Origin of the sequence: Rhodococcus sp. BP-332, assembly GCF_019836065.1 — a bacterium.
Lineage (GTDB): Bacteria > Actinomycetota > Actinomycetes > Mycobacteriales > Mycobacteriaceae > Rhodococcoides.
Genome location: NZ_JABUEC010000002.1, coordinates 681,835 through 911,962 on the forward strand (window position 1 = coordinate 681,835; position 230,128 = coordinate 911,962).

General features: G+C 69.2%; 213 protein-coding genes, 3 pseudogenes and 1 riboswitch (2 of these 217 running past the window's edge). Of the genes and pseudogenes, 105 read left to right on the forward strand and 111 right to left on the reverse strand.

Annotated features, from left to right (window positions below):
- From HQ314_RS08915 to HQ314_RS08940, 6 genes are all read left to right on the forward strand, one after another.
- Positions 1-299: the 3' portion of a hypothetical protein gene (locus HQ314_RS08915; protein WP_222649839.1), read on the forward strand. It extends 154 nt beyond the left edge of the window; only the last 299 of its 453 coding nucleotides appear in the window; the start codon falls outside the window, past its left edge; it ends in the stop codon at positions 297-299.
- 43 nt (positions 300-342) lie between these two features.
- A complete protein-coding gene (locus HQ314_RS08920; protein ID WP_027506258.1) occupies positions 343-810 on the forward strand; it encodes an SRPBCC family protein in 468 nt (155 codons plus the stop codon).
- Complete coding sequence (locus tag HQ314_RS08925; RefSeq protein ID WP_222649840.1) at positions 810-2,024, forward strand: sorbosone dehydrogenase family protein; 1,215 nt, start codon at positions 810-812, stop codon at positions 2,022-2,024. Before HQ314_RS08920 ends, HQ314_RS08925 begins: the two co-directional genes overlap by 1 nt.
- Positions 2,025-2,165: 141 nt before the next feature.
- Complete coding sequence (locus tag HQ314_RS08930) at positions 2,166-2,438, forward strand: GlsB/YeaQ/YmgE family stress response membrane protein (protein WP_027506256.1); 273 nt, start codon at positions 2,166-2,168, stop codon at positions 2,436-2,438.
- Positions 2,439-2,548: 110 nt separating this feature from the next.
- Positions 2,549-3,262, forward strand: coding sequence for a phosphatidylserine decarboxylase (locus HQ314_RS08935; protein ID WP_222649841.1), 714 nt, complete (start codon positions 2,549-2,551; stop codon positions 3,260-3,262).
- A gap of 83 nt (positions 3,263-3,345) precedes the next feature.
- Complete coding sequence (locus tag HQ314_RS08940) at positions 3,346-4,200, forward strand: phosphatidylcholine/phosphatidylserine synthase (RefSeq protein WP_231476405.1); 855 nt, start codon at positions 3,346-3,348, stop codon at positions 4,198-4,200.
- On the opposite strand, the gene HQ314_RS08945 is transcribed toward HQ314_RS08940, so the two are convergent.
- Positions 4,197-4,907 (reverse strand): type 1 glutamine amidotransferase, encoded by a 711-nt coding sequence (locus tag HQ314_RS08945; protein WP_222649842.1) that lies wholly within the window; start codon positions 4,905-4,907, stop codon positions 4,197-4,199. The two genes, HQ314_RS08940 and HQ314_RS08945, sit on opposite strands and share 4 nt — an antisense overlap.
- A gap of 75 nt (positions 4,908-4,982) precedes the next feature.
- Between HQ314_RS08945 and HQ314_RS08950 the strand changes: the two genes are divergently transcribed.
- Positions 4,983-7,175, forward strand: coding sequence for an AAA family ATPase (locus HQ314_RS08950; protein WP_222649843.1), 2,193 nt, complete (start codon positions 4,983-4,985; stop codon positions 7,173-7,175).
- Position 7,176: 1 nt separating this feature from the next.
- On the opposite strand, the gene HQ314_RS08955 is transcribed toward HQ314_RS08950, so the two are convergent.
- On the reverse strand, positions 7,177-7,926 hold the full coding sequence (locus tag HQ314_RS08955; RefSeq protein ID WP_027506251.1) for an isocitrate lyase/phosphoenolpyruvate mutase family protein: 750 nt from the start codon (positions 7,924-7,926) through the stop codon (positions 7,177-7,179).
- Positions 7,927-7,993: 67 nt separating this feature from the next.
- Here HQ314_RS08955 and HQ314_RS08960 point away from each other — a divergent pair, with 67 nt between their 5' ends.
- Together HQ314_RS08960 and HQ314_RS08965 are read left to right on the forward strand one after the other, a co-directional pair.
- Entirely contained in the window at positions 7,994-9,244 is a 1,251-nt protein-coding gene (locus tag HQ314_RS08960) for a hypothetical protein (protein ID WP_222649844.1), read from the forward strand.
- Positions 9,241-10,644 (forward strand): hypothetical protein, encoded by a 1,404-nt coding sequence (locus tag HQ314_RS08965; RefSeq protein WP_222649845.1) that lies wholly within the window; start codon positions 9,241-9,243, stop codon positions 10,642-10,644. Before HQ314_RS08960 ends, HQ314_RS08965 begins: the two co-directional genes overlap by 4 nt.
- Before the next feature lie 11 nt (positions 10,645-10,655).
- Here the strand turns inward: HQ314_RS08965 and HQ314_RS08970 are convergent, their stop codons facing one another.
- Positions 10,656-11,066 carry an NUDIX domain-containing protein gene (locus HQ314_RS08970; protein WP_027506248.1) on the reverse strand — a complete coding sequence of 137 codons (411 nt, stop codon included), beginning with the start codon at positions 11,064-11,066 and terminating at the stop codon, positions 10,656-10,658.
- A 135-nt stretch (positions 11,067-11,201) separates the two neighbouring features.
- On the opposite strand from HQ314_RS08970, the gene HQ314_RS08975 reads away from it, so the two are divergent.
- From HQ314_RS08975 to mnhG, 6 genes and pseudogenes are all read left to right on the forward strand, one after another.
- Positions 11,202-14,027, forward strand: coding sequence for a Na+/H+ antiporter subunit A (locus HQ314_RS08975; protein ID WP_056442264.1), 2,826 nt, complete (start codon positions 11,202-11,204; stop codon positions 14,025-14,027).
- Positions 14,024-14,593 (forward strand): Na(+)/H(+) antiporter subunit C, encoded by a 570-nt coding sequence (locus HQ314_RS08980; protein ID WP_027506246.1) that lies wholly within the window; start codon positions 14,024-14,026, stop codon positions 14,591-14,593. Before HQ314_RS08975 ends, HQ314_RS08980 begins: the two co-directional genes overlap by 4 nt.
- Positions 14,590-16,233, forward strand: a complete 1,644-nt coding sequence (locus HQ314_RS08985; protein ID WP_222649846.1) for a Na+/H+ antiporter subunit D — start codon at positions 14,590-14,592, stop codon at positions 16,231-16,233. Before HQ314_RS08980 ends, HQ314_RS08985 begins: the two co-directional genes overlap by 4 nt.
- On the forward strand, positions 16,230-16,895 hold the full coding sequence (locus HQ314_RS08990; RefSeq protein ID WP_261781499.1) for a Na+/H+ antiporter subunit E: 666 nt from the start codon (positions 16,230-16,232) through the stop codon (positions 16,893-16,895). The genes HQ314_RS08985 and HQ314_RS08990 overlap by 4 nt, the downstream gene beginning before the upstream one ends.
- A pseudogene (locus HQ314_RS08995) lies at positions 16,892-17,143 on the forward strand (monovalent cation/H+ antiporter complex subunit F); the annotation flags it as partial. The gene HQ314_RS08990 and the pseudogene HQ314_RS08995, both read left to right, overlap by 4 nt.
- Positions 17,144-17,238: 95 nt before the next feature.
- A complete protein-coding gene (gene mnhG, locus HQ314_RS09000; protein WP_027506245.1) occupies positions 17,239-17,586 on the forward strand; it encodes a monovalent cation/H(+) antiporter subunit G in 348 nt (115 codons plus the stop codon).
- A gap of 30 nt (positions 17,587-17,616) precedes the next feature.
- On the opposite strand, the gene HQ314_RS09005 is transcribed toward mnhG, so the two are convergent.
- The 4 genes from HQ314_RS09005 to HQ314_RS09020 form a co-directional block, all read right to left on the reverse strand.
- A complete protein-coding gene (locus HQ314_RS09005) occupies positions 17,617-18,732 on the reverse strand; it encodes a glutamate--cysteine ligase (RefSeq protein ID WP_222649847.1) in 1,116 nt (371 codons plus the stop codon).
- Positions 18,733-18,773: 41 nt separating this feature from the next.
- Positions 18,774-19,505, reverse strand: a complete 732-nt coding sequence (locus HQ314_RS09010) for a superoxide dismutase family protein (protein WP_222649848.1) — start codon at positions 19,503-19,505, stop codon at positions 18,774-18,776.
- 47 nt (positions 19,506-19,552) lie between these two features.
- On the reverse strand, positions 19,553-20,029 hold the full coding sequence (locus HQ314_RS09015) for a LytR C-terminal domain-containing protein (protein ID WP_222632640.1): 477 nt from the start codon (positions 20,027-20,029) through the stop codon (positions 19,553-19,555).
- 129 nt (positions 20,030-20,158) lie between these two features.
- Positions 20,159-20,467 carry a DUF3263 domain-containing protein gene (locus HQ314_RS09020; protein ID WP_027506241.1) on the reverse strand — a complete coding sequence of 103 codons (309 nt, stop codon included), beginning with the start codon at positions 20,465-20,467 and terminating at the stop codon, positions 20,159-20,161.
- A 271-nt stretch (positions 20,468-20,738) separates the two neighbouring features.
- Between HQ314_RS09020 and HQ314_RS09025 the strand changes: the two genes are divergently transcribed.
- The 3 genes from HQ314_RS09025 to HQ314_RS09035 are packed head-to-tail and all read left to right on the forward strand — an operon-like array spanning position 20,739 to position 23,100.
- Positions 20,739-21,335, forward strand: a complete 597-nt coding sequence (locus HQ314_RS09025) for a peptide deformylase (RefSeq protein WP_027506240.1) — start codon at positions 20,739-20,741, stop codon at positions 21,333-21,335.
- A complete protein-coding gene (locus tag HQ314_RS09030) occupies positions 21,332-22,255 on the forward strand; it encodes a GNAT family N-acetyltransferase (RefSeq protein WP_222649849.1) in 924 nt (307 codons plus the stop codon). The genes HQ314_RS09025 and HQ314_RS09030 overlap by 4 nt, the downstream gene beginning before the upstream one ends.
- 11 nt (positions 22,256-22,266) lie before the next feature.
- Entirely contained in the window at positions 22,267-23,100 is an 834-nt protein-coding gene (locus HQ314_RS09035) for an exodeoxyribonuclease III (RefSeq protein ID WP_222638011.1), read from the forward strand.
- Here the strand turns inward: HQ314_RS09035 and HQ314_RS09040 are convergent.
- On the reverse strand, positions 23,007-23,387 hold the full coding sequence (locus HQ314_RS09040; RefSeq protein WP_051613451.1) for a GNAT family N-acetyltransferase: 381 nt from the start codon (positions 23,385-23,387) through the stop codon (positions 23,007-23,009). The genes HQ314_RS09035 and HQ314_RS09040 overlap by 94 nt on opposite strands.
- A gap of 87 nt (positions 23,388-23,474) precedes the next feature.
- Positions 23,475-23,801: a GNAT family N-acetyltransferase gene (locus HQ314_RS09045; protein WP_056442260.1), complete on the reverse strand. Its 327-nt coding sequence runs from the start codon at positions 23,799-23,801 to the stop codon at positions 23,475-23,477.
- Positions 23,802-24,011: 210 nt separating this feature from the next.
- On the opposite strand from HQ314_RS09045, the gene thiD reads away from it, so the two are divergent.
- Entirely contained in the window at positions 24,012-24,866 is an 855-nt protein-coding gene (thiD, locus tag HQ314_RS09050) for a bifunctional hydroxymethylpyrimidine kinase/phosphomethylpyrimidine kinase (protein WP_222649850.1), read from the forward strand.
- On the opposite strand, the gene HQ314_RS09055 is transcribed toward thiD, so the two are convergent.
- The 7 genes from HQ314_RS09055 to thiO all read right to left on the reverse strand — a co-directional run bounded on the left by HQ314_RS09055 (position 24,828) and on the right by thiO (position 31,107).
- Positions 24,828-25,646, reverse strand: a complete 819-nt coding sequence (locus HQ314_RS09055; protein ID WP_197027813.1) for an adenylate/guanylate cyclase domain-containing protein — start codon at positions 25,644-25,646, stop codon at positions 24,828-24,830. The genes thiD and HQ314_RS09055 overlap by 39 nt on opposite strands.
- 42 nt (positions 25,647-25,688) lie before the next feature.
- Positions 25,689-27,173, reverse strand: coding sequence for a M28 family peptidase (locus HQ314_RS09060; protein ID WP_222638010.1), 1,485 nt, complete (start codon positions 27,171-27,173; stop codon positions 25,689-25,691).
- Positions 27,174-27,198: 25 nt separating this feature from the next.
- Positions 27,199-27,993: an ABC transporter permease gene (locus HQ314_RS09065; protein ID WP_027506235.1), complete on the reverse strand. Its 795-nt coding sequence runs from the start codon at positions 27,991-27,993 to the stop codon at positions 27,199-27,201.
- Complete coding sequence (locus tag HQ314_RS09070; RefSeq protein WP_222649851.1) at positions 27,990-28,943, reverse strand: ABC transporter ATP-binding protein; 954 nt, start codon at positions 28,941-28,943, stop codon at positions 27,990-27,992. The genes HQ314_RS09065 and HQ314_RS09070 overlap by 4 nt, the downstream gene beginning before the upstream one ends.
- Before the next feature lie 102 nt (positions 28,944-29,045).
- On the reverse strand, positions 29,046-29,804 hold the full coding sequence (locus tag HQ314_RS09075) for a thiazole synthase (RefSeq protein ID WP_027506233.1): 759 nt from the start codon (positions 29,802-29,804) through the stop codon (positions 29,046-29,048).
- Complete coding sequence (gene thiS / locus HQ314_RS09080) at positions 29,797-30,003, reverse strand: sulfur carrier protein ThiS (protein ID WP_027506232.1); 207 nt, start codon at positions 30,001-30,003, stop codon at positions 29,797-29,799. Before thiS ends, HQ314_RS09075 begins: the two co-directional genes overlap by 8 nt.
- Positions 30,004-30,012: 9 nt before the next feature.
- Positions 30,013-31,107 (reverse strand): glycine oxidase ThiO, encoded by a 1,095-nt coding sequence (gene thiO, locus HQ314_RS09085; protein WP_222649852.1) that lies wholly within the window; start codon positions 31,105-31,107, stop codon positions 30,013-30,015.
- Positions 31,100-31,207, reverse strand: a riboswitch (TPP riboswitch). Its footprint overlaps the gene before it by 8 nt.
- 195 nt (positions 31,208-31,402) lie before the next feature.
- On the opposite strand from thiO, the gene thiE reads away from it, so the two are divergent.
- Complete coding sequence (gene thiE, locus HQ314_RS09090; protein ID WP_056442251.1) at positions 31,403-32,086, forward strand: thiamine phosphate synthase; 684 nt, start codon at positions 31,403-31,405, stop codon at positions 32,084-32,086.
- 3 nt (positions 32,087-32,089) lie between these two features.
- Here the strand turns inward: thiE and HQ314_RS09095 are convergent, their stop codons facing one another.
- Positions 32,090-32,782 (reverse strand): NUDIX hydrolase, encoded by a 693-nt coding sequence (locus tag HQ314_RS09095; RefSeq protein WP_222649854.1) that lies wholly within the window; start codon positions 32,780-32,782, stop codon positions 32,090-32,092.
- Positions 32,783-32,900: 118 nt separating this feature from the next.
- On the opposite strand from HQ314_RS09095, the gene HQ314_RS09100 reads away from it, so the two are divergent.
- From HQ314_RS09100 to HQ314_RS09110, 3 genes are read left to right on the forward strand one after another with little or no spacing between them, the layout of a single operon-like run.
- Entirely contained in the window at positions 32,901-34,211 is a 1,311-nt protein-coding gene (locus tag HQ314_RS09100; RefSeq protein WP_051613449.1) for a hypothetical protein, read from the forward strand.
- Entirely contained in the window at positions 34,211-35,182 is a 972-nt protein-coding gene (locus tag HQ314_RS09105; RefSeq protein WP_222650075.1) for a glutamate ABC transporter substrate-binding protein, read from the forward strand. The genes HQ314_RS09100 and HQ314_RS09105 overlap by 1 nt, the downstream gene beginning before the upstream one ends.
- 2 nt (positions 35,183-35,184) lie before the next feature.
- Complete coding sequence (locus HQ314_RS09110; protein ID WP_222649855.1) at positions 35,185-37,506, forward strand: serine/threonine-protein kinase; 2,322 nt, start codon at positions 35,185-35,187, stop codon at positions 37,504-37,506.
- Here the strand turns inward: HQ314_RS09110 and HQ314_RS09115 are convergent, their stop codons facing one another.
- Both HQ314_RS09115 and pta read right to left on the reverse strand, forming a co-directional pair.
- Positions 37,507-38,694: an acetate kinase gene (locus HQ314_RS09115; protein WP_222649856.1), complete on the reverse strand. Its 1,188-nt coding sequence runs from the start codon at positions 38,692-38,694 to the stop codon at positions 37,507-37,509.
- Entirely contained in the window at positions 38,691-40,808 is a 2,118-nt protein-coding gene (pta, locus tag HQ314_RS09120; protein WP_222649857.1) for a phosphate acetyltransferase, read from the reverse strand. The genes HQ314_RS09115 and pta overlap by 4 nt, the downstream gene beginning before the upstream one ends.
- Before the next feature lie 159 nt (positions 40,809-40,967).
- Here pta and HQ314_RS09125 point away from each other — a divergent pair, with 159 nt between their 5' ends.
- Positions 40,968-42,374 carry a DHA2 family efflux MFS transporter permease subunit gene (locus HQ314_RS09125; protein ID WP_222650076.1) on the forward strand — a complete coding sequence of 469 codons (1,407 nt, stop codon included), beginning with the start codon at positions 40,968-40,970 and terminating at the stop codon, positions 42,372-42,374.
- Positions 42,375-42,411: 37 nt separating this feature from the next.
- A complete protein-coding gene (locus tag HQ314_RS09130) occupies positions 42,412-42,837 on the forward strand; it encodes a MarR family winged helix-turn-helix transcriptional regulator (RefSeq protein WP_156380473.1) in 426 nt (141 codons plus the stop codon).
- On the opposite strand, the gene fgd is transcribed toward HQ314_RS09130, so the two are convergent.
- Positions 42,797-43,810 (reverse strand): glucose-6-phosphate dehydrogenase (coenzyme-F420), encoded by a 1,014-nt coding sequence (gene fgd / locus HQ314_RS09135; RefSeq protein ID WP_027506222.1) that lies wholly within the window; start codon positions 43,808-43,810, stop codon positions 42,797-42,799. The genes HQ314_RS09130 and fgd overlap by 41 nt on opposite strands.
- Positions 43,811-43,970: 160 nt before the next feature.
- Here fgd and HQ314_RS09140 point away from each other — a divergent pair, with 160 nt between their 5' ends.
- Together HQ314_RS09140 and HQ314_RS09145 are read left to right on the forward strand one after the other, a co-directional pair.
- On the forward strand, positions 43,971-45,080 hold the full coding sequence (locus tag HQ314_RS09140) for an LLM class flavin-dependent oxidoreductase (RefSeq protein WP_056442245.1): 1,110 nt from the start codon (positions 43,971-43,973) through the stop codon (positions 45,078-45,080).
- Positions 45,077-46,897: an FAD/NAD(P)-binding domain-containing protein gene (locus HQ314_RS09145; RefSeq protein ID WP_222649858.1), complete on the forward strand. Its 1,821-nt coding sequence runs from the start codon at positions 45,077-45,079 to the stop codon at positions 46,895-46,897. The genes HQ314_RS09140 and HQ314_RS09145 overlap by 4 nt, the downstream gene beginning before the upstream one ends.
- On the opposite strand, the gene HQ314_RS09150 is transcribed toward HQ314_RS09145, so the two are convergent.
- Positions 46,879-48,225 carry an HNH endonuclease signature motif containing protein gene (locus tag HQ314_RS09150; protein WP_222649859.1) on the reverse strand — a complete coding sequence of 449 codons (1,347 nt, stop codon included), beginning with the start codon at positions 48,223-48,225 and terminating at the stop codon, positions 46,879-46,881. The two genes, HQ314_RS09145 and HQ314_RS09150, sit on opposite strands and share 19 nt — an antisense overlap.
- Before the next feature lie 80 nt (positions 48,226-48,305).
- Between HQ314_RS09150 and HQ314_RS09155 the strand changes: the two genes are divergently transcribed.
- Together HQ314_RS09155 and HQ314_RS09160 are read left to right on the forward strand one after the other, a co-directional pair.
- The gene (locus tag HQ314_RS09155) at positions 48,306-48,965 is read left to right on the forward strand and encodes a DUF998 domain-containing protein (protein WP_051613446.1); all 660 of its coding nucleotides are present in this window, start codon (positions 48,306-48,308) and stop codon (positions 48,963-48,965) included.
- The gene (locus HQ314_RS09160; RefSeq protein ID WP_222649860.1) at positions 48,962-49,732 is read left to right on the forward strand and encodes a 2-phosphosulfolactate phosphatase; all 771 of its coding nucleotides are present in this window, start codon (positions 48,962-48,964) and stop codon (positions 49,730-49,732) included. Before HQ314_RS09155 ends, HQ314_RS09160 begins: the two co-directional genes overlap by 4 nt.
- Here the strand turns inward: HQ314_RS09160 and HQ314_RS09165 are convergent.
- The 7 genes from HQ314_RS09165 to HQ314_RS09195 all read right to left on the reverse strand — a co-directional run bounded on the left by HQ314_RS09165 (position 49,722) and on the right by HQ314_RS09195 (position 56,836).
- On the reverse strand, positions 49,722-50,693 hold the full coding sequence (locus HQ314_RS09165) for a 2-oxoglutarate and iron-dependent oxygenase domain-containing protein (protein WP_308119323.1): 972 nt from the start codon (positions 50,691-50,693) through the stop codon (positions 49,722-49,724). The genes HQ314_RS09160 and HQ314_RS09165 overlap by 11 nt on opposite strands.
- A complete protein-coding gene (locus HQ314_RS09170; protein ID WP_222649861.1) occupies positions 50,690-51,484 on the reverse strand; it encodes a DUF1684 domain-containing protein in 795 nt (264 codons plus the stop codon). The genes HQ314_RS09165 and HQ314_RS09170 overlap by 4 nt, the downstream gene beginning before the upstream one ends.
- Positions 51,481-52,608, reverse strand: a complete 1,128-nt coding sequence (locus HQ314_RS09175) for an LLM class flavin-dependent oxidoreductase (RefSeq protein WP_222649862.1) — start codon at positions 52,606-52,608, stop codon at positions 51,481-51,483. Before HQ314_RS09175 ends, HQ314_RS09170 begins: the two co-directional genes overlap by 4 nt.
- Positions 52,605-53,915: an LLM class flavin-dependent oxidoreductase gene (locus HQ314_RS09180; protein WP_222649863.1), complete on the reverse strand. Its 1,311-nt coding sequence runs from the start codon at positions 53,913-53,915 to the stop codon at positions 52,605-52,607. Before HQ314_RS09180 ends, HQ314_RS09175 begins: the two co-directional genes overlap by 4 nt.
- The gene (locus tag HQ314_RS09185; protein ID WP_222649864.1) at positions 53,912-54,823 is read right to left on the reverse strand and encodes an LLM class flavin-dependent oxidoreductase; all 912 of its coding nucleotides are present in this window, start codon (positions 54,821-54,823) and stop codon (positions 53,912-53,914) included. Before HQ314_RS09185 ends, HQ314_RS09180 begins: the two co-directional genes overlap by 4 nt.
- 97 nt (positions 54,824-54,920) lie before the next feature.
- Positions 54,921-56,120 carry a GNAT family N-acetyltransferase gene (locus tag HQ314_RS09190; protein WP_222649865.1) on the reverse strand — a complete coding sequence of 400 codons (1,200 nt, stop codon included), beginning with the start codon at positions 56,118-56,120 and terminating at the stop codon, positions 54,921-54,923.
- Complete coding sequence (locus HQ314_RS09195) at positions 56,120-56,836, reverse strand: GNAT family N-acetyltransferase (RefSeq protein ID WP_308119324.1); 717 nt, start codon at positions 56,834-56,836, stop codon at positions 56,120-56,122. The genes HQ314_RS09190 and HQ314_RS09195 overlap by 1 nt, the downstream gene beginning before the upstream one ends.
- A gap of 163 nt (positions 56,837-56,999) precedes the next feature.
- On the opposite strand from HQ314_RS09195, the gene HQ314_RS09200 reads away from it, so the two are divergent.
- Both HQ314_RS09200 and HQ314_RS09205 read left to right on the forward strand, forming a co-directional pair.
- Positions 57,000-57,761: an HAD-IIA family hydrolase gene (locus HQ314_RS09200; RefSeq protein WP_037186095.1), complete on the forward strand. Its 762-nt coding sequence runs from the start codon at positions 57,000-57,002 to the stop codon at positions 57,759-57,761.
- Positions 57,758-58,843 (forward strand): isochorismate synthase MenF, encoded by a 1,086-nt coding sequence (locus tag HQ314_RS09205; protein ID WP_222649867.1) that lies wholly within the window; start codon positions 57,758-57,760, stop codon positions 58,841-58,843. The genes HQ314_RS09200 and HQ314_RS09205 overlap by 4 nt, the downstream gene beginning before the upstream one ends.
- A gap of 72 nt (positions 58,844-58,915) precedes the next feature.
- Here HQ314_RS09205 and HQ314_RS09210 read toward each other — a convergent pair whose 3' ends face one another.
- Positions 58,916-60,121, reverse strand: a complete 1,206-nt coding sequence (locus tag HQ314_RS09210; RefSeq protein WP_027506211.1) for an O-succinylhomoserine sulfhydrylase — start codon at positions 60,119-60,121, stop codon at positions 58,916-58,918.
- Positions 60,121-60,531, reverse strand: coding sequence for a rhodanese-like domain-containing protein (locus HQ314_RS09215; RefSeq protein WP_222649868.1), 411 nt, complete (start codon positions 60,529-60,531; stop codon positions 60,121-60,123). The genes HQ314_RS09210 and HQ314_RS09215 overlap by 1 nt, the downstream gene beginning before the upstream one ends.
- A gap of 82 nt (positions 60,532-60,613) precedes the next feature.
- Between HQ314_RS09215 and HQ314_RS09220 the strand changes: the two genes are divergently transcribed.
- Positions 60,614-62,329 carry an MDR family MFS transporter gene (locus HQ314_RS09220; protein ID WP_222649869.1) on the forward strand — a complete coding sequence of 572 codons (1,716 nt, stop codon included), beginning with the start codon at positions 60,614-60,616 and terminating at the stop codon, positions 62,327-62,329.
- 6 nt (positions 62,330-62,335) lie between these two features.
- On the opposite strand, the gene HQ314_RS09225 is transcribed toward HQ314_RS09220, so the two are convergent.
- Positions 62,336-62,737 (reverse strand): hypothetical protein, encoded by a 402-nt coding sequence (locus HQ314_RS09225; protein ID WP_051613444.1) that lies wholly within the window; start codon positions 62,735-62,737, stop codon positions 62,336-62,338.
- A 27-nt stretch (positions 62,738-62,764) separates the two neighbouring features.
- Positions 62,765-63,844 carry an alkene reductase gene (locus tag HQ314_RS09230; RefSeq protein WP_268788549.1) on the reverse strand — a complete coding sequence of 360 codons (1,080 nt, stop codon included), beginning with the start codon at positions 63,842-63,844 and terminating at the stop codon, positions 62,765-62,767.
- Positions 63,845-64,111: 267 nt separating this feature from the next.
- Between HQ314_RS09230 and HQ314_RS09235 the strand changes: the two genes are divergently transcribed.
- Positions 64,112-65,491 carry an FAD-dependent oxidoreductase gene (locus HQ314_RS09235; protein ID WP_027506208.1) on the forward strand — a complete coding sequence of 460 codons (1,380 nt, stop codon included), beginning with the start codon at positions 64,112-64,114 and terminating at the stop codon, positions 65,489-65,491.
- 54 nt (positions 65,492-65,545) lie between these two features.
- Here the strand turns inward: HQ314_RS09235 and HQ314_RS09240 are convergent, their stop codons facing one another.
- Entirely contained in the window at positions 65,546-66,415 is an 870-nt protein-coding gene (locus HQ314_RS09240; protein WP_027506207.1) for an SMP-30/gluconolactonase/LRE family protein, read from the reverse strand.
- A 77-nt stretch (positions 66,416-66,492) separates the two neighbouring features.
- Here HQ314_RS09240 and HQ314_RS09245 point away from each other — a divergent pair, with 77 nt between their 5' ends.
- Positions 66,493-67,227 carry an amidohydrolase family protein gene (locus HQ314_RS09245; RefSeq protein ID WP_222649870.1) on the forward strand — a complete coding sequence of 245 codons (735 nt, stop codon included), beginning with the start codon at positions 66,493-66,495 and terminating at the stop codon, positions 67,225-67,227.
- Here HQ314_RS09245 and HQ314_RS09250 read toward each other — a convergent pair.
- Positions 67,224-67,706: a DUF456 domain-containing protein gene (locus HQ314_RS09250; protein WP_027506205.1), complete on the reverse strand. Its 483-nt coding sequence runs from the start codon at positions 67,704-67,706 to the stop codon at positions 67,224-67,226. The two genes, HQ314_RS09245 and HQ314_RS09250, sit on opposite strands and share 4 nt — an antisense overlap.
- Positions 67,703-68,932: a formate-dependent phosphoribosylglycinamide formyltransferase gene (gene purT, locus HQ314_RS09255; RefSeq protein ID WP_222649871.1), complete on the reverse strand. Its 1,230-nt coding sequence runs from the start codon at positions 68,930-68,932 to the stop codon at positions 67,703-67,705. The genes HQ314_RS09250 and purT overlap by 4 nt, the downstream gene beginning before the upstream one ends.
- Between purT and HQ314_RS09260 the strand changes: the two genes are divergently transcribed.
- The 4 genes from HQ314_RS09260 (at position 68,931) to HQ314_RS09275 (ending at position 73,218) form a co-directional block, all read left to right on the forward strand.
- Positions 68,931-69,503, forward strand: coding sequence for a DinB family protein (locus HQ314_RS09260; protein ID WP_222649872.1), 573 nt, complete (start codon positions 68,931-68,933; stop codon positions 69,501-69,503). The genes purT and HQ314_RS09260 overlap by 2 nt on opposite strands.
- A 62-nt stretch (positions 69,504-69,565) precedes the next feature.
- Positions 69,566-70,654: a CaiB/BaiF CoA-transferase family protein gene (locus tag HQ314_RS09265; RefSeq protein WP_222649873.1), complete on the forward strand. Its 1,089-nt coding sequence runs from the start codon at positions 69,566-69,568 to the stop codon at positions 70,652-70,654.
- The gene (locus tag HQ314_RS09270) at positions 70,655-71,257 is read left to right on the forward strand and encodes a bifunctional 2-polyprenyl-6-hydroxyphenol methylase/3-demethylubiquinol 3-O-methyltransferase UbiG (RefSeq protein WP_222649874.1); all 603 of its coding nucleotides are present in this window, start codon (positions 70,655-70,657) and stop codon (positions 71,255-71,257) included. It begins immediately after the preceding gene.
- Between the two features lie 125 nt (positions 71,258-71,382).
- Positions 71,383-73,218, forward strand: a complete 1,836-nt coding sequence (locus HQ314_RS09275; RefSeq protein WP_222649875.1) for an acyl-CoA dehydrogenase — start codon at positions 71,383-71,385, stop codon at positions 73,216-73,218.
- Between the two features lie 143 nt (positions 73,219-73,361).
- On the opposite strand, the gene HQ314_RS09280 is transcribed toward HQ314_RS09275, so the two are convergent.
- From HQ314_RS09280 to HQ314_RS09325, 10 genes are all read right to left on the reverse strand, one after another.
- A complete protein-coding gene (locus HQ314_RS09280; RefSeq protein WP_222649876.1) occupies positions 73,362-74,237 on the reverse strand; it encodes an endonuclease domain-containing protein in 876 nt (291 codons plus the stop codon).
- A 212-nt stretch (positions 74,238-74,449) separates the two neighbouring features.
- Complete coding sequence (locus tag HQ314_RS09285) at positions 74,450-75,226, reverse strand: CoA ester lyase (protein ID WP_222650078.1); 777 nt, start codon at positions 75,224-75,226, stop codon at positions 74,450-74,452.
- Between the two features lie 20 nt (positions 75,227-75,246).
- Positions 75,247-75,726, reverse strand: a complete 480-nt coding sequence (locus tag HQ314_RS09290) for a MaoC family dehydratase (RefSeq protein ID WP_027506198.1) — start codon at positions 75,724-75,726, stop codon at positions 75,247-75,249.
- Entirely contained in the window at positions 75,723-76,892 is a 1,170-nt protein-coding gene (locus HQ314_RS09295; RefSeq protein WP_027506197.1) for an acyl-CoA dehydrogenase family protein, read from the reverse strand. Before HQ314_RS09295 ends, HQ314_RS09290 begins: the two co-directional genes overlap by 4 nt.
- Entirely contained in the window at positions 76,889-78,883 is a 1,995-nt protein-coding gene (locus tag HQ314_RS09300) for an acetyl/propionyl/methylcrotonyl-CoA carboxylase subunit alpha (RefSeq protein ID WP_222649877.1), read from the reverse strand. The genes HQ314_RS09295 and HQ314_RS09300 overlap by 4 nt, the downstream gene beginning before the upstream one ends.
- Positions 78,884-78,888: 5 nt before the next feature.
- Entirely contained in the window at positions 78,889-80,475 is a 1,587-nt protein-coding gene (locus HQ314_RS09305) for a carboxyl transferase domain-containing protein (protein WP_222650079.1), read from the reverse strand.
- 171 nt (positions 80,476-80,646) lie between these two features.
- A complete protein-coding gene (locus HQ314_RS09310) occupies positions 80,647-81,150 on the reverse strand; it encodes a flavin reductase family protein (protein WP_056441328.1) in 504 nt (167 codons plus the stop codon).
- A 108-nt stretch (positions 81,151-81,258) separates the two neighbouring features.
- On the reverse strand, positions 81,259-82,992 hold the full coding sequence (locus tag HQ314_RS09315; RefSeq protein ID WP_308119326.1) for a VanW family protein: 1,734 nt from the start codon (positions 82,990-82,992) through the stop codon (positions 81,259-81,261).
- 200 nt (positions 82,993-83,192) lie between these two features.
- Positions 83,193-84,455 (reverse strand): reverse transcriptase family protein, encoded by a 1,263-nt coding sequence (locus HQ314_RS09320; protein ID WP_261775942.1) that lies wholly within the window; start codon positions 84,453-84,455, stop codon positions 83,193-83,195.
- A 281-nt stretch (positions 84,456-84,736) separates the two neighbouring features.
- On the reverse strand, positions 84,737-86,035 hold the full coding sequence (locus tag HQ314_RS09325; protein WP_222649878.1) for an acetyl-CoA C-acetyltransferase: 1,299 nt from the start codon (positions 86,033-86,035) through the stop codon (positions 84,737-84,739).
- A gap of 127 nt (positions 86,036-86,162) precedes the next feature.
- Here HQ314_RS09325 and HQ314_RS09330 point away from each other — a divergent pair, with 127 nt between their 5' ends.
- Both HQ314_RS09330 and HQ314_RS09335 read left to right on the forward strand, forming a co-directional pair.
- Positions 86,163-87,512, forward strand: a complete 1,350-nt coding sequence (locus HQ314_RS09330; RefSeq protein ID WP_056441320.1) for a 3-oxoacyl-ACP reductase — start codon at positions 86,163-86,165, stop codon at positions 87,510-87,512.
- A 5-nt stretch (positions 87,513-87,517) separates the two neighbouring features.
- Positions 87,518-88,399 (forward strand): MaoC/PaaZ C-terminal domain-containing protein, encoded by an 882-nt coding sequence (locus HQ314_RS09335; RefSeq protein WP_051613473.1) that lies wholly within the window; start codon positions 87,518-87,520, stop codon positions 88,397-88,399.
- Between the two features lie 45 nt (positions 88,400-88,444).
- Here the strand turns inward: HQ314_RS09335 and HQ314_RS09340 are convergent, their stop codons facing one another.
- Together HQ314_RS09340 and HQ314_RS09345 are read right to left on the reverse strand one after the other, a co-directional pair.
- On the reverse strand, positions 88,445-89,029 hold the full coding sequence (locus HQ314_RS09340) for a TetR/AcrR family transcriptional regulator (protein ID WP_027506190.1): 585 nt from the start codon (positions 89,027-89,029) through the stop codon (positions 88,445-88,447).
- Positions 89,030-89,093: 64 nt separating this feature from the next.
- Positions 89,094-90,275, reverse strand: coding sequence for a glycoside hydrolase family 3 N-terminal domain-containing protein (locus HQ314_RS09345; RefSeq protein WP_222649879.1), 1,182 nt, complete (start codon positions 90,273-90,275; stop codon positions 89,094-89,096).
- A gap of 85 nt (positions 90,276-90,360) precedes the next feature.
- Between HQ314_RS09345 and HQ314_RS09350 the strand changes: the two genes are divergently transcribed.
- The 3 genes from HQ314_RS09350 (at position 90,361) to HQ314_RS21715 (ending at position 95,460) form a co-directional block, all read left to right on the forward strand.
- Positions 90,361-90,828: a universal stress protein gene (locus HQ314_RS09350; protein WP_027506188.1), complete on the forward strand. Its 468-nt coding sequence runs from the start codon at positions 90,361-90,363 to the stop codon at positions 90,826-90,828.
- 160 nt (positions 90,829-90,988) lie between these two features.
- Positions 90,989-91,150: a DUF2613 domain-containing protein gene (locus HQ314_RS09355; protein ID WP_285186808.1), complete on the forward strand. Its 162-nt coding sequence runs from the start codon at positions 90,989-90,991 to the stop codon at positions 91,148-91,150.
- Positions 91,147-95,460, forward strand: coding sequence for an alpha-(1->3)-arabinofuranosyltransferase (locus tag HQ314_RS21715; RefSeq protein ID WP_222650081.1), 4,314 nt, complete (start codon positions 91,147-91,149; stop codon positions 95,458-95,460). The genes HQ314_RS09355 and HQ314_RS21715 overlap by 4 nt, the downstream gene beginning before the upstream one ends.
- A gap of 17 nt (positions 95,461-95,477) precedes the next feature.
- On the opposite strand, the pseudogene HQ314_RS09365 reads toward HQ314_RS21715, so the two are convergent.
- A pseudogene (locus tag HQ314_RS09365) lies at positions 95,478-96,692 on the reverse strand (acyltransferase family protein); the annotation flags it as partial.
- Positions 96,693-96,712: 20 nt separating this feature from the next.
- Here HQ314_RS09365 and HQ314_RS09370 point away from each other — a divergent pair.
- Positions 96,713-97,840: a DUF3068 domain-containing protein gene (locus tag HQ314_RS09370; protein WP_222649880.1), complete on the forward strand. Its 1,128-nt coding sequence runs from the start codon at positions 96,713-96,715 to the stop codon at positions 97,838-97,840.
- Between the two features lie 49 nt (positions 97,841-97,889).
- On the opposite strand, the gene HQ314_RS09375 is transcribed toward HQ314_RS09370, so the two are convergent.
- Genes HQ314_RS09375 through HQ314_RS09385 form a run of 3 tightly spaced genes read right to left on the reverse strand, consistent with a single transcriptional unit; the run spans position 97,890 to position 101,076 of the window.
- Entirely contained in the window at positions 97,890-98,837 is a 948-nt protein-coding gene (locus HQ314_RS09375; protein ID WP_261781501.1) for an alcohol dehydrogenase catalytic domain-containing protein, read from the reverse strand.
- A gap of 50 nt (positions 98,838-98,887) precedes the next feature.
- The gene (locus HQ314_RS09380; RefSeq protein ID WP_222649881.1) at positions 98,888-99,850 is read right to left on the reverse strand and encodes a fumarylacetoacetate hydrolase family protein; all 963 of its coding nucleotides are present in this window, start codon (positions 99,848-99,850) and stop codon (positions 98,888-98,890) included.
- The gene (locus HQ314_RS09385; RefSeq protein WP_222649882.1) at positions 99,847-101,076 is read right to left on the reverse strand and encodes a polysaccharide biosynthesis protein; all 1,230 of its coding nucleotides are present in this window, start codon (positions 101,074-101,076) and stop codon (positions 99,847-99,849) included. The genes HQ314_RS09380 and HQ314_RS09385 overlap by 4 nt, the downstream gene beginning before the upstream one ends.
- A gap of 6 nt (positions 101,077-101,082) precedes the next feature.
- Between HQ314_RS09385 and HQ314_RS09390 the strand changes: the two genes are divergently transcribed.
- Positions 101,083-102,804, forward strand: a complete 1,722-nt coding sequence (locus tag HQ314_RS09390) for a hypothetical protein (protein WP_222649883.1) — start codon at positions 101,083-101,085, stop codon at positions 102,802-102,804.
- Here HQ314_RS09390 and HQ314_RS09395 read toward each other — a convergent pair.
- Positions 102,773-104,020, reverse strand: coding sequence for a glycosyltransferase family 4 protein (locus tag HQ314_RS09395; RefSeq protein WP_222649884.1), 1,248 nt, complete (start codon positions 104,018-104,020; stop codon positions 102,773-102,775). The two genes, HQ314_RS09390 and HQ314_RS09395, sit on opposite strands and share 32 nt — an antisense overlap.
- 100 nt (positions 104,021-104,120) lie before the next feature.
- Between HQ314_RS09395 and HQ314_RS09400 the strand changes: the two genes are divergently transcribed.
- Entirely contained in the window at positions 104,121-104,930 is an 810-nt protein-coding gene (locus HQ314_RS09400) for a class I SAM-dependent methyltransferase (RefSeq protein WP_051613440.1), read from the forward strand.
- A gap of 10 nt (positions 104,931-104,940) precedes the next feature.
- A complete protein-coding gene (locus tag HQ314_RS09405; protein WP_222649885.1) occupies positions 104,941-105,861 on the forward strand; it encodes an ROK family protein in 921 nt (306 codons plus the stop codon).
- A 42-nt stretch (positions 105,862-105,903) separates the two neighbouring features.
- Here the strand turns inward: HQ314_RS09405 and HQ314_RS09410 are convergent, their stop codons facing one another.
- The 4 genes from HQ314_RS09410 to HQ314_RS09425 form a co-directional block, all read right to left on the reverse strand.
- Positions 105,904-107,733 carry a phosphoenolpyruvate carboxykinase (GTP) gene (locus tag HQ314_RS09410; protein ID WP_222649886.1) on the reverse strand — a complete coding sequence of 610 codons (1,830 nt, stop codon included), beginning with the start codon at positions 107,731-107,733 and terminating at the stop codon, positions 105,904-105,906.
- Between the two features lie 278 nt (positions 107,734-108,011).
- Complete coding sequence (locus HQ314_RS09415; protein ID WP_051613439.1) at positions 108,012-108,329, reverse strand: DUF6802 family protein; 318 nt, start codon at positions 108,327-108,329, stop codon at positions 108,012-108,014.
- Between the two features lies 1 nt (position 108,330).
- On the reverse strand, positions 108,331-109,710 hold the full coding sequence (locus tag HQ314_RS09420; protein WP_222649887.1) for a hypothetical protein: 1,380 nt from the start codon (positions 109,708-109,710) through the stop codon (positions 108,331-108,333).
- Entirely contained in the window at positions 109,707-110,294 is a 588-nt protein-coding gene (locus HQ314_RS09425) for a hypothetical protein (protein ID WP_027506177.1), read from the reverse strand. The genes HQ314_RS09420 and HQ314_RS09425 overlap by 4 nt, the downstream gene beginning before the upstream one ends.
- Before the next feature lie 132 nt (positions 110,295-110,426).
- Here HQ314_RS09425 and trmB point away from each other — a divergent pair, with 132 nt between their 5' ends.
- The 3 genes from trmB to HQ314_RS09440 are packed head-to-tail and all read left to right on the forward strand — an operon-like array spanning position 110,427 to position 115,024.
- Positions 110,427-111,263: a tRNA (guanosine(46)-N7)-methyltransferase TrmB gene (gene trmB / locus HQ314_RS09430; RefSeq protein WP_231476385.1), complete on the forward strand. Its 837-nt coding sequence runs from the start codon at positions 110,427-110,429 to the stop codon at positions 111,261-111,263.
- The gene (locus HQ314_RS09435; protein ID WP_027506176.1) at positions 111,260-111,952 is read left to right on the forward strand and encodes an NYN domain-containing protein; all 693 of its coding nucleotides are present in this window, start codon (positions 111,260-111,262) and stop codon (positions 111,950-111,952) included. Before trmB ends, HQ314_RS09435 begins: the two co-directional genes overlap by 4 nt.
- Positions 111,953-112,009: 57 nt before the next feature.
- On the forward strand, positions 112,010-115,024 hold the full coding sequence (locus tag HQ314_RS09440) for an MMPL family transporter (protein ID WP_261781593.1): 3,015 nt from the start codon (positions 112,010-112,012) through the stop codon (positions 115,022-115,024).
- On the opposite strand, the gene HQ314_RS09445 is transcribed toward HQ314_RS09440, so the two are convergent.
- From HQ314_RS09445 to HQ314_RS09465, 5 genes are all read right to left on the reverse strand, one after another.
- A complete protein-coding gene (locus HQ314_RS09445; protein ID WP_222649889.1) occupies positions 114,984-116,813 on the reverse strand; it encodes a DUF2339 domain-containing protein in 1,830 nt (609 codons plus the stop codon). The genes HQ314_RS09440 and HQ314_RS09445 overlap by 41 nt on opposite strands.
- A gap of 88 nt (positions 116,814-116,901) precedes the next feature.
- Positions 116,902-117,558, reverse strand: a complete 657-nt coding sequence (locus tag HQ314_RS09450; protein ID WP_222649890.1) for a DUF1707 domain-containing protein — start codon at positions 117,556-117,558, stop codon at positions 116,902-116,904.
- Between the two features lie 28 nt (positions 117,559-117,586).
- Positions 117,587-118,261: a response regulator transcription factor gene (locus HQ314_RS09455; RefSeq protein ID WP_222646350.1), complete on the reverse strand. Its 675-nt coding sequence runs from the start codon at positions 118,259-118,261 to the stop codon at positions 117,587-117,589.
- Positions 118,219-119,376, reverse strand: coding sequence for a MacS family sensor histidine kinase (gene macS, locus HQ314_RS09460; RefSeq protein ID WP_222649891.1), 1,158 nt, complete (start codon positions 119,374-119,376; stop codon positions 118,219-118,221). The genes HQ314_RS09455 and macS overlap by 43 nt, the downstream gene beginning before the upstream one ends.
- A complete protein-coding gene (locus HQ314_RS09465) occupies positions 119,348-120,526 on the reverse strand; it encodes an AI-2E family transporter (RefSeq protein ID WP_285186774.1) in 1,179 nt (392 codons plus the stop codon). Before HQ314_RS09465 ends, macS begins: the two co-directional genes overlap by 29 nt.
- Before the next feature lie 103 nt (positions 120,527-120,629).
- Between HQ314_RS09465 and HQ314_RS09470 the strand changes: the two genes are divergently transcribed.
- From HQ314_RS09470 to HQ314_RS09485, 4 genes are all read left to right on the forward strand, one after another.
- On the forward strand, positions 120,630-122,078 hold the full coding sequence (locus tag HQ314_RS09470; protein ID WP_037186160.1) for an adenylate/guanylate cyclase domain-containing protein: 1,449 nt from the start codon (positions 120,630-120,632) through the stop codon (positions 122,076-122,078).
- 30 nt (positions 122,079-122,108) lie between these two features.
- Entirely contained in the window at positions 122,109-123,254 is a 1,146-nt protein-coding gene (locus tag HQ314_RS09475) for a YbhN family protein (protein WP_051613437.1), read from the forward strand.
- Between the two features lie 63 nt (positions 123,255-123,317).
- Complete coding sequence (locus tag HQ314_RS09480; RefSeq protein ID WP_027506170.1) at positions 123,318-123,869, forward strand: YceI family protein; 552 nt, start codon at positions 123,318-123,320, stop codon at positions 123,867-123,869.
- Positions 123,870-123,956: 87 nt separating this feature from the next.
- Positions 123,957-124,355: a DUF3054 domain-containing protein gene (locus HQ314_RS09485; protein ID WP_051613436.1), complete on the forward strand. Its 399-nt coding sequence runs from the start codon at positions 123,957-123,959 to the stop codon at positions 124,353-124,355.
- 13 nt (positions 124,356-124,368) lie between these two features.
- Here HQ314_RS09485 and HQ314_RS09490 read toward each other — a convergent pair whose 3' ends face one another.
- The 3 genes from HQ314_RS09490 to HQ314_RS09500 form a co-directional block, all read right to left on the reverse strand.
- The gene (locus HQ314_RS09490; protein ID WP_027506168.1) at positions 124,369-125,106 is read right to left on the reverse strand and encodes a sulfite exporter TauE/SafE family protein; all 738 of its coding nucleotides are present in this window, start codon (positions 125,104-125,106) and stop codon (positions 124,369-124,371) included.
- A gap of 25 nt (positions 125,107-125,131) precedes the next feature.
- The gene (locus HQ314_RS09495; protein WP_222649892.1) at positions 125,132-126,772 is read right to left on the reverse strand and encodes a penicillin-binding protein; all 1,641 of its coding nucleotides are present in this window, start codon (positions 126,770-126,772) and stop codon (positions 125,132-125,134) included.
- A 130-nt stretch (positions 126,773-126,902) separates the two neighbouring features.
- Positions 126,903-128,804 (reverse strand): penicillin-binding transpeptidase domain-containing protein, encoded by a 1,902-nt coding sequence (locus tag HQ314_RS09500; RefSeq protein ID WP_374197825.1) that lies wholly within the window; start codon positions 128,802-128,804, stop codon positions 126,903-126,905.
- A 132-nt stretch (positions 128,805-128,936) separates the two neighbouring features.
- On the opposite strand from HQ314_RS09500, the gene HQ314_RS09505 reads away from it, so the two are divergent.
- The 3 genes from HQ314_RS09505 (at position 128,937) to HQ314_RS09515 (ending at position 132,229) form a co-directional block, all read left to right on the forward strand.
- Positions 128,937-129,614, forward strand: coding sequence for a hypothetical protein (locus tag HQ314_RS09505; RefSeq protein WP_261775949.1), 678 nt, complete (start codon positions 128,937-128,939; stop codon positions 129,612-129,614).
- A gap of 165 nt (positions 129,615-129,779) precedes the next feature.
- The gene (locus tag HQ314_RS09510; protein WP_222649893.1) at positions 129,780-131,396 is read left to right on the forward strand and encodes an ABC-F family ATP-binding cassette domain-containing protein; all 1,617 of its coding nucleotides are present in this window, start codon (positions 129,780-129,782) and stop codon (positions 131,394-131,396) included.
- A gap of 26 nt (positions 131,397-131,422) precedes the next feature.
- Entirely contained in the window at positions 131,423-132,229 is an 807-nt protein-coding gene (locus HQ314_RS09515) for an alpha/beta hydrolase (RefSeq protein ID WP_308119329.1), read from the forward strand.
- Here the strand turns inward: HQ314_RS09515 and HQ314_RS09520 are convergent.
- The gene (locus HQ314_RS09520; protein WP_222649894.1) at positions 132,210-132,629 is read right to left on the reverse strand and encodes a rhodanese-like domain-containing protein; all 420 of its coding nucleotides are present in this window, start codon (positions 132,627-132,629) and stop codon (positions 132,210-132,212) included. The genes HQ314_RS09515 and HQ314_RS09520 overlap by 20 nt on opposite strands.
- 93 nt (positions 132,630-132,722) lie before the next feature.
- Between HQ314_RS09520 and HQ314_RS21720 the strand changes: the two genes are divergently transcribed.
- The 5 genes from HQ314_RS21720 to HQ314_RS09545 all read left to right on the forward strand — a co-directional run bounded on the left by HQ314_RS21720 (position 132,723) and on the right by HQ314_RS09545 (position 139,056).
- The gene (locus tag HQ314_RS21720) at positions 132,723-133,181 is read left to right on the forward strand and encodes an Lrp/AsnC family transcriptional regulator (protein WP_222649895.1); all 459 of its coding nucleotides are present in this window, start codon (positions 132,723-132,725) and stop codon (positions 133,179-133,181) included.
- Between the two features lie 289 nt (positions 133,182-133,470).
- Positions 133,471-135,693, forward strand: coding sequence for an accessory Sec system translocase SecA2 (gene secA2, locus HQ314_RS09530; protein ID WP_222649896.1), 2,223 nt, complete (start codon positions 133,471-133,473; stop codon positions 135,691-135,693).
- 131 nt (positions 135,694-135,824) lie between these two features.
- Entirely contained in the window at positions 135,825-137,600 is a 1,776-nt protein-coding gene (locus tag HQ314_RS09535; protein ID WP_222649897.1) for an amidohydrolase family protein, read from the forward strand.
- Positions 137,597-138,202 carry a TetR/AcrR family transcriptional regulator gene (locus HQ314_RS09540; RefSeq protein ID WP_027506160.1) on the forward strand — a complete coding sequence of 202 codons (606 nt, stop codon included), beginning with the start codon at positions 137,597-137,599 and terminating at the stop codon, positions 138,200-138,202. The genes HQ314_RS09535 and HQ314_RS09540 overlap by 4 nt, the downstream gene beginning before the upstream one ends.
- Positions 138,199-139,056, forward strand: a complete 858-nt coding sequence (locus HQ314_RS09545) for an alpha/beta fold hydrolase (RefSeq protein ID WP_222632210.1) — start codon at positions 138,199-138,201, stop codon at positions 139,054-139,056. Before HQ314_RS09540 ends, HQ314_RS09545 begins: the two co-directional genes overlap by 4 nt.
- An 8-nt stretch (positions 139,057-139,064) precedes the next feature.
- Here the strand turns inward: HQ314_RS09545 and HQ314_RS09550 are convergent, their stop codons facing one another.
- From HQ314_RS09550 to HQ314_RS09580, 7 genes are all read right to left on the reverse strand, one after another.
- The gene (locus HQ314_RS09550) at positions 139,065-140,279 is read right to left on the reverse strand and encodes a low temperature requirement protein A (protein WP_308119330.1); all 1,215 of its coding nucleotides are present in this window, start codon (positions 140,277-140,279) and stop codon (positions 139,065-139,067) included.
- Positions 140,280-140,331: 52 nt separating this feature from the next.
- On the reverse strand, positions 140,332-140,880 hold the full coding sequence (locus tag HQ314_RS09555; RefSeq protein ID WP_222632212.1) for a hypothetical protein: 549 nt from the start codon (positions 140,878-140,880) through the stop codon (positions 140,332-140,334).
- Between the two features lie 364 nt (positions 140,881-141,244).
- Positions 141,245-142,357, reverse strand: coding sequence for an ABC transporter ATP-binding protein (locus tag HQ314_RS09560; RefSeq protein WP_027506158.1), 1,113 nt, complete (start codon positions 142,355-142,357; stop codon positions 141,245-141,247).
- 11 nt (positions 142,358-142,368) lie between these two features.
- On the reverse strand, positions 142,369-143,250 hold the full coding sequence (locus tag HQ314_RS09565; protein ID WP_222649898.1) for a carbohydrate ABC transporter permease: 882 nt from the start codon (positions 143,248-143,250) through the stop codon (positions 142,369-142,371).
- A complete protein-coding gene (locus HQ314_RS09570) occupies positions 143,250-144,197 on the reverse strand; it encodes a carbohydrate ABC transporter permease (protein ID WP_027506156.1) in 948 nt (315 codons plus the stop codon). The genes HQ314_RS09565 and HQ314_RS09570 overlap by 1 nt, the downstream gene beginning before the upstream one ends.
- Positions 144,197-145,546, reverse strand: a complete 1,350-nt coding sequence (locus tag HQ314_RS09575) for a sugar ABC transporter substrate-binding protein (protein ID WP_222649899.1) — start codon at positions 145,544-145,546, stop codon at positions 144,197-144,199. The genes HQ314_RS09570 and HQ314_RS09575 overlap by 1 nt, the downstream gene beginning before the upstream one ends.
- 7 nt (positions 145,547-145,553) lie before the next feature.
- Positions 145,554-146,576: a sugar-binding transcriptional regulator gene (locus HQ314_RS09580; protein ID WP_222649900.1), complete on the reverse strand. Its 1,023-nt coding sequence runs from the start codon at positions 146,574-146,576 to the stop codon at positions 145,554-145,556.
- Between the two features lie 69 nt (positions 146,577-146,645).
- Between HQ314_RS09580 and HQ314_RS09585 the strand changes: the two genes are divergently transcribed.
- Complete coding sequence (locus HQ314_RS09585) at positions 146,646-147,668, forward strand: NAD(P)-dependent alcohol dehydrogenase (protein WP_222649901.1); 1,023 nt, start codon at positions 146,646-146,648, stop codon at positions 147,666-147,668.
- Complete coding sequence (locus HQ314_RS09590) at positions 147,665-149,140, forward strand: mannitol dehydrogenase family protein (RefSeq protein WP_222649902.1); 1,476 nt, start codon at positions 147,665-147,667, stop codon at positions 149,138-149,140. Before HQ314_RS09585 ends, HQ314_RS09590 begins: the two co-directional genes overlap by 4 nt.
- A gap of 24 nt (positions 149,141-149,164) precedes the next feature.
- On the opposite strand, the gene HQ314_RS09595 is transcribed toward HQ314_RS09590, so the two are convergent.
- The gene (locus tag HQ314_RS09595; RefSeq protein ID WP_222649903.1) at positions 149,165-150,556 is read right to left on the reverse strand and encodes a xylulokinase; all 1,392 of its coding nucleotides are present in this window, start codon (positions 150,554-150,556) and stop codon (positions 149,165-149,167) included.
- A gap of 72 nt (positions 150,557-150,628) precedes the next feature.
- Between HQ314_RS09595 and HQ314_RS09600 the strand changes: the two genes are divergently transcribed.
- On the forward strand, positions 150,629-151,321 hold the full coding sequence (locus HQ314_RS09600; RefSeq protein WP_222649904.1) for a TetR family transcriptional regulator: 693 nt from the start codon (positions 150,629-150,631) through the stop codon (positions 151,319-151,321).
- Here HQ314_RS09600 and HQ314_RS21860 read toward each other — a convergent pair.
- A pseudogene (locus tag HQ314_RS21860) lies at positions 151,305-153,361 on the reverse strand (acyltransferase family protein). The gene HQ314_RS09600 and the pseudogene HQ314_RS21860 overlap by 17 nt on opposite strands.
- A 165-nt stretch (positions 153,362-153,526) precedes the next feature.
- Between HQ314_RS21860 and HQ314_RS09610 the strand changes: the two are divergent.
- Positions 153,527-154,684, forward strand: a complete 1,158-nt coding sequence (locus HQ314_RS09610) for an acyl-CoA dehydrogenase (protein ID WP_056441154.1) — start codon at positions 153,527-153,529, stop codon at positions 154,682-154,684.
- Between the two features lie 24 nt (positions 154,685-154,708).
- Here HQ314_RS09610 and HQ314_RS09615 read toward each other — a convergent pair whose 3' ends face one another.
- From HQ314_RS09615 to HQ314_RS09625, 3 genes are read right to left on the reverse strand one after another with little or no spacing between them, the layout of a single operon-like run.
- Positions 154,709-155,077, reverse strand: a complete 369-nt coding sequence (locus tag HQ314_RS09615) for an RNA-binding S4 domain-containing protein (RefSeq protein ID WP_027506141.1) — start codon at positions 155,075-155,077, stop codon at positions 154,709-154,711.
- Positions 155,074-155,565, reverse strand: a complete 492-nt coding sequence (locus HQ314_RS09620; protein ID WP_222649905.1) for a metallophosphoesterase family protein — start codon at positions 155,563-155,565, stop codon at positions 155,074-155,076. Before HQ314_RS09620 ends, HQ314_RS09615 begins: the two co-directional genes overlap by 4 nt.
- A gap of 1 nt (position 155,566) precedes the next feature.
- Positions 155,567-156,325, reverse strand: a complete 759-nt coding sequence (locus tag HQ314_RS09625) for an SDR family oxidoreductase (protein ID WP_027506139.1) — start codon at positions 156,323-156,325, stop codon at positions 155,567-155,569.
- Positions 156,326-156,429: 104 nt separating this feature from the next.
- Here HQ314_RS09625 and HQ314_RS09630 point away from each other — a divergent pair, with 104 nt between their 5' ends.
- The gene (locus tag HQ314_RS09630; protein ID WP_222649906.1) at positions 156,430-156,834 is read left to right on the forward strand and encodes a VOC family protein; all 405 of its coding nucleotides are present in this window, start codon (positions 156,430-156,432) and stop codon (positions 156,832-156,834) included.
- Positions 156,835-156,859: 25 nt separating this feature from the next.
- Here the strand turns inward: HQ314_RS09630 and HQ314_RS09635 are convergent, their stop codons facing one another.
- Together HQ314_RS09635 and HQ314_RS09640 are read right to left on the reverse strand one after the other, a co-directional pair.
- Positions 156,860-158,578 carry a metallophosphoesterase gene (locus tag HQ314_RS09635; RefSeq protein WP_222649907.1) on the reverse strand — a complete coding sequence of 573 codons (1,719 nt, stop codon included), beginning with the start codon at positions 158,576-158,578 and terminating at the stop codon, positions 156,860-156,862.
- Positions 158,579-158,698: 120 nt separating this feature from the next.
- Positions 158,699-159,478: a 1-acyl-sn-glycerol-3-phosphate acyltransferase gene (locus HQ314_RS09640; protein WP_027506136.1), complete on the reverse strand. Its 780-nt coding sequence runs from the start codon at positions 159,476-159,478 to the stop codon at positions 158,699-158,701.
- 141 nt (positions 159,479-159,619) lie between these two features.
- Between HQ314_RS09640 and HQ314_RS09645 the strand changes: the two genes are divergently transcribed.
- On the forward strand, positions 159,620-161,017 hold the full coding sequence (locus HQ314_RS09645; protein ID WP_027506135.1) for an NAD(P)/FAD-dependent oxidoreductase: 1,398 nt from the start codon (positions 159,620-159,622) through the stop codon (positions 161,015-161,017).
- A 15-nt stretch (positions 161,018-161,032) separates the two neighbouring features.
- Positions 161,033-161,854 carry a UbiA family prenyltransferase gene (locus tag HQ314_RS09650; RefSeq protein WP_222649908.1) on the forward strand — a complete coding sequence of 274 codons (822 nt, stop codon included), beginning with the start codon at positions 161,033-161,035 and terminating at the stop codon, positions 161,852-161,854.
- Here the strand turns inward: HQ314_RS09650 and HQ314_RS09655 are convergent.
- The gene (locus HQ314_RS09655) at positions 161,837-162,163 is read right to left on the reverse strand and encodes a hypothetical protein (RefSeq protein ID WP_051613433.1); all 327 of its coding nucleotides are present in this window, start codon (positions 162,161-162,163) and stop codon (positions 161,837-161,839) included. The two genes, HQ314_RS09650 and HQ314_RS09655, sit on opposite strands and share 18 nt — an antisense overlap.
- Before the next feature lie 89 nt (positions 162,164-162,252).
- Between HQ314_RS09655 and HQ314_RS09660 the strand changes: the two genes are divergently transcribed.
- The gene (locus HQ314_RS09660) at positions 162,253-162,963 is read left to right on the forward strand and encodes a dienelactone hydrolase family protein (RefSeq protein ID WP_222649909.1); all 711 of its coding nucleotides are present in this window, start codon (positions 162,253-162,255) and stop codon (positions 162,961-162,963) included.
- 45 nt (positions 162,964-163,008) lie between these two features.
- Positions 163,009-163,938 carry a pirin family protein gene (locus tag HQ314_RS09665; RefSeq protein ID WP_056441134.1) on the forward strand — a complete coding sequence of 310 codons (930 nt, stop codon included), beginning with the start codon at positions 163,009-163,011 and terminating at the stop codon, positions 163,936-163,938.
- Here HQ314_RS09665 and HQ314_RS09670 read toward each other — a convergent pair.
- Positions 163,929-164,696: a putative protein N(5)-glutamine methyltransferase gene (locus HQ314_RS09670; protein ID WP_222632243.1), complete on the reverse strand. Its 768-nt coding sequence runs from the start codon at positions 164,694-164,696 to the stop codon at positions 163,929-163,931. The genes HQ314_RS09665 and HQ314_RS09670 overlap by 10 nt on opposite strands.
- Positions 164,693-166,081, reverse strand: coding sequence for a phosphotransferase (locus HQ314_RS09675; protein ID WP_222637932.1), 1,389 nt, complete (start codon positions 166,079-166,081; stop codon positions 164,693-164,695). Before HQ314_RS09675 ends, HQ314_RS09670 begins: the two co-directional genes overlap by 4 nt.
- Before the next feature lie 106 nt (positions 166,082-166,187).
- On the opposite strand from HQ314_RS09675, the gene HQ314_RS09680 reads away from it, so the two are divergent.
- Positions 166,188-168,161, forward strand: coding sequence for a M13 family metallopeptidase (locus tag HQ314_RS09680; RefSeq protein WP_222649910.1), 1,974 nt, complete (start codon positions 166,188-166,190; stop codon positions 168,159-168,161).
- A 1-nt stretch (position 168,162) separates the two neighbouring features.
- Here HQ314_RS09680 and HQ314_RS09685 read toward each other — a convergent pair whose 3' ends face one another.
- The 5 genes from HQ314_RS09685 to HQ314_RS09705 form a co-directional block, all read right to left on the reverse strand.
- Complete coding sequence (locus HQ314_RS09685; RefSeq protein WP_056441124.1) at positions 168,163-169,245, reverse strand: ABC transporter ATP-binding protein; 1,083 nt, start codon at positions 169,243-169,245, stop codon at positions 168,163-168,165.
- A gap of 18 nt (positions 169,246-169,263) precedes the next feature.
- Positions 169,264-170,586, reverse strand: coding sequence for an ABC transporter substrate-binding protein (locus HQ314_RS09690; protein ID WP_027506126.1), 1,323 nt, complete (start codon positions 170,584-170,586; stop codon positions 169,264-169,266).
- A 25-nt stretch (positions 170,587-170,611) separates the two neighbouring features.
- On the reverse strand, positions 170,612-171,505 hold the full coding sequence (locus tag HQ314_RS09695; RefSeq protein ID WP_027506125.1) for a carbohydrate ABC transporter permease: 894 nt from the start codon (positions 171,503-171,505) through the stop codon (positions 170,612-170,614).
- Positions 171,502-172,461 (reverse strand): carbohydrate ABC transporter permease, encoded by a 960-nt coding sequence (locus tag HQ314_RS09700; protein ID WP_374197826.1) that lies wholly within the window; start codon positions 172,459-172,461, stop codon positions 171,502-171,504. The genes HQ314_RS09695 and HQ314_RS09700 overlap by 4 nt, the downstream gene beginning before the upstream one ends.
- Positions 172,462-172,537: 76 nt before the next feature.
- On the reverse strand, positions 172,538-173,470 hold the full coding sequence (locus HQ314_RS09705) for a L,D-transpeptidase (protein WP_027506123.1): 933 nt from the start codon (positions 173,468-173,470) through the stop codon (positions 172,538-172,540).
- Between the two features lie 219 nt (positions 173,471-173,689).
- On the opposite strand from HQ314_RS09705, the gene HQ314_RS09710 reads away from it, so the two are divergent.
- On the forward strand, positions 173,690-174,991 hold the full coding sequence (locus HQ314_RS09710; protein WP_235578864.1) for an EAL domain-containing protein: 1,302 nt from the start codon (positions 173,690-173,692) through the stop codon (positions 174,989-174,991).
- Between the two features lie 11 nt (positions 174,992-175,002).
- Here HQ314_RS09710 and HQ314_RS09715 read toward each other — a convergent pair whose 3' ends face one another.
- Entirely contained in the window at positions 175,003-176,013 is a 1,011-nt protein-coding gene (locus HQ314_RS09715; protein ID WP_027506122.1) for a putative zinc-binding metallopeptidase, read from the reverse strand.
- 152 nt (positions 176,014-176,165) lie between these two features.
- On the opposite strand from HQ314_RS09715, the gene HQ314_RS09720 reads away from it, so the two are divergent.
- Positions 176,166-176,726 (forward strand): Dps family protein, encoded by a 561-nt coding sequence (locus HQ314_RS09720; protein WP_056441116.1) that lies wholly within the window; start codon positions 176,166-176,168, stop codon positions 176,724-176,726.
- 85 nt (positions 176,727-176,811) lie between these two features.
- Positions 176,812-178,686: a Na+/H+ antiporter NhaA gene (gene nhaA / locus HQ314_RS09725; RefSeq protein WP_222650087.1), complete on the forward strand. Its 1,875-nt coding sequence runs from the start codon at positions 176,812-176,814 to the stop codon at positions 178,684-178,686.
- A 6-nt stretch (positions 178,687-178,692) separates the two neighbouring features.
- On the opposite strand, the gene HQ314_RS09730 is transcribed toward nhaA, so the two are convergent.
- Positions 178,693-179,778, reverse strand: a complete 1,086-nt coding sequence (locus tag HQ314_RS09730) for a DNA polymerase domain-containing protein (RefSeq protein WP_222649911.1) — start codon at positions 179,776-179,778, stop codon at positions 178,693-178,695.
- Positions 179,779-179,780: 2 nt separating this feature from the next.
- Positions 179,781-180,833 (reverse strand): ATP-dependent DNA ligase, encoded by a 1,053-nt coding sequence (locus tag HQ314_RS09735; protein ID WP_222649912.1) that lies wholly within the window; start codon positions 180,831-180,833, stop codon positions 179,781-179,783.
- Positions 180,834-180,886: 53 nt separating this feature from the next.
- On the opposite strand from HQ314_RS09735, the gene HQ314_RS09740 reads away from it, so the two are divergent.
- Together HQ314_RS09740 and HQ314_RS09745 are read left to right on the forward strand one after the other, a co-directional pair.
- Positions 180,887-181,498 (forward strand): hypothetical protein, encoded by a 612-nt coding sequence (locus HQ314_RS09740; protein ID WP_222649913.1) that lies wholly within the window; start codon positions 180,887-180,889, stop codon positions 181,496-181,498.
- Positions 181,495-182,922: an MFS transporter gene (locus HQ314_RS09745; protein ID WP_374197827.1), complete on the forward strand. Its 1,428-nt coding sequence runs from the start codon at positions 181,495-181,497 to the stop codon at positions 182,920-182,922. The genes HQ314_RS09740 and HQ314_RS09745 overlap by 4 nt, the downstream gene beginning before the upstream one ends.
- 3 nt (positions 182,923-182,925) lie before the next feature.
- Here the strand turns inward: HQ314_RS09745 and HQ314_RS09750 are convergent, their stop codons facing one another.
- The gene (locus tag HQ314_RS09750) at positions 182,926-183,504 is read right to left on the reverse strand and encodes a sigma-70 family RNA polymerase sigma factor (protein WP_285186675.1); all 579 of its coding nucleotides are present in this window, start codon (positions 183,502-183,504) and stop codon (positions 182,926-182,928) included.
- A 231-nt stretch (positions 183,505-183,735) separates the two neighbouring features.
- On the opposite strand from HQ314_RS09750, the gene ilvD reads away from it, so the two are divergent.
- A complete protein-coding gene (ilvD, locus tag HQ314_RS09755) occupies positions 183,736-185,469 on the forward strand; it encodes a dihydroxy-acid dehydratase (protein WP_027506114.1) in 1,734 nt (577 codons plus the stop codon).
- A gap of 138 nt (positions 185,470-185,607) precedes the next feature.
- A complete protein-coding gene (locus HQ314_RS09760; protein WP_037185983.1) occupies positions 185,608-186,075 on the forward strand; it encodes a DUF6764 family protein in 468 nt (155 codons plus the stop codon).
- 86 nt (positions 186,076-186,161) lie between these two features.
- Here the strand turns inward: HQ314_RS09760 and HQ314_RS09765 are convergent, their stop codons facing one another.
- Positions 186,162-186,833 (reverse strand): S1 family peptidase, encoded by a 672-nt coding sequence (locus HQ314_RS09765; protein ID WP_027506112.1) that lies wholly within the window; start codon positions 186,831-186,833, stop codon positions 186,162-186,164.
- Between the two features lie 59 nt (positions 186,834-186,892).
- The gene (locus HQ314_RS09770) at positions 186,893-187,654 is read right to left on the reverse strand and encodes a DUF6319 family protein (RefSeq protein WP_222649916.1); all 762 of its coding nucleotides are present in this window, start codon (positions 187,652-187,654) and stop codon (positions 186,893-186,895) included.
- A gap of 146 nt (positions 187,655-187,800) precedes the next feature.
- On the opposite strand from HQ314_RS09770, the gene HQ314_RS21725 reads away from it, so the two are divergent.
- From HQ314_RS21725 to HQ314_RS09820, 10 genes are all read left to right on the forward strand, one after another.
- Entirely contained in the window at positions 187,801-188,400 is a 600-nt protein-coding gene (locus HQ314_RS21725) for a CatB-related O-acetyltransferase (RefSeq protein WP_222649917.1), read from the forward strand.
- A gap of 45 nt (positions 188,401-188,445) precedes the next feature.
- Entirely contained in the window at positions 188,446-188,940 is a 495-nt protein-coding gene (locus HQ314_RS09780; protein ID WP_027506110.1) for a pyridoxamine 5'-phosphate oxidase family protein, read from the forward strand.
- Between the two features lie 138 nt (positions 188,941-189,078).
- On the forward strand, positions 189,079-191,352 hold the full coding sequence (locus HQ314_RS09785; RefSeq protein ID WP_222649918.1) for a glycerol-3-phosphate 1-O-acyltransferase: 2,274 nt from the start codon (positions 189,079-189,081) through the stop codon (positions 191,350-191,352).
- Positions 191,349-192,797, forward strand: a complete 1,449-nt coding sequence (locus HQ314_RS09790) for an HAD-IB family hydrolase (protein ID WP_222649919.1) — start codon at positions 191,349-191,351, stop codon at positions 192,795-192,797. The genes HQ314_RS09785 and HQ314_RS09790 overlap by 4 nt, the downstream gene beginning before the upstream one ends.
- Positions 192,790-193,839, forward strand: a complete 1,050-nt coding sequence (locus HQ314_RS09795; RefSeq protein ID WP_222649920.1) for an adenylate/guanylate cyclase domain-containing protein — start codon at positions 192,790-192,792, stop codon at positions 193,837-193,839. Before HQ314_RS09790 ends, HQ314_RS09795 begins: the two co-directional genes overlap by 8 nt.
- 9 nt (positions 193,840-193,848) lie before the next feature.
- Positions 193,849-194,940 (forward strand): spore photoproduct lyase family protein, encoded by a 1,092-nt coding sequence (locus tag HQ314_RS09800; protein ID WP_222649921.1) that lies wholly within the window; start codon positions 193,849-193,851, stop codon positions 194,938-194,940.
- A gap of 1 nt (position 194,941) precedes the next feature.
- Positions 194,942-195,745 carry a DNA-formamidopyrimidine glycosylase family protein gene (locus HQ314_RS21730; RefSeq protein ID WP_222649922.1) on the forward strand — a complete coding sequence of 268 codons (804 nt, stop codon included), beginning with the start codon at positions 194,942-194,944 and terminating at the stop codon, positions 195,743-195,745.
- An 88-nt stretch (positions 195,746-195,833) separates the two neighbouring features.
- Positions 195,834-196,679: a type IV toxin-antitoxin system AbiEi family antitoxin domain-containing protein gene (locus HQ314_RS09810; protein ID WP_222649923.1), complete on the forward strand. Its 846-nt coding sequence runs from the start codon at positions 195,834-195,836 to the stop codon at positions 196,677-196,679.
- Positions 196,680-196,789: 110 nt separating this feature from the next.
- Positions 196,790-198,235, forward strand: coding sequence for a threonine synthase (gene thrC / locus HQ314_RS09815; RefSeq protein WP_222649924.1), 1,446 nt, complete (start codon positions 196,790-196,792; stop codon positions 198,233-198,235).
- Between the two features lie 9 nt (positions 198,236-198,244).
- On the forward strand, positions 198,245-198,679 hold the full coding sequence (locus tag HQ314_RS09820; RefSeq protein ID WP_222646389.1) for a VOC family protein: 435 nt from the start codon (positions 198,245-198,247) through the stop codon (positions 198,677-198,679).
- Here HQ314_RS09820 and HQ314_RS09825 read toward each other — a convergent pair whose 3' ends face one another.
- Positions 198,680-199,111, reverse strand: coding sequence for a MarR family winged helix-turn-helix transcriptional regulator (locus HQ314_RS09825; RefSeq protein WP_051613432.1), 432 nt, complete (start codon positions 199,109-199,111; stop codon positions 198,680-198,682). It lies immediately after the preceding gene.
- Positions 199,112-199,294: 183 nt separating this feature from the next.
- Here HQ314_RS09825 and HQ314_RS09830 point away from each other — a divergent pair, with 183 nt between their 5' ends.
- Both HQ314_RS09830 and HQ314_RS09835 read left to right on the forward strand, forming a co-directional pair.
- Positions 199,295-201,427, forward strand: coding sequence for an MMPL family transporter (locus HQ314_RS09830; protein ID WP_308119333.1), 2,133 nt, complete (start codon positions 199,295-199,297; stop codon positions 201,425-201,427).
- Positions 201,424-202,029, forward strand: coding sequence for a lipocalin family protein (locus HQ314_RS09835; protein ID WP_027506100.1), 606 nt, complete (start codon positions 201,424-201,426; stop codon positions 202,027-202,029). Before HQ314_RS09830 ends, HQ314_RS09835 begins: the two co-directional genes overlap by 4 nt.
- Positions 202,030-202,054: 25 nt before the next feature.
- Here HQ314_RS09835 and HQ314_RS09840 read toward each other — a convergent pair whose 3' ends face one another.
- On the reverse strand, positions 202,055-202,411 hold the full coding sequence (locus HQ314_RS09840) for a universal stress protein (RefSeq protein ID WP_027506099.1): 357 nt from the start codon (positions 202,409-202,411) through the stop codon (positions 202,055-202,057).
- 37 nt (positions 202,412-202,448) lie between these two features.
- Positions 202,449-203,864, reverse strand: a complete 1,416-nt coding sequence (locus HQ314_RS09845; protein ID WP_056441079.1) for a sugar porter family MFS transporter — start codon at positions 203,862-203,864, stop codon at positions 202,449-202,451.
- 199 nt (positions 203,865-204,063) lie between these two features.
- Here HQ314_RS09845 and HQ314_RS09850 point away from each other — a divergent pair, with 199 nt between their 5' ends.
- Positions 204,064-204,213: a hypothetical protein gene (locus tag HQ314_RS09850; protein WP_155957046.1), complete on the forward strand. Its 150-nt coding sequence runs from the start codon at positions 204,064-204,066 to the stop codon at positions 204,211-204,213.
- Here HQ314_RS09850 and HQ314_RS09855 read toward each other — a convergent pair whose 3' ends face one another.
- Genes HQ314_RS09855 through HQ314_RS09890 form a run of 8 tightly spaced genes read right to left on the reverse strand, consistent with a single transcriptional unit; the run spans position 204,214 to position 211,611 of the window.
- Entirely contained in the window at positions 204,214-205,317 is a 1,104-nt protein-coding gene (locus HQ314_RS09855) for an MSMEG_0565 family glycosyltransferase (RefSeq protein WP_222649925.1), read from the reverse strand.
- A complete protein-coding gene (locus HQ314_RS09860) occupies positions 205,299-206,162 on the reverse strand; it encodes a carbon-nitrogen hydrolase family protein (protein WP_056441078.1) in 864 nt (287 codons plus the stop codon). Before HQ314_RS09860 ends, HQ314_RS09855 begins: the two co-directional genes overlap by 19 nt.
- A 7-nt stretch (positions 206,163-206,169) precedes the next feature.
- On the reverse strand, positions 206,170-207,423 hold the full coding sequence (locus tag HQ314_RS09865; RefSeq protein ID WP_222649926.1) for an MSMEG_0569 family flavin-dependent oxidoreductase: 1,254 nt from the start codon (positions 207,421-207,423) through the stop codon (positions 206,170-206,172).
- The gene (locus HQ314_RS09870) at positions 207,420-207,704 is read right to left on the reverse strand and encodes an MSMEG_0570 family nitrogen starvation response protein (protein WP_222649927.1); all 285 of its coding nucleotides are present in this window, start codon (positions 207,702-207,704) and stop codon (positions 207,420-207,422) included. Before HQ314_RS09870 ends, HQ314_RS09865 begins: the two co-directional genes overlap by 4 nt.
- Positions 207,697-208,605, reverse strand: a complete 909-nt coding sequence (locus HQ314_RS09875) for a carbon-nitrogen hydrolase family protein (RefSeq protein ID WP_222649928.1) — start codon at positions 208,603-208,605, stop codon at positions 207,697-207,699. The genes HQ314_RS09870 and HQ314_RS09875 overlap by 8 nt, the downstream gene beginning before the upstream one ends.
- Positions 208,602-209,999 (reverse strand): MSMEG_0567/sll0787 family protein, encoded by a 1,398-nt coding sequence (locus HQ314_RS09880; protein WP_222649929.1) that lies wholly within the window; start codon positions 209,997-209,999, stop codon positions 208,602-208,604. The genes HQ314_RS09875 and HQ314_RS09880 overlap by 4 nt, the downstream gene beginning before the upstream one ends.
- A gap of 1 nt (position 210,000) precedes the next feature.
- The gene (locus HQ314_RS09885; protein WP_222649930.1) at positions 210,001-211,074 is read right to left on the reverse strand and encodes an MSMEG_0568 family radical SAM protein; all 1,074 of its coding nucleotides are present in this window, start codon (positions 211,072-211,074) and stop codon (positions 210,001-210,003) included.
- 12 nt (positions 211,075-211,086) lie between these two features.
- Positions 211,087-211,611 carry an MSMEG_0572/Sll0783 family nitrogen starvation response protein gene (locus HQ314_RS09890; RefSeq protein WP_027506093.1) on the reverse strand — a complete coding sequence of 175 codons (525 nt, stop codon included), beginning with the start codon at positions 211,609-211,611 and terminating at the stop codon, positions 211,087-211,089.
- A 170-nt stretch (positions 211,612-211,781) separates the two neighbouring features.
- Between HQ314_RS09890 and HQ314_RS09895 the strand changes: the two genes are divergently transcribed.
- Genes HQ314_RS09895 through HQ314_RS09905 form a run of 3 tightly spaced genes read left to right on the forward strand, consistent with a single transcriptional unit; the run spans position 211,782 to position 213,495 of the window.
- On the forward strand, positions 211,782-212,678 hold the full coding sequence (locus tag HQ314_RS09895) for a DUF3626 domain-containing protein (RefSeq protein ID WP_308119334.1): 897 nt from the start codon (positions 211,782-211,784) through the stop codon (positions 212,676-212,678).
- Between the two features lie 12 nt (positions 212,679-212,690).
- Positions 212,691-213,071 (forward strand): hypothetical protein, encoded by a 381-nt coding sequence (locus HQ314_RS09900; protein WP_027506091.1) that lies wholly within the window; start codon positions 212,691-212,693, stop codon positions 213,069-213,071.
- Positions 213,064-213,495 carry a hypothetical protein gene (locus tag HQ314_RS09905; protein ID WP_222649931.1) on the forward strand — a complete coding sequence of 144 codons (432 nt, stop codon included), beginning with the start codon at positions 213,064-213,066 and terminating at the stop codon, positions 213,493-213,495. Before HQ314_RS09900 ends, HQ314_RS09905 begins: the two co-directional genes overlap by 8 nt.
- A gap of 51 nt (positions 213,496-213,546) precedes the next feature.
- Here the strand turns inward: HQ314_RS09905 and HQ314_RS09910 are convergent, their stop codons facing one another.
- Positions 213,547-213,918: an SdpI family protein gene (locus HQ314_RS09910; protein ID WP_156380439.1), complete on the reverse strand. Its 372-nt coding sequence runs from the start codon at positions 213,916-213,918 to the stop codon at positions 213,547-213,549.
- 3 nt (positions 213,919-213,921) lie between these two features.
- Positions 213,922-214,350, reverse strand: coding sequence for an SRPBCC family protein (locus HQ314_RS09915; protein ID WP_222650089.1), 429 nt, complete (start codon positions 214,348-214,350; stop codon positions 213,922-213,924).
- A 109-nt stretch (positions 214,351-214,459) separates the two neighbouring features.
- Between HQ314_RS09915 and HQ314_RS09920 the strand changes: the two genes are divergently transcribed.
- On the forward strand, positions 214,460-216,733 hold the full coding sequence (locus HQ314_RS09920; RefSeq protein WP_056441054.1) for an ATP-dependent DNA ligase: 2,274 nt from the start codon (positions 214,460-214,462) through the stop codon (positions 216,731-216,733).
- Between the two features lie 193 nt (positions 216,734-216,926).
- Positions 216,927-218,135 carry a lipase family protein gene (locus HQ314_RS09925; RefSeq protein ID WP_056441051.1) on the forward strand — a complete coding sequence of 403 codons (1,209 nt, stop codon included), beginning with the start codon at positions 216,927-216,929 and terminating at the stop codon, positions 218,133-218,135.
- A gap of 10 nt (positions 218,136-218,145) precedes the next feature.
- Here the strand turns inward: HQ314_RS09925 and HQ314_RS09930 are convergent, their stop codons facing one another.
- The 4 genes from HQ314_RS09930 to HQ314_RS09945 all read right to left on the reverse strand — a co-directional run bounded on the left by HQ314_RS09930 (position 218,146) and on the right by HQ314_RS09945 (position 223,886).
- A complete protein-coding gene (locus tag HQ314_RS09930; RefSeq protein ID WP_056441049.1) occupies positions 218,146-220,020 on the reverse strand; it encodes an ABC transporter ATP-binding protein in 1,875 nt (624 codons plus the stop codon).
- Positions 220,021-220,120: 100 nt separating this feature from the next.
- Positions 220,121-222,439, reverse strand: coding sequence for an endopeptidase La (gene lon / locus HQ314_RS09935; protein ID WP_222649933.1), 2,319 nt, complete (start codon positions 222,437-222,439; stop codon positions 220,121-220,123).
- 192 nt (positions 222,440-222,631) lie between these two features.
- The gene (locus tag HQ314_RS09940; protein WP_222632294.1) at positions 222,632-223,027 is read right to left on the reverse strand and encodes an OsmC family protein; all 396 of its coding nucleotides are present in this window, start codon (positions 223,025-223,027) and stop codon (positions 222,632-222,634) included.
- Between the two features lie 43 nt (positions 223,028-223,070).
- The gene (locus HQ314_RS09945; protein WP_222649934.1) at positions 223,071-223,886 is read right to left on the reverse strand and encodes an alpha/beta fold hydrolase; all 816 of its coding nucleotides are present in this window, start codon (positions 223,884-223,886) and stop codon (positions 223,071-223,073) included.
- 118 nt (positions 223,887-224,004) lie between these two features.
- Here HQ314_RS09945 and HQ314_RS21735 point away from each other — a divergent pair, with 118 nt between their 5' ends.
- Together HQ314_RS21735 and HQ314_RS09955 are read left to right on the forward strand one after the other, a co-directional pair.
- Entirely contained in the window at positions 224,005-224,562 is a 558-nt protein-coding gene (locus HQ314_RS21735) for a DUF4190 domain-containing protein (protein WP_235578862.1), read from the forward strand.
- A 48-nt stretch (positions 224,563-224,610) separates the two neighbouring features.
- Positions 224,611-224,877, forward strand: a complete 267-nt coding sequence (locus tag HQ314_RS09955; RefSeq protein ID WP_056695702.1) for a hypothetical protein — start codon at positions 224,611-224,613, stop codon at positions 224,875-224,877.
- A 9-nt stretch (positions 224,878-224,886) separates the two neighbouring features.
- On the opposite strand, the gene HQ314_RS09960 is transcribed toward HQ314_RS09955, so the two are convergent.
- Positions 224,887-225,372, reverse strand: a complete 486-nt coding sequence (locus HQ314_RS09960) for a ribonuclease H (RefSeq protein ID WP_027506082.1) — start codon at positions 225,370-225,372, stop codon at positions 224,887-224,889.
- Between the two features lie 136 nt (positions 225,373-225,508).
- Here HQ314_RS09960 and HQ314_RS09965 point away from each other — a divergent pair, with 136 nt between their 5' ends.
- The 6 genes from HQ314_RS09965 to HQ314_RS09990 form a co-directional block, all read left to right on the forward strand.
- On the forward strand, positions 225,509-226,540 hold the full coding sequence (locus HQ314_RS09965; RefSeq protein WP_308119335.1) for an oxidoreductase: 1,032 nt from the start codon (positions 225,509-225,511) through the stop codon (positions 226,538-226,540).
- Between the two features lie 46 nt (positions 226,541-226,586).
- Positions 226,587-227,492: a DNA-3-methyladenine glycosylase 2 family protein gene (locus HQ314_RS09970; RefSeq protein ID WP_308119337.1), complete on the forward strand. Its 906-nt coding sequence runs from the start codon at positions 226,587-226,589 to the stop codon at positions 227,490-227,492.
- A 175-nt stretch (positions 227,493-227,667) separates the two neighbouring features.
- On the forward strand, positions 227,668-228,186 hold the full coding sequence (locus tag HQ314_RS09975) for a VOC family protein (protein WP_027506079.1): 519 nt from the start codon (positions 227,668-227,670) through the stop codon (positions 228,184-228,186).
- Between the two features lie 65 nt (positions 228,187-228,251).
- Positions 228,252-229,199, forward strand: coding sequence for an aldo/keto reductase (locus HQ314_RS09980; RefSeq protein ID WP_222637905.1), 948 nt, complete (start codon positions 228,252-228,254; stop codon positions 229,197-229,199).
- Between the two features lie 10 nt (positions 229,200-229,209).
- A complete protein-coding gene (locus HQ314_RS09985) occupies positions 229,210-229,695 on the forward strand; it encodes a DUF309 domain-containing protein (RefSeq protein WP_222649937.1) in 486 nt (161 codons plus the stop codon).
- A 50-nt stretch (positions 229,696-229,745) separates the two neighbouring features.
- On the forward strand, positions 229,746-230,128 hold the 5' portion of the coding sequence (locus HQ314_RS09990; RefSeq protein ID WP_222649938.1) for a multidrug effflux MFS transporter. It continues 880 nt past the right edge of the window; the window shows 383 of its 1,263 coding nt (coding positions 1-383); it begins with the start codon at positions 229,746-229,748; the stop codon falls past the right edge of the window.

Sequence of the window (230,128 nt, forward strand, 5' to 3'; positions counted from 1 at the left end):
CCTCGCACCCGGGTTTCGTCGACGGCGACTCGCTGCGGGTGGGCGACCACCTGGTGCTCCTGTCCATCGCCCGCGCCCTGTCGGAACTGCCCTGCGGGGTCAAGGGCATCGATCTCGACGTCGACGGACGCCGGTGTACCGGAGTGTCCCTGGACATCGCCGTGACGTACGGCCAGGACATGGCCGCGCTGGCGGTGACACTGACCGGGAGGACGGCCGACGCGGTGAACACCACGCTCGGCACCGCTCTCGCGGCGGAGGACGTCGCGGTGCACGTCGTGGACGTCCTACTACCCTGACGGCGTCACCACCCAGCCTGCCTGAACACACCGGGAGAACTCCATGGCCACACCCCTGTCCGTCAGCGTCGACATCGATGCACCGCCGAGCGCGGTCTGGTCCGTGGTGTCCGACCTGAAGCGCATGGGTGAGTGGAGCCCCCAGTGTGCGGTGATGAAGGTGTTCGGCCCGCTGCGCGTGGGCACCCGCACGCTCAACGTCAATCGGCGCGGACCCCTCGTGTGGCCCACGACGTCGCGGGTCGTGCGCCTCGAGCCCGAGCGACTGCTCGCGTTCCGCATCACCGAGAACCACACGGTGTGGTCCTACTTCCTGGAACCGACCGAGACGGGCACACGCGTGACCGAGCGTCGCGAGGCACCCGGCGGCACCACCAAGGTCTCCGACACCGCGGTGCGACTGGTGCTGGGCGGCACACGCAACTTCGAGGCCGAACTCGAGCGGGGCATGGCGTCCACCCTGGCGAAGATCAAGGACGCGGCCGAGAGTTCTGCTCGTACCGTGAAGTGATGACCCCTCGCGCCCGCACGACCCGCGCCCTCGCCGGCCTCGCCCTGTCCGCTGCTCTGGCGACGACGGCGTGCTCGACCACGACCGAGTCCGACGCCTCCCCCGCGGCCGGCACCCCCGAATCGCCGACATCGCAGGCAACGACACCGGGACCGACGTCCGCGGACGCCGCGAGCGCCGTCCCGAACGTCGTCGTCTCCTCACTGGCCACGGGGCTCGATCATCCGTGGGACGTGGTCCGGGCGCCGGACGGCACCGTGATCTTCGACGAGCGCCCCGGCCGCTTCACCGCGATCCGGCCCGGTGGTGAGCCGACACCGATCAGCGCCGATCTCGGCGATCTGTTCGTCGGATCGGAGACCGGTCTGATGGGCCTCGCACTGTCACCGACCTTCGAGACCGATCGGACCCTGTACTCCTGCCAGGGCATTCGAGGCGACGACCCCACCATCGGCGTGGTCGCATGGACCGTGGCCGACGACTACGCGAGCCTCACGCGTGAGCGCACCGTCGTCTCCGGGTTCCCGGTCACCTCCGGTCGCCACGGCGGATGCCGGGTGCTGGCGAACGCCGACGGCACCCTGTTCATCGGCACCGGCGACTCGGCTCAGGGCACCGTTCCGCAGGACCCGACGTCGCTCGGCGGCAAGGTCCTCCGGGTCGACGCCGCCACGGGCGCACCGGCCGCCGGCAATCCCGACCCCGCGAGCCCGGTCTTCACACTCGGCCACCGCAACGTCCAGGGACTGGCCGCCCGGCCCGGCACCGATCAGATCTTCTCCGTCGAACAGGGCACGTCGCGGGACGACGAGGTGAACCTCCTCGCGGCGGGCGGCAACTACGGGTACCGCCCGGACCGCGGCGGCGGCTACGACGAGTCCGTCGCGATGACCGATCCGGAGCGTGTACCCGGCGCCCGGAACGCGGTGTGGAGCTCGGGCCCGAGCACCATCGCCACCGCGTCGGCCACGTTCCTCGACGGTGACGCCTGGGGCGCGTGGAACGGCATGCTCGCCGTCGGCGTGCAGAAGGGCCAGGAGGTCCTGCTCCTCGACCTCTCCGACGACGGCACCACGGTGGACGCGCAGTCGACGATTCCCGCTCTCAGCGAGTACGGCCGCATCCGCACGGTGTCGGCACAACCGGACGGGACGCTGCTCGTGACGACCGACAACGGCGACACCGACCAGATCCTGCTGGTCACGCCGCAGTAGGCCCGCCGTCACGCAGTCGAGGCCGGATCGTGATGTGCCGACGGTCGGCTTAACGTTTGCTGAGTATCGGGGCCGGGTACAGAAGGTCAGTAGTCATGCCCGGTCCACGGGCAGCAAAGCTGATCTGAAAGAGGTTCCATCATGTTGGGTCTGGGCATCATCGGTTGGATCATCATCGGCGGACTCGCCGGATGGATCGGCAGCAAGATCATGAAGACGGATGCGCAGCAGGGCATCATCCTCAACATCGTCGTCGGCATCATCGGCGGCCTGCTCGGTGGATTCTTGCTCCGTGCGTTCGGTGTCGACGTCCAGGGCGGCGGCATCATCTTCAGCTTCGTCACGTGCCTCATCGGCGCGTGCATCCTGCTGTTCATCGTCAAGGCAGTCACGGGACGCGGTTCGCGCGTCTGACGCAGACCCCACCTCTCGGGGCCCCTCACGTAATCTGTGAGGGGCCCCGAGTCGTGTCCGCACATACCTCGGGCCGTGAGAGTGTGCCCGAATCGACGTAAGAGGAGCCCGTGGCCCGCAGACCTGTCCCCCCTGGTACGCCTGAACCGACCGGAGCAGGACACATCGTGGACCTGGTGCGGCGCAGCATTCCGCCGCTGCATCCCGCCGGTGCCCCGTTCGTCGCGGCGCCGTTGGCGCTCGCCGGGCTCGGCCGCCGCCACCGGGTCGTCCGCACAGCCTCGCTGCTCACCGCCGGAGCCATGGCGGGCTTCTTCCGCCACCCTCCGCGCGTCCCGCCGAATCGGGCCGGGGTTGTCGTGGCCCCCGCCGACGGTGAGGTCGCACTCGTCGACCACGCGGTGCCGCCCGCCGAGTTGAACCTCGGCACCGCTCCGCTGCCGCGGGTCAGCATCTTCCTGTCCGTGCTCGACGTCCACGTCCAGCGCGTCCCGGTGTCCGGCACGGTCGAGGCTGTGGTGCACAAGGCCGGACAGTTCCTGTCGGCCGACCTCGCCGACGCCAGCGAGGTCAACGAGCGCACCAGCATGCATCTGCGCACACCGTCGGGTCACGACCTGGCGGTCGTACAGATCGCCGGACTGCTCGCGCGACGCATCGTCAACACCACGTCCGTGGGCGACTCGCTCACCATCGGCGACACCTACGGACTGATCCGCTTCGGTTCGCGCGTCGACACCTACTTCCCGGAGGGGTCGCGGACGGCGGTGATCGTCGGGCAGCGCGCCATCGGAGCCGAGACGGTTCTGGCCGAGCTTCCGTGAGCGCGGCACGCGAGCAGGCCGACGAGTCCACCGGCCGCCAGGGCGCGGTCCGCCTGTTGCCCAGTGCCGTCACGGTGCTGGCGATGTGCGCAGGACTGTCCGCCGTGAAGTTCGCGCTCGACGGTCGACTCGGGTTGTCGCTGGCCATGATCGGCGCAGCCGCCGTCTTCGACGCCCTCGACGGTCGCATCGCACGCATGCTCGACGCGACCAGCCGGATGGGAGCCGAGCTCGACTCGCTCGCCGACGCCATCTCCTTCGGCGTCGCGCCGGCCCTGGTGCTGTACGTGACGCTGCTCGAGGGCAGCAGCGGCGGGTGGGTCATCGCCCTGATCTACGCGGTGAGCATCGTGCTGCGCCTCGCCCGGTTCAACACACTTCTCGACGACGACTCCCGGCCCGCGTTCGCCGGCGAGTACTTCGTGGGTGTCCCCGCTCCGGCGGGGGCCCTGGTCACACTCCTCCCGCTCGCTGCGGAGGAGCAGTGGGGCAACGGCTGGTGGTCCTCGTACTACGTCGTCGCCACCTGGGTGGTGCTGTCGGCCCTGCTCATCGTCAGCCGTATCCCGACGATGGCGTTCAAGACCGTCTCGGTTCCGCCGAGGATGGCGACGTTGCTGCTGATCCTCGTCGGCCTGGCGGGCGCGGCACTGATCACGTTCCCGTTCGTGCTGCTCATGGTCCTGATCGTGTTGTATCTGCTCCACATCCCGTTCGCGGTGCGGTCGCAGCGATGGGTGGCCGCGCGGCCCGAGACGTGGGAGGCCAAGCCCGCCGAGCGACGGGCCGTACGACGAGCGATGCGCAAGGACCGCCCGGCACGCACCGGGATCGCCCGGCGGCGTCGTCCCGCCCGCGCCACGGCGAGTTCGGCTCGGCTCCGACTCCGGTCACCGAGCGCCCGAGCAGCCGACGTCCCGCCCCGCGACGAGATCTAGCGGGACACTCCCGCACGAGCGAGGACCGCGTCGATCAACCGGGAGCAGGCCTCGATGGAGGCCTGCTCCCGTCGCTCGACCTCGGCGCGGATCGCGGGGACGTCCACACTCGCCTCCACCTCCGCCCGCACTCCCCGTGCGTCCCACCCCTCGATCCACGACTCGAACACGTCGACCGTGATCTCCGGGTGGAACTGCAGACCGATGTGCGGTCCCGAGACGAAGGCCTGCAGTGCGGCCGCCGTGGTCGCGAGCGGCTCGGCGCCCGGCGGGAGCGTGAACGTGTCGTCGTGGAACTGCATCCAGGGACCCTGCGCGATCAGCTCGTCGGACTCCGTCCGCACGGTCACGAATCCGTGCTCCGACTCGGCCGCACGCGTGACGGTCCCGCCGAGCACCCGCGCGAGCAGCTGACCACCGAAGCACACACCGAGAACCGGAACGCGCTGCGCGACAGCGTCACCGAGCCAGGTGATCTCCTCCGCCAGCCACGGGAGCGCATCGTCGTAGGCGGCGTCGGGTGAGCCCATCAGCACGATCAGGTCGAACGACGAGGCCGTGGGCCGGTCCGCGTCGCGGCTGTCACCCTCGAACGAGAAGGTCGTCGTCTCGAATCCGCGATCGCGGAGAGCCGGGCCGATCGAGCCGACGTTCCGGACGCCGAGGGCGTGGTCACGTTCGTGGAAGACGAGGGCGGCACGGGTCATGCGCGCAGCATAAACGGGCCAGGCTGCACACGCTGGAGCGAGAGCCCGGGCCGGTCGGCTCGATAGGCTCGGGGAGTGAGCACCCCCGATCTCGCCCTGACCGTTCGCCTCACCACCTCCGCCGCCGATGCCCGCCGCGGGGTGGTCCGTGTGCACGCGGAGGTGCTCACCGCGCTCGGACTGCGCGAGTGGGACGCCGTCGAGTTGATCGGCGCGAGGCGTACCGCCACCGTGGTGGCAAAGGCACCGGCCGGAACGCCCACGGGGACCGTGCTGCTCGACGACGTGACGATGTCGAACGCGGGACTGACGGAGAACGCGTCGGTCGTCGTCGCTCCCGTCTCGGTGCAGGCGGCACGCACCGTCCTGGTGCACGGATCCGCGACGACCACCGCGCTCGACGACGCGACGCTGCGCCGAGCACTGCTGGGAAAGGTGGTCGTCGCGGGCGACGCCGTGTCGCTCCTGCCCCGCGACCTGGGGCCGGGAACCTCCACCGCGTCGGTCTCGCAGACGCTCTCGCGCACGGTCGGTGTCGCGTGGACCACCGAACTGCTCACCGTCACGTCGACCGACCCGGCCGGCATCGTCAGCATCCAGCCCACGACGGCCGTGACGCGCGGCGCCGCTGCCCGCGGACAGTCGCACGACCGCGCGACACCCCAACCTGTCGAGGCTCCGCCCCAGCCCGTGATTCCGGTGGACGACCTGGTCGGTGTACGCGACCAGGCGGCGAAACTGACGGAGTGGCTCGAACTCTCGCTCGATCGCCCCGAGCTGCTCCGCACTCTCGGCGCGTCGGCCCAGCTCGGCGTCCTGGTCACCGGGCCGGGCGGCGTGGGCAAGTCCACCTTCGTCCGCGCCGTCGCCGCCGGTCGCAGGCTGGTGGAGATCGACGGTCCGTCGGTCGGGTCGCTCGCCCCCGAGGACCGGTTGGCCGCGGTGGTCGCCGCGGCCGATCGACTGACCGACAGTCCCACCGGTGCAGTGCTTCTCGTCGGTAACGTGGATGCGCTGCTCCCCCTGTCCGCCGACGGACGGGGCTCTGCGGCGGATCCGGTGTCGACTCTCGTCCTCGATCGCCTGCGACAGGTGGTGCAGACACCGGGAACCGTCCTGATCTGCACGACGTCACGGCCGGACGCCGCTGATCCGCGTCTGCGCGGACCTGATCTGTGCGATCGCGAGCTCGCGCTCCCGCTTCCGGGGTCGGTCGAGCGCGCCGCGTTGCTCGAAGCGCTGCTACGTGATGTTCCGACCCGGAAGATCACCCCTGCCGAGATCGCCCTGCGCACACCCGGATTCGTCGTCGCGGACCTCGCAGCCCTGTGCCGGGAGGCAGCCGTCCGGGCCGCGGTGCGTGCCCACCGGGACTCGGCCGAGCCCGTTCTCACACAGGACGATCTGGTCGGGGCCTTGTCGGTCATCCGGCCACTCTCCCGGTCGGGCACCGAGGAACTCGCGGTCGGCAGCCTGACCCTCGACGACGTCGGCGACATGGTGGAGACGAAGCGGGCGCTGACCGAAGCGGTGTTGTGGCCGCTACGCCATCCCGACTCCTTCGCGCGGCTCGGTGTCGAGCCGCCGCGGGGCGTGTTGCTCTACGGCCCGCCGGGGTGCGGCAAGACGTTCGTCGTCCGGGCACTCGCCAGCTCGGGGCAACTCAGCGTGCACGCCGTCAAAGGCGCGGAGTTGATGGACAAGTGGGTCGGCTCGTCGGAGAAGGCCGTCCGCGAACTGTTCCGGCGAGCACGAGACTCGGCACCGTCGCTCATCTTTCTCGACGAGGTCGACGCCCTGGCACCGCGCCGCGGGCAGAGCAGCGATTCCGGCGTCGGCGATCGCGTGGTGGCCGCGTTGCTCACGGAGATGGACGGCGTCGAGCCGCTGCAGGACGTCGTGATCCTCGGCGCGACCAACAGGCCCGAGCTCATCGACCCGGCACTGCTGAGGCCCGGACGACTGGAGAAATTGGTGTTCGTACCGCCGCCCGACGCCGAGGCGCGTCGCGCGATCCTCGCGACGGCCGGAGCCTCGGTGCCGCTGGCGGACGACGTCGATCTCGACTCTCTGGCCGAGAATCTCGACGGGTACTCCGCCGCGGACTGTGCGGCACTGCTGCGCGAGGCGGCTCTCGCCGCGATGCGCCGCGACGTCGACACCGCCGTCGTGACAGCGGACGACGTCGCGACCGCGCGCGACGCCGTCCGGCCGTCACTCGATCCGGTGCAGGTGGCCGCTCTCGAGGCCTACAGCACGAGGGACTAGGTCACGCCCAGTCGGCGAGCACCTCGTTCGCGCGCTCGGCGAGCACCATCTGGAAGATGGGGCCGAAGCTGACACGACCGACACCCAGCTGCGCGAGGGCGGACTTCGAGTTCTTCACCGGGTGGCCGATGGCGTTGACCGGCAACGGGAGCTCCGCGGTGAGTCGCTTCTGATCGTCGTCGCTGTGGAAGCCGACCGGGTAGAGCACGTCGGCACCGGCAGCGGCCGCCAGCTTCAGGCGGGCGATGGCGCGATCCACGCGATCGTTCTCGTCACCGATCTGCTTGACGAAGAGGTCGGTACGGGCATTGATCACCACGTGGACGTCGGTGGCATCCGAGGCTGCGCGCAGTGCACCGACGAAGTCGGCGTGCTCCTGCGCCTCACGCAGACGGCCGCCCTCGCTGTGCACGGTGTCCTCGATGTTCAGGCCCACCGCACCCGCGTCGATCAGTCCCTCGATGAGACGCTTCGGGTCCTCGCCGTAGCCCGACTCGATGTCGACGGAGATCGGCACGTCGACGGCGGCAGTGATCTGGCGGATGCGAGTGAGCAACTCGTCGAAGGTGATGCCCTCGTTGTCCGGCTTGCCGATCGAGTCGGACACCGGGTGCGAGCCGACGGTCAGGGCAGTGAAACCCGCGCTCACCGCGAGGTTCGCCGACCAGGCGTCCCAGACGGTCGGAAGGATCACCGGGTTTCCGGGGACGTGCAGTTCGAGGAGGGTCGTGGCCTTCGTTGCGAGTGTCATGCTCGGGGCAACCGAGGGGGGCCGCTGTCGATTCCCGAAACCGGATGAAGACCGATAGGTTCGCCGCGTGAGCGCATCCGGTGGACGTCTCGACGCCGTGTCGACGCCGATCGCCCTCGTCGTCGGTGCGGGCACCGCCGTGCATGCCGTGACGTCGCCCGATCTCGTCGCCGACACCGGCAACGGCCCCGCAGCGGTGGTGGCAGCCGTGGCCGTGGCCGCGCTGCTCACGGGGCGATCGAGCAGAGCCGCACCCGCGGTCCTCGCTGCCGTCGGCGGCGCAGCGCTGGTTCTGGGCACTCTCGGATCCTCGGCCGCCCTGTCCCTGCTGGGGGCGCTCGGCAGTGGCGTCGTCCTCGGCGTGCTCGCGGTCCTCGCCTCGGTCCGACGCCTGTGGGTCGCCGCGTTCGGAGTCGCGTCGACCGTCTCTCTGGTCCTGAGCATCACCGTCGTCGCGATACCGCGGCGCTACGCCTCCTACGTCGACACCGACACGACGACGTACCGCACCATCGCACTCGTCGCCGCGACGGTGGTGACAGTGCTCGCGATCGGTCTGCAGTCGAGGACGCAGCGCTCGTCCCGGAGTTCCTCGACTCGCACCGCCCTGACGGCAGTGATCGTCGCCCTCGTCGGACTCGTCCCGGTGCTGGTCACGAACCTGACGGCCGCCGCCGGAGCAGCCGGGCTGGGCGCGGTGACCACGACGGCCGCGTGGTCGGTGTCGACGATCGTCGTCACGCTGGTGCTCGTCGGTGTCGCTCTGGCACTGCCGAGCGGCGGCGTCCTCGTCGTCGCGGGCACCGTGCTGTGGTTGTCGACGCGGCCGGCCTCCGTCGTCGTCCTCACGACGGCGGGCACCACGGCCCTCCCCCTTCTCCTCGTCGTCGGGGTCGCACTCGCCTGCGCCGTGGGCGCCGCGGCAGGCGCCCGTGCACGACCCGCGGTGGGCACACCGCTGGCCATCCTGTGCTGCGCGGCCGTGGTGGCGGCGATCCACCTCGGGACGTCCTTCACCGGAGTGGCCGTCATCGCGGCGGCGCTCGCGACCGGCGCCGTCGTCGGGGCCGGCGCCGCGTCCGTCGACGTGCCGTCACCCGCCGCCGTCGTCGGCGCCGGCCTGCTCGTCCCCCTCGCTCTGACGACCATGCCCTCGTCCCCGATCTCGGCGGACTTCGGCTGGACGGCGTACACGCCCCTCACCCTGCAGTCGGGGTCCGTCACCCTCACCGAGCCCACGGCAGGGACACTGGTGACGGTGACCTGCCTCGCTCTGTGCGCCGTCGGCGCCGAACTGATCCGACGGCGCCGCGGGTGAGACACCACATCGCCCTCGCCACCTCCCTCCTCGCAGCCGCGCTCGTCGGAGCTCTCGGCGCTCTCGCGTGGTCCGGCCCCCGCAGCGACACCTGGCCGTTCGCGGCCACCGTCGACGATCTCATCGGGTGGTCGTCCACCCAGTCCACCGCCACCGTGGTCGGGCAGGTGCTGGTGGTGGTCACCGTCGCGCTGGCCGTCGGACTGCGGATGCCGACGCGCATCGCACCATGGGTGTGCGCGGCCCTGCTGGTCGTGGTGCTCGCCTTCACCAAGGTGGCGATTCCCGAAGCGGCGAGCCTGGCCGTCTTCACCGCACTGCACATCCTCAAGTCGTGCGCGGCCGGCGTCCTGGTCGGCCTCGTCCTGCACGCCACCCGACGATCCGCCGCCGGATGGGTGGCCCTCGCGACCGGCGTGCTCGGGGGAACGCTGCTCGCCTCCGTCGGAACGACCGCCGCGTCCGCCGCGTTCGTGGCGACGCGTCTCGACAGCACCAGCGTGTTCGGCGAACCGGCCTGGTGGTTGATCGGTTCCGCCTTCGCGGCGTGCATCGTCGCCGCCGTTCTGCATCGACCGGCCGCTGATCCCGACGAGGACCCGACCGCTCGCGAATTGGTGCGCCTCACCGTCTACGCGGTGATCGTCGCCGTCGTCTGCCGCGTGGGTGTCGAGATCGTCGGCACCGGCGAGTACGCACTGTGGAAGGCGATCGTCGTGCTGATCGTGGCGCTCGTCGTCGTGGACCGCGTCGCCGCACGGTGGGAGTCGGCCGATGCACGAACGGTGCTGGTCGCGATCCTCGTCACGGCCGCTGCCGTCGCGATGTGGAACGTGGGCGCCCGCACCCTGCTCGACTCCCGGCTGCTCACCGTGGTGGGCGTGGTCGGACTGGTCCTCGGCGCCGTCCTGGCCTGGCGGCTCCCGGTCGGACGCATCACGTCCTGGCTCGCGGCCCTGGCACTCACCGCGCTGCCGATGGGCGCTGCCCTCGTGAGCGTCGACGAGGTGTCCGCGGCAGCACTCGGGGTGGTGGCCGCGCTCGTTCCGATCGCCCTGACCGCCGTCACCGCGGATCCGCACGCGACGGTACGGCCATTGGCGGCGGCGCTGCCCGGGATCGCGATCCTCTTCAGTGCGGCGGCGCCGGTACCGGCGCAGACACTCGACCCCGAGTGGCTGAATCAGCTGTCGATCGGGTCCGACCAGCCCACCGGCGACGCGTACACGGGGAGCCTGTCGGTGATCGGCGACCTCGACACTGTCATGGCCGAGTACACGTCCACCGACCTCACCTCCGCCTACCTCCTGCTCGGGGTCGCCGCGCTCTGCACGCTGCGCATCGTGTGGCTGTCCCGGCGCACAGATGCCCCCGAGCAGGACGCCGAACCCCATGCGTGAGCACGGGTTCCTCAGATCACCAGGCCCTGCGCCTGGAGGTGCCGGAAGACGCGCATCGATCCCGGCGCGACATCCGGCATGGCGGCGTACTCGGCGACGGTGAACCACCGCAGATCAGCGATCTCGCTGGTGGCCCGAGGTTCGCCGGTGAGGTCGGCGGAGAAGCACGTCATGTGCAGATCGCGGCCGAGGGGGTCGCCGAACGCCGGGCACTCGACGACACACAGCAGGTGTACCGACGACTCGACGACGTCGACGCCCAGTTCCTCCCGCACCTCGCGGTGCAGCGCCTGGAGTGGTGTCTCACCGGGATCGATCTTGCCGCCGACCATGTAGAACGCACGCTTGCCGACCGACCGGGCCTGCAGCATCCGGCCGTCACGGACGAGGGCGAGGGCGGCGGTGCGCAGTGGTTCGGTCATCGCCCGGAGACCATACCCGTACCGGGGGTGGGTATCGCTGACCGCGAGGGCGTGGACCCGCACCGGTAGTATGGAGTGGACGACGTCTCGTGCGTCCGACACCCCGCCGCCCCGACGTCCACGACGGAGTGCCTCTTGCTTTCCATTCTCGTTGCCCACACGGTGGCCGCGCTGATCGCGCCGCTTCTCGTGCGTCTGTGGGGACGACAGGCTTTTCTTCCGCTCGCCGCGGTGCCGGCCGCCTCGCTCGTCTGGGTGGCCGCGAACTGGAACACCGAGCAGCGACTGTCCATCGAGTGGGTCCCCGGACTCTCCATGAACATCGATCTGCGCTTCGATTCCCTGGCCGCGGTCATGTCCACGCTGGTGCTCGGCATCGGCGCACTGATCCTGCTCTACTGCGCTCGCTACTTCGAGGACGACGAGCCCCGTCTGGGCATCTTCGCCGCGGAGCTCGTCGCATTCGCCGGTGTCATGTTCGCGCTGGTCACCAGCGACAACATGCTGATGCTCTACATCTTCTGGGAACTGACGACGGTGCTGTCGTTCCTGTTGGTCGGGCACTACGCCGAGCGCGCCTCGAGTCGACGCGCCGCGACGCAGGCTCTGCTGGTCACCACGGCCGGCGGTCTCGCCATGCTGGTCGGCATCATCGTGCTGGGCCAGACGGTGGGCAGTTACAACCTCTCCGACGTCATCGAGGCGGCGCCCCGCGGCTGGTTGGCGGGCACCGCCCTGGTCCTGGTCCTGGTCGGCGCGCTGAGCAAGTCGGCCATCGTTCCTCTGCACTTCTGGTTGCCCGGCGCCATGGCCGCGCCGACACCCGTCAGCGGGTACCTGCACGCCGCGGCGATGGTCAAGGCCGGCATCTACCTGGTGGCGCGTCTCGCACCGGGCTTCGCCGACGCCGGGCCCTGGCGCTTCACCATCCTCACGCTCGGTCTGGCGTCGATGCTCGTCGGCGGCTACCGCGCACTGCGTGCGTACGACCTCAAGCTCGTGCTCGCATTCGGCACGGTGAGCCAGCTCGGCTTCCTCGTCGCCATCGTCGGCATCGGTTCGCGGACGGCGATGCTCGCGGGCCTCGCGATGGTCCTCGCCCACGGCTTCTTCAAGGCCGCGCTGTTCATGGTGGTGGGCATCATCGACCACTCGACCGGCACCCGAGACGTGCGCAAGCTCGCGCATCTCGGGGACCGGTCGCCCGTTCTCGCCGCGACGGCCGTGATCGCAGCGGCGAGCATGGCGGGCCTTCCGCCGTTCCTCGGTTTCATCGGCAAGGAGACCGCGTTCGAGTCGACGCTCGACTCGGACGCGATGGGTCCGCTCTCGTCTGCGCTGGTGCTGGCCGCGATGGTCGTCGGCTCGATCCTGACCGTCGCCTACAGCCTGCGCTTCGTGTGGGGCGCCTTCGGTCGCAAGAAGCTGCGGCAGCCCAGCGCCGCCGTCGCCTCGATGCACGCACCGGGATGGTTCTTCCTCTTCCCGCCCGTGCTGCTCGCCGTCCTCGGACTGGTGGCCGGCCTCGCCGCGCCGGTCGTCGACACCCTGATCGCGCCGTACAGCAAGACCCTGCCGTCCTACGGCGCGAAGGACTACCACCTCGCGCTGTGGCACGGCGTCAACCTCCCGCTGGGTCTGACCGTCGTCGTCATCCTCGTCGGCGTCCTGCTCTACCGAGTGCACAAGGCGATCGCGCGAACGGTCCCGGCCGTGCCGCTGAACGCCGACCGGGTGTACGACCGCGTCCTCTACCTGATGGACCTGCTGTCGCTGCGCCTCACCGGAACCACCCAGCGCGGTTCGCTTCCCGGCACGCAGGCGACCATCCTTGCCACCCTCGCTCTGTTCCCGCTCGTGTCGCTGATCGTCTACACCCGCACCGGCGTCGAGAGTCGTCTCGCCGACTCCCCGATCCAGCTCATCGTGGGCGCCATCATGGTCGCGGCCGCGATCGGCGCCGTGGTGATGAGGAACCGTCTGGCAGCGGTGCTGCTCGTCGGTGTGACCGGCTACGGCTGCGGTGTGCTGTTCGCGGTGCACGGTGCGCCGGACCTCGCGCTGACCCAGTTCCTCGTCGAGACGCTCACGTTGGTCGTGTTCGTTCTCGTGCTGCGCAAGCTGCCGGCGGAGATCGACGAGGGGCGCGCGTTCGGCCGCAAGCCGGCACGCGCTGCCCTGGCCGTGCTCGTCGGCATCACGGTCACGCTGGTGGGAGCGTTCGCGATGAACGCACGCAGCACCCGCCCCATCGCGGAGTTGCTCCCGGACGCCGCGTACAACTTCGGTGACGGCAGCAACGTGGTCAACGTGATCCTGGTCGACATCCGCGCCTGGGACACCCTCGGCGAGATCTCGGTGCTGCTCGTCGCGGCCACCGGCGTCGCCAGCCTGGTGTTCCGCAATCGTCGCTTCGGCAGTGCGCCGCGTGTGTCCGACGCCCCGTCGGCGATGGACGGCCAGCAGGTCGCGTCCGAGATCACGTGGCTCAGCGGCAGCGATCTCATCGACCCCAAGCACCGCGTCCTGGTCCTCGAGATCACCACTCGCCTGGTGTTCCCGACGGTCATGATGCTGTCCATCTACTTCTTCTTCGCCGGCCACAACGCGCCCGGCGGCGGCTTCGCGGGTGGACTCACCGCTGGCCTCGCCCTCGTGCTGCGCTACCTCGCCGGTGGCCGCTACGAGCTCGGCGAGACGGTGCCGTTCGACGCCGGGAAGATTCTCGGCATCGGCCTCCTGTTCGCCGGCGGTACGGCCCTCGCCTCGTTGTTCCTCGGAGCACCGGTGCTGTCGTCCGCCACCTTCGAGGTGACGCTCCCGATCCTCGGCGACATCAAGATGGTGACCGCCCTGTTCTTCGACCTGGGTGTCTATCTCATCGTCGTCGGACTGGTTCTCGACGTCCTTCGAAGCCTCGGAGCGCGCCTCGACGCGCAGATCGAAATGAGCCGCCAGTGACCGCGAACATCGGAATGCTCGTGGTCGTCGCCGCGCTGATCGCGGCCGGGGTCTACCTGCTGATCGAACGCAGCATCATCCGGATGCTGCTCGGCGTGCTGCTCATGGGCAACGGGCTGAACCTGCTGATCCTCACCTCCGGCGGTGGGTCGGGCAATCCACCCGTGGTCGGACGCGTGTCCGAGGTCGCCGACGGTGACGCGGATCCGTTGGCGCAGGCCCTGATCCTCACGGCCATCGTCATCACGATGGGCATCGCGGCCTTCGTGCTGGCCCTGGCGTACCGGTCGTACACCATCAACATCGCGGACGTCGTCGAGAACGACCCCGAGGACACCAAGGTGCTCACGCGTCGCAGCCTCGCGGACGCTCCGGACCGCGACAAGTCCGACGATCCGATCACCGGCGAGCCCGGCGAGGCCGGAGACGCCTTCGACAAGGACGGAAACCCGATTCCTCTCGACCAGATCGCCAACCGCGAGGACCTCGAGTGCTACGAGGATCTCCACGAGGGCAAGTTCCGTGACCGGGACGACGTCTCCACGCCGGCGGGTGACTCCCGATGACGCTGTCGCCGACCATCATCGGAACCCTCACCCCGCTCCCGGTCCTCATCCCGCTGCTCGCGGCCGCCCTGTGCCTCGTGCTCGGTCGGAAGCCACGCGCGCAGCGGGCGGTCACCATCGTCGCGCTCGTCGCCGTGACCGCCGTCTCGTGCGTCCTGCTCTACCTGGCGGACCGGGACGGCACCACCGCGCTGCAGGTCGGCGGGTGGGAGGCGCCGATGGGCATCACCCTGGTGGTCGACCGCCTGTCCGCTCTGATGCTGGTGGTCTCGTCGATCGTGCTGCTGGCCGTCATCGTCTACGCCGTCGGGCAGGGCATCCGCGACGGTGACGCCAATCAGCCGGTGTCGATCTTTCTACCGACGTACCTGGCGCTCACGGCGGGTGTGTGCAACGCGTTCCTCGCCGGTGACCTGTTCAACCTGTACGTGGGGTTCGAGGTCCTGCTCGTCGCGTCGTTCGTGTTGCTGACGCTCGGTGCCAGCGCCGAACGGGTGCGTGCCGGCGTCTCGTACGTCATGGTCTCCGTCGTCTCGTCGATGATCTTCCTGGCGGGAATCGCCGCCACGTACGCGGCCACGGGCACTCTGAACTTCGCCCAGCTCGCGCTGCGTTTCGACGACATCCCGCAGGGCACGCGGCTCGCGATCTTCTCGATCCTGCTCGTCGCGTTCGGCATCAAGGCCGCGGTCTTCCCGCTGTCGGCCTGGCTCCCCGACTCCTACCCGACGGCGCCCGCGCCGGTCACCGCCGTGTTCGCGGGCCTGCTCACCAAAGTGGGTGTGTACGCGATCATCCGGACCCACACGCTGCTCTTCCCGGACGGCGCCATGGACAACGTGCTGCTGGTCGCCGGTCTGCTCACGATGGTCATCGGCATCTTCGGTGCCATCGCCCAGAGCGAGATCAAGCGTCTGCTCTCGTTCACGCTGGTCTCGCACATCGGCTACATGATCTTCGGTGTCGCGCTGTCGACGAAGGCCGGTCTCTCCGGGTCCGTGTACTACGTGGCCCACCACATCCTGGTGCAGACCACGCTGTTCCTCGTCGTCGGCCTCATCGAGCGCCAGGCCGGGTCGTCGTCGCTGCGCCGGCTCGGTGGTCTCGCCGCGGCCAGCCCGCTCCTGGCCATCCTGTTCCTCGTTCCCGCGCTCAACCTCGGCGGCATCCCCCCGTTCTCCGGCTTCATCGGCAAGGTGGCGCTGCTGCAGGCCGGTGCGGACAAGGCGAGCGTGCTGGCCTGGGTCCTCGTCGCGGGCGGCACGATCACCAGCCTGCTCACGCTCTACGTCGTCGCCCGTGTGTGGACGAAGGCGTTCTGGCGCGCCCGCGCCGACGCCCCGGACGGCGAGATGTCGGACGACTCCCCCACCGCGCTGCTCGACAACGCCAACGACGTCGACTTCGACAGCCGCGTCGATCCGGGCCGGATGCCGGTCGGGATGCTCGTCCCCACGGTGGGACTGGTGCTCGTCGGACTGTCGCTCACCGTGTTCGCCGGACCGTTCATCGGGATCAGCGACCGCGCCGCCGACGACCTGCGTGACCGCAACGTCTACATCTCGGCCGTGCTGGGCACCGTCGAGGATCCCGTCACCTACGCGGACGGACGCGACGCACCGGCGGAGGGAGGACGATGACCCTCATGAGTCGCGACGTCGCCCTCAAGGCCGCGTTGCTCGCATGGCTCACCGGCGTGTGGGTGCTGTTGTGGGGCAACGTCTCCGCGGCCAACATCCTGGGCGGTCTCGTGGTCGGACTCTTCGTGATGACAGTCCTGGCGCTGCCGCGCGTTCCGGTCGAGGGCCGGGTGCACCCCCTGTCGGTGGTGCGACTGATCGGCGTGCTCGTCTGGTACGCGGCGGTGTCCAGCGTCCAGGTCGCCTGGGCCGCGATCCGTCCCGGACCGTCACCCGTCAACGCGGTGCTGCGCTACCCGGTGCAGATCAAGTCCGACCTGGTGCTGACGTTCATGGTGGACGCGCTGAACATGGTGCCCGGCACCATGGTGCTCGACATCGACCGCGAGGATCGGGTGCTGTACATCCACGTCCTGGACGTCGCGAAACCCGATGCGGTGGACCAGTTCCGCACCATCGTGCGTGCCTACGAGACGGCCTTCATCTCCGCGTTCGAGCGCGACCCGGAATGGCACCCGGCCACCGAGATCGAATCGATGGCGGACACCGACGTGGACAGCGTGGCCGACACCGTCGACGACATCAGCACCGACTACTCCGACAAGTCCGGCGACGAGAGTTCGTCCGCCCGCAGGTCGGACCGGAAGGAGGACCGGTCGTGACCGTCGTCCTGATCGTCTCCGGCGTGATGCTGCTGTCCGCCGCCGTCATCACCGCGTATCGCCTTCTCGCCGGCCCCAACTCGCTCGACCGCCTCGTCGCCGTCGACACGCTCATCGCGCTCACGGTCTGCGGGGTGATGGTGTGGGCGGTGTACTCCCGCGACACCACGCTGGTGCCGTCCATCGTCGCGCTGTCGGTGGTGGGCTTCGTCGGGTCGGTGAGCGTGGCGCGGTTCCGCGTCGCCGACACACCCGAGACCCGGCGCGCCGCGGCCGCCGCCACGGCGCGGACCCCGCACCCACCCCGCGGAGACGAGTCCCGCGACCGACGGCAGGGGAAGTCATGACACTCGTCCTCGACATCATCAGCGGCACGATGATCATCCTGGGATCGATCCTCGCGCTCACGGCGGCCATCGGAGTCGTCCGCTTCCCGGACACGTTGTCCCGCATGCACGCCGCCACCAAGCCTCAGGTGGTGGGGTTGATCCTGATTCTCATCGGCGCGTTCATCAGCCTGCGCGGCAACGTCGACATCTGGATGATCTTCCTCGTCGGCGTCTTCACGGTGCTCACGGCGCCGATCATCGCGCACACCGTGGGCCAGGTCGCCTATCGCGAGCAGAGCAGCCGTGACGACCTCTTCATGGTCGACGAGCTGCGCGCGGACGAGCGCAACGACCGAGCCTGATCAGCGAGGTTCTGGTCAGCGACGTTCTGGTCAGCGGAGTTCGGAGATGAGCGAGTCGACGACGGCGATGAGGTCGCCCCCCGACCTCTCCGCCAGGGCACGCTGACGCTGATACGACGCACCCTGGCGCGGGATGTCCGCGACGCGGCCCAGCTCGTCCACGCACCCCAGCCGCACGGCGATCGGGGTGAGCTTCTCCAGCAGGTCGAACAGGTCGTCGGTCATGAGCCGCTCGTTGCTGTCGGCGTCGAGCACGATCTCGGCGTCCAGCCCGTACCGCGCGGCGCGCCACTTGTTCTCCTGCACGTGCCACGGCGGGATGGTGAGCAACGGCTCGCCGGCATCGAGCCGCTCGTCGAGATACACCACGAGGCAGTGGATCAGGGCGACCAGGGCACCGAGCTCACGCTTGGTGGACACCCCGTCGCACACCCTGATCTCGATGGTGCCGAGCCGCGGCACGGGACGGATGTCCCAGTGCATGCCGCCGAGCTGCGAGATGACGCCGGTCTTCATCTGGTCGTGCACGAAACCCTCGAACTGCGACCAGGTCTCGAACTGGAACGGCAGTCCCGCGGTGGGGAGCTGCTGGAACATGAGCGCGCGGTTGCTGGCGTAGCCGGTGTCCGACCCGGCCCACATCGGGGACGACGCGGACAGCGCGAGCAGGTGCGGGTACTGCAGCAGGATCGAGTTGAGAATCGGGAAGACCCGGTCGGCCGAGCGGAGTCCGACGTGGACGTGGACGCCCCAGATCAGCATCTGCCGACCCCACCACTGTGTGCGCTCGATCAGCTCGTCGTAGTGCGGGGCCGCGGTGAGCTGTTGCGACGACCACTCGGCGAACGGGTGTGTCCCGGCGCAGAACAGGTCGACTCCCAACGGATCCGCGGCGCGGCGCACCAGATCCAGCGACTCGCTCAGATCGTCGATCGCTTCACCGACGGTGTCGCAGATGTCGGTCACCAACTCGACCGTGTTGCGCAGGAGTTCCTTCGTCACGCGCGGCGTGTGCGCTCCAGCGAGCTCCACGACGCCGTCCATCACCTCGGAAGCGGTGTTCGACAGATCCCGCGACACGCGGTCGACGAGCGCGATCTCCCACTCGACGCCGATGGTCGGACGCTCCGACCCGGCGAACGGCACCGTGGTCGATCTCGACTCGTTCTTCAGGGGGACGTGCCCGTCTACTCGGACTCGGCGACCGCGCAGGCGACGCGGCTGCCGGCGTCGCCCGTGCTGAGGGTCGTCGCGTCGGGAACGGGCTGGCCGTCGGGCAGCGTGTAGCGCGTCGGGATGTTGGCGAAGTTGTCGGCGCCCGAGTGGACGATGACGGCCACGCCGCCGCGCAGGTCGTCGAGCGTGACCGAGTCGGTCGTCGTCGTGAGGTCGGCGGTGCCGTCCTCACGCACCTGCAGCGAGGTCAGGTCGCCGCTGGCCGGGTGGCCGGTGTTGCCGTTCACCTGCAGGTGACCGCCGGCGGACAGGAATGCGCCGGGCTCGCCGCCGGTGGGAGCGACCGAATCGGGCTCGCACACGGGGTTCTGATGCATGTGCAGGCCGTGGAAGCCGGGGGTCAGACCCTCAGCCTCGACAGTGACCTCGAGGTGTCCGTCGACCTCGGCGAAGGAGACCGTGCCCATGGTCTCGCCCTCGGGGCTGCGCAGGTCGCCGGTCATCGCGGCCTCGGTCGCCGAGCCCCCGCCCTCGGAACCCTCGCCGCCCGCGCTGTGGGACTCCTCGCCGTGCTCGGAACCCGCGGGCGCGGCGGAGCTGGTGAAGACGGGCGGGGTCGTGCCGGCGACGTCGCTGGCTTCCTCGCCGTTGCTGCAGGCCACCATGCCGAACAGGGCTACTGCGGCGAGAGGCGCCACGACGAGGGTGCGAGGTGCGACTCGGCTGCGCTTCCAGCTGGCCATGGTGAAGGTCTCCTAGATGTGTGGGGACGTGCTGACCTGAACTCTAGTCACCCGGTGACGATGACGATGATGCCGGGCGTGGAGGACTCGATGCCCTCGAAACGTGGTTCGACACCGAAGCCCAGTGTGGTCGCGATGCGTTCGGCCTCGGCCTGCTGACCGGACACCGACGGGTCGTAGTAGACCGTGGAGGCCGCGATGGTGCCGCTGCTGTAGTTGCCGGTCTCGCCGACCGTGAAACCGGCCGACTCGAGCGTCTGCGCCACCTCGGCGGCCAGTCCGCTGACATTGCTGTTGTTGAGGACGCGCAACGACTGTGCCGCGGCCGTGGTGGAGGACGGCGCACTGGTCGTCGTCGTGGCGGCCGACCCGGCGCTCGCGTCGGACTGCGGCGCGGCGGGTGCTGCCGCAGCGGCGGTGGTGGTCACGGCCGCTGCGGTGGAGGTGGGCGTGTCCTCGTCCGAGCCCGTGAGGGAGAAGAAGCCGAGACCTGCGAAGACGACGGCCAGCGACAGCAGAACCATGGCCAGCGCTCGCAACGGTGGGCCGGACGAGTCCGGGGTCGGAGTGCTCGCGGGGGTCTGATCAGTCACGCTGCGAGCCTAGCGACTCGGCCGAACCGGGTGACCCGGGGCGGCGCGGGACGACACCCGTCAGATCTCGAAGCCGAGTCGACGCGCAGCGCGTGCCTTCTGCCGGCTCGCGCGCAGACGACGCAGGCGCTTCACGAGCATCGGGTCCGCGGCCAGCGCCTCCGGCTTGTCCACCAGGGCGTTGAGCACCTGGTAGTAGCGGGTCGCCGACATGTCGAACAGTTCCTTGATCGCTTCTTCCTTCGCGCCGGCGTACTTCCACCATTGGCGCTCGAACGAGAGAATGTCGTGTTCCCGGCGGGAGAGTCCGTCACTCGGCTCGTCGGCCCCGTCGGCTCGCCCGTGACTTCGCGCTGCAGCGCTGTCCATCTCACTCCTGTCGTCTGTGCCGCCCTCGGCATCGCGTCTCGCGAGCTCTGCCGTCGACCTCGGGCTGTGCCGTGTGAACCCGGCCGTGACCGTGTTCTCGCGCGTCCCCCGGACCCGAAGAGGTCCGCGCACGGCGGTGAATCACATCCGTGTCGTTCGCCGCCAATCTAACCACGGACCGGGCTCCGGGATGCGGCGACACCGCGGCGCGTCTCGGCCCGGCCGACCGGACCAGAAATCGTCCACCGGGCGGGCAGTATCCTTCTGGACCATGGCAATTCTCCCCATCCGTATCGTCGGTGACCCGGTGCTGCACACCCCCACCCAGCAGGTCACGGCGTCGCCCGCGGAACTCGAGACGTTGATCGCGGACATGTACGACACGCTCGAGGCCGCCAAGGGTGTCGGACTGGCCGCCAACCAGGTGGGTGAACCGCTCCGACTGTTCATCTACGACTGCCCCGACCACAGCGAGGACGGCACGGTGACGCGCCGCCGCGGCGAGGTGATCAACCCGGTTCTCGAGACGTCGGAGATTCCCGAGACGATGCCCGATCCGGACGACGACGACGAGGGGTGCCTCTCGGTTCCCGGCGAGCAGCACCCGACGGGTCGGGCCGAGTGGGCGCGTGTCACCGGAACCGATGCGAAGGGTGAGCCCGTCGACATCGAGGGGCACGGTTTCTTCGCGCGCATGCTGCAGCACGAGGTGGGCCACCTCGACGGTTTCCTCTACGTCGACGTGCTGGTCGGACGCAACGCGCGGGCGGCGAAGAAGGCCATCAAGAAGAACGGGTGGGGCGTACCCGGGCTGAGCTGGATCCCCGGCACCGTCGCGGATCCGTTCGGCCACGACGACGACGAGTGACTCGGGACGCCCCGGTTCCGGGCTCGCGGGTGGTGCTGCGGTACCGCCTGCCGGACGGGTCGACCCCGCCGTTCACCGACGTGATCGGCATCCTCGCGGCGTCCGGCACCGCGGTGACCGTGCAGCCGGAGTCCGGTGACCCGGTGACCGTGCCGGCCGAGCGCATCGTCGCACTCAAGGCGTTGGCACCTCGGCCCGTCCGCAATTCGGAGATCCGCGGTCTCGAGAGTGCGGCGGCCGATGCGTGGCCGGGCCTCGAGCAGGAGTGGATCGGTGGATGGCTGCTCCGCGCCGGCGCCGGCGTGACCCGACGAGGCAATTCGGCGAGCCCCCTGCGTCCCGACGCGTCCGCCGTCGACCTGCCGGCCGTCGCCGCCTGGTACCGCGACCGGGACCTGCAACCCTCGCTGTCGTTGCCGGACCGACTTCTCCGGGCGCCGGCGGGATGGAGCCTGTCGGCGGAGGCACTGGTGCTGACGCTGCCGATCCCGTCGTCGACCGGGCCGGACACGGACACGGACACCGAGCGCATCGCCGCGCCCGACGACCGATGGCTGGCGCACCATCCCCGCTACCGGCATCGTCCGGACCTCCTCACCGCGGTCCACGACGGTGTCGTGACCTTTCTCCGACGAGGCGACACCGCGGTCGCCCGCGCTGCCGTCACCGCATCGCCGACCGGACGACGCTGGGTCGGCATCACCGCGGTGGCCACTCGACCCGACGAGCGTCGGCGCGGTCACGGGTCCGCGGTGTGTGCCGAAGCGATGCGGTGGGGTGCCGACCACGGCGCGACGCACGCCTACGTCCAGGTCGAGGTGGACAACGACGAGGCGCGATCGCTGTACGAGCGCCTCGGCTTCACGGAGCATCATCGCTATCGCTACGCGAGCCCGGAGGGTGTCACCGCCCCGGGCTAGGGTCGCTCACCGTGCGCCTGGCTACCTGGAACGTGAACTCCGTCCGCTCGCGAGTCGACCGCATCGTCGACTGGCTCGAGCGCTCCGATGTCGACGTTCTCGCGATTCAAGAGACGAAGTGCAAGGACGATCAGTTCCCGTACCAGCGTTTCACCGACATCGGGTACCAGGTCGCGCACGTGGGCACGAGTCAGTGGAACGGTGTCGCCATCGCGTCACGCGTCGGGCTCGACGACGTGCAGATCGGGTTCGAGAACCAGCCGGGGTTCAGCAAGGACCCGGAGGTCCCGCCCGCCGACGAGGCCCGGGCCATCGGCGCGACCTGCGGGGGCGTGCGCGTCTGGAGCCTGTACGTCCCCAACGGACGGTCCCTCGAGGACCCGCACTACCGCTACAAGCTGGACTGGCTCGCGACCCTGCGCGACGACGCCCGGTCGTGGCTCGCCGCCGATCCGCAGGCACGCATCGCGTTGGTCGGTGACTGGAACGTGGCCCCCACCGACGACGACGTCTGGGACCCGGCGCTGTTCGAGGGCCGCACGCACACCTCGGGACCGGAGCGCGACGCGTTCCGAGCCATCGTCGACGAAGGATTCGCGGACGTGGTGCGACCGTTCACCCCCGGCCCCGGTGTCTACACCTACTGGGACTACACGCAGCTGCGTTTCCCGCGCCGCGAAGGGCTCCGCATCGACTTCGTGCTGGCCTCACCCGCACTCGCGGCGCAGGTCACCGACGCCTCGATCGATCGTCAGGAGCGCAAGGGGAAGGGCGCCAGCGACCACGCGCCGGTCGTCGTCGAGCTGGGCGGGGACGCCGCGGTGACCGAGCCGGCCGGGGCCTGATCGGCCACCATGTCGAGATATTCGATGTTCGCGCCGATGAATCGACGCACGTAGGAACACTGGGGCCAGATCGACAGGTCACCGATACGCAGGATGTCGAGGGCGCCGCGCACGAGGACCGCTGCCCACCCGTGGTCGCCGAACTCCTCCTTGACGACGGTGTGCTGGAGCACGACCGTGTCGCTGTCGGGTGCGACCTCGTACGCGAGGATGCCGACGAGCGCATCGCCGACGGTCAGGACGAAGCGCGAGTTGCTCGGATCGTCCGACACGAGACTGGTGTCCATGACAACAGTTCACCATCGATGTTGTGACGGATGGTGTTCCTGTGACTGTTGATGCGCGATCGCGACGAAGTCGTCACGGTGTCGAGATCAGTCGGCGGTCACCATGTCGCGGTACTCGGGGTTCTCGGCGACGAAGCGCTGCACGTAGGTGCAGACCGGCTTGACCTTCCAGCCGTAGCCGCGAGCAGCGTCGAGGGAGTTGCGGACCATGATGGCGGCGAGGCCGCGATGCCCGAAGTCCTCGGTGATGACGGCGTGCATGAAGCTGACGACGGGCTGACGACGCGCACCGCGTCCGACGGAGTCGACGGGGAAGTACCCGACGATCCCGACGAGGTCACCGTTGAGCCGGAGCTCGAACCGGTTCTGGTGCGGGTTGTCTGTCACATCGGTGACGGGCGCATCCGACAGCATCATTCTTCTCCTGGCGGCCGTGGGGCTCACCCGGTTCCTGTGCGAACCCGGGCGCGGGGCGGGACACGAGCAGCCTCGTCGCCGCGGTCGTGTGCATCACATGGGTGCATGTGACGTAGACCACTATTGCACAGGATTCGCGTCTTCGCCGGGGGAGCGGGTGAATATGTGGCGAACTCACGGGAAAAGCGCTCGAGTACAGTTCGGCGTGTGACAACGCTGCCTCTGGCAACTTCCGGGACGACGCCACTGCGCGTCCTCACCATCGCCGGCACCGACTCCGGCGGCGGCGCCGGAATCCAGGCCGACTCGCGCACCATCGCTCTGTGCGGACTGCATGCCTGCGTCGCGGTCGCCGCCGTGACGGTTCAGAACACGGTGGGAGTCAGTGGTTTTCACGAGATCCCGCCCGCCGTGGTGGCCGACCAGGTACGAACGGTGGTGTCGGACATCGGCATCGGCGCGACCAAGACCGGCATGCTGGCGTCCACCGCCATCATCGAGGCCGTCACCGACGTGTGCACCGAGGTCGGGATCGGCCGCGGTGGCTCGGTACCGCTCGTCGTGGACCCGGTCTCGGCGTCGATGCACGGCGATTCCCTCCTGCACGCCGATGCTCTGGATGCGCTGCGCACCAGACTCATTCCCCTCGCCACGATCGTCACGCCCAACCTCGACGAGGTCCGACTGCTCACCGGCATCGACGTCGAGGACGAGGTGACGGCGCGACGGGCCGCCGAGGCACTGCACGCTCTCGGCGCCCAGTGGGCCGTCGTCAAGGGTGGGCACCTGCGGACCTCGTCGTCGAGCACCGATCTGCTCTTCGACGGTGAGCGGATGCTCGAGTTCACGAACCCTCGTATCGACACGGGCAACGATCACGGCGGCGGCGACACCCTCGCCGCAGCGCTGGCGTGCGCCCTCGCCCACGGCTACGCGGTGCCGGACGCGTTCGAGTTCGCGAAGGAGTGGGTCACGAAGTCGCTCGAGGCCGCGTACGACCTCGGCCACGGGCACGGCCCGGTCTCACCGCTCTGGCGACTGCACCAGTCGGCTGATGCGTAGATCCTCCGGAACACCGGTCAGCTTCGGCGAGAACAACCCGCGCCGGTAGGGCTTGGTGGCCAGCCCGACGGTGTCCAGCACCTCGGGTGACACCAGATCCAGCGCGGCGTTCGAGATCATGACGTTGCCGTCGGCACCGGTCTGCATGACGCGCGCGGCCACGGTGACGTCGACGCCGAGCCAGTCCGATCCGACGGCGCGCGGACAGCCGGTGTGGATGCCGACGCGCATCCGCGGGGTGTAGCCGTTCACGTCGACACGCGCCAGAGCAGTCTGCGCCTCGAAGACGGCCCGCACCGCGTTGTCCGCGCTGGGGAAGACGGCCATCAGCCCGTCCCCCAGGCGTTTGACGATGTGACCGCCGCGATCGAGCATGGGCCGCTCGACCGCACGGGCCACCTGCTTGAGCAGCACCAGCGTGGTGGCGTCACCGGCGGACAGCGACCACGTGGAGAAGCCGACGAGATCGGTGAAGACGATGGTGACCTCGCGTTCGCCCCGCCCGCGGCCCGCGCGTTCGAGCACCGCCTGCCACACCTGCAGCGCACCCAGCGAGAGTTCCTTCGACGCGCCGGGAGCGTCGCCCTGCAGCCGGTCGGTGACCCGCGCGACCATGCGCGCGGCTCCGGGTCCGGCCGTCGAGAGCGGATCGCCGAACGACGGATCACCGGGCAGCACTCCGCGTACGCGGCGGACCAGTTCGACGACCCGCGGCGTCCGATTGACGGTGCGGGCAGCGTCGGCGGCCCGACGGGCGGCGTCACCTGCGCTGATCTTCACCGCTCGACCATATCTTGTCGTTACTCCGAGTGACAGTAAACGTCACTCGGACTGACGGGCGGCGTCTCGATCGGCACCCACGGGGACGCCGTTCGGGCCCGTCACCGACTCGGCGTACGTGCCGATGCCGTAGGCGACGGCCTTCGAGTTGATGCCGAGAGCCTCCCGGTCGACGTTTTCGAGCGTGTCCTCGGCGGTGTGGTAATTCGGGTCGAAGGGCTCGTTCGCCGTCCCGCCCCAGCGCGCGGCCTGCTCCTCGGTCTTCACGTCGTCCGCGCCGCTGAAGACGCCGCCCGAGGGGATGCCGACCTCGATGAAGGGGCCGTAGTCCGAGCGCCCGTCGAAGTCGGTGCCGTCGGCGTCCTGCGTCGTGAGCTGCTCCTCGAAGACTCGCTCGATCGCGTCCGAGCCGGTGGGGCCGGCAGGCTCGCCGACCTGATCCGAGTCGTCTCCGTCGTAGACGAGGTAGCCGGCGTTGTTCGACCCGACCATGTCGAAGTTCAGGTAGAGCGCGATCGCGGCCTTGTCCTCGTCGGACAGTCCCTCGACGTACTTCGTGGATCCGACCAGACCGAGTTCCTCCGCGCCCCAGAACCCGAACCGCACGGCGTTGGTCACGTCCGGCGAGCCACCCATCTGCAGAGCGGACTCGAGCACGGCGGCGGTACCGGTGCCGTTGTCGTTGATGCCCGGGCCCTCGGGGACCGAGTCGAGATGCGCTCCCGCCATGACGACGTTCTCGGTGGATCCCGTCGTGGTCTGCGCGAGAATGTTGCGGCTGGTCGTGGTCTCGGTCTCCGCGGCGAGCGTGATCTGCGCGGTGGTCGGGGCCGCGGCCAGAGCGGCACCGTCCTCACGGCTGACACCCACCGACGGGATGCGGGCATCCTCCTTCGCGCCGAGCGTGCCGGCGTCGAGCGGACCGTCCTCGTTGTTGGACACGATGATCGCGGCGGCGCCGCGCTCGGCGGCGATCTGCCCCTTCTGCGCGAAAGAGCACACCCCGCGCGGGACCAGAGCGACCGCGCCGGTCAGCGTGAGGCCGTCGTAATCGGTGGCCTCGCAGCCGGGTGAGTCGTCGGCAGGTGCTGCCACGATCGGACCGGAGACCCCACCGGCGGGCGTGGCCGGTGAATACGTGAACGCGCTCACCGGCACGTCGCGGTCGGCAGCGCGCAGCGCCACCGAGTCGAGGGTGTAGCTGTCGAACGAGAACTCGGGCGTCTCGACGTCGAAGCCCGCGTCCCGCAGTGTGCCGGCCACGTAGTCGACGCTGGCGTCGTATCCGGCGGTGCCGGCGGCGCGATTCCCGTCGTGCGCGTCGGCGATGTCGGAGAGCTCCTGCAGGTGGCTCACCACCGCGTCGAGGGTGACGGCCTCGGACAGCGAGGAACCCGTGACCGGTGCGGCCACGGGTTCCTCGGACGGGGCGGCTCCCTCACCGGACGAGCCGGAGGAGCAGGACGACAGCGCGAGCACTCCCGCCGCACAGATCGCGATGGACAGGGTCGATCGTGTCGTCCGCATGAACGTCACCCTAACGAAAGAGCGGTCACGCGTCTCGCTTGTTCACCACCACCACTGCGGCGCCGAAGACGACGGCGACGAAGGCCGCGAAGTAGGCCAGGCTGCCCCACGGTCCCCAGTGGTACTCCACTCCGCCGGGCGAACCGAGGAAGTTGTTCGCGTTCATGAACGGGAGGAAGGGCATGATGTCGCGCCCGATGCTGCCGAACAGGTTGAACAGCGACTCGATCAACAGCGGCCACAGGAGCAGCAGTGCGATCGCGGCGGCCGACTGTCGCAGCAGCGCACCGACTCCCACGGCGAGGACGACGCACAGGAAGGCGTAGATCGGGACACCGTAGATGGCACGCCACGCGTCCGAACCCTCGAGCACGAGTGCGGCGCCCGCATCGGGACCGGCCGTGGCCTTCGCGATGTAGAACGCGCCCAGCGTGAGCACCAGGGACAACACCGCACCGAAGACGCCGATGAGCAGCGCCTTCACGCCGAGTACCGAGGCACGGCTGGGGATGGCCTGGAACGTGGTCCGGATGATGCCGAAGCGATACTCGCTGGTGATCGACAGCGCCGCGAGAATCATGAGCACGAGAACGCCGAACCCGCTGACGCCGGCGACGGCGTCCGCGAGGGTCGGCAGGTACGGCTCGAAGCCGGGGTCGTTTCCGGCGGCGATGTCGTTCTGCACGGTGGTGACCGTCGACTTGGCCGTGATGCCGATGACGGCACCGATGCCCAGCCCGAGCGCCACGATGATGACGGTGCACCACCACGGCGACTTCGTCGAGGTGAGTTTGATTCGTTCCGCTGCAAGCACACTCATCGCAGTGCCCCTCCCATCACGTCATTGTCGGTACCGGCGCCGTGGTACTGCACGTCGTCACCGGTGAGTTTCATGAACGCGTCCTCGAGTGAACCGTGCTGGGACGCCAGCTCGTGCAGGACGATGTTGTGGCGCGCGGCGATCTCGCCGATCGCCTCCGTGGTGGACTCGGCCACCACGAGGGTCGGATGCACCTGATCGAGGCTGCTGGGCTCCTTGACCGTCAGACCTGCCGACGTGAGCGCGCTGCGCAGGGCGTCGAGCTGGGGGCTGCGGACGCGGACCGACGCCTCCGAGGCGCGGTCGACGAACTCCTGCACGGACGAGTCCGAGATGAGCCGGCCGCGGCCGATGACGATCAGTTGTTCTGCGGTGAGCGCCATCTCGGAGAGCAGGTGCGAGGACACCAGCACGGTCCGCCCCTCGGCGGCGAGGCGCTGCATGAACTTGCGGATCCAGACGATGCCCTCGGGATCGAGTCCGTTGACCGGCTCGTCGAACATCAGGACCTTCGGGTCACCGAGCAACGCACCGGCCAGACCGAGTCGCTGCGACATGCCGAGGGAGAACCCGCCGGCCTTCTGCTTGGCCACCTCGGACAGACCGACGAGGCGGAGCACCTCGTCGACGCGGGACGAGGCGATGCCGTTGGAGGCCGCCATCCACTGCAGGTGAGCACGCGCGGATCTGTTGGGGTGCACCCACTTCGCGTCGAGCAGAGCGCCGACGGTGCGAATGGGATTCTTCAGCTCACGGTAGGGCCGACCCTCGATGAGTGCCGTTCCGGACGTGGGCTGATCGAGCCCGAGGATCATCCGCATCGTGGTGGACTTGCCGGCACCGTTGGGGCCGAGGAAGCCCGTCACGATACCCGGGCGCACCGTGAAGGAGAGATCGTCCACGGCTTTCTTCGCGCCGAACTGTTTGGTCAAACCTGTCACTTCGATCATGTGCATCAGGATGCCCGAGCTGGACCACCGACCACATCGCTCCCGGGTCTCGACCCGGGTCATCCGAAGGGATGACGCGACCCTGAGCCGCCCCCGGGGTGGTCAGTCGACGTCGGGCGAGGACGCCTGCGCCCAGAACCGTTTCGGGATCCGGCCCGCCAGCGCCGCCGATCGTCCGCCGCGCACCGCATCGGCCATGGCGGAGGCCATCATTCGCGGATCACGAGCGCGTGTGACCGCGGTGGCGAGCAGCACCGCCGAGCACCCCAGCTCCATGGCGAGTGCCGCGTCGCTCGCCGTGCCGATGCCGGCGTCGAGCACCACGGGAACCCCTGCGGCCGAGGTGATCATCTCGATGTTGTGCGGATTCGCGATGCCCAGCCCCGTCCCGATGGGCGATCCGAGCGGCATGACCGCAGCGCACCCCACGTCCTCGAGGCGACGCGCGAGCACCGGATCGTCGGTGGTGTAGGGCAACACGACGAAATCGTCGTCGACGAGTTGCTCCGCGGCGCGCACCAGCTCGATGGCGTCGGGCAGGAGGGTCCGCTCGTCCGCGATCACCTCGAGTTTGATCCAGTCGGTCTCCAGCGCCTCTCGCGCCAACTGCGCGGTGAGCACGGCCTCGGCGGCGCCGCGACATCCCGCCGTGTTGGGCAGCAGGGCGATGCCGAGGCGCGTGAGGAGATCGAGCACCCCGGTGCCGCCCGAGGCGTCGACACGGCGCAGAGCGACGGTGGTGAGTTCCGTCCCCGATGCGACGAGGGCCTCCTCCAGCACTGCGAGGTTGGCCGCGCCCCCGGTCCCCATGATCAGGCGAGAGGTGAAGGTACGGTCGGCGATGGTCAGCTGATCAGCCACCCTGCACCGCCGTCAGCACCTCGATGGTCCAGCCGCGGCCCACGTCCTCGCCCCACCGCGAGCGCGGCAGCACGATTCCGTCCACCGCCACGGCGATGCCCTTCTCGGGAAGACCCAGCTGGGTCAGCATGTCCTGCACCGTCGTGCCGGGCTCGAGGTCGTGATCCGCACCGTTGACGGTGACACCCACTGCGGTCATGTTCGTCTCCTACCGTGCCCGAGTCCGCGTGAGACTCGAAAACCGTTCGGGGAGAGCGCATGCCGCTTCCGTCAACGGCTCGCCCTCCAGTTCTGCCACCACGGCGTCCGCCGTGACGGGCGCGAGCAGCACCCCGTTGCGACCGTGCCCGGCGGCGACGATCACGCGGTCGTCCCACCGCCCGACCACGGGGATGTTGTCGGGGCTCCCCGGCCGCAGGCCCGCCGCCGTCTCCGCCAACTCGTAGTCACCGACGGCCGGGAACACGGCCTCGGCGTCCGCGAGGAGGTCGCGGACGCCGGCGACGGTCACGGCGGTGTCGTCACCGTGCTCGTACTGCGTCGCACCGACCACCAGACCGTCGCCACGGGGGACGAGGTACACCGCGCGACCGTTGACGCTCGCGCGGACGGTACGCGTCGGCGCACTTGCCGAGCCGGGGCGCGCACGCAGGCGCAGGATCTCGCCCTTCACCGGCCGCACCGGGACGTCCGGCAGCAGACGGGACGTCGACCACCCCGCAGCGACCACCACACGATCGGTGGTGAGCACGTCGAGGTCGGTGACGGGAGCACGCTCGATCCGCACTCCCCGGTCGCGGACCGCGGACTCCAACGCGAGGACCAACGCCCGGTTGTCCACCGACAACTCCCCCGGCGCCGACAGGCCCAGACGAACGCGCGGCGAGAGTGACGGCTCCAGAGTGCGCACCTCGCTGCGCGAGAGGATCTCGAGATCGTGGCCCTGCGCACCCACCCAGTCGGCGACAGTGCGCAGGTCCGCCGCGTCGGCCGAGTCGAACGCGACGGTCAACGACCCACTCGACACGACGACGCCCCGACCCTCCAGGTCCGCGAGCAGCACCGGATCGCGCCATCGCCGCAGCGACGCGGAACCGAGTGCCAGCAGTGCGTGTTCGCCGGGCCAGCCCTCGGACAGCGGCGCGAGCATGCCGCCCGCCACCCAGCTGGCGGCGCCGTCGCCGACAGCGCGTGCACCGAACGTCGGGTCGTGCAGGGTGACGGACCATCCCGCCGCCGCGGCGGCGCGGGCGCAGAAGAGGCCGATCACCCCGCCGCCCACGACGGAGACGGATCGCTGCATGAAACTCACTTCCTCCGCCGGCATGACCCGGGTCAGGTGGTTACGGTCTGGGCGGCCTCGCCCACTCTCAGCCCCGTCCGGGACTCCCGTGTTCGTTCCCCTTCACCCTAACCGGCTGATGACCCGACCGGCCTCCGGCCTTCCCGCCATCACCCGACCGGCCTCCGGCCTTCCCGCCATCACCCGACCGGCCTCCGGCCTTCCCGCCATCACCCGACCGGCCTCCGGCCTTCCCGCCATCACCCGACCGGCCTCCGGCCTTCCCGCAGTACTGGGTGGTACTACATTCACACTCGTGACGACTTCGAGGACCACCGCCCGCGAGCGGCTCGCCACCGCTCGTCTGTACCTCTGCACCGACGCCCGCCGCGACACCGGCGACCTGGCCAAGTTCGTGGACGCGGCGCTGTCCGGGGGCGTCGACATCGTGCAGCTCCGCGACAAGGGGTCGGCGGGCGAGAAGAAGTACGGCGCCATCGAGGCGAAGGACGAGCTCGCCGCTCTCGCGGTCATCTCCGCCGCGTGCCGCCGTCACGGCGCGCTGATGGCCGTCAACGATCGTGCCGATCTGGCGCTCGCCTCGGGCGCCGACGTGCTGCACCTCGGCCAGAACGATCTGCCGGTGCACTACGCGCGCCGCATCGTGGGCCCGGACGTCGTCATCGGGCGCTCCACGCAGAACCGGGCACAGGCCACGCTCGCCGACATCGAGGACGGCGTCGACTACTTCGCCACGGGACCGGTGTGGGCGACTCCCACCAAGCCGAACCGTTCGGCCGCGGGCCTGGACGTCGTGCGTGAGGTCGCCGAATCGCATCCCACCCGGCCGTGGTTCGTCATCGGCGGGGTCGAGGAGAACAACGTCGCGCAGGCGCTCGAGGCGGGCGCGTCCCGCATCGCGGTGGTGCGGGCGATCACGCAGGCTCGCGACCCCGAGGCGGCGGCCCGTCGACTGCTCGATCTGCTGCCGTCGGTCTGACCGTCAGAGTCCGTCCGGCGACAGGACGGTGACGTCGGCGGGAACCGCCGAGCGCACTGCGTCGTCGGCCGTCACGACGACGACGCGCAGGTCGGTGTCGTTCCGGACGGCGGCGAGCGCCGCGTCCACGTTCCCGGCCCGCACGGTGTCGACGATCCACCCGAAGCTGCCGACGGCGAGTCGTACGGTGCGCGCCGGGAGGTCGTCGGGGGCGTCGGCGGCCAGGACGGCGCGGACGGGCACGGTGCGCAGCGACGGCCAACTCTCGGCGAAGGCGGGGTGCAGCGGCAGCGAGTCCACCTCGTGCTCGGCGACCCAGCGCAACTCGGTGCTCTCACCGTTGGGAACCGTGTCGAGTTCGCGCTCCGCGTCGGCGATCACGGTGGTGTAGGACCATCCCGAGTCCTCGACCTTGGTGACGTGCTCGTCCCGCACGGTCAGCAGGTCGTCCGTGATGCCCGCCTCCTCGCCGGCCTCGCGCACGGCCGCGTGGACGGCGCTCTCGTGACTGTCCCTGGCACCACCGGGCAGCGCCCACGTCCCGCCCTGGTGACTCCAGGCCGCGCGGTGCTGCAGCAACACCACGGAGCCCGCCGACCCGGTCGGGGCCCGCAACAGCAGACCGGCCGCACCGTGTCGTCCCCAGTGCCGGCTCCCGTCGCTGCTGAAGACCCAGCCGTCCCCGTCACCGCGCATGGTTCACCGTCCGCATTCCCCCACCTTATTGCTCCTCGCGTTGCCTGTGCTCGGACCACGGTGGGCCTATGCTCGAATCCGGACATGAGGGCGACCGATCGCGCGGGAAGGGGTCGAGGTGTCACAGCAGACGAGTGCGCTGACTCTGCGCGCGCCCGTCGACACCCGCTCCGAACGGTCGGAGTTCCTCCGTTCCACTCCCGTCCGCCTGTTGGCGGTGGGTCTGCTGGTGGTCGCGACGCTCGTGACCACCGCTCTCGTGACGACGCTGTCGGTGTCTGACCGTCAGCGCACCCTCGAACTTCTGCTCGCGCGCACCGAGCCTTTGTCCGATGCGGCGCAGAACCTGTACGTGCAGCTGTCGGTCGCGGACGCGACGGCGGCGACGGCCTTCCTCTCGGGCGGTCTGGAACCCGGCGACGTCCGTGGTCGGTACACGGACTCGCTCGGAGCGGCGGCGGGCGAGGTGGTCCGCGCGTCCACCGGACTCGCGAGCGACGACGCGACGTCGCGGCAACTGCTGGCGACGATCTCCACGAACCTGCCGCTGTACGCCGGCATCATCGAGACCGCGCGGACGAACAACCGCGTCGGCAATCCGGTGGGTTCCGCGTATCTGGCCGAGGCGTCGACCCTCATGCAGAACACGATCCTGCCGTGGGCCGAGGAACTGCACGCGGAGAAGTCCGGTGACGTGTCGGATGCGCAGCGCCAGTTCGCGACACCACCCTGGTCGGCGTTCGTCGTGCTGGGCATCACCGTGCTCGTGCTCGTCGGCGCGCAGATGTTCCTGAGCCGGAAGACCAAGCGCACCGTCAACGTCGGTTTCGCAGGTGCCACGGTGGGCGTCGTACTGCTGCTCGGCTGGATGCTCGTCGCCGGGCTCATCTCCTCGACCGCCACCGACCGCGCTCTGGTGCGCGGCGCGGAGCCCCTGGACCTGCTCACCACCAGCCGGATCCTCGCCCAGCAGGCACGCGCCGACGAGACCATCGGCATGACGCGGCGCGGCGGCTTCGCCGACTACGAGAAGTCGTACTCCGACGCGGTGTCCGGCCTCGCCGACACCCTCGGCACACTCGCGCACGACGACGACACGCACAGTCCCCGGATGGACGACGCCCGTGCGCTGGTGTCGCTCTGGACCAGCTCGCACGACCGGATGAACGCGTCGCTGGACGTCGGCGACTTCGACACTGCCGTCACCATCGCCACCGGAACGGCTGCCGGCGACTCCAGCGACGTGTTCGGTCGGCTCGACTCGGCTCTCGTCGAGGAGATCGAGGCGTCCCGCGCGTCCCTGCGAGACGACGTCCAGCGTGCGTCGGGCGTGCTGGCCGGCCTCACCGTGGGCACCGGCATCGTGTGCGGCCTGGCCGTGCTCGCCGTCGTGGGCGGTATGTGGTCGCGTATCCGGGAGTACCTGTGATGCGCCGCGCGGCCGTGATCGCCGCCGCGCTCATCCTCGTCCTGACCGGCTGCGCGGACACCACGCCGGTGCCGGAGGCGCCGGACCGCGCCACTGTCGCCGAACCGCTGCCCGACGGGGCCACCGGCGTCACCCCGGGCGCACCGATGCCACCGGCGGAGGACTGCGGCGACCCCCGTGCGAGCCTGCGGCCCAACTACGCCGCGCGCGACGGCGCACCCGTACCCGCTCCGAACGTCGACGCGATCCGCGCCCGCGGGCGCCTCGTCGTCGGGCTGGACACCGGCAGCAACCTGTTCAGCTTCCGCGATCCCGTGAGCGGTGAGATCGTCGGCTTCGACGTCGACATCGCCCGCGAGGTCGCCCGCGATCTGTTCGGGGACCCGGACCGGCTGGAGTACCGCATCCTCGCGTCCGCCGAGCGGATCGACGCCCTGGCCGAGGGCGAGGTCGACATCGTCGTCAAGACCATGACCATCACGTGTGCCCGGCGCGAACGGGTGACCTTCTCCACCGTGTACTACCAGGCGGATCAACGGGTCCTGGCCGTCAAGGGCTCGGGCATCACGGGTGTCGGTGACCTCGGCGGACGGCGCGTGTGCGCCGCGGCGGGCACCACGTCGTTGCTGCGCATCCAGCGCCTGCAGCCCAGTGCCCAGATCGTCAGCGTGCCCAGCTGGGCGGACTGTCTCGTGGTGCTGCAGCAGGGCGGTGTCGACGCCGTCAGCACCGACGACGCGATCCTCGCCGGACTCGCCGCCCAGGATCCGTACCTGGAGATCGTCGGGTTCTCCATCGCCGCGGAGCCGTACGGGATCGGCGTGACGCTGGGTCACGACGACCTCGTGCGCGTCGTCAACAGGACACTCGAACGCATTCGCGGCGACGGCACCTGGAACCGCATCTACACCCAGTGGTTGTCCGTCCTCGGCCCGTCTCCCGGCGCGCCCTTTCCCGTCTACAACGGCTGATCATGAGTACCGAACCCGATCTCGAGGCGACCCGGGCCTCGTTGCGCGACGAGGATCCCGACGCCACCCGCGCCGCCCTGCGCGAGCAGGACTCCGACGCGACGAGGGCCTCGGTGCGCCCCGAGGAGGACGACGCCACGCGGGCCGCGCTGCGCGAGGACACCACCGGGCGCACCTCCCGGCCGAGCCGCCGGGTACGGACCGGTAAGCGTCGTCGCCTCGGTGGTGGGCTGGTGGAACTGCCGCGCATTCCCGAGGTCGATCCCGCGACCGCTGTCATGTCGGACCCCCGCGTCCCGGAGAGCAAGCGGTTCTGCTGGAAGTGCAACGCCCCCGTCGGGCGGAGCGTCGACGGCCGGCCCGCCCACCCGTCAGGTGACTGCGACAGGTGCGGAACGCATTTCGACTTCTCCCCGCTGCTCGAACCCGGTGAGATGGTGGCCGGGCAGTACGAGGTGCAGGGGTGTATCGCGCACGGCGGACTCGGGTGGATCTACCTCGCCATCGATCGCAACGTCAGCGATCGCTGGGTCGTGCTCAAGGGCCTGCTGCACTTCGGCAACGCCGAGGCACACGCGGTGGCGATGGCGGAACGCCAGTTCCTCGCCGAGGTGACCCACCCCGGCATCGTCAAGATCTACAACTTCGTGGAGCACCCCCGCCCCCTCGCGCCCGGCTCGCAGGAGGCGCCGTCGTCGACGGGGTACATCGTCATGGAGTACGTCGGCGGTCGCACGCTGCGCCAGATCATGACCGACAACCCGACGCGCACGAAACTGCCTGTGCAGGAAGCCATCGCCTACCTCCTCGAGGTGATGCCCGCGCTGGCCTACCTGCACTCCATCGGTCTGGCGTACAACGATCTGAAACCCGAGAACGTCATGGTGACGCAGGACCAGATCAAGCTGATCGACCTGGGCGCGGTGAGCCAGCTCGAGGACTACGGGTACCTCTACGGCACGGCCGGATACCAGGCACCGGAGATCGTGCGGACCGGACCCACGGTGGCGTCCGACATCTTCACCGTGGGGCGCACTCTCGCGGTCCTGACGCTCGAGATCGCCTCGGAGCACGGGCGGTACGTGGACGGCATCCCGGAGGACGCGCCCGTCCTGCAGGAGTACCAGTTCTTCGCCCGGCTTCTCCGACGCGCGACGGCCGCCGACCCGCTCACCCGGTTCCGCAGCGCCGACGAGGCGGCGAGTCAGCTCAGTGGTGTTCTGCGCGAGATCCTCTCGCAGCAGACGGGTGACAGCCACCCGTCGCTGTCGTCGGTGTTCAGCCCGCAGCGCACCACCTTCGGCACCGACGAGCAGGTCGCCGTCACCGACGTGTACATCGACGGACGGCACCGCGTGGCCAGGCTGGATCCGCGCGACGTGGTGGCCGCGCTTCCGGTCCCCCTGATCGACACGTCGGACCCGAGTGCGCAGCTCATCGCCGCGGCCGTGCACAGCGAACCGCACCAGACGCTCGACTCGCTGCGCCTCGCTCGCGAGAACGGCCTCGATCGCACCGTGGGCGACGACTCCGTCGGGTCCGTGGAAGCGGTGCTGACCGAGGCCCGCGCGTATCTCGATCTGGGCGAGGGAGATTCGGCCGCGGAGGTGATGCGCAGGCTGGACGACGTGACGGGCAACTGGCGTGTCGACTGGCACCGCGGCACCATCGCGCTGCTGTGCCGTAACTTCGTCGACGCCGCCGACAAGTTCGACTCGGTGCTCTCCGCGATGCCCGGCGAGGTCGCACCCAAGCTCGCGCTCGCGGCGACGGCGGAACTGTTGGCGCAGCAGACCTCCGACGACGGCCACGACACGTGGTGCGCCCTGGCCGAGACGATGTACACCACGGTGTGGCGGACCGATCGCACCATCGTCAGCGCCGCGTTCGGTCTCGCCCGCAGGCTCGCGGAACGGGGTGCGCTGCTCGACGCCATCATGACTCTCGATCTGGTGCCCGCCACGTCACGGCACTACTCGATGGCACGGATGACCGGCGTACTCACACTGCTCTCCGGCCCCGCGGCCGACATGGACGAGGGTGCGCTCTACGAGGCGGCGCGGCGCGTCGAGGCGCTGCCGGCGCGCGAACCCCGTGCGCTGCAACTGCGGACGGTCGTCCTGGGCACCGCGCTCGAATGGATGGAATCCGGGCACACGCCCGAGTCCACGGTGCCGCTGCTCGGCGTGCCCTTCACGCGGGACGGCCTCCGGACGGGCGCCGAGACCGCCCTGCGATCCCTCGCCCGGACCGCGCGGACCCGGTCGCACCGCTTCGCCCTGGTGGACCTGGCCAACGCGGTGCGGCCCAAGTCCCTCTTCTGATCAGCCGATCAGGGCCACCGCGGCGCGGGCGATGGCCAACTCCTCGTTGGTGGGCACCACGAGGACCGTCACCGGGGAATCGTCCGTCGAGATGACCCGGATTCCCTTGCCGCGCTCGGCATTGCGCTCCTCGTCCAGTTCGATCCCGTACATCTCGAGGTCCGCCAGGGCCGCTGCGCGCACCTCGGCCGAATTCTCGCCCACGCCGGCGGTGAACGTGACGACGTCCACGTGGCCCAGCTCGATCATGTACGCGCCGAGGTAGCGCCGCAGGCGATGGACGTACACGTCGAAGGCCAGGGCCGCGGCCTCGTCACCGTCGTCGATGAGGCGCCGGAGCTCACGGAAGTCGGTGACACCACTCAGTCCCTTGATACCGGAGCGGCGGTTGAGCAGTTCGTCGATGGCATCGACATCCATGTCGGCACTGCGCCGCAGGTGCATCACGATGCCGGGATCGATGTCGCCGCTGCGGGTTCCCATCACGAGCCCCTCGAGCGGGGTGAGGCCCATGGACGTGTCCACCGCGACGCCGCCGCGCACGGCCGATGCCGAGGCGCCGTTGCCGAGGTGCAGCACGATCTGGTTCACGTCCGACGGCGACCGTCCCAGATGCTCTGCCACGCGGCCACTCACGTACTCGTGGGACGTGCCGTGCATCCCGTACCGCTTGATGTCGTGTTCGGAAGCGGTGGCCGCATCGATGGCGTACGTCGAGGCGGCGGCGGGGAGGGTGTGGAAGAACGCCGTGTCGAACACGGCGACCTGCGGCACGTCGGGCAGCTCCCGGCGCGCCACCTCGATCCCGCGCAGGTTGGCCGGATTGTGCAGGGGCGCCAGCGCACTGAGCTCGTCGATGGTGGTCACGACCGAGTCGTCGATGAGGGTGGGCTCGCTGAAGACGGTGCCGCCGTGCACCACTCGATGCCCCACTGCCGTGATGCCCGCCTCCGCCAGGGGCAGTCCCGCGTCGGCCATCATCTCGAACGCCAGCCGGAGGCCCGTGACGTGATCGGGGATGTCGGTCGTCTTCTCCGTCGTGTCGTCGCCGCGGGTGACGGCCACGCGCCCGTCGACGTCCCCGATGCGCTCGACGATGCCCTGCAGGACACTGTGTCCCGAGTCGGGGTCCACCACCTGGAACTTCACCGACGACGATCCCGAGTTGACGACCAGCACCGTGCTCACTTCGCGACCTCGAGACCGTCGGTACCGGACTGGGCCTGGATGGCGGTGATCGCCACGGTGTTCACGATGTCCTGCACCAGGGCTCCTCGACTGAGATCGTTGACGGGCTTGCGCAGTCCCTGCAGGACCGGTCCCACGGCCACGGCGTTGGCGCTGCGCTGCACCGCCTTGTACGTGTTGTTGCCGGTGTTGAGGTCGGGGAAGACGAACACGGTCGCCCGGCCCGCCACCTCGGACTCGGGCAGTTTGGACTTCGCCACCGACGGGTCGATGGCCGCGTCGTACTGGATCGGCCCCTCCACCAGCAGATCCGGCGCCCTGTCGCGGACGAGGTCGGTCGCCGTCCGGACCTTGTCCACGTCGGCACCCGATCCGGAATCGCCGGTGGAGTAGCTCAGCATCGCCACCCGCGGCTCGATGCCGAACATCGACGCGGTGGCCGCGGACGAGACGGCGATGTCGGCGAGCTGCTCCGACGTGGGATCGGGAACCACGGCGCAGTCGCCGTAGGCGAGCACCTTGTCCGCGAGACACATCAGGAAGATGCTCGAGACCGTCGAGACCCCGTCCATGGTCTTGATGATCTCGAAGGACGGCTTGATCGTGTGCGCCGTGGTGTGCGCGGCGCCCGAGACCATGCCGTCGGCAATGCCCTTGTGCACCATCATGGTTCCGAAGTACGAGATGTCGGACATGATGTCGCGGGCCTTGTCCTCGGTCATGCCCTTGTGCTTGCGCAGCTCGACGTACTCCGCGACGAAGTCGTCCGTGTACTCCGAGTTCGTCGGATCCAGCACGGTGGCCTCGGACAGGTCCACCCCCAGTTCCCCGGCCCTGCGCGTGATCGCCGCCTCGTCACCGAGAATGGTCAGGTCCGCGACCTGCCGTTGCAGCAGTCGTCCTGCCGCGCGCAGGATCCGGTCGTCCGACCCCTCGGGCAACACGATGTGCTTGCGGTCGGCGCGGGCCCGGTCGATGAGCTGGTACTCGAACATCTGCGGCGTCACCACCGACGGCATCGCGACGTCGAGGCGGCCCAGGATCTCGGCGGCGTCGACGTGGCGCTCCATGAGCGCCAGCGCCGTGTCGACCTTGCGTTGCGATCCGACGGCCACCCGCCCGCGAGTGGACGCGGCCACACTCGCAGTGTCGAAGGTTCCGAGTTCGGTGGTGAGGATCGGTAGTCGGGGCTGCAGACCCTCGATGAGCTTGGCGATCATGGGATGCGGTGTCAGTCCGCCGTTCATGACGATGCCGGCGAGCGACGGAAACCCCTCGGCCTCGTGGGCGTTGACGAGCGCGAGCACGACGTCGGAGCGGTCGGCCGGAGCGATGACGACGACTCCCTCGGTGAGTCGCTCGAGAATGTGCTCGGCCGTCATGCCGCCGACCATCACGCGCAGGGCCTCCCGTTGCAGCAATTCGGCATCGCCGCTGTAGAGCTCGCCCTTCATCGCGTGCAGCAGTTCGTCCATGGTCGGTGCGACCAGCAGCGGTACCTCGGGCAGAGCCCACGCCGGCACGTCCTCTGTCGAGAGCTGCGCGATGACGTCGTCCAACGCGTCGGGATCGCACCGGTTGGCGACGATGCCGGCCAGATGGGCGCGGTGCGTCGACAGTTCCGATCGACACACGTCGGCGAGGTGGGCGATCTCCTCGGGCGTGCGTTCGGAGCCACGCAGCGCGAGGAGCACCGGAGCGCCCAGGTTCACGGCGACGCGCGCGTTGAATCCCAGCTCGCTGGGGCTGGCGATGTCGGTGTAGTCGCTGCCCACGATCACCACGGCGTCGCACTGGGACGCGACGTCGTGGTAGCGGCGCACGATCTCGGCGAGCGCGGCGTCGGGATCCGCGTGCACCTCGTCGTAGGTGACGCCGAGCGACTGCTCGTACGTGGTGTCCGCGGTGGTGTGGTCGATCATGAGCTCGAGGATGTAGTCGGTCTCGGACGACGACCGAGCGATCGGCCGGAACACACCGACCCGAGCCGTCGAGGCACCGAGCATGCGCAGCAGCCCCAACGCGATGGTCGACTTGCCGGTGTCCCCCTCGGGCGACGCGATGTAGATGCTGGAGACGGGCGAACTGGGCGTGTCTGCGGGCGCGGCGACCATGGTCTCAGCCTAATGGGCGCGCCGCCGCGGTCGTCCGAGACGATGTCCCGCGGTCGGGCTGTGATCCCGGGAACAACTCCGCACTTTCTTAGCCTACGCAAGCATAATACTTGTGTGCCCACAACAGTCGCGTCAGACGGTCTCGACCAGCGTCACAAGATGATCGTGCTGGCCACGTGCTGCCTCAGCCTGCTCATCGTCTCGATGGACGCCACCATCGTGAACGTCGCGCTGCCCGCCATCCGCGCCGAACTCGGCGCATCCGTGTCCCAGCTCCAGTGGACCATCGACATCTACACACTGGTGCTCGCCAGTCTGCTGCTGCTGTCCGGCACCACCGCGGACCGTGTGGGGCGGCGCCGTGTCTTCCAGATCGGACTCGTCAGCTTCGCCGTCGGCTCGCTGCTCTGCAGCCTCGCCCCCACCGCCCCGGTCCTCATCCTCGCCCGCATGATCCAGGCGATCGGTGGGTCGATGCTCAACCCCGTCGCCATGTCGATCATCACGCAGGTCTTCACCGGGAAGGCCGAGCGTGCCCGGGCGATCGGTATGTGGGGCGCCGTGGTCGGCATCTCCATGGCCCTCGGTCCCATGCTCGGCGGACTGTTGATCGAGATCTCCGGGTGGCGGTCCGTCTTCTGGATCAACATCCCGGTCTGTCTCGCAGCGTTCGTTCTGGCCGCCGTGTTCGTCCCCGAGTCGCGGTCGCCCGTCGTGCGCGCGTTCGATCCGGTCGGTCAGCTGCTCGGTGTCGTCATGCTGGCCTCCCTGGTGTTCGGCCTCATCGAGGGTCCCTCGCTCGGATGGTCGTCGCCCATCACCCTCGCGGTGTTCGCCCTGTCCGTGGCCTCGTTCGTCGCGTTCGTCCGCTACGAGAACAGGCGCGTCGATCCGTTCATCGATCTGCGCTTCTTCCGCAGCATCCCGTTCTCATCGGCGACGATCGTGGCCGTGTGCGCCTTCGGCGGATACGGAGCGTTCCTGTTCCTCATGTCGCTGTACCTGCAGGAGGTGCGCGGCTTCAGCGCGATCGGCACGGGAGCGTCCTTCCTACCGCTCGCACTCGCCACGCTGATCTGCTCGCCGCTGTCCGGGCGGATGGTGGCGCGGTGGGGTGCCCGCCCCTCGATGACCATCGCCGGTGTGGTCATCGCCGTCGCCGGCCTGACCCTCACCCGCCTCTCCGCCACCACCCCCGTCAGCGCACTGCTGGTCATGTTCGCGATCTTCGGGGTCGGCTTCGGGCTGGTCAACGCCCCCATCACCAACGCGGCCGTCGGCGGGATGCCCCGCGATCGCGCGGGTGCGGCGTCGGCGGTCGCGTCGACCAGCCGCCAGATCGGTGTCAGCATCGGCGTCGCGCTGTGCGGGAGCCTCACCACCGCGGGCGCCGCGGCCGGCATCGACGCGGGGTTTGCCGCCTCCACACACACGGTCTGGTGGGCTCTGTCCGCCATCGGTCTGATCGTCGCGGGCCTCGGGCTGGTCAGCGCGAGCAGGCGGGCCACGCGGACCGCGGACGACGTGGCCGCACTGTTCCGCACACCGGAGCCCGCCCGTGCCTGACCGCCGGAGCCGACCGATAGACGAGGCCTGGGCCGCGATGACCTCGCTGGTCTTCGAGAACCGCGACACCTGGCGCCGACGGGTGGCGGCCGAGGTCGACATGCCGTTCAGCCGGGTGCGGGTGCTACGGCGCCTGGTCGACGGACCGCTGACGATGAGCGCGGTGGCCACCGCAGCGGCGATGGACGCACCGGCGACCACGGTGTGCGTCAACGAACTCGAGTCTCGCGGCTACGTCCGCCGCACCGTCGACGACAGCGATCGTCGCAGCAAGCGCGTCACGATCACCGACGACGGCCGCGCCCTGATGGACCGCGTGCACACGATCACCGACCCGGTACCCGACTCGCTCGCCGACCTCGGCGACGAGGACGCCGCGGTGCTGCACCGGATCCTGTCGGGCGCGGTGTCCTCCGGCGTCGTCAGCCCAGACGGCGCAGACGGGGCTCCAGATCGGTCTTGAACAGCTCCAGGAACCGACGCTGATCGTGACCCGGCGCGTGGAAGACCAGGTGGTTCAGGCCTGCATCGACGTACGGCTTGACCTTCTCGACGGCCTCGTCGGGATCGGAGGCGACGATCCACCGCTTCGCCACCTGCTCGATCGGCAGCTCGTCGGCGGCCTTCTCCATCTCGATCGGATCGTCGATGGAGTGCTTCTGCTCCGGCGTCAGTGACAGCGGCGCCCAGAAGCGCGTGTTCTCCAGCGCCGCATCGGCATCGGTGTCGTACGAGATCTTGATCTCGATCATGTGGTCGATGTCGCCCACGGACCGGTTCATCTTCTCCGCACCTTCCGCCACCGCGGGGATCAACTTGTCGGTGTAGAGCTCCATACCCTTGCCGGACGTACAGATGAAGCCGTCGCCGCTGCGTCCGGCGTAGCGCGCGACCACGGGGCCGCCGGCCGCCACGTACACCGGGACCCCACCCTCGGGAACGTCGTAGATCGAGGCGCCCTTGGTCTTGTAGTACTCGCCCTCGAAGTCGACGCGATCGCCCAGCCACAGCTCGCGCATCAGCGACACAGCCTCGCGCAGACGCGCGAACCGCTCCTTGAACTCCGGCCACTCACCGTCGAATCCGGTGGCGATCTCGTTCAGAGCCTCACCCGTCCCCACTCCGAGCATGATCCGGTTCGGGTACAGGCACGCCATCGTCGCGAAGGCCTGCGCGATGACGGCCGGGTTGTAGCGGAACGTCGGGGTCATCACCGACGTGCCCAGCTGCAGAGTCTTCGTGCGCTCACCGACCGCAGTCATCCACGCCAGCGAGAACGGTGCGTGGCCGCCCTCGTGGCGCCAGGGCTGGAAGTGGTCGCTCACGGTCGCCGAGTCCATGCCCGACGCCTCCGCCTGCACCGCGATCTCGACGAGCTCACGTGGACCGAACTGCTCGGCCGACGCCTTGTATCCCAGCTTCAGTTCCTGTGCCACGCCGAACTCCCTCGTCTACCGCCGAACCCCGGTCACCGTCATGTCTATCAGTCGGGGCCTCCGATCCGCCCGAGGCCTTCGAATCGCAGTGCGCGCAACCCTGTCACCGAGGCGGGCGGCCCGGCACCGTGGGAGGTTGCACGAGCGCGAGGAGGCTGTGGTGCGCTTTCAGGTCCTGGACATCGTCTTCAATCCGCCCCACCCCGTCACCGGGGAGGTGGTACCCGCTGCCGAGCGGCTCGACCGAGTGGTCGACCTCGCCGTGCTCGCGGACCAGCTGGGAATCGACTCCTTCGCGGTCGGCGAGCGTCACGCCGGGGACGTCCTGTCGTCGAGCCCCACGGTGATCCTCGGCGCGCTGGCACAGGCCACGAACCGGATTCTGCTGTCGACCGGCGTCACGGTGCTCTCGGTACTCGACCCCGTGCGTCTCGCGGAGGACCTCGCGACCGTCGACCAGCTGAGCCACGGGCGGCTCGAGATCGTCGTCGGCAAGGGCAACGAGGCGTGGCAGTACCCATTGTTCGGGAAGGACATCGCGCGCCAGTACGAGTACCTGACCGAGAACTACGAGTTGTTCCGTCGACTGATCCGCGAGGAGAACGTCACGTGGTCCGGGCAGCACCGGACTCCGCTCGAGAACGCCACCACTCTGCCGCGGCCGTTCGCCGGTCCCTTCCGCGTCTGGCACGGGTCGGCGACGTCGACACACGCCGTCGACCTCGCGGCCCGGTGGGGTGACCCCCTCGTCACGGCCAACGCATTCCAGCCGCGGGAGAACTACGCCGTCCTCGTCGACCGCTACCGGGAGAAGTACGCCGAGGCCGGGCACGATCCCCGGTTCGCCTTCGTCGGGTCCGGCTCGGGAGGGCTGTTCCTCGCGGAGACGACCGATCAGGCCGTCGAGCAGTACCGCCCGCTCTACGAGGGTGCGGTGGCACAGGCCGACCAGCGTCGGCACGATCCCGGGGCGGTGGGCAAGGTGACGAGCTTCCGCTCGATCGAGGAGGCCGTGGATCGCGGTCCCGCGCTCGTCGGGTCGTCGGAGCGCGTCGCCGAGAAGATCGTGGACTACCACCACGCATACGGGCATGTCCTGCAGTCGGTGTCGATCAACCACCTGCTCGAACCGGAGCACCAGAAGGACATCCTCCGCCAGTTCGCCGAGGAGGTGGTGCCGCGAGTGCGCAAGGAACTTCCCGAACCACTGCTGTGGGGCGAGGACGATTCCCGGCGCGCTGCGGGCTTCACGGCGGGACCGTACTCGTGAGCATCGCGTTCGTGGGCGGAGGACCCCGCGCGACCGGCATCCTCGAGCGGATCGTCGGCCGGGCCGACGAGCTGACCGAACCGATCGACGTCCATGTCGTCGACCCCCACCCGCCGGGTGCAGGGCGGATCTGGCGACGGAACCAGGACCCCCTGCTCTGGATGAACTCCGTCGCGGCGGACGTGGCCATGCTGCCCGACGGGTCGGGCGGTCCCACCCTCGCGGAGTGGGTGACGGCGAACCGGGACACCCTCGTCACGGATCCGGCTCTGCGGGAGGAGATTCTCCGTTTCACCCCGTCGTCGTTCGCGTCCCGGTCGCTGCAGTCCCACTATCTCGCTCACGTCTTCGAGAGCGCGGTGAAGGCGCGGCCGGATCGTGTTCGAGTGCACGTGCACCGGGCCTGCGTCGTCGACATCGAGGATCGGGGTGCCCACCAGCGCCTGATCCTCGACGACGGCATCGTGCTCGAGGTGACCGATGTCGTTCTGGCGCAGGGCCAACCCGACACTCTGCCGCCGGCGGACGTCCAGGCATTCGCCGCCCATGCCGAGACCCACGGTCTCCGGTACATCGGGCCGGGATACACAGCCGACCTCGATCCGGCGCTGGTCCCCGAGGCCGAACCCGTCCTGATCTCGGGCCTCGGTCTCGCCTTCGTGGACTGGATGGTGCTGCTCGCGGAGTCACGCGGCGGCACCTTCTCGCGCTCCGGTGACGGCACCCTGGTGTACACGGCCTCCGGCCGGGAACCCCTGGTGTACGCCGGATCTCGACGCGGGGTTCCGTACCACGCCAAGATCTCGTACTCCATCGCCGATGCGGCACCGCCTCTCCCGAGGTTCTTCGTACCCGAGGCTTTTCCCGGGACGGAGACGCTCGATTTCCGTACGGCGGTCTGGCCTCTCGCGGTCGCGGAACTTGCGTGGGCGCACTATCACGAGCTGTTCCGCTCCCACCCCGACCGTGTCCGCGGGCCGTTCATCGAACTCGAGGCCGCCCTGGGCCGTGACGGCGCCCGTGCTGTCGGTGAACTGGTCGAACGACTGGTCCCCGATCCCGAGGACCACTTCGACATCGACACGCTCGACCGACCGCTGCGGCACGCCCGATTCGACTCAGCGGCCGATGCCGCAGAGCAGGTGCACCGCTACATCGAGGCAGACCTGGCACGACGGCGCGACCCTCGCTTCAGCGCGGACGCCGCCGTGTTCTCGGCCCTGCTGTCGGTGTATCGGACTGTGGGAGAGCTCGTTCGGACAGAGCGACTGCGCCCGGACGACGTCGCGTCGCAGGTGGAGGGACAGCTGCATTCCTTCTTCAGCTTCCTCGCGAGCGGTCCCCCGCCCGAGCGCCTGGAGCAGCTGCTCGCACTCGGCCGCGCCGGAGTCATTCGCTACCTCGGCCCCGAGGTGCGGTTCGAGGCGGACGGTGACGGCTTCCGGGCGACCTCGCACGTGCACCACGACGTGGTGCGAGCGCGGACGCTCATCGAAGCCCGACTGCCCAGCGCGTCCATCTCGCGCAGCGCCGACGCCCTGCTGCGATCGCTGCACGAGCGCGGTGAGGTCCGCGAGGTGAGTGCGTCTCCGACGAGTCCGGCCAAACTGGCCGTCGACGGCTCGTCCCGCGTGATCGACGCATCGGGCACGGCGCACCCCCATCGGTACGCGGTGGGAATGTGGGTGGCGGGCCACGCCTGGTCCGGCGCCTTCGCCCGGCCCGGCATCGACGCCGGCTTCTTCCGGCACAACGACGCGATCGCCACGAATCTCGTGGCCGGCCACCGTGCTGTGTCTCACCCGGCTCGACGCTGAACGAGCAGCTCGTACAGCTGCGTCTCCACCATCGTGGTGGGAAGCGGCAACGGTACTGCCGGCGGAGCCGAGTCGTAGGTGTGGCCCGTCGGCGTCCGGAATCTGACGATGTGGCCGCCGTCGACGTGCTCGACGACCCGCTGGGCCTCCCACCCCTCCGCGTCCTTCGCGTAATTGCAGGCGGCGCACAGTCCCATGCCGTTCTCCGCCGTCGTCGGGCCACCGAACCTGAAGGGGCGTATGTGGTCGTGGTGTCGGATCGGCGCATCGCACCACGGTGTGCGGCACGCCCGGTCGCGGACGTCGATGTAGTGACCGAGTCCCGCCGGGAACACACGCGCCGTCGAGTCCATCGCCGTGAGCTGTCCCGTCGACGGGACGGCGTAGAGCCGCCGCAGGGTCGCACCGACACTCCCGCCGTCGATGCGGTCGGCCACCGCACGGCGGGCCACTTCGGCGGGAACCATGCAGTAGCCGGGAACGTGCGCGGCCTCGTCACCGCCGGCGAGCAACGACTCGTCGGACATGACCAGCTGCACCGCCACCGGGGGACCCGCCGCTGCATCTCCCCCGGTCACGCGCTCGAACAACAGGTCCGCCATCACCTGATCACGCGTTCGACCCTCGGCACGGCCGGCTGCGACGAGCGCGTCCGCGTCTCGGCGCAACGTGGCGTACACGCACACCGCCTTGTCCATCGGCAGCAGCGCCGTCGCGTATCCCATGAAATCCGGAGCCGGACGCACGCTCACGCGGCGCTGCGCAGCCGCACGCGCGTTCCTCCGCACCACGGCCGCGGCATCGAGCTCGACCGCCGCGGCCACCGCGAGCGCGACCACCTGCTTGTCGCCCTTCCCTTCCAACGTCGAGGCGTCGGCGCACAACCGGCGATCGACCTCCCGCCGGTCCGCCACGGTGAGGTGCGCCGTCTCCCGCACCAGCAGCATCGCGCGGTACTCGCTCAGGCGGCCTTCGCGCATCGACTGCAGGGTGTACGGCATCTCGTGCACCAGTGCCCGTGCGAGTCCGAGGTATGTGCCACCACGCCGGTGTGACTCGCGACGTGCCAGACCCACCTGTGACGCGATCCCGAGATCCCACTGCTTCCTCGGCAGCCCGCGATCACGCCGATCGGCTCGAACGCTCGCCGCCACCCCGGCGGTCACTACCGCCTGCGTCGCCGCGCCCACGCACTTCAGGGCTTCGATGGCCGTCACGGCATCGATTCCTTCCCGCGCCGACCCGCCGTCCTCCACCAGCCCCAAACGCGCTGTGAACAGCCGTATCTCGTCCACCGACGGTGGGTGCAGCTCTACCGTGTCGTTCATCGATCTCCCCCCGGATCCTCGATTCCTGCAGAAGGTAACTCGAGGGTCCGACACCCTCCGCGCGCCGTAGAGTCGAGCCCATGAGCCCGCTCCGCGCCTGGTCCGACCCGCTCGCCGAGCACATCGTCGGCACGTATTTCGCGTTGCGCGCGGCGATGGCGATCATGGCCGTCGGGTTGCCCCTCCTGCTCGTCGCCTGGTCGCTGCTCGATCCCGACCTTCCCGTGCTCGGATCGATGAGCGAGTACTACTACAGCCCGGCCCGCGACGTGTTCGTCGGAGTGCTCTCCGGGACCGGTATCGCGTTGATCTGCTACCGCGGTCACGGGCCGCTCGAGAACAGACTGCTGAACGCGGCCGGCGCCTTCCTCGTCGTCGTCGCGCTCGTGCCCACGGATCCACCGGGGCAGAGCGACTTCGGCCTGCGTATGACGGTCCACGCCGTCGCCGCCGTGGCCTTCTTCGTCAGCTTCGCGGTGTCGGTCTGGCGGTGCGCGGACGACACCCTGGATCCGTCCCGGGACTCCGAACGGCGAATCCGCCGTTACCGCAGGGCCTATCGAGTCGTGGCGGTCGTGGTCGTCGTCGCTCCGGCGTCGGCGCTCGCCCTGGTGCTCGTCCTCCGCCAGGGCGCGCTCGCGGTACTGGTGGTGGAAGCGGTCGCAGTGATCACCTTCGGCGCGTACTGGACACTGAAGTCCTACGAGCTGCGGGGCACCGAGCTGGCCGAGCAGCCGTGAACCTCGAGCACCGTCAGCGGCGACATCGCACCCGGGTGGACTGGGGCCTGCGCGGAGCCGAGGCGATCGCGTCGGACGCCGACATCGCCGTGATCGTGGACGTCCTGTCGTTCACCACCACGGTGAGTGTCGCTCTCGACCGAGGGATCGGCGTCGTCCCGCACGCGGGCGCCGACACCGAGGAGGTCGCCCGACGTCACGACGCGTCCGTGGCGTTCCGCCGCTCGCAAGCGGCTCCGGGCCGCATCACATTGTCCCCCGGATCGATCCGGTCCGCGCGCGACGTGCCCGCCCGGCTCGTTCTTCCGTCACCCAACGGATCGACCATCGCCGAGGCGCTGGCGACGACACCCGTCCTGGCAGCGGCGTCCCTGCGCACGGCGACGGCGATCGCGCACTGGATCGCGCGCACCGCGGGACCGGACGACTCCGTGGCGATCATCGCTGCGGGCGAGAGATGGCCGGACGGATCGCTACGCCCCGCGATCGAGGACTTCTGGGGAGCGGGTGCAGTCGTCGCGGCACTCGCGGCCGTCGGGCGTCTTCTCGACCCGTCTCCCGAGGCCGACGCGGCGCAGGCAGCCTGGACGGCGGTGGCCGATGATCCGTCGACGGCACTGCGTGACTGCAGTTCCGGTCGCGAGCTGATCGCCCTCGGATTCGACGGCGATGTCGCGGTGGCAGCGGAGGTCGGGGAGAGCGCCGGCGTTCCGATTCTCCGTCAGGGGATCTTCGTCGATGCTAGGAGCGGCGGCCTCAGCGCCTGATCCCGTGGTGCTTCTCGGCCACGTCCGGGTGTGCACGGGTACGCGATTTCCACGCGTTCTCGCCGTAGGTCCGGAAGAGGGGGTTGTCCGGATCAGTGTCGACGCCCCGGGACCGCGCCGCCAACTCGGGTGGAAGGTCGATGATCGGCACGCGCGCATCCAGTGCGGGGCTGAGGAAGTAGGGAACGGACACCCGGTCCGTGCCGGGCGTCGGCGCGAGGACTCGATGCCGAGTGGCACGCAGGTACCCACCCGTCGCGACCTCGAGCAGTTCCCCGACGTTGACGATGAACGCGCCGGCCACGGGCGGTACGTCGATCCACTCGCCGCCGCGCAGCTCCACCTGCAAGCCGGTCGACTCCGGCTCCACGAGAAGCAACGTCAGCACCCCCGAGTCCTTGTGCGCGCCCACCCCCTGCGGGTTCTCGGTGCTGCCGGGATACCGCACCACCTTGATCAACGTCGCGGGGAGCTCGGCGAAGGCGGCATCGAATGTGTCCTCGGCCGCGCCGAGGGAGACTGCCCAGTGTCGGAGCAGCCGCAGCCCGACGTCCCACAGGGCGGCGTCCCAGGCCTCGAACGCGGGACGCAGTTCGGGTAGCGCGGACGGCCACTGGTTGGGGCCCTGCAGGTTCCAGTATCCCTGCGCCGCGGGAATCACCTCGCGCTCCGGACCGATGTCGATCTGCTCTCGCCAATCGACGGCGCCGTTGGTCAGCTCGCCGCCGAGCCGACTGTAGCCGCGGAACTGGGGCGAGTTCAGTTGACTGATCTCGTCCTTGGCGTCTGCCGGCAGCGCGAAGAAGGTGCGCGCCAGCGACAGGACCGTCGACACGAGCTCGGGGTCGACACCATGACCGGTCAGGTGGAAGAAGCCGTGGTCGTGGGTGGCCTCGCGTAATGCCGAACGAAACCCGTCGACATCCGCGGTCGACATGTCGAGAACGGGCAGCGCTGTCACCTGATCGAAAGCTTTTCGCCGGCCTCCACCGCGACGGTCAGCCGGTTCTCGGGAGGCGCCACCGGGCACGTCGCGTAGTCGGTGAGGGCGCACGGCAGGTTGGACGCGCGGTTGAAGTCCAGTGTCACCAGGCCGTCGGCGTCCGCATCGCCGACCGCGAGGGACCGGCACGCGGGGTAGGTGCTCACGCCGCTGGTCTCGTCGGTGAAGAGGATGTGGAAGCCGCCCGCCTTCCCTCGGAATGCGACGAACTGTTGCGGTGCGTTCCCGAGCGTGAAGTCGATGACGCCCAGCCCGGCGTGGTGGTGCTCCAGACCCTCGACGACGGCCGCGGTGGTGACCGTGCGCTCGGAGTCGTACGGCGTGAACGTGCCACTCACGCGCCACTTCTCGTCGGGTGCGAAGGTGGGGATCCCGCCGAACGACGCCAAGGTGGGGGCCGCGGGGTCGTGCACGCGCAGGGCCACCGAGCCGGTACGGCGAATCACCTCGACGCGCCGCTCACCGGCGGCCACGAGGAGGCCGGGAGCCCCCTCGACGGGGTGCAGAGCGACAGTCCCGTCCACGACCACCCCGTCGACCGACAACCCGTCGCCCGTGCTCGCGGTGACGTGCAGAGTGTCGTCGTCGGCGCGCCACACACCGGGCAGATCTCCCACGGCCGCGTCGGTCTCGGTCAACCAGTACAGACCTGTGAGCGCGACCCAGCCCAACGGATCGCGGAAGTACTCCTCGCGATCGGAATGCCATGCAGCCCAGTCCTGCTCGAACGTGGTGACGGATGTTGTCATGATGCGTACTCCTTCTCGGACGGTGACGATGCGATTCTGCCGAGGACACCGTCGCCGACGTGACGTGCCTCCTCGAGATGGGGGTACCCCGACAGGATGATCTCGTCGACACCTGCCTCGCGATACTCCTCGATGCGGGCCACCACCTCGTCGTGGCTGCCGACCAGCGCGGTGCCGGCGCCGCCGCGGACGAGACCGATGCCCGCCCACAGGTTGGGGCCCACCACCAGGTTCCGACGATCACCGCCGTGCAACGCCAGCATGCGTCGCTGGCCTTCCGATCCCACGGCGCCCAGTTGCGCCTGTCGGGTCCGGACGGTCGCGTCGTCGACATCGGCGATCAGGTCCTCGGCTCGAGCCCACGCATCTTTCGCGCGCTCGCGGGTGATCACGTGCATCCGCAGTCCGAAACGCAGGGTGCGGCCGCGGGCAGCCGCCCGCTCCCGCACGTGGGAGATCTTCTCGGCCACCGCCTCGGGAGACTCGCCCCACGTGAGAAAGACGTCGGCATGCTCGGCGGCGACATCCAGTGCAGCGTCCGATGATCCGCCGAGATAGACGTCGGGAAGCGGCACCGGAGGATGCCCGCCGAAACCGCCGCCGTTCGGTCGGTCCACAGCGTAGTGGTCGCCGGACGGCCGCACCGGCCGGCCGTCGGAGACGGCGCGTGCAATGCCGAGGAACTCACCCGCCCGCGCGTAGCGGCCCTCCTTCGCCAGACGGTCGCCGTAGGACCGCTGCTCGACGTCGTCGCCCCCGACCACCACGTTGAGGAGCACTCGGCCACCGGACAGTCGATGGAATGTACTGACCATCTGCGCCGACGTCACGGGCGAGACCTGGCCCGGCCGCAAAGCCACCAGGAACTTCAGACGAGTGGTCGCCGGGATCAGCGCCGCGGTGACCAACCACGCGTCCTCGCAGTGTCCGCCCGTCGGAGTGAGCACTGCCTCGAAACCGAGTTCCTCGACGGTCACGGCCAATTCGGTCAGGTAGTCGAGTGTCGCGTCCCGATGTCCCGCACCCGCTGCCGAGGCGCCCCCACCGCCGATGGCGACTCCGTGCGAGTGCGCACCGAGCCTCTCGTCGTCACCCCCGGTGGGGAGGAACCAGTGGACTCTCACTCGCCGATACGGGGTCGACGTAGTCCGAGGTGCTCCCGCAAGGTCGACCCCTCGTAGGCGGCCGGGTACGAACCACGTTCCTGCAGTTCGGGAACCAGCTTGTCGACGATGTCGTCGAGCCCGCTCGGCACGAGGTACGGCGTGATGTTGAAGCCGTCGCTCGCCCCTCCGCGGACCCACCGGGTGAGCTCGTCCGCGACCTGGCTCGGCGTACCCGCGAATCCGGTACGCGCCGACGTCTCGATGACGACCTGCCGCAGCGACAGGTTCTTCGCCTCGGCGAGCGACCGCCATTCCCGCACGCGTGCATCCACGTCGATGCCGTTGAACGCCGACCCACGAGCACCGACGACGCCACTGACGATCGGATCCTCGGTGGGGAGCGGTCCGTCGGGATCACGATCGGACAGATCGCGCCCCCACACCTGGCCGGCGATCGACAGTGTCGTCGGGCCGGTGAACTGACCCTCCTTGACCCAGCGCACCTTCTCGTCCACGTCCCGCTCGTGGTCCGCGAGGACGATCTGGGTGCCGGGCAGGATCTTGATGTCGTCGTCCGGTCTCCCTCGGGCCACGAGTCGCGCGCGGATGTCGTTCGCGAAGTCGAGTGCGTCGTCGAAGTGGGTGCCGTGCGCGGAGAAGATCACGTCGGCGTGCTGGGCGGCGAAGTCGCGACCGGTGCTGGAATCTCCCGCCTGGAAAATCACCGGGTGGTCCTGCGGACTGCGGGGAATCGGTGCAGCAGAGGCGATGTCGAACTGCGAGGACTGGATGCGCACGGAGTCGGGCGTGCCTCCTGCGTTCCACAGGGCTCTGGCGACGTCGAGGAACTCTCCGGCGCGCACGTACCGGTCCGCGTGGTCGAGGTAGCCGCCGCGTCGGAAGTTCTCGCCGGTCCACGCGTTGTCGGTCGTGACGACGTTCCAGCCGGCGCGACCACCGGACAGCACGTCCAGTCCCGACAGTCGACGCGCGAGGTCCACCGGTTCGTTGTAGGTGGTGTTCTGGGTGGCCACCAGTCCGATGTTCGTGGTGATGCCGGCGAGCGCCGCCAACTGTGTGATGGCGTCGGGACGACCGGCGATGTCCAGGTCGAGGATCTTGCCGCCCTGCTCGCGCAGTCGGAGCCCCTCACCGAGGAAGAAGGCGTCGAACAGTCCGCGCTCGGCGGTCGTGATCAGCCGACGGAACGTCTCGAAGTCGACCTGCGAGCCACTGGCCGGGTCCGACCAGATCGTCGTGTGGTTGACGCCCTGGAAGAAGACACCCAGGTGGACGGTGGCGTCGGGACGGAAGAGAGCGGTCATCGCGCAGCCTCGAATCGGTTGACCGGGCGGGCCAGGCCCAGAGTGGAGCGCAGCGTCGTGGCCGGGACCGGCCGATGGGCCAGGTCCCGCTCGAACAGTTGAGGAAGGACGTAGCGTGCGGCGACGCGGAGATCGTCGTCGATCAGGTCAGGACGCAACCTGATCCCGCCGATCGCGTCGTCGAGGGCAGCAATGCGCTCGACGAGAGCCGCTGCGGCCGTCGGGCTTCCGGGGGCCTCGACGTCGAGAACGACGTGCGCCCCGGTCACCGCGCGCGCGTCCGCTTCGTTCTCCACCAGGACGACGTCGAGCAGATCGGCGTCGATCTCGCCGAACCGGCCGAACACCACCACCTGACCCTGCGGCGGGCGAGGCACGATCGCGGGGCCCTTCACCGAGTACTTCTCCCCGACGAAGTCGACGTAGTGCAGCTTCTGCTGGTTCAGGAACCGGCCCGTCGGGAAGTCGCGGATCACCGCGTCGTCCTCCCACGAGTCCCACAGTCCACGCGCCACGGTCACCGAATCACGCTGTTCACGAACCAGATCGGTATCGGCCGAGACGACTTCGCGACCCCATGCTGCGGCGATGTCGGGTGTCAGCGACCGGGATGCCACCCAACCCGCCCGGCCGCGGGACGCGTAGTCCAACGACGCGAGCTGTGACGACAGATGGAACGGTTCCGCGTAGGTGGTGCTGGCGGTGGCGACGAGGCCCACCGTGCTGGTGGTCGCGGCGACGAAGGCCGCGCGCGTGACGGCGTCGACACCACCCGTCGCCAGGTCGTCGTCGTCGAACGTGACGTAGCCGAATCCTGCGTTCTCGGCCGCGGTCACCGTGGCGGCCACGGCTCGTCCGTCGGCCGAACCGACCCCGACGTCGAAGCCGAGTGTCACCGTCCTGGTCATCGTGCGCTCCCTCGTATCGCCCCCGGACACCCGAGGTTAGGAGGGATCCGCACCCGGCACACGGGTTGGAATCGCAGAGATCGGAGAGGAATGTGCGTCAGAAACCGACGCCGGCGAAGGGCGCCGACGCGGTCCGGAACAGCTCGTCGGCAGCCGATGCCTCACCCTCCGCCAGGCCCGCGGTCACCAGAGCGGACCACGACGTCCCGCCGAGCAGCACCGACGCCAGATCTCGGACGTGCACCGTCAGATCCGGCGCCGCGTCGACCACCCGCACGCCGTCCGGTGCGACGGCGTAGGTCCCGGCGTTCTCCGGCAGGTCCGGGTCCTGCACGGCGATGGTCACAGCGTCCCCGGGCCCGTACGTGCGCGCGGACAGTGCCGCGGACACGTCGAGGATGCGCAGCCAGGTCTCGTCCTCGGTGCGATCGAGCCGTAGGGATCGGCGATCGTGCATCAGCAGTGGCAGCACGGTGTCGACGGGCAGTGCGGGAAACGTGATGCGGTCGACGAGGTCGAGTCGCAGGAGGAAGCGGACCAGGTCGGCGAACACCGCGTCGTCGGGCGCATGGAGGTCCTCGACGACCACCCGGCGGTCGTTCCCGGACCACCACGTCCGCGGGTCGCGCGGGCGGTACCGGACGTATCCGTCGTCGACCCCGCCGGTGGAGTGCACCGCGTTCCACACCGGACCGGTTTCGGTCCGCCCACGCAGCCTCGACGCGTTCCACCAGACGGGCAGTCGGGTGATGGTGCCCGGTCGACTCGACGGGTGCGACGCGACGATGCCGGCCTGCACGTCGAACACGTCCCCGTCGTCGACGAGGCGGACGGTGCCGCTGGACACGGCCTCCTCCCGCACCGACGCACGGGCGGTGACGACCTCGGCGGACACGGACGAGGTGGCGACGCCGTAGCCGTAGCGGCCGTAGATGACAGCTTCCGACGCACGGAGCGTGGCGACGACGTCCCCGGTATCGCGCGCGTCCCGCAGCTGGCGCCGCAGCAGAGCGGACACGACACCGCGGCGGGTGTGGGTCGGCAACACCCCGACATGGGTGACGGCCAGGTGGGGAACCCGAGCACCACCCGGCAGCGTCAGGGTTCCGCGGGCCGAATCGGTGGTCCCGACGAGTCGATCGCCGTCGAAGGCGCCGTAGGTCCGACCGGGCTCGCGCAGACTCGCGATCTCGTCCTCGGTGACCTGCAGCGTGGGCAGTCCCACCATCGCGGCACGGAAGACGCGCTGCGATTCCAGCAGGTCGGACCGCGACTCGAGAATGCGGATGTCGACCATCAGGCGACCTCGGCGATCGTCAGGGTGGTCTGTCGGCGGAGCACGAATCCGAGGGTGTCGTAGAGCGCGACGGCGCGGGTGTTGGTCACACTCGTGTGCAGGAACGGCACCTCGCCCCGCTCCCGGATGCCGTACCCGACAGCGCGGATGAGGCGGGTGGCCAGGCCCTGCCCTCGGTACTCGGGGTCGGTGCACACGGCGCTGATCTCGGTCCAGCCGTCGGGATGCATGCGCTCCCCGGCCATGGCGACGAGCCGCGACCCGTCCCGGACGCCCAGGTACGTGCCCATCTCGATGGTCCGCGAGCGGAACGGTCCCGGCCGGGTGCGGTGCACGAGATCGAGCATCTCCGGCACGTCGTCGGCGGTGAGCACCTGCGCGGCCGGTTCCGGCTCCACCACCAGCGCGGATCCGTCGAACTGCAGCAGCCCGATCCGGTCGAGAACGCGCCACCCGGCGGGCGGGGTGATGCCGTCGCCCCGCAGTGCAGCCTGCTCACCCACCGGGAGCAGGGCGCCGAGATCCGCCCAGTCCTCCGCCGTCATGTCCTCGGGGTGACCGAAGAACCCGGCCACCTCGGGGTGGTAACGCGCGATCCGGCCCCGCCATTCAGCGAACCGGGAGTGGGCGCCGACGAGGGACGATCGGATGGGATCGTCCAGCGGATGCGCGTCGGGGAGGGTCGGGATCACCGGAACTCGGTCGTCGCACTGCACCAGGCCACTGTAAGGGTCGGCTCCGACGCCGCGGCGCGTTGTACTCGCGACGATTCCGGAGGGGCAGAATGGTGTCGTGAGCCCCGACAGAGTGAGTCCTGACGACGCCGTGCGACCTGACGATGCTCCGTCCACGACGGGGACACCCCCGTGGACGTACCTGATGGACATGGACGGTGTCCTGGTGCACGAGGAGCACCTCGTCCCCGGAGCGGACCGCTTCCTGAAGGAACTCCAGGACACGAACACCCCGTTCATCGTCCTGACGAACAACTCGATCCGCACCCGTCGCGACCTGCAGGCACGCCTGCGACGGACCGGCCTCGAGATCCCCGAGGAGTCGATCTGGACGTCGGCACTCGCCACCGCCACCTTCCTGGGGAACCAGCGGCCGAACGGTACCGCCTACGTGGTCGGAGAGTCCGGCCTGACGACGGCCCTGCACGACATCGGCTACATCATCACGGACATCGATCCCGACTACGTGGTGCTCGGCGAGACCCGCACGTACTCCTTCGAGGCCATCACCACCGCCATTCGGCTGGTCGAACGCGGAGCCCGTTTCATCGCCACCAATCCCGACGCCACCGGCCCGTCACGCGAGGGATCGCTGCCCGCCACCGGATCCGTCGCCGCGCTCATCACGCGCGCGACCGGACGTGAGCCGTACTACGTGGGCAAGCCGAACGCGCTGATGATGCGGTCCGCTCTGCGGGCCATCGGCGCGCACTCGGAGAACACGCTGATGATCGGTGACCGCATGGACACCGACATCGTGTCCGGGCTCGAAGCCGGTCTCCAGACCATCCTCGTGCTCACCGGTATCTCGACCCCCGCCAGCGTCGAGATGTTCCCGTTCCGCCCCACCCGTGTCATCGAGTCGGTCGCCGACCTCATCGGGCACACCGCGAACCCGTTCGGATGAGATTCGTCTACTCCCGGCCCGACCGCAGCGTCGAGGCGACGGGCACCCGGCAGGCGTTCGATCACATCGACGACGCGCGCGAGGCTCTCGAGGACGGGTCGGCGCGTGTTCTCGTGGGGGCCGTCGGGTTCGATGCGTCCACGCGGTGTGCACTCGTCGAACCGTCGACGTTCGACCGGCGCGACGAGCCGCGGACACCCGAGCAGAGCACCCTGCCCGGAGCCGTGATCGCCTCCCAGAACCCGCCACCCGACAAGCACGTCGCGCGGGTGCAGCGTGCCCTGACGGTGCTGAACCATCCCGGATCCGCACTACGCAAAGTGGTTCTCGCGCGGTCGATCACGCTGGTGTTCGATGCCCCACTGTCCCCGACGGCGTTCGCGGACACGCTCATCGAGGCGAATCCGATGCACAACGGTTTCGCCGTCGATCTCACCGCGGCGGGTGGTCCGTACTTCGGCCGCCACCTGGTGGGCTCGAGCCCGGAACTCCTCGTGCGCCGCACCGGCACCGAGGTGATCTGCCGACCGTTCGCCGGAACTGCTGCACGACAACAGGATCCGGTGGCGGACGAGCAGTCGGGCGCCGACCTGCTCGCCAGCGCCAAGAACCTGGCCGAGCACCGCTTCGTCGTCGACGCCATCGCCGAGGCCCTGGCGCCACTGTGCTCGGAGGTGTCCGTCCCCGACGGGCCGACGCTGACCAGCACGCCGGCCGTGTGGCATCTGGCGACCCCGATCACCGCGACACTGGCCGACCCCGCCACCACGGCACTGGATCTCGCGCTCGCACTGCACCCGACACCCGCGGTCGCGGGCAGCCCCACCGACCTGGCGCTCCAGACCATCGATCTGCTGGAGTCCGGACGCAACCGCGACTTCTACGCCGGCATGGTGGGGTGGTGCGACGCGTCGGGCGACGGTGAGTGGATGGTGGCCATCCGCTGCCTGGACATCGCCGCCGACGGCCTCAGCGGGGTCGCGACCGCGGGTGGCGGCATCGTCGCCGCCTCGGACGCGAGCGCCGAGCTGGAGGAGACGACAGCGAAGTTCGCGACAGTGCTCAGGCCCTTCGGCCTCTGACGTCGATCCGGTGCGCCGAGCCGCGGATACCGCGGCTCAGCGCACCGAAGCCGGCCGCTGATGCACTCGGCTCTACCGGGCGAGCGCTCCCGCCAGATCGCCGAGCAGGTCCTCGAGGTCCTCCAGGCCCACGGAGATGCGCACGACTCCGTCCGTGATGCCTACGGCTGCACGGCCTTCCGGACCCATGGCCCGGTGGGTGGTGGTGGCGGGGTGCGTCGTCATCGACTTCGCGTCGCCGAGGTTGTTGGAGATGTCGATGATGCGCAGCTTGTTCAGGAACTCGAAGGCGCGCGCCTTGCCGCCCTCGAGCTCGAACGTGACGACGGTGCCGCCGCCGCTCATCTGCGAGACCGCGAGATCGTGCTGGGGGTGCGACGGCAGGTACGGGTACTTCACCCATCCGATACCCGGCTGCGCCTCGAGGAACTCCGCGACGGCCAGCGCCGAGGCGTTCATGTGCCGCACGCGGAGCGGCATCGTCTCGAGACCCTTCAGCAGAGTCCAGGCGTTGAACGGGCTCAGCGCGGGACCGGTGTGGCGCATGAGCGTCTGCACCGGACCGTCGATGTACTCCTTCGATCCCAGGATGGCGCCCCCGAGCACGCGCCCCTGTCCGTCGATGTGCTTGGTCCCCGAGTACACCACCACGTCGGCACCGAGGTCGAAGCTGCGCTGCAGCACGGGCGTCGCGAAGACGTTGTCCAGCACCACCTTCGCACCGGCCGCATGCGCCATCTCGGTCACGCGCCGGACGTCGACGAGCGACTGCATCGGGTTGGACGGCGTCTCGAAGAACACCGCGGTGGTGGGCACGGCGAGCGCCTGTTCCCACTGGTCCAGGTCGTCGCCGTCGACGAACACGGTCTCGACTCCCCAGCGCGGCAGAATCTCGTTGCACACCACGAAGCACGAGCCGAACAGGCTCCGCGCCGCGACGAGTCGATCACCGGCCTTCAGCAGGGCGCCGAGCCCGGTGAAGACCGCGGACATCCCGCTCGAGGTGCCGAAGGCCGCCTCGGCGCCGTCGAGCAACCGCAGCCGCTCCTCGAACATCGTGACGGTCGGGTTGCCGTAGCGCGAGTAGACGAAGTGGTCGATGTCGCCGGTGAACGCCTGCTCGGCGGCCTCGGCACTCTCGTACACGAAACCCGAACTGAGATAGAGGGCCTCGGCGTTCTCCTCGAACCCCGAGCGGTTCAGACCGCCGCGGACACCGAGAGTTCCCTGCCCGACCCCGTCGGGCAGGGGCTTGGAGAACCCGCCGCCGGTGGGGATCACTTCTGCCGCCAGGGCAGTCCGACGGCGCGCCACCCGGCACTGCCGCGGTGACCCTCGGCGTCGGTCGCGCCCTCGAAGCCGTCGAGCACGTTGTAGGCGGGTCCGAGCCCCGCAGCGGTCGCGGCCTCGGCGGCACCGATGGACCGCTGACCGGAGCGACACAGGAAGACCACAGGGCCCTTGTCGACCCCGGCGGCACGGACCTCGTCGACGAAGTTCTCGTTCCTCGCGCCGTCCGGGTAGGCGACCCACTCGACGAAGGCCGTCGGCTTGTCCAGCGACGAGATGTCCGGGACACCCACGTAGCTCCACTCGGCGTGGGTGCGGACGTCGACGAGCGAGGCCTCCGGATCGGTGCTGAGAAGTTCCCAGGCCTGCTCGGGCGTGATGTCTCCTGCGTAGCTCACGACCCCAGTTTCTCACATGGTCGGCTCGGCCCGATATGTCCGATAGTCGCAGCGTACGGCCTCGAGGGGGCAAGATGAGCCGATGACGGACGACACACTGCGCCCTGCGACGGGCACCGGCTCACCACAGCCGGACACGAGCGGCGACACGGGGCAGTTCACCCATCGCCAGATCATGACGATCATCTCCGGTCTGATGCTCGGCATGTTCCTGGCCGCGCTCGACCAGACGATCGTCTCGACGTCCATCCGCACCATCGCGGACGACCTGCAGGGCTTCTCCGTTCAGGCGTGGGTCACCACGGCGTACCTGATCACGGCCACCATCTCCACGCCGCTGTACGGGAAGCTCTCGGACATCTACGGGCGCAAACAGTTCTTCCTGACCGCGATCACGATCTTCGTCATCGGATCGGCGCTGTGCGGCTTCGCCACGTCGATGTACCAACTCGCGGCCTTCCGCGCGTTCCAGGGCCTCGGTGCCGGCGGCCTGTTCTCGCTCGCACTGACCATCGTCGGCGACATCGTCCCGCCGCGGGAGCGGGCCAAGTACCAGGGCTACTTCCTCGCCGTGTTCGGCACGTCCAGCGTGCTCGGTCCGGTCATCGGCGGCGTGTTGTCGGGCCAGTCCGAGATCCTGAACATCACCGGCTGGCGCTGGGTGTTCTTCGTCAACGTGCCCATCGGCATCGTCGCTCTGTTCGTCGTCGCCAAGGTGCTGAATCTGCCGCGTCGACACGGCAGCGCGGTCGTCGACTGGGGCGGCGCCGCGGCGCTGGCCGTCGGACTGGTGCCGCTGCTGATCATCGCCGAGCAGGGACGCACGTGGGGATGGGGCTCCGGGCGGGCCATGATCTGCTACGCCATCGGCGTCCTCGGCATCGCGGCCTTCATCGCCATCGAGATCAGGATGAAGACGAACGCACTCATCCCGATGCGCTTCTTCCGCAACTCGACGTTCAGCGTCGGACTCGTGCTCTCGGTCATCACCGGTGCGGCGATGTTCGGCGGCATCACGCTGCTCCCCCAGTACCTGCAGGTGGTCAAGGGCTCGTCGCCGACGCTCGCCGGGTTCCAGATGCTCCCGCTGGTGCTGGGCATCATGGTCGCGTCGATCTTCTCCGGCCAGATGATCTCCCGCACGGGCCACTACCGTCCGTATCCCATCATCGGCACGACTCTCATGACGGTCTGCATGTTCGCGTTCTCGTTCATCGAGTACGACACACCGCTGTGGATGATCATGATCGCGATGTTCGGTTTCGGGTTCGGCCTGGGCAATCTGATGCAGCCGCTGACCCTCGCGATCCAGAACGCACTGCCGCCGCAGGACATGGGCGTCTCCACCTCGTCGGCCACGTTCTTCCGGCAGATCGGCGGCACCATCGGCGTCGCGGTGTTCCTGTCCCTGCTCTTCTCGCGCGTGACCGACGCCATCGCGTCGGCTCTGCGTTCCGCCGCGGAGACTCCCGAGTTCCGCGAGGCGGTGGGTCAGGCCGCGTCCAGCACCGATCCCGCGGTGTCCGGCCTCGCGCAGGGGCTCGTACAGGGCAACGGGTCGGCCGCCGGGGGCATCCTGGACGACACGTCCTTCATCCAGAAGCTGCCCGACGCGGTGGCGGCGCCGTTCCAGATCGGATTCTCCGACGCGATGGACTCGGTCTTCGTCGTGGCCGGGTTCGTGCTGGCGCTGGCCTTCGTGATCAACCTGTTCTACAAGGAGGTCCCGTTGCGCACCCAGGGCGGCCTCGCAGCTCAGGCGTCGGAACGCACGGCGAGCAAGGACACGGCCGAGTAGAGCTCGTCAGGGACTGCAGAGCAGCCAGTCGTCACCGGACCGCACCGCGTTCCACGTGAGGCTCTGCTCGCTGCCGTCGAGGCTGACTCGCACGTCGGCCTCGGCGGCGTCACCCTTGACCCGCACCTCCTCGATGTTCTCGAGATCCACCGACGTACCCGCATCCGCCAGCGGTGCGTCGGTGATGCCGGGGCACTGCAGTGCGGTGACAGCGGCGGTGTCGCCGGACTTCACAGCCTCGACGTAGGCGGCGACGGCGGTCCCGACACGCTGGTTGTCGCTGACGTTCTCGTCGGGCGACCCGGTCAGCGACAGGATCGCGATGATCACCGCCACGACGACCACCACCGCAGCGGCCGCGATGAAGGGCGCTGCGGTGGTGGGTCTCGGATCCTCTTCGGAGCTCATGCTCCGATCATGTCAGCTCGGTGCAGCTCAGCCCTCGAGCGACGGGTAATCGGTGTAGCCCTCGGCGCCGCCGCCGTAGAAGGTGCTCTCGTCGGGGGTGTTGAGCTCGGTGTCGTGGGTCCACCGGGTCACCAGGTCGGGGTTGGCGATGAACGGCCGACCCACCGTGACGGCGTCGGCGATCTCGTCGGACACCAGCTTCTCGGCCTCGTCGCGAGTGGTCATCGCGGCGAAGCCGGTGTTGAGCACGAACGGGCCGCTCCAGGCCGAACGCAGCTTGCCCAGGAACGGATCCTCGGCGTCGACGAGCACGTGCAGGTACGCCAGGCCGAGGCCGTCGATCTGCGACAGCAGCGCCTCGTAGGCACCCGTCGTGTCGTCCTCGGTGATGCCGCTCGCGGTGCCTCCGGGCGAGATGCGGATGCCGACCCGGCCCGCGCCGATGGCGGCGGAGACGGCGCGCACGACCTCCACGACGAGGCGCGCACGGTTCTCGGGGCTGCCGCCGTAGGAGTCGGTGCGGTGGTTCGCGCCGTCCGCCAGGAACTGGTGGAGCAGGTAGCCGTTGGCGGCGTGCAGCTCGACACCGTCGAGACCGGCCTCGATCGCACGGGTCGAGGCGTCGACGAACACGTCGACCACGCGAGCGATCTCGTCCGCGGCGATCTCGCGCGGCGCGGGGATCTCCTTCGACCCACCCTTGGTGAACATCTCGATACCGGGCGCGATGGCGGACGGTGCGATGGCCTCGAGGCCCGAGTTGTCGGGGTGGGACACCCGACCCGCGTGCATCAGCTGGACGACGATCTTGCCGCCCTCACCGTGCACCGCGTCCGCGATCTTCGCCCAGCCGGCCTGCTGCTCGTCGGTGTGCAGGCCCGGGGTGTTGGTGTAGCCCTTGCCGACGGCGGAAGGCTGCGTTCCCTCGGACACGATGAGGCCGGCACCCGCACGTTGGCGGTAGTACTCGACGACGAGGTCACCGGGCACACCGTCGTCACCACTGCGGCTGCGCGTGAGCGGCGCCATGAAGACACGGTTGCGGGCGTGGATGTCGCCGAGTTCGAGCGGCTGGAGCAGGGGTGATTCGGGACTGAGTTCGGTCACGTCGATCGGCCTTTCGAAGGTGCTGACTGTCGAGCTGTCCTCTGACGCAAGCCTGAGGGGTCCGCGATCCATGCCCGACTGTGGGCCGCATCACTCGGTGGAATCCCGATGTTCACCCAGTTCTCTGTGCACACGTCACGGCCACCTGGCGCACCGGAGGCGCCGCCTCGTCACTTATGCTGGGGTGTCCGCCTCCCTGCGGCCACGACGCCCGCTCCGAGCTCGATGGGCGGCCGGCCGACGACGATGTTAGGTAGATCCACGCTGATGACTGACCAGACCCGCCCGCTCCGAGTGGCCATCGTGGGTGCAGGCCCGGCCGGCATCTACGCCGCCGACGCGTTGATGAAGTCGGACCACAACGTCTCCGGCCCCGGCGTGAGCATCGACCTCTTCGAGCGCATGCCCGCTCCGTTCGGTCTGATCCGCTACGGCGTCGCACCGGATCACCCGCGCATCAAGGGCATCATCACCGCGCTGCACAAGGTGCTCGACAAGCCGCAGGTCCGCCTGCTCGGCAACATCGACTACGGCACCGACATCGACCTCGAGACGATGCGCCGCTTCTACGACGCCGTCATCTTCTCCACCGGCGCCAACGCGGACCGCGCGCTGAACATCCCCGGCATCGACCTCGACGGCAGCTACGGCGCCGCCGACTTCGTCTCCTGGTACGACGGTCACCCCGACGTGCCACGCACCTGGCCCCTCGACGCCGAGAAGGTCGCCGTCCTCGGCGTCGGCAACGTCGCGCTCGACGTGGCCCGCGTACTGGCCAAGACGGGTGACGAGCTGCTGCCCACCGAGATCCCCGCGAACGTCTACGAGGGCCTGAAGGCCAACAAGGCCGTCGAGGTGCACGTGTTCGGCCGCCGCGGCCCCGCCCAGGCCAAGTTCACGCCGCTCGAGCTCCGCGAGCTGGACCACTCCCCCAACATCGAGGTCATCGTCGCTCCCGAGGACATCGACTACGACGAGGGCTCGGAGAAGGCCCGCCGCGAGTCCAAGCAGGTCGACATGGTCGCGAACACGCTGCAGGACTGGGCGATTCGCGATGCCGGCGACCGCCCGCACAAGCTGTTCCTGCACTTCTTCGAGTCGCCGCACGAGGTGCTCGGCCAGGACGGCAAGGTCGTCGGACTGCGCACCGAGCGCACCGAACTCGACGGCACCGGCAACGTCAAGGGCACCGGCAACTACACCGATTGGGACGTCCAGGCCGTCTACCGCGCGGTGGGCTACCTGTCGCAGAACATCGCCGACCTCCCCTTCGACGACCTCGCGGGCACCATCCCCAACGAGGCCGGCCGCGTGAAGAACAACGACGGCACCCCCGTCGACGCCACGTACGTCACCGGCTGGATCAAGCGCGGACCCGTCGGCCTCATCGGCCACACCAAGGGTGACGCCAACGAGACCGTCGCGAACCTCCTCGCCGACGCCCCGTCGTTCGCGGGTGCCACCGACCCGTCCGAGGACGCCGTCGTCGCGTTCCTCGAGGACAAGAAGGTCCCGTTCACCACGTGGGACGGCTGGTACCGCCTCGACGCGCACGAGCGCAGCCTCGGCGAGCCGCAGGGCCGCGAGCGCGTCAAGGTCGTCGAGCGCGAGGACATGCTGCGCGCCAGCGAGCCCGACAAGGCCTGACCCCAGCAGCTGAAGCACCGAAGCCCCGAGGATGTCCTCGGGGCTTCGTGCGTGTCAGATCCGGACGGACAGCAGCCGTCCCTCGCGCTCGTCCTTGCGGGCGTGCTCGTTGAAATCGGGTGCGGCGCAGACGAACAGGGTGCGGCCGTCGTCGCCGCCGAACCCGCACGCGAACACCCCGGTGTCGAAGGTCAACTCGTCGACCACTCCCTCGCCCTCGCGAATCTGCACGATGCGCTGCCCCAGTGCGTCGGCCGCCCACAGCGTGCCGTCCTGCGCGAGAGCGCAACCGTCGGGCGCCACCACCACCTGGCCGATGCCCTCGGCCATGTCCGTCGACTCGGGCATCGGACCGAGCACGGCCCAGTCGCGGCGCGGTCCGAGGACACCGTCGTCGCCGATCGCGAAGGCGCTGATCCGGTTGCCGAGCGTCTCGTCGACGAGGAGATCGCCGCCTGCGGTGACGGCCATGCCGTTCGGGAAGTGCAGATCGGTGGCGTCCTCGTGCACACTGCCGTCCGGCTCGACACGCAGCAGGGAGGCCGTCTCGATGGGCGCCATGTTCATGAGATCGAATCCGAAGTTGCCGACGTAGGCGCGCCCGTCCGCATCCACGTGCATGTCGTTGGCGTTGCCGGTCGCGTGCGCGGACAGGTCCGCGTGCACCACGAGGTCGCCGTTCTCCTCGCGCCGCAGAACGGTTTGATCTCGCATCGAGACGACCAGGAGCCGACCGTCGGGAAGCCACCCGAGCCCGGACGGCTGGTGCGGCACCTCGGCCTCCACCCGGACGTCGCTGCCGTCCTCGTTCGCCGACAGCACCTGGTGGGTGTAGAAGTCGGAGACCCAGACACGACCCTCCCGCCACCGTGGGCACTCGAAGTAGGTGTAGCCCTCCAGGACCACGGTCGGCTCTGCCTTCATGTGTAGCTCCTCGCACGACGAGACGGATGATCGAATGTGACGTACGCCTCATCACATCATGAGGCATCCTGGCAGACGTGTTCGACAGCCACGTCCACATCATCGATCCGCGGTTCCCTCTCGTGTCGAACGGCGGATACGAACCCCCCGTGTTCACTGCCGACGACTATCGCGAGGAGACCGACGGACTGGGGGTCGTGGGCGGCGCCGTCATCGCCGGGTCGTTCCAGGGCAGCGACCAGAGCTTTCTGCTCGCGGCGCTGACCGAACTCGGTGACGGATGGGTGGGCGTGACCCACCTGCCGTGGGACGCCGAGGACGAGGACATCATCGCGCTCGACGACGCGGGCGTCCGAGCGCTCAGATTCAATCTGCGGCGCGGCGACACCGACGTGTCGACCCTCACCGAGCAGGCCGTCCGCGCGCACGAGATCGCCGGATGGCACGCCGAGTTCTACGCGGACGCCGGATTGTTGCTGTCCCTGGAGCCGGTCCTGTCCAAACTGCCGGCCATCAGCGTCGACTACCTCGGCATGGCCGAGGACGCCATGCCGTACCTCCTCGATCTCGTCGACAGGGGAGCACGGGTCAAGGCGGCGGGCTTCGGCCGCATCGGCCACGACCCGGTGGAGGCGATGAGCAGGATCCATGCCGTCAACCCCGAGGCACTGATGTTCGGGACCGATCTGCCCGGCACGCGCTCCCCGCGACGCTTCGTCCCCTCCGACATCGACCTGGTGACCGAGGCAGTGGGCGGCGATCTCCAGAGAGTGCTGTTCAGGAACGCGAGGGCCTGGTACCGGGAGCGTTAGAGCACGATGACGGCAACGACCCACACGCCGGCCGCGAGCAGACCACCGAACAGCTCGACGAGGATCGACAGGCCCACCGCCTTGGTGGCGTGGACCGTCGACTGCCAGGCGGATCCCGACGTGCGGGCACGAGGAAGTTCCGCCAGGTACACACCGAGGGGGAACCCGAGGAAGAGTCCGACGACCGGGACGACGAAGAATCCGACGATGCCGACGACGCCGCCCGCGACGATGGAACGGGTGGGCACTCCGGCCGTCTTCAGTCGTCTGCCCGGCCACAGGTACTTGACGACGCCCGATGCCACCAGCAGCGCCGTCGCGATGCCGAACACCGTCCACGCCGATGCGGTGCCGACGACGAAGGCCCAGACGCCGATCGCGGCGAAGATCAGGACGACACCGGGGAGCACCGGGACGACGATCCCGATCAGGCCGATCAGGACGACCAGTCCGACGAGGACCTCGGCACCGGCGGTCACCGTGCCGAGACCGGACGCACGCGGCTCGCGGCGTCGCGTGCACGCTCCCGCGCGGTCTCGACGTCCGGACCGGTCGACACGGCGACACCCATCCGGCGCTTCGCGAAGCTCTCCGGCTTGCCGAACAGGCGGATGTCGGTCTCCGGGACGCGGAGCGCCTGCTCGACGCCCTCGAAGGCGATGCCCACCTCGTCGAGACCGCCGTAGATCACCGCGGACGCGCCGGGTGTCAGCAGCGTGGTGTCCACCGGAAGCCCGAGGATGGCGCGCGCGTGCAGCTCGAACTCCGACAGCCGCTGGGTGCCGAGCGTGACCAGGCCCGTGTCGTGCGGTCGTGGGCTGACCTCGGAGAAGTACACGTCGTCGCCCTTGACGAAGAGCTCGACGCCGAAGATGCCGCGGCCGCCGAGTGCCGCGGTGACCGTGCGGGCGACCTCGCGTGCGGCGTCCAGAGCGGCCGCCGACATGGGCTGGGGCTGCCACGACTCGATGTAGTCGCCGGACTTCTGGAGGTGGCCGATGGGCTCGCAGAAGGAGGTCTCGTCGGCGCCGTTCTCGTCGACCGCGCGGACGGTGAGCTGGGTGATCTCGTAGTCGAAGTCGACGAAGCCCTCGACGATGACCCGGCCCAGCGCGACTCGTCCTCCGGCCTGAGCATGGTCCCAGGCCCGCTGGACGTCGTCGTCGCTCGTCACGACCGACTGCCCCTTGCCCGACGACGACATCACCGGCTTGATCACCGCCGGGAAGCCCGTGTGCTCGAGCGCCGCGCGAACCTCGTCCACACTGTCGGCGAACGCGTACGGCGACGTGGGCAACCCCAGCTCCTCGGCCGCGAGCCTGCGGATGCCCTCGCGGTTCATCGTCAGCTGCGTCGCGCGCGCCGTCGGCACGACGGTGGTGACCCCGCGGTCCTCGACCACGGAGAGCGCCTCGGTGGCGATGGCCTCGATCTCCGGCACGACGAAGTGCGGCGCCTCGGACTCGATGACGGCGAGCAGGGCGTCCGGATCGCTCATGTCCACCGTGTGGGCGCGGTGCGCGACCTGATGGCCGGGGGCGTCCGCGTACCGGTCGACGGCGATCACCTCGACGCCCAGTCGCTGGAACGCGATGATCACTTCCTTGCCGAGCTCACCGGAGCCCAGCAGCATCACCTTGGTGGCCGACGGAGAAAGCGGAGTACCGATGCGGGAGGACGTCACTCTTGGAATGCTATCGGGCATGGCGGAGACCGAGGACCTGCTCACCTACCTCCAGCGAGGACGGGACGCGGTGGTGTGGAAACTCGACGGCGCGTCGGAGTACGACATCCGTCGGCCCCTCACGTCGACCGGTACCAACCTGCTGGGAATCGTGAAACACCTGGCCATGACCGAGGCGGGGTACCTCGGGTCCACGTTCGGGCGACCGTTCCCCGAACCGATCCCGTGGTCCGACCCGACACTCGAACTCAATGCCGACATGTGGGCCACACCCGACCAGTCCCGCGATTCTCTCGTCGACCTCTACCGCCGGGTGACCGCCCATGCCGACGAGACGGTGCGCACCCTCGGACCGAGAGCGGAGGGGACGGTGCCGTGGTGGACGGCGAAGAACCCCGTGACCGTCGAGTACATCCTGGTGCACCTGATCGCGGAGACACACCGCCATGCCGGCCACGCCGACATCGTGCGCGAACTCGCCGACGGCAGCGCCGGACTGGCTCCCGGCAACTCCAACCTGGCGGACGGTGACGCCGACTGGTGGGGTGACTACCGGTCGCGGGTGGACGACGCCGCGTCGGAGTTCCTCTGAGTCTCCCGACCCGCACAGTCCGGTCCTGTCGTCGGGCAGGTTCCGGTGGATAGGGTCGCGCCATGACTACTGCAGGTGGACCTCTCGCCGGAATCAAGGTCGTGGAACTCGCGGGCATCGGCCCCGGACCGCACACCGCGACGCTGCTGGCCGACCTCGGCGCCGACGTCGTGCGCGTCCAGCGTGCGGGCGCGTTGCCGGCCGAGGGATCACCGGGCGACCCCCTGCTCCGCAACCGCCGCATCGTCGAGGCGAATCTGAAGGATCCGGCCGAGCTGGAACGGGTGCTCGACCTGATCTCCCGCGCCGACGTCCTCATCGAGGGCTTCCGTCCGGGGGTCACCGAGCGCATGGGTCTGGGACCCGACGTCGTCGCCGAGCGCAACCCCGGTCTGGTCTACGGACGCATGACGGGGTGGGGCCAGGAGGGTCCGTGGTCGCAGGTCGCGGGACACGACATCAACTACATCTCGGTCACCGGAGTGCTGCACGCGATCGGACGCGAGGGTGAGCGCCCGGTACCCCCGATGAACATGGTCGGCGACTTCGGCGGTGGATCGATGTTCCTCGTCATGGGCATTCTCGCAGCGCTGGTCGAGCGCGGTCGGTCCGGGAAGGGCCAGGTGATCGACGCGGCCATGGTCGACGGCACCGTCGCGTTGTCGCACATGATCTGGGGGTGGCGCGGGATCGGCATGTGGTCCGACGAGCGCGGCACGAACCTGCTGGACACCGGTGCCCCGTTCTACGACACGTACGAGACGTCCGACGGCAAGCACGTCGCCGTCGGCGCGCTGGAACCCCAGTTCTACGCCGCGATGCTGCAGGGACTCGGGCTCGATCCGTCGGCCTTGCCGCACCAGCTCGACCGTGAGCAGTGGCCGACGCTGCGGTCGACCTTCACGGCGGTGTTCGCCTCCCGCACGCGCGACGAGTGGGCCGCCGTCTTCGACGGCACGGACGCCTGCGTCACCCCCGTGCTGACCTTCGACGAGGCCACGCGCCACCGCCACATGGCCGAACGCGGCAGCCTCATCGACATCGACGCAGTCACCCAGCACGCCCCGGCGCCGCGTTTCGGGCGTACCGCCACGTCCACGCCGGCGGGTCCGGCCCGCTCGTCCGTCGACCCCGACTCGGTCTGGACCTGAGTGGACGCCGCGGCCTGGGACGCCAAGTACGAACGCGCCGAACTTATCTGGGGCGCACCGCCGAACGACATGGTCGTCGAGTTCTGCACCTCCCTGCCGCGCGGCCGGGCGCTCGATCTCGCGTGCGGCGAGGGGCGCAACGCCCTCTGGCTCGCCACGCGCGGATGGAGTGTCGACGCCGTCGACTTCAGCAGCGTGGCGCTGACCAAGGCGGTCCGCATCGCCGCCACGGCCACCGCGTCGATCCGCGAGCGAGTGCGGTGGGTCCACGCGGACGTGACCACACTCACACCCGAGCGGAATTATGATCTCGTTGTCATCGCCTACCTGCATTTATCGCGGACCGAGCGTGAAAACGTCCTCGCGACTGCCGTCCGGGCGTTGAAACATGAGGGAATCCTCGTGATCGTGGGTCACCATTCTGCCAATCTGAAGAATGGCGTCGGCGGTCCGCAGGATCCCGAAATCTTGTACAGCCCAGACGATCTGGTCGCGGACATCGGCGACAGGATGCGCATTCTCGTCGCCGAGGACAGGGTGCGGCACGTAGGTGATTCCGCAGCGATCGACGCCCTTGTGGTGGGACGAGTTACCGACGAGTAGACCCCTATTGGCAGTGTTCCCGATCCGGCGTAACATAGCCGTATGTTACTGGCGAGTAGGTAGCGCCGGGCCACACAGGCGGTACCGAGGCCGGACCGCACCACTGAGACGGAGAACGCATCACCATGGGCCATTACAAGAGTAATCTTCGCGATCTCGAGTTCAACCTGTTCGAGCTGTTCGCCCTGGACAAGACGCTCGAGTCCGGACAGTTCGGCGATCTCGACGTCGACACCGTGCGTGACATGCTCTCCGAGGTCCGCCGCCTCGCCGAGGGCCCGCTCGCGGAGTCCTTCGCCGACGCCGACCGCAACCCGCCGACCTTCGACCCCGAGACGCACACCGTCACCCTCCCGGAGTCGTTCAAGAAGTCGTACCGCGCGCTGCAGGAAGCCGGCTGGGATCACCTGGGCCTCGACGAGGAACTCGGCGGCATGCCGGTACCGCGCCAGGTGTTCTGGGCCGTCGCCGAGATGATCCTCGGATCGAACCCCGCCGCCTTCATGTACTCCGCCGGCCCGGGCTTCGCGCAGATCCTCTCCGACAACGGCAACGAGCAGCAGAAGAAGTGGGCCGTACTCGCCTCCGAGCGCAACTGGGGCGCCACCATGGTCCTCACCGAGCCCGACGCGGGTTCGGACGTGGGCGCAGGCCGCACCAAGGCCGTCGAGCAGGCCGACGGCAGCTGGCACATCGAGGGCGTCAAGCGCTTCATCACCTCGGCCGACTCGGACGATCTCTTCGAGAACATCTTCCACCTCGTGCTCGCTCGCCCCGAGGGCGCCAAGCCGGGCACCAAGGGACTGTCGCTGTTCTTCGTCCCGAAGTTCCACTTCGACAGCGAGACCGGCGAACTCGGCGAGCGCAACGGCGTGTTCGTCACCAACGTCGAGCACAAGATGGGCCTCAAGGTCTCGGCCACCTGTGAGCTGACCCTCGGCGGACACGGCGTCCCCGCCAAGGGCTGGCTCGTCGGCGACGTCCACAACGGCATCGCGCAGATGTTCGACGTCATCGAGCACGCTCGAATGATGGTGGGCACCAAGGCCATCTCGACGCTGTCCACCGGGTACCTCACCGCGCTCGACTACGCCAAGCAGCGCATTCAGGGTGCTGACCTGACGCAGATGACCGACAAGGCCGCGCCCCGCGTCTCCATCACGCATCACCCCGACGTCCGTCGCTCGCTGATGACGCAGAAGGCGTACGCGGAGGGCCTGCGCGCGGTGTTCCTCTACACGGCCGCTCACCAGGACGAGGTTGCCGCACTGCACGTCTCGGGCGCCGACAAGGACACCGCGTTCCGCGTCAACGACCTGCTGCTCCCCATCGTCAAGGGTGTGGGTTCCGAGGTCGCGTACGAGCAGCTGGCGCAGAGCCTCCAGACGCTCGGTGGATCCGGCTTCCTGCAGGACTACCCCATCGAGCAGTACATCCGCGACGCCAAGATCGACTCGCTCTACGAGGGCACCACGGCCATCCAGGCGCAGGACTTCTTCTTCCGCAAGATCGCCCGGGACCGCGGCGTCGCACTGGCCCACGTCGCCGGCCAGATCAAGACGTGGATCGACAGCGAGGCGGGCAACGGTCGCCTCAAGAGCGAGCGTGCCTTGCTCAACACCGCCCTCGAGGACGTGCAGGGCATGGTCGCCACACTCACGCAGCACCTCATGGGTGCCCAGGAGCAGCCGACCGAGCTGTACAAGGTCGGCCTCGGATCCGTCCGCCTGCTCATGAGCGTCGGCGACCTGATGATCGGCTGGCTGCTGCTGCGTCAGTCCGAGATCGCCATCGCCGCACTCGACAACGGCGCCGGCGAGAAGGACAAGGCGTTCTACGAGGGCAAGATCGGCGCAGCGTCGTTCTTCGCCAAGAACGTCCTGCCCCGCCTGACCTCCACCCGTCAGATCCTGTCCGACCTGGACAACGACGTCATGGAGCTCGACGAAGCAGCGTTCTGATCCGCTGAATCCCCACTGCGGCCCGGCTGGTATTCCAGCCGGGCCGCAGTGCTGTTCCTGCCTGTTCCCGCACCCATGCTCGTACGCCGCACGCGTGTTGCTCGGCGAGGTCCCGTGCGGGCCACGAGCAAGGGTGCGGGAACTCAGAGGAGCGCGCGCAACCGGGCGATGAGCGCCTCGGGCCGTGCGAGATCCGCCCACGTCCAGCGCACGACGCGGAAGCCGAGCGCGCGCAATGCATCCTCGCGCCGCTTCTCCTCGAACACGGCGTCCCCGGCGTCCTGCCCGGGTCGGAGAAAGCGACCGTACTTCACGCGACCGTCGAACTCGCCGATCACATCGCCCCACAGGAAATCGACGCGCCACACCCCGATTCCCGCCTGAAGCACTGGTGGCGGGAGACCGACGCGATGGAACAGCACGCGGCTGCGCGACTCACCGACACTCCCCGAGAGCGGGTCGAGGAATGCGGCGACCCGCCTCGCGCCCGCGATGCCGTGCCGACGACTGGCCACAGCGAGTTCGTCCACCAGGGAGTCGCCCTCGATCCCCGCCGCGTCGCCCATGACCACGGCCTGCTCGAAGGGGACGGTCCGCGCCACGTCCACCAGGGTCCGAGCCGGCGACGTCACCGTGAACCCGTTCACCACGTGCACGGCGGAGCCCGGCAGCGGCGCGCAGTGCACCATCGTGTCGGCGCGCCGCCGTCCGCCGTTCCGCCGATCGCGCGTCACGTGCACCCTGGTCAGATCGACCGCCCACAGCGGCCACCCGTGCATCAGCGCTGCCGTCTGGTGGCTCATGACCGCGCCACTCGACAGCGCGGGCATCACCGCCTCGAGCAGGACGCGGTGCTTCTCGACGCGGTTCAACCCGTCGAGACGAGTCGCGTCCAGATACGCCCCGTGACCCAGTCGGGTGATGTCGCCCCTCGTGTAGAGCCGTCGCAGCTCGTTGTCGGTGTACCCGTCCTGGAGAGCGTTCTGCCGCAGCACCAGCCGTGATGCATCGAGATCCATCGGTCGAGCATGAGCGGGTCCCCGCCCCGGCGATACCCGCTCGGCCGGCATCCTGTGGACAGCGCACGGTCCGTCCACAGGCCAGTTCACCCGTTCCCGCACCGATGCTTGCGCGACGCACGCGTGTTGCTCGGCGAGGTCGGGTGCGGGACGCGAGGAAGGGTGCGGGAACGCCGGATCCAGCCCCTTCGTACCACCGCGACACCGACTCGCTAGCCGAGTCCCCGCAGGATGCGGTCGGCGTGCCGGATCACCGGCGCGTCGACCATCCTGCCGTCGACGGTGAACACTCCGCGCTCGGTGGCGGCGGCAGCCACGACCCGACGGGCCCAGTCCACCTGATCGGTTGTGGGGGTGTAACACTCGCGGATCACGGCGGCCTGCGTCGGGTGCAGCGCCACCTTGGCGTCGAACCCCACCGCGACGGCGTCCTCCGACTCGGCGCGCAGTCCGTCGAGATCGGCGATGTCCAGATACACCGAGTCCAGAGCCTGGCGCCCGAAGGCCTTGGCCGCCAGCAGAGCGGTCGAGCGTGCGTGCACGGCCACGTCGCGATACGACCCGTCGCCGCGACGCGAGGACGCTCCGCCGAGCGCGGCCACCAGGTCCTCCGCGCCCCACATCATGCCCTCGCACCCGTCGGCTGCGCAGATCTCCGCAGCGTGCAGGATCCCGAGTGGGGTCTCGACGAGGGCGACCACCGATCGTGGAGCCAGTGCCGAGACGTCCTGCGCCGATTCACACTTGGGCACCATCACGCGGTGGTAGACCGTCTCGGACAGGGCTGCCAGATCAGCCTCGAAGTACGGCGTCGATCGCGCGTTGACGCGGATCACGGTGCGGTCCGGATCGAGTGGGGTATCGACGACGGCCTGCCGCGCCGCTTCCTTGTCACCAGGGGCCACCGCGTCCTCGAGGTCCAGGATCACCACGTCTGCTGCCGCGGCGGCCTTCCGGTAGCGCTCGGGCCTGTCGGCCGGGCAGAACATCCAGACCGGACCGAGCCCCGTCACGACGCGGGAGCCATCCGGACGAGGGTCTTCCGCACGGCGCGCGCGACGACGTCGCCGTGCTGATTGCGGCCCGTGTGCTCGAACGTCACGACGCCTTCTCCGGGTCTCGACGCCGACTCTCGCTTGTCCGCGATCACCGTCTCGCCGTAGAGGGTGTCACCGTGCAGCATCGGCTTCGGGAAGCTGATCTCCGAGAACCCGAGGTTCGCGACGATGGTGCCCTGCGTCAGCTGGGCGACGGAGAGCCCGACCAGCGTGGAGAGCGTCCACATCGAGTTCACGAGCCGCTCCCCGAACGCGGTGTCCACGCTGTACGCGGCGTCGAGATGCAGCGCCTGCGTGTTCATCGTGAGGGTGGTGAACAGGACGTTGTCCGCCTCGGTGACGGTGCGCCCGGGCCGGTGCTCGTAGACGGTGCCCACCGTCATCTCGTCGAACCACAGGCCGCGCTGGACGATGCGCTCCGGTTCGGTCACAGCCCCACCTGGCGCGCGATCAGCATCAGCTGCACCTCCGTGGTGCCCTCGCCGATCTCGAGGATCTTGCTGTCGCGGTAGTGCCGCGCGACCGTGTACTCGTTCATGAACCCGTAGCCGCCGTGCACCTGCGTGGCGTCGCGCGCGTTGTCCATCGCGGCCTCCGACGAGATCAGCTTGGCGATGGCCGCTTCCTTCTTGAAGGGCTTGCCCGCCGACATGAGCGCTGCAGCGTCGTAGTAGGCGGTCCGGGCGGCGTAGGCGCGCGCCTCCATGCGGGCGATCTTGAAGGCGATGGCCTGGTTCCGGCCGATGGCGGTACCGAACGCCTCGCGCTCCTTCGCGTACTTCACACTCTCGTCGACGCACCCCTGCGCCACACCGACGGCGAGCGCAGCGATGGCGATACGGCCCTCGTCGAGGATCTGCAGGAACCCGGCGTAACCACGGCCCTCGTCGCCGAGCAGATTCTCCAGCGGCACACGAACATCGGTGAACGACAGGGGGTGAGTGTCCGAGGCGTTCCAGCCGACCTTGTCGTACGCGGGACCGGCCTCGAAACCCGGGGTGTCCGTCGGCACGATGATCGACGAGATCTGTTTGCGCCCGGAGGCATCGGTTCCGGTCACGGCGGTCACCGTCACCAGCTCGGTGATGTCGGTGCCGGAGTTCGTGATGAACTGCTTCGACCCGTTGATCACCCAGTGATCACCGTCGCGCACCGCCGTGGTGCGCGTACCGCCGGCGTCGCTGCCGGCACCGGGCTCGGTGAGGCCGAACGCGCCGAGCGCCCGGCCCGACGTCAGCTTGGGGAGCCACTCCTTCTTCTGCGCGTCCGTACCGAAGCGGTACACGGGCATCGCGCCCAGGGAGACACCGGCTTCGAGCGTGATCGCGACGCTCTGATCCACCTTGCCCAGCTCCTCGAGGGCGAGGCACAGCGCGAAGTAGTCGCCGCCCATGCCGCCGTACTCCTCGGGGAACGGCAGTCCGAACAGTCCCATGTCCGCCATGCCACGGACCACCTCGTAGGGAAACGTGTGGTCGCGATCGTGCTGCGCGGCGACGGGCGCCACCACGGTGCGAGCGAAGTCGCGCACCGAGGCGATCAGCTGCTGGTGCTCGTCGGACAACAGGCTGTGTCCCGCGACGGTCGATGTGCTCATGCTGCATCCTCTTTCGGGTCCGTGGTCATGCGTGCGAGTACCTGGTTCACGGCGACCTGGTCGCCTGTCGCCACCGTCACCTCGACGATGCCGTCCGCGGGAGCAGTGAGGGCGTGCTCCATCTTCATGGCCTCCACGACCACGAGAACGGTTCCGGCCGTGACGGTGTCACCGTTCGCCACCTCGACGGCGATCACGGTGCCCGGCATGGGGCTGCGCACCGTGTCCTCGAGCTCCGCCTCGCCCCCGCCGGCGAGGTCGATCTCCGCGGCGGGGCGCAGATGCCACACACCACCGGAAGCCGCGAGCCATAGCCCGTCCGCGTCCCGCGCAGCCCTGTACGTCGTCCGGCGACCGTCGATCGCGACCACGAGAGTCGCACCGTCGAGAGTCACCGTCAGCGACCGAGCATCTCCGCCGTCGACGGTCACCGCCGCGTCGCCCGGCGACCCGGTCACCGCGACGGTGCGCCGCCGCCCGGCGTCCTCGACGAGGACTGTCGTCGGTGCGCTCCGACCACCGAGACGCCACCCGTTCGGAACGGTCCACGCGCCGGCGTCCTGCGCGGGCCAGGCTGCGCACCAATCGAACACGGCTGCGGCGGCGATGACCTCGTCCGTCGCGACGGGCGCCGCGTAGTCGGGTGCGACCCGGTCCAGCAGGCCCGTGTCCAGACGGCCGGCGGCGACGTCGGGATCGGCCAGCAGGTACGAGAGAAAGTCGATGTTGGTGCCCACGCCGAGCACCGCCGTCTCGCCGAGCGCCCGCCGCAGGATGCGCAGTGCCTCGGCGCGGTCCCGACCGTGCGCGATGACCTTGGCCAGCATCGGGTCGTAGTCGCTGCCCACCACCGTGTCCGGTGCGAGCGACGAGTCCACGCGGACACCGGTGCCCGCCGGTTCGTTCAGTCCGATCACTCGGCCGCCGGTGGGCAGGAAGCCATGGTCCGGATCCTCCGCGTAGACACGCGCCTCGATCGCGTGACCGGTCAACGTCACATCCTCCTGCTGCAGCGGCAGCGTGTCGCCCGCTGCCATCCGTATCTGCAGCTCCACGAGATCGATGCCGGTGACCTCCTCGGTCACCGGATGCTCCACCTGCAGACGGGTGTTCATCTCCATGAAGAAGAAGTCGTCGGGCGCGTCGGCGGAGACGATGAACTCGACGGTGCCGGCGCCGACGTAGTCGACACTCCGAGCGGTCGCACACGCGGCCTCGCCGATCCGCGCCCGCGTCACCTCGTCGAGCAACGGCGACGGCGCCTCCTCGATCACCTTCTGGTGACGGCGCTGCAGCGAGCACTCGCGCTCACCGAGATGGATCACGTGGCCGTGGGCGTCCGCCATCACCTGCACCTCGATGTGCCGGGGACGCAACACGAATCGTTCGAGGAAGAGGGTGTCGTCGCCGAACGACGACGCCGCCTCTCGCCTGGCCCGCACCAGTGCCGCCGCCAGGTCCTCGGCTCGTTCGACCAGATGCATGCCCTTGCCGCCACCACCGGCCGACGGCTTGATCAGCACGGGGTAGCCGATGTCGCCCGCGGCCGCGATCAGTTCGTCGTCCGTGAGTCCGGGTTCCGCGATACCGGGCACCACCGGCACGTCGAACGCGGAGACCGCCTTCTTCGCCGTGATCTTGTCGCCCATGGTCTCGATCGCACGTGTCGGCGGGCCGATGAACGTGATGCCGTTCTTCTCGCACGCCGCCGCGAATGCCGCATTCTCCGAGAGGAACCCGTATCCGGGGTGGATCGCGTCGGCGCCGCTGGCGAGAGCCGCGTCGATCACCTTGTCGATGTTCAGGTAGCTCTCGCGTGCGGGCGCCAGACCCAATCGTACCGCGGTGTCCGCGGAGCGCACGTGCAGCGCGTCGGCGTCCGCGTCGCTGTACACCGCGACGGAGCGAATTCCCATGGTGCGCAGTGTCCGGAACACCCGGACGGCGATCTCACCGCGATTCGCGACGAGCACCGTGTCGATCGTGGTCATCACACTCACATCCTGAAGACGCCGTAGGACACCGGCTCGAGCGGCGCGTTGGCGCACACCGACAGAGCAAGTGAGAGAGCAGTTCTGGTGTCGGCCGGATCGATGATGCCGTCGTCCCACAGCCGCGCCGTCGAGTGGTACGGGTTGCCCTGCTCCTCGTACTGACGGCGGATGGGTTCCTTGAACCGCTCCTGCTCGTCCTCGGTCCACGGCTCGCCGGACGCCGACCGCTGATCGCTGCGCACGGTCGCGAGCACCGACGCCGCCTGCTCCCCGCCCATGACGGAGATGCGCGCGTTCGGCCACATCCACAGGAAGCGGGGCGAGTACGCGCGTCCGCACATCGAGTAGTTGCCCGCGCCGTAGGACCCGCCGATGACGACCGTCAGCTTCGGCACCCGGGCACAGGCCACCGCGGTGACCATCTTCGCGCCGTGCTTGGCGATGCCCCCGGCCTCGTACTCGCGGCCGACCATGAACCCGGTGATGTTCTGCAGGAACAGCAACGGCACCGACCGCTTGTCGCACAGCTCGATGAAATGTGCTCCCTTGACGGCGGATTCACCGAACAGGACACCGTTGTTGGCGACGATGCCGACCGGGTGTCCGTTGATGTGGGCGAAACCGGTGACCAGCGTGGTGCCGTACTCGGCCTTGAACTCCTGGAACTGCCCACCGTCCACCAGGCGGGTGATCACCTCGTGCACGTCGTACGGGGTGCGCGGATCTGTCGGCACCACGTCGTACAGCTCCGACTGGTCGCTCGCAGGCAGCGGTGTGCGTACCTCCCACGGCGACGGCGTGCGGGGGCCGAGGGTGGCCACGATCGCGCGGACCCGGCGGAGCGCGTCACGATCGTCGGTCGCGAGGTGATCCGTCACGCCCGAGATCTTGGAGTGGACGTCGCCGCCACCGAGGTCCTCGGCCGTGACCACCTCGCCGGTGGCCGCCTTCACCAGCGGCGGTCCACCCAGGAAGATGGTGCCCTGGTTGCGGACGATGATCGCCTCGTCGCTCATCGCGGGCACGTACGCGCCACCGGCGGTGCAGGACCCCATCACCGCCGCGATCTGGGCGATGCCCTTCGCACTCATCGTCGCCTGGTTGAAGAAGATCCGGCCGAAGTGTTCCCGGTCGGGGAACACGTCGTCCTGCATCGGCAGGAACGCGCCACCCGAGTCGACGAGGTACACGCAGGGCAGCCGGTTCTGCAGGGCGATCTCCTGCGCGCGCAGATGCTTCTTGACGGTCATCGGGTAGTACGTGCCGCCCTTGACCGTGGCGTCGTTGGCCACGACCATCACCTCGCGCCCGGACACCCGGCCGATTCCGGCGATCACACCGGCGCCCGGGCACGCATCGTCGTACATGCCGTTCGCGGCCAGCGGGGCGATCTCGAGGAACGGGCTGCCGTCGTCGAGCAGCGTGTCGACACGGTCGCGCGGAAGCAGCTTGCCGCGGGAGACGTGCCGCTCACGGGAGGCGTCACTGCCGCCGCGGGCAGCGGCCGCCATGGCTCGGTGCAGCTCGTCGACCAGCGCGAGGTGGTCGTCCCGCCTGCTCGTGCGCTCGGTTCGAGCACCGTCCAGCATCGTCATCGCTCAGCCCGTCCGTCAGTTAACACTCACTAACCAGGACAGTAAACGATGATTAACTGAAAGTCCACGGCGGATGCGTGGATCGCTAGGCGCGCGTGCGGAGCCACCCGATCGCTCGGGAATCTGCGGATCCGCGGATTCTCGCTCGACATCGGAGGACGAGACTCAGCGCTGCTCGACGACCAGCTTTCGGAAGCGGCTGCCCTGGAACACGATGGGCGCGACGTCGGAGTGCACCTCGAGACCGTGCACGCGCAGCAGGACGATGGCGTGATCACCCGCCGGCAGCTCCTGCTCGATCGTGGTGTCGAGCCACGAGGACGCGCCGTCGATGAAGATGGCCCCGTCGGGCGTCGTCTCCAGCGTCAGACCAGCGAACCGGTCACCCGTCTTCGCCGCGAGGCTGCGCGCGGCCACGTCGTGGGCCTCGCCGAGAACGCTGATGCCGATGTGCGTCGCGTCGCGGAACTTGGGCCACGTGGTCGACGTGTTCTGGATGCACACCGCGACCAGCGGCGGGTCGAGGGAGACCGACACGAAACTGCTCGCGGCCAGACCGACCGGCACGTCGCCGATGCGAGCCGCGATGGCGACGACCCCACTCGGGAAGGTGCCGTACGCCTGACGGAGGGTCGCCTGGTCGAGCTCGGAGGATGCGGTCTGACTCATGGAACCCCACGGTAGGGCCGCGCGCCATCCGCCGCCACCATCGCGGGCCCGGCACTGGGCAAGGTCACAGCCCCTGGATTCGGATCACGCCGAGCCCAACGGCGGGCCTCACTCGCAGCGGACGATCGGCACCGGGTCGTAGCGCACCGTGCGCGTGTTCCGCGAGATCTCCGCACCCGTCGCCGCGTCGCGGATGATCCGGGTGTCGCTGGTGGTGAAGCCGGGCGCTCCGCTCGACGCGACACATTGGTCTCCGCGCGGCAGCCGGACGGTGTCCGGCGTGGTGGGTCGGCTGCGGGAGCCGGTGATCGACTCCACCTCGACGGTCTTGGTGCCCCACAACCGCACGGTGACGGAGGATCCGTCGGCGAACGACTCGACGACCACACCCGTCGACGCCGGGTTCCGGAACTGCAGATCGATCGCGCCCTCGAAGACCGTCGCCTCGCGGGCCTCGGGGTAGCGGCTGATGTAGTAGCTGTGTTCGGTGTGATCGACGTCGTCCATGCCACCGAAGTAGCCGGCGTTGTACAGGGTGGTGGCGAACTGGCTGATGCCTCCGCCGACGGCGCGATCGGGTCGGCCGTTGTCGATGATGCCCGACTCGACGAACCCCTGCGCCGTCCCGCGGGGGCCGGTGTAGCCGTTGAGTGAGAACGTCTCCCCCGGCTTCACCACAGCGCCGTTCACGATGTCCGCCGTGAGACCGATGTTGACGCCCGACGCGTACTCGAACCCGCCGGTCGTGTACTCGCTGATCACTTCCCGGATTCCGAGAGCGTTCGCCGCGTCCGTGGTCAGTGCCGCCGGACGCGGTCCGTACTGCGCGACGGTGGTGCGCGCGTCACCGGACGCCGCCAGCAGGTCCGGCAGGGTGGCCAGTGTCTCCGGCCAGCGCACCTCGGTGCCGTCGACGGACGGAACCACCACGGGTCGACCCCCGGAGAAGTCGAAGCGCGCGTCGACGGGCCGGGTCTCGGTGGCCGCCAGCCCGGGCGCGAGGATGCCGATCGCGGCATTCGTGTCGTACACCGGCCGCAGACCGCCGTCGTCGTCCGGTTCGAAGCTCAGGACCTCGCCGACGCGATCGGGTGCGAGCGTCGTCGTCGCACCGTCCTCGCCGGTCACGACCACCGGCGCCGACACCGCGGGCGTCGCCACGTCCTGGATCGCCGCGTCGATCGCGGCAGCGTCGACCTCGACGTCCTCGACGACGACGGGGAGCTCCACCGGACCGCCCTCGGCCCAGTCGGTGCGGAACGCGGAGGCCGCACCCGGTACGTCGAGCGTGCGTCCGGGAACGGGTCCGACGGCGCGGGGCACGCCGGCCTCGATGACCACGTCGCCCTCCACCGCGGGGCGGTCGACCTGCGGGGACAACGATCCGACGGCGGCGGTGAGTGCCGCGTCGTCGACAGTGGACACGACACCGATCTCGCGGGTGCCGAAGAACGACGCGAGCCTGGTGAACGGGGAGAGAGGCTGGTCGCCGGCACGATCGAGGGTTGCTGCCCAGTCGATTCCGAGACCGGCCGCGGCCGGGGTGAGGGTGGCGGCGACATCGTCCGCGCGCACGTCCACCGGGGCGTCGGTGCGCGGACCCAGGGCGTCGCGGAGCCGGTTGTCCGCCTCCGCCACACTGCGGCCGCCGACCTCGACGCCCGCGACGGTCACGCCGCGGGGGATGTCACCGGTGGAGGTGAACCAGTCGGCGGCGTACAGGAGCGCGGCCACGGCGACGACGCCGCCGGCCGCGGACAGCGCGATCGTGCGCCGGCGGGTGGAGCGCGTGCCCTCGGGGGCGGTCCGGTGCTCGTGCTGCGCCGGTACGTCCTCGGTCACCCGGCTCCCTTCCGTCGTGCTGAACAGGCGCGTTCGCCCTCTGCTCGAGCCTACCCACTGGGGTCGGAGCCCGACTCCTCACGAAGACGGCTCCGCACCGCTGCCGGGTCGGGGGTCAGGCAGCGATGCGGAGCCATGAGGAGTATCGCCGGACGACCGCACTCGTTACAACTCGAATCAGACCGAACGTCCCGGATCTGTCAGGAGTCCCAATCGACCCGTTCCGCCATGGCCAGAAGTCGTGACCGCCGCGAAGGACTGCTTTCGCCGATCCAGGCGATCTGCCCGTACACCGAGGCACGGAAGTCCGGTACACCTGCACGATTCTGGGCAGCGGCACCGGTACGAACACTGTTGTGGAGCAGCGCGCGGAGAGCGTCGTAGCGGTCGCGGGGCGCCGCGGCACTCTCGTTCACCACCAGCCCGGCCAGCGTCTGCCGACGGTGTGCACGCGCCACGTGAGTCTTGTCACCGTTCACCACGAAGCCCTCGTCGCGCACGATGCGGTCGAGCGCCCAGAGGATCGTGCCCACATCGGTGTCCGACGGGCCCGACAGCGCCAGGTCGTCGGCGTAGCGGGTGTAGACGAGCCCACGGGCGCGGGCGAGACCCGCGACGCGACGGTCGAGTCCGCGGGCCACCAGATTGGCGAGCGCAGGCGAGGTCGGTGCCCCCTGCGGGAGGTGCGGGACGCGCAGCAGTGCCGCCTGAGTCCGGGGCAGACCGGCGACCTCGTCGACCGGCATCGCGGTGGTGCAGATGCCGGCGAGAACCGACGCCACCCGGTACGGGTACCCGCAGGCCTCGAAGACGGCGCGCACGCGCGGCCTCGTCACCGTCGGGAAGAAGTCCGCGAGATCGACCCGGACGACGACGTCCCGGCCCTCGTGCGGGCGCGCGAAGGTCACGGCACTCCGACCGGCCCGGAAACCGTGAGCGGCAGGATGCGGCACCACGTGATCGAGGACGCGGTGGAGCACGCGCCGCTGCATCTCGCGCAGTCTCGGCTTGGGAATCTCCAGGATGCGCGTCCCGCCGCGACTCTTGGCCACCTCACGAGCCCGGTAGTGGCGCAGCGGCGGAGCCGCCCGACGCAACCAGCCGCCGACGTCGGCGAACCAGTCGAGTTCGGAGACGGTGACGTCCAGGGACGCGGCGAGCTCGGCGGTCGTCGCGAACGCGGGAACCCCGAAGCGCACCGCCGGAGTGGGACGGACGGGCGGCGCGGGGAGGACGAACGGATCACCGGGATACCCGATGACCTCGAGGAGTTCGGCGGCGACCTCCGTCGAATCGGGCGCATGGTTACGCCGCTCGAGGAGCCTGGTGATGAGGGTCTCGACGTCCGCGACGTGTTCGAACCGGGCCAGCACCTCACCGAGCTCGGTGCTGTTCCACGCGATGTCGACCAGGCGCGGTGCGATCATCCGCGCCGTGCGGTGATGCCAGAACGACTCGGACATCAGCGAGCAGTGGACCGAGGACGTGCGGCGGGGCGAGGCGACCTGAGACTCTCGTCGTCGTCGCAGGCCAGCACGCGAAGCGTGCATCGCTGCGTCGGACGCAGTGCCCGATTCCGTGAATGTTCCCGAGGGTTGCCCTCGAGGAGGGTCGCGCAGGACCCACTCTCGCCTCGCCACCGCTGCACCCCGCCACTGTGCCAGACGCAGACCGCTCGGTCCGGGAAACGGCAGAGGACCCGGCCACCCCTCGCAGCCGGGTCCTCGTGTTCGGTACGGGAGGCTCAGGCCTCCACGATGGCCGTGATGCCCTGGCCACCGGCGGCACAGATGGAGATGAGTCCGCGGCCGGAACCCTTCTGCGCCAACATCTTCGCGAGCGTGGCCACGACGCGTCCGCCGGTCGCCGCGAACGGGTGACCCGCGGCCAGCGAGGAGCCGTTCACGTTCAGCTTGCTGCGATCGATCGATCCCAGCGCACCGTCGAGACCCAGACGCTCCTTGCAGTACTCGTCGCTCTCGAAGGCCTGCAGCGTCGCGAGCACCACGGAGGCGAAGGCCTCGTGGATCTCGTAGTAGTCGAAGTCCTGCAGTGTCAGGCCGTTGCGCTCGAGCAGACGCGGGATGGCGTACGTCGGCGCCATGAGCAGGCCGTCCTTGTACGAGCCGTTGCCGTGGATGTAGTCCGCGGCCGCGAACTCCGAGTCGACGAGGTGCGCGAGCACCGGCAGGTTGTGCTGCGCGGCCCACTCGTCGGTGGACAGCAGCACGGAGGACGCGCCGTCGGTGAGCGGCGTCGAGTTGCCGGCCGTCATCGTGGCGTCGCCCAGCGAGGTGCCGAACACGGGCTTCAGCTTGGCCAGCTTCTCGGCCGTGGAGTCCGGACGCAGGTTGTCGTCGCGGGTCAGACCGAGGTACGGGGTGACCAGGTCGTCGAAGAAGCCACTGTCGTAGGCCTTCGCCATGTTCTGGTGGCTGGCCGCGGCGAGGGCGTCCTGGTCCTCGCGGCGCACGCCGAACTCCTTGGCCGTGACGGCGGCGTGCTCGCCCATCGACATGCCGGTGCGGGGCTCGCCGTTCTTCGGGATCTCGATCCCCAGCATCGACGGGCGGACGCCCGCGAGCAGCTTGAGGCGGTCGGCGGTGCTCTTCGCCCGGTTGAGCGTGAGCAGGAACTCGCGCAGCTCGTTGTTGACGCTGATGGGCGCGTCGGACGTGGTGTCGACACCGCTGCCGATTCCCACGTCGATCCGGCCCGACGCGATGGCATCGCCGACGGCGATGACCGTCTGCATGCTCGTGCCGCAGGCCTGCTGTAGGTCGAACGCCGGGGTGTACGGGCTCAGCGCGCTGCCCAGGACGACCTCGCGGGTGAGGTTGAAGTCGCGGCTGTGCTTGAGCACCGCACCACCGGCCACGAGGCCGAGCCGCTCACCCTGCAGGTTGAAGCGGGAGACGAGACCGTCGACGGCCGCCGTCAACATGTCCTGGTTCGAGGCGTTGGCGTACACCTTGTTCGAGCGCGCGAACGGTATTCTGTTTCCACCGAGGATCGCGACGGGGCGCTTCTCTTTGCTGGTCATCGAACGATTCTCCCTGTGCGCAGATGGCGCGGCCACAGTCGGGGCCGCTTCGTCGTGGACTCTATTCTTACTCACGAGTAAGTTACTTGTCGATACCGTTCGACATACCCGACACGAAGGTAGGAACATGGCAGCCACCAAGGGAGCCCCTGACCTCTACTCGCAGTTCCTCTCCTCTGCTCCCGGCGCGTTTCTCGCCAAGCAGGCGGGACTGCCGAAGCCGGAGACTCTGCGTCGCTACCAGCCGGGTGAGCCTCCGCTCGCCGGCCCGGTCCTGATCGGCGGCAGCGGTCGCCTCGTCGAGCCGCTGCGCGTGCTGCTCTCGGACTACCCCGCCGCGAGCCCGCACGACGACAAGCTGGGCGGCCTCGTGTTCGACGCCACCGGCATCGAGAACATCGAGCAGCTCGAGCAGCTGTACCAGTTCTTCCAGCCCGCGGTCCGCAACCTCGGACCGTCGAGCCGCGTCGTCGTCCTCGGCACCACGCCCGAGGAGACCGGCGACATCGAGGAGCACATCGCTCAGCGCGCGCTCGAGGGCTTCACCCGCAGCGTCGGCAAGGAACTGCGCCGCGGCGGCACCGCGCAGCTGGTCTACGTCTCCCCCGACGCCGCGCCGGACCTGTCCGGTGTCGAGTCCACCCTGCGCTTCCTGCTCTCGGCCAAGTCCGCGTTCGTGTCCGGCCAGGTCATCGCCGTCGGCAAGGACGGGTCCACGGCCCCCGCCTCGTGGGACCGGCCGCTCGAGGGCAAGGTCGCTCTGGTCACCGGCGCCGCCCGTGGCATCGGCGCCACCATCGCCGAGGTTCTCTCACGCGACGGCGCGCACGTCATCTGCGCCGACATCCCCGCGGCCGGCGAGGCCCTCTCGCAGACAGCCAACAAGGTCGGCGGCACGTCGCTGGCACTCGACGTCACGGCTCCCGACGCCGCCGAGGTGCTCGAGAAGCACGTGAAGGAGCGCCACAGCGGCGGCCTCGACATCGTCGTCCACAACGCCGGCATCACGCGCGACAAGCTCCTCGCCAACATGGACGACGGCCGGTGGAACTCCGTCATCGGCGTCAACCTCGCAGCGCCGCACCGCCTCACCACCGCTCTGGTGAAGTCCGGCACGCTGAACGACGGCGGCCGCGTGATCGACGTGTCCTCCATCGCGGGCATCGCCGGCAACCGCGGCCAGACCAACTACGGCACGTCCAAGGCCGGCGTCATCGGCCTGGTGCACGCCGAGGCACCCGAACTGGCGAAGAAGGACATCACCATCAACGCGGTGGCGCCCGGCTTCATCGAGACGGCCATGACCGCGGCCATTCCGTTCGCCACTCGCGAGGCCGGCCGCCGGATGAGCTCGCTGCTGCAGGGCGGCCAGACCGTCGACGTCGCGGAGACCATCGCGTACTTCGCGAGCCCGGCCTCCAACGCCGTCACCGGTCAGGTCGTCCGCGTGTGCGGCCAGTCCCTGATCGGAGCGTGAGCGACGTGGCCACGGTGATCCCGCTCGACGGCCCGCCGAGGATCCGCGACATCTACACCCGCGCGGCTCTCGACTCGCTGCCGATCATCGGCGGCGGCAAGCGCACGCCGACGGCACCGGACGCGACGTACACCCTCGGCGGAATCCGGATCGATCGGGACAACCTCGCGACGTACGCCAAGGTGACCGGCCTCCGTCTCAGCGACACCCTGCCGCTGACGTACCCCTTCACCCTGGTGTTCCCCACCGTGATGTCCCTCATGGTGTCCAAGGACTTCCCGTTCGCAGCCATGGGATCGGTGCACGCGGAGAACGTGATCGAGAGCTTCCGCCCCATCGGGACCTCGGAGCCGCTCGACATCGCGGTGCACGCGGAGAACGTCCGCGAGCACCGGAAGGGACTGCTCGTCGACGTCGTCAGCGACGTGTCGGTGGGCCGAGAGCTGGTGTGGCGTCAGACGTCCACCTTCCTCAGCCTCCAGAAGACGTCGCTGTCCGGTGGACCTCGCGAGGCACCGCCGGCCGACGAGGTCCCGCCGCCGCCCACCTCGACTCTGCGAGTGGACCAGAAGACCATCTCGCGCTACGCGGCGGTGAGTGGTGACCGCAACCCGATCCACGTCTCGTCGCTGGGCGCCAAGGCCTTCGGCTTCCCGCGCACCATTGCTCACGGGATGTGGAGTGCGGCGGCCGTACTCAGCGCCGTCGACGGCAAGATCCAGGACCGTGTCACGTACTCGGTGCGCTTCGGCAAGCCGATCGTGTTGCCCGCCAAGATCAACGTGTACGCCGAGCGGGTGGGCACGGGCGTCGGTCCGGGGCAGTGGGACGTGGCGCTGAAGCACCCGAAGAAGGGCTACCCGTTCCTGACGGGCACCCTGCGCTGATCGTCGTGGCGGGGGCTGCGTCTCGCGGTCCCCGCCCTCACGGCGTCAGGCCCGAAGCCCCCGCCACGCGAGGCTCTCGAGAAGGTCGACCGCCTGGTGCACGTCGATCTCGCCGCCGGCGACCCTGTCGGCCACGGCCTCGCCGGCACCGACCAGGGCGACGGCCATCAGTCCGAAGTTGTGTTCCGGCCGCGGGTCCTTGGTGCTCATCTCGAGCAGCGAAGCGGTGAGGCTGATCAACCGATCGCGGCTGCTCTGCACCTGACCGGCGAAGGCCTGCTGGCCGATCGCCTGCCGGTAGAGCACCATCCACGACGAGCGGTGCTCGTCCACGAACGTGAGGAATCCGAGCAATGCCTTGCGCAACTGCTCGCGGGGAGTGAGCGTCGGGTCCGCCGCGGGAGTCATCGCAGCGACGAACTCGAGGCCCTCCCGATGGATGCACGCGGCGAAGAGCTCGTCCTTGCTGCCGTAGTACAGGTACAGCATGGGTTTCGAGATCTCGGCTCGTGCGGCGATGGAGTCCATCGACGTGCTGTGAAAGCCGTTCTCGGAGAACACCTCGATGGCGGCGTCGAGCATCTGCTGCTCACGGACGGCGCGCGGCAACCGCTTGGTTCCGCCTGCCATGCGTCCTCCCCGGAGCTGTCCGCCGTACGACCTCCCGACTCTACGTCACCGTCCGCGGGACAAGTCAGGCGCAGCCGAGGGCTCCCTTGGCATTGAGGACGGTCCGGGCCGCGTCGTCCACGCGCGCATCGCTCAACTCCCCGGACGCCACGGCCGCCTCGAGACGGTCGAGGACGCTCGGCACCGCGTCGGTGGTGATCCAGAGGGCGACGTCGGCCCCGGCGACGAGAGCGGCCAGGGCCGCGTCCTCGATGCCCAGTCGCGACGTGATCGCCGCCATGCCGGACAGGTCGTCGGTGAAGATCGGGCCGGTGAACGGCGCCGCCCCGTAGCCGGTGCCGTCACGTAGCAGCGCCATCGCGGCGGGACTGATGCTGGCGGGCACGCCCTCCGTCGTCAGGCCCGGAACGTCGAGGTGTCCGACCATGGCACCCACTCCGGTGGACACGAGATCGCGGAACGGAACCAGGTCGCGGGCCTGCAGTTCGGAGAGCGGCGGTGTCGTGACGGCGCCGGTGTGCGAGTCGCCCGATCCGGAGCCGTGCCCCGGGAAGTGCTTGATCACGGGCATCACCCCGGCGTCGCGGAGACCGCGCGCAGCAGCTCCGGCGTACGCGACGACGGTGGCGGGATCGTCCGAGTACGACCGGTCACCGATCACCGAGTCGTCGGGCTGGCTGCTGACGTCCACGTCGGGAGCGAAGTCGACGGTGATGCCGAGATCCTTCAGTCCACGTCCGCGCTCGAGCCACATCTCGTACGTCTGCTCGGGGGTCATCGTGGCGGCGGTCTCGCGTGCCGAGGGCACCGAACCGAGCAGGTCGGCTGCCCGCGACACCCGGCCGCCCTCCTCGTCGATCGTCACCATGACGGGCACGGTGGCGGCCGACTGCATGCGATCGACACCGCCGCCGGTGAGCATCGTCTTGTCGGTCCAGCTACCCACGAACACACCACCCACCTGCTCGGCGCCCACCACCGCCACGGCGTCGTCGGTCCCGGTGACCCCGACTGTCAACAGCTGGGCGAGCCGCTGCCGCAGCGTCATGGCGTCGATGGCGGTGGCGCACGCATCGGGCGTGGCCGCAGGCATCTCGGACGTCGACACGACCGCCGAGGGAGCCGAGGGCGATGCCGTGGCCGCACCGGTGGTGGTGGGTGCGGGAGCCGCCGCGTCCCCCGTCCCGCACGCCGTCGTGGCGATCGCGCAGGTCGCGACCAGGGTCAGAACTCGGCGCAGGTACATACCCGAAACGTTATCGCGTGAGCCTCCCCGCAACCCGACCGCGACGGTAAGATCGTCAGCCACCGCCACAAGCCTGGAGGCTCTCATGTCGTGTGACGTCATGTTGATCGCGTACGACGGTTCGGACAATGCGCGCAGGGCGGTGGACTACGCCGGCAGATTCCTTCAGGCGAAACGCGCCATCGTGCTCACCGCGTGGGAACCGATGGTGCGACAGGCGGCCCGCATGTCCGGCCTGTCCGGAGTGATGGCGCCGGAGTGGCTGCCGGACGAGCAGACCGAGGACATCGCACTCGCCGACGCGAAGGTCACCAACAGCGAGGGCCTCGAGCTGGCCGTCCGCGCCGGCATCAACGCCGACGGGCGCTGCGAGGAGTCGCACTCCGCCATCTGGACCACCATCGTCGAGACGGCGGACGAGGTGAACGCCGACATCATCGTCACCGGGACGCGCGGCCGGACCGGTCTGCGGTCGCTGCTGCAGTCTTCCTGTGCCGATCTCGTGCTCAAGCACAGCCATCGCCCTGTACTGATCGTGCCGCCCGGCAGATGAGTGACGGGCAGGCCGGAGGCCGGTCGAGGTGAACGGGCAGGCCGGAGGCCGGTCGAGGTGAACGGGCAGGCCGGAGGCCGGTCGAGGTGAACGGGCAGGCCGGAGGCCGGTCGAGGTGAACGGGCAGGCCGGAGGCCGGTCGAAGTGATAGGTTCTGCTCGTGAAATCCGCAGCGATCAGTGCCGTCATCGGCGTCGTGCTGGGAGTGGCCGTGGTGTTCGGCGCCACTGCCGCCGCCTCGTCCAACACCCGCCCCGAGGTCGATCGTTCCGGTAACGCCGAGTCCTCCCTCCTCAACCAGGTCGAGTACGGCAGCCGCTGACGTCCGATGCTCCCGTCACCGCGCCCGTAGGGACCCGGTGGCGTTTCTTCTCCGCGGTCGGTGCGCTGGTCCTGGCGTTCCTGCAGGCTCCCGGCCTGACCGTCGCCGACACCAAGTACGACCTGACGCAGAACCCGCTGGGGTTCCTCTCGCGTGCGTCCCATCTGTGGACGTCCGACGCCACCTTCGGCCAGGTACAGAACCAGGCGTACGGCTACTTCTTCCCGCACGGGTCGTTCTTCGCCCTCGGTGACGTGCTGGGGCTGCCCGGGTGGGTGACGCAGCGCCTGTGGTGGGCGGTGCTGATCTTTCTCGGGTTCTGGGGTGTCCTGCGGTTGTGCGAGGCCCTCGGGGTCGGGAGCCGCGGGTCGCGGGTGGTGGGTGCGCTCGCGTTCGTCCTCGCTCCGCGGGTGATCACCACCCTGGGGTCGATCAGTTCCGAGTCACTGCCGATGATGCTGGCGCCATGGGTACTGATCCCCCTGGTCCGCGTCTTCTCCGGCCGCTCCGTGAGCATTCCGCGCGCCGCCGCGTGTTCGGCGCTGGCCGTCGCGGCGATGGGTGCCGTGAACGCTGTGGCGACGGCGGCAGCCACCCTCGTGGCGGTCGTGTGGTGGCTCGCGCACAGGCCGGACGCCCGGTGGCGCCGGTTCTCGCTGTGGTGGATCGGGTGTCTCGTCGCCGCGACGACGTGGTGGCTGGTTCCCCTCTTCATCCTGCGCGGCGTCAGTCCACCGTTCCTCGACTACATCGAGTCGGCCGGCACGACGACGCAGTGGGCCTCGCTGGTGGAGGTCCTGCGCGGCACGAGCAGCTGGACACCGTTCGTCTCGCCGGAACGCATCGCCGGCGCTGTGGTGGTGACACAACCCGCCGCGGTGATCGCCTCTGCCGTCGTGGCCGCGGCGGGAATGGCCGGGCTCTGCATGCGGTCGATGCCGGCACGCGGTCGGCTGACCCTGGTGCTGCTGATCGGGCTCGTGGGCATGACCGCCGGGTACGTCGGCGGACTGGCCTCCCCCGTCTCCGAGCAGGTGCGACTGTTCCTCGACACCTCCGGTGCGCCGCTGCGCAACATCCACAAGCTGGAACCGGTGATCCGACTGCCGTTGGCGCTGGGCCTCGCACAGTTGCTGGCGCAGGTGCCGCTGCCGGGTTCGGTGCCGTCGCCTCGCTGGCGTCGCGCGGCGTCGCACCCGGAACGGGAGCCCCTCGTCGCTTTCGCCGCACTCGTCCTGGTGGCACTCACCGTCTCGACCTCGCTGGCCTGGACCGGGCGGCTCGCGCCGCGGGGCGCGTACGAGGCCGTTCCGGCCGAATGGTCCGACGCGGCGGGCTGGTTGGCCGACCACGCGGGCACCGGAGCCGAGGGGTCCCGCGCGCTCGTCGTTCCCGGTGCGCCCCTGGCCGCTCAGCTGTGGGGGCTGACGCGGGACGAACCGTTGCAGGCGTTGGCGGCCTCGCCGTGGGCCGTCCGTGACGCGGTCCCGTTGGTGCCGCCCGGCGCGATCCGCGCCCTCGACTCGGTGCAGCGGCTTCTCGCGGACGGCAGACCGTCCGACGGGCTCGCCGACACGCTGGCATCGATGAACGTCCGCTACCTCGTGATGCGCAACGATCTCGACCCCGAGACGTCGCGTTCGACCCGGACCTCGCTGGCGCACCAGAGCATAGAGAACTCGCCCGGGCTCGAGCGGTTCGCGACCTTCGGCGACGACATCGGGCCCGGACGGGTGGACGGCATCGTCGCCGACTCCGACCTGCGCCCCACCTATCCCGCGATCGAGATCTTCGAGGCGACACCCGGCACCCCCGCCGTCGCCGGCCCGTACACGGTGGTGGCCGACGACGTGCCCCGAGTGCAGGGCGGGCCCGAGGTCCTCGCTCGCCTGAACGAGCACCGCGAGCGCGGCGGCCTGGACCCGACTCCGGCGGGACCGGTACTTCTCGACGGCGACGCCCGGGCCGCCGGGCTCACGGTCGACGACGTCCTGGTGACGGACACCCCGATGAACCGCGAGGTGGACTTCGGCTCCGTCGACGATCACAGCAGCGCCCTGCGCACACCCGACGATCCCCGTCGCACACTCAATCTCGTGCCCGACTATCCGGTCGACGGTGCGCCGCTGGTCGAGGGCGCGTGGTCCGGTGCCCGGGTGTCCGTCTCCTCCTCGGCATCGGACGCCACCCAGTTCGGCGGCGCCTCGCCCGGCAACGGTCCGGCGGCGGCCGTCGACGGCGACGCCGCGACGAGTTGGGTGAGCAACGGCCTCGAGAGCTCGGTCGGTCAGTGGATCCAGCTCGACCTCGATCGCCCGGTGCAGTCCGGCCTGCTCGACTTCCGCACCAGCCCCGGCGCTCTGGGGTCACCGGTGAAATGGGTCGAGATCGAGACGGACAACGGGACCGCAGCCGCACGCATCACCGAACCGGGCGATCCGGTGACCGTCTCACTGCCCGCCGGCACGACGACGCGGATCCGGGTGACAGCCACCGAGACCGAGAACGGTTCGGTCGGAGCACAGTTCGGCGTCAGCGACCTTCGCCTCACCGATTACACGGATCCCGATGTACCGACACCGGTGGTCGTCCGGCACCTCACGGAGATGCCGGCTCCGGCCGACGGCGTCACGGTGACGGGATGGAATCTGGCACAGGAGCTTCCGGGCCGGACAGGCTGCGTCGACACGCCCGATCGAGTGCGCTGCGCGGGTGGCGTGGCCGTCGAACCCGAGGAACTGGACAGTTTCCAGCGCACGCTCTCGGTTCCCAGTGGCACGGCGGTGACTCCCGAACTCTGGCTGCGCTCGCGTCAGTCGTCCGCGCTGGAGGATCTCCTGCAGGACGCCACACGTCCGCGGGCTCGGGGTGCGGCCGAGGCCACCGACGTCCGGGGGTCGACCTTCGCCCTCACGGACGGCGACGACCGCACGTCCTGGACCGCGAGTCAGGACTCGATCGAGGGCCGGGCCGGAACGTATCCCACCGTCACTCTCGAACTGCCGCAACCCGTTTCGGTCGACGGGCTCGACGTTGCCCAGAGCCTCGGCGCACTGCCGTCTCATCCGACCAAAATCGCCGTGAACCTCGGGACCGGCCCCCAGGTCCGCGACGTCGACGCGGACGGCGACACCAGAGTGTCCCTCGAACCGGCGGTGACCGACCGGATCACAGTCTCGCTGCTGGACTGGGACGACGTACTCGACCGCACGGCACTGGGATTCGACCAGGTACGGCCTCCCGGTCTGGCCGAGATCACGGTGCTCTCCGGATCCGGTACCGCGTCCGCGGGGGCGGCGTTCGATCCCGACCGCCCGATCGTGACGTCGTGCGCGACCGGCCCCACCCTGACCATCGCGGATCAGCTCGTCCGCACCGCCGTCTCGACGACGGCCGGGGCGTTGGCCACCGGCGCACCGATCCGTGCGTCTCTCTGCGAGGGCGATGTCCCCGTCGCGGCGAACGTCTCCAATCCTGTTCCGCTGCCCTCGGGTTCGCAGTCCGTGTCGGTGGACCCGGGCGACGCCTTCGTCGTCGACAGCGTCGTGCTGCGCACGGCACCACTCGCTGCGTTCCCGGGCGCCGGCCCCACGCCCGTGGCGGTCACCGCGGACGAGTGGACCGCCGACTCCCGCCGCGTCGTCGTGACCGGGTCCTCGACTCAGCGCATTCTCGTGGTGCCCGAGAGCACCAACCCGGGATGGGTGGCCACGCGCCCGGACGGAGAGGTGCTCGCCCCGGTGATCGTGAACGGGTGGCAGCAGGGGTGGATTCTCCCCGCCGGCCTCTCGGGCGAGGTGACCCTGACGTTCCCCGCCGACACCTGGTACCGCACGGCGATCGTCGCGGGCCTGGCGCTTCTCGCGGCTCTGGCCGTGATGACGATGCGGCGCCGCCCGTCGGACCCCGCGACGGCACCGACACCCACCTGGCGACCCGCCCTCGTCGGCCACGCGGGACTGTTCGCCGCCGTGTGGGTCATCGGTGGGCTCGCCGCACTCGGCTGGCTGGCGGTTCTCACCGTCGCGGTCGCCGCCGTCGACCATCGCTGGGGAGCCCGTGTCCGCGGTCGTGTGCTCGTCGCGATCGCGGGGCTCGGACTCAGTGTCGCCGGGGCGATGCTGTCGACCGGCCCCTGGCGTGATCCCGACGGGTACGTCGGCCACTCGGCCGTCATTCAGCTCGCAGCGCTGGCATCCGTCGGCGCCGTGGCGCTCGCGGCGCTTCCCTCGTTCGCCCGGATCCGGTCGGCCCTGCGCGCTTCCCGTCGACGCAGTGCGACACGGACCGGCTCCTCCACCAGCGCGTAGCTCGCCGCGGCGACCGGCAGCGTCAACACGACCGTGGCACCGGCGACGAGGAGGAACTGCCCGCCGAACGGGGACACCCCCAGCACGGGGAACACCACGGCCAGCACCGCGAGGTGCCAGATGAAGATGCCGTAGGACCACCGGCCGATCATCAGCGCGAACGGACCCGACAGCCACCGGGTACGGACACCCGTTCCGACGGCCAGGGGCGCGATGAGACAGAACGCGACGACGGCGCCCAAGGCCACCTTGACCGCGAACTGCCATGCCGCCGGCGTCGTGAGGTCCTGTGCGCCCGCGATCGGTGTCGACGACGCCGCGAAGGCCGCCGCCGCGATGCCGGTGAGCAACCATCGTCGGCTCGCGATCCGGACGACCAGCGGGACAGCGGGCAGGTCGGAGACCGGTCGGGACTGAGCGGGCAGGTCGGAGTCTGATCGGGTCTCGCGTATCGCCAGCTCGGCAGCAGCCTCGGCCACCACCATCCCGGCCGCGAACCACGCCAGGTAGCCGGGCAGCCAGTTCTCGATGTTCACGCCGTCCGCGGTGGAGATCGGGAGAAAGGTCCACCCGAGCGACAGGGCGGACACCCCGACCAGCACCGGCGTGCGCAGACGGGCTCGGGGTCCGCGGAGCGCGGCCATGGCAACCCCGATGAACGGGAGCAGCAGATAGAACGCCACCTCGACGGACAGCGACCACATCTGGGTCATGCCCTGCGTCAACGTCAACGGGACGAACACCTGCACGAGGGTCAGGTTGGCGATCCACACCCGGACGCCACCACCCGCACCCGGCAGCAGGGCCAGCACGACGACGACCACGAGCCAGTACGCGGGCAGGATGCGTGCCGCGCGGTGCACCAGATAGGTACGGGCGGACGGCCTCGGCCGCGAGCCGCGCGCGGCGGCCGCGTGGGGTCGCCACAGCAGGAACCCCGAGAGCGCGAAGAACACGGCCACCGCGAGATCGAGACGGCCGAGCAGCGGGCCCACGAGGGGTGTGCCCGTCGATCCCGTCTGGAACGCGACGTGGGTCAGCAGCACGCCGACGGCCGCGAGACCGCGCATCCCCTCGAGCGCGGGCACGAATCCGCCGATGCGCGGATCGACGCGGGCCTTCTCTGCAGTGGTCATCGTCAGGAGAGTCTGCCGCATCGCACCCGAACTCGGAGCGGCCCAATACGTTAGTGTTCGACCCATCACGGCCGGTATGCACTGACAAGTGCACATGCACAAAGGGGACCTCCAGTATGGCGAACAGATCCACACCGACGCGTGTGATCCCGCCGATCCTCATCGGGCTCGGAGCTTTCTTCCTGATCATCGCGATCCTGATCCCGCTGTACACGGTCGGGCGCCTCGAGAAGACGCCGCTGGACCTCGAGATCACCAGCGTGTCCACCGGCACCGGGTCGGTGCTCGATTCGCGTTCGCTCACAGCGGGTTCCGCCGTCGTGGATCAGAACGTCCCCCTGATCTCCCAGCGCTTCGTCACCACGGAGGAGCCGTCGAACTCCGACGTCATCACCGTGCAGGCCGGCTCGTCGCTGCGACGCACCGATCGACAGGGTGACACCGGTCTGCTCACCGCGACCGTCGACCGCGTGAGCCTGGACCGCGTGTCCTCCATGCCGGTCGACCCGGTCGGATCCATCCAGAGCCAGGCCGACAAGCCGGCCGAGGAAGTGCCGCACACCGGACTGCAGTACAAGTTCCCGTTCGACTCGCAGAAGCAGACCTACCCCTTCTTCGACACCGTGGCCCGCGAGAGCTACGACATGACCTTCGTCGAGGAGACGCAGATCGAGGGCGTCACGGTCTACCACTACACGCAGACCATCCCCGCGGTGGACCTGTCCGCCGTCGTCCCCTCGCCGGCCAACAAGCTCGCTCTCCCCGCGAGCACGTGGGGCGTCGACGGCGGCGCCACGCCGATCACGATGACGCGGTACTACGAGAACACCCGGGACATCTACGTCGAGCCCGTCACCGGCGTCATCGTCAAGGGCCAGGAGGACGTGCACCAGTACTACGCACGCCGCGCCGGGACTCCCGAGGTGGATGTGGTCAAGGCCGTCATCGGCTTCGACGACAACACCGTCACCTACCAGCTCGGTCGCGCACAGGACGGCAAGGACCAGATCGCCCTGATCGGCCGCACCGTGCCGATCGTCGCCGGCGTTCTGGGCGTCATCCTCCTGGCAGTCGGCATCGTGCTGCTCCTGCGCGGCGGCCGCACCACCCGCGGAACACGTCCGGTGGCCGACGGACCCACGACCGGACCTCGTACCTCCGGCGCCGGTTCACCCGCACCGGACCACGACTGGACGACGGACCGTACCGAGGAGATTCCCCGCACCAACCTCCGCAAGGACTGACGTCTCCGGCCTTCAGGTCACCGGAAGTAGCAGCGTCACTCCTGCAGACTCACCGAGGGCGTCCAGCGCGAGCTGGGCGTCCTCGAGTCGTCTGCGGCCTCCGATCATCGATTCCACGGCGGCGTGCGGGAGAGTGCGCAACAGTTCGGGGTACTCGTGGGCGGCCAGCCCGTGGCTGCCGAGCACGTCGATCTCTCGCGCGATCACCACGTCCATCGACACGTGCCCGCCGCCCGGAAGCAAACCCGATCTGCACGTGCCGACCGCGCCGTCGCAGACCCCGGATCGCCTCGTCCGCCAACCCGGCATGCCCGGAGCACTCCAGCGCGACGTGCATGTCGTCGACCGGCGTCTGCACCGTCCGAGCTGCTCCCAGTCGGCGCGCCAGGTCCAGCGCCGAGGTGGAGCGATCCACTGCCGTCACCTCCGCGCCGGCCCCGGACGCGATGATCACCGCGGACAGGCCGAGCCCACCGCACCCGTAGACGGCGACGCGCTCGCCTGCCACCACGCGGGCGCGGCGATGAACCGCCCGCCATGCGGTCGCGTACCGGCATCCCAGAGTGGCGGCCACGTCGAACGACACCTCGTCCGGCAACGCGATCAGGTTGGTCGAGGCATACCGGACGGCGACGAACTCGGCGTACGACCCGTCGTGTGTGAACCCGGGCTGTTCCTGACGGGGACACACCTGGTGGTCGCCGGCAGCGCACGTCGGACACGACCCACACGCACACACGAAGGGGGTGGTGACGCGACGACCGATCCAGTCGCGGTCGACGTCCGCACCCACGGCGACGACCGTTCCCGCGAACTCGTGGCCCGGAACGAACGGCAGTCGCACGTCCCCGTCGTGTCCCTGCCAGGCATGCCAGTCACTCCGGCACACCCCGGTGGCGGCCACCCGGATCACCGCACCGTCGGGAGCCGCGTCGGGACGGTCGATCTCCCGCACGGTTCCCGGTCGGCCGAACTCCTCGATCACCAGTGCACGCATGCACCGACACTACTGTCGAACGACCGGCCTCCGGCCTGCCCGCTACCCAGCTAGGCAGGCTCCGCCACCGTGTTGGTCACCGACCCGATGCGCTCGACCTCGAGGCGCACCACGTCGCCCGGCCGCACCCAGCGGTCGAGTTCCATCCCGCACCCCGACGGCAAGGTCCCCGAGGTCAGCAGCTCGCCGGGGCCGATGCTCTCGGACCTGCTGGCGTAGGCGAGTCCGTCCACCAGCGACCACCGGCCGCCTCGTGTCGACGTCTCCGACCACACCTCGCCGTTGACGGTGACGGTGCCGCGCAGATCGGTCAGGTGCGGCAGGACCTCGTCCGCGGTGACCACCTCGGCACTCATGGAACTCCCGAACGTCTTGGTCTTCACGACGGGCCCGAAGGGGCCGTTGCGCTGCTCGTCCCACTGCACGTCGCGCGCGCTGAAGTCGTTGAACACCACGAAGCCGCCGATCGCCGCTTCCGCTTCGACCGTCGAGGCGCTGACGACGGGCCGGACCACCAGGGCGCCGAACTCGAGTTCGAAGTCCAACAGCTCGGTGTACGCGGGCCACGACATGGGGTCGCCGTCGCCGACGACGGAGAGGTGATTGCCCGTGTAGTAGATCGGGTGCTCGACTGCCGCGGCGCCCGGCCGTAGAGGCGGGAACGGCTTCCGCGCGATCGCCTGGAACGCCTTCGCCAGTGGCACGACGGCGGGCAGGTTGCGCCGCACCATCTGCTCGGCCGCCTGGTGCCAGTGCTGGTCCCACCCCGCGAAGCATCGAAGCGATCGCGGCTCGAACGGCAGGGAGGCGAAGGACGTCGACGCAGTGGCGGTCCCGGCGGTAACGGCCCGGTCCACGAGATCGCGCGCCACGTCGCGAGCACGCTCACCGGCACCGAGGAACTCGACGATTCCGCTCGGAAGTTCCTCTCCACCAGCAGCTCTCAGACCGACCCACGTTCCCGTGGTCTCGTGCAGCACGTCGATCCCCGTCATGCCCCTACGCAGCCTCACGGACCCACCCCCCGGATTCGGTCATCCACCGATCCAAGCACACGGACACGCCCGAGCGCGCTGGTCGAGACCACAACAGATGCGACCGCAGCGCATGCCGCGGCCACGACGACGAGCTCGGTCGCGCTGTCGACGATCGTCAGCACGAGGACGGCCTCGACCAGCAGCACGGTCCACGCCGCCAGCGCCGAGCGCGTGTCGCCGCGGGCCACGGCCGCCAGGAGACCGCACTGCACCACGGCCAACAGCGCGCCCTGCGCGGCGAACAGCCACAGCAGGTACTGCACCGGCGCGTAGTCCGCGCCCATCACCAGCGGAACGATCGGCCCGACGATCGCGGCACCCACCACCACGACGGATCCGACGCCGAGCAGCACCAGCAGGGCGGTGCGGACCGCCGACGCCGACCGACGCGGATCCGCCATCCTCGGGTACAGCACCACGCCGACCGACTGCGGGAGCCAGAAGGCGGCCTTCGCGGCGACGGCGCCGAGCGCGTAGACACCCGCGGCCTCCGGGTCGAGGACGCGTCGGGCGAGCAGGAGGTCGACCGAGGACAACGCGACGATCACGAGTTGGACCTGCGATGCGGCCAGCACGTCACGCCAGGTCCCGGCCGCGGCGTGCCGGTCGTGCTCGTCCGTCTGCTCGGCGCGGTCGACGACGATGCGCGCGGCCAGCGCCATGACCGCGGTCCCCACCGCACCGGCGACCAGGGCTGGTCCCACACCTCCGCCCAGCACCAGGGCGGTCACGGCGGGCGCCACCTTCGCCAGGCCGCTCGCCGCGAGCACACCGCCGAGGGCACCGAAGCGCGAGTCTCCCTGCAACAGGCCCTGTTCCGTGGCCAGCAGCACGAGGAACGGCGCCGTCACGACGGCCGCCGCCGTGGTCACGACGTCGGTGTGGAGCAGAGCCGCCACGACGGGAGTCGCGACGACGGCGAGACCGGCGACGACCACGGCGTACAGGTGTCCGAGCCTGCGGGAGGCAGCCACCGAACGACCGCGCACCCGGTCACGCGCCACGACGGTCTGCAACGCCAGCGCCGGCACCGCGAGTACCAGCTGGGCGGCGAGCAGCGACGCGAAGACCCCGTAGCCCTGCGGCCCGAGCACACGCCCGGCCGGGAGGTGCAGCAGATACGAGGCGATGTTCGCCGCCATCGACCCCGCCGTCACGATGCTCACCCCGGCCACCACGGTGGAGGTGCGCGCAGGGATCATGCCCTCATGATCGCAGGGTCGAGCAGGACAGCCGGGGCGTGGTCCCTCGCCTGGTCCGTCGTGCTCACCCTTGTCGTCCTCGGCCCGCTCCTGCGTGTGTTGCTTCCGGGTGGCGGCCACCTACTGCTGCGTGACGCGGTGTCGACGCCCCGGTCGTATCTCACCGACTCGGCCTTGGGCCTGTCCGACTCGGCCGCTCGGGCGGTTCCCCAGGACGCCGTCGTCGCGGTCGCCACCACGGTCGTCGACGGCGGTGTACTGGTCGTCGGACTGCTCGCTCTCGCTCTGATCGCCGCCGGGTGGGGCGCCGCGCAGATGACGGCGCGGGTGCTCGGCGGCGCCTCGACCGGCCCACGTCTGGTGGCCGCCACGGTGGCCGTGTGGAACCCCTATGTGGCCGAACGTCTGCTGCAGGGACACTGGAGCCTGCTCGTCGGCTACGCGGCTCTCCCCTGGACGGTCGTCGCGACCATGACGCTCCGCGACCGCGGTGACCTGCGGTCCGCTGCGCCCCTCGTGCTGTGTCTCGGCATCGCCGGGCTGACCCCGACGGGCGTGCTGCTCTGCGCTGTTCTCGCCGTGGTGGTCCTGGCCGCACCGGGAGGGGCACGCCGCGTACGGCGGCTCGTCGTCGTGGCTGTCACCACGGTGATCGTGTCGCTGCCCTGGCTGGTGGCCACCGCCGTGTCCGGGGCCGGCACCGGCGCCGATCCGGCGGGTGTCGCGGCCTTCGCGGCGCGGGCCGAGCCCGGACTCGGGACGATCGGAGCGCTCGCCGGTCTGGGCGGCATCTGGAACTCCGATGCGGTTCCCGGCAGCCGAACCAGCCTGTTCGCCGTCGTCGGCACCGCCGTGCTGCTCGGCCTGGCCGCCGCCGGACTCCCTCGTATGCGCCGGACCGCGTCGCCCGTGGTCGCGGCGCTCCTGCTCACCGGCGCCGTGTCCGTGGTGCTCGTCGCCCTCGCCGCCACCCCGATCGGGTTCGACGTCGGCCGATGGGCCGCCGAGTCGGTACCCGGTGCCGGGCTGTTCCGGGACGGTCAGAAATGGGTCGCCCTGTGGATGCCGGCACTCGCCCTGAGTGCAGGCGCCGCGGTCGATCGACCCGGTCGCAGCGGGACACGTCCCCGGCTCGCAGCCGTGTCCGCCGTCGCCGCGCTGCTCGTCGTCCTGCCCGATCTGGCATGGGGGGTGCACGGCGCGCTGCGTCCGGTCGACTACCCCGCCGGGTGGTCCTCGGTGATCGACGGTGTCGGACCGTCCGACGCTCTCGTGGCCGTCCTGCCGACAGGTACCTTCCGCCGGTTCGACTGGTCGGGCGAGGCACCGGTCCTCGATCCCGCTCCGAGGCTGCTGGACGCCGACGTGCTCGGCACCGGAGATCTCCCGGTGGGCGGGACGGTCGTCCGGGGAGAGAACACCGTCGCGGGGCGAGTCGAAGGCCTGCTCCTGGCCGGTGCCCCGGCGAGCGACCTCGCCGCACTCGGAGTCGGGTGGATCCTGGTCGAGAGGTCGGCGGGCGAGAGCGGGAACTCCGCACGCACCCTCGCGGGCCTGGAACCCGTGTACGCGGACACCGATCTCACGCTGTACTCACTCGCTGATCCGACACCTCGTCCACGCTCGGATCGTCTACCGGCGATCGTCGCTCATCTGCTGTGGGCGGCCGCCGTCCTGATCGCGGCGTTCGTCACCGTCACGAGAGCGCGTCGCACCCAGACTCGCTGATTCCGGACCGACCGGCCTCCGGCCTTCCCGCGACCAGCCCGGACACCGCTCGGCCGTGTACCCGCTCGCGCAGCACCGACTCCACCGCTCGCGCGCACCACGTCCACGAGAACTCCCGGGTCCGCAGCCGCGCCTTCTCCCCGAGCTGCCGACGGAGATCACCGTCGTCCAGCAGGGTCCGCACCGCGTCGGTCAGTTCGTCGACGTCGGAGTCGCGGCTGAGCCACTCGTCGCCCACCAGGACGCCGGTGACGCCGTCCACCACGGAATCGGTCAGCCCCCGAGAATGCCGGTAGCCGACGGTGGGGACACCGTGCTGAGCTGCCTCGACGACGGCGAGTCCCCACCCCTCCTTCCGGGACGGGAGCACGTGGATCCACGACTGCGACAGGATCTCGTGCTTACGGGTCTCGGACACGTGACCGTGGAAGGTCACGGCGTCGGCCACGCCACGCGCGCGGGCGTGGTCGCGCAGGTTGTCGTCCCACCACCCACCGCCGATGACGTCGAGACGCAGGGCGGGCGTCGCATCGCGCAGCGCGGCGACGACGTCGATCGCGTCCTCGATCTGCTTGTGCGGGACGAGCCGGGACAGGACGGCCAGCGTCGGGGCGTCCGCACGCGTGTCCGGATAGCCCACCGTGACGGAACCGGGAATGTCGTCGACACCGTTGCGGACGACGGCCACCCTCTCGCGGTCCACGCCGAGGGCGATCAGCTCGTCCGCCGAGGGAAGCGACACCGTCAGGTACTGCGAGCGTCGATGGACCCGCGGCGACAGCCTGGACTCGATCCACCATCCCAGCCGCGCCATGACCGCACCGGCCACCGGCCATTGTTCGCGGTGACAATGGTGGACCAGCACGGTGACGGGAGCCGCCGTCACGAGTCGCGCGAAGAACGGGATGCCGTTCTGCGTGTCGATCACCGCGTCGGGCTTCAGACCCGCCAGGGGACCGAAGCCGAGCCGCCCGGCGAGGAGCGCTCCGAGCGCTCGCGGGTAGACCGTCAGGCGCCCGCCGCCGCGGCTGATGCGTACACCGTCGATCGTGTCCGACGCTGGTGCGCCGGGGTAGCCGGCCGTGCGCAGGGTGACCTTGATGCCCTGCGACGCCAGCCCTGCGCCCACGTGCTCGAGGTAGCGCTCGCTACCACCGCCCTGTGGATGGCCACTGTCACGCCAACAGAGCAGCAGCACCTCACGTAACTCGGTCATCTGCTGTCACCCCCGTGACGGTTCTCGGTTCTTCGACGTAGTCAAGTATGCCGTCGTCCCGCCGCACGATCACATCGGAGAGGCTCTACAGTCTCCACTCGTGCCCTCGTCTCCCGTCACCGCCGGACTCGCTCGACGGGCCACCCTTCGACGGTCACTCTCGCTCGTGTCGGACTTCCGGTTCGAGCAGTCCGATCCCGCGCGCTTCTACGGGGCGCTGGCTCGCGACACAGCGATGCTGATCGACGACCTGTGGACCGGGGCCACCGGAACGACTCTCGACGGACTGACGGTGCTCGACGTCGGCGGCGGACCCGGCTACTTCGCCGACGCCTTCGCGGACGCGGGTGCCCACTACGTCTCCGTGGAACCGGACGCCTCGGAGATGCACGCCGCGGGGCTCGACGCCCGCGGGTCCGTCCGAGGATCCGGTACCGCGCTGCCCGTCCGCTCGGACAGCGTCGACATCTGCCTCTCCTCCAACGTCGCGGAGCATGTCCGCCACCCGTGGATCATGGCCGAGGAGATGCTGCGCGTGACGCGGCCCGGCGGACTGGTGGTGTTGTCCTACACGATGTGGTGGGGCCCGTTCGGCGGGCACGAGACCGGACCGTGGCACGTGTTCGGCGGCGAGCGCGCCGCTCGCCGCTACGCGCGCGTGCACGGCGCCGAACCGAAGAACCGCTTCGGAGAGTCGCTGTTCCCGATCCGCGCCTCGCACGGATTGCGCTGGGCTGCAGAGACTTCGGGCGGCGAACTCCTCGCGGCCTTCCCGCGGTACCACCCGCGCTGGGCGTGGTGGTGTGTCCGCGTCCCCGGATTTCGCGAGCTGGCGGTGAGCAACCTCGTGGTCGTGCTCCGCGCGCACTCCGCCGCCGACCGCGGACTCGGGACCACGCTCGCCCGTTAGGGTGGCGTGAATGACGACGACCGAGAGAACATCGCTCGCACTCGACATCGGTGGCACCAAGTTCACCGCCGCGGTGGTGGGTGCCGACGGACGACCGCAGGACCCCGTCGTCGTTCCGACCCCCACCGAGAACGTCTGGGCGGCGTGCGAGGAGCTTCTCCTCTCGGTGGTGTCCGCGGCAGGGGTCGAGTTCCAGGACATCGGGGCCGTCGGTATCGCCTCGGCCGGGCCCGTCGACACCGTTGCCGGCACCGTGGCGCCGATCAACATCGCGGAGTGGTACGAGGGCTTCGGGCTCGTGGAAGCCGTCCGCGGCGTGGTTCCGAACGCCGCCGTGACCCTGGCACTCGACGGTGCGTGCGCGGCCCTGGCCGAGCATCGTTTCGGGGCCGCCCGCCACGTGCAGAACGTGCTGGGCATGGTGGTGTCGACCGGCATCGGCGGCGGCCTGGTCCTGGGCGGCGAGATCGTTCGCGGCCACAGCGGCAACGCCGGGCACGTGGGACACATCGTCGTCCCCGGATCCATCGAACCCTGCACCTGCGGCGGGGTCGGCTGTGTCGAGACGGTCGCCAGCGGCCCGAACGCGGTCCGTTGGGCCCGCGAGAACGGCTGGGATGGTGCCACCGGCATCGACCTCGCCGAGTCGGCCCGCGCCGCCGACCCGGTGGCGGTCGCCGCCCTCCAGCGGGCCGGCGTGGCGCTGGGACAGGCGATCGCGTCCGCCGCGGCGCTGCTCGACATCGAGACGGCCGTCCTCGGCGGTGGCTTCAGCGCGGCCGGCCCGGCGCTGTGGAACCCCATCCGCGAGACCGTCGCGTTGCACGCCCGGCTCGGCTTCCTCGAGTCGTTCACGGTGGTCCCCGCTGCCCTCGGGGCCGTCGGGACTCTCACAGGAGCGGCCGCACTGGTCACCCCGAGACAGCACTGACGCCCGCCCCCGTGATCGGGAGCGGGCGTCAGTGGTGGTGGATCAGGAGTTCAGGCGCTGCTTGAGAGCGTCGAACTCGTCCTGGATGCCGGTGGGGAGCTTCTCGCCGACGAAGTCGAACCATTCCTCGATGAGCGGGATCTCCTTCTTCCACTCGTCGACGTTCACCGCGAGCGCCTCGGCCACATCGGCCGTGGCGACGTCGAGTCCGTCGATGTCGAGCGCGTCGGCCGTGGGCACCACACCGATGGGCGTGTCGACACCGGCGGCCTTGTGCTCGATGCGCTCGACGATCCACTTCAGCACGCGGGAGTTCTCACCGAATCCGGGCCACAGGAAGCGCTTGTCGTCGCCGCGGCGGAACCAGTTGACGTAGAACACCTTCGGGAGCTTGGACTCGTCGGCGTTCTTGCCGAGGTCGATCCAGTGCTGGAAGTAGTCGCCGACGTTGTATCCGAGGAACGGCAGCATCGCCATCGGGTCGCGGCGGATGGTGCCGACGGTTCCCTCGGCCGCTGCTGTCTGCTCGGAACCGACGGTGGCGCCCATGAACACGCCGTGCTGCCAGTCGCGAGCCTCGGTGACCAGAGGAACGGTGGTCTTGCGACGGCCACCGAAGAGGATCGCCGAGATCGGCACACCCTGCGGGTCGTCCCACTCGGGCGCCATGGACGGGCACTGGGACATCGGCACGCAGTAGCGCGAGTTGGGGTGCGCCGCATTGCTGTCCGAGTCCGGCGTCCAGTCCTTGCCGGTCCAGTCGATCAGGTGCCGGGGGTCACCCTCGAGGCCCTCCCACCAGACGTCGCCGTCGTCGGTCTGCGCGACGTTGGTGAAGACGGCGTTGCCCTGATCGATGGTGCGCATCGCGTTGGGGTTCGAGTCCCAGTTGGTACCGGGCGCGACACCGAAGAAGCCGAACTCCGGGTTGACCGCGTACAGCCGGCCGTCCTTGCCGAAGCGCATCCACGCGATGTCGTCACCGATGGTCTCGGCGCGCCAGCCCGGAATGGTCGGCTGGATCATCGCGAGGTTGGTCTTGCCACAGGCGGACGGGAACGCCGCGGCGATGTAGTACGCCTTGTCCTCCGGCGAGATGAGCTTGAGGATCAGCATGTGCTCGGCCAGCCAGCCCTCGTCGTGGGCCATGGCCGACGCGATACGCAGCGAGTAGCACTTCTTGCCCAGCAGCGCGTTGCCGCCGTAGCCGGAGCCGTAGCTCCAGATCTCGCGATCCTCGGGGAAGTGCGAGATGTACTTGGTGTCGTTGCACGGCCACGGGACGTCCTGCTGACCCTCGTCGAGCGGGGCTCCGAGCGAGTGCAGAGCCTTGACGAAGAAGCCGTCGTCCCCGAGCTTCTCGAGCACCTTCGCACCCATGCGCGTCATGACGCGCATGGAGACGACGACGTACTCGGAGTCGGTGATCTCTACACCCAGCTTGGGGTCGTCGGCCTCGAGCGGGCCCATGCAGAACGGGATGACGTACATGGTGCGACCGCGCATGCATCCGCGGTAGAGATCGCGCATCGTGCCGCGCATCTCCTCCGGGTCCATCCAGTTGTTGGTGGGACCGGCGTCGATCTCCCGAGTGGAGCAGATGTAGGTCCGCGACTCGACGCGCGCCACGTCGGACGGGTCGGAGTTGCCCAGGAACGAGTTGGGCTTCTTCTCGGCGTTCAGCCGAGTGAACGTCCCCGCGTCGACCAACTGGTCGGTGAGGCGGTTCCACTCCTCGTCCGAACCGTCGGCGAAGACGATCCGGTCGGGCTGGGTCAGCTCGGCCACGTCACGTACCCAGGCCAGCAGGCCTGCATGCGTCGTGGGCGGCGTGCCGTCGGTTCCGTTGAGACCCGGAATGGTCGCGGTCATCTTGTCTCCTGGGGTGGTGCAGGAACGTGTGGCCGTCACCGCCTCGGTCCGTCGATCGGCGCCGAACCGAAGTGCGTGAGCGAACCATGGGTTCCCAGTGGGCGGGGTAGTCCCGTGACCTTCGATCGACAGATCGCAGGGCCCCGAGTGTCCTGGACCTAGAGGTTAACGCTGTGAAGAACGGCCAGGGCACTCGGGGCATGTCCGTTCCGTCACAAAACCGATTCAGTGACCTGGCCGTAAAGCGCACTATGTCAGGACATTTGGTGTCTATCGCGTCACAGCGAGCCGCGCTCGGACGCACGCCAGACGGCGTCGGGACCGTCCGCGAGGTCGGTGGAGGACACCCACACGGTGTAGTCGCCGTCGGCCTCGAAGACCGTCGCACGGTCGACGTCGCCGTCACCGTCGAGATCGCTGAGAACCGTCATCTCCGTCGCACTCCGATGGAATGCCGACGCGTGGACGTCGGACAGACCTCCGTGCAACACCGCCGTGTCGGCGGTGCCGTCCCCGTCGAGATCGAGGGCGGGGTCGAACCCGTCGTCCGCGACACCCGGCCCGTCCGGGTCGAACGATCCCGACCACTCGGCCATCTCAGTCCCCCGTGTTCCTCGCTGTCGTTCCCACCTCGTGCTTGGACGCATCCAGCGAAGAGACGGTTCCCCGCCGCCCGAAAGTGAGGGCGACGCGGTCCAGCACGTCGAGATCCCGTTGATAGGCGGCCGCCCGCGAGGCAGCTCGGGACGTGATGTCTCGGATCTCGCCGTCGATCTCCGCGATCAGCGCGTTCCGCCGGGCGGAGGCGTCTCTGACCTGCGCCGACAGTCTCGCGGTCAGCCACGAGTCGGCGATCACGAGACGGGACGCGGTGTCCCGTTCCCAGCCGGAGGCGGCATCGGCCACCACGTCCGCAGCCCATCGGCGCAGGCGCGCGCGGCGCGTCGAGAGCAGCCTCGTCCGCACCACCGCGGCGGCCATCATCGCGGCGCAGAGCACGGTCACGAACCCGGCCGACGCGCCGCCGAGGGAGGCCGCCCACACCGCCACCCGCCCCACGCCGGCACCCGCCGAGGCACCGACGACACCCGCCACCACCTCGTCGACTCCCCACCCGGCCGACGGGGGCGGTTGGTGGGTCGTCGATGCGCGTTCGACCGGGGGTGCGGAGTCCACGGCGCCGACCGCGGCCAGCGCGGTGGTCACCTCGTCCGCGAGCCGACCCGTCGCCGCATCGATCTCCGCGGCGACCACGGACGGAAGGCGTCGGAGGTCGGCGAAGCTCGCGTCCCCGACGGCGGCGGCGACCCGCGCGCCCGTCTCCCGCCGATGCACGCCGACCCGGTGGGCGAGATCGAGGCGCAGCTCGGCCGTCGACCGCCGGAGGAGCAGTCCGTCGTCCGTCGCGATCGACGCGGCCCGGCGCCGGCGTTCCCGCGCGTCGGCGAGGTCCGCGCTGCCCGTGTCGCGTCGGGCCGCCGCTGTCAGTGCCGTGCGGGCCTCGGCCAGCGCACGGTCCACCGCCGTCCGCTCCGCCTCTGCCGGGTCCACCCGGTCCGCTGCCCGAGCGAGCGCGTCCAGGATTGCATCGTCGTCGGGACCGCACACCACCACCGCGTCGGCGCGCGGGACCGACGCCGCCCATCGGGCGAGGACGCGCCGCGCGTCGTCCGGTCCGGCGGCGATCCGGAGCACCACCGGAAGATCGGCCGGGATCGACCGCGCCGCCCGGACGAGGGCACCGCCCGGCGGCAGGGCGGGATCCACCAGGACGAGCACGGCCGAGGCCGCGCAGACGGGACGGACGGACCATCCCGCGGAGGTCACCACCGCACCGACCGCCTCCTGGTCGAGACCCGGTGCCGCGAGAACGGCGACGGTGCGCGCCGGTGCGGGTCCTCGCCCCAGCCGACTCAGGGAGTCGGGACTCCACGTCCGCACCACTCGGGCCGCGTCGGCGGGCAGGTCGAGACTCACGCGCGTGCACCGCTCCGGACGTGAGCCACCTCGGGGGCGCGCAGAAACGTCTCGATCGACGACCTTCCGAGCGCACTCCGAGCGGCCACCGTCTCGACCGCGGCGAGCAGGGCGATGTCGCGGCACCTCGCCGCGCGCGACACCGCCGTCGCCCAGGCACGGGTGAGCGTGTCGACGTCGTCCACGCCGATCACGGGCATCCCGGCCGGCAGCACCGCGGCGACGGCGTCCGCGTCGATCGGGAGGTCGGTGCGCCCGAGGACCACGAGGGTGTCACCGCCGGGCCGTGCCGCCACCACCTCGAGGTCCGCGGCGCTCACGGTCCGAGCGACGACGAGCGCGAGAACGTCGTGGTCCAGGACGGGAGGAGGAAGGTCGGGGGCGTCCACCCCGTGCACCTCGGCCGCCTCGGGAAGGACCAGCGCCGTGACGACGCGGGACTTGCCCGCACCGGGGCGTCCCGCGACGGCGAGACGCACCGGGGAACGCCATCGCTCGATCACCGCCCGCAGAGCGGCGTCGTCGACGCTGCGTTCCAGCTCGGTCACCGCGCGGTGCAGCGCGCTCGACTCGGTCCCCGGCATCCGTGATCCCCCGATTCTGCAGATGCGACGGGGCGATTCTCACACGCCGATCCCGGTGTCGGTAGGCCAGAGTCTCGACCTGAAGTCGAGACCCTGCTGTCACGAAATGCGTCCATGGGAGACAATGACAGGATGACCGACCCCCGTGCCGTGGACGCAGCGCCCGAGAACGGCCTGTCCGACGGTGCCGACGAGAGCCGGTCCGGCGGTTCCCGGCTGTATCCCCGGGTGACCAGTTTCCGATCCCGACGCGGCGCGCTCACCGAACCGCAGCAGGCCTCGTGGGACCGGATGTGGCCCGGCATCGGCCGCGAGGTGGCCGACGAGCCGCTCGACGCCGCGTCGTGGTTCGGCCGGACCGCCCCGGTGGTTCTCGAGATCGGCTCCGGGACCGGCACCGCCGCGCTCGCGATGGCGGCCGCCGAACCGCACGTGAACCTCGTCGCCGTCGAGGTCTACCGACCGGGAATTGCGCAGACGGTCCAGGGGATCGAGCGAGAAGGTCTCTCCAACCTGCGCATTCTGCGGGGCGACGCTGCCGACGTGCTCGAGAACATGGTCGCTCCCGGCTCGCTCGCCGGCGTCCGAGTCTTCTTCCCCGACCCCTGGCCCAAGGCCCGGCACCACAAGCGCCGACTGCTGAAGGCCGCCACATTCGCCCTGGTGGCGGACCGTCTCGAGCCCGGCGGCATTCTCCACGTCGCCACCGACCACGCCGACTACGCGGAGTGGATCGAGGAGGTCGGTGACGCGGAGCCCGCTCTGACGCGGCTGCCGTTCGATGCCGAACGACGTACCGTCGAGGGGTCCTCCCTGTCCGTCGACCGTCCGGTGACGAAGTTCGAGGGCAAGGCCCAGCAGGTCGGCAGGCCGACGAGCGAGTTCGTCTGGGGCAGGCCATCCACCGGAGCGACCGACGTCGCTGCGGCGACGATCACGCGACGAGAGAGCGAGAACCCACTCCGATGAGCGTGGACGAACAGAACACGGACACGGCCGTGCTCGACGGCGCCGGTGATTCTCGCCATACCAAGAAGGTCCTGCTCGTCTGGGACGCGCCCAATCTGGACATGGGCCTCGGCGCCATCCTGGGCGGACGACCCACCGCCGCCTACCGCCCGCGCTTCGATGCGCTGGGCCGATGGCTGCTCGGCCGCACCGCCCAGCTCTCCGCGCACCAGACCGCGAGCCTCGAACCCGAGGCCACGGTCTTCACGAACATCGCCCAGGGCAGCGCCGACGTCGTTCGTCCCTGGGTCGAGGCCTTGCGTAACGTGGGCTTCGCGGTCTTCGCCAAGCCGAAGATCGACGAGGACAGCGACGTCGACTCCGACATGCTCGATCACATCGAGCTCCGCTCACGGGACCACGGTCTCGCGGGAGTGGTGGTCGCGTCCGCGGACGGCCAGGCCTTCCGGCTCCCACTCGAAGCCATCGCGGCGACGGGTGTGCCCGTTCAGATCCTCGGGTTCCGTGAACACGCCAGTTGGGCCGTCACGTCGGAGACTCTCGAGTTCCTGGATCTCGAGGACATCCCCGGTGTGTTCCGCGAACCACTGCCGCGGGTCAGCCTCGAGTCCCTTCCGGACGAGGGCGCCTGGCTGCAGCCGTTCCGTCCGCTGTCCGCCCTGCTCGTCGGGCGTCAAGGAGTGTCCTGAGTGTTTTCTCGCTGGGGAGATCTGGTTCACCGATCACGGTTCACCGTCATCGGTGTGATGGTCGCGTTCCTGCTGGGCCTCGCCGCGTACGGACTCAGCCTCAACGATCACCTGAGTCAGAGCGGCTGGGACGACCCGAACTCGGAGTCGGTGCACGCCGCCGTCACCGCGGACGGCACCTTCGGTCGCGACAGCACCGGCGACGTCGTCGCCCTCTACACCGCACCCGAGGGATCGACGGTCGACGACCCGGCGTTCCAGCAGACCGTCACCGCTGGTCAGGACGCCATGATGGCGACGCACTCGGACAAGATCTCGAAGATCAACATCAACTACTTCCAGCAGCGGCTCCCCGCGCTGGCCTCGCCCGACAAGACGAAGGCGATCGCCACGTTCGCGATCGCCGGCGCGAACGACACGGAACTGACCAACAACTTCCGTGACGTGAAGGACGCGTTCGCCATCGACGGCGTCGACGTGCAGCTCGCCGGCCTCCAGCCCATCGCGAACGCGCTGAACGACACCATGGCCGGCGATATCAAGCGCATGGAGATCCTCGCCATCCCCGTGGTGGGCGTGCTCCTGTTCTTCGTGTTCGGCGGCGTCGTGGCTGCGGCGTTGCCACTGATCATCGGTGGTCTCACCGTGGTCGCGGCCAACGGCATGGTCCGGCTGTTCACCAATTTCGTCGAGGTCAACAGCTTCGTCGCGCCCGTCGTCTCGCTCATCGGTCTCGGGTTGGCCATCGACTACGCGCTGTTCATCGTCAGCCGGTTCCGAGAGGAACTGGCCGACGGCCGCACGACACAGCAGGCCGTGCAACGCTCCGTCATGACCGCGGGCCGCACGGTCGTCTTCTCGGCGACGATGATCGTCGCGAGCCTCGGCGGTCTGCTGCTCTTCCCGCAGGGCTTCCTCAAGTCCGTCGCGTTCGGTGCGATCGCCACCGTCGCGCTGGCGGCCCTGACCGCCATCACCATTCTCCCGGCGATCCTGTCGATCCTCGGCCCGCGCATCGACGCTCTCGGACTGAAGAGCATGCGCAAGACCAAGACGACCGAGGAGATCGAGTCCGGGCCGTGGGGCAAGCTCACGCGCTGGGTCATGCGGAACCCGCTCAAGGTGTGCGTGCCCATCGTCCTGGGCCTGCTGATCCTCACGCTGCCGGTCGGTGCCATCAAGTTCGGCGGCATCAACGAGACGTACCTGCCGCCGGACAACCCCACCCGTGTCGCCCAGAACGTGTTCGACGAGAACTTCCCGTCCTACCGCACCGAGCCACTCAAGATCGTGCTCGAGAACGCGGAGGGTCCGCAGTTGGGCACGGTCCTGCGCGAGGCGTCCAACGCTCCCGGGCTCGTCGAACGGTTCTCCATCGAGCGCAACGAGAACGGTGTCGCCGTGCTCAAGGCGGGCCTGGTCGACCGCAACGTGTCGTCGCCGGCCATCGACTACATCCGCTCCATCGACGTTCCCGACGGGGTGACCCTGTCGGTCGGCGGCACGCCCGCCATCGAGCAGGACTCGATCGCGGCGCTCGTGGACCGACTACCCCTCATGGCGACGCTCGTCGTGCTGCTCACGACGCTGCTGATGTTCCTCACGTTCGGGTCGCTGGTGCTCCCCCTCAAGGCCATCCTGATGACCACGCTGGGCCTCGGCGCGACGCTCGGCATCCTCACGTTCATCTTCGTCGACGGCAACGGCGCGGGTCTGCTGAACTTCACTCCCGGGCCGATCATGGCCCCGGTCCTGGTGCTGATCATCGCGATCATCTTCGGGTTGTCGACGGACTACGAGGTGTTCCTGCTCTCCCGCATGGTGGAGGCACGAGCCCGCGGAGCCAGTACGACCGAGGCCATTCGCGTCGGTACCTCGCACACCGGTCGCATCATCACCGCGGCCGCACTGATCCTCATCGTCGTCACGGGCGCCTTCGCCTTCTCCGAGCTGGTGATGATGAAGTACATCGCCTACGGCATGATCGCCGCGCTCATCATCGACGCGACGTTGATCCGCATGTTCCTGGTCCCGGCGACGATGAAGCTGCTCGGCGACGACTGCTGGTGGGCGCCGCAGTGGATGAAGCGCATCCAGCAGAAGCTGGGGCTCGGCGAGCCGATCCTCGACGCCGAGATGATGCCCACCGATGTCCCCGAGCTCGTCGCGATCGGGTCCGCACCGCTCCCGGCGCGGACGCGGGAACCGCTCACCCAGCCGATTCCGCGGGTCATGCAGAGCGGCCCGTCGGCCGCTCGTGCAATGCCCGAGCGCGTCGCACCCGATCGTCCCCGGCCCGTCGCCCCGCGTCCGGCTCCCGAGCGCGTGCAGAAGCCCGCTGTGCAGGAACCCCCGGTGCAGCAGCCCGCCGCGCCGGAGCCCGTCGCACCGCGCGCCGTCGAACCCACGGCACCTCCCGTCGCACCCGCGCCCGCGGGGGAGATTCGGGTCGCACGCCCGGCGGAGACCCGACCCGCCCGGGCCTCCGACGATCAGCAGAGTCGTCCGACGGCCGGTCCCGAGCCGACGTCGGCCGAGCCGGCACCGCGGAACGGCGCGCCCGCCCCGCGCCCCATCGAGAGCTGGCTCGCCGAACTCCGCGCGCCGTCGGTCGCTCAGCGTTCGAACGGCTCGAACGGCTCGAACGGGCACGAGACCACGTCGTTCCGGTACGGCTCGGTCTCGGGCGACGGCATCGATGTCGATCGGCCCCGCAACGGCGACAGCAACGGGAACGGCCACTCCAACGGCAACGGGAACGGGAACGGCACCGGGAACGGTCACAGCAACGGGAACGGAGGGCCCCACGGGAACGGCTCGCGCACCAGCGCCGAGGTCGATTCCTGGATCGCCGGTCTGCGCATGCCCGAGCGCGAGGATCGGCCGGCACCCGAGCCCGAGACCCACAACCCCTCCACGCCCGAGGTCCCCGAGCCCGACGAGACACCGCCGACGACCACATCGGGTCGCCGGCGGGCTCGGGACGGGGACGACGAGTCGGGCGGTCGTCACCACGGTCAGTCCGGTGCCATCAGTGTGAGCGAGTTGCTGGCCCGCCAGCGTCGGCAGTGACGGCGCGGTCCGCGAACGACCTCGCGTAGCGGGTGCCGATACCGAGCAGCATCACTCCCACCACCAGGAACGCTGCGGCGCGGGGCAGTCCACCGAGTGCGCTGAGATCGAACAGGAACAGCTTGGCGATGGCCGAGGCCGCGACGGTCAGACCTGCGGCGAGGACCGCGCGGGCACCGGTGGCGTCGGACAGACCACGCATCAGCAGTGCGACGGCGACGGTCATCCACACGATGGTCGCTGCGCCGTGGCCGACGAGGAACCCGGTGCGGCCGCCGATCTCGATGCCGGTGATCACGCACACCGCCGTCGCACCGAAGAGGCCGGCGACTCCCGCCAGGCCGGCGGCGAGGGTTCGGAGCGTCGCGTCCCCGATGGTGCGCAGTGCCGCGAGCACTCCCGCCACAGCCATCGCGATCATGGCGACCGACGCGGGCACCGAGGCCCAGCCGGAGTCGAGCGCGCGAACGGGGCTGCTCAGCGAGTCGACCGAGGTGATCTGCGAGTGTGCGCTGGTTCCGAGGAGGGCGAAGAACGCGCCGGCCGCGGCCGACACACCCGAGCGGGTCCGGGCGCCGACGAGAAGCGCCGTGGTGGCGACCAGCAGCAGGGCGAGAATGCGGACCTGATCGGCCGTGCCCGTCACCAGCGCCGACGCCACCGCCACCGAAGCCGTCGCTGTGAGCACCAGACGAACCGTGGTGACCAGCTCGCGTCGAGCGACCAGGGTCGCCACCAGGGCGAGCGCGACCGCAGCGTCGACGCCGCCGGCGACGGGGCGAGAGAACAGCGTCGCGGTGACGAGGACCGCGGCGGCGGTGGCCGCGATCGAGGCGAGCGACGCCGGGTCCACGGCGCGGTGGGCGAGGGTGGTCCACCAGGCGACGACAGAAGTGCCGAAGGACAGTCCCGCGACGACGAGCAGCGGCAGCAGATCGGCGGTCGGGACCGTCTCCACGTGGGCGAGCAGCCCGGCGAGCAGCACCGCTCCGACGACCGGGACGGTGCGGACGACGCGCAACCAGACCCACTGTTCGCGGACGTCGACCGGAGAGGCGGCGATCTGCACGACCACCAGGAATGCGAGGAGTGCCGGCGTGATGCCGCCCGTGACGACGGGTGCCAGTGTCGCGATGCCGGCCACGACCATCACCGCGAGTGACTGCGACGACCAGCGCAGTGCGACCGCGACGCCGAGCGCGGCGACACCGAGTCCCACCACGAGCCCGACGACGGGATGCACCCACCCGTACAGCGCGGTGACGGCGGCGAGGTCGAGATACAGCCCGGCGAATCCCGTCGCGGCGAGTGCGACGGCGCCGACGCGGCCACCGGGTCGGGCGACCACACGGTGCGCGGCGGCGACGAGCGCTCCGGACAGCAGCGCACCCGCGGCGACACGAGGACCGGGCCCGAACCAGCCCGACTGCGCCGCGAGCACCACCAGCATCACGACACCGATGACGGTCACCGCAGCGCCCGCGGCGGCGAGCACACGACTGACGACACCGTCGCGTTGCCACCACGGGGTGGTGTCACGGGGAGGCGTGGGCATCGGGCGCGGGATCGGCCGTACCGGGTGAGTCGACACCGGAGGACTCTGCACCTGTGGCCTCGAGACGGGGTGCTGCTGCGGGGGCGCCTGGAGCGGGGCCTGCATCGGCGAACCGTCGAGCTGCTGTCGGAGCAGGCCCAGGTCGTGGCCGACGCGGGCGAGATGCTGCTGCAGGGAGGCGACCTCACCGGACAACACGTGCACGAGTCGCGGATCTATCGAGGGAGTGGTCATACCTCGATCGTGCTGGCCGGGGCGGACCGGGGGAACACGGGAAACTACTCGAGTCCGACGCCGTTCTACTCAGCCGAGGGTGCAGTTCCTACCCGAACATGCGCTTGATGGACGTCCCGAACGGGTGCTTGGCCGTGACGGATCCGAAGCGGATGCGTCCGCGCACGACGACGTGCAGTCCCCCTTCGACAGGCCGGCTGCGCACCTTGTTGGTCGCACTGCCGCCCATGGTGTCGACGCCGTCGAGATCCACCGACGCACCCTCGGGCACCACGACGGTGATGGTGCTGCAGTAGTCGTCCACGTCGATCCGCACCTCGCGCGAGGTCAGAACCGCGGAACTGAAGTCGAGGGTCACCGTGGCCATCTTCGACGCGACCCGGATGGCCGACGGCGCGGTCCAGGTACCGGAACGGGTGACCGTCGACATCGTGGCTCGGATGTCCACGGGTGCACCGTCGGTGGCCGGGTGTCCGGGTGCCGACGTCAGCGCGTCGCTCGGGACCACGGCGAGCGGTCCGGACTGCTGGGGTGGGCCGCCCTGCAGTGTCATGCCCGGCAGGTCGACCAGCACCGCGTTGAGCTCACCGCGCGTCTTGGCCGCCAGTACCGAGTCCATCCGCTCGGTGAACTCGCCGAGCGACAGCATCCCCTGTCCGACGGCACGTTGGAGCAGGCCGCCCACGTGCTCTCGTTCGGCGTCGCTCACGCGCATGTTCCTGGGGTCGGTGCCGTCTCCGGTCATGGCGACCAGAGTAGTGAACACGACGCCGTCACTGCAGCCCCTGCTCGAGCGCCCACCGGGTGAGTTCGACACGATTCGCGAGGTGCAGCTTGCGCAGGGTCGCCTGCACGTGGTTCTCGACGGTGCGATGACTGATACCGAGCCGAGTGCCGATCTGCTTGGCGCTCAACCCTTTCGCGACCATGCGCAACACCTCCGTCTCGCGCTCGGTCAGCACGGGAGGCGGTTCCGCAGCCGTGGGGGCGGCTGCCATGCGCCGGTACTCCCCGAGCACCAGCCCGGCCAGTCCGGGCGTGAACACCGCATCGCCGCGACTCGTCGCCTGTACGGCGGACACCAGATCGTCGATGGAGGCGCTCTTCACGAGGTAGCCGGTCGCCCCAGCCTTGACCGCGCCGAGCACGTCGTCCCGTTCGGCGGACGCGGAGAGCACCAGTACCCGACTGTCGGGCGAGACCGCCAGCACCGACGCGGTGCCCTCGGCTCCGGTTCCGTCTCCGAGGTCCATGTCCATGACGACCACCTGCGGCGACGTCGCCCGCGCGCGCGCGGTGGCCGAGCGGACTCCGTCGGCGGTGGCCACCACACGGAAGCCCCGCGCGTCGAGGTCCCGCGCCACTCCGTCACGCCACATCGGGTGGTCGTCGACCACCATCACCGTCACCGAGGCGTCGGCGCTGTCCGTGGCAGCGTCAGTTCCCATTCCGTTCCCTCTCCTGGCCTGCTGTCCACCCTCGCACGCCCACCGATGGCTGCCGTCCGGCCCACGATCGAGCCGGAGACGCCGAGCCGTCCCTCCGCACGCGCCTCGTCGAGACGGCCGGGTGCCATTCCTGCTCCGTCGTCGCGCACCGTCACCATCACCTCGTCGCCCAAGTCCTCCACCAGCACGAACACGTGGACGTCGGACCCGCCGTGTCGATGCGCGTTGTCGACGGCGGCGAGCGTCGCGGCCGCGAGCTCCGACGCGGCCGACGCCCGGAGAACGACGGCCTCGGACGGCGCCGAGACCACGGCGCGCGTGCCCACCGCAGCGCGCACCAGCGCGGCCAGGTCGGCAGTGCCGTCGGTACGCCCGGTGGCCGACCCGGACAGCAGGGCGCGGAGCGCAGCCTCCTGGCTGCCGGCGAGATCTGCCAGTTCTGCTGCTGCGCCGCCGATCTCGTGGCCGCGACGACTGACCATGGCCAGCACCTGCAGCACACCGTCGTGCACCTCGCGGGCCAGGCGCTCGCGTTCCGCGGTCGCCGCGGCCAGGGCCACCGCCTCGTCCAGGCGGCTGCGTGCGAGGCGCGCCGTCCGCGCCGCGAGCCCCAGTGCCAGACCGACGGACAACAGCACGGGTCCGGTCGAGTCGCGCCACAACTCGCCGTCGACGGTGCCGCGCACCACGGCGATGGCGGCGGTCATCACTGCCGCCGAGGCGAGCCCCGCTCGGGGACCTCCCAGGACGGCGGCACCGATCACGGCGTTGGCCACCCAGATCGTCGTCGGGAGCACCTGGTGGTCCTGGCGCCATGCCGGACTCGCCACCAGCAGCGTGCTGCAGATCAATGCCGGCGTCACCACCTGGTCGGCGACGACGACGGGGCGCCGCGCGGGCGTCGTCAGGGTCGCGACGGCCGCGATTCCGGACCAGATGACGGTGACGACGACGAACAGCCAGCTCAGGCGCGGTGCGTCGTACCGGTCCTGGACGACCAACTGGAACCCGACCACGTACAGGACGGTGACCAGTCGGAACGCTGCCGCGGCGCGCCACAGCGGTGCCTCCGCGACACCGGTGGCGTCAGCTCGCGGGACCGTCGACCTCGCCACGGCTCAGCTTCTGGTTCTCGGGGTGCGGACTGTTCGGCGCGGCCGGGAACATCGGTTCCGACGGATCCGTGTCGGCGATCTCCTCGTACGCCTCCTCGGGATCGTCGGCGAGCAGTGAGCGGATAGCGGTATTGGCCATCGCGACGAGCGGCACCGAGAGCAGGCCACCGATGATGCCCGCCATGACGATGCCGGTGGCGATGGCGAGCACCACGGCCAGGGGATGCACACGGACTGCGCGACCGAGCAGGAGTGGTTGCAGCACATGGCCTTCGACCTGCATCACGGCGATGACGATCGCGAGTGCGATGAGCGCCGTGATGAATCCCTTGGTCACCAGGGCGACGAGCACCGCGACGAAGCCGGTGAGCACCGCACCCACGATGGGAATGAACGCTCCGATGAACACCAGTGACGCCAGCGGAAGAGCCAGCGGGACACCGAGGATCGCCAGTCCCGTGCCGATACCGATGGCGTCCACGGCGGCGACCGCGACGGTGGCGCGCACGTACCCCACCAGCGAGCCGAACGCCTGGCTGCCTGCCAACCGGACGCGGCGGCGCGCCCGCGTCGGGACGATCCGGGACACGAAGTCCCAGATCTGCTGTCCGCCGTAGAGGAAGAAGATGAGGGTGAAGAGCACGAGCAGAGCCCCGGTGAGCATCTCGCCGATCACCGCGGCGGTGGTCAACGCGCCACTGGTGAGAGCTTCCTGATTCGACTGCACCGACCGGACCACCGAGTCGCCGGCACTGCGGATCTGGTCCTCGCTGAAGTGCAGGGGCCCCTGCGTCAGCCAGTCCTGGATCTGGGTGACGCTGCCGGTGAACTGATCCGTGAGGGCGGGTACGCCCTCGATGAACTGCTCGACGACGAACGTCAGGATGCCCACCAGCAGCCCGAGACTGCCGAGGATCGAGACGATGACCGCGACGACGCGCGGGATGCCGCGCCGCTGCATCCAGTCGACGAGCGGGGAGAGCAGCGCCGACGCCAGCAGGGCGAGTGCCACCGGGACGACGACGCTCTCGAGCCGGTGCACGATCATGCCGATCACCACGAGACCGGCGAACAACACCAACAGACGCCACGTCCACGCAGCGCCGACACGTACCACAGGGTGTACCGACTCCGCCGGATCGTCCGTCACCGAGGAAGCCTAACCGAGCACCCGGTAAGTTGACCTCGTGCTGACGCTTCTACGTGCGGTCTCGTTGACCCTGAGAAGTCGCTGGCCGCTGTACCTCGCGTCGATGCTCCTGGCCAATCTGCTCGGCGCGATCCTGGTGTTCGCCTTCGTCCGGTACGGGCTGCCCATTCCCGAGAACGAGTCGATCGTCGTCGATCGGGTGCGCAATGTCTTCATCTTCGGGGCGTACCTGCTCTTCGCGGCCGTCGTCAGCCTCGCGACCGCCGCCGTCATGCTGCGCAGTGTCATGCGGTGGCAGATCCGCGGTGGACCGCCCAGTCGATCCGAGCAGATGGCCGCCCTGCACGCACCGCTGCGCCAGGCCATCGTGCACCTGGTGCTCTGGATCGTGGGCGGCGTCATCTTCATGCTGCTCACCGCGTCGGAGATGCCGTCGCTCGCGGTGGCCGTCGCGGTGACGGTCGCCATGTCCGCGGCGATCACCTTCGGCTTCACCTACATGCTGGGCGAACGCATCCTCCGGCCCGTCGCCGCGCAGGCGCTCAGCGAGGGCAGTTTCGACCGCACGATGACGCCCGGTGTGGGTACACGCATGGCGATGACGTGGGGACTGGGCACACTGATCCCCGTCGTCGGAATCCTCCTGCTGTGCGCGACCCAGCTGACCACCGACCTGGTCTTCTCCCCCGACTCGCTGGCCATCGCCATCAGCCTGCTCTGCGTGCTGGCGATCATTCAGGCGTTCTGTCTGTCGATGCTCACCGCCAGCCAGATCTCCGATCCCATCCGTCAGCTGCGCCGCGCCATCGAGAAGGTGCAGGAGGGCCACACCGAGGTCCAGGTCGAGGTGTTCGACGGCAGTGAGATCGGCCGTCTGCAGGTCGGCTTCAACCGGATGATGGCCGACGCGTCGGAGCGTGCAGTCCTGCGCGAGCTGTTCGGGCAGCACGTCGGTGAGGACGTCGCGCGGCGCGCCCTCAAGTTCGGCACCGAGCTCGGCGGCGAGACCCGATTCGTCGCGGTGCTGTTCGTCGACATGGTCGGCTCGACGGCCGCCGCCTCCGAACGTCCGCCCGGCGAGGTCGTCGACCTGCTCAACGACTTCTTCCGCGTCGTCGTCGACGTGGTCGACCGGCACCACGGCTTCGTCAACAAGTTCGTGGGCGACGCGGCGCTGGCCATCTTCGGCGCGCCCCTGGATCGCCCGGACGCACCCACCGCGGCACTGTCCGCGGCGCGGGAACTGCGCAGCGAGCTCACCGAGATCGCCGGACTCGACATCGGCATCGGCGTGTCGGCCGGACTGGCGGTGGCTGGAAACATCGGCGCCAAGGAACGCTTCGAGTACACCGTCATCGGTGATCCCGTGAACGAGGCGTCGCGCCTGACGGAACTCGCGAAGTTCACTCCCAGTCGGGTTCTCGCGTCGACGTCGGCACTGTACTTCGCCGACGAGGACGAGCAGTCCGAGTGGGAACTGGGCGAGAAGGTGCAGCTGCGCGGACGGCGGCGCGCGACGCACCTGGCCTCCCCGGTCGACTATCCGCGCTGATCGTCGGCACCGTTCGTTACTCTCGGTGCCGTGGTAGTTCCGGAGCAGGGCCGATCCGCTGGGTCGCCCCGCGCCGGTGGCAGATGGCGATGGCTGCGCTGGGTGGCCGCGGTCGCCCTCGTGGCGTTGCTGGTCGGTGAGGGTGTCTACCTGTGGCCGCGCCTGCACGAGTCGTGGCGCGCCCTCACCGAGATCCACTGGGGATGGGCCGCGGCCTGCGTCGTGATGCAAGCGATCTCGCTGTCCGCGTTCGCGCGTGTCCAGAAGCAGTTGCTGCGCGCGGGCGGTGTCCGCGTATCGCAGCGACGCTCGCTCTCCGTCATCTACGGCAGCACCGCCATGGCGCTGACACTGCCGGCCGGCCAGGTCTTCTCCACAGCGTTCACGTACCGCGAGACACGCCGCTGGGGCGCGAGCCCGGTGGTCGCGTCGTGGCAGCTCGCCATCTCCGGCGTCATCGCCGCGCTCGGGCTGGCTGTCCTGGGCGTGACGGGAGCCTTCCTCGTCGGCGGCAGCGCCAACACCCTCGCACTGATCGTCCCCGTCGCCGGCGTGATCGCCCTCATCGCCGGCGTGCGCTACGTCCGCTCCCACCCCCAGTCGATCGTGGGTATCGGCCGGTGGGGGCTGTCGAAGTACAACTCGCTGCGCAACAACGATCCCGACACGGGCATGGCCCGGCTGGACGAGATCGTCGAGCAGGTGAAGTCGGTACGCCTCGGTGCCCGCGACGGCACGGTGTCGCTCGGCTTCTCCGCGGTGCACCGTCTCGCGGACGTCGCGTGCCTCGGGTTCGCCTGCTACGCCATCGGCGCGGATCCGAAGATCTACGGGCTCCTCATCGCCTTCTCGGCCAGCAAGACGGTGGGGTCCATCCCCGGTGCGCCCGGTGGTCTGGTCATCGTGGACGCCACTCTCATCGCGACCCTCACCACCGCCGCCAGCATCAGCGCGTCACAAGCGGTCGCGTCCGCACTGGTGTATCGCCTGGTCAGCTTCATCCTGGTGGCACTCGTCGGCTGGGTCGTCTTCCTGATCCTGTTCCGCAAGCACCAGCACGAGGACCTGCACTTCGATCTCGCCGTCGAGCAGCGCGAGCGGACGGAACTTCGGGAGCGGACGGAACAGCCGTCGGCCACCCACCCGCTCGGCAAGGATTCCCCTCCGCGGGAATAGATGCGGACCGCGGTCCGGTTGTGTACTGTGAGGCTTGAACCTTCAACCACACAGGAGTTCGTCATGACTGCAGCAGTGTCCGTCCCCCAGCTCACCGCCGGCACGTGGGCCATCGATGCCACCCACTCGACCGTCGGGTTCACCGTCCGCCACCTGATGGTGAGCAAGGTCCGTGGCCGTTTCCAGACCTTCACCGGCACCATCACGGTCGACGAGAACGGCGCGCCCACCATCGACGCCGAGATCGACGTCGCCTCCATCACCACCGACAACGCGCAGCGCGACGGCCACCTCAAGACCGCCGACTTCTTCGAGGTCGAGAAGTTTCCCACTGCAACCTTCCGGTCCACCTCGGTCAAGGCCAAGGGCGACGACTTCGTGCTCACCGGTGACTTCACGCTGCACGGCGTGACCAAGTCCATCGATCTGAACGTCGAGTTCAACGGTGTCAACGCCGGCATGGGTAACGGACCGGTCGCCGGCTTCGAGGCCACCACCACGATCAACCGCAAGGACTTCGGCATCAGCATCGACATGCCCCTCGAGGGTGGCGGCGCCGTCGTCGGCGACAAGATCGGCCTGCTGCTCGAGATCGAGGCCGGCCACCAGGCCTGATCTCCTCCCGGAAAGACCCGCTCGACGCCCGCACAGCCGGCGCCGGTGCGGGTCTTTCCGCGTCTCGGCGCCTCGTAGTCTGGTGGCATGCCCGCGCGCACCCGCACTCCCGCCCTGTCGGCCCTCGCAGTGCCGGCGGTGATCGACGTCGTTCTCGTCCTCGTCTTCAGCGCCATCGGCCGAGGCAGCCACGAGGAGGGCGTGACCGTCGGGGGCACTCTGTCGACGGCCTGGCCGTTCCTCGTCGGCCTCGCCGTGGGATGGGCGGTGACCTACGCGCTGTACCGCGAGAAGTTCGTCGCGGTGTCCCTGGTCCCCACCGGGGTGCTCGCGTGGATCGGCGCCGTCATCGTGGGCATGGTGCTGCGGCAGGTGTCCGGCGAGGGAACGGCCTTCAGCTTCATCGTGGTCGCGACGGTGACGCTGGCGGTGTTCCTGCTCGGGTGGCGTCTCGTCGCCCGCCTCGCGCAGCGTCGTCGCGCCTGACCCACACAGTTCCTCAGCCCAGCCACAGCCACGCTGCGAGGCCGAACCCGCACAGCGCCACGGCGATCCGGAGCGGATTCGGCGGAAGGTGTCTCACGATGCGCGGGCCGAGCGTTCCCCCGGCGATGGTGCCGATTCCCATCGCCAGTGCGGCGAGCCAGTTCACCTGGCCGGAGAACGCGAATATCACCGCGGCGACCAGGTTGGCCACACCCAGCAGGTAGCTCTTGAGGAGCGTTGCGCGCCAGACGGGTTCGGCCGTGCAGATCAGCGTCAGGGCCATGAAGATGACGCCCGCACCCGCGCCGAAGTAGCCGCCGTAGATCGCGACGAGGAAGATCGCGCTCGGATACAGCACCGGGAACGTCCGGTCACCGGCGAGGACGCGGATCCGCGGCTGCAGCAGCATGGCGACGGATGCGAGAACGACCAGTATCGGCACGACCGCCTCGAACGTCTCCCCCGGCGCGCGCAGCAGGACGACGGCTCCCGCGATGCCGCCCAGCGCGGCCCACAGGGTGAGCCAGAGCAGCGAACGACCGCTCTTGGCAAGCTCTTTGACCGACGACGCGGTGGCACCCACACCGGCCCCGACGAGCGCCACGGTGTTGGTCACGTTGGCCGCGACCGGTGGCAGCCCCACCGCCAGCAGCGCGGGGTACGACACGAGCGACGCCAGGCCGGTGATGTAGCCGATGACTCCGGCACCGAAGCCCGCCGCGATCAGCAGGACGAACTCGGTGACGGTCACGGGGTGAAACGTAGCAAGCCGGTGATCACTCCGACGGCGAGGCCATCTCGCGCATCAGCATGTTCGTCATGCGCGCCGCGGCATCGGTTCCGTCGGCGTCCTCGATGTAGACCGCGAAGGCCAGATCGCCCTTGGTGCCGAGGAACCAGCGATCGTCTCCGTTGTCCCCGGCGAGCCCGGTGACCGACGGATCGCTGACGCCTTCGCTGCGGGCGTTGTCACGCAGTGTGTTCCGCAGCGAGGTCAGCACGGCGGGGGCGACGGGCGAGCCCGCACCGGACACCGTCGCCGGTGCGCCGCCGACGATCATCGGAGCCGGTGCCGATCCGCGAGCGACGGCCGCCGCCATCTCGGCGAGGCCGAAGGGTGTCACCGTCATGCCGGACACGGACGACGTCCGGCTGACACCGCGGAACTGGTCCACCGCCGACTGGCCGTCGGGGAGCGAAGCGGTGACGGCGTCGAGACCGGGGATGTCGAAGGAGGTGCCCAAGCCGAACTGGCGTGCGGCGTCGGAGAATCCGATCTTCTGGCGATCGGCCGACGCCTGGATCACGTCCACGAGCGTCCCGGCGGGGTAGAGGCCGGTGAACGCCGGCGTGCCCTCGTCGTTGGCGTAACTGTTCTGCGCGGTGGCGACGACGGCGCCGGTGGAGGGCTTCATGACCACGATCGAGGCCGGGGTCCCGACGCTGACGGCGGCGGTCTCCGCAGCGAGCTGCACGGCCGGGTCGAGAGTGGACGTGATGTCGGGTGATCCCGGACCCTGGAAACCTGCCAGGCGGGTGGTCTCGCCGTCGGTGTCCGCGACCTCGACAGCCCAACCCGCGGTGGCGTCGCGGGAGTCCTGCCACACGGTCCGCAGCGAGTCCAGCACCGGCGACGTCAGCCGCCGGTCACCGGCGATGAGCTTGGGTTCCGCGTAGAGGACCACACCGGGAATCGCACGCAGGTCGTCCTCCAGCACGGCGTAGTCGTCGGCACGCAGGTTCACGGCGGTGATCACGGCACCGGGGTCCGCCGCGACGTCGGCCTGGAGCGACTCGGACGTGATCAGCGGCGCCACGACGTCGATGACGTCGGCGAGGCGGGACGTCGTGTCGGCCAGGTCGGAGGTCGCGGAGGGATCGAGCCGCACGGAGGCGACGTTCTGTTCCGCCATCATCACGGCGCCCGAGGCGTCGAGCACGCGCGGTGCGGGTGCATCGGTGCGGGCGTAGCGGACGGACCCACCGGCACGCAGTTCCGGGGCGAGGATCGACGGATCCCACGAGATGCGCCAGCCGACGCCGAGCTTGCGCGTCGACCCCTGGGTGGTGACGCGCCATTCGCGCGAGTCCTGACCGCGGGGTTCGCCGAACGACCAGGTGGAGTCGACAGTGAAGAAGCCGGACTCGTCGTCCAGGCCGATGTACTGCGACATGCGGCTCGTCGAGACTCCGGGCCCCATCGAGTCGAACATGGCGCCGATCGTGTGGGCCGCGGCATTGGGGTAGGAGGTCAGCGCGGCGGCCGCGGCCACGTCACGTTGATCGAGGGCGGCGACGAACCGGTCCACCAGCACCGCCGCCTCACTGCGAGGCTTGTTCACCACGAACGAGGCGACAGTCGCGAGCGACACGAACACTGCGAGCAGCGCGACGACGTACCTGGAACGCAGAACCATGCCCCAATAATCACACGAGTCACACCAGTAACACAGCACGGTGAGCACTCGGACCGGTCACGATCCGGTCACCCCGTGCGCCTTTGGCGTATCCAGGGGTGCGCAAAAGGCGCACAGGGCCGAAGGCCACTCAGCGCAGGAAGGACCCCGCCACCGTCAGCGCCGGCGCGGAGGAGTCGCCGCCCTCGACGAACACGGCGAACGCCAGGTCACCGCGGATGCCGACGAACCAGCCGTGCGCCGGGCCGCTCGCGACCTCGGCGGTGCCGGTCTTACCGAGCAGTCCGTCGATGTCCTGCAACTGCGTCGCCGTACCGGCGGTGACCGTCTCCCGCATCATGGCGCGCAGCTGGTCGGTCACCTCCGCCGGCGGGGCTGCGACGGTGCGATCCGCGGTACCGGGTCGTCCGGTGATCATGGTCGGCGACGGGGTGGATCCGTCCGCGATGGACGCCGCGACCAGGGCCATGCCGAACGGGGACGCGGTGACGGTGCCCTGCCCGATCGCGCTCTCGACGCGCTCGGCCGACGTCGTCGCGGGCGGAACGCTGCCGGTCACGGTGGTGAGCCCGGGTGTCAGGTAGTCGACGCCGAGCCCGAACTGCAGGGCCGCCTGCTGCAGCGCGTCGTCGGGCAGATCGACGGCCAGCTGACCCATGGTGGTGTTGCACGAACGCGCGAATGCCGTCTGGAGCGGAACCGATCCGAGGTCGAAGTTGTCGTCGTTGGGGATGGTCCGGCCCTCGATGTTCGCGGATCCGGGGCACGGCACCACGGTCGTGGGGGTGACGGTGCCCGCCTGCAGTGCCGCCGAGGTGGTGACGGTCTTGAAGGTGGAGCCCGGCGGGTACAGGCCCGTGAGGGCGATCGGGCCCTGCGCGTCCGCGGCCGAGTTCTGCGCGACGGCCACGACGTCTCCTGTGGAGGGCCGGATCGCCACGACGGCCGCGGCGTTCGCTGTCGACGCGAGAGCGTTCTCCGCCTTGAGCTGCAACAGTGTGTCGAGCGTGACCTGGATGTCCGGGCCGACGGTCGCCTCGACGCCGGTCACCCGCTGGGCGACGGAACCGTCGGCGGCCACCAACTGCACGGCCCACCCGGCGGTGGCGTCCTGCTGCTCCTGCCACAGCTGCGCCACGTCGTTCAGCGCGGGAGAGGACAGTGCGCGATTCTCGGTCAGGAGCCGCGTCTGCGGCGCCAGAGTGACGCCGGGCAAGGCGGAGAGCAGGGACTCGATGGGGGCGAGATCCTCCTGCCGCAGGCTCACGGCCGTCACCGACGGAGCGCTCGACTGCGCGTCACGAAGGGATTCCGCCGTGACCGTCGGCGCGAACGGCGACACCAGTGCCGCGACGGCGCCGGGATCGGCGGTCTGGTCGAGATTCACCAGCGTCACCACCTGCTGCGACATGAGTGGCGCTCCCGAGGTGTCGACGACGCGAGGCGCGGTCGACGCGGTGACGGGCGTGTACCGAACCGTCGTCTCCGGAGTCAGGCCCGGTACGACGACACCCGGGTTCCAGGTGACCTTCAGCCCCTGTCCACCGTCGGCGACGGATCCGGTCGTCGTGTAGGTCCAGACGCGTTCCGCGTCCGCCGGGGCCGACGTGGTGGGAGCTGCCGCGGTGGTCGCCGTCGCGGATGCGGTACCGGTCGCGGGAGCCTCCGCCTCCTCGGGCGGTGCGAAGGACCAGGAGGCGGACAGTGTGAACGTCTGCTGCTCGTCGTCTGCCTGGCTCACCGTGAACCGCGGTGTCGCCGTGACCGTTCCGGCACCGCCGAGTCCGTCGTACATCTGGGTGAGCACCGCGGTCGCTGCCGCCGGATCCGAGGTCAACTCTGCCGCGGCGCCCACGTTCTGTGTGCTCAGCGCTTCGGCGAACCGATCGGCCGTCACACGGGACGCCGGGGGCTCGTCGGCACTGCACGCGGTGGCGGCGAGCGCGACCGCGATGGTCGCGGCGGCGAGACGGAGTCCGCTGCTGGTGGAAGGGCCGAATCGGCGGGACGGTCGAGACATCAGCGAAGGCACGCACTGATAGTGCCCCACCGATCCGTCGGTCACACGACGCGACGAACTCTTGACGCTCGGCGCGACGTGTGTAATCTTGTAATCACTGGCGTTGTAATCAAGTAATCGCGCCACTGACGAAAGTAGAACATCATGAATCCCCATGACACCTTCCCCTTCGGAGAACGACCCTCCAGTCCCTTCGGTCGAGGTGACGCACCCCGGCGCGGTGGACCCCACGGACACGGCCGCGGTCGCGGCGCAAAGCGCGGCGAACGCGTCGGCCGGCCCGGCGGATGGCAGCAGAAAGACGTACCCGACGCAGGCGATGCGGAACAGTGGTTCCTGGGCCGCCTGCCCGACGACTGGTTCGACGGCACCGCCACGGTCGAGGTCGACCGCGAGGAGATCGTCGTGATCGGCGAACTGAACGCCCCCGAGTCCGATGCCGGCGTCGAGGGCCGCATCGCTCGATTCCGTGAGTCCACCCGCGACGATCGCATGCGTATCGCCGACGAGGCCGAGGCACGCTACGGCCGCAAGGTCGCCTGGGGTGTCACCATCGACGGCGACACCACCCTCTTCACCCACCTCGCGGTGCCGGTCATGACTCGACTGCGTCAGCCCGAACGCAAGGTGCTCGACACCCTCGTCGACGCCGGCGTCGCACGCTCGCGCGCCGACGCGCTCGCCTGGGCCGTACGCCTGACCGGAGACCACATCGACCCGTGGCTCGCGGAACTGCGCGAGGCCATGGCGAAGGTGGACGACCTGCGGGCCCAGGGACCCGACGTCCGGAACACTCACACTCAGGACGACGAGACCGACTGATTCACAGCCGTATTCGACATCTCTGTTGACCGTTCTGCGCTGCCGACCTAGAGTTGGTAGCTCATCGTCCCCGACGAACGGACAGGCAGTTGCTCCTCTCGTAAGTAGTGCGGATCCCACCGACGCGCACGTCGCGGTGGCACGACACTCCTCTCGAGGTGCTCCATGTCAGTATCACCCTCCATCGTTCTCTCCGATCTCACCTTCTCCTGGCCCGACGGCCGGCCTGTCCTCGACGGCCTGGACGCATCGTTCATGCCGCGCCGGACCGGCCTCGTCGGCACCAACGGAGCGGGCAAATCCACTCTGCTGCACCTGATCACCGGGCGGTATCGACCGCAGCGCGGGTCCGTACGCGTCACCGGCACCGTCGGCCATCTTCCCCAGCAAGTGGTCACGAACGTCTCGGACACCGTCGCTGATCTCCTCGGCATCGGAGACGTCCGACAGGCCCTGGCACGCATCGAGCACGGCAGCACCGATCCCGACGACTTCACCGTCGTCGGTACGGACTGGGACGTCGAGGAGCGCACTCTCGCGTTGCTCGACTCGGCCGGCGTCGGCGAGAGTCTGGGCACGGCAGCAGATCTCGATCGACCGATGAGAACCCTGTCGGGGGGCGAGTCGACGCTCGTCGCACTCGTCGGTCAGGTGATCCGGCGGCCCTCCGTCCTGCTTCTCGACGAACCGACGAACAACCTGGACCAACGAGCTCGCTCCGCTCTGGGACGAGTACTCGACGAGTTCTCCGGCGCCGTCGTCGTCGCGAGTCACGACCAGGGCCTGCTCGACACCATGGACGACATCGCCGAACTCCACTCGGTACGGTCGTCGCCCGCGTCGCTCCGGATGTTCGGCGGCAACTGGACGCACTACCGGAGCGTCGTGGAGGGCGAGCAGGAGGCGGCGCGGGCCGCGGCGCGGTCGGCCGATCAGGATCTGCGCCGGCAGAAGCGGGATCTGGTCGAGGCGCAGACCACCGTGGCCCACCGGCGACGGATGGGAGAGAAGGCATCTCGCGAGAAGCGGGTACCGAAGATCGTCGCCCACAACCGGCGCAGCGCCGCACAGGAGTCGGCTGCCAAGTACCGCATCGGACACGAGGACCGCGTGGCGGATGCCCGCGCCCGCGCCGACGAGGCGCACGAGATGATTCGTGACGACACCGAGATCGTGGTGGATCTGCCCGAGACGGCGGTGCACGCGTCGAAGTCGGTGGCGTCGACGGGCGAGATGCTGCTCGATCTGGACGGTCGGTACCCGGACAGGACAATCGAACTCACGATCATGGGCCCGGAACGCATCGCGCTCGTCGGGGACAACGGAGTCGGCAAGACGACTCTCCTGCGATCTCTGGCGCCGTCGGTGCCGACCGCGGTGCTGCCGCAATCCCTCGACGTGTTCGACGACGATGCGTCCGTGGTGGAGAACGTCCGCCGCGCGGCACCGGACACGTCGATCACCGACGTCCGAACTCGGCTCGCTCGCTTCCTCTTCCGCGGTCGGCGCGCAGACGCGGTGGTGCGCACGCTGTCGGGCGGGGAGCGGGTGCGGGCGGCACTGGCGATGCTGCTGCTGGCCGATCCGGCTCCGCAGCTGCTCATTCTCGACGAACCGACGAACAACCTGGATGTCGCGTCGAGGACGCACCTGAGCACGGCGCTGTCGTCGTATCGGGGAGCCCTGATCGTGGTCAGCCACGACGAGGCGTTCCTCGATGCGCTGGGGATCACGCGGCGGGTCGATCTGACCGCCGACGGGCTCACCTCGACGTCCACCTGAGATCACCCACCTGCGACCATGGCACCGTGGACTTCGCGACGAACCCGGTGGACGGCACCCGCATCGCCTGGTCGGTGACGGGTGACCCCACCGGCCCGCCGGTGATGCTGGTGCACGGCAGCCTGTTGTCGCACCAGATCTGGCGCACCTTCGGCTACGTCCGTGCGCTGCGCGACCGGTACCGCCTGATCCTCGTGGACCAGCGTGGACATGGCCGGAGCGAGGCTCCTCGCGACGTCGAGGCCCACTCGATGGACCGTGTCAGCGAGGATCTGGTCGCCGTCCTGGACGCGGCGCACGTGGCCGCCGCGCACTACGTCGGCTACTCGTTCGGCGGTCGGTCCGGCCTCAATCTGGTCACCCGCACTCCCCAGCGTGTCGCATCACTCGTCGTGGGCGGAGCCGGATCGGGGCCGCAGAAGGGCGCGCTGGACAGCCTGTTCTTCGACGGCAGCGCCGACGTCCTCGCCGAACGGGGAATGGACGGGTTCGTCGACGAGTGGGCGAACCGCCGCGGCTTCCCGGTCGACTCGGGCACCCGAGCCGCGTTCCTGCGCAACGACTCCGAAGCGTTGGCCGCCTACTTCCGGGCATCGGACGACGATCCCGGTATCGCCGACGACGCCGTCCGCGCCATCACGGCGCCGACACTGTTCTACGTCGGCTCCCGCGACGTCCAGCGTATCGACGACACCCGTCGCACCGCATCGCTGATCGCCGGCGCCGAGTACGAAGAGCTCCGCGGGTACGACCACGCGACGGCCGTGGCCGCGCCGGAGGCCGTCGAGCTCGTGTCCAGGTGGCTGAGTGAGGTCACGTCGTCGGAGCGGTGAGCGGATCGGGTGCTCGCCGTGTACGTCCGGTGTCGGACACGACGGCGAAACCTTCCCGTGCCCAGTACTCGAATCCTCCGATCAGTTCCCGCACGCGGGAGTAGCCGAGGCGACTGAGCGCCAGGGCCGCTCGGGTGCTGCCGTTGCATCCCGGTCCCCAGCAGTAGACGACGATGTCGGCGTCGCGATCCGGCTCCACCTCGGCGATGCGCGTGCCCAGATCGGCCCCGACGATGTGCACCGCTCCGGGAATGCGTCCCGCACTCCAGGACGCGTCCGAACGAACGTCGATGATCAGCGGCCCCGCACCGCGGGATCGCTCGGCGGCAAGATCGGCGGGATCTGTCTCGAACCTCAGTTTCGCGGCGAAGAAGTCGGCGGCGGACGGTGTCTTTTCCATGACCTCAGCCAATCCTGTTCGGGCGACTGGGAGAAGTGGCGATCACCGGCTGATCGCACTAAACGGCATCGATCGGCCGGTATCGTTTCCATTGTGCCGCGTAATCCACACCCCGAAGTCGACGAGATCGACCGGCGACTGCTGGACGAGCTGCAGAGTGACGGGCGCGCGACCGTTGCACATCTGGCCCGAGTGGTGAACCTGTCGTCGAGCGCGACGGCCGACCGCGTCCGCCGCCTGACCGACATCGGCGTGATCACCGGCTACTCCGTCACTGTCGACACCGGGGCTCTCGGCTACACGGTCTCGGCGTTCGTCCGCCTGGCGTACCCGTCGGGTAATTACGGTCCGTTCGACGCACTGGTGGCGTCCACCCCGGAGATCATCGAGGCGCATCACGTCACGGGTGACGACTGCTTCATCATCAAGGTCCTCGCCCGCTCGATGCGGGATCTCGAACGTGTCACCGGCCGGCTCGCCACGCTCGGCTCCATCACCACTAACGTCGTGTACTCGAGCCCACTCCCCAGTCGGCGCATCACTCCTGCGTGACGGCCCGTCGGTGGCCTGGACCTTCGAACAACGCACGTCGCGCAGCCATGCGATGCCCACGGTGCCGAGAACGGTGACCACGGTGAACGTCGTCCTCTCGAAGCCGTCCGGCCGCGACCGTCTCAGATGAGGCGGTTCCCGCGTCGGACGCGCTGCGACAACGGGTGTGCGCACCCCTTCTAGTGACCGCACACCCCTCCCCACCGGCCGCAGACCGTGTGCGCTCACCGCTGGGGGTGTGCACACGGCTTGCGGCCGCACCTACGGGCCCGTCGGTAGCCTGGCGAACATGGCGTCACGGTTCTGGTCCCTGCTCGGTCGTTCGGTCGCGAAGGGGCATGCGCGGTCGCGAGGTGCCGTGGATGCCGCCCGGGCGCTCGAGGACCGCCACCGCGACCTCGACGCGGACGGTCTGCGTGCCGCGGCCGACGGTCTGCGCGGAGCCGGCTCCTTCGACGTGCCCGCGTTCCTCGCGCTCGCGCGCGAGGCGTCCGATCGTGCGTTGTCCCTGCGCCCCTTCGACACTCAGCTCTACGGAGCCGTACGGCTGCTGGAGGGCGACGTGATCGAGATGGCAACGGGTGAGGGGAAGACGCTCTCCGGCGCCGTCGCGGCCGCCGCCTACGTGCTGCAGGGCAGGGACGTGCACGTGGTGTCGGTCAACGACTTCCTCGCTCGACGCGACGCCGAGTGGATGGGCCCGTTCTACGACGCGCTCGGAGTCACGGTCGGGTGGATCACGGCGGAGTCGACGGCGGACGAGCGGCGCGCTGCCTACGGGTGCGATGTCACTTACGCCTCGGTCAACGAGGTGGGCTTCGACGTGCTGCGCGATCATCTGGTGGACGATGTCGAATTGCTCGTCTCCCCGACCGCGGACGTCGCCGTCGTCGACGAGGCCGACTCGGTGCTCGTCGACGAAGCTCTGGTGCCCTTGGTTCTCGCCGGCTCCATCGATCAGGACGTGTCGGCCGACGACGTGCTCGACGCCGTGCGGTCTCTCGGCGCTGACACCGACTGGGAGGTCGATGCCGAGCGTCGCAACGTGTTCCTGACCGATGCCGGGGCCGAGAAGCTCGAGGACGCACTGGGCGGGATCGATCTGTACAGCGAGGAGCACGTCGGCACCACGTTGGTGCGCGTCAATCTCACCCTGCACGCAGAGGTGTTGGTACGCAGGGATGTCGACTACATCGTGCGGGACGGTCGGGTACAGCTGGTCAACGCCTCCCGCGGCCGTGTCGCGGAGCTGCAGCGTTGGCCGGACGGTCTCCAGGCCGCGGTCGAAGCGAAGGAAGGCCTGGCGTGCACGGAGACCGGGCAGGTCCTGGACACCATCACCGTGCAGGCCCTGATGGGTCGGTACCGCCGCGTGTGCGGAATGACCGGAACGGCTCTCGCAGCAGGAGAACAGCTTCGGACGTTCTACGGCCTCGGGGTGTCGGTGGTCGAGCCGAACGAGCCGCTCGTCCGCGTCGACGAGGTCGACCGCGTGTACGCCACCGCTCCCGAGAAGAACGCGGCCGTCGTCGCCGCGGTGCTGGAAGCCCACGCCACGGGGCAGCCCGTGCTCGTGGGGACGCACGACGTCGAGGAGTCCGAGTCGCTGGCCGCCCGGCTCGAGGACGCCGGAGTGCCGGTGGTCGCCCTCAACGCGAAGAACGACGCGGAGGAGGCCGAGATCATCGCGCGCGCCGGACTGCCCGATGCGGTGACCGTCTCGACGCAGATCGCCGGCCGCGGCACCGACATCAGGCTCGGCGACGGCGTGACCGACCTCGGCGGCCTTCTCGTGATCGGCACCGCGCGGTACGTCACCGAGCGCCTCGACAATCAACTACGGGGACGCGCCGGGCGACAGGGTGATCCGGGCCGCTCCGTGTTCTTCGCCAGTTGGGACGACTCGCTGGTGACGCGCTACCTGGAGAAGAGCGATCGCCCCGGCCACCCCGACGACACGGGTTTCCTCGAGACGGAGGTCGCGGCCAAGCGCATCGACCACGCGCAGCGCGTCGCGGAGGGCGCGATGCTCGACACCCACGCGTCCACCTGGCGGTACAACCAACTGACCGCCCAACACCGCGACATCCTCGACACGCGTCGGGCCGCGTTGCTCGGCACCGACGAAGCGTGGGACCTGCTGGCCACCCGTAATCCCGAGCGTGCCGCGGAACTGGAGGCCGTCGACTCCGACGCCCGCGTACGCGCCGCCCGGCGCATCGTTCTCCACCATCTCGACCGCGCGTGGTCCGACTACCTGGCGCACCTCGGCGATGTCCGCGAGAGCATTCATCTCCGGGCACTCGGCCGACAGAACCCGCTCGACGAGTACCACCGCATCGCGATCGAGGCGTTCGCCGAGGTGCAGTCCCGTGCCCTCGAGGAGTCCGACCGCACCTTCCTGACCTCGACGATCACCGACGACGGTGTGGACCTCGAGTCGGCGGGGCTGGTGCGTCCGTCTTCGACCTGGACCTATGTGCGCGAGTCGCACCGTCCACTCGCGTTCTGAGTGACCTTCGGCCCCGTGCGCCCTTTGCGTATCCGGAGATGCGCAAAAGGCACACGGGGGACGAAGTCCCACTATTGCGAGTGATCACTCTCTAAGTTACGGTGAGCCCATCGCACAGTGATGGAGGTCACATGAACGAGTCGCACTTCGATGTGGTGATCAGCGGCGGGACCGTGTTCGACGGAGATGGTGGGCCGGGAGTTCGCCGCGATGTCGGCATCGTCGACGGCGTGGTCCGTGCCGTGTCCTCGGACGCGCTCGACGTCGGACCGGACACCGAGGTCATCGACGCCACCGGCCAGTGGGTCATGCCGGGATTCGTCGACGTGCACACTCATTACGACGCGGAGGTCCTGGTGGGGCCGGGCCTGAGCGAGTCGGTGCGCCACGGCGTGACGACGGTGCTGCTCGGCAACTGTTCGCTCTCCACCCTGTACTCCACTCCCGTCGACATCGCCGACCTGTTCAGCCGCGTCGAGGCCCTCCCCCGCGATCACGTGCTCAAGGCCGTCGACACGCACAAGACCTGGTCGGGCCCGGAGGAGTACATCGCCGCGCTCGAGCGCCTCCCGCTCGGACCGAACATCGCTGCGCTGGTGGGGCACTCGGACCTGCGCGCTCACGTCATGGGACTCGACCGGTCGACCGACCGCTCCCAGCGACCGACGCGCGAGGAGACGGCGCAGATGGCGGACGCCCTCGAGAAGGCACTCGACGCGGGCATGCTCGGCATGTCCACGATGACCAATCCCTGGGACAAGCTGGACGGGGATCGATACCGCTCGCGCTCGCTGCCGTCGTCCTACGCATCGTGGTCGGAGTTCCGCCGCCTGCACAAGATCCTGCGTCGCCGCGGCCGTCTGCTGCAGAGCATTCCGAACCTGAACACCAAGTACGACATGGTGTTCTTCCTCGGCGCCGCGACGGGCATCGGCCGACGCGCACTGAAGGTCTCGCTGCTGGCCGCCGCCGACGCCAAGGCCTCGCCGTGGATCCACCACATCTTCGGTCCGCTGGCCGCTGCGGTGAACGGGCCGGGCAAGGGGCAGTTCCGCTGGCAGCACCTGCCCACGACGTTCGACGTCTACTCCGACGGAATCGACCTGGTCGTCTTCGAGGAATTCGGTTCCGGCAGAGCAGCTCTGCACCTTCGTGAGGAGCTCGGCCGTAACGAACTGCTGAAGGACGAGGCGTATCGACGCTGGTTCCGCGCCGACTTCGAGAAGAAGTTCTCCTCCCGTGTGTGGCACCGAGACTTCGGCGACGTCATCATCACCGAATGCCCCGACTCGTCCGTCATCGGCAAGAACATCGCGGAGTTGGCACGGGAGCAGGGGATCCACGTCGTCGACGCCTTCCTCGACCTGGTGGTCGAGCACGGCCGGAAACTACGCTGGCACACCACCATCGCCAATCATCGCCAGAAGCAGATGGACAAGCTGATCACGAATCCCGGTGTGACGGTGGGGTTCTCCGATGCCGGGGCGCACCTGCGCAACATGGCGTTCTACAACTTCGGCATCCGCCTGCTGCGGCGCGTGAACGACGCCCGCGAGTCGTTCCTGACGGTCGGCCAGGCGGCTCACAAGCTCAGCGGCGAGCTCGCCGACTTCTACGGCGTCGACGCCGGCCACCTGCGTCTCGGCGATCGCGCCGACATCGTCGTGGTGAATCCCGCCGGCCTGACGGACGAGGTCGACGCGTACAACGAGGAGACGATGCCGGAATTCGGGGGTCTCAGCCGCATGGTCAACCGTAACGACACCGCGGTCACCGCGACGCTCGTCGGCGGACGAGTCGCGTATCGCGAGGGCCGATTCGCCTCCTGGTTCGGGGTGTCCGAGCGGGCGGGCAGATTCCTGCGAGCGGGCGTGAGGACACCTGCGGCCACTACCGTGTCCGTGTGAGACGAACGCAGGAAGAGCGCCGCACCGACACCATCGCGCGACTCCTCGACGCGACCATCGCGTCGCTGTGCGAGAAGGGTTACGCCGCCACGACGGTCAACGAGGTGGTGACCCGCGCGGGAGTGTCGTCGGGTGCGCTCTTCCGGCACTTCGCCACCCGTCTCGATCTCGTCGTGGCCGCGGCGGACGAGGTCCGGAGGCGCCAGTTCGAGGAGTTCCGCGCCGGGCTGTCCGGCTTCGGCTCGGCGTCCGTCGAGCACTGCCTGACGTTGCTGCGCGCCGCGTGCCGGGCGCCGATCAACGGTGCCTGGTACGAGCTGCTCATCGCCGCCCGGAGTGACGATGCACTGCGGGAGCGTCTCGTTCCGTTCACCGTGCGCTACCACCAGGAGATCACCGACCTCGGACGCTCGCTGCCGATCGCGGGCACGATTCCCGCGGCGGAACTCGATACGGTGCTCTTCACGGTGGTACACCTCCTCGACGGGGAAGCCCTCTCCGCCGTGGTGCATCCGCAGCCCGAGCAGGACGAGGTGCGGCTGCACCTCGTCGCGCGACTGCTCCGAGGAGAGTCGCTGTACAGAAGGAGCGAGGCAGGATGACCGAGCCGCACAGCAGGTGGACCGCTCACTCGACGGGTGCCGCACTGGCCGTGTTCGAGTACGGCGATCCGGAGTCGGACACGACGGTGCTGCTCGTGCACGGGTATCCGGACGACCACACCATGTTTCACCCGATGATCGACGCCATCGGTGATCGCGCCCGCGTCATCGCCTACGACACGCGCGGTGGTGGCCGCACCGTCGTCGAGCACCCGGAACGGTCCGAGTCGTTCGCCATCGAACGCCTGGCCGACGACACCTATGCGGTGGTCGAGTCGATCCCCGATCTCCGCGGAGCGGTCCACGCCTTCGCCCACGACTGGGGTTCGGTGCAGATGTGGGAGCCGATGCGCGATCCCCGCGCCGCCGAGGTGTTCGGATCGTTCACCTCCGTCTCCGGTCCCAGCATCGACCACCTCCGCGAGACGTCGCGTCGGCGCGGACTGCGGCCCACCCAGTGGCCGTCGGTGCTCGGTCAGCTCGCCCGGTCGTGGTACATCTGGGGCTTCCACGTGCCGGTCCTGGGAAAGTACGTTCCGACTCTGTTCGTCCAGGCCGGTCCCGCGGACCCCGCTCCCGCCGCGGATCCGCTGAACATGCAGCGCGGTGTCGAGCTCTACCGCGCCAACATCATTCGGCGCATGCTGTCCGGGCCACCACCGCGGTGCGACGTACCCACACTCGTCGTGGTTCCGCTGAAGGATCGCTTCCTCTCCCCCGATCTGGTCCAGGACGTCGACCGCTGGGTCCCCGACCTGACCGTCCTGGAGGTCGACGCGAAGCACTGGTGGCCCTGGAGTCACCCGGGAGACGCGGCGGACGTGCTGCTCGACCACGCCGGCCGGGACCGATAGCCCCGGCGTCAGGTCTCGGTCGTGTCGACCGGACTGCGGCGCCGACGGATCACCCCGGTGACGACGGCCGTGATCGCGCCGACAGCGAGGACGATGGCCGAGGCGAACGGGAGCCTGGTGTCGACGAGACCCAGCACGACGACGACGGGAATGGCCAGCGCCGGCCACGGGAACACCGTTCTCCAGTCGCCGGAACTCCAGCCGAGAACGGCGCAGATCCCGACGACGAACAGCGCCACCCCACCGGACAGGGCCCAGCGCCCGGCATCGGTCAGTTCGCCGACGGGATGCAGGACGTACTGCTGGATCCCGACGCCGAGGAGAGCGACACCCAGGGTGAGAGGGAGGTGCCCGTAGACGTACCCGTCGGCACGGCCACTGCCCACCACCCGCTCGTCGTCCTGGATCTCCGTCTTGGCCTCCGCGCCGCCGATGTCGAAGTACATCCACCACACGGCTGCAGCGATCGTGAATCCGAGTGCCGCGACGGCGACGGACGAGAACATCCAGTGGGTGTCGTGCATCCCGAGCACCACAGCCGAGATCGACTCACCGAGAACGAGAATGACGAAGAGCCCGAACCTCTCCGGCAGATGCTCGAGGTGCAGCGGAACATCCGGTCCCCAGTGGGTCGCGGCGAACGGCGCCGCGGCCTCCACCATGATTCCCACCGCCCACAGCAGGTAGGTGATCGGTGACGGGGTGAGCAGCGAGACCGTCCAGATCACGATACTGACGCCGGTGGCCGCGAGGTACAGATCGATCGTGACGCGGACGTCGGGGATGTGCCGCCGTGCGCGAAGATACAGACCGGCGAGAATCACCCGCGTCGCGATGTACCCGGCTCCGAAGGCGACGGTCCCGTCGCCGCCCACCGCCGTCGCGGCACTGGCGGCCATCACCGCCACGGCGAAGGTGGCGGCCAGTTTCAGCAATCGGTACAGGACGTCGTTCGTGTCGAACCTGTTGGCGTACAACGTGGTGGTCACCCAGGACCACCACGTGACGGCGAAGATTCCCGCGAACTCGGCGATGCCCTGCCAGCGAAGGTCGTCCTTCAGTGCGAGTGCGAGTTGGTGCACGACCAGCACGTAGGCGAGGTCGAAGAACAGCTCCAACCGGGTCGCGCCGCGATCGGCCTCGGTCCGCAGCTTCGGCGGTTGCACCAGCGGAGTGCGCTGGTCGGCTCCCGCATCGGTGTCGCCGTCCGAATGCGCCGGCACGTCATCACCACCCTGCAGGTTGCGAATCGGACAGACCTCGCGGATCGGACGGTCAGCCGATGATGCGCGACACTACGCCCCGCGCCACTTCCTCGGGACGGAACTGCTCGCTCGCGTACGCGGAGATGGCGACCACTCCGCCGGCCAACGCGGGGACGACCCACTGCAGTGCCTGGAGTTTCTTCTGCGCGGCCGCCACGTGCGGTGGCGTGGACGCGGTGGGCGTGGTCCCGTCAGAGGCGGGTACCGCACCTTCCTTCGAGACCGTCTGTCCCAGAACGCGGCTGTACGCGGTGACCGCCAGTGCTGCCGCCGTGAGCGCGGTCTTGGCGACGGCCATCGAGGCGACGCCGTCCTGCGCCTTCAGACGTCCGTAGTCGTTCTTCAGCAGTGCTGTCGCACCGGCGAGATGGACACCGATGGCCGCGGCGTTGACCGGCGTCCACCGATCCCATCCCTCGTTGGTGACAGCCCCGGTGGAGGCGGCGGTGTCGGCGTTCGACGACGCCTCGTTCAGTGCGACGGCATTGGCGAGGGTTCCGCCGAACCAGGCCGCGAGTCCGACATCGTGGAGCAGGTGGGCAAGGGTGGCACGGGCCATGAGAATCTCCTGTGTCGAGAGCGAGTGCCTCGAACTACCCTCGTGCCGTGCGCTGAAACGTGTCGACCGGTCCAGGACGTCGACCGCCGGGTGCCGGACCTGACCGTCCCGGAGGTCGACACGAAGCACTGGTGGCCCTGGAGTCACCCGCGAGACGCGGCGGACGTGCTGCTCGACCACGCCCACAGGAACCGACAGCCCGCAGGCGAGTGTGAGTACACACGATCGACGAACACTCTGCCGATCCGCAGAATCACCGGCGATCCTGTGGCCACACGCTCACATGCGAGGTCCCGCGACGGTGGACGGGTGTGGGAACGGTCTTCCCGGCACGTTCCCACACCCGAGTCTTGCCCCCTGCTGCTCAGGCCCCGATCCGCTCCCCCGAGGTCGGGTGGAACAGGTACGCGGTGCCCTCCTGCTTGGTCAGCGTGACCTTCTCGCCGATCCGCGCGGGTGCCCTCCTGGGAGAGCGTGCCACGATCGTGGCCGGTGTGCCGTCCGAGGCGCGGATCCGGGTGTCGTCGAAGCTGGCGTAGAGGTAGCTCTCGTTGCCCAGTTCCTCCACGAGGTCGACGGTGACCAGCAGTCCGTCGTCGTCCGCGGAGCCGATCGCGAGCTGTTCTGGACGCAGGCCGAGGGTCACCTCGTCGAGTCCCGCGGCGGCGATGGCGGTGAGCTGGTCGCGCTCGAGGGGGACGGTGCGCTCACCGACCTTCAGGCCGCCGGACACGACGGGCACCGTGAACAGGTTCATCGCCGGCGAGCCGATGAATCCGGCCACGAAGGCGTTGACCGGGTGGTCGTAGAGCTCGGTCGGCGCGGCGAACTGCTGCAGCTTGCCGTCCTTGAGGATCGCGACGCGGTCGCCCATCGTCATGGCCTCGACCTGGTCGTGGGTGACGTACACGGTGGTCGTCCCCAGCCGACGCTGCAGCGCGGCGATCTGCGTGCGTGTCTGTACCCGCAGTTTGGCGTCGAGGTTCGACAGCGGCTCGTCCATGCAGAACACCTGGGGCTCACGGACGATCGCGCGGCCCATGGCGACGCGCTGCCGCTGACCGCCGGAGAGCTTGCCGGGCTTGCGATCCAGGTACTCGGTGAGGTCGAGGAGTCGGGCCGCCTCGGCGACGCGGGCCTGACGCTTCTCGAGGCTGACCCCGCGCATCTTGAGCGCGAAGCCCATGTTCTCGCCGACGGTCTTGTTGGGGTAGAGCGCGTAGTTCTGGAACACCATCGCGATGTCGCGGTCCTTGGACGGCACACCGACCATGTTCTTCCCGCCGATCTCGATGGCACCGCCGTCGATCTCCTCGAGACCGGCGAGCATCCGCAGCGCGGTGGATTTCCCGGAGCCCGACGGGCCGACCAGGACGACGAACTCGCCGTCCTGGATGTCGAGGTCGAGCGAGTCCACCGCCAGCTTGTCGGCGCCGTCGTAGATGCAGGACGCTTGCTTGTACGAGATTGCAGCCATGGTTCTTTCTCCTACTTGATGGCGCCGAAGGACAGGCCGCGCACGAGCTTGTTCTGCGCGAACCATCCGGCGAGGACGACGGGGAGGGCTGCGAACGTCGCAGCGGCGGAGAGCTGGGCCCAGTACAGGCCCTGCCCGGTGATGAAGCCGACGAGGTAGACCGGAATCGTCTGTGCCTGAACGGCGGTGAGGTTGACGGCGAAGAAGAACTCGTTCCACGAGAAGATCACACAGATCAGCGACGTGGCCGCGATGCCGGGCGAGACCAGCGGCAGGATGACCTCCCGCACCGATGTCCACAGCGAGGCCCCGTCCATGCTCGCGGCCTCGAGCAACTCGCTCGGGACCTCGAGGAAGAACGACCGCATCATCCACACCGCGATCGGCAGATTCATCGCCGTGTACAGGATGATGAGCGCCCAGATGTTGTCGAGCAGACCGATGTCGCCGACGATGACGTACAGCGGCACGATGGCCGCCACGACCGGCAGCATCTTCGTCGAGATGAAGAAGAAGAGCACGTCCTGCGTCTTCTTCACGGGACGCAGCGACAGGGCGAACGCAGCCGGGACACCCAGCAGCAGAACGAGAATCGTGGACACGACGGTCGCGAAGGCCGAGTTGAGCAGCGTGGTGCCGATGCCGCTCTCGAGAACGCCGCGGTACTGGTCGAGGGTCGGGGTGAAGAAGATCTTCGGCGTCGCGGTGTACGCATCGGCTTCCTGCTTGAACCCGGTGATGACCATCCACAGGACCGGGAAGAAGAAGGCGATGCCGGCGACCCAGGCGACGAAGGACCAGATCGATCCGGGCCCCCATCGCTTCTTGCGTGTGATCGGCGCGGTGACGCTCGAAGTTCCGCTGCCGGCGCTCCGCTCGGTGGTGGTACTCATCAGGCAGCCTCCTCTTTCCCGCTGAAGCTCGTGAAGATCAGTCGCAGCGCCAGTGTGCTGACGACGATGGTGGCCACCACGGTGACGACGCCCATGGCCGCGGCCTGGCCGATGTCGAAACCGAGGAACGCTCGTTGATAGATGTAGAACGGCAGGTTCGACGACGCCACACCCGGGCCGCCGGACGTCATCATGTAGACGGCGTCGAAGGTGTTGATGAGGTAGATGGCGCCGAGGACCGCTCCGAGCTCGATGAAGCGTCGCAGATGCGGCAACGTCAACTCGCGGAACAGTGCGACGGGCCCGGCGCCGTCCACCCGCGCCGCCTCCGCGATGTCCTTCGGCATCGACTGCAGTCCCGCCAGGATGAGCAGCATCATGAAGGGGGTCCACTGCCAGACGAGGTTGGTCATGACCGCGGCGAGCGGGAACCGCGAGACCCAGTCGATCTGGTCGACCCCGAACGGGCTGAGCACGAAGTTGATGAGGCCGAACACCGGGTCGAACATGGTGGTCTTCCAGATCAGTGCACCGGCGACCGGGGTGATGAGGAACGGAGTGATCAGCAGGGTGCGGATCAGACTGCGGCCGATGAACTTACGGTCCAGCAGCAGTGCGAGCACCAGGCCCAGCGCCACCGAGATGATCACCGTGCCCACGATCATGATCACCGTGTTGAACGCGACCGAGCGGAACTGGCTGTCCCGGAACACGTCCACGTAGTTGTTCAGACCGTTGAACTCCCGCGATCCGGGGCGCACCAGGTTCCACGACTGCGTCGAGTAGTACAGCGTGAACAGGAACGGGATCTGCGTTACGACGATCGCGAAGACCATGGCCGGCAGCAGGGGACCGCGGCGCCGCCACCCCTCCGCCTTCGAGATCACCCGTTCGCGAGGAACGAACGGCGTCTCGGATCTCGCCGAGCCGACTTCGGTCGTGGTCATCACTGATCCTCCTGATACGTCTTGCCGACCACCTCGGCGTACTGCTGCGCTTGAGCGAGCGCGTCCTGGACGCTGATCTGTCCTGCCACGGCGGCGCTGATCTGCTGACTGACCCGAGTGCCGAGATCCTGGAACTCGGGGATGGTGAGGAACTGGACGCCGGTGTACGGCACCGGATCGACCGTCGGGTTCAGCGGATCGGCATTGTTTATCGAGTCGAGCGTGACCTGACCGAAGGCGGCCGACGCCTCCTTGTACTCCGGGATCTCGTAGGTGGACAACCGGCTTCCCGGTGGCACCCGCTCCCAGCCGAGCTCGGTGCCGACCTTCTTCAGATACTCCTTGTTCGTCATCCACGACACGAACTTCCAGGCGTCGTCCGGGCTTTCCGACGTCGTCGGGATGCCGAGCGACCAGGAGTACAGCCAGCCGTTGTCGCCCTTGGCCGCCGACGGGGCCTTGGCGTACCCGATCTTGCCGACGACGTTGCTCGACGTGGGGTCCTCGAGCACCGACACCGCCGAGGTGGCGTCGTACCACATGGCCGTGTTGCCCTGTGCGAGTTGCGTTCCGCACTCGCTGAAGCCGCTCGTCGCCGCGCCGGCCTGTCCGTGCGACCGGACCAGGTCGACGTAGAACTGCACGGCTTCCTCGACCTGCGGACTGTCGAGTTGCGCGTTCCAGTTCTCGTCGTACCACCGGCCGCCGAAGGCGTTGATGACGGTGTCGAGGGGCGCGAGCACCTCGCCCCAGCCGGGCTTGCCACGCAGGCAGATGCCGGACATGCCCGGACGGTCGAGTGTCGCGGCGGCCTCGGCCACCTGATCCCAGGTGGGCTCGGCCGGCATCGTGATGCCTGCTTCCTCCATCAGGTCCTTGCGGTACATGAGGAAGGACGACTCACCGTAGAACGGCACCGAGTACATGCTTCCCTCGTGGGACAGCGACTCCTTGAGCGACGGGATGAAATCGTCCTCGTCGTATCCCGGTGTGGCCTGCGCGTACTCGGACAGATTGGTGAGCCACCCGTTCTCGGCCCATTGCGGCGTCTCGTAGTTGCTGATCATCACCACGTCGAACTCACCACCGCCCGTGGCCACCGACGCCGTGATCTTCGCGCGCGCCTCGTTCTCGGACAGCGAGACGAACTTCAGGTTCACACCCGGGTTCTCGGCCTCGAACTCCGGTGCGAGCGAGATCGCGTCGGACATCTGCGAGTTGGAGACGATGGCCACGGTGATGGTCGTGCCGCCACCGTCACCTCCGAACGATCCCGCGCCCGCGCAGCCGCTCGCCGTCAGCACGGTGGCTGCGGCGAGGGCGGCGAGTGGGACGAATCGTGATGTCACGTCGGTACTACCTCGATTCCTTCATGGGGTTGCTGCCGTGCTCGTCGAGAAGGTCCAGAGCACAGGCGATATCGGTCACCAGGACGGTGGCGAGACGGCCGCGCAGAGCGGCCCGGATCGCGGCGTGCTTGCGCGCACCGCCGGAGATGAGGAGCGTGGTGGCGCAGTTCCGGATGTCGTCCAGCGGCACCGAGACCGTGCGGTCGGTCAGTGAGCTGTCGACGTCGGCGCCGTCGGAGTCGAAGAACCGACCGCCGATCTCACCGACCGCACCGAGTCGATCGAGTTCGGACAGGAGGTCGGCGTCGAGGAAGCTTCCCTCGAACAGCGTCGTCGACGTCGACACCGGGCCCAGTCCGAAGAACATGAGGTCCGCGGTGCGTCCGGCGTCGAGCGCCTTGGACATCAGCGAGTCCTGTTGCAGCGCGACGACTGTCGCCGGGTCGGCGTAGAGAGGGGCGTTGAGCCGCATCGGCGTCGCCTGCAGTTGCTCGGCGCAGCGGGTGAGGACGAAGTCGACACCGGTCTGGTAGTCCGCGGTGCTCATGGATCCGTCCAGCTGCACCACGCGGGCGCAGCGGCTGCCGCGTCCCTGGAGCGACTGCGCCACCGCAACCGTCTCCGGCCCCCACGTGAAACCGAGTGTGTGAGAAGGCTGCACGCGCCGGGTGAGGATGCCCGACGCGGCGCGCCCCACCGCGTCGTACCGACCGCCGGCGTCGTCGATGGTCGACGTGACCACCAGCGCCTCGTCCAGGCCGTACCGCTCCTCGAGTCGACGTTCGAGATCGGTGTGCACCGATCCACTGATCTCCTCGGGCACGTGGATCTCGATGCGCACGAGCCCGTTCGCCCGAGCCCGAGCGACGAGTCGACCTGCCGTGGGACGGGAGACACCGAGCTTGGTGGCGATCTCCGCCTGGGTCGCGCCCTCGACGTGGTACATCGTCGCCGCACGCAGCGCGAGCCTCAGCTCGTCGCTCGAACTCGGCGTCGTCACGATGTCGCTCCCGGTCGTCGAGGTGAGCATCTGCTCACCTGGTGTTCATCTGCTCACTTAAGCTAACATCCAGGTGTGATCCACACAACAGTCGATTCCATGCGTGCCGCAGTTCTCACCGAACCGGGACACATCGAGACGCAGACGCGACCTGTGCCGACGCCGAAGGCAGGTGACGTCCTCGTCCGGGTGGCTTCCGTCGGGGTTTGCGGATCGGATGCGCACTACTACCGCGAGGGTCGCATCGGCGACTTCGTCGTCGAGTCGCCGCTCGTTCTGGGCCACGAGGCGTCGGGTGTGATCGTCGCCGTCGGTGACGACGTCTCCCCTCGGCGAGTCGGATCGCGAGTGTCCATCGAGCCGCAACGACCCGATCCCGACAGTCGCGAGACCCGATCGGGCCACTACAACCTGTGCCCCCACATGGAGTTCTATGCGACCCCTCCCGTGGACGGTGCCCTCTGTGAGTACGTGACCATCGGATCCACGTTCGCGCACGACGTACCCGACGCCGTGTCCGACGACGCCGCGGCCCTCTTCGAGCCCCTGTCGGTGGCCATCGCGACCGCACGCAAGGCCGGGATCACCGGCGGCTCGCGAGTGTTGATCGCGGGCGCCGGGCCGGTCGGAGTGCTCACGGCGCAGGTCGCACGCGCCTTCGGCGCCACGGAGATCGTCGTGTCGGACATCTCGGCCGACCGCCGCGCCAACGCCACCCGGTACGGGGCGACCCGCGTGATCGACCCGGCGGACGGGTCGGTGCACGACCTCGACGTCGACGCGTTCGTCGACGCGTCGGGCGCACCCCGCGCAGTGCAGGACGGGATGCGCGCCGTGCGCCCTGCGGGCAGAGTGGTGCTCGTGGGCATGGGCGGAGACGCGTACCCGATACCCGTGTCGGTGATCCAGAACCGGGAACTGTGGGTCACCGGCGTCTTCCGCTATGCCGACACCTGGCCCACCGCACTGGAACTCGTCCGCACCGGACGAGTCGAGCTCGACAGCATGGTGACGGGTCGGTTCGACCTGGATCATGTCGAGGACGCACTGAATCACGACCGCACCGACGGCAGCATCAAGGCTGTCGTCACCGTGACACCCAGTCAGGAGACCCTCTCGTGAAGCTGTCCGCCGCCACCCTCGCCCAGCTTCCCGACGACGTGGACGTGCCACGGTACGACCGCTCGGCGATCACCACCGGGATCGTCCACTTCGGCGTCGGCGGCTTCCACCGTGCGCACCAGGCGATGTACGTGGACCGGCTGCTCCGCACCGACTTCGAGTCCGCGTCGAGCTGGGGCATCTGCGGCGTGGGCGTGCTGCCGGGTGATCGCCATATGAAGGACGTCATGGACGCCCAGGACTGTCTCTACACCCTGGCACTGCGGCACTCCGACGGCTCGTGGGACACCTCGGTCATCGGATCCATCACCGAGTACCTCTTCGCGCCGGACGATCCCGAGGCGGTGATCGAGAAGCTCGCCCACGCCGACACCCGCATCGTCTCTCTCACCGTTACCGAGGGCGGCTACAACTTCTCGGCCACCACGGGCGAGTTCGACGCCGAGAACCCGGCTGTGCGAGCGGATCTGGCCCCCGATGCGGTACCGGGCACGACCTTCGGACTGGTGTGCGAGGCGTTGTCCCGCCGGAAGGATCGCGGGCTCGCGCCGTTCACCATCATGTCGTGCGACAACATCGAGGGCAACGGACACATCGCCCGATCGACCTTCACCGCGTTCGCCCGCCTGAAGGATCCCGCACTGGCACAGTGGATCACGGACACCGCGCAGTTCCCCAACTCCATGGTCGACCGCATCACGCCCGTCACCACACCCGACGTCGTCGACCAGCTCGCCTCACGGTACGACCTCGAGGACCGGTGGCCCGTGGCCGCGGAGCCGTTCACCCAGTGGGCGCTGGAGGATCACTTCACCCTCGGCCGGCCGCCGTTCGAGGACGTGGGCGTGCAGGTCGTCGACGACGTCACACCGTACGAGCTGATGAAGCTGCGCCTGCTCAACGCGAGCCATCAGGCCCTCTGCTACGTCGGATACCTCAGTGGCTACCGGCTCGTGCACGACGTCACGCAGGACGCACTGTTCGCCGAGTTCCTGTTGCGCTACATGGACGAGGAAGCCACTCCCACGCTGCAACCGGTTCCCGGAATCGACCTGGCCGAGTACAAGAAGACGCTGATCGAGCGCTTCTCCAATCCGGAGATCCGGGACACCGTGGCCCGGCTCTGCGCCGAGTCGTCGGACCGGATCCCGAAGTGGCTGGTCCCGGTGGTGCGCACGAACCTCGGGTCCGGAGGGCCGGTCGCACTGTCCGCCACGGTGATCGCGAGCTGGGCGCGCTACGCCGAGGGTGTCGACGAGCAGGGTGAGCCCATCGAGATCGTCGACCGTCTGAAGGACACGCTGACCCCGCTGGCTCGGCAGCAGCGCGACGACCCCCTCGCGTTCGTGCGGAACCGCGAGTTGTTCGGCGATCTGGTGGACGATCCGCGCTTCGTCGACGCCTACACGTCGGCTCTCGACTCCCTGCACACCCGCGGAGCCCGCGCCACCGTGGAGTCGTCGGTGCGCTGACGCCCGTACGCCCACACCGAACCACTACGTCCCCTCGGTCAGGTCCCGCACCTCGGCGTAGCGTTCGCGCACCGCCGGGGTCGGGTCCGCCTCGTACCGGGGAATGTCCGCCGCGGCCCAGGTGGGCGGTTCGGCCCCGCCGGACAGCACCCAGGCCGCCTGGCGCGCGGCCCCGTCGGCCACGTACTCACCGGGCGGCGGGACGTCGACGGGCATGCCGAAGACTCCCGGCGCGAGGACGCGCACCGCCTCGGATTTCGCGCCCCCGCCGACGAGCAGCACTCGCGACACGGTCGCACCCTGCGCCACCAGGTGGTCGATCCCGTCGGCGAGACTGCACAGCAGACCCTCGATCGCGGCGCGCGCGAGGTGCGCCGGGGTCGAATTACTCAGGCGCAGGCCATGAATCGCGCCGGTCGCGCCGGGCCTGTTCGGTGTGCGCTCCCCCTCGAGGTACGGCACCATGACCAGGCCCTGGCTCTCCGTGGACAGCGCGAGCCGCGACAGCTCGTCGTGGTCGACGCCGAGCAGGCGCGCGGTCGCATCGAGCACGCGCGCGGCGTTCAGCGTGCAGACGAGAGGCAGTTGACGACCGGTGGCGTCGGCGAAGCCGGCCACCAGTCCCGACGGGTCGCGAGGAGCCACGGCGGACACGGCCGAGACGACGCCGGACGTGCCGATGGAGACCACCAGGTCACCCTCGCCGGCACCCAGAGCCAGTGCCGCAGCGGCATTGTCACCGGTTCCGGGCCCGATGGCCGCGCCTTCGGAAGTCGTGCCGATCCGTGTCGAGGGCGCCGCCACGGTGGGCACGTGCGGGGTGCGCCCGCGTAGCGCGAGACCGAGCAGATCGACGCGGTACTCGTTCGTGGCCGCCGAGAAGTATCCCGTGCCGCTGGCGTCACCCCGATCCGTGGCCAGGGCGTCGAGTCCGCGAGCACCGCCGAGGCGCCAGGACAGCCAGTCGTGCGGAAGACAGACTGCCGCAGTGCGATCGGCGTTCTCCGGCTCGTGATCCGCGAGCCACCGCAGCTTTGCCGCGGTGATGGACGCGACCGGCACCACGCCCACGGCGTCGGCCCACTCCTGGCCTCCACCCAGCTCGGTCACCAGGTCGAGCGCCGACTCGGCGGAGCGAGTGTCGTTCCACAGCAACGCCGGTCGGACGGTCTCGCCCGCCTCGTCGAGACACACCATGCCGTGCTGCTGCGCTCCGACGGAGACCGCGTCGACGCCGTCCATTCCACCGGCGTCCGCGAGAGCGGTCTCGAGAGCCTCGTGCCACCGGGCCGGGTCGATCTCGGTGCCGTCGGGATGGCCGGCCCGACCGTGGCGGACCAGCTCACCGGAATCCGCGTCCCGAACAACGATTTTGCACGACTGGGTGGACGAATCGACACCCATCACCAACGCCACGACCTCGTCCCTTCACCGTCACGTGCGTTCCGGCAGCTCACCGGTCCGAGCAGTTCACGCTACCGTGAAGCCATGGCCGCCCACGACGAACCGCGAGAAACCGAGGACGCCCGGTTTCGCCTCGAGGTCATGGGTGCGGCGCTGGAGCTCTTCGAGAGCAAGGGGTACGAGGCCACCACGGTCGACCAGATCGCGGAGAGCGCGGGGCTGTCGCGCCGCACGTTCTTCCGGCAGTTCCGGTCCAAGGAGGATGTGGTCTTCCTCGACCACGACGCCACCCTCGCCCATGTGCAGGACTTCCTGGGAACGACCGACCTCGACCCGTACGACGCCGTGTGCGAGGCCGCCGCGCGCGTGTTCGCCCGGTTCTCCGGCACGCCGGACACCACCCGTCGCCGCTACCGCGTCCTGCAGACGGTGCCCGCCCTGCGCGAGCGCGAACTGGTGATGGTGCTGCGGTACGAGCGCGTCTTCGTCGACACCCTGCGCCGCGGCGCCCCGACGCAGGAGCCGCTCTCCCTGGTGCAGTTCGCCGCCGCGGTCACGGCGACGCACAACTACCTGCTGCGTACGTGGCTTCGCGACGGGGCCCGAGTGGAGGTCGAGGACGTCCGGCGCGCCCTCGGGGCGGTGAAGCGGCGGTTCGTCACCGACACCGCGGGAGACCGGCCCACCGCACTCGTGTTGCCGCCGGGGACGTCGGTCGCCGACGTCACGACCCTGCTCACACAGCACTTCGGGGACGGTCTCACCACCACCCCGTGACCTCGCCGAGCGTGCTGTCGACCACCGGCACGAGCGACCGGACGTACGTCGCCGACAGGTGGTGGGAATCGTGGTAGACCAGCACGTTTCCTTCGACGACGCGACACACGTCGGGACCGCAGACCGCATCGGAGAAGTCGACGGGAACCACCGAGGGGAACGGCAGCGACGCGGCGCGGGCCGGATCGATCTCGGACAGGACCTCGCTGCGCGGCAGTCCGCACGACTCGCTGTCGCCGCCGTCGGCAAGGCAGTCCGCGGCGCGATACGGGACGCCCTCCCGGCTGAGCCACGGAGTGTCCCGCACGGCCACGACGGGAAGAGCGAGCGCGGAGAAGCGTGCCCAGACGTCGAGGTACGCGTCGGGTGTGACGTCGCCGAACTCCGTGGGGCTCGGCCGCGTCGAGGTGGTGAACACCCAGTCGGGGCGGTCCGACGCGAGGATGTCGAGCACGTCCGAGGACCAGTCCCGGCAGTCCGGGTAGGGCAGATCCACCAGGAGCGGCTCGCCGATGTCGAGCGGGCACCCCATCTTGAGGTAGGTCACCACGGCGAACCCGCGATCCCGGCCGATCCGGTCGAGTGCGGGGAGCCAGTGCTCGGCATGCGATCCCCCGGCCAGGGCAAGGGTGCGCGTCGCGTCGGGATCGCCGTACACGCACGAGATCACATCGCGCTGCGTCATGTCCGCGATGCAGCCGTCCAGCGTCGACTGCGGCAGGTCCAGGTCCGCATCGAGCACGGTGGGTCGCATCGGAGCGTCCGGCACGGGAACACCGTCGACGAGTGCGAGCGCCCCCGGGTAGCGATCGTCGGAGCTCACGTCGGCGGTCGGCTGGGCCGTCGCTCGATCGAGGTAGCCCTGCCAGGTAGCGCTCGCCGCGGCGAGGCCGATCGCTCCGACGGGTCACCAGGGCGGTGAGGACGCCGCGGCCCGCGCCCCGACGGTGCACCGGCTCCTCCACCCACGAGCGTGTGGCGACGGCCAGGGCGATCGAGACGACCACCACGGCGGATCCCGTCACCACGGTCACCGAGTGCCCGGTTCCGAGCACCGCGATGAGGATCGGCCAGTGCCACAGGTACAGCGGGTAGGCGATGGAGCCGAGGAACTGCAGTGGGCGGGACTCGAGAGCACGGGTCACGGCCGGTGCTCGTGACTCGGGAGCACCCGCACCGCAAGCACCAGCAGCATCGCGGCCCCGACCGGCACCAGCGCGGCAGGACCGGGGAACTGCGCCGCACCGTCGACGAGGAACCCACAGCCCACCAGTGCGGCAAGTCCGACGACGGCAGCCGCGGCCCGTAGCGCGGCCGGCAGCACCACTCGACCGATCACCAGCCCGGCGATCGCGCCGACAGCGAGTTCCCACGTCCGCGCCCCGGTGTCGTAGTAGGCCCACCCCTGGTGGGTGCGGCCGATGTCGGCCGCATAGGTGAACGACACCGCGGCGGCGACCGCGAGCACCGACACCAGCACCGGTGTGGTCAGGTCCCGACGACCACACCGACGGCACGCCGCGGTGACGAGGAACACCACGGCCGTGACACCGACGTAGAACTGCACCTGCACGGACATCGACCACAGGTGCTGGAGCGGACTGACCGACAGATCGGCCGCCGCGTAGTCGGACGCGGTCCGCGCGAGCTCCCAGTTCTGGACGTACGCCAGCGACGCGAGGAGCTGCCGCGTCGTCGCGTCCCACATCGTGAAGGTCGGTCCCACGCGGTCCAGAGCGCCACCGCGCCGAACACCACCACCGCCGCGGGGTACAGGCGTCGGGCGGTGCGGACGACGAGGGGCCGCAGGATCGGACCGTCGGCTCGCTCGACGCGGCGCAGCACCATCGACGTGAAGAAGAAGCCGGACAGGACGAGGAAGACGTCGACACCGCCCGAGACCCTGCCGAACCAGATGTGGAAGACGACCACGAGGGCGATCGCCAGCCCGCGGAGACCGTCGAGATCGACGCGGTGGCCCGGCCTGCGCGCGCCGACTGCCCGGGCACCCGGCGCACGGGTCGTCGCCTGGTGGTGCACGACCACCAGAATAAGGGACGGACGGTACGGGCCCGGAGCACCCACACGTGACCAGTGACACCAAGTGCCACGCAGCCATGGTCACCGGCCGGTCGGTCCGGTACGCTGGCCTCATTCCGTGACACCGAGTGCCACGACCCTCTCACCACGACGAACGGACATCCCATGGCCGGCAACCCCAGCTTCGACCTCTTCCAGCTCGCCGACGAGCACAACGAGCTCCGCGAGGCCATCCGCGCACTCTCCGAGAAGGAGATCGCGCCGTACGCCACCGAGGTCGACGAGCAGGAGCGCTTCCCCGAGGAGGCACTGAAGGCCCTCAACGCCTCCGGCTTCAACGCGGTGCACATTCCCGAGGAGTACGGCGGCCAGGGCGCCGACTCCGTCGCGGCCTGCATGGTGATCGAGGAGGTCGCCCGCGTGTGCGGTTCCTCCTCCCTGATCCCCGCCGTGAACAAGCTCGGCACCATGGGCCTCATCCTCAGCGGCAACGAGGAGCTCAAGCAGAAGGTGCTGCCCTCCATCGCCGAGGGCGAGATGGCCTCCTACGGACTGTCCGAGCGTGAGGCGGGCTCCGACGCCGCCGGCATGAAGACCCGCGCCAAGGCGGACGGCGACGACTGGATCCTGAACGGCTCGAAGGCCTGGATCACCAACGCCGGCAAGTCGACCTGGTACACCGTCATGGCCGTCACCGATCCCGAGAAGAAGGCCAACGGCATCTCGGCGTTCATGGTGCACAAGGACGACGAGGGCTTCTCGGTCGGCGAGAAGGAGCGCAAGCTCGGCATCAAGGGCAGCCCCACCCGCGAGCTGTACTTCGAGAACTGCCGCATCCCCGGAGACCGCATCATCGGTGAGCCCGGAACCGGCTTCAAGACGGCACTCGCGACGCTCGACCACACCCGTCCCACCATCGGCGCGCAGGCCGTCGGCATCGCGCAGGGCGCTCTCGACGCGGCCATCGCGTACACCAAGGACCGCAAGCAGTTCGGCAAGGCCATCAGCACGTTCCAGGGCGTCGAGTTCATGCTCGCCGACATGGCGATGGAGATCGAGGCGGCCCGCCTCATGGTGTACTCGGCAGCCGCTCGCGCCGAGCGCGGCGAGAAGAACCTCGGCTTCATCTCCGCCGCCTCCAAGTGCTTCGCCTCGGACGTCGCCATGAAGGTGACCACCGATGCGGTGCAGCTCTTCGGTGGCGCCGGCTACACGCGCGACTTCCCGGTCGAGCGCATGATGCGTGACGCCAAGATCACGCAGATCTACGAAGGCACCAACCAGATTCAGCGCGTCGTCATGTCGCGCGCACTGCTGCGCTGACGCCGGTGGCGGGACCGCCGCGCGTCACTCGCTCGGCGGTGCCGCCCGCAACCGGTCGATCTCGCGCCGGTCCCGCTTCGTCGGCCTCCCGGCTCCGCGATCGCGAACGGGCACCGCGGCGAACAGTTCACGCGGCGGTGGGGGTGGGCTCCGGTCGATGTAGCACGCCACCGCGGCCGGGGCTCCCACTCGCTTGTTCACGAGCTGGGTGACCTCGACGATCTTCTCGAATCCCCCTGCGCGGATGCGTACCTCGTCACCGGGTACCACGTGCTGCGCCGGCTTGGCGGCGCTGCCGTTGATCTTCACGTGTCCGCCGCGGCACGCCGACGCGGCGGCAGAGCGCGTCTTGAACAGCCGCACCGACCACGTCCAGGCGTCGATGCGCGTCACAGCTCGTGCACCACGACGTCCGAGACGGCACCGCCGCTCAGGGTCAGCGTCATGTAGGTGCAGTGCGGTTGCCGCCGACGGTCGGTCGGCGAACCCGGGTTGAGCAGGCGCATCCCGTTGGAGGACAGCGTGTCCCACGGAATGTGGCTGTGCCCGAACACCAGGAGATCGGTGTCGGGAAACGCCGCGTCCATTCGCCTCTCCCGTCCCGTTTTCGCACCGGTCTCGTGCGTGACGACCATGCGCACACCCTCGACCGTCCGCCGTGCGACCTCCGGCAACCGCGCACGGAGATCGTCACCGTCGTTGTTGCCCCAGCAGGCGAGCAGATCGGTCGACCGCTCCTCGAGCGCGTCCAGCAACGACGGCGCCATCCAGTCACCCGCGTGCACCACCAGGTCGGCCGCGTCCACCGCGTCCCACACCGCGGCGGGCAGATCCCGCGCGCGGGTGGGGACGTGGGTGTCGGCGAGCAGCAGCAACTTCACGTCAGTCTTTGGGCCCGCCCGCGACGTACACGACCTGACCGGACACGAATCCTGCACCCTCACTGCAGAAGAAGGATGCCGTGTGGGCGATGTCCTCGGGCTGACCGATGCGGTTGACCGGGATCTGCGACGCGGCACCCTTCTTGAAGTCCTCGAACGGCACGCCGACGCGCTCGGCCGTCGCCGCCGTCATCTCCGTCTCGATGAAGCCGGGTGCGATCGCGTTGACGGTGACGTTGTAGCGGCCCAGCTCGATGGCGAGGGTCTTGGTGAAGCCCTGCATGCCGGCCTTGGCGGCCGCGTAGTTGGCCTGACCGCGGTTGCCCAGCGCCGAGGTGGACGACAGGTTGACGATGCGTCCCCACTTGGCCTCGACCTGATGCTTCTGCACCTCGCGGGACATGAGGAACGATCCGCGCAGATGCACGCCGAGCACGGCGTCCCAGTCGTCGACCGACATCTTGAAGAGAAGATTGTCGCGCAGGATGCCGGCGTTGTTCACCAGCACCGTGGGCGCCCCGAAGTCGGTGGCGATGCGCTCGACCGCAGAGACGACCGACTGCTCGTCCGCGACGTTCGCGCCGACGGCGATGGCCTGACCACCGGCTGCGGTGATCGCGTCGACCGTGCCGGCACACGCCGCCTCGTCGAGATCGACGACGGCGACACCGAAGCCGTCCGCGGCGAGACGTCGGGCGACGGCGGCACCGATTCCTCGCGCACTTCCCGTGACGATTGCTGTCCTGACCTGCTCGCTCACGACTACCCTCTTTCTCATCTCGGCCCCGAAACCCCGCGGCTCCCACTCTTTCTATCAAGTCACAGGAGTCGGCGGACCACCCCTGCTCGAGAAAGAGGCTCACCATGACGACCCGACTGAATCCGTACCTGTCGTTCCGGGACACGGCGCGGGAGGCGATGGAGTTCTATCGCACCGTGTTCGGCGGAGAACTCACGCTGTCGACGTTCGGTGACTCGGGCATGCCTGTCGAGGAGTCCGAGTCGGGCAACGTCATGCACGGTCAGCTCGACACCCCGGGCGGCTTCACGCTGATGGGCGCCGACACTCCGTCGTCGATGGAGGTGAGCACCAACGGCACGGTGTCCCTGAGCGGCGACGACGAGCCAGAACTGCGCGGCTACTGGGACGCGCTCGCCGCGGGCGGCACCCTCGGCGTCCCGCTCGAGACGGCCCCGTGGGGCGACACCTTCGGGATGCTCACCGACCGGTTCGGGATCGGCTGGATGGTGAACATCGCCGGCAGCTAGCTGCCGACGGTCACATGGCCGGCAGCTAGCTGCCGAACGCGAGCGGCAGCTCGCGACGGAAGGTGACCTCGTCGAACTCCCGCCCGTACTCGTCGACCGCGGCGATGCGCATCCGACTCGGTGTGATGCCGGGGATCCCGGGCGTCACGTCCGCGCGGACGAACGAGTAGTTGCGGAATCGCACCCGTGACCAGGTGAGCGACTCGGGCACCTTCGAACCGTCCGCGGCGACGACGTAGCTGTTCGGCACCGACGTGTCGGCCACCTCGTTGCCGCGGTAGCTCTCGGGTTCGCCGTCCTGGAACCCGTAACGCGGGCGCCCACCGCCGCCCACCGTGTAGTAAACGGTGCCGTCCGAGACCGAGGTGACCTCCGACCGGTCACCGGCGACGCGGGTCGGCGAGCCGCCGCGGATCGGATCGGACCGCTCGAACACGTGGTTGTGCGCCTGCAGCACCACATCGACGTGGTACCGGTCGAAGAGCCCCGCCCACGCACTGCGGACGCCGCCGTCGCTCGCGTGGTCCTTCGTCGTCGAGTACGCGCAGTGGTGGAAGAAGCAGACGATGAAGTCGACGGCCGGATCGGCCCGGTAGCGCGCCAGGGTCGACTCCACCCATCCCGTCTGACGTCCGCCGCTGTAGCCCGTGTTCGCGCGGATCTCGTTCGAGACGTCGTTGGCGTCGAGCGAGAGCACGGCGACGTTGCCGTGGACGAACGAGTAGACCGACGGGCACCCGGCGGGGCCGTTGTCCGGCTGGTCCAATCGTGCTGCGTGGCCGCCGTATCCGTTCGGCCCGTACAGCGCCTCCATGTCGTGATTTCCGGTCGCGAAGAGCCAGGGCGTCGACGCCGCGCTCTGCTCGATCGCCGCGAGGTAGCCGTCCCAGACGTACGGGTTGAACTTGTCGAAGGCCTTGTCGACGGTGCCGCCACTGGGTACGAAGCGAGGAGTGCGGCCCTGTCCCGACGGGTCCGCGTACGCGATGTCGCCCGCGAGGATGTGGAAGTCGGGCCGCGAGTCGGCGATCTGGCGCACGATGTTGGCCGCGTGCTTGGCCGACGGCTCGTTGTCGGGCTTGTAGTACAGATCGTCGTAGTCACCGGGCTTCAGGCCGGGAGGCTGGGTCGGCGTCTCGTCGACGCCTTGATCTCCCATCATCGTGAACCGGAACGGCACGAGCCGGCCCGGCGGCAGAGCCGTTGCGGCACTGCGGACATCGCTGACGTAGCCGTCGGCGGTGCGCCACCGGTAGTAGTGCGGAAGACGCGGAGTGAGCCCGTCCACCGGAACGTGCAGGTAGAACTGCTCGGCCGCCAGGATGCCGCCGTCGGACCGCGGTACCTGGCTCACCAGGTTGCGCACCTCGGCCGACGTCGTGGCGCCCAGTGCCGGGGTCGGACCGTGGTCGAGAAACACCCCGGTGAGTCCGGGATTGCGGGAGAGCTGCGCCGAGAACCGGAGCTGCGTCGCGGCGTCGGAGCCGAAGGAGAGATGCCGTCCTCCGACGGTCAGCGGCGCGTCCTGCGCGTAGGCGACGCGATTCCAACCGGGGTTTCCCACCCCGGCCGCCGCGGCGACGGCGGCAGCACCCACGAGAAAGTTGCGACGGGACACCCGATGGCGACGGAGATTGCTCAGGTGCCAGTCGTGCTGCTCGGCGATGGAAGCGTTCGCCGCGATGTGGGCGGGGACTCCTGTGTCGACGATCTCCCCGGCCGGATTCAGTGCGTTCTCCACCATGGAGACGACGCTGCTCCCGTCACCTCGACGTCAGGCGCACGGCAGGCGAGCAGGAGCCGAACCGAATGTGAACAACGATGCAGCACATGACATTTCGGTCCGACCGGACAAAACCACCAGTCAGTACTGGCGGACCGACAACTCCACGGCCACCTGAAGGTACTCGGCGACGGTGCGCGCGATGGAGACCGGCTTGTCGGGGAGCACGATGTCCGGCACGTCGATGTGCACGCTCGCCGAGCGGTACCTGCCGGGCGGCGGTCCGTAGTGCAGCCCCATCACCACGAGCCTCGGTTCGACGCCGCGAGTCCGTGCGCGCGCGACGATGTGCCCGATCCCGCTCCCGACGTGCTGGAGCACCGTCGGATCACCGTCGTTGCACGTGCCCTCCGGGAAGATCGCGAGATCGTCACCACGAGAGAGCCTTTCGGCACACACGTCCATCATGAGATTGCCGGCCCGAGACACGGCGCGCAGACCGTGGTCGCGGCTGCGGAACACCGGGATGCCGCCCATCATCTCGATGCGACGTCGTTGCGACGTCCGCTCGGCGATGCGGCGGGTCCGCGGGCGGTTCGGTTCGGTCTCGACGAACAGCTCGTCCTTGGCCAGGACGCGGGTGCGGCCGATGACGGGTCGCAGCGCGCTGGACCACGCGGCGGCGGCGACCGTGTACGGGTCGGTCTCGCTGACGTGGTTCACGGCCAGGATGAACCGCGTGTCGTCGTAGATGAGGGCGCGGAGGCGTTCGCGAGCACCGTCGCCGTACCGGACGCGGGGTCGGAACCGTCCGGCGAGAGCCCCGTAGGCGAGCCGCGTGACGCGTCGATTCTGCTGATGCTCCCGGTAGTACTCGTACACGGCGTCGGCGTTCTCGAGGGCGACCACGGGGCGATCCATGCTCGAATCGTAGGCGTTCGCCCTGTTCCACCTATTTGTTCTGACAAATCGAGCGCGCCGTGTATGGTCTGGGTCACAGACGGAAACCCCGTCGGAGGCGGACCCGCAGGTCGGCCACGTGAAGTGAGAGGAACGGGCACCGTGACCACCACCACAGCCCCGCACCGCGTCGTCGTCGTCGGCTCCGGATTCGGCGGCCTGTTCGCGACCAAGGCCCTGCGCCGCAGCGACGTCGACGTGACGATCGTGGCGCGCACCGCGCACCACCTCTTCCAGCCGTTGCTCTACCAGGTGGCCACCGGGATCCTCTCCGAGGGCGAGATCGCGCCCTCCACCCGTCTCATCCTCAAGAACCAGGCGAATGCCGCCGTCGTGCTCGGCGACGTCACGGAGGTGGACCTCGAGGCGCGCACCGTCGTCTCGGTCAGCCGTGGCCGCGTCACCGTCACTCCGTACGACAGCCTCGTCGTCGCCGCGGGCGCCGGCCAGTCCTACTTCGGCAACGATCACTTCGCCGAGTTCGCCCCCGGCATGAAGACGCTCGACGACGCCCTCGAGCTGCGCGGGCGCATCATGAACGCGTTCGACGCCGCCGAACTCACCACCGACCCCGTCGAGCGCGCACGGCTGCTCACGTTCGTCGTCGTCGGCGCCGGCCCCACGGGTGTCGAGATGGCGGGCCAGATCGCCGAGCTCTCGCGCCGCACCCTCGCCGGAACGTTCCGCACGATCGACAGCCGCGACGCCCGCGTGATTCTGCTCGACGCGGCCCCGAAGGTGTTGCCGCCCTTCGCCGACTCGCTGGGCGAGAATGCTCGACGACGTCTCGAGAAGGTCGGCGTCGAGGTCGAGCTGGGCGCCGCGGTCACCGACGTCGACGCCGACGGATTATCGGTCCGCGACAGCGACGGCACCGAGCGCCGCATCGAGTCCTCCTGCAAGGTCTGGTCGGCCGGTGTCTCCGCGAGCCCGCTCGCGGCACAGCTGGCGGCGAAGTCCGGGGCCGAGGTGGACCGCGCGGGCCGCGTGCTCGTCGAGGCCGATCTGACACTGCCGGGCCACCCCGAGGTCTTCGTGGTCGGCGACATGATGGCGCGCGACAAGCTCCCCGGCGTCGCCCAGGTGGCGATCCAGGGCGGCCGCTACGCCGCGCGGTGCATCACTGCCGACGTCCGCGCCGCTGCCACCGACACACCGCGCCCCGAGCGCACCCCGTTCCGCTACCGGGACAAGGGCAGCATGGCGACCGTGACGCGATTCTCGGCCGTGGCGCAGGTGGGACCCGTCAAGATCACCGGCTTCCTGGCATGGCTGATGTGGCTCGCGGTGCACCTCGTCTACATCGTCGGATTCAAGAGCCGACTCACCACCGTCTTCAACTGGACGTGGACGTTCCTCGGCCGAGCGCGCACCCAGCTGACCGTCACGCAGCAGCAGATGCACGCGCGCACGGCACTCGGCAGGCTCGTCGTGCTCGAGGACGCCCGCCGGGAGCGGGACGCGGGAGCCCCGGCACGCGAGGACGCTCGCGCCAGCTGAGTACTGTTCCGGTACATGGGCAGTCGACTCTCCGCTCTCCTCGTCGCCTCCCACCCCGGCCCCGCCGCCGCGGTCACGACGTTCGTCGCACTGCTGTCGGTCAGCATCGGCCCACCCTCGGCGGGGCTCCTCGTCGTCGTGGTCGTGGCGGTGCTGAGCGGGCAGCTGATCGTGGGCTGGACCAACGATCTGATCGACGCCCCGCGGGACACCGCGGTCGGCCGCACGGACAAACCGCTCGCCGTCGGCCGCCTCGACCCCGCCACCGTGCGGGTGAGCGTCGCAGTCGCGGCGGTGGTCTGCGTGGTGTTCTCCATGCTGTGCGGCGTCGTTCCGGGTGCGGTGCACCTCGTGCTGGGAGTCGGGTCGGCCCTCGCCTACAACCTGGGTCTGAAATCCACCGTCGTGTCGTGGCTGCCGTACACCGTCGCGTTCGGATCGGCGCCCGTGGTCGTCTCGCTCACCGTGGTCGACGCGATGCCGCCGTGGTGGATGATCACGGTAGGGGCGTTGCTCGGCTTCGGCGCCCACCTGGTCAACGTGCTGCCCGACATCGCCGACGACACGGCGACGGGAGTCCGCGGGCTGGCACACCGACTCCCTGCTCGCGTGGTCGCTCCATTCGCCGCGGGGGTGCTCGTCACCGCATCGATCGTGGGGGTCGTGGGGAGCGGGGCTCTCGGGCGCACCGGGGTGTCGACCGCAGCGGGCGGAGCCGCTCTGGCCGTCGTGGTCGTCGCCGCATGGATCGCGTCGACGAGCAGCGGACGGACGCCGTTCCGCGCGGCCATCGTCATCGCCGGCGTGACCGTGCTGATGCTACTGCTTCCGCGCTGACGTCTCGGCGGCAGAGGTCAGGTCGCCGGCGGCCTCGAGGTCGTCGGTGTCGCGGAACACCAGGCACCCGTTGTCCAGGGCCACCGCCCACCGGTGCGCCACGGCCCAGTCCCGACCCACGGACGACGAGTCCACGAAGTCGGCGAAGTCCTCGACGATCGATCCCGTCTCGAGAGGCCACGTCGTCGGATCCGAGTCGCGGTCGATCGAGTGCCGGGTGCGTACCCGCGCACCGACCTCGAACGTCGGCGGCGGCCCGGCCGGCTCCTGCGGCGTCGCTGCTCCGGGGTTGTTCAGGGTCGATGTCATGGCGGCCTCCTGCTGGTTCCTCGGCGCGGTTTCCCCGTTTCACACAGTTCACACATGGAACACCGAGATTCTCGTGATCTGATGGTGGGATGGCCATCACTTTCACCACACGCGTCCCGGAAGGTCCGATACGAGGCGGTGTCGTCGTCGTCCAGGAGGCGTTCGGCGTGACCGACCACATCGCGGAGGTCTGCGGCCGCTTCGCCTCGGCAGGATGGATCGCCGTGGCCCCGCATCTCTTCCACCGGGCCGGTGATCCGGTGGTGTCGTACGACGACATGAGCACCGCGATGGACCTCATCGGCGCACTGAAGGCCGAGGAGATCGACCAGGACGTCGATGCCGCGTTCGACGAGTTGGCCGCATACGGCTACGGACCGAGCGGGTGCGCGATCGTCGGGTTCTGCATGGGCGGCACCGTCGCCTTCGAGACGGCGGTGCGGCGCCCACTCGGTGCCGCGGCCACGTTCTACGGCGGCGGCATCCGCGAGGGTCGCTTCGGCTACCCGCCGCTGCTCGACGGCGCCACGGCACTGCGAACGCCGTGGCACGGGTTCTTCGGCGACCTCGACACCGGGATCCCGGTCGACGACGTCGATTCGCTGAACGCCGCCGTCACCGACGCGCAGGTGGACACTCGCATCGCCCGCTATCCCGACGCCGAGCACGGCTTCCACTGCAACGATCGACCCGCCGTCTACAACGAACGGGCCGCGTACGACGCGTGGTCGCGCACCCTCGACTGGTTCGATCTGCACGTGGATCCGGCCGGGGAACAAGGACGGGCCCCTCGCGGTTGAGCCGGGCAAGTAGTTGATTCGTCAACTTTATCCCAGGAGGCCGACATGCCCGCAGTGACCGTCGACAACGTTCTCGCGCTCCCCCGCATCTCCACGCCGCAGCCCGGCTCGGTGAACCGGCCGGTCCGCGCCGTCACCACCGCCCCCACCGGCTACGAGGGCGAGGGGTTCCCGGTCCGACGTGCCTTCGCGGGTGTCGACATGAAGTACCTCGACCCCTTCATCCACATGGACCAGATGGGCGAGGTGAACTACGCGCCGGGCGAGCCCAAGGGCACACCGTGGCACCCGCACCGCGGCTTCGAGACGGTCACCTACATGATCGACGGGATCATGGACCACCAGGACTCGCACGGCGGTGGCGGTTCCATCACCGGCGGCGACACCCAGTGGATGACCGCGGGCAGCGGCATCCTGCACATCGAGGCCCCGCCGGAGCACCTCGTCGTCTCGGGCGGGCTGTTCCACGGCGTGCAGCTGTGGGTCAACCTCCCGCGCAACAACAAGATGGCGGCGCCGCGGTACCAGGACATCACCGGCCGCGAGGTCGCTCTCCTCTCGAGCCAGGACGGCGGCGCGCTGGTGCGCGTCATCGCCGGCGAGATGGACGGCCACGAGGGACCGGGATCGACCTACACGCCGATCACGCTGTCCCATGTCACCGTCGCCCCGGGTGCCTCGGTGACCCTGCCCTGGAACGCGCGCTACAACGCCATCGCCTACGTGCTGGGCGGATCCGGCACCGTCGGCACCGAGCGGCGGCCCGTACGCACAGGTCAGACCACGGTCTACGGCTCGGGCGACACCTTGACCTTCGCCGCCGCCGAGGGCACCGAGTCGATGGAGATGTTCGTTCTCGGAGGCGAGCCGATCCGCGAGCCCGTCGCGATGGCCGGGCCGTTCGTCATGAACACCAAGGCCGAGGTGCTCCAGGCGTTCGAGGACTTCCAGTCCGGGCGGTTCGGTCAGCCCTGATCTAGCGTCCCTCGCCCGATCACCATGGTGGCGTCCCGGTCCTCGTCGTGTACCACCGTCGGCTCCAGACCGGCGGCAGCGAAGATCTGTCGCACCGTGTCGGCCTGGGCCGCGGACGCCTCCACGATCAGTGATCCGCCGGGTGCCAGCCAGTCGCGTGCCTGTGCGGCCACGCGGCGCTGGACGTCCAGTCCGTCCGGTCCACCGTCGAGGGTGACGCGGGGTTCGTGATCCCGCGCCTCGGGCGGCATGGTCTCGATGGCCGACGAGGGAACGTACGGCGTGTTGGCGGTGACGACGGCGATCCCGTGGCGCAGGTGCGTCGGTATCGCGGCGAAGGTGTCGCTCTCGAAGACCGTGCAGCCCGGCAGATTTCGACGAGCGCACGCCACCGCCACCGGGTCGATGTCGGAGGCGTACACCGTGGACCCCGGCGCCGAGCGCACCACCGCGGCGGCCACGGCACCCGAGCCGCAGCACAGATCGAGCAGCACGCCGCCGCCGAGTCGGCCGAGCGCCGCGTCCACCATGGCCTCGGTCCGTCGGCGCGGCACGAAGACGCCGGGCTCGACGAGCACGCGGCCCCCATGGAACTGCGCCCACCCCACGATGTACTCGAGCGGCTCCCCGGCGACACGGCGCGCGATCCAGTCGGCCAGCGTGCTCTCGTCCGGAGCCTCACCGATCAGCAGAGCTGCCTCATCCTCGGCGAACACGCATCCGGCCGCCCTCAGCACGGCGACCGTCCGCGAGGTCACTCCGCGACGAGCCGCTCGATGGCGTGCAGGGGGATCGAGAGCCAGGTCGGGCGGTTGCGCGCCTCGTAGACGGCCTCGTACACGGCCTTGTCCAGCTCGTACGCTCGCAGCAGCGCCCACGAGATGCGCGGGTCGTGTCCCGCCACCTCGGTGTAGCCGTCGCAGAATGCGGACACGTTGCGCTCCACCCACTCCCGCGCCACGGGCTCGAGTCGCGCCCGTTCCTGCGAATCCTCGATCTCGACGACGTGGCTCATGGCGGCGTAGTCGAAAGAGCGGATCATCCCTGCCACGTCGCGCAGCGTGCTGTCCGGAGTGCGCCGCTCCTCGAACGTCTTCGACGGTTCGCCCTCGAAGTCGATGAGGACCCACCGCTCCGACGTGCGGAGCACCTGCCCCAGATGCAGGTCACCGTGGATGCGCTGGGTGTCGATGCCGCCCGTGCCCGCTGCCTGGTCGATCAGGGCCCGGATGCGCGGGAGGTACTGCTCCAGGTCGGCGATCACCGGCAGTGCCGTCTCCACGCGAGCGGAGATGTCGGCCGCCGTACCGGCCGCCGGCGCCAGGGACGTGCCCAGCACCGACGCGAGATCGGCGTGCACGGAGGCGACGGCGCGGCCCAGCTCGCGGGCCTCGCTCGTGAAGTCGGACGTCGTCACGTCACCGCTGGCCAGGACGTCTCGCACGCTGGCCTGCGCGGTGGTCCACCCCTCGGTGGATCCCGCCACGAAGTCCTGCGCCATGGCGAGGGTCGTCTCGGTGTGGTCGATGTCCGCTTCCATCCATCCGCGCAGCGGCGCGACGTTCTCGCACCCCGCCTGGCCCAACGCCCGGTGCAGCTCCACGTCGGGATTGATGCCGATCGTGACCCGCCGGAAGATCTTCAGCAGATGGTGGTCGCCCAGGATGACCGACGTGTTCGACTGTTCGGCGCCCAGCACCTTTCCGCGCAGGCCGGTCTGCAGGTCGCTGCCCGGCATCGCCAGGAAGCGCACCTCGCCGGTCCCGCCGGTGGCCAGGAGGTCGGAGTAGACCGAGATGGCATCGGGATCACGCAGGGCGTCGAACACCACCGCGCCGCCGTCCCGAGTGACGACCCACGGGTCGAGGTCCTCGTCCACCGAGGCTCGGACACCGAGGGGCACCTGGAAGATCTGGGGCTCGGCGCCCTCGAGGTCCACCCGCACGAGCACGTGCTCGACCACGAGCTCGGACGTGGTGGCCAGCGTCTCCCGCGTGAGCAGATGCACTCCGGTGACGGTGTGACCCTTGGCGGAGAACCACCGCTGTTCCGGCAGCCAGGCGGCGAGTGCGCCGAGGAGGGCGCCCTCGTCGAGGGGTGGCGGCGCGACGGGCTCGTCGATGCTGTGCTGTTCCGTGGACATGAGCCTCGGTTACCCCGAATTCTCTCGTCGACAACGTGACCCTGCGCGGACCAGCGTAATGCCCCGTCGACCCCGCGCATCTCGTCCGGCCTGTCAGGATGGAGGCATGACCTCGGACGCATCACTCGCACGGCCCTCGGGCCTGGACCTGAAGTTCGTCGACGCCGCCACCAGAGCGCAGGACGATCTCTTCGAGCACGTCAACGGCCGCTGGCTGGCCGAGTACGACATCCCGGCCGACCGCGCCGTCGACGGCGCGTTCCGGACACTGTACGACCGGGCCGAGGAGCACGTCCGCGACATCATCCAGGTCGCGGCGGACTCCAGTCCGGCGCCCGGCTCGGACGCCGCGAAGATCGGTGACCTCTACAGCAGCTTCCTGGACGCCGACGCCATCGAGGCGGCCGGCACCGCGCCGATCGCCGACGAGCTCGCGGCGGTGGCCGACGCCACCGACAGCGAGGCGCTCGCCCGCGTACTCGGCACTCTGCAGCGCACCGGTGTCGGCGGCGCGGTCGCGCACTACGTCGACACCGACTCGAAGAAATCGGACCGCTACCTCGTCCACTTCTCGCAGTCCGGCCTCGGCCTCCCCGACGAGTCCTACTACCGGGAGGACGAGCACGCACAGGTTCGCGAGCAGTACGCCGAGCACATCGGCGCCATGTTCGCCCTCGCGGGCGTGACCCGTTCCGCAGCGAGCGTCCTCGATCTCGAGACCGCCCTGGCGGCGGGCCACTGGGACGTGGTGAAGCGCCGCGACGCCGATCTCTCCTACAACCTGACGACGCTCGCGTCGCTGCGAGCGGACGCGCCCGGCTTCGAGTGGGGCGCCTGGATCGAGGGCCTCGGCGCCGACGCGGACCGTCACTTCGCCGAGATCGTCGTCCGCCAGCCCGAGTTCCTCACCACGTTCGCGGAGCTGTGGTCGACGCGCAGCCTCGACGACTGGAAGGCCTGGGCCACCTGGCGCATCCTCCACTCCCGCGCGCCGTACCTGACGTCCGCGGTCGTCGACGAGAACTTCGCCTTCTACGGCCGCACGCTGACGGGAACCGAGACCAACCGCGAGCGCTGGAAGCGCGGCGTCTCCCTCGTACAGGATCTGATGGGCGAGGCGGTGGGAAAGCTGTACGTACAGAAGCACTTCCCGGCCGATTCGCGGACGCGCATGCAGGAACTGGTGGCCAACCTCGTCGAGGCGTACCGGCGCAACATCTCCGACCTCGAGTGGATGAGCCCGGAGACGCGGACGGCCGCGCTGGCGAAGCTCGACAAGTTCACCCCGAAGATCGGCTACCCGGACACCTGGCGGGACTACTCCTCGCTGCTGATCGATCCGGCGGACGTGGTGGGCAACTACCGCCGCGGCTACGAGGCCGAGTACCAGCGCGATCTGGACAAGCTCGGTGGTCCGGTGGACCGCGGCGAGTGGTTCATGACCCCGCAGACCGTCAACGCCTACTACAACCCGGGCATGAACGAGATCGTGTTCCCCGCCGCGATCTTGCAGCCCCCGTTCTTCGACCCGGACGCCGACGACGCCGCGAACTACGGCGGAATCGGTGCGGTCATCGGACACGAGATCGGCCACGGATTCGACGACCAGGGAGCCAAGTACGACGGTGACGGCAACCTCGTCGACTGGTGGACCGACAGTGATCGCAGCGAGTTCGGCAAGCGCACCACCGCGCTGATCGAGCAGTACGACTCGTTCGAGCCGAAAGCCCTTCCCGGACACCACGTCAACGGGAAGTTCACGATCGGCGAGAACATCGGCGACCTCGGTGGTCTGTCGATCGCCGTCGAGGCGTACAAGATCTCACTGAACGGCTCCGCGGCCCCCGAGATCGACGGCCTGACAGGGCTCCAACGTGTCTTCTTCGGTTGGGCGCAGGTGTGGCGCACCAAGGCGCGGGACGCGGAGGCGCTGCGCCGCCTGTCCATCGATCCCCACTCGCCGCCCGAGTTCCGATGCAACGGCGTGGTCCGCAACCTCGACAGCTTCCACGAGGCCTTCGAGGTGACAGAGCAGGACGCGCTCTACCTCGATCCGCAGCAGCGCGTCCGCATCTGGTGATCTAGCGCAGGCGCAGGCCGGACTCGGGATCGAAGAAGTACACCTCACCCGCGTCCGGCCGGACGCGCAGGCGCTCGCCCGCACCGACCACGACACGACGATCCACCCGCACCACCACGCGGCCACCGCGGGCCGTCCAGCCGGCGTCCGCCGGTCCGACCGAGTAGGCGAACGACTCCGCCCCCAGTTCCTCGACCAGCTCGGTGGTCAGCTCGACCGCCTCGGTGTCGGACTCGCCCACCAGTTCCCACGACTCGGGGCGGACCCCGACGACGATCCTCCCCTTGTGTGCGGCGGGCACCGGGATGCGCGCGCCACCCAGGACGGCGTGGCCGTCCACCACGTCCGTCTCGAGCAGATTCATCGCGGGCGAGCCGATGAACGACGCGACGAAGTCGTTGACCGGATTCGCGTACAGCTCACGGGGACTCGCGACCTGCTGCAGGAGTCCGCTCTTCAGGACCGCGACCCGGTCCCCCATCGTCATGGCCTCGACCTGATCGTGCGTCACGTACACCGTCGTCGTGCCGAGCCGGCGCTGCAACGACGCGATCTGCGACCTCGTGCTCACCCGGAGCTTCGCGTCCAGGTTGGAGAGCGGCTCGTCCATGCAGAACACCTCGGGGCGACGCACGATCGCGCGCCCCATCGCCACGCGCTGACGTTGGCCGCCGGACAGCTTGCCCGGACGCCGGCCGAGGAGGGGCTCGAGCTCGAGCATCCGAGCCGCCTCCTCGACGCGGACGGCCGTGTCCGCCTTCGACATTCCCGCGTTGCGCAGCGCGAATCCCATGTTCTCCGCCACCGTCATGTTCGGATACAGCGCGTAGTTCTGGAACACCATCGCGACGTCACGTTCCTTGGGTGCGAACCCGCTGACGTCCTTGCCGCCGATCTCGATGCGCCCGCTCTCGATCGCCTCGAGCCCGGCGAGCATGCGCAGGCTCGTCGACTTGCCGCATCCCGACGGTCCGACGAGCACGAGGAACTCGCCGTCCGCGATGTCCAGACTGAGCGCGTCCACCGAGGGAGTCGGTGCTCCCGCGTAGCGGTGGGTCGTCTCCACGAAATGTACCGAGGCCATGACAGAGGTGGTCCGCTTCTACTTGGGCAGCTTGGGAGTGATCTGGCGATCGATGATCTGCTGCAACTGATCCTGCACACCCGAGAACGTCGACGCGACATCGGCGTTCTGCAGGGCGATCTGCTCGAGACCCGCACCGATGATCTGATCGCCGCCGGGCACGAACACGCGGGCGTAGTCCTGCGACCGGGTCCGCGCGAGCTGGTCCACCGCGGTCCGCGAGCGGGGGTTCTGCTCGAGGAACGCGACCTCGGAGGCGTCGGTGGCGGACGACTTGCGCACCGGCATGTAGCCGACGTTCTGCGAGAAGTACGCCGTGTTCTCGGTGTTGGTCACGAACTCGATGAACTTGAGCGCGTTGATCTTCCGCTCGTCCGGGATGTTCGCCGGGATGGCCAGTCCGGCGCCACCCGTCGGGCACCCGGGAGTGCCCGCCTCGGCGGGGAGGAACGCCGTGCCGAAGTCGAACTTCGCGTTCTTCGTGATGCCCGACAGGTCGCCGGTCGACGCGATGGTCGAGCCGAGCAGGCCCGCGGAGAAGTCGTTGGCGATGTCGTTGGACACGGCCGCGTACTTCTTCGTGTGGATCATGTCCTTGAGGAAGTTGCCGGCCTCGATGGTGCGCTCGTCGGTGAACTTCAGATCGAACTCGTCGGAGTAGCTGCCGCCGAACGTCCAGATCGGGCCCTCGAAGGTCCACCCCAGGTAGTCCTCCGCGTTGCCCCAGCCGTGCGCGAGCTTGCCGGATCCGATGGCGCGCTGGATCTCCGGGCCCCACTGGTCGAACTCCTGCCACGTGGCCGGCCCGCGATCCGGGAGTCCGGCAGCAGTCCACACCTCGCGGTTGTAGTAGAACAGCGGGGTCGAGCGGGCGTAGGGCAGCGCCCACGTCTTGTCGTTCCAGTTGTAATCGGCGACGAGCGAGTCGACGTAGTCGCTCGTGTTCACGCCCGCCTGCGAGAACAGGTCGTCCAGCGGCGAGATCGCGCCGAGCAACGCGAAGTTGAACCACCACACGTCCGAGAGCAGCACGACGTCCGGCAGCGACCCGCCCGACAGCGCCGCGTTGAACTTCTGCGCGATCTCCTCGTAGTTCTTACCGCCGTCGACCATCTGCACCGTCAGGTCGGGATTCGCGGTCTGGAAGCGCGAGATGAGCTCGTTCTCGATGTCCTTCGAGCTGCCCGGGTGGGACGACCAGAACGTGATCGTACTGGCATCGCCACCACCGGACGACGACGAGCTGCTCGTCGAACTCGTTCCGGCACAGGCGGTGAGGGCGGCACCGGCGGCGACGGCACCGGACAGTCCGAGGAATCCGCGGCGAGAGAATGGCTGCATCATGTGCTCCTTGTTCATAGGTTGGTCAGCCCTTGACGGCGCCGGAAGTGAGGCCCTTGATCATGTGACGCTGGAGAGCCAGGAAGACGATCAGAATGGGGAGCATCGTCAGGACGGTGCCGGCCATGACGGGCCCCCAGTTGGTGACGCCGTCGTTGTTCTGCAACTGGGTCAGGCCCACCGGCAGCGGCGCGACGGACGAGTCGTCCGACATCAGGAACGGCCAGAGGTACTCGTTCCACTCGTTCACCACGGTGATGGTGGCGAACGCGACCATGGTCGGGCCCGACAACGGCAGGACCACCCGGAACAGCAGGCGGACCGGGCCGGCGGCGTCCATGCGGGCGGCCTCGATGATCTCCTGCGGTATCGACAGGAAGTGGTTGCGCATGAGGAACGTTCCGAATGCCACGCCCGCCAGCGGCACGATGATGCCCTGGAAGGTGTTGCGCCACCCCAACTGCGCCACCAACGCGTAGTTGGAGATCACCGTGATCTGGTTCGGCACCATCAGTGCCGCGATGATCACGAGGAAGACGATCGTCTTACCCGGAAAGCGCAGGAAGACGAGGCCGTAGGCGCTCAGCACGCCCAGCGCGAACTTCACGACGGCCAGGATGCTGGTGATGATCAGGGAGTTCTTCAGGAACGTCCAGAACGGAACGGTGGTCGTCGCCTCGTCGTAGTTCTCCGGGCGGAACACCGCGGGCCACCAGACCGACGGCTGCACGTAGATGTCACCGCGCTCCTTGAACGAGGTGACGACGATCCAGAAGAGCGGCAACCCGATGATGACGATGACCACGACCATCGCTGCGTAGCCGAAGAGTGTGGAGAGTCGGCGACGCCGGGCGGCGTCCCGCGCCGGGCGGGCATCGTCGGCAGTGGCGGCGGCCGGTGCCCTGTCGATCACGCTCATCGCGCGTCACCTCGATCCATGACTCGCACCTGCAGGACGGTGATGATCAGCAGCACCAGGAACATGATCGTGGCGACGGTCGCGCCGTAGCCCGCCCGGAAGTTCCTGAATGACTCCTCGTACACCTGATAGACCATCGTGGTGGTGCCGGTACCCAGCGGACCACCCCGCGTCATCACGTTGATGATGTCGAAGACCTGCAACGAGTTGAGCATGACCGTGATGGACAGGAAGAACGTGGTGGGACGCAGCTGAGGAAGCGTCACCTTGCGGAACGTCGTCCACCGACTCGCGCCGTCGATCTGCGCGGCTTCGGTCAGATCCTGCCGAAGACCCTGCAGCGCTGCGAGATAGATGACGAAGGCGTAGCCCAGGTTCTTCCACAGGTACGTCACGGTGATCATGAACAGCGCCCACCCGGGGCTCTGGTAGAAGTCCGGCACTCCCTCGAAGCCGAACCGCCGCATGACGTCCTGGATCAGGCCGAAGTTCGGATCGAACACGAACTGGAACGCCACACCGATGGCCGCGCCGGAGATGACGAACGGAGCGAAGACGGCCGACCGGACGATGTTGCGGCCGCGCAGCTTGCGATCGAGGAGCATCGCCAGGACGAGTCCGAGGAGCATGCTGCCCGCCACCGCCGCGATGGTGAAGATGACGGTGTTCGACACGATCTGCCACGTGTCGCTGCGCCCCCACCATTCGCGATAGTTCGCGAGACCGATGAAGGTCGACGTCGGCGACGAGATGTTCCAGTCGAAGAACGAGAGCCTGATGTTGTCCAGCAGCGGCCGGTAGGTGAACACGCCCAGCAAAACCAGGTTCGGCCCGACCAACACCAGGAACAGCGCGTAGTCGCGCCACGGTCGACGGAGGAAAGACCGTTGTGCGGGTGGCAGTTCCGGCAAGGTGCGCTGGACCACCGGCCGCGATCGCGGCGGGCTTGCTCTCACCGGTGGGACATTAGCGTAGGTAAAGCGAACGAATGGTGAACATGGACCGATCAGTATCGGTCCGAGATGTGATCGTTCAGAGTTGCCAGTCGCCGAGGCCGTCGCGGCCGTTCAGAATGCCGCCGTCGGTGTTCTGCACCACCACCGGATCACCCTTCTGGGCCGTCTCGAAGAACCATTTCGCGTCCTCGGTGCTGACGTTGAGGCAGCCGTGGCTGACGTTCTCGACACCCTGACTGTCCACCGACCACGGCGCGGCGTGGACGAAGATGCCGCTGTTCGACATGCGGGTGGCGTACTCCACGTAGGTCCGGTAACCCTCGGGCGCATCGACCGGCACGCCGTAGGTGGACGAGTCCATGTACATGTCGCGGAAACGCTCGCCGACGATGTAGGTGCCGTTGGGCGTCTCGTGGCCGACCTTGCCCATCGAGGTGGGCATGGTGCGCACCACCTCGCCGTTGCGCGTCACCGTGATGGTCTTGGTGTCGTCGTCGGCCGTCGTGACGATCGCGTCGCCGACGGTGAAGGTGGACGACGCGTCTCCCGCGGTCACCGTCACGGTCGTGTTCGCCGGCCAGAAGACGTCGGGTCGCCAGCGGACCTGGCTGTCGGAGAACCAGAAGAAGCGGCCGGCGACATCACCGGCGGACGTGGTCACGTCGATCGCCCGCTCGGCGACCGCGCGGTCGTCGATCGGGGCGGCGAACCGGACGATGATCGGCTGCGCGACACCGACGACCTCGCCCGCGGACGGGTTCAGTGCGGGAGCGGAGAAGTTCGCGGGACCACGCGGCGCCTCGACGGGTGCGGGCGGGGCGACCGGCGGTGTCGGGACACCGGGCGCGGGGGCGGTGATGCCGGGGATCGGCGGGAGCGAGATGTCCGGGCCACCGGGCCACAGCGGCGCCGCGGAGGCGGGCACGGCCACCCCGACGGTGACGGCGGCGGCGGCGAGGACGCCTGCAGCCGAACGAGCGAGGAAACGAACCGAACGTCGAGCACCCATGCTTGTGAACCATCCCTAGCGAAGTCGCTTTACCTGATCGCACCGCAATTAACACATACGGGTGGTCCCCATCGCCAATCGGGTAATGTGGTGAGACACCCGGGAGGGCGCTGACTGCGCCGTGTCGGGATGACGTAGGACTCCTGTCAAACCACGGCGGCGGTCGAGGGTCGAGCACGTTCCTCGCGAACGCGCCGACATGACGGAAGGGCACACGCCGTGGTGATCGACGACCGAACCAACACAGCCGGAAGCAGGCCGGCCCGTCCCGTGCTGTTCTCCGGTGACCGGGACGGGGGCGGACTCAGCGATCTGCTCGGTCCCGAGAGCCTCCGCACGTCGTTCCAGCGCATCATCGATCTGCAGACCGATGCCATCGTCGGGTACGAGGCGGTCGTTCTGGGTCCCGCCGACTCGTCGTTCGCCGACCCCGTGTCACTCGCGTCGGCCGCGAAGTCGATGGGCATGACACCCGACCTCGACGCCGCACGGTGGAACGGAGCGCTCAGCGAGGCCGCGCGCGCCGAGCTTCCTCGTGAACTGCCCCTGTTCATCGCGGTCGACCCCGACTCCCTCACGGAACTGCCCGACCTGCGGGACCACGACATGGGCGGCGCGGTGCTGCAGTTCGACGAGACCGCGCTCATCCGACGACCGGCGCACCTGATGCAGGTGGTCGCCGAGGTCCGACGACTCGGCTGGGCCATCGCCGTCGACCACGTGGGAGTACGGCCCGAGTCCCTCGCTCTGCTCCCGCTGCTCGAGCCGGACGTGATCAAGCTGGACCGGACCCTCCTGGCCACACGCCCCAATCGCTTCACGGCCCGCGTGGTCAACGCCGTCGCGGCCCAGGTGGAGCGCACCGGCGCCGTGGTCATGGCCGAGGGCATCGACACCCCACGAGCAGCGCTCACGGCGCAGGCCATGGGAGCGCGCGTCGGCGAGGGCTCCCTCTACGGATCGACCACCGACCTCTCCGTCGACAGTCCCGTGGGATCACCCCTCGAGTTCGAGATCGCGCGCGATCGCGGCTTCACCCCGATGTCGACGCCGTACAACCTGGCTGCCGGCGGTCGCGACGTACGCCGAGCGAGCAAGCGTCTGCTCATCGAGATCAGCAAGAACCTCGAGGCGATGGCGACCGACAGCCAGCAGACCGCGCTGATGCTCGGAGCGTTCCAGCACGTCAAGCACTTCACGCCCATCACCGGACGACGGTGGGAGCTGATGGCCATGAACGCGACGCTCGTCGGCGCGCTCGCGGAGAACATCGGGACCGAGCCTGCCCCGAAGATCCGCGGCGCCAACCTCGCCGCGTCGGACGCGTTACGCGAGGAATGGGACGTCGTCGTGCTCACGCCCCATTTCTCCGCGGTGCTCGCGGCCCGCGACCTCGGCGACACCGGACCCGACATGGAACGTCGGTACGACTACGTGCTGTCCCACGACACGACGCTCACCATCGAGTGCGCGCGGTCCCTCATCGCCCGGCTGCCTCCCGAACGAAGCGGTTCTTGGTAGAAGTCGACTGCTCAGACCTCGTCGGGGACGATGACGGAGTGAACGAAGCGCATCTTCTCCAGCACCTTCGCCGGCAGGACGAAGGGGTAGAGGTCCTGGTGTCCCATGGACCTGTTCAGCTGGTTGAGTGCCCACGTCAGCGGTAGCCACCAGTCGATGATCCGGCTGAAACCGACGTCGCCGGCCAGTGGCGCCTCGAAGGTGGATCCGGCGGGCGCGAAGGCGTAGGCCGCAGCGGTGTCCAGGGTGTCCCGGATGTGCAGGTAGTGGGCGAACGTCTCCGCCCAGTCCTCGGCCGGATGCATCGTCGCGTAGGACGACACGTAGTTCTTCTTCCAGCCGTCCGGTGCACCCTCGCTGTAGTGCCGATCCAGTGCCGCCTGGTAATCGTCGTCCGGGTTGCCAAAAAGTTCCTCGAACCGCGCGCGATGCTCACCGCTGCCGATCAGCACCATCTGATAGAAGTGGCCGATCTCGTGCCGGAAGTGGCCGACGAGCGTGCGATAGGGCTCGTCCATCGACACCCGCAGCTGCTCGCGGTGCACGTCGTCGCTCTCGGCGAGGTCCAGCGTGATCAGACCGTTGGCATGACCGGTGATGACGTTGCGGTTGGCGCTCGAGAGAAGGTCGAACGCGAGACCACCCTCGGGGTTCTCGTCCCGCCCGATGATCGGCAGGTGCAACTCGTCGAGCTCGAGCACCACCCGGCGCTTCGCCGTCTCCGCGGACGCGAACTCGGCGATGGCCTCCTGGTCGGAGTCGGCGGGCCGCGTGCGAGTGAGGGCGCAGGACAGGCACAGCGTGTCCCCGTCCGTCGCGTCGACCAACCAGTTGCACTGCGCCAACTTGATGTTGGCGCAGCGTCGCCAGGTGGTGCCGTCCACGACCACGGACAGATCGTCGTCGAGCACCTGCATGCTGCGACTCGGCAGGTGGAATCCCAGCCTGCTGTCACAGCTCAGGCAGATGGAGTTCTCGAACGACAGCTGTTGACCGCACTTGCGGCAGAAGAAGACTCGCATGACTCGTGGAACACCCTTCTCGACAACGCTACGACGCTCAGCCTACGCAGATGCGGGGTCGCTCCGGACCACACCGAGACCATGCCCCCGAGCCGGTGTGACCTGCGACGCCGGGGGGTTTGAACGAGGGGCCGGCGGTGAATCCACGGTGCATGACTGACACGACGCAGAAGACGGCCTCGTACACCGTTCCCGGCATGGACGTCGCCGACGGTGCCCATGTGGCGGAGGTCCTCCAGGACCGCCTCAACGCCCTGAACGACCTGCATCTGACGCTCAAGCACGTGCACTGGAACGTCGTCGGACCCAACTTCATCTCCGTCCACGAGATGCTGGATCCCCAGGTCGAGGCCGTGCGCGGCTTCGCCGACGACGTCGCGGAGCGCATCGCGACGCTGGGCTCGTCCGCACTCGGCACCCCCGGCACCATCGTCTCGCAGCGCAAGTGGGACGACTACAGCATCGGCCGCGCGCCGGCCATCGAGCACCTCGGCGCGCTCGACCTCGTCTACACCGGCGTGATCTCGGACTACCGCGCGGCGATCGAGGAGGTCGGCAAGGTCGACCCCGTCACCGAGGACCTGCTCATCGGACACAGCGGCCAGCTGGAGCTGTTCCACTGGTTCGTGCGTGCGCACCTCGAGAACGCTGGTGGCCAGCTCTCGACGGCCGGCGCCGGTTCCGAGAAGGAAGCGGCACGCGACGCGAGCTGACACTCCGTCTTCACCGCACGAGCTCACAGCGCCGCACCCCGCGAGGGGTGCGGCGCTGCTGTAGTTTCGTGCGGTGACGGAGTCGATCACCGCGCATCGGACGCGGTTCAGAGGCCTGGTCGACAAGATCGCGGATGCGCGTCGGGGAGACAGCAGCGAGACCGTCGCTGCGGCGTTCCTCCTCGTCGCCACCGTGGTCGCGCTGATCTGGGCGAACTCGCCGTGGGGTGAGACCTACCAGTCGTTCTGGCACACCCCGCTGTCGATCACGCTGGGTGATGAGGGCATCGAGCTCGACCTGCAGCACTGGGTCAACGACGGTCTGATGGCTCTGTTCTTCTTCGTCGTCGGGCTCGAGGTGAAGCGTGAGTTCGCCATGGGCGAGCTCCGCGACCGGTCCCGCGCCGCCGTTCCCATCGTGGCGGCGATCGCCGGGCTCGCACTGCCCGCGGCGTTGTTCCTTCTCCTCAATCCCACCGGGCCCGAGGCCGCGGCGTGGGGTGTCGTGATCTCGACCGACACCGCGTTCGTGGTCGGGCTCCTCGCGGTCGTCGGACCCGCCCGAGCCGTGCGTCTGCGCATCTTCCTGCTGACCCTCGCCGTGGCCGACGACGTCGGCGCCCTCGCCATCATCGCGGTGTTCTACACCGACGAACTGCGGATCGGGCCCCTGCTCGTGTCCGTGGCGGGCCTCGCTCTGATCGCGTCGCTGCGCGGCCTGCGGGTGTGGCGCGGCGCGGGCTACGGACTCGTCTCGGTGGTCACCTGGGTCGCCATGTACGAGTCCGGCGTCCACCCCACTCTCGCGGGCGTCATGATCGCCCTGATCCTGCCCGTCTACCCGCCGCGGCGGCGTGAGGTGGAACATGCCGCCGCGCTGACCCGCGCGTTTCGGCAGTCCCCCAATCCGGAGTACGCCCGCGCCGCGCGGCTCGGACTCGAGCGCGCCGTCTCGGTGAACGAGCGGCTGATGCGGCTCCACCAGCCGTACACGGCCTTCATCATCGTGCCGATCTTCGCCCTCGCGAACGCGGGTGTGGTCCTGAGCTCGGAGACGCTGCGTGCCGCCGCCACGTCGTCGCTGACCTGGGGCATCGTCGTCGGCCTGGTGCTCGGCAAGTTCGTCGGCATCACGACGGCGAGCGCGGTGTTCGCGAAGCTCCGGCCGGGATCCATGACACCGGGGCTCACCTTCCCGCAGATCGCCGGCGGCGCCGCGCTCTCCGGCGTGGGATTCACCATCTCGCTGTTCATCGTCGATCTCGCGCTGGACGACCCGGCTCTCGCAGATCAAGCCCGCGTCGGCGTGCTCAGTGCCTCCGTGATCGCCGCGCTGCTCGGCTGGCTGGTGTTCTCGCTCGGCAACCGATTCGCGCCGCCGCCCGCGGAACCGTCACTGGACCTCCTCCGCCGCGTGAGCCCGAAGCGGGACCACATCCGCGGACCGGTGGACGCGCCGCTCACCATCGTGGAGTACGGCGATTTCGAGTGCCCGTTCTGCAGCAAGGCGACCGGAAGCACGCGCGAGGTGCGGGAACACTTCGGAGACAAGGTGCGCTACATCTTCCGCCACTACCCGCTCGACGACTACCACCCGCATGCCCGGTACGCGTCCGAGGCGTCGGAAGCCGCTGCGGCACAGGGCAAGTTCTGGGAGATGCACGACACGCTGTTCCTGCACAGCGACGCCCTCGAGCGCGACGACATCGACCGCTACGCCGCGGACCTCGGGCTCGACATGGATCGCTTCGAGGACGACCTCCGGACCGGCGACTTCGTCACCCGCGTCGAGGACGACGAACTCGACGCGCTCACCAGCGAGCTACCGGGGACACCGACGTTCTATCTCGGCGTCGAGGGCCGGGTTCCGCAGCGCCACAGCGGCCCCCACGACGCCGCGACCATCATCCGCGAGCTCGAGGCGATGCGCGCAGCCGCCCGCCGGCCTGTCGCCGACTGACGTCTCCTACTCCTGCGCCCGGTTGCCGTCCTCGTCCCAATGGGCGGCCACCTTCTTCGACGGCTGGACGCGGGGCGGCTCGCCGGGCATCTTGGGGTAGTCCGGGGGGAAGTTGAGTTCGCCGCCGGGCAGCGTCTCCCACAGATCGAGCAGCGGAGCCAACGAGTACGCCTCGTCGTCCATCGACGCCCAGGGATCGCCGTCCTGCAGGTAGTCGGGGACGGTGACCAGGGAGTACTCACGGGGGTCGCTGGTCTCGGCAAGGCGCTCCCAGGTCAGCGGCGTCGACACCGGGGCGCCGGGACGCGCCCGCAGACTCCACGCACTCGCGATGGTGCGGTCCCTGTTGTTCTGGTTGTAGTCGATGAAGAGGCGCGCACCGCGCTCCTCCTTCCACCAGGCCGTGGTCACGCCGTCGTCGCGGCGCTCGAGTTCACGGCCCAGGCCGATCGCGGCGTGACGCACGTCCTCGAACGTCCACTCCGGCCGGATCCGCACGTACACGTGGATGCCGCGGTTACCACTGGTCTTCGGGTAGCCACGAAGACCCAGTTCCTCCAACAGTTCTCGCGTCACCAGAGCGACGCGGCGGGCGTCGGTGAACGAGGTTCCCGGCTGGGGGTCGATGTCGATGCGCAACTCGTCGGGACGGTCGACCTCGAGCCGACGGACCGGCCACGGGTGGAAGGTCAGGGTGCCCATCTGGGCGGCCCACACCAGCGACGCCGGCTCGGTGGGACACAGTTCCTCCGCGCGCCTCCGGCTCGGGAACGTGATCTCGACGGTCTCGACGAAATCGGGTGCACCTCTGGGCAATCGCTTCTGATAGAAGCCGTCGCCACCCTTGTCCTGCGGGCCGGTGGCCAGGCGCATCCCGTCGCGATACCCGTCGGGCCAGCGCTCCATCGCGGTGGGACGGTCCCCCAGGGCGCGCATCAACGGCTCGCCCACCGTCGAGAAGTACTCGCACACCTGCAGTTTGGTGATGTCCGGTGTGCGGTCCGTGGCCTCGTAGATGATGCGGTCCGGACTCGAGACCTTCACCTCACGCTCGCCGACCTGCAGCATCACGGGCGTCGACTTCGCGGCCACGGTCAGGACCTCTCGAGGATGTCGGAGACGTCGTAGTCCGCGGGCACGTCGAGCTGGTCGTACGTGCAGCTCAGCGGATCCCGGTCCGGGCGCCAGCGGACGAAGCGCGCGGCGTGGCGCAGCCTGGACTTCTCCATCTGGTCGTAGGCCACCTCGAGAACCCGCTCGGGCCGCACCGGGATCCACGTACGGTCCATGCCGGAGCGCCAGCGGGTCTGCTCGCCGTCGGAGACGATGTCGTCACCGAGCCGCAAGGGTTCCAGTTCCTCGAGGTAGGACAACCGCTTCGCGTCCGTGAACGCGGACGCGCCGCCGATCATCTGGAGCTGGTCACCGTTGTAGAGACCCAGCAGCATCGACCCGATACCGTTGCCGCTCTTGTGAATGCGGTACCCGATGAGAACGCAGTCGGCCGTGCGGGCGTGCTTGACCTTGATCATCTCGCGCTTGTTCGGCACGTACACGCCGTCGAGCCGCTTGGCCACGACCCCGTCCAGTCCCGCTCCCTCGAACCGGTCGAACCAGTCGGTGGCCAGAGCGGCGTCCGCGGTCACGCGCGTCACGTGGCACCGCGGCTCGGTCCGACCCGTGTCGAGGATCATCTCCAGGCGGGCACGCCTCTCGGCGAAGGGAAGACCGGTCAGGTCCTCGTCACCGAGAGCCAGGAGATCGAATCCGATGAACTGCGCGGGGGTCTTCTCGGCCAGCATCCGCACGCGACTGTCGGCGGGGTGGATCCGCTCGGACAGCGAGTCCCAGTCGAGCCGCCACGATCCGTCGGTCTCGAGAGCGACCACCAGCTCGCCGTCGACGACACATCGTTCGGGCAGTTCCTCGCGCACGGCGTCGACCATCTCCGGGAAGTACCGGGCCAGGTCCTTACCACCGCGTGACCCGAGCACCACCTCGTCCCCGTCACGGAAGACGATCGTGCGGAAGCCGTCCCACTTCGGCTCGTAGGACCACGCCGGATCCCCCGAGTCGGGCTGGTCGGGGACCGTCTTGGAGGCCTTGGCGAGCATGGGCTGCAACGGGGGTGAAACGGGGAGGTCCACCGCTCAATACTTACACGTCGGACAAACGGCGCAACGGGCTTACAGTGTCGTCCATGACGATTTCTCGGCGACCGGGAACGCGGCGCGCTCCGGCCGTTCTCCTCGTGCTGACGGCGGTCGCCCTGCTGGCAGGATGCTCGTCGACGGTCACCGGTACCCCCGTCGCTCAGCAGGGCTCCGTACCCGCGTCCGAGGTGCCCGAGTTGCCGAACGATTCGATCCTCCCGCCGGTCCCCACCACTCCGTCCGGCACCGGCGGCGACGTCTCCATCGACGCGCAGGCGGGTGACTGCGTGCGTCTCGGCGGCACGGTCGACGAGGCCACCATCGAGGAGGCCGCGTGCGGGTCTCCCGAATCGAACTACCGCGTGGTGTCTGCCGAGGTCTCCACCGACTTCTGTCCCGGTGACGTCGACCAGACGTACTACGAGACGCTCGCCGGCATCGAACAGGGCGCGCTGTGCCTCGACATCGACTTCGTGGTCGGGGGATGCATGGATCTGGGCACGCCCGACCCGGAGCGCTCGGACTGCGACGCCCCGATGATCGGCGGTGTCCGGGTCGTCGACGTCCTGCAGGGCACGACCGACGCGTCGGAATGCCCGTCGTCACGCAGTTACGTCTACGACGAGCGCGCCTTCGTCGTCTGTCTCGACGACCAGTGACCTCGCCCCCGCCGACCGTCCCCCTGTCGTCGGCGCGCGGCCGGTGGATCGTGCTGGCCACGGTGCTGGGATCGACCCTGTCGCTGCTCGACGGAACCGTGGTCACCATCGCCCTCCCCGACATCGGGACCGAACTGGGCGCCGACGTCAGCGGGCTGCAGTGGACGGTCACCGGCTACACCCTGACGCTTGCCGCGTTCGTGCTGCTGGGCGGCTCGCTCGGCGACCGTGTCGGACGGCGGCGCATCTTCGTCCTGGGCACGATCTGGTTCGCGGTCGCGTCGGTCGCGTGCGGTCTGGCGCCGAACGTCGAGTTCCTCGTGCTCGCTCGTGTCGTGCAGGGCATCGGCGCGGCGTTGGTGACGCCGGGTTCGCTGGCGATCCTGTCGGCCTCGATCGACCCGAAGGATCGGGGTGCGGCCATCGGCCTGTGGTCGGGCTTCGGTGGCATCGGATCCGCGGTGGGCCCGCTGCTGGGCGGCTGGCTCGTGGAGATCGCCGGGTGGCGGTCCATCTTCCTGCTCAACGTGCCGCTCGCCGTCGCGGTCGTCGTCGTCGCGTTGCGCCACGTGCCCGAGACGCGAGACCCCGAGACCTCGGGCCGACTCGACCTCCCCGGAGCTGCCGTCGTCGCCCTCGCTCTCGCGGCACTGACCTACGGGGCGATCGACGGACGGTGGCCGATCATCGCGATCGGCCTGGTCGGCACGGCCGTGTTCGTGGTCGTCGAGCGCCGGACGGCCCACCCTCTGGTGCCGCCGTCGCTCTTCTCGTCCAGGGTCTTCGTCGCGGCGAACATCGTGACCTTCGCGGCCTACGCCGCGCTCGGCGGCGTGTTCTTCCTGCTGCTGCTGCAACTGCAGGTCGCGCTCGGCTACTCGGCCCTCGCCGCCGGCACGGCGACACTGCCGATCACCGCGGCGCTCCTCCTGCTGTCGGCGCGCGCCGGCGCGCTGGCCGGCCGCATCGGACCTCGTCTGCCCATGACGGTGGGACCACTGGTGGCCGCGGTCGGGCTGGTACTCATGATCCGCATCGAGCCGGGATCGACCTACCTCGGTGCCGTCCTGCCGGCCGTCGTCGTGTTCGGCGTGGGGCTCTCCCTGCTCGTGGCGCCACTCACCGCGGCCGTCATCGGTGCGGCACCGGCATCGCACGCGGGTACCGCGTCCGCGGTGAACAACGCGGTCGCGCGCACGGCTCAACTGCTCTCGGTCGCCGCGATTCCCGGCATCGTCGGCATCTCCGGGCAGCTGGATCCCGCGCAGTTCTCGTCGGGATTCCGCGCCGCGATGCTCATCTGTGGGGCCATGCTGGCTCTCGCCGGGGCACTCGCCGCCGTCTCGATCCGCACACCTCGCCCGACGGGTCGCACACCGATGCACTGCGACGTGTCCGGGCCGCCCGTGACGGACGGCCGCTGACGGTCACTCCGCCAGGCAGGCCACGCGGGGATCGACGCGCATCTTTGCGAGTGCGCTGCGGATCCGCGACTTCATCGTCGACACCGGCACGCCCATACGATCGGCGGCCTCCGCGTACGTGAGACCTTCGAAGAACGCCATGAACAGGCATTCCCGCTGCCGGCCACTCAGTTCCTGCATCGCGTCGAGCACCGGACGGCGGTCGAGGAAGCGGTCGGACGTGTCGTGGATCCCCACGGCGGCGTCGAGCATCGCGTACTTCGACTCGCGATCGGTCCGCGACTGCTCGGACCGCACGCGGTCGATGGCTCGCCGGTGCGCCATGGTGACCAACCACGCCGCCGGCGACCCCTGTTCGGGCGAGAACGTGGGGGCCTTCTGCCACACCTCGAGGTAGACGTCCTGGACGCACTCCTCGGAGAATCCACGATCGCGGAGCACCCGGAGCACGGCTCCGTAGACGCGGGAGGACGTCGCGTCGTAGAACCGGGCGAACGCCTCACGGTCACCACGGCCGACGGCCTGGAGCAGAGCCGACAGTTCCGCCGTCGAGCGAGCCGCGGGCCGAGGCGCGGGAGACACCGCCGAATCATCCGTAAGCGTCTGTGCAACAAGTGTATTCACGGTCTTCACCTCGATCCGTCGAACGCGGGACGTGCTCTCGATAGGCATGACGATGCCAGCGCTACCACGCGGTAGCGCATCGCGAGTGTCGCGATCGGGTCACTGGTTGATAACGGAACGGTCACGGTGGCCGAGGTCGAGTGCGGTGCCCGATGATCGGTGATTCCGGTGCGGTCTAGGGTTTTTGCCATGAGCAGCACCCCCGCAGACGCCACCACCTCCACCAGCGCCGACACGGCCGACGTCAAGCCCCGCAGCCGCGACGTCACCGACGGTCTCGAGAAGACCGCAGCGCGCGGCATGCTGCGCGCGGTCGGCATGGGCGACGCGGACTGGGGCAAGTCCCAGATCGGCGTCGCGTCGTCGTGGAACGAGATCACCCCGTGCAACCTCTCGCTCGATCGCCTGGCGAAGGCGGTCAAGGAGGGTGTGCACACGGGCGGCGGCTATCCCCTCGAGTTCGGCACCATCTCCGTGTCCGACGGCATCTCCATGGGCCACGAGGGCATGCACTTCTCGCTGGTCTCCCGTGAGGTCATCGCCGACTCGGTCGAGACCGTGATCAGCGCCGAGCGCCTCGACGGCTCCGTGCTGCTGGCCGGCTGCGACAAGTCGCTGCCCGGAATGCTCATGGCGGCCGCGCGCCTCGACCTCGCGAGCGTCTTCCTCTACGCGGGCTCCACTCTTCCCGGTTTCGCGACGCTCTCGGACGGCAGCGAGCACCAGGTCACCATCATCGACGCGTTCGAGGCCGTCGGCGCCTGCTCGCGCGGCCTGATGTCGCGTGAGGACGTCGACACCATCGAACGCGCGATCTGCCCCGGCGAGGGCGCCTGTGGCGGTATGTACACCGCCAACACGATGGCCAGCGCGGCCGAGGCCATGGGCATGTCGCTCCCCGGCAGCGCCGCTCCGCCCGCTCCCGACAAGCGTCGCGACGGATTCGCTCGTGCCAGCGGCGAGGCCGTCGTCGAACTGCTGCGTCGCGGCATCACCACGCGCGACATCATGACGAAGGAGGCTTTCGAGAACGCCATCGCCGTCGTCATGGCCTTCGGCGGTTCCACGAACGCCGTGCTGCATCTCCTCGCGATCGCGTACGAGGCAGGTGTCGAACTCACCCTCGACGATTTCGTCCGCGTCGGCGCCAAGGTGCCGCACCTCGCCGACGTGAAGCCGTTCGGCCGCCACGTCATGACCGACGTCGATCGCATCGGCGGCGTTCCCGTCGTCATGAAGGCCTTGCTCGACGCCGGCCTGCTGCACGGCGACTGCCTCACGGTCACCGGCAAGACGGTGGCGGAGAACCTCGCCGACATCGCCCCGCCGGATCCCGACGGTCTGGTGCTGCGCGCGATGAGTGAGCCGATCCACCCGACCGGCGGCATCACGATCCTGAAGGGCTCGCTGGCTCCCGGCGGCGCCGTCGTGAAGTCGGCAGGCTTCGACTCCGACGTCTTCGAGGGCACCGCCCGCGTCTTCGAGCGTGAGCGCGCCGCGATGGACGCTCTCGAGGACGGCACCATCACGTCCGGCGACGTCGTCGTCATCCGGTACGAGGGCCCCAAGGGCGGCCCGGGCATGCGCGAGATGCTGGCGATCACCGGAGCCATCAAGGGCGCGGGCCTCGGCAAGGACGTCCTGCTGATGACCGACGGTCGGTTCTCGGGTGGCACGACGGGCCTGTGTGTCGGGCACATCGCTCCCGAGGCCGTCGACGGCGGACCGATCGCGTTCGTCCGCGACGGCGACCGCATCCGCCTGGACGTCGCGAACGGCACGCTCGACCTGCTGGTCGAGGACGCCGAGCTCGAGTCACGCAAGGCGGAGTGGGCACCGCTTCCGCCTCGCTACACCCGTGGCGTGCTGGCCAAGTACTCCAAGCTCGTGGGGTCCGCGTCGCAGGGCGCCGTCTGCAGCTGAGACCGCGCGGTGACAAGACCGTGACCTGACCGTGACCGTCGGCAGAGTTGGCTGATACCCGGCGGGGGCATTCTTCGAGGACAAGACGCGGCAACGATCGTTGCCGTCGATCGTTTTCGGGAGAGGGCAACCCACGTCATGTCAGTCGTCAAGAGAACCATCGCCGGAGCGTTCACCGTCGCACTCGGTGTCGCCGCATTCCTGCCCGCCACCGCCTCGGCCGCACCGGTCACGGCATGCCAGGCACCATTCGGTGCGGACGCCGTGCCCGCCGGTGGCCTGTGCTCGGCGACCAGTGACGCCTCCAGCGCCGCTGCCGCCTACGGTGACGCGTCCGCCGACGCCAGCCGCAACGCCCTCGCCCTGGCGCTCGGCCTCAACGGCGGCATCGCCAGCAGCTCGGCCGTCGGTTACGCGGCACCGGCCGCCATCGCGTTCGGACCGGGTTCCGTCGCCGAGGCACTCGGCCTGAACCCGGGTCTGTCCATCGCCATCGCGGCACCGGGCTCGACCGTCACGGTCGACTCCCTCGGCGGCGTCACCTGCGACGGCCCCGGATTCGCCGGCGACCTCACCACGCTGAAGGCGTGCCTGCGCGTCAACTGATCCACAGCTCCACCCAGCCGACACGACGAAGGCCGTGACCCCCTCTCGGGAGTCACGGCCTTCGTCGTGTGGCTGGGGTCCGGCGATCAGCCCGTGACGGTGAACCCGGTACCGACGCCGCCGCCGCGGTTGATGTCGTCGAGCACCGTCTGGATGTTGGTGCCCACCTCGGGACCGATGCACGGGATGCCCAGGTACGCGTTGACCATGCCCACCAACGTGGTGCCGGCGACGACGGGGCCGCCCGAGTCACCCTGCTGGACGCAGATCTGCGTGTAGGTGCGGTCGTTCTGGAAGAGCTCCCCGTAGGTGATGCCGCACGTGTTGCCGGTGGTGCGGCCCTCCTTACACATGATGCCGGGGAACGTCGCGGGCGCCCCCACGCCCGTGATGGTCACGTTGCCGACGCGGTTGGTCGGTGCGACGCGGCCCCGATCGAACTCGATGACGGCGTAGTCGAGGCCGGGGACCGAGCTCACGATGCGGCCGACGGCGCCCGCGTCGGGCAGGTACTCGGCGCCGATCAGATCACCGGGAACGCCGCAGTGACCTGCGGTGATGCCGACGAGTCGACCGGCGGCGTCGTTGCCGATGGTGGTCAGTGTGCAGTCGAACTTGCCCTTGCCGGTGCTGTCTGCGACGAGCACTCCGGATCCGCCACCGAGCACGGCGACGGGTGCGGCCGACGCGGTTCCCGCGCCGATCCCGCCGGCGAGCGCCAGCGCTGTGGTGGCAACGAGCACGAGTTTCTTGAGCATGTATCCCCTCCGAGGTCACGCACACCGTAGCAATACGCGGGACCCGGAACGCGACGCTTCTACTCGTTCTTCAGTCGATCGAGCGCGCGGCGTGCCTCGTCGAGCTCTCGACTCAGGGCCTCGACCCGCTCGAGAGCGGCAGCCCGAGCCGCCTCGATCTTGTCCTCGACGGCAGCCGAAGCCACATCGTCGCCCAGTTCGCGGATCGCGCGGAGGACCCGGTCTGCCGTCACGTCGGACGGCTTGGCCAGCTTCTTCGCACCGTGCGACACGGTGACGGTCCACTGATCGTCGGGCCCCGACGTCACGGTCACCGACACCGGCGCGGGCTGCGCCTTCGTGCGCCGAGCCGGCCGAGCCGCGGGCTTCACCGACGTCTCCGGCGCGAGAGCCGGCGTGGCCACCGACTTCTCGGGTGCTGCTTTGTCAGGCACGGGAGTCTCCGATCGGGGCGTCGCTGCATGTGGGACGACGGGGGGTGGGACCACGGCGGGGCGGGTTGTCGAGCGCGCCGCCGTCGTACGCGGAGCGACCTTCGTGGCTTTGCGCGCCGGCGCCGGCGCGTCCTTGCTCAGACGCAACTCGTCCGCCTCGTACGGCAGCTGGTCGTCGATGCCCTTGGGGCTCACCGTCACCGTGGTGCCGTCGACCGAGATCACCCTCGCCGAGGCGCCCGCCTCGAGGCCGAGGGACGGCGTCGCCTCCCGCAGGTAGACGGTGACGCGGCGACCGGCCGCGAGCCCCGCCTCGAGAGTCGCGAGGTCCTCGGCGGACAGCGCCTCGCCGGGTCGGGGGGCGCGGCGCCGGGCGGGAGCGCTCATGATCGGGTGCCTCTCGTCGTGAGTGGAGCGGGTCGTGGCTGGGGATCGGCGAGTCCGGGCGTGGGGCAGAACGGCCGCGACAGAAGTTTTGCACGACCCACCGACACCGTTCGACGCACCGAGCCCTGCCACCTAGCCTCGATCGGATGAGACTGCCCTTTCCGTCACCGGCGCGAGATCGAGTACGACGCAATCGGCGCATCCCGCTCACCAACCGGCTGCGGCGCTACCGCAGGCACCAGATCGGCGACTGGACCTACGGCAAGCCCATGGTCGGCTGGGCGGACGGCGGCCGGTTGACCATCGGCAAATACTGCTCCTTCGCACACGGGTCAGTGATACTGCTCGGCGGAGAGCACGATGCCGATGCGGTGAGCACCTACCCGTTCACCGAGGTCTTCCCACCGGCGGACCGCACCCGGCGCGCGGAGCCGCGCACCAAGGGGGACGTCAGCATCGGCCACGACGTGTGGGTGGGCCTCGGCGCCATGATCATGTCGGGAGTGACGATCGGGGACGGGGCGGTCATCGCCGCACGGGCGGTCGTCGTGAAGGACGTGCCGCCCTACACCGTGGTGGGCGGTGTCCCCGCGAAGCCGATCCGACGACGCGCGAGCGAGGAGACGGCCCGCGCACTGCAGGGGATCGCGTGGTGGGACTGGCCGCACAGCGACGTCCTCGCCCGTGCCGCAGACCTGCAGAGCGCGGATCTCGACGGGTTCGTCGCCAAGTACGGCGTCTCCTGACCCGCCTTCCGGTTGCGCCACCACCACCGCGGGTAGCCGTGCCCCATGACTACTGACGAGAGAACCGAAGGCACCGCCCGCGTCGCCGAACTGCTGTCCGACGCGAAGCTCTGCATGTTCACCACCCACGGCACGGACGGACACCTCAAGGCACGGCCGATGGCTCTGCAGGAGACGGAGTTCGACGGCGATCTGTGGTTCTTCGCCGCGAACGACTCACGGAAGGTCGCCGACATCCGTTCCGATCCATCGGTCAACGTGTCGTTCCAGTCGGGCACGTCGTGGGTCTCGCTGTCGGGGCGCGCGAGCGTGGTGCTGGACGACGCGAAGAAGAAGGATCTCTGGAGCCAGGGCGTCGCCGCGTGGTTCGAGAACGGTCCCGAGTCCGACGAGGTCGTCCTCATCCGGGTGGAGTCGGAGGGAGCCGAGTTCTGGTCGGCGCCGGGGTCCAAGGTCTCGACACTCATCGCGTACGCCAAGTCGCGCATCACGGGCGACAAGCCGGACGTGGGTGACAACGAGAAGGTCGACATGTCGTGACGGAGGCACCACTTCGGTTCCGCGGCCGGGGCGGCTCGTGAAAGTGGCACCGGGGTACCTGTCCCGGGCGTAGCGTTGCGGACCATCACGTGCACGGCCCACCACCGGTGGCGCATCGGAGGGGGAAGGCGAGCGGACATGTCTCAACTGGATTCGACCGAGCATCCGCTGACGGGGAGATCCTCGTCCGCCGGCGATCAGGTCTTCCTCATCGACGCGGTCTCCGACGTCGACGTCCACGCGGCCGACGACTGGATCGACCGTCACCACGGTGACGGCCGGCCGGAGTCGGTCGTCATGACGGGCAAGGCACTCGACGAACTCACCGAGCGGGCCGGTGGCGCCGATCCACTCATCACTCCGTTGCGGGTGAGCTGGACCAAGGCTCCGCGTATGGGATTCGGTCTCCGGGTGGGCCGGGCACGCCGCGGTGAGCCGCGCATCATCGAGGGTGAGCCCGCCTCGTTGTCGGCGCTGCGTGAGCGGTTCGAGGCGACGGCCGGCCGCTCCCTGTCGTCCTACATCGCGCGGCAGGCCAGCCTCACGCTGGACAAGGCCGAGCGTGAGGTCATCGGCAGCGAGTACAAGGTGCCGCGGTTCGTCGTCGAGGAGATGACGGAGCGCTCGCAGTTCCGCGCCGATCTGGCGGAGTTGGCGGCCTCGGTGGACACCCCGGTGTCGGCGGTCAATGCTCGGGTCCACGAGATCCTCGACGAGATGGTGGCCACCGAGAACAAGGGTGCCGTCGAACTCTGGGGCCAGCTCGGTGCCTTCTTCTCGCGGGCCTACCGCGTGGAGGTGGACACCGAGAAGCTCGCCGAGTTGCGCGATCTCGACAAGTCGTTCCCCCTGGTCTTCCTGCCGAACCACCGCTCCTACCTCGACCCGCTGGTTCTGCGCCCCGCCCTGCTCGAGCAGGGCTTCCCGCTCAATCACGTCATGGGCGGCATCAACGTCGGGTTCTGGCCCATCGGCCCGCTCGCGAAGCGCAGCGGTGTGGTGTTGATCCAGCGCAAGTTCTCCGACGCGGTCTACAAGTGGACCCTTCGCCAGTACATGAGCTTCCTGTTGAGCAAGAAGTTCAACCTCGAGTGGTACATCGAGGGCGGCAGGTCTCGCACCGGCAAGCTCCGGCCTCCGCGCTTCGGCCTGCTCACCTACCTCTTCGACGCGCTCGAGAACAGCACGGCGGCCGACGCGTACCTCGTCCCGACGTCCATCACCTACGACCGGTTGCACGAGGTCGGCGAGATGGCGAAGGAGTCGCACGGTGCGACGAAGCAGGCCGAGGGAATCCGGATGGCCATCGGGTACGTCCGCGCCCAGGGCCAGTTACGCGGAACCGTCTACCTGCGGTTCGGGACTCCGATGTCGGCACGGCAGTTCCTCGACGAGTACGACGACAAGCGGGTCGCGGTGCAGCGTGCGGCGCTGGCGGTGTCGCACGCCATCAACGAGTCCACTCCGGTGACGCCGGCGGCGCTGGTGGCGATGGCGATGCTCGGTATCGAGGACCGCGCGCTGAACAAGCGTGAGATGTGGTCGATCATCGAGCCGTTGGCGTCGTACATCCAGCAGCGTGGTCTCCCGACGGCGGGTGGGGTGGATCTGACCGACATCGACGTCATGACGGCCGCTGTGCGCGCGCAGGTCGCGGCCGGTGTGGTGCGGCGCTTCGACGACGGCCCGGAGCCGTTGTTCCTGCTCGCGCAGGACAAGCATCTCGTCGCGTCGTTCTTCCGCAACAACGCCATTCACTTCTTCGTGATGCGGGCGATCGGCGAGTTGGTGGTGTTGCGCACCGAGGACTGCCCCACGGGCGAGGTGGCCGCCGACGATCTGTGGAAGTCCGCGCTGGAACTGCGGGACATGCTGAAGTTCGAGTTCTTCTTCGGCGAGAAGCGTGAGTTCGGGGAGCGCCTCGAAGCCGAGGTCGATCTCATCGATCCGCACTGGCGCACCGGTCTCGATCGACCCGGATACGCGCTGAAGTCGTTGCAGTCGCAGCCTTTTCATCTGGCGCACCGGGTACTGCAGCCGATCTTCGAGGCGTATCAGGTGGTGGCCGACCAGCTGCTCACCCTCACACCGGGTGCGAAGTTCGACAAGGTGTCGTTCCTCGACGACTGCCTGGGCGTCGCGCAGTCGCGGCGACTCCGACAGCAGCTCGAGCACAGCGAGGCCATCTCGAACGAGCTCTTCGACACCGCCCTGCAGTTGGCCGACAATCGTGGTCTCCTGTCCACCGAGGACGACGACATCGCTTCCCGCCGTCAGGAATTCGCTGCGGACATCGCGGCGTGGGGACGTGTGAGCAGACGCATCCGCACGATGGTGCACGTGGCCCTCGACTCCGTCGACGGTGCGGACGCACCCGATCGACCAGACAACGCTTCCGGAGGACACCGGTGACCAGCACTCACCCAGCACACACGTTCCAGGATCTACTCGACGAGGTCGCACAGGCTCCGAAGGGTCCGGACGTGGTGGCGTTCTTCGATTTCGACGGCACCGTGATCGACGGTTACTCCGCGACCGCCGTGTTCAAGGAACGTCTTCGCCGCTTCGACGTCGACCTGTTCGAGCTGTGGGAGATCAGCAGCGCCGTCGTGGAGATGCGGGTGCGCGGGACCACCGTCGACAACCTGATGGACAAGGCCGTGCACGCGTTGGCCGGCAAGACGCACGACGAGTTGATGGAGCAGGCGCAGCGGCTCTTCCGCTCCGAGATCGCTTCGCAGATCTTCCCGCAGGTCCGCACCCTCGTCGCCGCGCATCGCCGGGCCGGTCACCGCGTCGTGATGTCGACGTCCGCGACCCCGTACCAGGCTCAGCCCGTGGTCGACGACCTCCGCTTCGACGACCTGATCTGCACCCACCCCGAGATCGGGCCGGACGGCGTCCTCACCGGCCTCCTCGACGGCCGGTCGCTGTGGGGTCCGCGCAAGGCCGAGGGGATCGAGGACTGGGCGACGGCCGAGGGCGTCGACACCTCCGTGTGTTTCGGCTACTCCAACGGCATCGAGGACGTCCCGATGCTCGAGGCCGTCGGTCGTCCCGTCGCGCTCAACCCGGACCCCGAACTCGACCGCACGGCGCGTGACCGCGGCTGGTCCCGTGTCCAGCTGCGCAGGCCCACGCGCGGAGCCGATCTGACGTCCACCGTGCGCAGCGTCGCCGCCCTCGGCTCGGTCCTGGCGAGTGCCGGACTGGGTGCGACCCTGGGCGTGCTCAGCGGCAGCCGCCGAGTGGGCGCCAACGTCACCAACGCCGTCGCACCGGAGGTCGCTCTGGCCCTCACCGGCATCACGGTGAACGTGGTGAACGAGGAGAACGCCTGGAGCCACCGACCGGCGGTGTTCCTGTTCAACCATCAGTCCACGATGGACATGATCGTCGTCGCCCGTGTCCTGCGTCGGGACATCACGGCCGTCGCGAAGAAGGAACTGAGCCGCGACCCCCGGTTCGCCCCCCTCGGGGCTCTCTTCGACGTGGCCTACGTCGACCGATCGAACAACGCCGCGGCGCGCGAAGCGATGAAGCCGGCCATCGACAAGCTCCACAGCGGCGTGTCGGTGGCCGTGGCCCCGGAGGGCACCCGCATGCCGACGGAGCGGTTGGGGCGCTTCAAGAAGGGCGGGTTCCATCTGGCCATGGCGGCCGGGGTCCCGGTGGTTCCCCTGATCCTCCAGGGAGCGGGCGACGTGATGTGGAAGTCCTCGTTCACCGCGCACTCCGGCACCGTCACCGTCACTGTGGGAGAACCGATCCCGACGACGGACTGGACGGCGGAGACACTGGACGAGCACATCGCGGAGGTCCGGGCGGTCTACGAGCGGACTCTCGACCATGCCTGACCAGGGCCCACCGGACGCCGGCCGGCCCACCTTCCGGCAGAACGAGGTCGAACAGACCCTGCTGGGAGAGGAACCCACGTACACCCGCGATCAGGTCGCGGAGCTGGCGAACGTGGATCTCGAACGCGCGCAACAACTGTGGATCGCCATGGGCTTCCCGGTCAGCCCGGATCCGGACGCCGTCATGTTCACCGATGCCGACATCGAGGCGCTGCGCCTGCTCACGACACTCGTCGACGAGAACGTCGTCGAGAAGTCGATGGAGGTGGCGGTCGCGCGGACGCTGGGGCAGTCGATGTCACGACTGGCCGAGTGGCAGGTGGGCGTCGTCAACTCCTACATCCGCTCGCGCATCGCTGCCGCCGCCGCCGATCCGGACGCCATTCGATCGGAGTCCCGGGTCACCGCCGCGGACACGGTGCCCACCATGGAAAAACTGCAGAACTACGTGTGGCGGCGCCATCTCGCCGCGGTGGCCGGGCGCGCACTGTCCGTCGAGTCGAGCGGGGAGACCGACACGGTGCTCGCGGTCGGCTTCGCGGACATGGTCGGCTACACCTCGCTCACCCGTCGACTCGATGTCTCCGAGCTGACCTCGCTGCTCGAGGAGTTCGAGTCGGTGGCCACGACGATCATCGCCCGCGGCCACGGATCGGTGGTGAAGAACGTCGGCGACGAGGTGATGTTCCAGACCACCGACCCCCGGGACGCGGCACGGATCGCCCTGGAGCTGCACGACGCATTCGCCGACCGGGACGACGTTCCCGCGCTGCGCGTCGGCATCGCCGTGGGTCCGGTGCTCGCCCGCTTCGGCGACCTGTACGGGTCCGTGGTCAACATGGCCGCCCGCCTGACCAGCAACGCGCACCCCGGCACGGTGCTGGTGGACAGCGAGACGGCCGACGCGCTGTCGGGCGAGGACGAGTTCTACCTCAAGTCGCTACGCCCCCTGCGGGTGCGCGGTTTCAGCAAGCTACGGACCTACGCGCTGCGTCGCAATCGCGATCACCAGCGGGAAGGATCGCGCGACACCGAGCGTTGACCTGAGGTGATGACGGATGCACTGCTCACTCCGACCCGCCTGTGGACACCCCGGCGGGTGATGATCACCAAGTCGGCCGCCGAACTGCCACACACCGCCGAGATCGTGCGGCGGTGCGAGGCGGCGGGTGTGTCGGACATCGACGTCCTCCCGGCGGATCGCCTCACGGGGCTGCGCGGCGAGTCCGAGCGGGAGACCTACGCGCGGGCGAAGTCGACGCTCGCGGTCGTGGTCGCTCCGCCCAGTGCGCTGAAGCCGCAACCCATCCCACCCAGCGCCGACTGGCGCATCGACCTGGCGAAGGGCTGCCCGGCGCACTGCCAGTACTGCTACCTCGCCGGCTCGCTGTCGGGCCCACCTGTCACTCGGGTGTACGCCAATCTCGACGACGTCCTGGCCCCGATCGCGACGCATGTCGGCCGCGGCACCATCACCAGCGGCACCGCCGAGCGTGGACACGAGGGCACCACCTTCGAGATGTCCTGCTACACCGACCCTCTCGGCATCGAGCACGTCACCGGATCACTGGCCGCCGCCATCTCGCGGGTCGGTGCCGGCGAGTTCGGACCCGGCGCCTCCCTCCGCTTCACCACCAAGTTCGACGATGTCACCGAGTTGGTCGGCCTCGACCACGGCGGGCGTACCCGGGTGCGACTGTCGGTCAACGCCCGCGACATCGGGAACCGTTTCGAGGGCGGCACGGCTCGGATGCCCGCCCGCATCGCGGCGCTGCGTGCGCTCGCGCAGGCGGGGTACCCGGTGGGCGTGACCATCGCTCCGATCATGCCCGTGCCCGGCTGGCGCGAGCAGTACGGCGAGCTCCTCGCCGACATCGCGGCGGCGCTGGCCGACGTCCCGGACGTCGACCTCACCGCAGAGATCATCACGCACCGGTTCACTCCGTCGAGCAAGGACGTGCTGCTGAGCTGGTACCCGGCCACGAAGCTCGAGATGGACGAGGACTCGCGCTCGGCCAAGCGGTCGAAGTTCGGTGGCGTCAAGTACGTCTACCCGAAGGACACCATGGCGGAGATGAGGAGCTGGTTCACCGAGGAACTACGGGACGTCCTGCCCGCGGCGCAGCTCCTGTACTGGACCTGACGTGCCGGAGGGGGACACGGTCCACGCGCTCGCGGCACGTCTGCGGGCGGCGCTGGACGGCCGGGAACTGGCCGAGGGCCGGCTGAACGTCCCCGCACATGCGACGGAGAACCTCGCGGGACGCACGATCCAACGGCACCGGACGCACGGCAAACACCTGCTCACCGATCTCGAAGGCGACCTGACGCTCCACACGCATCTGAGGATGACGGGGTCGTGGACCGTCACCGCCCCCGGCCGACGACTGCCCCGTCGCCTCGATCCCGACGTGCGCGTGCGGCTGGCCGTGCGCGACGGGCCCACCGCGTACGGGCTGCTGCTCCCGGTGGTCGAGTTCTCCACCACTCGCGACGTCGACGCGGCGCTGTCGTATCTCGGCCCCGATCCGCTGCACGACGACTTCGACGCCGCGCAGGCGGCGGCGAACATCGCGCGGGACCCGCGCCCGATCGTCGCGGTACTGCTCGATCAGCGCGTCATGGCCGGTCCGGGCAACCTGTGGGCCAACGAACTGTGTTTCCTTCGTGGTCTCGGGCCGTGGGTGCCGGCGTGCGACGTGGATGCCACTCGACTGGTCGCCCTCACTCGCAAGGCGATGCGCCACTCGGTGTCCACCCCGCGGGCCATGCAGGTGACCACCGGAGACACCCGGCCAGGTCGGCAGCACTGGGTGGCGGGTCGCGCGGGCAAGCCGTGTCTGCGATGCGGCACCACCGTCCGCGTGGTCGCCGAGGTGCCGGGAGATCCGGAACGACGGCGGACCTGGTGGTGCCCGCACTGCCAGCCGGGGCCGGAGCGGCCGTGATCCGGTGCAACCGACCGTGCTGTACCCGGTTCACTGCACCGGATCCGATCCACGGAACTGCCGCGGAGGCGCGCGCGTCCAGTGCGAGATGATCGAGAGACTGCTGGCCGAGCAGGACGGGGTGGTGACCAGCGCGCAGGCCCGCACCGCCGGACTCACCCCCGAGGCCATCGAGTGGCGCGTCCACACCGGCCGCTGGCGGCGCACGAGTCGCGGAGTGTTCTTCGCCGTCGACCGACCGTTCACCGACGACGCGCGGATCCGGTGCGCGGTGTGGTCCACGAGTACGGGCGCGCTGTCCGGTCCTGCAGCCGCGTACTGGTATCGCATGCTTCCGCGGGCCCCGGAGACGATCGAGGTGACCGTGCCCCGGACAGGCTCCGGTCGCGGAATCACCGGCGTCCGGGTGCGCCGGCGCGACCTGCCGAGCATCGACGTCGTGATCGTGCGCCGTGTCCTCGTGACGAGGACGCCGCTGACCGTTCTGGAGGCGTCCACGGTGCTGGGCCCCGAGGTCATGGATCGCGCCCTGCAGAAGACGATGACCCTCGACCATCTCCGACGAGCGCACGCTCGCAACCCCGGACGTCGCGGGTACGTGCGAGCGGAGCAGCTCCTGCGCGCCGCCGAGGGCGGTGCCCGGTCCGAGGCCGAACGGCTGTTCCGCAGGATCATGAGATCCGCACACATCACCGGACTGCGGGTGAACCTGCCGTACGCGGGCTACATCCTCGACTTCGCGTTCCCGCACGCCAGGGTCTGCGTGGAGATCGACGGGTGGGCCTTCCACTCGGACAGCGCCGCGTTCCACCGCGACCGGATCCGGCAGAACGTCCTCAGCAGGGAGTGGACGGTGTTGCGGTACACGTGGCGGGACCTCGTCGAACGGCCCGACGAGGTGGCGGCCGAGGTGCGACGCTTCGTCACCGGCTGATCCGGTGCAGCTAACCGTGCTCTCCACGGTTCACTGCACCAGATCCGGTCCGGACCGGCGGATGTGGCACAGTTGTCAGCCGGGCGCGCCACCGGACGAGAGAGACGAAGATGCAGTATCAGTCGACGCGGGGTCACAACCTGCCCCAGCACTTCTCGGACATCCTCCTCGGCGGCCTGGCCCCCGACGGTGGTCTCTACCTGCCGGCCGAGTACCCGCAGCTGACCGCCGACGAGCTCGAGTCGTTCCGCTCACTGTCCTACGCCGACCTCGCCTTCGAGGTGCTCTCGAAGTTCGCCGACGACATTCCCGCGGAGGACCTCCGCGACATCACGCGCCGGACGTACACCGCCGAGGTCTACTCGAACGGCCGGCCCGGCGACGACACGTCACTCATCACCCCGCTGCGTCCACTCGGCGAGGAGCAGGGCACCTCGCTCCATCTCCTGGGCCTGTCCAACGGCCCGACGCTCGCATTCAAGGACATGGCGATGCAGTTGTTGGGCAACCTGTTCGAGTACTCCCTCGCGGGCAGCGGCGAGGAGCTCAACATCCTGGGCGCCACATCGGGTGACACCGGCAGCGCCGCCGAGCACGCGATGCGCGGCAAGAAGAACATCCGCGTCGTCATGCTGAGCCCGCACGGCCGGATGAGCAGTTTCCAGCGGGCCCAGATGTTCAGCCTGCAGGACGAGAACATCGTGAACCTCGCGGTCGAGGGAAATTTCGACGACTGCCAGGACATCGTCAAGGCCGTCTCCAAGGACGCCGAGTTCAAGGCGCACCACGCCATCGGCACCGTCAACTCGATCAACTGGGGTCGAGTCGTCGCGCAGGTCGTCTACTACGTGCACGGGTGGCTCCTCGCGACGGACGGGCCGGGCCGGCGCGTGTCGTTCTCGGTGCCGTCCGGCAACTTCGGCAACGTGTGCGCCGGGCACATCGCCCGGTGCATGGGCCTGCCGATCGACCAGCTCGTCGTCGCGACCAACGAGAACGACGTCCTCGACGAGTTCTTCCGCACGGGTGTCTACCGTCCCCGCGCGGCCGCCGAGACCTACCACACCTCGAGCCCCAGCATGGACATCTCCAAGGCGTCCAACTTCGAGCGCTTCCTCTACGACCTCGTCGATCAGGACGCGGTCCGGCTCGGTGAGCTGTTCCGCGCGCTCGACACCGACGGCGGCTTCGACTTCTCCGGTACTCCCGAGTTCGATCGCATCCAGGAGTTCGGCTTCGTGTCCGGCCGCAGCACGCACGCGAACCGCGTCGAGACCATCCGCGACGTGGCCGAGCGCTACGGCGTGACCATCGACCCGCACACCGCCGACGGCGTGAGTGTCGCCCGCCGGAACCTGCGCGAGGGCGTGCCCATGATCGTGCTCGAGACCGCGTTGCCCGCGAAGTTCGCGGACATCGTGCGGGAGGCACTGGGAACCGAACCAGAGCGTCCGCCGGCGTTCGAGGGCATCGAGGACCTGCCGCAGCGCTTCGACGTCGTCCCCGCGGACGTCGATCGCGTGAAGGACGTCATCGTGGAGCACACCGGTCGTTAGAGTCGAGCGATGTCGATACGACTCGAGAACGTCGGGATCGCGGTACGCGACCTCGACGAGGCCATCGCGTTCTTCACCGATCTGGGTCTGACACTCCTCGGCCGTGACACGGTCCAGGGCGAGTGGGCCGACACGGCGGTGGGTCTGGACGGCAATCACGCCGACATCGCGATGCTGCAGACGCCGGACGGGGCGGGCCGCATCGAGCTGTTCCAGAACCGCCATCCCACCATGATCGAAACGGAACCGACGCTCCCGCATCAGATCGGCATGCACCGCATCGCCTTCGAGGTCGACGACCTCGAGCAGGCTCTGGCAGTGGCCGCTCGGCACGGCTGCCACCCGTTGCGCGGTGTCGCGAACTACGAGGGTGTCTATGCACTGACCTACGTGCGCGGACCCAGCGGCATCATCGTCATGTTCGCTCAGAAGCTCGGGGCCTGATCACCCGGTGCTCTTGATCTCCTGGTGGTAGGTCTGCATGGCGTCGGTGAGAGCTCCGAACACACGGTGCGCCGCAGCGAGATCCGTGTCCGGCAGCGCGGACAGCGACTCGTGGACGTGCTGTCCGAGCGGGCCGAAGAACTGCCGTGCGACGTCCATTCCCGGCTCGTCGTAGCGGAGGATGACCCGCCGTCGGTCCCGCGTGTCGGGTTCGCGGCGGATGTGACCCGACGCGATCATCCGCTCCACCAGATACGTCATGGCGGCGGAGGAGAGTCCGAGGAGAGAGCCGAGCTCGCCCGGCGACACCGGACGTCCACCGACATCGGCGACCATGATGTGCAGCAGGGCTCGGAAGTCGTTCGCGCTGAGGTGGTGTCGAGAGCCGAACACACGGCCGAGCTGATCCGACTCGGCTGTCATGGCGCGCATGTCGGCGGCGATCGTGGATTCGAGATCGCGCCGGGCACCGTCGGCGTCGGTCGCGTCGGACCGCTCCGACCGTTCGTGTGCTGACACAGATTCTCCTTCGAAAACTCGGGTGTCAGCGTACTCGCCGGACCTCCGAGCAATGTCTCAGTTGCTTAACGATCAACTAACTGAGACACTTTTCCGGTGAGCGACAACTCTGTGTGGAACCGCGTGGCCGGCCTCGTCTCGGGGCCTCGGTCCTGGATCGTCGCCCTGCTCGTCGTCCTTGCCGCCGGCGCGCTCATCGGCGGCGTCGGGAGCAACTCCGCCGCCGAGAGTTCGCCGACATCGCTCCCCTCGGACGCGGAATCGGCACGGGTCGACGCCCTGCTCGAGGAATTCCCCGACTCCGACCTCTCGCCAGTGATCCTCGTGGTGACGCGCGCCGACGGCGGCGCCCTGTCCGAACAGGACCTCGCCGACGTCGCTGCCGCGAGGATGCGGATGAACGGTGTCGAGCGCGGGGTGGACGCGGGTGCGCCCGACGCCCCGGTCGTTCCCGCACCCGACGGCGAGGCGGCCATCGCCCCCGTCCAGGTGTCGACGTCGGAGTCCGGAACGGGACTGGCCGATCTGGTCACCGAGCTGCGCACCGCTGCCACAGACGGCCTCCCCGACGGGTTGACGGCGCAGGTCACGGGCGGTCCCGCGTTCGCCGCCGACATCGCCGACTCCTTCTCCGGGGCCAATGTCACGCTGCTCGGCGTCACCGCGCTGGTGGTGGCCCTGCTGCTGATCGCCACGTACCGGTCACCGGTTCTCTGGCTCGTGCCGCTCGCCGTCGTGGGCTTCGGTGACCGGGTCGCCTCGACGGTCGGCACCGCAGTGTCCGGGCTCACCGGGCTCTCGTTCGACGGCAGCACCTCGGGCATCACCAGCGTCCTGGTGTTCGGCGCCGGGACCAACTACGCGCTGCTGCTCATCTCCCGGTACCGCGAGGAACTGCGCCGCGAGAGCGACCACCGGGTCGCCCTGCACCATGCCGTGCGACGCGCCGGCCCGGCCATCGTGGCGAGCAACGCGACGGTGGTGCTCGCGCTCCTGACGCTGCTGCTGGGCACTCTGCCGAGTACGCGCAGCCTGGGCGGTCTGGCCGCGGCCGGTCTCGTGGTCGCCGCCGTCTTCGTGCTCTTCGTTCTTCCGCCGCTGCTCTCACTGTTCGGCCGGAAACTGTTCTGGCCGTTCGTTCCTCGTGTGGGCGATCCCGAGCCGACGGACAAGGGCGTGTTCTTCCGCGTCGCCAACGCCGTCGGTCGTCGACCCGGCCGCGCCGCGGCGGTGTCGCTGGTCGCGCTGGCCGTCTGCATTCTCGGCCTCGTCGGAACGAACGTGGGCCTGTCGCAGACCGAGCAGTTCCGCGTCACCGCCGAATCCGTCACCGGTATCGACACGCTCGCCGAGCACTTCCCGGCGGGGCAGTCAGATCCGACCGTCGTCGTCGCCCGGACCGCGGCGGCCTCGGAGGTCGAGGCAGCGCTGCAGGACACCGACGGCGTGGTGTCGGTGTCCCGAACTGCGGACTCCCGGCCCGGCACCTCCGGCACCGGTCTCACCGAGTGGTCCGTCGTGCTCGACGCGGAACCGTCCTCCGACGGCGCGTTCGCCGCGGTCGAGAACCTGCGTGCATCTGTCGCTCCGATCACGGGTGCCGACGCTCTGGTGGGCGGCAGCGATGCGCAGGCGCTGGACACGTCCGATGCCGCAGCTCGCGACCGCCTGGTGATCATCCCGGTGATCCTGCTGGTGGTACTGCTGGTGCTGTTCGTTCTGCTCCGGTCGGCCCTCGCACCCCTGGTGCTCGTGGCCACGACGGTGCTCAGCACGCTGGCGGCTCTGGGCATCGGCAGCTGGGCCAGCGAGAACATCTTCGGCTTCCCCGCCCTCGGCGACAACGTGCCGCTGTTCGGGTTCCTGTTCCTCGTGGCCCTGGGTGTGGACTACACGATCTTCCTCGTCACCCGGGCACGCGAGGAGACACCGTCCTACGGGACGCGGACGGGCATCGTGCGCGCCGTCGCGTCGACGGGCGCGGTCATCACCAGTGCGGGCATCGTGCTCGCCGCGGTGTTCACCGTGCTGGGCGTCCTGCCCCTCATTCTGCTCACGCAGCTCGGGATCGTCGTGGGCCTCGGCATCCTGCTCGACACCTTCGTGGTCCGCACGATCGTGATTCCGGCCCTGTTCACCCTGATCGGTCCCCGCATCTGGTGGCCGACCGAACTCGACCCGCACTCCGAAGACAGTCCGAACGCCACGAAAGAAGGAGTCACCTCATGATCCGCAGCATCATCCGCACGGCAGTCGCCGGAGCGTTGGTCACCGGAGCTCTGCTCGCCGGCGGCAGCGCCGCGTCCGCGCAGCCCCTGTTCGAGCCGCTGCAGCCCATCGCTCAGCTGGACGTCCAGCGCTACGCGGGTGACTGGTGGCAGATCGCGGCCGTCCCGCAGCCGTTCAACCTGAACTGCGCCAAGGACACCCGGGCCAACTACCAGGTGCTCGACCCCAGCAACGTGCGCGTGCAGAACAACTGCACCCGCTGGGACGGCGGAGCCAACGAGATCATCGGCAACGCCCGGGTGAACGATCCGGTCACGCAGGCGCAGCTGCACGTGAGCTTCCCCGGCGTGCCCACCCAGGACAATCCCGAGGGTCCCACCAACTACATCGTCACCTACATCGCCGACGACTACTCGTGGGCGCTGGTGGGCGACCCGTTCCGCACGTCCGGCTTCGTCCTGTCGAGGTCGCCGCAGGTGAGTGCCGATCAGTGGAAGCAGATCCGGAGCGTCGTCGAGAGCCGCGGCTACAACGCCTGCCTGCTGTTGACGTCGCCGACCACTCAGGGCAGCAACGAGATCCGCCCGCTCTGCACCGTCTGACCTCCGCCACCGCTCACCGTTCGGCTCAGCTGGGTCGAACGGTGAGCACCGGCACCGGTGACGTCATCAGCAGACGCTGACTGACGCTGCCCAGCAACGCCTTTCCCACCCGACTGCGCTTCTTGATCCCGATCACGAGTCGCGTCACCTCCGGGTGCGCCTCGATCTCGTCGATCACCGCGATCACCGGGTCGCGGTCCTCGCGCCCCGCCCGGTCGATCACTCGCACCGCCACGTCACCGCCCACGTCGCTCGTGTCGAGCGCGCCGAGGGTCAGGTTCACCGCGATCACGTCGGTCTCGAGCATGCGCGCCTCCGACACCGCCTCCGACAGTGCGTGTCGGCCCTCGTCGCTGTCGGTCACTGCCACCAGTACTGCCATGATGTCTCGCCGTCCTTCTCGAAGTGGGGTGATCGTGTCAGGAGTACTCGCGGCGGAACCGGGCCTCGAGTTCCTCCAGGCTCTGACCGCGGGTCTCCGGCACCTGCGTGATGATGAAGACCAGGGCCAGTATGCCCAGTCCGACGAAGATGAAGAACGTCGGCGCGATGCCGAGCGCGTCGACCACCGGCGGGAAGGCCAGTGCGACGGCAGCATTGGCGATCCACAGCATGAACACGCAGACACCGATGGCGAAGCTGCGGATCTTGAGCGGGAAGATCTCTGCGAGCATCAACCAGACCAGCGGCCCGATCGTGCCCTGCATGCAGAAGACGAAGAGCACGACGAAGACGAGGATGAAGTATGCCTTGGCGGTGCCGTCCGGCAGCAGCAGTGCGGACAGTCCGACCAGGAGATGGAAGAGCGTCGTCAGTGAGAAGCCCGCGATCAGCATCGTTCGGCGATCGATCCGATTCATGATGAGCAGGCCGACCGTGATGCCGAGGACGCTGAAGAGGCCGTTGAGCGTGTTCGCGATGATGGCGGAGCTGCTCGAGAATCCGGCGTCGCCGAGGAGCTGGGTGCCGTAGTACATCACCGAGTTGATGCCCGTGAACTGTTGGAAAACACCGAGTCCCACACCGATGTAGATCAACCGTCGGATCCACCGCACCGACAGGTCGGCCGCGCCGCCGGTCTGCGAGAGCTTCTCCTCCTCGGCCAGCGCGTGCACCTCGGCCATCTCGGCCTCCGCACGTTCGGGGGACCGCACCTGCTTCAGCACCGCCAGGGCGTCGTCGTCCCGGCCCTGCGAGACGAGCCAGCGCGGACTCTCGGGCATCCGCAGCATGCCGAAGAACAGTGCGAACGCGGGCAACACGGCGACCAGCAGCATGTAGCGCCAGACGGAGTCGTGCTCGCCCCAGATGTTGAAGATGAGGGCGTTGATCACGAAGGCCGCGAACTGGCCGCTGACGATCATGACCTCGTTGCGCGTCACCAGGGAACCGCGGCGCTCGAACGGTGAGACCTCCGAGAGGTACACCGGCACGGTCGCGGACGCTCCGCCGACCGCGAGGCCGAGGATGAAGCGGAACACCGCCAGCACCTCCCACGACGGGGCGAGAACGCAGCCCAGAGTGCCGAGGACGAAGATGCCGGCCAGCATCAGGATGTTGTGCCGACGGCCGTACTTGTCCGACAGTCGGCCCCCGACCAGTGCGCCGATGGCCGCCCCGAAGATGAGGATGCTGACGACGAAGCCCTCGGTGAAGGCCGTGAGCGACAGGTCCTCCTTCAGCGGCTCCAGCGCGCCGTTGATGACGCCCGTGTCGTATCCGAACAGCAGGCCACCGAAGGTCGCCACCACGGCGATGACGCCGAGGCGACGCGAGTGGGGACCGGGTGCGTCCGGCGGTAGTGCACTTCCCGTGGTGCTGACTTGCGAAGACATGACATCCCATCGTCGGCGTGGCGGGTCCGAGCCGCCCAGCGACGCTCGAACCATGTCTGTATGTCTTAACATAGTTTCCGCGCCCTGAGAAGTGGATCACATCATTTTCCCCTCGACACCGGTATATCTCTCAGTTGTTCAACTATTCAGAATCTGAGATGATCGGTCCGGCGATCCACGTCGAGAAGGGAGTGCCACCATGTCCGACGAGCCCGAGCGGGACAGCGAGCAACGCGCGGCTCCGTTGTCGTTCGTCCAGTTGTTCTTCGACGCGACGGTCGACACCACGTCGCCGGGACACCTCCCCGACGACGGACCCGACGACGCGGGCACCTCGCCCCTGCGCTGATCAGCGATGCGCGAGCCCTGCGTAGAACGCGAGATGAGCGGCCGCGGCGTCGTCCCAACTCGTGCGGGCAGCCAGTGCGCGCCCGGCAGCGGCACGGTCGTCCGACGTCAGAGCGTCCTCGAGTGCGGCAGCCGTCCCCTCCGCGTCGCCGCCGTAGCGCACCGCGTCCCCGAACACCTCGCGGAACACGGGGAGGTCCCGCACCACGACGGGAACCGAGGCGGCGAGAGCCTCCATCGCGGCCAGCCCGAAGCCTTCCTTGGTGGAGAGGAACGCGAATGCCGACGCGCCCGCGACGAGAGACGGGAGCACGTCGTGGTCGACGGTGCCGAGCACCCGCGGTACGGGCCCCTCGTCGCCTGTCGACCGACCGGCCTCCGGCCTGCCCGCCAGTTCCGCGAGTCGGGTGTCGAACTCCGCCCGGTACCCCCGGTAGTCGAACAACGTCTCACCGCCGGCGAACACCAGACCCACGTCCGGACACCGCTCTCGAAGCGCGGCGTGGGCCTCGAGCAGGTCGATGCTCCCCTTGCGCGGCTCGATGCCACCGACCGCGAGGACGTATCGGCCGAGACGGGTGCGCCACTCGTCGCCGCGTGCCGCCGCGAACCGAGCATGGTCGACCCCGTTGGGGATGACCGTCGGCGACAGCCCCCATCCCGCACGCACCTCGTCGGCCACGGCGCGCGAGACACAGATGCGGGCGAGGGGCTCGACGACCGCGCGCTCGTGGCAGGCGGCGAGTTCCGGTGTCGTGAACTCCTCGAGGTGGTGGATCGTGCGGACACAGCGTCCGACGGCGTTCGCGGTGATGCAGTCCTGGGCATGCACGACGTCGGCGTCACCCGGGTCGAATGCACTGCGCATCAGTGCTATCGACCGCAGGATGCGATCGCCCACCGACTCGTCATCGCGCGCCGGGAACGGAACGAGACGAACCGTCACCGCGGGATCGATCGCACGGTAGAAGCCCTCGTCGCCGCCGCGCGCCAGGGACCACACCGTCACGTCCGCTCCCGCGCGCGCCAGTGCTTCCGCCAGTTCGACGGTGTGGACCACTCCCCCTCGCGGTTTCGTCGAGTAGGTCAGGAGGGCGACACGCACGTGGTCTCCTTCGATGCCTGTGAGTGGTAGGTGTCCGGTCGTCGTTCGTCGAGGTGACGCAGCACCCGACGGGCCCGGTCCACCTCCGCGTCCACGTCGATGTCGCAGCACGCCAGGCCACCCTTGTCTCGCGTCCGGCACAGGACCTCGCCGCCGGGACCGACGATCTTCGCCTGCCCGAGGAAGCGCAGAGATCCCGTCACCCCCGTGTGATTGGACGACAGCAGCACCACCTGATTCTCGGCTGCCCGGGCGGCGTCGTAGAGGTCGAAAAGGCGAGACTGTCTGTCGTTGGCCAACTTCGACGCCCTGTCCGTCACGCTGGCCGGCCACGCCGACAGCGCCGCGATGATCCGCGCACCGTCCAGAGCCAAGGTGCGCGCCGCCTCGGGGAATGTCTTGTCGTAGTCGATCAGCATGCCCATCCTGCCCACCGGCGTGTCGAACGCCGAGAACCGATCTCCCGCCGCATAGGCCAACGACTCCCCCGCCGGTTGGTGCACCTTTCGATGACGACCCAACACACCGTCGCCCGTGAGGCACACGGCGGCGTTGTAACGGACCAGGGCCGCCCTCTCGGTGTAGCCCACGCACACGGTCATCGCACCGGCCGCAGCAGCGATCACCGCGAGCTCGGGCCCGTCCTCGTCGAGCGCCGGCGGCAGCTCCTCGAGATCGGGCCGCGCGAGATCACCGAGGTAACCGCCGAGGCAGGCGTCGGGCAGGACCAACAGGTCGATGCCCCGCTGATGGCCCTGCTCGATGATGCCCACGATCTTCTCGACGGACCGCTCGACGTCACGGCCGAAGTGTCCCGCGAGCGCCGCCGCCCGGATCGGCGCCATCTCGCGGTCAGACCGCCGCGGGCACGCGGGCGCCGACCGCCGGGGACATCTGCTCCGCGAGGTATTCCGCATCCCGTGCCACCGCCGCGAATCGGCCCGAGCCCCAGGTGTTCTGCCACGGCAGACCCAGGAAGTACAGCCCCTCCGCCGCGGTCACACCGCGGGTGTGAGCCGGGTGGCCCTCACCGTCGAACACCCCGACCTTCAGCCAGCGGTAGTCCCGGCGGAAGCCGACGGCCCACACGATGGACGTGACGCCCGCCGCCTCGAGATCGAGCTCGGTGGGTTCCGACTCGGGCCGCCAGACCGGTGTGTAGCGCTCCTCGACGGGAGCGTCGAGTCCCGCCCTGGCGATGTAGGCGTCGATGTCGTTCTTGATGCCCTCCGACACCGCGTCCGCCGCGTCGAGTGACTGCTCGAGAGTCGGCGCGAAACGCAGGACACCGTCCGAACCGACGTCGGTCAACCGCCCGTACAGCCGCATCCCGTCCAGCGCGAAGGCACGCAGGTCGATGTCGCGTCCGCCGTCCCGCCCGGTCACGTAGTGGTTCGTGCTCTCCCGCTTGGAGAGTCCGCCGGCGTGTTCGGAGATCGACACGTCGTACACCCCCATGTCCTGCAGCCACGCGACGCAGTCCCGTCCGCGGTAGAAGCGGGCGACACGAGGCGCGGACCCTGCGACGAGGTGCACCTGCCTGCCCTCGAGGTGCAGATCCTCGGCGATCTGCGCGCCGGACTGCCCGGTACCGACCACCAGGACCCCACCCGGAGGAAGCGCCGCCGCGCTGCGGTACCCCGACGAGTGGATCTGCGTGATCGTCTCCGGCACTCGCTCGGCGAGGCGTGGAATCGACGGGACGTGGTAGCCACCGACGGCCACCACGACCTGATCCGCGGTCATCGACCCGGCGGAGGTCGACACGACGTGGCCGCCGCCGGGTGCCTGCTGCACCGACAGCACCGCGACGTGTTCGCGGACCGGAGCGCCGAACGAGTCGGCGTAGCGACGCACGAAGTCGTACACCAGGTCTCGGGTCATGAATCCGTCGGGATCGTCGCCGTCGTAGGCGTACCCGGGCAGGACGCACTGCCAGTTCGGTGTCACCAGGGTGAAGTTGTCCCACCGCCCGTCCAGCCACTCGTGGGCGATGGTGTCCCGTTCGAGGACGACATGGTCGACACCGCGTCGGGTCAGGTGCCAGCTCATGGACAGCCCCGCCTGGCCCGCGCCGATCACGATCACGGTGTGATGCTCGGTCATCGCGCTCCTCCCAGGTCGAGGACGTGCACGGTGCCGCGGTCGAACACCGCTGCGGTGGTCTCGATCTCGCGCAGAGTCGCCGCTGCCGAGGTACACGCGAAGCCGTACTTGGCCCGCACCCGGTCACTGGCCTCGGTGAGCGCGAGTCGACTGCGCTGCACGAAGTCGGCGATCTCGTAGCGCGTCCCGACCGTGAGATGGTCACGGACGACGAGTGACGGTGAGTAGCACTGTTGGCGGCACCCGTTGGGCCACTGGACGGTGAAGGTCATCTCAGGCACGGCTCATCACCCGGTCCACCCGAGACATGCTGTCGCCGTCGACGAGGGTCCCGTACACGGACGGACGGCGGTCCCGAAGGTTGTACATGCCACCTCCGCGAGCCGCCGCGATCGCCTTCTGCACATTGAGAGTCGCTGTCGCCAGGCCGGGTTCGACGCCCGTGCCGGCGAGGATCTCCCCTCCCGGACCGACGATCTTGGCGCTGCACACGAAGTCCAGCGACCCGAAGGACCCCGCCTGATTGGACGCGATCCACACGACCTGGTTCTCCAGTGCTCGCGCCTGGTCGTAGATGTCGAAGCGCAGCTTCCATCGATCGTCGGCCATGTTCGGAGCACGACCCGTTCGCGAGGTCGGCCATGCCGACAGCGAGGTGATGATCTCGGCGCCGTCGAGTGCGATCTCCCGCGCCGCCTCGGGGAACGCTTTGTCGTAACAGATCTGCATGCCCATCCGGCCGACCGGGGTATCGAAGGCGCGGTACTCGGAACCCGCCGAGTAGCAGAGGTTCTCGCCCAGCGGCTGGTGCACCTTGCGGTACGAGCCCAGCACCCCGTCACCGTGCACCGTCACCGCGGCGTTGTACCGCGTGAGACCGTCCGCCTCACAGAACCCGAAGGTCACCACCATGTCCCCGGCCATCGCCGACACTCGCGCGATCTCCGGACCGTCCAGCTCGAGGGCCGGCGGCAGGTTCTGCAGCCGGGTGCGGCGCTTCTCCTCCGACTCGTCTCCGCCTCCCAGACTCGGGAGGTAGCCCCCGAGGCACGCCTCCGGCAGGACCAGCAGCGCGCTGCCGCGTCGCCGTGCTTCCGCGATGGTGCGCTCGATGGTGGCGTACGACTCGTCCATGTCGCGGCCGAAGCGCTCGGACGCCACCGAGAGAGTTACGTCGTTCATGCTGGTCCCAATCCTGTGACTGCGGCGGAGACCGCCGAGGTGGTGGCGCCGTCGGGCCACCGCAAGGTGACTCCCGGCTCCGAGGTGAGGCGGCCGCAGGCGGCCGATGTCGCCGGACCGGCCGGCGGGAGCCGACGTCCGGGGCGGTCCGCGGTGATCATCGCGAACCCGGGGAAGCACGTGATCCATCGGCCGAGGTCGGCACCGCCGGGTCGGGGTATGCGGGCGACGTCGATCTCGGCGCCCGTACCTGATGCCTCGGCCAGCATGCCGACGGTGCCCGCGAGCCCCGCCATGCTGACGTCCTTCGCCGCACGAGGAGCTGCCCGGGCCACGAACGAGCCCATCTCGCGGAGGTCCGACCCGGAGCGTGCGGAGGTCGAGTCCCACTGCAGGCCGTGGTAACCGGGTCGCCAGCCGCCCCCGAGGTCGGCGGTGAGACTCAGCTCGTCACCGACCTCACCGCCGCCCGCACGCACCGGCGACGACGTCCGTCCGAGTGCCGTGACCGACAGCGCCGCCGGCACACCCACCTGGGTGTGGCCGCCGAGCACGGGAACCCCCCACGCGTCACCGGCGCGGGCGAGGCCCCGGATCACGCGGGTGAGGAGCGACGTCGTCGGAGCGCCGACGGCGTCCAGCATGCCCACCGGGGTCGCACCCATGGCGGACAGATCGTTCAGATTCACCAGGGCGGCACACCATCCTGCCCACTCCGGGTCGCGCTCGACCATCGACGGCACGATGGCGTCGCACGCGGCGATGATGTCGGAGCCGGGCACCGGCACTCCGTCGTCGCCTCGGAAACCACTCGCCCCCAACCCCAGTGGCGCAGTGGCCAGGGGCGCCAGCACACCTGCGAGCACGGCCTTGGTCGACCGGACGAGACGTGCCACCGTGTCGATGGTCCAGCGCATCGTCTCGTGCGGGACGCCGGCCAGCACGGTGGGGCCGGTGGCGGTCCACCCGAGCGCCGTGAACATCGGGACGTGGCGAGACTGCACGGTGGCGTCGAACCGCACCACCCCGGCCGTCTCCACATGAGCGCAGGCGGCTCGGATCAGAGCGGGTCCCACTGCGCGACTACGCTTCTCCCGCGCGACGACGAGGCGGCTGCCCGACCACCATCCCAGGTCGACGTCCGTGCAGGGAGCCACCCGGACCCCGCCGAGGACGGTGCCGTCGGGGGCGGTCGCGAGAAGGACGACCGCGCGCGGATCGTCGTCGACGCCGTCCCGGTCGGTACCCGAGAACAAGCCCTGCTCGACGACGAACGACTCGCGTCGAAGACGGTGATAGGCGGCGAGATCGGCCGCCGACTCGGCCGGCCGGACGAGGAACGGGGCAGCGCCGACGGTGGGTGCCCCGGTGAGGATCGACAGTTCGGTGCTCATGTCAGCCACCCATCGTCTGCAGGACGCTGCACGCACCACACGCTGCGCACCCGGCCTTCTGGTCGGTCCCCAGCATCTCCGCGTCCACCAGTGCCGCGGCCACCCGAGTGCTCACGTCCGTCAACAGCTCGGCGGACGGCGCCCCGGCCCCGTCGACGTCCACCGCGAGGGTCCCCGGGTGTGGCCGGAACGGGACGACGAAGGGATAGACCCCCATCGCGATCAGCTCAGTGGCGCCGCGAACCACCTCGTCCGGGTCCTCGCCGAGCCCGACCAGCAAATACGTCGACACCTGGTTGCGTCCGAAGACACGCACCGCCTCCGCCCATGCCGCGCGGTACTCGTCGAGCGAGACCGACGCCTTGCCCGGCATCCAGCGGCGCCGCACGTCCTCGTCCAGGGACTCGACGTGGATACCGATGGACCGTGCGCCGGCGTCGTACAACTCGGTGAGGGTCGCGAGATCACCGGGCGGTTCGCACTGCACCTGGATCGGCAGGTCGGAGAGCACGGCGCGCACCGCGCGGACGCAGCGTGCCAGGTGCAACGCCCCGCGATCTCGGCCCGCCGAGGTCCCGGTCGTCATGACCATCTGGGTGATGCCGTCGAGTCGCACCGCCGCCTCGGCCACGGCGGCGAGATCGGCGGGCTTCTTCACCGCCACGGTGGCGCCGCTGCGCAACGACTCCTCGATGGAGCAGAACCGACACCGTTGCGACTCGTCGTAGCGAATGCAGGTCTGGACCACGGTCGTGGCCAGCACCCCCTTGCCGTGGAGCTTGGCGAGCTTCTCGTAGGGCACACCGTCGTCGGTGGTGAGGTCGTAGAAGGCCGGCCGGGCGATGGCGGCGATGTCCAGTCCGATGTCGTCCCCGTCGAACAGCACCCGATCGCCGTCCAGGACGTAGGGGCTCGACGGATTGCGGGGCAGCGCTGCACCGAGTCCGTCGATGCTCACGTGGCCGTCGTCGCTCGGTCCCGCACCCGCGGTGCGGCGCACCGGTGGGGTCCCACGGATGCCGAGCAGGGCCAGATCGACCCGGTGGTTCCTGGTCTTCAGTCGAACGTCGGACATCGCCGTCTCACCTCAGACCATGTACGTGGAGTTGATGATCGCGCCCTTGCGGGCGTAGTGGATCAACGCGTCCTGCACGTCCAGCGGGTGCGCGGGCACGACGCCCTCGATGAGGTCTTCCTCGCGGCCGCCGTGCAGCGCGAGCCCGAATCGGCAACAGAACACGGTGCCGCCCTCCGAGATGAACGTCGCGAGAGCGTCGTTGATGTTCTGCTCGCCGGGGAAACCGGAGTCTCCGGTGGTGGGGAAGCCGCGGGTCGCCAGGCAGTTGATGGCACCGGGACCGTAGAAGTACATCGCCGACTCGTAGCCCTTGCGCAGAGCGCGCGTCGCCTGCAGCACGGCGACGAAGCTCACCGACGACTCGTGGGCGATGCCGTGCACGAGGGTGAAGTACGACTCGCCGTCCTCCGCCTTGTAGTCCGGGAAGATCTTGGTTCCGCCGTAGATGTTGCTGCCCTTGGGGAGTGACGGGTGCGGGATCTCGGCGAGTGAGGCGGACATGTTGTCGAGGATGGTCTGATCGAACGCGGCCACGGGAACCTCCGGAAGATGAGTGAGCGAGTACTCGGGTGCGGAGACGTCCGTCCCGCTGACACCAGTACAGGCCCGCTCGATGTCCGGATGGTCACCCGCGGAACAACGCCCTGTTTCGTCCTGCTCACTCGCGTAACCCCGGCGACACACCGCCGCGTTACCGTCGGAGTGTGGTCGACGCCTCGGGTGCCCGACGCCTCCTCGCACTCGCGCACGTCGCGTCGCGAGTCGAGGCGGGCCCACCCGTGCCGCCGGCGATGAGAGTGACCGTGCACTTCCATCCCGATCGGCTCGTGGCCGGCCGACCGTTGCTCGAGGTGCTGATCGAGGAGAACCTGTACCGATCGCAGTTCGTCACCGGCACGAGCAACGGCGGGTTCGATCCTGCGCCCGGCGGTCGTCGCCACGCATGGGAGTCCCGGATGTTCGGTGGGGCGTACGACCACGGCCCGGCATCGGAGCGCCCGATCTACGGCTCGCTGAATCACCGCCTGGTGCCTGCGGGCGGATCGGTGCGCTTCGGCTCCTCCCACCTGGCGCTCCGCCGAGACGTGCTCCCCCGGACGACCTTCTGCTACCCCGATTCCGTCCACGAGCCGACAGCCTTCGGCACCGGTGAGCGCATGCCACTCGTCGAGACGGCACTCTCCCACCACGACGTCGACGTGCTCGACGACTACATCGAGGCCCATGTCCACGGACCGCTACGACTCGACACCGATGTCGAGGCACTCGTTCTCGACCCGTCGTTCCGCGGGACCGAGCTGGACGCGATCGCACGCCGGGCACCAGTTCCGGTGCGGTGGCACCACGGGTTCGAGCTGACATCGAGTCGGTTCGATCACTGCGCCGACTACCGCGGACCACACATCGTCGACCTCGCACGGTCCGTGGCGAGAGACGGGCGTCTCACCGCGTACATCGTCGGTCAGGCCGCGAACACCGGTGAGCACGACGATCAGCACGTCAAACAGCTCTGGCACTGCGTCGCGCGCTTCGGACACGACTCGTCCGACCGTCCGGGGGCCGCAACCTCACCTGCCGAGGGACGAATCGGACGGGGATAAACTGGGCTCACCATGCTCACACCCATCACGGTCGCCCTCTACGTGCTGCCACTCGTCGCCGCGGTCTGGGCACTGGTGAAGCTGATCCGCAATCAGGCGCTGCTCCTCGCGAACCGCGGAGACCGCGTGTTCTTCCGGTTTCTCGTCGGCATCGAGCTGCTCGTGCTCGCGCAGGCCGTGGTCGGTTTCGTCGCCCTGGCCACCACCGACCGCGATGTGCACACCGTCACCTTCGGCGCGTACCTCATCGGTCTCGCGCTGCTGCTGCCGATCGGTGTGTGGTGGTCCCTCGGGGACCGCAGTCGCGGCGGCACCGCCGTCCTGATCGTCGTCACCCTCACCCTCGCGGTGATGGTGCTGCGTCTGAACCAGATCTGGGCCGGCCATGCCTGACACCGCACGCACGGACCTGCAGACGGCCACCCGGTCCGGCATCGGGCGCGTCCTCATCGCCCTCTACGCCCTGTTCTCCGTCGCCGCCGCGTCGCGCTCGGCGGTGCAGATCGGGGCCCGGTTCGACGACGCACCGGTCGCGTACCTGCTGTCCGCGTTCGCCGCCCTGGTCTACATCGTCGGCACCGTGTGTCTCGCACGAGCCTCCGTGGTGTCGCGCCGCATCGCGACCATCTCCTGCGTCGTCGAGATAGTCGGTGTGCTCGCCGTCTCGATCGCCAGTTACGCCGTGCCGCAGGAGTTCCCGGAGCCCACGGTGTGGTCGCACTTCGGATCGGGCTACCTGTTCATCCCGGTGATCCTGCCGATCGCGGCGCTGTGGTGGCTGCGCCGGACGGACACCGGTAGGGCGGGGAAGGGCTGATTCGTCCACGCTGCGGCCACACGAACGAGCCTCCTCGCAGTGGGTACGGAATCACGCGTGACGTTTGGCCACCCGATCCGCACGCACGGTGGCGGCCACCAGGATCACAGCTTGCACCGCGAGACCTGCGGCGGGAACCGAAACCACCGCTGGCCCGATGTCGGCCTCGGTGATCGACGCGATCAGCCAGAGCGTGCTCGTCAGAACGACGACCACGACAGCGATGACACCGACGGCGAGAAAGTGCGCCGCGGCAGCTCGATGACCGGCTCGCCAGGCATCGCGGGACGCCGTCGTCGCCTTCGTGCGCAATCCCACGGCCGAATTCACGTCCACGTTCGTGCCCGGCGTCCGCATCACGAGCGACAGGGACCCGAGGAGAACCACCCCGACGAGAAGTGACAGCACCGGAGCAGGTTCCACGAACTACCCCAGCTTCGCCAGGTTGGTCACACTCGTGCGCACGTCCGACTCCAGCACCTTCGCGACGACCCCGCCGATCGGGCCGGACAGCAACCCGCCGCGAAAGTTCGCGTCGAGGGTGAACTCCGACCCGGCGCCCTTCGGCGCGACGGACATCTTCAGATCGATCTTGATGCCGCCCTTGCCTTTGCCGAGCAGCGCGATCTCGTAGGGCTTGTCGTACTCGGTGATCGTCCAGGTGATCACGTTGCGGAAACCCTTGACCTTGATCAGCGAGTCGATGGTGACGCCTTCCTTCAACGTGTCCGGCACGGGGCTGCGCCATCCACCGAAGATGGTCATCCACTCCTGGAAGCTGGACAGATCGGACGCCCTGGCCCACGCCTCGTCCGGTGTCATCGTCGAAGCCACCGTCACGTTCACTCCGGCCACGCGGCCCTCGCTTCCTGCCTCGTCGGTCCCGCGCGCGGGTCCTGCCACCGAGCGTGGCACCGCCCTCGAACATACCCAGCTCGCGAAGCACGCAATCTATCCTGAACCCATGGCATCGCTGGAGGTCGCGGGGCGACAGATCGCCCTGACCAACGTCGACAAGGTGCTGTGGCCGGAGACGGGCACCACCAAGGGCGAGGTGATCGACTACTACGTCGACATCGCGCCCGCGATGCTCCCCCACCTTCTCGGACGCCCGGTCACGCGGAAGCGATGGCCGAACGGGGTCCAGGCAGGCTCGTTCTTCGAGAAGAACCTCGCCGCGTCGGCCCCGGACTGGCTCGATCGACGACGTCTGCACCACTCGGACCGCGTCGTGGTCTACCCCGTCTTCCACACCGCCGCCGATCTCGCGTGGCTGGGACAGCAGGCTGCGCTGGAAGCCCATGTGCCGCAATGGACTTTCGACGGCGACGAGCAAGGCAAAGCCACCCGCATCGTCTTCGATCTCGATCCGGGCGAGGGCGTCGACCTCGACACCTGCGCGACCGTGGCCTGTGAGGTACGGGCGATGATCACCGACATCGGGCTCACCGCCCACCCCCTCACCAGTGGTAGCAAAGGCATACACCTGTACGTCCCGCTGGAGAAGCCGGTCTCGTCGTCCGGTGCCTCGACCGTCGCGAAACGCGTTGCGACGCTTCTCGAGGAGAAGATGCCCGATCTGGTCACCGCATCGATGTCGAAGGCTCTGCGGCCCGGGAAGATCTTCCTGGACTGGAGTCAGAACAACGGCAAGAAGACCACCATCGCGCCGTACTCGCTGCGCGGACGCGACCGCCCGACCGTCGCGGCTCCGCGGACGTGGGACGAGCTCTCCGGCGGCGGTCTCGCCCAACTGAGCTTCGAGGAGGTGCTCGCTCGCTTCCACCGGGACGGCGATCTGCTCGCCGGCCTCGATCCGGAGCCGGAGGCGTCGACGATCACCGACAGCCTCGGTCCGTACCGCGGCAAGCGGACTGCCTCGCGCACACCGGAACCCGTCCCGACGACATCGACGACTCGGGAATCCGCGGACCCGATCTTCGTCATCCAGGAACACCACGCACGTCGACTCCACTACGACTTCCGACTCGAGCGCGACGGCGTGCTGGTCTCGTGGGCGGTCCCGAAGAATCTGCCGACGGACGAGAAGAAGAACCATCTCGCCGTGCACACCGAGGACCATCCGATGGACTACGCATCCTTCGAGGGGACCATCCCGCAGGGCGAGTACGGCGGCGGCGAGGTGAGCGTCTGGGATCACGGCACCTTCACCACCGAGAAGTGGCGGGACGACGAGGTCATCGTCGAGCTCGCGGGTGAGCGCGTCGCGGGCCGGTACGCACTGATCCGGACCGACCGGGACCAGTGGCTCGTGCACCGGATGACATCGCGCCCCCAGCCGACACGCACGGAACTGCCCCAGCACCTGCGGCCGATGCTGGCGTCCGCCGGAACGCTGTCCGGACTCGAAGCCGACGAGTGGTCGTTCGAGGGGAAGTGGGACGGCGTCCGCATCGTCGCGACCCTCGACCACGGGGACGTCGTACTCGAGAGTCGGACCGGACAGGACCTCACGCGCCGCTACGCGGGGATCACGGCGCTCGCCGCGGATCTGTCCGACCATGCGGTCGTACTGGACGGTGAGGCCGTGGTCTACCGCGCGGACGGAGTCACCAGCTTCCAGGCACTGCAGGACGCGCATCCCGACGACGTGCAGTTCATCTGCTTCGACATCCTCCACCTCGACGGCACGGATCTGACGGGCAAGAAGTTCACCGACCGGCGCAAGATCCTCGAGCTGCTCCTGACCGGCCTCGAGACGGCGACCGTCTCGCCGCTCCTGCCCGGCACAGCGGCGGGAGCACTGTCCGAGAGCGAACGCCGCGGGTGGGAGGGCATCGTCGCGAAGCGGCGGGACTCGACCTACGAGGTGGGCCGACGCAGCACCTCGTGGATCAAGGTGAAGAACTGGCGGACGCAGGAGGTGGTCATCGGCGGATGGCGCGCCGGCAAGGGTTCCCGCACCGGGAGCATCGGGTCGCTCCTGCTCGGCATCCCGTCGAAGAACGGACTGCACTACGTCGGGCGCGTCGGCACCGGATTCACCGAGCGACAGCGTGCGGACCTGTTGACGCTTTTGCGTCCGGCCGTCGTCGACGAGTCACCGTTCGACGAACCTCTCCCCACCGCCGACCGCCGCGATGCGACGTGGGTGGCCCCCACCGTCGTTGGCGAGGTGCGGTTCTTCGAGTGGACGGACGGCGGCTCGTTGCGCCATCCGAGCTGGCGGGGCCTGCGTGAGGACAAGACCGTCGAGGACGTTCACCGCGAGGACTGAGCGCTCCCACTCGAGTGGGCAAAGTTTGGACCTTACACAAGAACCATCGAGAACGGTTGTCGCCGTCATGTCGCTTGCTTACGGTTCGATCACGGGGCCGGGGCGCCGTTTCCCGAGTGGAACCGAGCGCTCGGGCAGTGTTCAATGTGGCTGTCGTTCGATAACCGCACAGTCGGTTCGTAGGAGTGTTCCAGTGAGATCCATTCGTCGCCTCGTGCTCGCCGCGGTCACCGCAGCCGTCGTCGCTGCCGCCCTTCCGGGGACCGCAGCCGCAGACGCCCAGTACCCGACCCCCAATGCCGACCCGTTCTACTCCGCGCCGGGCGACATCTCCGGGCTCGCACCGGGCACGGTCCTCGCCAGCCGTCCGATGCCCAACCCGCCCAACTTCATCGGCGTGTCGACGTGGCAACTGGCGTTCCGCAGCACCGGCAGCGAGGGCAACCCCATCGTCGGTGTCACCACCGTCTTCGTCCCACTGGGGAAGGCGCCCGACGGCCCGCTGCTCTCCTACCAGCAGATCGTCAATGCTCTCGGCCTGAAGTGCGCGCCCTCGCAGGCGTTGTGGTCGACCGACCCGAACGTCGTCATCCGCGACGCCGCCGCCTTGAACGCGGTGTTCACCCGCGGCTGGTCGGTCTCGATGCCGGACCACCTCGGCCCCAACAGTGCCTACGGCGCCGCCAAGCTGGGCGGTCAGATCACGCTGGACGGTATCCGCGCTGCCAAGAACTTCGATCCGCTGCAGCTGCGCAACAGCCCCGTCGGCATGGGCGGCTACTCCGGCGGCGGCATGGCCACCGCCTGGGCAGCCGCGTTGGCACCCTCGTACGCACCCGAGTTGAACATCGTGGGCAGCGCCCAGGGTGGCGTTCCGATGAACCTGTTGAAGATGGCCTACATGCTCGGCGAGAACACACCGCACCCCGTGTTCGGGCTGGCACTGGCCGCGGCGATCGGTCTCGGTCGCGAGTACCCGGACCGGATGCCCGTGTCGCAGAACCTGACTCCCCAGGGCACGTCGATGATGAATCAGATCGCCGACTCCTGCACCAACGACATCCTGGCCGTGGGCGCCAACCACAGCGCCGCGGAGATCACCGCGAACAAGTCGGTGTTCGCGGATCCGCAGGGCCGTGCCGTCGTGGAAGAGAACAGTGTCGAGCTCTACCCCGGCGTTCCGCGCGCACCGATCTTCGAGTGGCACAGCCCGACCGACGGGCTCATCCCCGTCGACGCCATCGACAGCACCACCGCCCGGTACTGCAGCGCCGGCGCTCGAGTGCAGACGCTGCTCACCCCGACACCCGACCACCTCAGTGGCGCGTTGCTCGGGCTGCCGTCCGCACTGCAGTGGCTGAACGATCGCTTCGCCGGCCTGCCTGCACCCAGCACCTGCTGATCGCGGAGGGTCAGGCGCGGACCGGTTCGTCGAACTGCGTGCGGTAGAGCTCGGAGTAACGACCCGAGTTCGCCAGCAGTTCGGTGTGCGTACCGCGCTCGACGACGCGGCCGTTCTCGATGACCAGGATGAGATCGGCCGCCCGGATGGTGGAGAGCCGGTGCGCGATGACGATGGACGTCCGTCCCTCCAGTGCCTCGGCGAGTGCCTCCTGCACCGCGGCCTCGGACGTGGAGTCCAGTGACGCGGTGGCCTCGTCCAACACGACGACGGTGGGACGCGCCAGCAGCAGGCGGGCGATGGTGACGCGTTGACGCTCACCACCGGAGAAGCGATAGCCGCGCTCGCCGACCACGGTGTCCAGGCCGTCCGGCAGCGACAGCACCAACTCCTCGAGACGCGCACGCCGCAGCGCGGACCAGATCTCCTCCTCCGTCGCATCCGGGTGCGCCAGGGTGAGATTGGACCGCAACGTCTCGTGGAACAGGTGGCCGTCCTGCGTGACCATGCCGACGGTGCGACGGATCGATTCGGCCGTCAGATCCCGCACGTCGACGTCACCGATGCGCACGGCACCGGAATCCACGTCGTACAGCCGCGAGACGAGCTGCGCGATGGTCGACTTTCCTGCACCGGACGAGCCGACCAGGGCCACCATGTGTCCGGGCTCGGCGCGGAAGGACACCCCGTGGAGCACCTCCTCGCCGCCGCGAGCATCCAGGACGGACACGTCCTCCAGAGACGCCAGTGACACCTTGTCGGCCGACGGATAGGCGAAGCGGACGTCGTCGAACTCGACGGTGACCGGGCCCTCCGGAACCGCCCGGGCATCGGGTTTGTCGGTGATGAGCGGATCGAGATCGAGGATCTCGAAGACCCGCTCGAAGCTCACCACGGCGCTCATGATGTCGACGCGGGCGCTCGCCAGTGCGGTGAGCGGCGCGTACAGCCTGGTCAGAAGCAGCGCGAGAGTCACGACCGACCCTGCGTCGAGCTGCCCCCGCAGCGCGTAGAAGCCACCGAGGCCGTAGACGAGCGCGAGTGCCAGCGCGGACACGAGGGTCAGCGCCGTCACGAAGACGGTCTGGACCATGGCCGACCGCACGCCGATGTCGCGGACGCGGCCCGCCCGCAGCGCGAACTCGGCCGACTCGTGGTCCGGGCGTCCGAACAGCTTGATCAGTGTCGCGCCGGGAGCGGAGAAACGCTCCGTCATCTGCGTCGACATGGCCGCGTTGTGCGCGGCGGCCTCACGCTGCAGGCGGGCGAGCCGAGTGCCCATCCTGCGGGCCGGGAGCACGAAGATAGGCAACAGCAACAGTGCCAGCAGGGTGATCTGCCAGGAGATCCCGAGCATGACGACGAGGGTGAGCAGCAACGTCACGAGGTTGCTGACGACACCCGACAGCGTGCCGCTGAAGGCGCGCTGCGCCCCGATGACGTCGTTGTTCAGCCGCGAGACCAGGGCACCGGTGCGCGTGCGTGTGAAGAAGGCGATGGGCATCTTCTGCACGTGGTCGAACACGCGAGTACGGAGGTCGAGGATGAGGTTCTCGCCGATTCGCGCCGAGAGCCACCGGTTCACCAGCCCCGTACCGGCATCGAGCAACGCCACGACCGCGATGATGACGGCCAGTACGAGGACCGTCCCGTACGCGCTGCCCTGCACGATCGCGTCCACGACACGGCCGGCCAGCACGGGCGTCGCGACGGCCAGGACCGCCGCGACGACGCTGAGGATCAGGAACCCGACGAGCAGGGAGCGCAGGGGTCGCGCGAACACCATGATCCGCCGCACGGTCACCCGGGAGAACGGTCGGTGATCGTCGCCGTTGGTGTGCATCGATCGGTACATCTGGTTCCACGCGGTCATTTCCATACTCATGTGGAACCTCCTGTTACTCGTCACGATCTCTGCACACCCACGGCGCGGCCCGTTCACCTGCACTGAGGGCAACCCCCGCGCTGCCCCGCTCATTCCGTGGTCAGGCCGCGGCGACCTGCTCCCGCGCAGGTTCGAGGGCTTGGGCGACGATATCGGCGACGTCCGACATGGGCCGGACGTCGACGGCAGCCCGTACCTCGGCCGGCACGTCGTCGAGATCGGGCTCGTTCCGCGCGGGAACGAACACGGTGGTGAGTCCGGCGCGCTGAGCGGCGAGCAATTTCTGCTTCACCCCACCGATCGGGAGTACCCGACCGTTCAGGGAGACCTCGCCCGTCATGCCGACGTCGGACCGCACGGGACGGCCCGTCGCCATCGACACCAGCGCGGTGACCATCGTGACGCCCGCGGACGGGCCGTCCTTCGGTACGGCGCCGGCCGGCACGTGGATGTGGATCGCCTTGTCCAGCGCCGTGGGGTCCACCCCGAGTTCCGCCGCGTGCGACCGCACGTAGGAGAGCGCGATCTGCGCCGACTCCTTCATGACATCGCCGAGCTGACCGGTGAGGGTGAGGCCGGCGGTGTCACCCGTCGAGCTCGCCTCGATGAACAGGACGTCGCCGCCCAGACCGGTCACGGCCAGGCCCGTCGCGACACCGGGGACCTCGGTGCGTTGGTGTGCCTCGGGGGTGAAGCGGGGCCGTCCGAGGTAGGTGACCAGATCGGGCTCGTCCACGGTGATGGGCCGCTCGTCTTGCGCCAGCACGGTCGCCACCTTGCGCAACGCCTTCGCCAGCAGTCGCTCGAACTGACGGACACCGGGCTCACGGGTGTAGTCGGCGGCGATCGTGCGGAGTGCAGCGTCCGTGACGGTCACCTCGGCATCGGTCAGTGCAGCGCGGTCGACCTGCCGCGGAAGCAGGTGGTTCCGTGCGATGACGACCTTGTCGTCCACGGTGTAACCGTCGATGGTCACCAGTTCCATACGGTCCAGCAGCGCTGTCGGAATCTGGTCGATCACGTTGGCGGTCGCCAGGAAGACCACGTCCGACAGGTCGAGATCGAGGTCCAGGTAATGGTCCCGGAACGTGTGGTTCTGAGCCGGATCGAGCACCTCGAGCAGCGCCGCCGCGGGGTCACCGCGGAAGTCCGACCCGATCTTGTCGATCTCGTCCAGCAGGACGACGGGATTCATCGAGCCTGCCTCGGCGATCGCACGCACGATCCGGCCCGGCAGGGCTCCGACGTACGTACGCCGGTGTCCGCGAATCTCGGCCTCGTCGCGCACGCCACCGAGGGCGACGCGAACGAACTTGCGGCCCAACGCCTTCGCCACCGACTCGCCCAGCGAGGTCTTGCCCACGCCGGGAGGACCGGCCAGCACCATGACGGCACCGGATCCGCGTCCGCCCACCACCGTCAGACCGCGAGAAGCGCGCCTCGACCGGACGGCCAGGTACTCGGTGATGCGGTCCTTCACGTCGTCGAGTCCGTGGTGGTCGGCATCGAGAACGGCGCGCGCTGCCACGATGTCCGTGCTGTCGTCGGTCGTCACCGTCCACGGCAATTCCAGGACCGTGTCCAACCACGTTCGGATCCAACCACTCTCGGGACTCTGATCGCTCGAGCGCTCCAGCCGGCCCACCTCGCGCAGCGCCGCCTCACGAACCGAGTCGGGCAGGTCTGCGGACTCGACGCGTCCGCGGTAGTCGTCGGCACCGTCGGGCTCGCCCTCGCCCAGCTCCTTGCGGATGGCGGCGAGTTGCTGGCGCAGCAGGAATTCCTTCTGAGTCTTCTCCATGCCGTCGCGGACGTCGCCGGCGATCTTGTCCGTCACCTCTACCTCGGCGAGGTGGTCGGTGGTCCACTCGGTCAGCACCGTCAATCGTGCTGCCACGTCCGGGGTCTCGAGCAACTGCCGCTTCTGGACATCGGTGAGCCACGACGCGTAGCCGGCGGTGTCGGCCAGCGCGGACGGGTCCGACAGCTTGTTCACCGAGTCGATGACCTGCCATGCCTCGCGGCGCTGCAACATGGCCAGAACGAGCTTCTTGTACTCCGCGGCGAGAGTCCGTACGGCGTCCGTCGGCTCCGGCTCGGACACCGGCTCGGCCTCCACCCACAGAGCGGCGCCGGGGCCGCTCACGCCGGACCCGATGTGCGCACGCTTCTCCGCCTTCAGCACCGCAGCCGGCTCACCGGTCGCGAGACGGCCGACCTGCACGATCGTCGCCACGACACCGTAGGCGGGGTAGCGGTCGTCCAGTCGTGGGGCAATCAGCAGAGTGCCGTCGGCGCTGGTCCGCGCGGCGTCGACCGCAGCGCGGGCAGCGTCGTCCAGTTCGACCGGCACGACCATGCCGGGCAGGACGACGGGGTCGGTCAGGAACAGAACGGGCAAGCGAGTCGATTCGCTCATGGGGTCCTCCAAAGTTCAGCGTGATCAGCTCAACTTGGCGGTGGGCCCCGGTGTTCCCGCAGATGAGGACGTTCGCTGGAGGCGGACATGGCGGGCCCGAGAGTGGTTCCCGCAGGCATTCCATGCTCCCGCAGCGGCTGCAACCACTACGGCGAGGCAGAACCACCCGCGGGAACGGTCAGCCGGCGGCGCTCACTCGCTGAGCGTCACGTCCACGCCGGTGACGGTCTTGAGGAACGGGCAGATCGACCGTGCCTGCTCGAGCACGTCGCCCGGGTTGTCGACGCCCGGCAGTGTCACGCCGAGGCGGTAGGCCGCGTCGTAGCCCGCGCCGTCCGCGGAGGACAGCGTCACCTGTCCCTCCACCGATGCACCCTCGAGGGATCCACCCGCGGTACCGACTGCGATGCGCAGCGACTCGAGCAGGCAAGAGCTCAGCGCAGCGGCCATCAACTGTTCGGGGTTGGTCGCCCCACCCGGACCCCCGAGGTCGGAGGGCTCGTGGACATCGAGGGAGAGCACGTCGTCGCTCGAGGAGATCGATCCGTCGGTGGCGGTGACAGTGGCGGTGTACAGGTCTTGACTCATGCCTGCCGGGTGTCCGCGAACCGCTGTCCGCAAACCACCGAGGTCACGAGTGCTCGGCGAGGAAGCCGAGCACCTCGTCCTCGAACTTCCGCGGCTCGTCGAGAAACAGTGCGTGACTGCTGTTCTCGAACACGACGGTGCGCGCGCCGGGAATCGTGTCACCCACGTACTGTGCCGCTTCCCACGGAAACGCCTTGTCGTGCTTGCCCACCATGACCAGCGACGGCAGATCGAGTGCCGGCAGCAGATCACGCCAGTCGTGATGGGTGTGGTCCGCCATCACCGCGTTGCGCGCCTCCGAGGAGATCTTCGTCATCTCCGCGAGGAGGACCTCGACACGCTCTGCGGGGAGGTCGGTGGCGGTGATCTCGTCGAGCTGTTCGCGGTCGAAGTTCTCGCGGTCGTACGTCACACGGCCCTGCACCGCGGCCAGCGACGCGTCGTCGAAGATGCTGGTGTGCGCCAGGGTCCACTCGGGCGTCCGGTACTGCCGCGGAGTCTGCGCGACGTAGATCGCCTGCGCCAACAGGTCGGTGCCGAACAGCTCCTGGTAACTCCAGATCACCGGACAGCCCAGCGACCACCCCAGAACGGTGACGTCCGTCAGCTCCAACCCCACGAGCAGATCGCGGAGGTCCTTGGCCAACCTCGACACCCGGTAGCCGTGGCCCGGATCCTCCGAGTCACCGTGAGCGCGCAGATCGACGGTGATCACGCGGGCGTACTCGGCGAGCCGATCGACACTGCCGTCGAAGAAGCGGCCGCTGAATCCCCACCCGTGCAGCATCACGAGCGGCCGTCCCGTTCCCTGGTCGGTGTAGTGCAGGACTGTGCCGTCGCTGACGGTCCACGTACTCATCCTGCTGAGATACCCCACCGGACACCTGCGGTAACGGTGCGATCACGCACTCACGCCGAAGGTGCCGTCCGGCGCTACAGTGCGAGACACCAGCCGAGTCGCCCGTCAGGAGAGACCAGTGAGCGGTCCCACGCCCGAGTACGGCCAGCAGCCCGAGTACGGCGGGCAACCGCCGTACGGCCAGCAGCCTCAGTACGGTCAGCAGCCTCAGTACGGTCAGCAGCCCGGTTCGGGCGGGCAGTACCCACCACCCGGCGGCTACGACGGCGGCTACGGCCAGCCCCCCGTCAGCCCGAAGAACGGCGTGGGAATCGCGGCGCTGATTCTCGGCATCCTGTCGATCCTGGCCTTCTGGACCTTCGGATTCGGCATCTTCCTGGGCATCATCGCCGTGGTGCTCGGCGTGCTCGGCCGCGGCCGAGTCAAGCGCCGCGAAGCCACGAACGGCGGCGTCGCCACGACGGGGCTGGTGCTGGGTGTCCTCGGCATCATCGGTGGCGCGGTGTTCATCGCCCTGACCGTATGGGTGTTCAACGAGGTGGGAGTCGGCGACCTCGCGACCTGCCTCAGCGACGCCGGTGGCGACGCGACACGGGTCGAGCAGTGCCAGCAGCAGTTCACCGACAATCTGGAGAACCAGTTCTCGGTGACCCTGACGCCCGCTCCGACGCCGTGACAGGTGCGGAAGGGTTGACCGCGCGGTCGATCGGGCACACCGGTGCTCATGAGTGATTCCGTGAACGAGCCCGTCGACACCGCATCCATCGACCCGCGCGAGGAGTCCAAGGGCACGGGTGCGGACACGGCACAGAGTCCGGACGAGCGCGACGAGGCCGTGCGCGAGTTCGACAACCATGCCGAGGCCGAGCCGGCGCCGACCCTCGATCGGAGTGAGGCCGCCGTGGACGAGGGCAAGGATCTGCCCGCCCCGAGTCCGCGCGACGTGACCGCCGGCGACAAGGACGACAAGCAGACCGCTCGCCAGGAATGAGCCTCTGCTCTAGAAGAGCGTGACGGGTTCCTGTGCGCCGACCGGCTCGCACGGCGTCAGCGAACCGTCTCGGATCGCCCGCGCAGCGATTCCTGCCAGCTCGTCCGCCATCTCGTTGAACTGGTTGCCCACGTGTCCGCGGACCCAGCGGAACCGCACCGGACCCTCGCGCTCGGTGATGGCACGGTCGATCGCGCGGACCAGTTCCAGATTGCGCACCGGCCCACCCGTGGACGTGCGCCAGCCCTTGCGCTTCCATCCGGCGAGCCACTCCGACGCACACTTGATGGCGTACTGACTGTCCGACTCGATGAGCATCGGCTCCGGACCCGGATGCGCGGCCACGGCCTCGTACAACGCCCTGAGCTCGGCGATCTGATTCGTGCCGGACGCTTCTCCGCCGGAGGCGGACGGGCCGGTGTGGTCGACCCAGGCCCAGCCGATGGCCCCGCCGGGGTTCTTCAGGCACGAACCGTCGGTACTCACGATGATCACCCTCGAGACAGTACGGCCGAGGACCGACAATTCCGCGGTCCCGCGCCGAGCGCACACCCTGTCCACGGCTCGGCCTACTCTCGAACGTGAACCATCAGCCCAGACCGCGATCTGGACCGACACAGGGAGACGCCACGTGACCTCGCCGACCGACGATCGATCCGCCACCGAGATCCCGGAGAACTTCCGCGCCCTGGTCGCCCGGCAGACCGACGACGGTGTGGATCTGACGTCCGAGACGGTCGACCTGTCGTTCCTGCCGGAGGGCGAGGTGGTCGTCCGCGTCGAGTACTCGGGCGCCAACTACAAGGACGCCCTGGCCGTCACCCCGAAGGGCGGAGTGGTGCGGGAGTACCCCATCGTCCCCGGCATCGACCTCGCCGGTGTGGTGGTCTCCTCGACGTCCGACGGGGTGTCGGTCGGTGACCGCGTCGTGGCACACGGCTACGAGATCGGCACCGGACGTCACGGCGGCTACGCCGAGTACGCGCGTACTCCGGCCGAGTGGGTCGTGCCGCTCGCGGACGGACTGTCGACGGCCGACGCCGCCACCATCGGCACCGCGGGCTTCACCGCCGCACTCAGCGTGCAGGCCCTGCTGGCGCGTGGCCTCACCCCGTCCGACGGTCCGGTACTGGTCACCGGAGCGAGCGGCGGGGTCGGCAGTCTCAGCGTGGACCTGTTGTCGCAGGCCGGGTTCGAGGTGGTCGCCTCCACCGGCAAGGAGTCGGCACACGACCTGCTGACCACACTCGGCGCGTCCTCGATCATCGGCCGCCTCCCCGAGGACCCCGACGCGGCGCCGCGTCCCCTCGGGAAGGCGCAGTGGGCCGCCGCGGTCGACTGTGTCGGCGGCAAGACCCTCGCACACGTACTCAGCACCACGAGGTACGGCGGCGCGGTCGCCGCCAGCGGGCTCACCGGGGGAGCCGGGCTCTCGACCACGGTGTTGCCCTTCATTCTCCGGGGAGTGGCCCTGCTGGGCATCGACTCGGTGCAGTTGCCCATCGAGGCCCGACGCACCCTGTGGAACGACCTGGCCGGTTCCCTGCGCCCGAGTCGGCTCGCCGAGGTCACCACCGAGGTGACTCTCGACGAGGTGGCGGGAGTGCTCGACTCCCTGCGCGACGGGGCCACCATCGGTCGCACCCTCGTCCGTGTCGGCTAGCTCGTTTCCCGTGCTCGACCCCGGACACACTTCCCGCGGTGGCGCGGTGGAGATCACGCTCACCTCGGATCGCCCACTTGCCCTGCGGTATTCGTTGTCGCCACACCGCCGCGGAGCGGGCGATCCCGCCCATCGGGTGGAGGCCGACGGATCCATCTGGCGCACCTCACGGTTTCGCACGGGGCCGGTGACGTATCGCCTGCGCCAGGTGGACCGGTTCGAGGTGACCTGCGAGGTCTGGGGCGCCGGCTCAGCGGAGTTCCTCGACTCTCTTCCAGGGCTCGTGGGCATGGAGGACGACGCCGACGGATTCGCGCCCGAGCACCGCATCCTCGCTGAGGCGCATCGTCGATTTCCCCATCTGCGCATCGGCCGCACCGGGCAGGTCATGGAAGCGCTGGTCCCAGCCGTTCTGGAGCAGAAGGTGCACGGGGTCGCCGCCTTCGCGGCATGGCGCTACCTGCTCTCGAAGTTCGGCGAGCCGGCACCGGGACCGGCGCCCGCGGGGATGCGGGTACCGCCGCCCGCCGAGGTCTGGCGGCGGGTGCCGTCCTGGGAGTTCCACCGGGCGAACGTGGATCCGAAGCGCTCCAAGACGATCGTGCGGAGCGCCGCCCTGGCCGACAAGCTCGAACCGATCGTGTCCATGACGAGGGAGGATGCCGAGCGCCGGTTGCGCCACGTTCCCGGAATCGGCGTGTGGACCGCGGCCGAGGTGATGCAACGGGCGCTGGGAGATGCGGACGCTCTGTCCGTCGGCGACTACCACCTGGCGTCGGTGATCGGATGGACGTTGACGGGGGCACCGATGACGGACGACGAGATGCTCGAGTACCTGGCGCCGATCCGGCCGCACCGCTATCGCGCGGTACGTCTGCTCGAGGTCAGCGGAACGGCCCTGCGCCCGAAGTTCGGTCCGCGCACCGTGGTCACCGACCACCGCCATCACTGACGGACGCTGCGAGGTGTGTGCACACAGGTACTGGTGAGCCCACACGGTCTCCCGCACGCAGGAGCGGGTGTTCGGATCACGCAGGCTGTGTCCACGCGGCTGCGGGAACAACCGGGGTACAGTTTAAGTTGAAGCTTCAAGCTAGCGACAACGCCTCGATCCGAAGGGACCTCTCATGGCCATCTCCCGTCTGAACCACGCCGTGCTCTACGTGCGCGACGCCCAGCGCAGCGCACGCTTCTACTCGGACGTGCTCGGTTTCCGCGTCGTCATGTCCATGGGCGATCGCGCCGTGTTCGTGCAGGCGCCGGACAGCACGAACGACCACGACCTCGGCCTGTTCTCCGTCGGCGACGGAGCGGGCGCGTCCCCGGCCGGCCGCAGCACCGTCGGGCTCTACCACCTGGCCTGGGAGGTGCAGACGCTGTCCGATCTCGTCGACCTGCGGGAGAAGCTGGCCACCGCGGGCGCACTGGTCGGCGCATCCGATCACTCGACGTCCAAGAGTCTCTACGGCCAGGATCCCGACGGCATCGAGTTCGAGATCGCCTGGCTCGTTCCTGCGGACCGCATCGACGACGCCGTCCTCCACGGTCGTTCCAGCATCGCTCCGCTGGACCTCGACGCGGAGATCGCTCGATACGGCGCCGACACCACGGGCGGCATCGGCGTCAGTACGGCGGCGCTGTCCTGACGGACGGACGCCTCTCACCCGGTGCCGGGCGGAAATAGCGACGGCTCACAGGTGTTGCACCGAACATGACTCGTATCGGAACCTCGGACCTGGACGTCTTCCCGCTCGCACTCGGTGCCAACACCTTCGGATGGACGAGCGACGAGCCGGACTCGCACCGCATCATCGAGGCCTTCCTCGGAGCCGGTGGTTCGCTGATCGACACCGCGGACTCGTACTCCGCCTTCGCCCCCGGCAACTCGGGCGGCGAGTCGGAGACGGTGATCGGGAACTGGTTCACCTCGACGGGCCGACGCGACGACGTCGTCCTGGCCACCAAGGTGAGCCAGCACCCGCAGTTCAAGGGTCTGGCCGCGGGCACGGTCGCTGCCGCGGCCGACGCGTCGTTGCAGCGCCTGCAGACCGATCGCATCGACCTCTACTACGCACACTTCGATGACGCGGACACCCCGCTCGAGGAGACGGTGGCCGCCTTCGACTCACTCGTGAAGGCCGGCAAGGTGCGGTATGTCGGCATCTCCAACTACACGGCGGAGCGCGCGCGGCAGTGGATCGACATCGCACAGCGCGAGGGGTTCGACGCACCCGTGGCGCTGCAGCCGCACTACAACCTGGTGCATCGCCGCAGCTACGAGCCGGAGCTGATGGAGGTCGCCGAGAAGAATCTGTTGGGCGTCTTCCCGTACTTCGCGCTCGCCTCGGGCTTCCTGACGGGCAAGTACCGCACGCGCGAGGACATCGAGGGCACACCCCGTGCAGCGATGACGTCCGGCTACTTCAGTGACGCCGGCCTCGAGGTCGTCGGTGCGCTCGCCGACATCGCGGACGCTCACGGCTCCGCGATCCCCACCGTGGCACTGGCGTGGCTGCTCTCCCGCAACGGCATCGTGGCACCCATCGCCAGCGCGAGCCGTCTCGAACAGCTCGCGTCCCTGACGGACGCCTCGACGTTGTCGCTGACCGCCGACGAGCTCGACCGTCTGACCGCATTGTCGGACAAGGTCGGCGAGTAGCGTCGTCTCGGTGGTCACGCCGAGACGAGAGCGCAACCCCGAGGGCCGGCCGCAGAACGGCCGGCCCCGCGACGGGCTCGGACGTCCCCTGCCCCGCGGAGCCGAGGGCGTCGAGCGCATTCCGGACGACGTCCAGCTCCCGCCGGTCGAGTCCCTGGTCCGTGCCCAGCAACTCCTCGACGACGGCATGCCCTTCCACGCGCACGAGATCCTCGAAGGCACGTGGAAGATCAGTACGCCAGGGGAACGTGCACTGTGGCAGGGCCTGGCCCAGCTCGCCGTCGGTCTCACCCACCTGCTGCGTGGGAATCGCGTGGGAGCCACCTCGCTGTTGACGCAGGGACGTGATCGCATCGGGACGTACGCCGACGCACCCCACGACATCGACATCGCGGGCCTGATGCGGTGGGCCGACCTCCTGGTGGCTGCGCTGGACCGCGGGGAGTCCCCCGTTCCGACAGTCCCGCACCTCACGCATCGCCGACAGTTCACCTGACCGTCACACGGATCGGGAACACATCGCGGCCGCACGGTGCTGCACCCCGGGTGACGACAGACTCCCGCACCACCTCGGCGACTCCCGGCACGGCCGTCGGTACCTCCGACCAGCCGGCCGCACCCTCCAGGCTTCGCACCATCCTGGTTCTCGGCGCCCTCGTCGCGCTGGGGCCGCTCACGATCGACGTCTACCTCCCGGCGCTGCCCGCGATCACCGAGGACCTCGGGTCCACGAATGCCGCGGTGCAGTTCACCCTCACCGGCACCCTCATCGGACTGGCCGTGGGACAGCTGGTGATCGGGCCGCTCTCGGACTCCCTGGGACGTCGACGGCCCCTCATCGCCGGAACGATGATCCACATCGTCGCGTCGCTCCTGTGCATGATCGCTCCGACCGTCGGCGTCCTGGGTGTGACCCGAGCCCTGCAGGG

Coding starts and splice junctions, on each gene's coding strand:
- HQ314_RS09395 (WP_222649884.1), bottom strand. CDS start 104,020: ATGACCGAGTTACGTGAGGTGCTGCTGCTCTGTTGGCGTGACAGTGGC.
- HQ314_RS09675 (WP_222637932.1), bottom strand. CDS start 166,081: ATGTCCACGGAACAGCACAGCATCGACGAGCCCGTCGCGCCGCCACCC.
- mnhG (WP_027506245.1), top strand. CDS start 17,239: ATGACACTCGTCCTCGACATCATCAGCGGCACGATGATCATCCTGGGA.
- HQ314_RS09650 (WP_222649908.1), top strand. CDS start 161,033: ATGGGCAGTCGACTCTCCGCTCTCCTCGTCGCCTCCCACCCCGGCCCC.
- HQ314_RS09070 (WP_222649851.1), bottom strand. CDS start 28,943: ATGATCGAAGTGACAGGTTTGACCAAACAGTTCGGCGCGAAGAAAGCC.
- HQ314_RS09200 (WP_037186095.1), top strand. CDS start 57,000: ATGGACATGGACGGTGTCCTGGTGCACGAGGAGCACCTCGTCCCCGGA.
- thrC (WP_222649924.1), top strand. CDS start 196,790: ATGCAGTATCAGTCGACGCGGGGTCACAACCTGCCCCAGCACTTCTCG.
- HQ314_RS09340 (WP_027506190.1), bottom strand. CDS start 89,029: ATGGCAGGCGGAACCAAGCGGTTGCCGCGCGCCGTCCGTGAGCAGCAG.
- HQ314_RS09295 (WP_027506197.1), bottom strand. CDS start 76,892: ATGAGCACATCGACCGTCGCGGGACACAGCCTGTTGTCCGACGAGCAC.
- HQ314_RS09205 (WP_222649867.1), top strand. CDS start 57,758: ATGAGATTCGTCTACTCCCGGCCCGACCGCAGCGTCGAGGCGACGGGC.
- HQ314_RS09655 (WP_051613433.1), bottom strand. CDS start 162,163: ATGACATCGACCCTGAACAACCCCGGAGCAGCGACGCCGCAGGAGCCG.
- HQ314_RS09600 (WP_222649904.1), top strand. CDS start 150,629: ATGGCCGCCCACGACGAACCGCGAGAAACCGAGGACGCCCGGTTTCGC.
- HQ314_RS09425 (WP_027506177.1), bottom strand. CDS start 110,294: ATGCCGGGGACCGAGTCGAGCGCGCTGCACCGCGCGGTGACCGAGCTG.
- HQ314_RS09980 (WP_222637905.1), top strand. CDS start 228,252: ATGACTCGTATCGGAACCTCGGACCTGGACGTCTTCCCGCTCGCACTC.
- HQ314_RS09390 (WP_222649883.1), top strand. CDS start 101,083: ATGATCGCAGGGTCGAGCAGGACAGCCGGGGCGTGGTCCCTCGCCTGG.
- HQ314_RS08970 (WP_027506248.1), bottom strand. CDS start 11,066: ATGACCGAACCACTGCGCACCGCCGCCCTCGCCCTCGTCCGTGACGGC.
- HQ314_RS09020 (WP_027506241.1), bottom strand. CDS start 20,467: ATGGACAGCGCTGCAGCGCGAAGTCACGGGCGAGCCGACGGGGCCGAC.
- secA2 (WP_222649896.1), top strand. CDS start 133,471: ATGGCGTCACGGTTCTGGTCCCTGCTCGGTCGTTCGGTCGCGAAGGGG.
- trmB (WP_231476385.1), top strand. CDS start 110,427: ATGACCGACCCCCGTGCCGTGGACGCAGCGCCCGAGAACGGCCTGTCC.
- HQ314_RS09945 (WP_222649934.1), bottom strand. CDS start 223,886: ATGAGTACGTGGACCGTCAGCGACGGCACAGTCCTGCACTACACCGAC.
- HQ314_RS09825 (WP_051613432.1), bottom strand. CDS start 199,111: ATGCGCGCCATGACAGCCGAGTCGGATCAGCTCGGCCGTGTGTTCGGC.
- HQ314_RS09105 (WP_222650075.1), top strand. CDS start 34,211: ATGCGCCGCGCGGCCGTGATCGCCGCCGCGCTCATCCTCGTCCTGACC.
- HQ314_RS09685 (WP_056441124.1), bottom strand. CDS start 169,245: ATGGCCTCGGTACATTTCGTGGAGACGACCCACCGCTACGCGGGAGCA.
- HQ314_RS09520 (WP_222649894.1), bottom strand. CDS start 132,629: ATGGAAAAGACACCGTCCGCCGCCGACTTCTTCGCCGCGAAACTGAGG.
- HQ314_RS09325 (WP_222649878.1), bottom strand. CDS start 86,035: ATGACCAGCAAAGAGAAGCGCCCCGTCGCGATCCTCGGTGGAAACAGA.
- HQ314_RS09330 (WP_056441320.1), top strand. CDS start 86,163: ATGGCAGCCACCAAGGGAGCCCCTGACCTCTACTCGCAGTTCCTCTCC.
- HQ314_RS09235 (WP_027506208.1), top strand. CDS start 64,112: ATGACTGACCAGACCCGCCCGCTCCGAGTGGCCATCGTGGGTGCAGGC.
- HQ314_RS09785 (WP_222649918.1), top strand. CDS start 189,079: ATGTCTCAACTGGATTCGACCGAGCATCCGCTGACGGGGAGATCCTCG.
- HQ314_RS09800 (WP_222649921.1), top strand. CDS start 193,849: ATGACGGATGCACTGCTCACTCCGACCCGCCTGTGGACACCCCGGCGG.
- HQ314_RS08990 (WP_261781499.1), top strand. CDS start 16,230: ATGACCCTCATGAGTCGCGACGTCGCCCTCAAGGCCGCGTTGCTCGCA.
- HQ314_RS09665 (WP_056441134.1), top strand. CDS start 163,009: ATGCCCGCAGTGACCGTCGACAACGTTCTCGCGCTCCCCCGCATCTCC.
- HQ314_RS09795 (WP_222649920.1), top strand. CDS start 192,790: ATGCCTGACCAGGGCCCACCGGACGCCGGCCGGCCCACCTTCCGGCAG.
- HQ314_RS09760 (WP_037185983.1), top strand. CDS start 185,608: ATGTCAGTCGTCAAGAGAACCATCGCCGGAGCGTTCACCGTCGCACTC.
- purT (WP_222649871.1), bottom strand. CDS start 68,932: ATGCCCGATAGCATTCCAAGAGTGACGTCCTCCCGCATCGGTACTCCG.
- HQ314_RS08945 (WP_222649842.1), bottom strand. CDS start 4,907: ATGACCCGTGCCGCCCTCGTCTTCCACGAACGTGACCACGCCCTCGGC.
- HQ314_RS09555 (WP_222632212.1), bottom strand. CDS start 140,880: ATGGCCCGTGCCACCCTTGCCCACCTGCTCCACGATGTCGGACTCGCG.
- HQ314_RS09125 (WP_222650076.1), top strand. CDS start 40,968: ATGATCGTGCTGGCCACGTGCTGCCTCAGCCTGCTCATCGTCTCGATG.
- HQ314_RS09320 (WP_261775942.1), bottom strand. CDS start 84,455: ATGTCCGAGTCGTTCTGGCATCACCGCACGGCGCGGATGATCGCACCG.
- HQ314_RS09370 (WP_222649880.1), top strand. CDS start 96,713: ATGGCGAACAGATCCACACCGACGCGTGTGATCCCGCCGATCCTCATC.
- HQ314_RS09955 (WP_056695702.1), top strand. CDS start 224,611: ATGAGTGATTCCGTGAACGAGCCCGTCGACACCGCATCCATCGACCCG.
- HQ314_RS09265 (WP_222649873.1), top strand. CDS start 69,566: ATGACTACTGCAGGTGGACCTCTCGCCGGAATCAAGGTCGTGGAACTC.
- HQ314_RS09835 (WP_027506100.1), top strand. CDS start 201,424: ATGATCCGCAGCATCATCCGCACGGCAGTCGCCGGAGCGTTGGTCACC.
- HQ314_RS09585 (WP_222649901.1), top strand. CDS start 146,646: ATGCGTGCCGCAGTTCTCACCGAACCGGGACACATCGAGACGCAGACG.
- HQ314_RS09875 (WP_222649928.1), bottom strand. CDS start 208,605: ATGAACGACGTAACTCTCTCGGTGGCGTCCGAGCGCTTCGGCCGCGAC.
- HQ314_RS09065 (WP_027506235.1), bottom strand. CDS start 27,993: ATGAGTGTGCTTGCAGCGGAACGAATCAAACTCACCTCGACGAAGTCG.
- HQ314_RS09640 (WP_027506136.1), bottom strand. CDS start 159,478: ATGGATCGCCCCGTGGTCGCCCTCGAGAACGCCGACGCCGTGTACGAG.
- HQ314_RS09285 (WP_222650078.1), bottom strand. CDS start 75,226: ATGTTCTGCCCGGCCGACAGGCCCGAGCGCTACCGGAAGGCCGCCGCG.
- HQ314_RS09905 (WP_222649931.1), top strand. CDS start 213,064: ATGCCTGACACCGCACGCACGGACCTGCAGACGGCCACCCGGTCCGGC.
- HQ314_RS09720 (WP_056441116.1), top strand. CDS start 176,166: ATGACTGACACGACGCAGAAGACGGCCTCGTACACCGTTCCCGGCATG.
- HQ314_RS09040 (WP_051613451.1), bottom strand. CDS start 23,387: ATGGACACCAGTCTCGTGTCGGACGATCCGAGCAACTCGCGCTTCGTC.
- HQ314_RS21725 (WP_222649917.1), top strand. CDS start 187,801: ATGAGACTGCCCTTTCCGTCACCGGCGCGAGATCGAGTACGACGCAAT.
- HQ314_RS09440 (WP_261781593.1), top strand. CDS start 112,010: ATGGTCGCGTTCCTGCTGGGCCTCGCCGCGTACGGACTCAGCCTCAAC.
- HQ314_RS09480 (WP_027506170.1), top strand. CDS start 123,318: ATGACTGCAGCAGTGTCCGTCCCCCAGCTCACCGCCGGCACGTGGGCC.
- HQ314_RS09240 (WP_027506207.1), bottom strand. CDS start 66,415: ATGAAGGCAGAGCCGACCGTGGTCCTGGAGGGCTACACCTACTTCGAG.
- HQ314_RS09300 (WP_222649877.1), bottom strand. CDS start 78,883: ATGACCACGATCGACACGGTGCTCGTCGCGAATCGCGGTGAGATCGCC.
- HQ314_RS09635 (WP_222649907.1), bottom strand. CDS start 158,578: ATGGTGGAGAACGCACTGAATCCGGCCGGGGAGATCGTCGACACAGGA.
- HQ314_RS09415 (WP_051613439.1), bottom strand. CDS start 108,329: ATGGCCGAGTGGTCGGGATCGTTCGACCCGGACGGGCCGGGTGTCGCG.
- HQ314_RS09580 (WP_222649900.1), bottom strand. CDS start 146,576: ATGCTCACCTCGACGACCGGGAGCGACATCGTGACGACGCCGAGTTCG.
- HQ314_RS08955 (WP_027506251.1), bottom strand. CDS start 7,926: ATGACACTCGCAACGAAGGCCACGACCCTCCTCGAACTGCACGTCCCC.
- HQ314_RS09545 (WP_222632210.1), top strand. CDS start 138,199: ATGACCGAGCCGCACAGCAGGTGGACCGCTCACTCGACGGGTGCCGCA.
- HQ314_RS09485 (WP_051613436.1), top strand. CDS start 123,957: ATGCCCGCGCGCACCCGCACTCCCGCCCTGTCGGCCCTCGCAGTGCCG.
- HQ314_RS09435 (WP_027506176.1), top strand. CDS start 111,260: ATGAGCGTGGACGAACAGAACACGGACACGGCCGTGCTCGACGGCGCC.
- HQ314_RS09495 (WP_222649892.1), bottom strand. CDS start 126,772: ATGGTTCTGCGTTCCAGGTACGTCGTCGCGCTGCTCGCAGTGTTCGTG.
- HQ314_RS09565 (WP_222649898.1), bottom strand. CDS start 143,250: ATGAGTACCACCACCGAGCGGAGCGCCGGCAGCGGAACTTCGAGCGTC.
- thiS (WP_027506232.1), bottom strand. CDS start 30,003: ATGACCGCAGTGGGTGTCACCGTCAACGGTGCGGATCACGACCTCGAG.
- thiO (WP_222649852.1), bottom strand. CDS start 31,107: ATGCAGCGATCCGTCTCCGTCGTGGGCGGCGGGGTGATCGGCCTCTTC.
- HQ314_RS09060 (WP_222638010.1), bottom strand. CDS start 27,173: ATGCGGACGACACGATCGACCCTGTCCATCGCGATCTGTGCGGCGGGA.
- HQ314_RS09185 (WP_222649864.1), bottom strand. CDS start 54,823: ATGACCAGGACGGTGACACTCGGCTTCGACGTCGGGGTCGGTTCGGCC.
- HQ314_RS09275 (WP_222649875.1), top strand. CDS start 71,383: ATGGGCCATTACAAGAGTAATCTTCGCGATCTCGAGTTCAACCTGTTC.
- HQ314_RS08920 (WP_027506258.1), top strand. CDS start 343: ATGGCCACACCCCTGTCCGTCAGCGTCGACATCGATGCACCGCCGAGC.
- HQ314_RS09015 (WP_222632640.1), bottom strand. CDS start 20,029: ATGGTTCTGCTGTCGCTGGCCGTCGTCTTCGCAGGTCTCGGCTTCTTC.
- HQ314_RS09180 (WP_222649863.1), bottom strand. CDS start 53,915: ATGACCGCTCTCTTCCGTCCCGACGCCACCGTCCACCTGGGTGTCTTC.
- HQ314_RS09570 (WP_027506156.1), bottom strand. CDS start 144,197: ATGACCACGACCGAAGTCGGCTCGGCGAGATCCGAGACGCCGTTCGTT.
- HQ314_RS09310 (WP_056441328.1), bottom strand. CDS start 81,150: ATGAGTCAGACCGCATCCTCCGAGCTCGACCAGGCGACCCTCCGTCAG.
- HQ314_RS09840 (WP_027506099.1), bottom strand. CDS start 202,411: ATGGCAGTACTGGTGGCAGTGACCGACAGCGACGAGGGCCGACACGCA.
- HQ314_RS09225 (WP_051613444.1), bottom strand. CDS start 62,737: ATGAGCTCCGAAGAGGATCCGAGACCCACCACCGCAGCGCCCTTCATC.
- HQ314_RS09110 (WP_222649855.1), top strand. CDS start 35,185: ATGAGTACCGAACCCGATCTCGAGGCGACCCGGGCCTCGTTGCGCGAC.
- HQ314_RS09345 (WP_222649879.1), bottom strand. CDS start 90,275: ATGTACCTGCGCCGAGTTCTGACCCTGGTCGCGACCTGCGCGATCGCC.
- HQ314_RS09535 (WP_222649897.1), top strand. CDS start 135,825: ATGAACGAGTCGCACTTCGATGTGGTGATCAGCGGCGGGACCGTGTTC.
- HQ314_RS09715 (WP_027506122.1), bottom strand. CDS start 176,013: ATGCGAGTCTTCTTCTGCCGCAAGTGCGGTCAACAGCTGTCGTTCGAG.
- HQ314_RS09860 (WP_056441078.1), bottom strand. CDS start 206,162: ATGGCGCCGATCCGGGCGGCGGCGCTCGCGGGACACTTCGGCCGTGAC.
- HQ314_RS09450 (WP_222649890.1), bottom strand. CDS start 117,558: ATGACCGGAGACGGCACCGACCCCAGGAACATGCGCGTGAGCGACGCC.
- HQ314_RS09220 (WP_222649869.1), top strand. CDS start 60,614: ATGACGGACGACACACTGCGCCCTGCGACGGGCACCGGCTCACCACAG.
- ilvD (WP_027506114.1), top strand. CDS start 183,736: ATGAGCAGCACCCCCGCAGACGCCACCACCTCCACCAGCGCCGACACG.
- HQ314_RS09610 (WP_056441154.1), top strand. CDS start 153,527: ATGGCCGGCAACCCCAGCTTCGACCTCTTCCAGCTCGCCGACGAGCAC.
- HQ314_RS09045 (WP_056442260.1), bottom strand. CDS start 23,801: ATGCTGTCGGATGCGCCCGTCACCGATGTGACAGACAACCCGCACCAG.
- pta (WP_222649857.1), bottom strand. CDS start 40,808: ATGGTCGCCGCGCCCGCAGACACGCCCAGTTCGCCCGTCTCCAGCATC.
- HQ314_RS09010 (WP_222649848.1), bottom strand. CDS start 19,505: ATGGCCAGCTGGAAGCGCAGCCGAGTCGCACCTCGCACCCTCGTCGTG.
- HQ314_RS08940 (WP_231476405.1), top strand. CDS start 3,346: ATGTGCGCAGGACTGTCCGCCGTGAAGTTCGCGCTCGACGGTCGACTC.
- HQ314_RS09470 (WP_037186160.1), top strand. CDS start 120,630: ATGCTCCTGGCCAATCTGCTCGGCGCGATCCTGGTGTTCGCCTTCGTC.
- HQ314_RS09680 (WP_222649910.1), top strand. CDS start 166,188: ATGACCTCGGACGCATCACTCGCACGGCCCTCGGGCCTGGACCTGAAG.
- HQ314_RS09560 (WP_027506158.1), bottom strand. CDS start 142,357: ATGGCTGCAATCTCGTACAAGCAAGCGTCCTGCATCTACGACGGCGCC.
- HQ314_RS08985 (WP_222649846.1), top strand. CDS start 14,590: ATGACGCTGTCGCCGACCATCATCGGAACCCTCACCCCGCTCCCGGTC.
- HQ314_RS09410 (WP_222649886.1), bottom strand. CDS start 107,733: ATGACCGCGACCATTCCGGGTCTCAACGGAACCGACGGCACGCCGCCC.
- lon (WP_222649933.1), bottom strand. CDS start 222,439: ATGAGCGAATCGACTCGCTTGCCCGTTCTGTTCCTGACCGACCCCGTC.
- HQ314_RS09920 (WP_056441054.1), top strand. CDS start 214,460: ATGGCATCGCTGGAGGTCGCGGGGCGACAGATCGCCCTGACCAACGTC.
- HQ314_RS09770 (WP_222649916.1), bottom strand. CDS start 187,654: ATGAGCGCTCCCGCCCGGCGCCGCGCCCCCCGACCCGGCGAGGCGCTG.
- HQ314_RS09375 (WP_261781501.1), bottom strand. CDS start 98,837: ATGCGTGCACTGGTGATCGAGGAGTTCGGCCGACCGGGAACCGTGCGG.
- HQ314_RS09405 (WP_222649885.1), top strand. CDS start 104,941: ATGACGACGACCGAGAGAACATCGCTCGCACTCGACATCGGTGGCACC.
- HQ314_RS09850 (WP_155957046.1), top strand. CDS start 204,064: ATGTCCGACGAGCCCGAGCGGGACAGCGAGCAACGCGCGGCTCCGTTG.
- HQ314_RS08925 (WP_222649840.1), top strand. CDS start 810: ATGACCCCTCGCGCCCGCACGACCCGCGCCCTCGCCGGCCTCGCCCTG.
- HQ314_RS09260 (WP_222649872.1), top strand. CDS start 68,931: ATGGCGGAGACCGAGGACCTGCTCACCTACCTCCAGCGAGGACGGGAC.
- HQ314_RS09025 (WP_027506240.1), top strand. CDS start 20,739: ATGGCAATTCTCCCCATCCGTATCGTCGGTGACCCGGTGCTGCACACC.
- HQ314_RS09940 (WP_222632294.1), bottom strand. CDS start 223,027: ATGAGTCAAGACCTGTACACCGCCACTGTCACCGCCACCGACGGATCG.
- HQ314_RS09900 (WP_027506091.1), top strand. CDS start 212,691: ATGCTCACACCCATCACGGTCGCCCTCTACGTGCTGCCACTCGTCGCC.
- HQ314_RS09095 (WP_222649854.1), bottom strand. CDS start 32,782: ATGCGCGGTGACGGGGACGGCTGGGTCTTCAGCAGCGACGGGAGCCGG.
- HQ314_RS09155 (WP_051613446.1), top strand. CDS start 48,306: ATGAGCCCGCTCCGCGCCTGGTCCGACCCGCTCGCCGAGCACATCGTC.
- HQ314_RS09150 (WP_222649859.1), bottom strand. CDS start 48,225: ATGAACGACACGGTAGAGCTGCACCCACCGTCGGTGGACGAGATACGG.
- HQ314_RS09705 (WP_027506123.1), bottom strand. CDS start 173,470: ATGGGTGCTCGACGTTCGGTTCGTTTCCTCGCTCGTTCGGCTGCAGGC.
- HQ314_RS09845 (WP_056441079.1), bottom strand. CDS start 203,864: ATGTCTTCGCAAGTCAGCACCACGGGAAGTGCACTACCGCCGGACGCA.
- HQ314_RS09930 (WP_056441049.1), bottom strand. CDS start 220,020: ATGAGTATGGAAATGACCGCGTGGAACCAGATGTACCGATCGATGCAC.
- HQ314_RS09780 (WP_027506110.1), top strand. CDS start 188,446: ATGACTACTGACGAGAGAACCGAAGGCACCGCCCGCGTCGCCGAACTG.
- HQ314_RS09170 (WP_222649861.1), bottom strand. CDS start 51,484: ATGACAACATCCGTCACCACGTTCGAGCAGGACTGGGCTGCATGGCAT.
- HQ314_RS09510 (WP_222649893.1), top strand. CDS start 129,780: ATGTCAGTATCACCCTCCATCGTTCTCTCCGATCTCACCTTCTCCTGG.
- HQ314_RS09695 (WP_027506125.1), bottom strand. CDS start 171,505: ATGAGCGTGATCGACAGGGCACCGGCCGCCGCCACTGCCGACGATGCC.
- HQ314_RS09630 (WP_222649906.1), top strand. CDS start 156,430: ATGACGACCCGACTGAATCCGTACCTGTCGTTCCGGGACACGGCGCGG.
- HQ314_RS09885 (WP_222649930.1), bottom strand. CDS start 211,074: ATGTCCGACGTTCGACTGAAGACCAGGAACCACCGGGTCGATCTGGCC.
- HQ314_RS09880 (WP_222649929.1), bottom strand. CDS start 209,999: ATGAGCACCGAACTGTCGATCCTCACCGGGGCACCCACCGTCGGCGCT.
- HQ314_RS09975 (WP_027506079.1), top strand. CDS start 227,668: ATGGCCATCTCCCGTCTGAACCACGCCGTGCTCTACGTGCGCGACGCC.
- HQ314_RS09690 (WP_027506126.1), bottom strand. CDS start 170,586: ATGCAGCCATTCTCTCGCCGCGGATTCCTCGGACTGTCCGGTGCCGTC.
- HQ314_RS09445 (WP_222649889.1), bottom strand. CDS start 116,813: ATGACCACTCCCTCGATAGATCCGCGACTCGTGCACGTGTTGTCCGGT.
- HQ314_RS09505 (WP_261775949.1), top strand. CDS start 128,937: ATGAATCCCCATGACACCTTCCCCTTCGGAGAACGACCCTCCAGTCCC.
- HQ314_RS09305 (WP_222650079.1), bottom strand. CDS start 80,475: ATGCTGGACGGTGCTCGAACCGAGCGCACGAGCAGGCGGGACGACCAC.
- HQ314_RS09190 (WP_222649865.1), bottom strand. CDS start 56,120: ATGGTCGACATCCGCATTCTCGAGTCGCGGTCCGACCTGCTGGAATCG.
- HQ314_RS09385 (WP_222649882.1), bottom strand. CDS start 101,076: ATGATCCCTGCGCGCACCTCCACCGTGGTGGCCGGGGTGAGCATCGTG.
- HQ314_RS09660 (WP_222649909.1), top strand. CDS start 162,253: ATGGCCATCACTTTCACCACACGCGTCCCGGAAGGTCCGATACGAGGC.
- HQ314_RS08930 (WP_027506256.1), top strand. CDS start 2,166: ATGTTGGGTCTGGGCATCATCGGTTGGATCATCATCGGCGGACTCGCC.
- HQ314_RS09765 (WP_027506112.1), bottom strand. CDS start 186,833: ATGCTCAAGAAACTCGTGCTCGTTGCCACCACAGCGCTGGCGCTCGCC.
- HQ314_RS09820 (WP_222646389.1), top strand. CDS start 198,245: ATGTCGATACGACTCGAGAACGTCGGGATCGCGGTACGCGACCTCGAC.
- HQ314_RS09740 (WP_222649913.1), top strand. CDS start 180,887: ATGACGATTTCTCGGCGACCGGGAACGCGGCGCGCTCCGGCCGTTCTC.
- HQ314_RS09810 (WP_222649923.1), top strand. CDS start 195,834: ATGATCGAGAGACTGCTGGCCGAGCAGGACGGGGTGGTGACCAGCGCG.
- HQ314_RS09280 (WP_222649876.1), bottom strand. CDS start 74,237: ATGGATCTCGATGCATCACGGCTGGTGCTGCGGCAGAACGCTCTCCAG.
- HQ314_RS09350 (WP_027506188.1), top strand. CDS start 90,361: ATGTCGTGTGACGTCATGTTGATCGCGTACGACGGTTCGGACAATGCG.
- HQ314_RS09130 (WP_156380473.1), top strand. CDS start 42,412: ATGACCTCGCTGGTCTTCGAGAACCGCGACACCTGGCGCCGACGGGTG.
- HQ314_RS09455 (WP_222646350.1), bottom strand. CDS start 118,261: ATGGGAACTGACGCTGCCACGGACAGCGCCGACGCCTCGGTGACGGTG.
- HQ314_RS09865 (WP_222649926.1), bottom strand. CDS start 207,423: ATGACCGAGCATCACACCGTGATCGTGATCGGCGCGGGCCAGGCGGGG.